This window comes from Agrobacterium sp. rho-13.3 (assembly GCF_033957765.2).
Lineage (GTDB): Bacteria > Pseudomonadota > Alphaproteobacteria > Rhizobiales > Rhizobiaceae > Agrobacterium.
Window position 1 is genome coordinate 897,881 of record NZ_CP192774.1, and the last position, 229,444, is coordinate 1,127,324.

Sequence of the window (229,444 nt, forward strand, 5' to 3'; positions counted from 1 at the left end):
CGCGTGCAGCGCCGCGTAGACGGCGTTGGGGTCGCTGTAAAAAGCCGGGTTGGTGGCGTCGAGCGAAACGAAACGTTTGTCGGGATCAATGCGAAGGAAATCGGGCATATGTGTCATGCCCGATCTCTAACGCAAACCCGCCTTTCGCGGAAGTGATTCTATTCGCCGACAGCCACACCCTCGCGCCTTGGATCGGCGCTGCCGACAAGGCCGGTGCCGGTGATTTCGATGGCGTGCAGGCCGGAATTCATCTCGCCGGGTTTCACCTCGAAACCGATTGCCTTCAACGGGTCGGCCAATTTTTCGGCATCCGTTCCGGCCTCGATATCATAGGTGCCGAAACGGTTGATGAGGTGCGGCTGGGACACTATCTTTTCCACTGGCATGCCCCAATCGATATAGGCAATGAGCGCTTGCGCGACATAACCGATGATCTGGCTGCCACCGGGGGAGCCGATGGCCAGCAGCGGCTTTCCATCCTTCATGACGATGGTGGGTGCCATGGAGGAACGCGGGCGTTTGCCCGGTTCCACGCGGTTGGCCACCGGCAGGCTACCATCATGGGTATTGAACGAGAAATCGGTCAGCTCGTTGTTCAGCAGAAAGCCGTTGGTCATCAGCCGCGAACCGAAGCCGCTTTCGATGGTGGTCGTCATCGACACGACATTGCCCTGCTTGTCGACAATCACGAAATGGCTGGTGGAGGGCATTTCCAGGGTGGGTCCGCGACCGAACAGCAGCGCGTGATCCCATTCCGGCTCACCGGCTTTGACCACATCTGCGGCCAGCGCCTTGTCGCCGTCCAGCAGCGATGCGCGGGTGGCGAGATAGTCCTTGCGCAGCAGGCCCTTGACGGGCAGCGGCATGAAATCCGGGTCGGCGAGATAACGTTCGCGATCCGCAAAGGCGAGGCGCTGTGCATCGCCAATCAACCGCCAGCTTTCGACATTGTCAGGACCAAGTGCCTTGATGTCGAAATTTTCGACGACGCCGAGGATTTGGCCGACAGCAACAGCGCCGGAAGAGGGCGGCCCCATGCCGCAAATATCCAGCGCACGATATTGCGCGCAGACCGGTTCACGTTCCTTGGTTCGATAATTTGCCAGATCGGTCAGAGACAGAACGCCGGGATTGCCGCTGGCCTCCCGTACGGTTTTGACAATCGCTTCGGCAATCGGCCCGCCGTAAAAGGCGTCTGCGCCGCCAGTGGCGATTGTTTTCAGGGTCTCGGCATAGGCAGGGTTTTTCAGAACCGTTCCAGCTTTCAGCGCCGCACCGGAAGCGTCGTAAAAATAGCCGCGTGGGCCATCATATTTCTTCAGCCGCTCGCCCTCGGAAGCGATCAGCGATGCCAGACGCGGCGAGACTTGAAATCCGTCCGTTGCCAGTGTTTCGGCGGGTTTGAGAAGGTCTGCCCACGGCGTTTTGCCATATTTTTTGTGAACGTCTTCAAGCAGCCGCACCGTTCCCGGCGTGCCGACCGATCGCCCGCCGATCACGGCATCCATGAATTTCAGCGGCTGGCCTTTGTCATCCAGAAAGAGTTTCGGCGTCGCTTCCATCGGCGCGGTTTCACGCCCGTCGAAGGTCGTCATCTTGTTGGAGGCTGCATCGTAATAGACGAGAAAGCTGCCGCCGCCGAGGCCGGAGCTTTGCGGCTCCACCAGTCCCAGAACCGTTTGCACCGCGACCACGGCGTCGACGGCATTGCCACCCTCGGCGATAACCTTGCGGCCTGCTTCTGCGGCCAACGGGTTGGCGGCTGCGACCATGAAGTCTTTCGCTTCGACCCGGCTTGCGGTTTTGGTACCGGTTGCTCGCTCCGGTGCCGTCGTGTCCGACGCCTGTTGCGCATGGGCGGAGCCAACGACCAATGCCGCGGAGACGAGAAAGCTGGTGCAAAATCTAAAAGACATTGGCAAACCCTTCACTGCTGATCCCTCGCATGATGGAACCGCAAGTGCCGGAAGGTCAACCCATTCTATCTATTTGCAATTGTAGCGATGCGGTTGAGTGCGGCAACCTGCCGGTCTGCATTGTTGTCGCAAGGGTCTTCGTCGCGGTCATCGGCAGGGATGACGATGTTGATCGAACCTTCACGCACGACGGTGCGGTTGCGGCCAGCCTTCTTGGCCCCGTAAAGCGCACGGTCCGCCATGGTCAGCATGGCGTTCAGCTCGGCATTCGCGGCGGTCGCGGAAAAAACGCCAGCGCTGACGGTTGCGGAGAGTGGTTTTCCATCGGCAAACATCACCAGACGGCCAAACTGGATGCGGATGGCTTCCGCCATGATCGTGGCTTTGGCCACATCATCCGTTTCCATCAGAAAGGCGAATTCCTCACCGCCCATACGGATGAGTGCGCCTTGACCTTCGGCAATGCGGCTGGCCTGCGTGCAGAACTGCACAAGCACATCATCGCCACACTGGTGGCCGTGTTTGTCGTTGATTTTCTTGAAGTGATCGATGTCGAAAAGCGCCAGCGCGATATATTTCGACGCCCCGTTCGACCGTTCTTTCATCGTTTTGAAATCAGCCGCCAGCCCGCGACGGTTCAATGTCCCCGTCAGGTGATCTGTCATGGCAAGCCGCTGAAGACGGCGCTCGGCATCTTCCATGAACATTTTGACGGCGATCATCATCAGGACGATGAACCCGAACGCGCCTGAGAGGGCAACGGGTGTGGTGAGCGGCAATATCTGGCCGGTCGCGATATTGTACGGGATGATCAGCGATGCGGCAATGGCACCCATGAACGCCTGAACGACGAGTGCGCCAGCGAGAACCTTGCGGGTTTTCGAGATGTGCTCTTTCGAGGTTATCAAGACGCCTGCCAGCATGACATAACCAATGCCAGCGCAGACATGATACAGAATGATCCGGGCTTCCATGGAACCGCGCACCGGCGGCACGAACATGAAGGCGACCCACAGCAGGGCGGGAATGGCAACCCAGCCATCAAGCCTGCGGTTTTCCAGTTTCAACAACCCTGCCAGCCAGAATCCGAAAGCCCCGAGTGCCAGCGTGTTTCCAACGTTGATCGACAAAAAATCGGCAATGTCACCGCGCTGTGAAACGAGGATGGCGCCGAGGCCGACGACGGCGAAGCCGGTTGCGAAGCAGAGATGATATTTTTTCGCGGGCTGATGCAGCCACAACACAGTCAGGACGGCAGACAGGGTCAATGTCTGCATGGACCAGAGAAGCATGCCTGTTTTTGCGTCTAGCACTGCATAATCCTTACCTGCGCCATGGGCCTGCTGCTTGTAGAGGAATGCGCCCGCGTGGATGCCAAGCGTCCGTCCTGCCACATATTGAACTGAATTCCTTGCAGAAACCGTTGTTGCCAAAAGGCAGCGAAATCGGTCGGCGCGCAGTATCAGCATTAAAACCCTAAAGAGTCGTTGCCAGCCGACGCAACGGAAGGTTAGGGCACGATTATTTTTCGCGCCCTTAATATTTGGTTGACCAACATCGTGTTTCGCCGTTGATGAGGTCGCCCGCCGCCACAATACAGGTGGTGTCGTTGCTCCGGGGCTTGTAAGGCGAAATGAAATGTTTACCTGGACGTCATTAAGGATATCCGCCGCGTGAGTCTTGAAGAACCGGGCAATCACACTCTATGTAGTGGGTAGACGAATAGAATTGATTCCGGGCGCGAAAGCGTCCGGTTAAGAGTTGGACAAAGGACGGACATGACAAATCCAGTTGATACCGCCATGGCTCTGGTGCCGATGGTCGTGGAACAGACCAATCGCGGCGAACGGTCCTATGATATCTACTCGCGCCTTCTCAAAGAGCGGATCATCTTCCTCACTGGTCCGGTGGAAGATCATATGGCTTCGCTCGTTTGCGCGCAGCTTCTTTTCCTGGAATCGGAAAATCCGAAGAAGGAAATCGCGCTATACATCAATTCTCCCGGTGGTGTCGTGACCGCCGGTATGGCGATCTATGACACGATGCAGTTCATTCGCCCGCCAGTTTCCACGCTGTGCGTGGGTCAGGCTGCGTCCATGGGTTCGCTGCTTCTGGCGGCTGGCGAAAAGGGTATGCGCTTCTGCACGCCAAACGCCCGCATCATGGTTCACCAGCCATCCGGAGGCTTCCAGGGTCAGGCTTCCGATATCGAACGCCATGCGCGCGATATCATCAAAATGAAGCGTCGCCTCAATGAAGTCTACGTGAAGCACACGGGCCGCACGCTGGAAGAAGTTGAAAACACGCTCGATCGTGACCATTTCATGGATGCGGATGAAGCGAAAAGCTGGGGCGTTATCGACAGAATTCTGACGTCGCGTCAGGAAGCCGAAGGCGCAACCGCAAGCTAAGGCGTTTACTTTTGACGGTTGTTTGAACCCCAGATATTAAATTCGGGGTTTAAACCGCAGAATAAAGCGCTAATAGTAGATATTAAGGCTGTGTTGAAATTTTATGACATAGCTTTGAGTCGGTCCTACAAAAACCTGATTTGGTTTGATGACGGGATAGACAGACAGAAAAATGCCGAGGCGTGATCCGCCTCGGAGTTTGAAGGGGAATTCGTTGCCGCCGTTTATCAGGTCAGATATCTGATGCGGTTAGTACCCCGGGAACGAAGCGGACATGGATGCTTATGGGAAGCGACCGTGTCGGCAGACGGTAAGTTGATCGCGATCCGCTTGGCGGACCAGCGGCGTGCTGGAAGGAAAGAGATATGAGCAAAGTCAGCGGCAGCAACGGCGGCGACTCAAAAAATACACTCTATTGTTCATTCTGCGGCAAGAGCCAGCACGAAGTCCGGAAGCTTATTGCCGGGCCGACGGTATTCATTTGTGATGAATGCGTCGAATTGTGCATGGACATCATCCGTGAAGAAAACAAGACATCGATGGTGAAGTCGCGTGAGGGTGTTCCCACCCCGCAGGACATCATCAAGGTTCTCGATGAATATGTCATCGGCCAGAAGCAGGCGAAGAAAATCCTCTCCGTGGCTGTTCACAACCATTACAAGCGTCTCGCACATGCCTCCAAGAATGGCGATGTCGAATTGGCGAAGTCGAACATCATGCTGGTCGGTCCGACCGGTTGCGGCAAGACCTATCTTGCCCAGACGCTCGCTCGCATCATCGACGTGCCGTTCACCATGGCAGATGCCACGACGCTGACCGAAGCTGGTTACGTGGGTGAGGATGTTGAAAACATCATTCTCAAGCTGCTCCAGTCTGCGGATTATAACGTGGAACGCGCCCAGCGCGGCATCGTCTATATCGACGAAGTCGACAAGATTTCACGCAAGTCGGACAACCCGTCCATCACGCGCGACGTTTCGGGTGAGGGCGTTCAGCAGGCGCTTCTCAAGATCATGGAAGGCACGGTTGCTTCCGTTCCTCCACAGGGTGGTCGCAAGCATCCGCAGCAGGAATTCCTGCAAGTGGATACGACCAACATCCTGTTCATTTGCGGCGGCGCATTTGCCGGTCTCGACAAGATCATCTCTGCCCGTGGCGAAAAGACCTCCATCGGTTTCGGCGCAACGGTAAAGGCCGAAGATGATCGTCGTGTTGGCGAGGTGCTGCGTGAGCTGGAGCCGGAAGATCTGGTCAAGTTCGGCCTCATCCCTGAATTCATCGGTCGTCTGCCGGTTCTGGCAACGCTCGAAGATCTGGATGAAGACGCGCTGATCCAGATTCTGTCGGAGCCGAAGAACGCTCTGATCAAGCAGTACCAGCGCCTGTTCGAGATGGAAGACGTCGAACTGACATTCCACGAAGACGCTCTTCGCGAAATTGCCCGCCGGGCAATCACGCGCAAGACCGGTGCGCGTGGTCTGCGTTCGATCATGGAAAAAATCCTGCTCGACACGATGTTCGAATTGCCAACGCTGGAAGGCGTTCGTGAAGTGGTGATCTCGGATGAGGTCGTGAGCGGCACCGCCCGTCCGCTTTACATCTATTCGGAACGGCAGGAAGAGAAAGCAAACGTTTCCGCCTGATTGTGCCGGGAACGCCAAGCAAGATCGAAAGGCTCGCCTCAGGCGGGCCTTTTTTTCGTATTATGCACGGGAAAGGTCGCAATATTGCGATGCTGCCTGATTTTGCGTTTGGAGCGGATTGCTCTTTCCTGATAAAGTTTTAGAAGTGATTTGCAGAGCGATGTGACGTTTATTTGAACGTCTGCTGCTGTTTCCGAATCGGCATGGCGGGCGGATGGCGGAAAGTGTGAAGCGTTTGGTTGCGTATTGCGTTTTTCGAAATTTCAGCCTGCCCGGTTCGGAAGGCTATCTGTTTTCGTGACTTGAAAATGACAGTGGCAAACTCCACTTTCAGTCACGACAAAGAATATGCCGGAAACTCCCAAAGAAAGTCCGGCAAGCGTCCCTTCATGAAGGGGCCATTGAAAGGAAATGATATGACGAACATCACGTCTGCTGCATCTGGCGGTACTTATCCCGTACTCCCTCTGCGCGACATTGTCGTTTTCCCGCATATGATCGTTCCGCTGTTCGTCGGACGGGAAAAATCCATTCGTGCACTGGAAGAAGTCATGGGCTCTGACAAGCAGATCATGCTTGTCACGCAGATTAACGCCGGTGACGACGATCCGGATCCATCGGCCATTCACAAGGTCGGTACGGTGGCCAACGTGCTGCAATTGCTCAAGCTGCCCGACGGAACCGTGAAGGTTCTGGTGGAAGGCAAAGGCCGCGCAAAGATCGAAGACTACACGGGCCGTGAAGACTTCTATGAAGCCACGGCCGTGTTGCTGGACGAGCCGAAGGAAGACCCTGTCGAGATCGAGGCTTTGTCTCGCTCGGTGGTGTCGGAATTTGAAAGCTATGTGAAGCTCAACAAGAAGATTTCGCCGGAAGTGGTTGGTGCCGCCGGCCAGATCGACGATTATTCGAAGCTTTCCGACACGGTTGCGTCTCACCTGTCCATCAAGATCACCGAAAAGCAGGAAATGCTTGAAACGGTGAGCGTCAAGCAGCGCCTTGAAAAAGCGCTTGGCTTCATGGAAGGCGAGATTTCCGTTCTTCAGGTTGAAAAGCGCATCCGCTCGCGCGTCAAGCGCCAGATGGAAAAGACCCAGCGCGAATATTACCTGAACGAGCAGATGAAGGCGATCCAGAAGGAACTCGGTGACGGCGAAGATGGCCGTGACGAGATGGCTGAACTGGAAGAACGCGTATCCAAGACCAAGCTCTCCAAGGAGGCCCGCGAAAAGGCGGAAGCCGAAATGAAGAAGCTGCGTCAGATGAGCCCGATGTCTGCGGAAGCAACCGTCGTACGCAACTATCTGGATTGGTTGCTGGCTCTGCCATGGGGCAAGAAGTCCAAGATCAAGACCGACCTTGCGGCTGCCGAGAAGATTCTCGAGCAGGATCATTTCGGTCTGGACAAGGTCAAGGAACGCATCGTCGAATATCTGGCCGTACAGGCCCGTGCGACGAAAATCCGTGGCCCTATCCTGTGCCTCGTTGGTCCTCCGGGTGTTGGCAAGACATCGCTTGCGAAGTCCATCGCCAAGGCAACCGGTCGCGAATATGTGCGGATGGCGCTGGGTGGCGTGCGTGATGAGGCGGAAATCCGCGGTCATCGTCGGACCTACATTGGCTCCATGCCCGGCAAGATCGTCCAGTCGATGAAGAAGGCCAAGAAGGCGAACCCGCTCTTCCTGCTCGACGAAATCGACAAGATGGGACAGGATTTCCGTGGCGATCCGTCCTCCGCTCTGCTGGAGGTGCTTGATCCGGAACAGAACTCCACATTCATGGACCACTATCTCGAAGTGGAATATGACCTGTCGGACGTGATGTTCGTGACCACGGCCAATACGCTGAACATTCCTGGCCCATTGATGGACCGTATGGAAGTCATCCGTATTGCCGGTTACACGGAAGACGAAAAGCGCGAAATCGCCAAGCGTCACCTGTTGCCAAAGGCAATCAAGGAACATGCGTTGCGCCCGGAAGAGTTTTCCGTCAGCGACGATGCCCTGATGGCCATCAGCCAACAGTACACGCGTGAAGCCGGTGTTCGTAGTTTTGAGCGCGAACTGATGAAGCTCGCCCGCAAGGCCGTGACGGAAATCATCAAGGGCAAGTCCACCTCTGTGGCGGTGACGGCGGCTAACATCAACGACTATCTGGGTGTTCCGCGTTATCGTCACGGTGAAGCCGAAGGCGAAGATCAGGTCGGTGTCGTTACCGGTCTGGCATGGACCGAAGTGGGCGGCGAGTTGCTGACCATCGAAGGCGTCATGATGCCGGGTAAGGGTCGTATGACCGTGACCGGCAACCTGAAGGAAGTGATGAAGGAATCCATCTCGGCGGCGGCATCGTATGTCCGGTCGCGTGCAGTGGACTTCGGCATCGAACCGCCACGTTTCGACAAGTCGGACATTCACGTTCACGTTCCAGAAGGTGCGACCCCCAAGGATGGCCCATCCGCCGGTGTTGCCATGGCAACCGCCATCGTTTCGATCATGACCGGTATTCCGGTGAACAAAACCGTTGCGATGACAGGCGAAATCACCCTGCGTGGTCGTGTCCTGCCGATTGGTGGATTGAAAGAAAAACTGCTTGCCGCACTTCGCGGCGGCATCAAGAAAGTGCTGATCCCGGAAGAGAACGCCAAGGACCTGGCGGATATTCCCGACAACGTGAAAAACGAGATGGAAATCATCCCGGTATCGCGCATGGGTGAAGTTCTGCAACACGCGCTGACCCGCGTGCCAGAGCCGATCGAATGGGATGGCAGCATCGAGACGCCGGTTATCGCCACCGTTGAGGGTGTCGATGATAATGGTCAAACAATCGCGCATTGATATGCGATTGTTGGTCGTGATGCTAAATTAGCACAAAATCGTTGAAAGGCTGGCAGAAATGCCAGCCTTTTTTGTGAAAAGAATATCAGACCCCTTGTTTTTCAGGCCATTCCGGCGCTTTTGGGTTGCGGTGCGCGAATGCATTCGTATTCTGCGCCGACCCAATTTGAGTCGTTTCAAACCATTGAAAGGGGTGGAAACATGAACAAGAATGAGCTCGTTTCTGCAGTTGCCGAAAAGTCTGGTCTCACGAAGGCTGATGCCGCTTCCGCAGTTGACGCGGTATTCGAAACTGTACAGAACGAACTGAAGAGCGGTGGCGATATCCGTCTCGCTGGCTTCGGCAGCTTCACTGTAAGCCGTCGCGAAGCCTCCAAGGGCCGTAACCCGTCTACGGGTGCAGAAGTCGATATTCCGGCTCGCAACGTACCAAAGTTCTCCGCAGGCAAGGGCCTGAAGGAAGCAGTTAACTCCTAAGTTTCCTAAGATTGCTCGCGCCTGCGGCGTGCGGGCGATTTTCAGGTACACGAGGAAAAATTTGGCACTTCGCGCTGTTTTGCGAAATGATGTCGAAGAAATGCAAAAAGCCCGATCCACGCGATCGGGCTTTTTGTTTGTCAACACGTTCTGATTGTCATGTGTTTGTTACGTGAATGCCGCAGAAGCGATTCATGCATTTTTTTGCATTGAAGGGGACACTATGACATTTCGTTTTTCAAGCGCGGCACTCACCGCAGCACTTTTTGCATCCGTTGCATTTCCCGCCGCCGCCGAGCAGGTGTTCAACCGTATCGCGTCCTTTCCCGTGGCGCTGAACCTGCCGTCTGACAAGGATCAGAAAACCGTCACATCTGCCGAAATCGTCGCGGCCAGTGAAGACGGCAAGACGCTGATCTATTCCGACAGCCCGCTGGGTGGCATCGGCTTTGTCGATATTACCGATGCCAAGGCGCCAAAAGCGCTTGGCGCGCTGTTGTTGGACGGCGAACCGACATCTGTTGCCGTGTCCGGCGCCAAGGTGCTGGCCGGCGTCAACACCTCTGAGAGCTTCGTAAAGCCCTCCGGCAAACTGGTGACTGTCGACGTTGCAACGAAGAAAATCGAAGCGAGCTGCGACCTCGGCGGCCAGCCTGATTCCGTTGCCGTGTCTCCCGACAAGAGCTTTGTTGCCATCGCCATCGAAAACGAGCGTAACGAAAAGGTCAACGACGGTGCGCTGCCACAGTTGCCAGCCGGTTTCGTCGTGACAATAGGTTTGACGAACGGCGCTGCCGATTGCTCCACGCTCAAGAAAATCGATTTGACGGGCATCGCGGAGATCGCACCGGAAGATCCGGAGCCAGAGTTCGTCTCCATCAATGCCAACGGCGAAATCGCCGTGACCCTTCAGGAAAACAATCATATCGCGATTATCGATGGCAAGAGCGGCAAGGTCACAAGCCACTTTTCCGCAGGCACGGTTGATCTGAAAGGCATCGACACCAAGACCGATGGCCAGTTGAAATTCACCGACAGCCAAGATGCACGCAAGCGCGAGCCGGATGCCGTGAAGTGGCTGGACAATGAGCGCATCGTGATCGCCAACGAAGGCGATTGGGAAGGCGGCTCACGCGGCTTCACGATTTTCGATAAGTCCGGCAAGCTTCTCTATGAAGCGGGTGCGTCTCTCGAACACGCCGTTGCGGCCATCGGCCACTATCCTGAAAAGCGCTCCAGAGCCAAGGGCATCGAGCCTGAAGGTCTGGAAGTTGCGACGTTTGGCGGTGAGAAATATTTCTTCGTACTGGCTGAGCGCGCCTCTGTGGTCGGCGTTTACAAGGACACCGGCGGCGAGCCGACGCTGACGCAGCTTCTGCCGTCCGGTATCTCGCCGGAAGGTGCCGTTGCCATTCCTTCGCGCAACCTGCTTGTCACGGCCAATGAGGCCGATCTGGTGGAAGATGGCGCGGCACGTTCGCATGTCATGATTTATGAGCGCGCCGAAGGCCAAGCGGCTTACCCGCAGCTCGTTTCCGCCACGGTCGATGGCGCGCCGATCGGTTGGGGCGCTCTTTCCGGTCTCGTTGCGGACGCGGAAAAAGAAGGCACTCTTTATGCCATCTCCGACTCCGTCTATGGCAACCAGCCATCGATCTACACCATCGACGCCACGAAGAAGCCAGCCGTCATCACCAGCGTCTTGCGCGTAAAGCGTGATGGCTTGGCTGCGCAGAAGCTTGATATGGAAGGCATTACGCTGGACGGCAAGGGCGGCTTCTGGGTTGCTTCTGAAGGCAACAGCGAAAAGCTCGTTCCGCACGCGCTGTATAACGTCAATGCCAAGGGCGAGATCAAAGCCGAAATCGCACTTCCAAAAGAATTGCTGGAAGGCGAAACGCGCTTTGGTTTTGAAGGCGTGACGATGATCGGCAAGGGCGATGATGCCACGCTGTGGATGGCTGTTCAGCGTGAATGGGGCAAGGAAGAGAAGGGCAAAGTAAAGCTGGTCTCTTACAATCCAAAGTCCAAGGAATGGGGCGCCGTGCACTATCCGCTGGACAAGGCACCGGAAGGTGCATGGGTCGGCCTGTCTGAAATCACCGCACACGGCGACAACGTCTACATCGTTGAGCGCGACAACCAGGTTGGCGACAAGGCAAAGATCAAGAAGCTTTACAGCGTTGCCATTGCCGACCTGAAACCCGGCAAGATCGGTGGAGAATTGCCTTTGGTGAAGAAGACCGAAGTGCACGACTTCATTCCCGATTTGAAGGGGCAGACCAACGGTTATGTCGTCGACAAGCTGGAAGGCTTCACGTTCGACAAATCCGGCAAGGCCTTTGCCGTAACGGACAATGATGGCGTGGATGACAGCTCTGGCGAGACATTGTTCTTCCCGGTTGAACTGAAGGTTATGAACTAAGCTGACTTTCACTCCCGTCATGCCGGGCTTGACCCGGCATCCAGTTCGCCGCGTCTGCGGCGAGAAGGAGTCTCTTGCGATCAAGGACTTGATCGCACTGGACCCCGGATCAGGTCCGGGGTGACGGAGAATGAGGGCCGCTATTGCGAGACAGTAAGCCATCCCAATCAAAAAAGCCGGGTGCAAAACACCCGGCTTTTTCTATCGCGATCTTTCACCCAAAGATCACGAATCTTTCAAGGCATATTGCTCCAGTGCGGCGCGATTGATTTCGATGCCGAGGCCGGGTCCATCCGGGATTTGCACCACGCCGTTCACATGGTCCAGCGGGCTGGTCAGCACGGCCTGACGATATGGGTTCTCGGTGCGGTCAAACTCCAGAATGGGCGGACGTGGGTTGCGTCTGGCGGGGTCTGGCGGCAGGTAAGCCATGAACTGCAACGCCGCAGCAATGGCAACGCCTGTGCCCCACACATGCGGAACCACGCGAACACCGTAAAGCGTTGCAAGATCGACAATGCGCTTGGTTTCGGAAAAACCGCCGCTACCCGCCAAATCCGGCTGGAGAATATCGACCGCACGGCTTTCCAGCGGTTCTCGCATTCCATAGCGACCATGCCAGGTCTCACCACCCGCAACCGGAATAGGCTGACCGGCACGAACGGCGCGGTAAGCATCCAGTTGCTCCGGCACGACGGGCTCTTCGAACCAATCGATGCCCAAAGGCGCAAGCGCCTTGCCGACTTCGATGGCTTCCAGCGCATCGTAACCGTGGTTGGCATCGATCATGATGCGAACATCCGGTCCAACGGCTTCGCGTGCCGCACGAATGACGGCGATGTCTTCCGCCACGTCAAAACCGATCTTGATCTTGACCGCGTGAAAACCCTGTTTCGCGTAACCCGCAACTTCCGCTGCGACATCGGACACCGCATCGACACCATCCTTGCGGAAAGAGCCGGTGGCATAGGCATGGACGCTTTCACGGAAACGGCCACCCAGCAGGCGCGACACCGACGTGCCGAACCGCTTGCCCTTGATATCCCACAGGGCGATATCGATGCCGCTGAGCGCGGTCACAGTCAGGCCGCGCTGGCCCTGATCCCGCAGCAGATTGTAAAGCTGATGCCAGATGATCTCGATATCGAGCGGGTCTTTACCGATGAGGTGAGGGGTATAAGCAGCCACAACGGCAGCATTCGGCTTTGCCGGGCCGAGGCATTCGCCCCAGCCCACGGTGCCATCATCGCATATGATCTCGACAAGGCAGTGGATGCGCCTGTCGAAGCGCATGGACGCGCTTTCGAAGGCATGGCCCAGCTTATAATCGAGGAGATGAGTGCGAACCGCCGCTATTTTCATGACTTGTAAGGTCCGATCAGGTTTTCGAGCAGGCCGATTTCTTCTTCGGTCAGGTCTGTCAATGGCGCGCGCACCGGGCCGGCATCAAAGCCGAGCAGACGAACGCCAGCCTTGACGGCGGAAACGGCATAACCCTTCTGGCGGTTGCGAATGTCCATGAAAGGATAGAAGAAGTCGACGAGAATGCGGTCGGTCGTTGCCCTGTCACCTGCGCGCAGCGCCTTGTAGAAATCCTGCGCCAGAGCAGGCACGAAGTTGAACACGGCAGACGAGTAGGTCGTCACGCCAGCGCCAAGATAGGCATCGGCGAAAAGTTCGGCTGTCGGCATACCGCCGAGATACGTCAGGCGTTCGCCAATCGTGGCCGTGATCTTGCGCACCAGGCCAATATCGCCGGAGCCATCCTTGAAGCCAACGAGGTTCGGGCAGGCGTCGCACAGTTTCTGAAGCGTTTCAGCCGTCAGAATGGAGTTGTCGCGGTTATAAACCATCACGCCGATGGAGATCGAATCACACACGGCCTTGATGTGCGCATAAAGGCCAGCCTGCGACGCATCCATCAGGTAATGCGGCAGCAGCAGAATGCCGTCCGCACCGGCTTTCTCAGCGCTCTGGGCAATCTGAATGGCAATCTTGGTGCCGTAACCGCAACCGGAAACGATGGGAACAGAACCGGCAGCGGACTTGGCCGCCTTCACGACAGTCGCGACTTCTTCCGGTGCAAGCGAGAAAAATTCGCCTGTGCCGCCCGCAGCGAAAAGCACGGTCGCGTCGAAGCCGGACAGCCAGCCAACGTGATCAAGGTACGGCTTTTCGTTGAATTCGCCTTGTTTGTCGAAAGCGGTGACGGGGAAAGAGAGAAGGCCCGCGCCCAGTGCGACCTTGAGTTCCTGTGGGTCCATAGCCATAAAATTCTTGTCTCCAATTGTTAGCTTGTGGCGATAATATTCGAGATATTACCTTTGTCAACAACTTGTATTATGAGTTGGGAGTTTTTGATGCTGATTTTTCGACGAGGAAAGATCGTTTGTTTTGAATGACAGTTGGGCGTTATTGTTGATGATCACACTTTCCGTTTTGTCATCGCCCCTTGAAAATAAGCCCGTGTCTGGCGTAGAGATAAGATAACGGGAGAGTTTATGTATGACCACACGCCTGTTTTTAGTGTGTGGTATGCAAAACGGCAATGTGGAGGAAACATGCTGAAGACGTTGTTATTGACCGGTGCTGCCGGTGGCGTAGGCAAGGCCGTTCGCCCATTGCTGACGGGATTGGCCGAGAAAGTCGTGCTGTCCGATCTGGTGGATATCACCGATCTGGCCGCGCATGAGAGCTTCGTGAAATGCGATCTTTCCAACCGAGCCGAAGTCGATGCCGCCGTGGCGGGCGTCGACGGCATTATCCATCTTGGCGGCATTTCGGTGGAGAAGCCCTTCGAGCTTATCCTCAAGGGCAATATCGAAGGCGTCTATAATCTGTACGAGGCGGCGCGTCACAACGGCCAGCCGCGTATTATCTTTGCCAGTTCCAACCACACGATCGGTTATCACACCCGCGATGAAAAGCTCGACAGCACTTCGCAGGTGCGGCCCGATTCGCTCTATGGCGTTTCAAAATGCTTCGGAGAAAATCTGGCGAGCTTTTATTTCGATAAATTCGGGCAGGAGACACTCTCCGTGCGGATTGGCTCGTTGACACCAAAACCCCAGACCACGCGCATGTTGGCGACATGGTTCAGCGTCGAAGATTTCGTGTCGCTGTGTGCGCGTGCGTTCGAAGCTCCGCGATTGGGCAACGCCGTCGTCTATGGCGCGTCCAACAATGACGAAAGCTGGTGGGATAACGGCAATGTGTCATTCCTCGGCTGGAAGCCGCAGGATAGCTCGGCGAAGTGGCGCGCCGAGGTGCTTGCTCAAGCGGGTAAGGAAGACCCGAAAGATCCAGCCATCATATATCAAGGCGGTGTTTTCACCACATATGGCCATCCAGCGGATGGTTGATGGCGGTCTGTAAGGAGTAGGGAGGGGCCGAGGAATGTTTCTACTTCGGCTTATCCTGCTTTTCTGAGTCGTATTGCACCCAGCGAAAGAAGAAGTAGATCGGCAGCGCAATCAGCGCCAGCGTGACGATTGAGTTCGCAGACATGGTTCATCCCATAAAAAGCGGCTTCATCATGAAGTCGGTGCGATGATTATGGACGACAATTTGTTTAGAAATATTGAATCTCACGGGTAATTTCATGCATATCGCCCCGCCTCTTGTGTCGAGACTGCACATTATTCTGGGTGATGCGGGGATATAGTTAATAAACTGCAAAATGTATTGGTAACATCGTAACACGTCGAAACCGGGGGAATTTTCGACGTTGGAGTGCCGCGCACCAAGCGCTCATACGATGGAGGGCGTTGAGCGCTTAAGCGCATACTGCGCAAATCGAACTTACCACATCTCAAATCCTGCGACTGAGTGCCGTAGAGAGACGTAAGCGCGCTGAATTTAAGGGATATTTTGAAGAATGGTGGGCGATGACGGACTCGAACCGCCGACATCCTCGGTGTAAACGAGGCGCTCTACCAACTGAGCTAATCGCCCGTCGCGTCTTGCAGATTGTGTCTACTGCGTCGGTGGCTGTGATCTAGTGGTATCGAAAAAAAACCGCAAGACCTTTTGTGAAGTTTTTTTGTTTTTTTCGATTTTTGTTTGGGAACGGTTTTTGTTGGGCGGGGTCAAAAGTGGTCAAAAAGCCTGGAAATGAAGAGGTTTCGGCGGCTTAGGTTGGGCTCGCCGACAAAAGTTTTCCACAACGGGAAAATTCCGGACAAAAGCGTGAGGCTGTTTTTGGACATTCTGGCGTCTGGCAAAACGGAGAGGGAGGCTGGCGATTCCGCTTTCTGTGTTCCGTTGCGAACATGGATGAGGGGAGGGATGTAAACGGCAGTTGCAACGGTCGAGGTGACGATGATGTTGGGGGCGATGGGGCGACCAAATGACGTCCTCCTATACAAGCACACGAATCCTGCCCGTTCGTCACGTCTTGTGAGAAAGAGATTCGGTGTCGGTGGGGTGTCTGGAGCGGCTGTGGATAAGTTTGATGTTTGGAGCGTAAAAAAACTGAAATGGAAAAACGCCGGGAAACCGGGGCTTCGTGCGTGTTTGTGAAATCAAAATGCACAAGCTTATTCTTTTGTCGTGAAACCTGCTTGACACCCCAACACGAACGCCTTAGTTAGCCGCTCAACGAACTGCTGAGGCAAGTTCGGAAGACGGGTTTAGGCCAGTCTTTAAGGAATGTGCGGGTGTAGCTCAGTTGGTTAGAGTGCCGGCCTGTCACGCCGGAGGTCGCGGGTTCGAGCCCCGTCACTCGCGCCATTCCTTCCTCAAGAACGACGGATCTTCATGATCCACAAATGCGCGGGTGTAGCTCAGTTGGTTAGAGTGCCGGCCTGTCACGCCGGAGGTCGCGGGTTCGAGCCCCGTCACTCGCGCCATTTATTTTCCAAATAAATGTCAATTTCCTCCCTTCATAATGAAGAAGACTGCCGCACGGCAGTGCATTGGGCGGGACTCGGTATCGTTTCAGTGATCCGATTTCTAGCCTTTTAAAGTCATGTTTCTCACGCTTTTCCGGATGAATTTTCGTGCCGCTGCGCACAAATTTGTGTGACTTTTTGGTGGCCACCGCCACAATCAAATTATCGATGTTTTATAATGATTTAGCACTGTCTGCGCGGGTATCTTCTAATGTGCCTGCGCGTTATAATGGCCAATCCGTGTCACGATTGACTTGAAATGGTGCTTAAACTCTTGCAGAGAGTGCTAGGCTGCGCTAACCACTGCGGCGTTGCAACATAATTTCGACCTCTAGGATGTTACCATCCAAAGGGATATGCTCGCCGCTCGGTCGAGCAAGGAAGAGACAATGACTGAACTCCTCAGTTCCTACATTCCGATCGCAATCTTCATCGGTATCGCGCTTGTCATCGGTCTGGCGCTGTTGATTGCGCCTTTTGCCGTTGCTTACAAGAATCCCGATCCAGAAAAGCTTTCCGCCTTTGAGTGCGGTTTCAATGCATTCGATGATGCCCGTATGAAGTTCGACATTCGATTCTATCTCGTGTCGATCCTCTTCATCATCTTCGATCTTGAAGTCGCGTTCCTGTTCCCGTGGGCTGTGTCCTTCGGTGAGATCGGTTGGTTCGGCTTCTGGTCCATGATGGTGTTCCTTCTGGTTCTGACCATCGGCTTTATTTATGAGTGGAAGAAGGGCGCGCTGGAATGGGCATAGCTCCAAACGACACGACGCTTGTTGCGCAAAAGCCAAAGGGCATCATCGATCCGTCGACGGGCAAGCCCGTTGGCAGCAACGATGCCTATTTCTCTGAAATCAACGATGAACTGGCCGACAAGGGTTTTCTGGTAACGTCCACGGACGAGCTGATCACCTGGGCCCGTACCGGTTCGTTGATGTGGATGCAGTTCGGTCTGGCCTGCTGCGCCGTTGAAGGTCTGATGCAGGCGTCTGGCCCGCGTTACGACATGGAGCGCTTCGGTGTTGCGCCGCGTGCGTCACCGCGCCAGTCGGACGTGATGATCGTTGCCGGTACATTGACCAACAAGATGGCGCCAGCGCTTCGCAAGGTCTATGACCAGATGCCGGAGCCGCGTTACGTGATCTCCATGGGTTCCTGCGCAAACGGCGGCGGTTATTACCACTATTCCTACGCTGTGGTGCGTGGCTGTGACCGCGTTGTTCCGGTAGATATCTACGTGCCGGGCTGTCCCCCCACGGCAGAGGCGCTTCTTTATGGCGTGCTGCTGTTGCAAAAGAAAATCCGGCGTACCGGTACGATCGAGCGTTAAGGGCAAAGGACAGATAAGTAATGAGCGAAGCTCTCAACGATCTTGCTGCCTATGTGAATGAGGCGCGCGGCTCTTTGTTAGAGTCGTCTGTCATCGCATATGGCGAACTGACGCTGAACACGACACCGGAAAACATCATCGCGCTGTTGACCTTCCTGCGCGACGACGTGCAGTGCGGTTTTGTCAACATCATCGATGTGTGCGGCGTGGATTGGCCGGCCCGCGAAAAGCGTTTCGATGTCGTCTACCATCTTCTGTCGCCACGCCAGAACCTTCGCGTTCGCATTAAGTTGCAGGTCGCGGAAGACGAGGCCGTGCCGTCTGCAACCCCGGTTTTCCTTGGTGCCGAATGGTTCGAGCGCGAAGCTTGGGATATGTATGGCATTCCGTTTGAAGGTCATTCGGATCTGCGCCGCATTCTGACCGATTACGGTTTTGAAGGCCATCCGCTTCGTAAGGATTTTCCAGTCACAGGTTTTGTGGAAGTGCGCTACGATGACGTGTTGAAGCGCGTTCTCTACGAGCCAGTCGAACTGAAACAGGAATTCCGTAACTTCGATTTCCTTTCCCCTTGGGAGGGTACGGATTACGTTCTTCCGGGTGATGAAAAGGCCAAGCAATGAGCGAAGCTGCCGCGAAAGAGCAGGGACAATGTCTTTGCGGCGCCGTTCGCTTCGAAGCGAGCATCGGTGCCCGTGAAGTTGGTGCTTGCCATTGCTCGATCTGCCGTCGCTGGTCTGGCGGCGTGTTTCTTGCCGTTGAATGCGAAAGCGTTTCGGTGGAAAACGAACAGAATCTCGGCGTTTATTCCTCCTCCGAATGGGGTGAGCGCTGCTTTTGCAAGGCGTGCGGCAGCACGGTGATGTGGCGCTCCAAAGACGGTGCGCATCATGCCGTGTCTGTGCAGTCGTTCAATGATCCATCCAGCTTCAGTTTCGCATCGCAAATCTTCATAGACGAAAAGCCGACCAATTATTCGTTCGCGCAGGCCACAAAGACCATGACCGGCCCCGAATTCATCGCCATGATTACGTCGGCGGAGCAACACTCATGACTGAACATAACGTTCGCAATTTTACGATCAACTTCGGGCCGGAACATCCTTCCGCGCACGGCGTGTTGCGTCTCGTTCTCGAACTCGACGGTGAAATCGTCGAGCGCGTCGATCCGCATATCGGCCTTCTGCATCGCGGCACCGAAAAGCTGATCGAGACCAAGACCTACCTTCAGGCCGTCCCGTATTTCGACCGTCTCGATTACGTTGCGCCGATGAACCAGGAACACGCTTTCGCGCTTGCCGTTGAAAAGCTGCTGGGTCTGGAAATTCCGATGCGCGGTCAGTTGATCCGCGTTCTGTATTCCGAAATCGGCCGCATCCTGTCGCACATCATGAACGTCACCACGCAGGCCATGGACGTTGGCGCCATGACGCCGCCGGTCTGGGGTTTTGAAGAGCGTGAAAAGCTGATGGTGTTTTATGAGCGTGCCTGCGGCGCGCGCATGCACTCGGCCTATTTCCGTCCGGGCGGCGTGCACCAGGATATTCCACCGGAATTGGTGGAGGATATCGGCAAGTGGTGCGACCCGTTCATCACGGTTCTCGACAACATCGAAGGACTGCTGACGCATAACCGCATCTACAAGCAGCGCAACGTCGATATCGGCATTGTGTCGCTGGAAGATGCATTTGCATGGGGCTTTACGGGCGTCATGGTGCGCGGTTCTGGCGCTGCCTGGGACTTGCGCCGCTCGCAGCCTTACGAATGTTATTCCGATCTGGAATTCGATATTCCCGTCGGCAAAAACGGCGACTGCTATGACCGTTACCTGATCCGTATGCAGGAAATGCGCGAATCGGTGAAGATCATGAAGCAGTGCATCGAGCTGCTGTCGGGCAAGCACCGCATTGGTGCCGTGTCGTCGCTGGATGGCAAGGTCGTGCCGCCGAAGCGTGGCGAGATGAAGCGTTCGATGGAAGCGCTGATCCACCACTTCAAGCTCTACACAGAGGGATATCACGTTCCCGCTGGCGAAGTTTATGCCGCGGTGGAAGCGCCGAAGGGCGAGTTTGGCGTGTATGTGGTGGCGGATGGTTCCAACAAGCCATATCGCTGCAAGATCCGCGCTCCCGGCTTTGCGCATCTGCAAGCCATGGACTTTCTCTGCAAGGGCCACCAACTGGCCGACGTGACTGCGGTTCTCGGTTCTCTGGACATCGTGTTCGGGGAGGTTGACCGCTGATGCGTTTGCCGCTGGCCATCTCGGCTTTTCTTGTTGCGACGACACCACTTTTCGCCCAAACGGCGGAAGAGGGTATTTCGTCGCAATCAAGTGGCGGCACATCAACTGTTAAGCAGCTTCTGTCATTGGGATACGAAATCAAATCTTCGCTTCCCAACGGCGGAAAATTCATTGTGTTCATGCAAAAAGACAAAACGGCCTATGCCTGCGAATTCGTCACGGTGACGAAATCGCGGTGCGAGTCGTTAAATTGATGAGGCGTGAGGAAGTATGTCCGTTCGTCGACTAGCCGAAGATCAGTTCCAGCCCACGGGTTTCGCGTTTAACGCGGACAACACCGCATGGGCGGAAAAAACGATCCAGAAATATCCTGAAGGACGTCAGCAGTCTGCGGTCATTCCGCTGCTGATGCGTGCGCAGGAGCAGGACGGCTGGGTCACCCGCGCCTGTATCGAGAAGATCGCCGACATGCTGGATATGGCTTACATCCGCGTGCTCGAAGTCGCGACCTTCTATACGCAGTTCCAGCTCAAGCCCGTCGGCACCAGAGCGCATATTCAGGTCTGTGGCACCACGCCCTGCATGTTGCGCGGTTCCGAAGCGCTGATGGATGTCTGCCGTCACAAGATCCACCACGATCCGCTGACACCCAATGAAAGCGGTACGCTGTCGTGGGAAGAGGTGGAATGTCAGGGCGCCTGCGTCAACGCGCCGATGGTCATCATCTTCAAGGATGCCTATGAAGACCTGACGCCTGAGCGTCTGGAAGAGATCATCGATACGTTCGAGGCAGGCAAGGGCGACACCGTCAAGCCAGGCCCGCAGATCGACCGTCATCTTTCGGCGCCGATTGGTCCGCTCACCACGCTGACAGAAGAGATCAAGCCGGATCGCAGCAATCTCGACAAGCCTGCTGAAACGCCGGCGACCTCGGCACCGGCTGCTGCCGCAGCACCGTCTGAAGCGGCAAAGCCGAAGACGACTGCGCCGGAAGCGGACACGAAGCTGAAGACGCCCGTGACCGATCCGAAGGCCTCAGAGACGAATGCCAAGGCTGCCGAAAAGGAAGGCTCTGGCGAGGTGAAAATCTCCAAGCCTTCTCTGGAAGACGCAAACCGCCCTGCAAAGGTCGAGAAGCCAGCAACGCCGGATGATCTGAAGCTGATTTCGGGCGTTGGCCCTAAAATCGAAGCTGTTCTCAACGAACTGGGCATTTTCACCTATGCTCAGGTTGCCGGCTGGAACGGTGCGCAACGCGAATGGGTCGATGGCTACCTGAATTTCAAGGGTCGTATCGACCGTGACGATTGGGTCCGTCAGGCCGAGGCGCTCGCCAAGGGTGGCGAAGCCGAATACATCAAGGTCTTCGGCAAGAAGCCGCGGTAAAGAGGTCAAGCATGTTAAAAGATCAGGATCGCATCTTTACCAATCTCTATGGCCTCAAGGACACGTCCCTTAAGGGTGTTCTGGCGCGCGGTCATTGGGACGGCACAAAGCAGATCATCGAAAAGGGCAGGGACTGGATCATCAATGAGATGAAGGCCTCTGGCCTTCGTGGTCGGGGTGGCGCTGGCTTCCCGACCGGCCTCAAATGGTCCTTCATGCCGAAGGAAAGCGATGGCCGTCCGCATTATCTCGTCGTCAATGCCGACGAATCCGAGCCCGGCACCTGCAAGGACCGCGAAATCCTGCGCCACGATCCGCATACGCTGATCGAAGGCTGCGTGATCGCCGGTTTCGCCATGAGCGCACACACCGCCTACATCTATGTCCGCGGCGAATATATGCGCGAACGCGAAGCGCTTCAGGCTGCTATCGATGAATGCTATGATGCCGGATTGTTGGGTAAAAACAACAAGAACGGCTGGGACTTTGATATTTACGTTCATCACGGCGCAGGCGCTTATATCTGCGGCGAAGAAACAGCATTGCTTGAAAGCCTTGAGGGCAAGAAGGGTCAGCCGCGTCTGAAGCCTCCTTTCCCGGCCAATATGGGTCTCTACGGTTGCCCAACCACGGTCAACAACGTCGAATCCATCGCTGTCGCGCCGACAATTCTGCGTCGCGGCGCGTCGTGGTTTTCGTCTATCGGTCGTCCGAACAATGTCGGCACCAAGCTGTTCATGGTTTCCGGCCATGTCGAGCGTCCTTGCACGTTCGAAGATGCGCTGGGCCTGTCCTTCAAGGAACTGATCGAACGTCACTGCGGTGGCATTCGTGGCGGCTGGGACAATCTTCTCGGCGTTATTCCGGGCGGCGCATCGTGCCCCATCGTTCGCGGTGAGGACATGAAGGACGCCATCATGGACTTCGACGGGATGCGCGAAGTGAAATCGTCCTTCGGCACCGGCGGCATGATCGTCATGGACAAGTCCACCGACGTCATCAAGGCCATTGCCCGTATCGCTGCTTTCTTCAAGCATGAGAGCTGCGGCCAGTGCACGCCGTGCCGCGAAGGCACCGGCTGGATGTGGCGTGTTCTGGAACGCATGGTGAAGGGCAACGCGCAGAAGCGCGAAATCGATATGCTGTTCGAAGTGACCAAGCAGATCGAAGGCCACACCATCTGCGCGCTGGGCGATGCTGCTGCATGGCCTGTTCAGGCGCTGATCCGCAATTTCCGTCCGGAAATCGAAAAGCGGATCGATCAATACACCTACAGGGCCATGGATGATGGCGCTGTGCTGGAAGCTGCCGAGTAAACCCGTCAGGGTGTTGCGGGCGGCGGGGATCGGGTGTAACCGATCCAATACATCGTTAAAGCATCTGGCGCATGAGTCTTTGCCAGATGCGATCAGGATTTGTTGCGGAACGCACGAGTTGCGGGACGGACAGGCAACAGGACGTAAGTAGAACCATGACAAAGCTCAAGGTTGACGGTAAAGAGATCGAAGTTCCAGATCATTTCACGCTTTTGCAGGCGTGCGAGGAGGCTGGTGCCGAAGTTCCACGCTTTTGTTTTCACGAGCGTTTGTCGGTCGCGGGTAACTGCCGCATGTGTCTCATCGAGGTGAAGGGCGGACCGCCCAAGCCCGCTGCATCCTGCGCCATGGGCGTTCGCGATATTCGCGGCGGACCAAACGGCGAGTTGCCGGAAGTTTTCACCAACACGCCGATGGTCAAAAAGGCCCGCGAAGGTGTGATGGAATTCCTGCTGATCAACCACCCGCTCGATTGTCCTATCTGTGACCAGGGTGGCGAATGCGACCTTCAGGACCAGGCTATGGCCTTCGGTATCGCGGGTTCGCGTTATGCTGAAAACAAGCGTGCAGTTGAAGACAAATACATCGGACCGCTCGTCAAGACGGTCATGAACCGCTGCATTCACTGCACGCGTTGCGTTCGTTTCACCACGGAAGTGGCCGGTATCTCCGAACTCGGCCTGATCGGTCGCGGTGAAGATGCCGAAATCACGACCTATCTGGAACAGGCGATGACCTCAGAGCTTCAGGGCAACGTCGTTGACCTGTGCCCGGTTGGCGCGCTGACATCCAAGCCTTTCGCCTTCACTGCCCGTCCTTGGGAACTCGGCAAGACCGAAACCATCGACGTGATGGATGCGCTCGGTTCTGCGATCCGCGTCGATACGCGTGGCCGCGAAGTGATGCGCGTCATGCCGCGTGTCAACGAAGCGATCAATGAAGAGTGGATTTCCGACAAGAGCCGCTTCATCTGGGACGGTCTGAAAACCCAGCGTCTCGACAAGCCTTACGTCCGCAAGGATGGCCGCTTGCAGCCTGCCACATGGGGCGAAGCTTTTGGCGCGATCAAGGCTGCCGTGGCGTCCACGTCCGGTGATAAGATCGGCGCGATTGCTGGCGATCTGTCCTCCGTCGAAGAAATGTTTGCGCTGAAGTCGCTGCTGTCCGCGCTCGGCTCCACCAATGTGGATTGCCGTCAGGATGGCGCAGCACTTGATCCATCGCTGGGTCGTGCAAGCTATCTGTTCAACACCACCATCGAAGGCATTGAACATGCCGACGCGCTGCTGATCATCGGCTCCAATCCGCGTTACGAAGCTGCCGTTCTCAACGCACGCATTCGCAAGCGTTGGCGTCGCGGCGGTTTCCCGATCGGCGTGATCGGTGAAGCTGGTGAGCTGCGTTACGATTACGAATATCTCGGCTCCGGCACGGATACACTGTCCGATCTGGCCAATGGTTCGCACAGCTTCATCGAAAAGCTGAAGTCTGCCAAGAACCCGCTGATCATTGTCGGACAGGGCGCGATTTCGCGTGAAGACGGCGCCGCGGTTCTCTCTGCCGCTGCAAAGCTCGCCGTTTCTGTTGGTGCTGTTTCACAGGAATGGAATGGCTTCTCGGTTCTCCACACGGCAGCTGCCCGCGTCGGTGGTCTGGATGTCGGTTTTGTTCCGGCTGAAAAGTCGGCCAACGCTGCGTCCATCGTTGCATCTTCCGACGTTCTGTTCCTGCTGGGCGCAGACGAAATCAATCTGTCGGCTAAAACCGCAAAGCTCACCGTTTACATCGGTTCGCACGGTGACAACGGTGCGATGAACGCCGACGTTATCCTGCCGGGTGCTGCCTATACCGAAAAGTCCGGTATCTGGGTCAACACCGAAGGCCGCGTCCAGGTCGGCAGCCGCGCCGGTTTTGCACCGGGTGATGCCCGTGAAGACTGGGCAATCCTGCGTGCGCTTTCCGATGTTCTCGGCAAGAAGCTGCCGTTCGATTCGCTGTCTGCTCTTCGCGCGCAGCTCTTCATCGCGCATCCGCATTTTGCAGAAGGTGACGAGATTGCCGCCGGCGATGTGGCGGATATCGAAGCGCTGGCTGGTAAAGCCGGAACACTTTCCAAGGCGGGCTTTGCTTCGCCGGTGAAGGATTTTTATTTGACGAACCCGATTGCGAGAGCGTCCGCCGTCATGGCCGAATGTTCCGCATTGGCCCGCAACAATTTCAAGGCTGCGGCAGAGTAAGGGTAGGGGACTATGGAATTGTTTTTCTGGAGCTATGTCTGGCCAGCGCTGATTATTGTCGGCCAGTCTCTGCTGCTTCTCGTTTTGTTGCTGGTATCGATCGCTTTCCTTCTCTTGGCGGACCGCAAGATCTGGGCTGCCGTTCAATTGCGCCGCGGCCCTAACGTCGTTGGTCCCTTCGGCCTCTTCCAGTCGTTCGCCGACCTTTTGAAGTTCATTCTGAAAGAGCCGGTTATTCCGGCCGGTGCCAACAAGGCCGTGTTCCTGCTGGCGCCACTGGTCGCGGTGACGCTGGCGCTGGCAACCTACGCCGTCATTCCCTTCGCGGATGGCTGGGTGATCGCCAACATCAATGTCGGTATTCTGTATATCTTCGCGATTTCGTCGCTTGAAGTCTACGGCATCATCATGGGCGGCTGGGCTTCGAACTCGAAATACCCGTTCCTCGGCGCGCTTCGTTCGGCAGCGCAGATGGTGTCTTACGAAGTCTCCATCGGCCTCGTCATTGTCACCGTGCTGCTCTGCGTTGGTTCGTTGAACCTGACGGATATCGTCAATGCTCAGCACACCGGTATCGGCACATCGCTCGGCCTGCCATCGTCCTTCCTGGACTGGCACTGGTTGCCGCTGTTCCCGATGTTCATCATCTTCTTCATTTCGGCGCTGGCTGAAACCAACCGTCCACCCTTCGATTTGCCGGAAGCGGAATCCGAACTTGTGGCCGGTCACATGGTGGAGTATGGCTCCACCCCGTACATGATGTTCATGCTGGGCGAATATGCTGCCATCGTTTTGATGTGCTGCCTGACGACCATCCTTTTCCTGGGCGGCTGGCTTCCCATCGTGGATGTCTGGTTCCTGAACTGGGTTCCGGGGATTATCTGGTTTATCCTCAAGGGCGGCATGGTCTTCTTCATGTTTGGTCTGGTGAAGGCATTCGTTCCGCGTTACCGCTATGACCAGTTGATGCGTCTTGGCTGGAAGGTCTTCCTGCCTCTGTCGCTCGCCATGGTCGTGATTGTTGCATTCGTACTCAAGCTGACGGCAGGCGCATGATGATGTCTTTAGTCCTCGCTTGCAGATTTGGAGGTTGAGATGGCCAGTCTTTCCCAAGCCGTCAATTCACTGTTCCTCAAGGAATTCGTCGCGGCCATCTTTTTGACGATGCGCCACTTCTTCAAACAGAAGGCGACGGTGAACTATCCGTTCGAAAAGGGTCCGGTCAGCCCGCGCTTCCGTGGGGAGCATGCTCTGCGCCGTTATCCCAACGGTGAAGAACGTTGCATCGCCTGCAAGCTGTGCGAAGCGATCTGTCCTGCTCAGGCCATCACCATCGAAGCTGGCCCACGCCGCAATGATGGAACGCGCCGCACCGTTCGTTACGACATCGACATGGTGAAGTGCATCTATTGCGGCTTCTGCCAGGAAGCCTGCCCGGTGGACGCCATCGTGGAAGGTCCAAACTTCGAATTTGCGACGGAAACCCGCGAAGAACTGTATTTCGACAAGCAGCGTCTTCTCGACAATGGCGACCGCTGGGAGCGTGAAATCGCACGCAACCTTGCTCTGGATGCGCCGTACCGTTAAGGCAGCATGGTTTCTTCGGGGCGCTGCTTCGGAGAGGGTAAACAGTAAAATGCCTGTCGGTACATGCTGGCAGGAACGCAACGGGCAGGGCGGCTTTTAAGGGTCGCGTTCGTCCGGTGAGGACAAAAAGGCACCAACATGGGTCTGCACGCAATATTCTTCTATATCTTCGCTTTCGTCGCGGTGGCGTCTGCGTTCATGGTCATCTCGTCGAAGAACCCGGTTCATTCGGTTCTCTTCCTCATTCTGACCTTCTTCAACGCGGCAGCGCTCTTCCTGCTGACGGGTGCTGAATTCCTCGCCATGATCCTGCTGGTGGTTTATGTCGGCGCTGTGGCGGTGCTTTTCCTTTTCGTCGTCATGATGCTGGATGTGGATTTTGCCGAGCTGCGCTCCGGCGTGCTGCAATATGCCCCGATGGGCGCGCTGATCGGCATCATTCTGGCAGCCGAACTCATCATCGTGGTGGGCGGCAGCGTGCTGAACCCGCAGGCCGCGAAATCCATCACCATGCCGATCCCGCCTGCTGACGTGCGCAACAACACGGCGGCTTTGGGTGATGTGCTCTATACGAATTACATCTACTTCTTCCAGCTTGCAGGTCTCATTCTGCTGGTGGCCATGATCGGCGCTATCGTGCTGACGCTGCGTCACCGCACCGATATCAAGCGGCAGGATATTTCCAAGCAGGTTGCCCGTGACCCGAAGACTGCCGTAACGACAGTCAACGTCAAGCCGGGTCAGGGCATCTGAGGCGCGAACGGATCCAAGGAATATAGAATATGGAAATTGGTCTTTCCCATTACCTCACGGTCAGCGCGATCCTCTTTACGATCGGCATTTTCGGTATCTTTCTCAACCGTAAGAACGTCATCGTCATTCTGATGTCGATTGAGTTGATCCTGCTTGCGGTCAACCTCAACATGGTGGCGTTCTCGTCCTTCCTGAACGATATCGTGGGCCAGGTCTTTGCACTGTTCATTCTGACTGTTGCTGCTGCGGAAGCGGCCATCGGTCTTGCAATACTCGTAGTCTTCTACCGAAACCGCGGATCGATTGCCGTGGAAGACGTCAATATGATGAAGGGCTGATAAGGCTATGATCTACAAGGCTATCGTCTTTCTTCCGCTGATCGGCTTCCTGATCGCTGGCCTGTTTGGCCGCTCCATCGGCGCCAAGGCTTCCGAATATATCACCACGGGTCTGATGATCGTGGTTGCGATCCTGTCATGGGTTGTCTTCATCAACGTCGCGCTGCTCAGCCATGAGCCGGGTGAAGTGATCAAGGTCACCGTGATGCGCTGGATTCAGTCCGGCGGCATCGATGTCGAGTGGGCTTTCCGCATCGACACGCTGACGGCTGTGATGTTCGTGGTGGTCAACACCGTGTCGACGCTGGTGCACCTGTATTCCATCGGTTACATGCACCACGATCCGCATCGCCCGCGTTTCTTCGCCTATCTGTCGCTGTTTACCTTTGCCATGTTGATGCTGATCACATCGGACAACCTGTTGCAGATGTTCTTCGGCTGGGAAGGTGTGGGTCTGGCGTCGTATCTGCTGATCGGCTTCTGGTACAAGAAGCCATCCGCATCGGCTGCGGCCATGAAGGCCTTCATCGTCAACCGCGTTGGTGACTTTGGCTTCATTCTGGGCATTGCCGGCATCTTCGTGCTGTTCGGCTCGATCAATTTCGAGACGATCTTTGCGGCCGCCGGCACCTATCTGCCTGCTGATGGCACTGCGTCCACCGAAGCTGTTATCAATCTGTTCGGCATGCAGCTGGACAAGGCGAATGCACTGACGGCCATCTGCCTGCTGCTGTTCATGGGTTCCATGGGTAAGTCGGCGCAGTTCCTGCTGCACACTTGGCTGCCGGACGCGATGGAAGGCCCGACACCTGTTTCGGCCCTCATTCACGCCGCAACCATGGTGACAGCCGGTGTCTTCCTCGTCGCCCGCATGTCGCCGCTGTTCGAACTGTCGCCTGACGCGTTGACGGTTGTGACGCTGGTCGGTGCCATCACCGCGTTCTTTGCCGCAACCGTTGGTCTGGTGCAGAACGACATCAAGCGCGTCATCGCCTATTCGACCTGTTCGCAGCTTGGTTACATGTTCGTGGCGCTGGGCGTCGGTGCTTATGGCGCCGCCGTATTCCACCTCTTCACGCACGCTTTCTTCAAGGCGCTGCTGTTCTTGTGCGCAGGTTCCGTCATTCACGCTGTGGATGGTGAGCAGGACATGCGGTACATGGGTGGCCTGCGCAAGCATATCCCCATCACCTTCTGGACGATGACGGTCGGTACGCTGGCGCTGACAGGCGTTGGTATTCCCGGCACGATGATCGGTTTTGCCGGTTTCTTCTCCAAGGACGTCATCATCGAATCCGCTTATGCGTCGCATAATGTGGTTGCCGGTTTTGCCTTCACGCTTCTCGTCATCGCGGCCCTGTTCACCAGCTTCTATTCCTGGCGTCTGGCGTTCATGACATTCTTCGGCAAGCCACGCGCGTCCGCAGATGTCATGCACCATGTCCATGAATCGCCCATGGTGATGTTGATCCCGCTTTTTGTTCTGACTGTCGGTGCGATTTTTGCCGGTGTCGTTTTCGAAGGGTATTTCTTCGGCCACGAATATGCAGAATTCTGGAAGGGTGCTCTGTTCACACTTCCGAGCAACGAAATTCTCGAGGAATTCCACCACGTTCCTTTGTGGGTAAAGTGGAGCCCGTTCTTCGCGATGGCACTCGGTTTCGTCACGGCCTGGTACATGTATATCAAGTCGCCTGAGACACCGAAGCGCCTGGCCGAGACCCACCGCGGCCTCTACCAGTTCCTGCTCAACAAGTGGTACTTCGACGAACTCTACGATTTCCTCTTCGTTCGTTCCGCAAAGGCGCTTGGCCGCTTCCTGTGGAAGAAGGGCGATGTGGCTGTCATCGACAACTACGGACCCAACGGCATTGCAGCGCGCGTGGTTGATGTGACCAACCGCGTGGTCCGTCTGCAATCCGGTTACCTTTATCACTATGCCTTTGCGATGCTGATTGGTATCGCGGCTCTAGTCACCTGGATGATGCTCGGGAGTGCCCTTTGATGACCGATTGGCCTATTCTTTCAACGGTCACCTTTCTGCCGCTCGTCGGCGTGGTGCTCTTGCTTTTGACAAATGAGAACGGTCCCTTTGGGCGCCGCAACATTCTCAATGTCTCGCTGCTGACGACCGTTTTTACCTTCGTTGTGTCGCTGTTCATCTGGATCGGTTTCGATAACTCGAACCCCGGTTTCCAGATGGTCGAAAAGCACGCATGGTTTGGCAATATCGCCGCCTACCATCTGGGTGTGGACGGCATTTCCATGCTGTTCGTCATCCTGACGACGTTCCTGATGCCGTTTTGCGTGCTGGCCAGCTGGGAATCCATCGAAAAGCGTCTCAAGGAATACATGATCGCCTTCCTTCTTCTGGAAGTCGTGATGGTCGGCGTGTTCGTCGCGCTGGATACGGTTCTTTTCTACGTCTTCTTCGAAGCAACGCTGATCCCGATGTTCATCATCATCGGCGTGTGGGGCGGCAAGGATCGCGTTTATGCATCCTATAAGTTCTTCCTTTACACGCTGCTCGGTTCGGTTCTGACCATGCTCGCCATCATGGCGATGTACTGGCAGGCTGGCACGACTGATATGACCGAACTGCTGAAACACGGCTTCCCTGCCGGAATGCAGACGTGGCTGTGGTTGGCCTGCTTTGCCGCCTTTGCGGTGAAGATGCCAATGTGGCCTGTCCACACATGGTTGCCGGATGCCCACGTTCAGGCACCGACAGCAGGCTCGGTCATTCTGGCTGGTGTCATGCTGAAGCTGGGCGGTTATGGTTTCATCCGCTTCTCGCTCTCCATGTTCCCGCTTGCATCGGAACATTTCGCGCCGTTCGTTTTCGCGCTGTCGGTCATCGCCATCATCTACACCTCGCTGGTCGCGATGATGCAGGACGACATCAAGAAGCTGATCGCCTATTCGTCGGTTGCCCACATGGGTTACGTGACCATGGGTATCTTCGCGGCCAATGTTCAGGGCGTGCAGGGTGCGATCTTCCAGATGCTGTCGCACGGCATCGTCTCTGGCGCGCTCTTCCTGTGCGTCGGCGTCATCTATGACCGTCTGCATACCCGCGAGATTTCTGCCTATGGCGGTCTCGTCAACAACATGCCGAAATATGCGGTCGCCTTCATGATTTTCACCATGGCCAATGTCGGCTTGCCGGGTACGTCCGGTTTCGTGGGTGAATTCCTGACGATCATCGGCGTGTTCCGTGCAAACACATGGGTCGGTCTGTTCGCAGCAACGGGCGTCATTCTTTCCGCCTCTTACGCTCTGTGGCTTTACCGCCGCGTGATCTTCGGTGCGCTGGAAAAGGAAAGCCTGAAAGCCATGCTCGACCTTTCCACGCGTGAAAAGGTCATTCTTTACCCGCTGGTGGCACTGACGATCTTCTTCGGCGTCTACCCGGCACCGGTTTTCGATGCGACGGCAGCGTCGGTGGACCTTCTGATCAATAACTATACGGCCGCATTGCAGGCAGCGCAGAATGTTGCGCTTTCTCTGAACTGACGACAGGACCTGTTGGACATGACCGCTGAAATTCTTTTTGCCAGTCTGCGCATCGCGACGCCCGAGCTGATCCTTGCGGTCGGTGCCTTGGCGCTGCTCATGATTGGGGTCTTCTCCGGCGATAAGTCGACCAACACGGTTACGGGTCTTTCCGTCGCTCTGCTGGTTGTCGCCGCTCTGTGGATCATCTTTGCTCCTGCAACCGGTTTGGCCTTTGGCGGCGTTTACGTCGCCGATGCCTTTGGCAACTTCATGAAGGTGCTGGCGCTGATCGGTTCCATCGTGGCGCTGATCCTGTCGGTCGGCCAAAGCCGTTTTGAGCCGATTGGTCGTTTCGAGTTTCCGGTGTTGCTGGTTCTGGCAACACTCGGCATTCTGCTGATGATCTCGGCCAACAACCTGATTTCGCTTTACATGGCGCTCGAGCTTCAGTCGCTGGCGCTCTACGTCATCTGCGCCATCAACCGCGAGAGCCTGCGCTCCACGGAAGCGGGCCTGAAATATTTCGTTCTCGGCGCCCTGTCTTCCGGCATGTTGCTCTATGGCATGTCGCTGGTTTACGGCTTCACCGGCAACACCGGCTTTAGCGAAATCGCCGCTGTTCTGTCGTCTGAAACCCGTTCGCTCGGCCTCGTTTTCGGTCTGGTCTTCGTTTTGGCCGGTCTGGCATTCAAGATTTCCGCCGTTCCATTCCACATGTGGACGCCGGACGTTTATGAAGGCGCACCGACCACGGTAACGGCCTTTCTGGCTGCGGCACCGAAGATCGGCGCAATGGCGATTTTCGTCCGTATCGTCATCGATGCGTTCCAGCCTGTGTTTGCAGACTGGCAGCAGATCGTCGTCTTCATCTCGATCGCTTCCATGCTGCTCGGTGCTTTCGCGGCCATCGGCCAGAAAAACATCAAACGTCTGATGGCCTATTCGTCCATCGGTCACATGGGGTATGCCCTGGTGGGTCTCGCCGCCGGTAGCCAGGCTGGCGTGTCCGGCGTGGCACTGTACATGGCCGTTTACATGGGCATGACGCTTGGCACCTTCGCCTGCATTCTGGCCATGCGACGCAAGGAAATCGGCAATGTCGAAAGCGTTGACGATCTGGCCGGTCTTGCCTCCACCAACCCGTTCATGGCGCTGGTGCTGACCATCCTGATGTTCTCGCTTGCGGGTATTCCGCCGCTGGCTGGCTTCTTCGGAAAGTACTATGTTTTCCTCGCAGCCATCGAAGCGCAGCTTTATCCGCTGGCCGTCATCGGTGTGATCGCTTCCGTCGTCGGTGCGTTCTACTACCTGCGCATCGTCAAGGTCATGTGGTTCGATGAGGCCAAAAGCGGCGGCTTTGAAAAGCCTGCTGGCGAATTGCGGATCGTTTACGCGCTCTCCGGTCTCTTCGTTCTGGGCTTTGTCGTGTTCGGTGGAACCTTGAGCAACGCGGTCAACGCCGCAGCAAAGACGTTCTTTTGAGCGAGACACACATGAAAACGGGCCGGGTGTCACTGGATGACTTCCGGCACGAGGCTTTGGCGGAAACGTCATCGACAAATGTTGAATGTTTTGCCCGTGCACGGGCAGGTGATGGCGGTAATCTCTGGGTCACCGCCACACGCCAGACCGGTGGCCGTGGCCGTCGCGGCAGGCCTTGGGTGTCTGAACCCGGCAATCTTTACGCTTCCCTTCTTCTGATCAATCCGGCCCCCATGGACAGCATCGGCTCTTTGCCGCTTGCTTTTGCGCTTGCGGTTTACCGTGCCGTTGGCGCGGTGTTGCCGCCAAACGGCGCTCCGCTGGAAATCAAATGGCCGAACGACATTCTCATCGGACGCAAAAAGACCTGCGGCATTCTGATGGAAGCCGAAGGTCTGGCGGATGGCCGCACGGCTTTGGTCATCGGCATCGGCATCAACATCGCCCATATGCCGGACAATCCCGCTTATCCCGTCACCCGCCTTGGTGAACACGGCGCATCTTGCGGGCCGGAAGAACTGTTCGCGCATCTCTTTCGCGAAGTGGCGCATGTTCTTCACCTGTGGAACCGCGGTCAGGGCGTGGCAGAGGTCATGCGCCTCTGGCGGGCGGCTGCCTGTGGTATCGGAGAGCCGATTACGGTCAATCTTCCCGATCGGTCTATTCACGGGCGTTTTGCCGGCATAGATGATAATGGTTTCCTGATGCTGGAAGAAGATGACGGGCCGTTGCGCTCCATCGCCGCCGGCGACGTATTTTTTGGTTAAACCGCACGGTGCGAAACGCCGACGTTTGACCCTCGTAATCTGGAGCATTTCTGCTGCTCGGTAAATGCAGGACGCCCTTCAGCCTAGCATCGGCTGTGTCGGGATGAACGATGAAAACCGATGCCTTTGGCTGTGCTAGCGCTTTTCCCACTGCGCTGGTTCGGCATGAATTGGACAGACAAAACAATGACAACAAAAGACGAATTCGTATTTCTGCCGCTGGGCGGCGTTGGTGAAATTGGTATGAACCTGGCGCTTTACGGCTATGGTCCGGCGTCAAAGCGCCAGTGGATCATGGTCGATTGCGGTGTCACCTTTGCCGGACTAGACCTGCCGGGTGTGGATCTGGTGCTGCCGGATATCCGCTTCATCGAAGAACAGCGCAAAAACCTCAAAGCCATCATCATCACCCACGCGCATGAGGACCATTACGGTGCGCTGAACGATTTGTGGCCCGGCCTGAACGTGCCGGTTTACGCCTCCGGTTTCACGGCAGGGATGCTGGAAGCCAAGCGCAATTATGAAGGCACCCGCGCTGAAATTCCGATCACGCCGTTCAAGGCGGGCGATCGCATCAATGTTGGACCGTTCGAGATCGAAGCCATCGGCGTCAATCACTCGATCCCGGAACCCATGTCGCTGGTCATCCGCACGCCTTTAGGCAATGCCGTCCACACCGGCGACTGGAAGATCGATCACGCGCCATCGCTTGGTCCTTTGACGGATGAGGCACGCTTCCGCGCCGTGGGCGAAGAGGGCGTGTTGGCGATGATGTGCGATAGCACCAACGCGCTGCGCGATGGTGTGTCGCCGTCTGAAGAAGAAGTGTCCGAGGGCCTTCGCCAGATCATTGAAAATGCCGAGGGCCGCGTGGCCATCACCACCTTCTCCTCCAATGTCGGGCGCATTCGCTCCATCGCGCAGGCTGCGGAACGTGCCGGTCGTGAAGTCTTGCTTCTCGGCTCATCGCTGAAGCGCGTCGTGAACGTCTCGCAGGATCTCGGCATCATGGAAGGCATCAAGCCGTTTCTGGCCGAAGATGAATATGGTTATATTCCGCGCAACAAGGTCGTCGTTATCCTCACCGGCTCTCAGGGAGAGTCGCGTGCGGCGCTGGCCAAGCTGTCGCGTGACGAGATGCGCAATGTCGCACTCGCGGCTGGCGATACGGTCGTATTTTCTTCCCGTGCCATTCCCGGCAATGAAAAAGCGATTATCGATATCAAGAACGGCCTGATCGAACAGGGCATTCATATCATCACCGACAATGAAGCGCTGGTGCATGTGTCCGGCCACCCGCGCCGCAATGAACTGCTGAAAATGTACGAATGGGTGAAGCCGCAAATTCTCGTTCCGGTGCATGGCGAAGCCGCGCATCTGGTGGCGCAGAAGGAACTGGCGGAACAGGCCGGTATCGGCCAGGTTCCGAAGGTCCGCAACGGCAACATTCTGCGCCTTGCGCCGGGTCCAGCCGAGGTCATCGATGATGCACCGCATGGCCGCGTTTTCAAGGATGGCCGTCTGGTTGGTGATTTTGAAGAAATGGGCATCGGCGACCGCCGCAAGCTGTCTTTCGCGGGCCATGTCTCCGTCAACATCGTGCTCGACAGCCGTTTCGATTTCCAGGGCGATCCCGATGTCGTTCCTTTTGGCCTGCCGGAATTCGATGACGAAGGCGAAGCGATGGAAGATACGCTCTATGACGCCGTGCTGAGTGCAGTCGAAAGCATTCCACGTGCACGCCGCAAGGATCTCGGCGTTGTGCGCGAATCGGTGCGCCGCGCTGTTCGCTCCACGGCCAATCAGGTATGGGGCAAAAAACCTATCGTGACGGTGTTTGTAACCAAGGTCTAGCTTGGTTTGGGGGGAGGCAAGCCATGTTGGGTCGTATCAATCATATAGCGATTGCCGTGCCGGATTTGGCTGCGGCGGTCGTGACCTATCGCGATGCCCTGGGCGCGGCTGTGTCCCAACCACAGGCTTTGCCGGAACACGGCGTCAGGGTGGTTTTCGTGGCGCTGCCCAACAGCAAAGTGGAGCTGCTGGAGCCGCTTGGCGAAAACTCCCCGATTTCGGCCTTTCTGGAAAAGAACCCCTCCGGCGGCATGCACCACATCTGTTATGAGGTGGACGACATCACCGCCGCACGCGACCGCTTGATGACAACCGGCGCGCGTGTGCTGGGTGATGGACAGCCGAAGACCGGCGCGCATGGCAAACCGGTTCTGTTTCTTCACCCGAAAGACTTTTTCGGTACGCTGATCGAGCTGGAGCAGATTTGACCGCCGGGCGGCTTTCGAAGTTCAAACGCTTGGAATAAAAGGTGCAACGGTGTGTAGCATAACGCGCCGAATGCGGGAGGTTTGGACTATGCCGTTGCTATCAGCTTTTGCCGTGTTTTTCATCGTCTGGTGGACGGTGCTGTTCATCGTTCTGCCGATTGGCCTGCGCACGCAATATGAAGACGGAGACGTGGCGCAGGGGACGGTTGAAAGCGCGCCTGCGCGCTTCAAAGGCGGAAAGGTTGTGCTGTTCACGACCCTCATTTCCATCGCCATTTGCGGCTTGTGGTATGCGGTGACATGGTATTTTGGCTTCACCATGGATGATCTGCCGCGCATTATTCCAGTTTACGACTGATTCCTGTCATGTAGCTGTCATCAAAAAGCGCCATAGACGGGTGTGCGGCGTCCACCTCATTATCTGACGCTTGACAGCCATAATTAAGGCGAAATCTGCTTCGCTATTTGGACTTTGCTGAATAAAAAGCAAAAAAAAACAAGGCATTTCAGCCTTGTTCTTTAGTTTCGCGTGATCTGTAACCGTTGCCGGGGCTGCGCCTAAGCGCGCCTAAGATCTCATCCTCCCAAGACTGACCGCGAAAATGGCAAGAATTTAAACTTCATGCCTCTTTTGTGAGCCGAAACTAGCTCAAACAATGGCCCTTGTCATTACATTTTTTGCATTTTTGTTACAGTCGGCAGAAAATTCCTCCTGAAGCGATATGTCGCAGCAAGGTGGCAAAATTATTCCTGCTGAAACCGTTCAGGGATGAAACCCGTCTCAAAAACTGTCGCAAAAGCGCCATGAAGGTAAACGCGGCAGCCTCTGGCGTAAACCTGTTGGGCGCTTTTGCGGTGGTGGCTTGCGGTGTGAATGAGAATCGCGGGAGGACACGAGAATTTGAAGCACCGCAACGCGCTGTGGGGCGGGTTTCCTTCTGTTGAGGAAACGGCTATGTACGGCGCAAATATCCCTTTATTCCGGCGATTCCCGTTTAAAAGCAGCGCGTCGTCACAAAATGGAATCTACAATGCGTCTCAGCCGTTACTTTTTGCCCATCCTAAAGGAAAATCCCAAGGAAGCGGAAATCGTCTCGCACCGCCTTATGCTGCGTGCGGGCATGGTCCGTCAGCAGAGCCAGGGCATCTATTCCTGGTTGCCGCTGGGCAAGCGCGTCTTGGACAAGGTCAACAAGATCGTTCGTGAAGAGCAGGACCGTTCCGGCGCCATCGAATTGTTGATGCCGACGCTGCAAACTGCCGAGCTTTGGCAGGAAAGCGGACGTTACGACGATTACGGCAAGGAAATGCTGCGCATCAAGGACCGTCAGGATCGTCAGATGCTGTATGGCCCGACGAACGAAGAGATGATCACCGACATCTTCCGGTCCTACGTGAAGTCCTACAAAACCTTGCCGCTGAACCTCTACCACATTCAGCTCAAGTTCCGTGACGAGGTTCGCCCCCGTTTCGGCACCATGCGCTCGCGTGAGTTTTTGATGAAGGACGCCTATTCTTTCGATTTGACGAAAGAAGACGCGATCCATTCTTACAACAAGATGTTCACAGCATACCTGCGCACCTTCTCGCGCCTCGGTCTGCGCGCCATTCCGATGCGTGCCGACACGGGCCCGATTGGCGGCAACCACAGCCATGAATTCATCATTCTGGCAGATACCGGCGAATCGGAAGTGTTCTGCCACAAGAGCTTCCTCGACCGTGGCATTCCGTCTGACGACACGAATTTCGATGACGTCGCCGGTTTGCAAGGCGTGTTCGATGAGTGGACGACGGATTACGCCGCCACCTCTGAAATGCATGATGAAGCCGCATTCAACGCGATTCCGGAAGGCGAACGCCTGTCTGCACGCGGCATTGAAGTGGGTCACATCTTCTATTTCGGCACGAAATATTCAGAGCCGATGGGTGCCAAGGTTCAGGGTCCGGATGGCAAGGAACACCTTGTCCACATGGGTTCTTATGGCATTGGGCCAACACGCCTTGTTCCCGCCATCATTGAAGCATCGCATGACGAGAACGGAATCATCTGGCCAGATTCGGTCGCTCCTTTCGATGTCGTGATCATCAACATGAAGGCTGGCGATGCTGCCTGCGATGCGGCGTGCGAAAGCCTTTACGCTTCGCTGTCCAACGCCGGCAAGGATGTTCTGTACGACGACACGGACGACCGTGCGGGCCAGAAATTCGCGACGGCAGACCTCATCGGCGTACCGGTGCAGATCATCGTCGGGCCGCGCAGTGTCGCGGCTGGCGAGGTCGAAGTAAAAGACCGCAAGACTGGCGCACGCGAAACCGTGACCATCGAAGCGGCGTTGAACAAGGTACTTGGCTGAAAAGCCAACGAGGAGAAGACATGGCAAAAGCCGAGGCTGATAATGGTGCAGTTTCATCCGCAAAGGATGGAGCCGCCCGGCCATTTTCGTCCTTTGAGCGCATGGTGGCGTGGCGCTACCTGCGCTCGCGCCGCAAGGAAGCATTCATTTCCGTCATTGCCGGGTTTTCCTTCGTCGGCATCATGCTGGGCGTGGCAACGCTCATCATCGTCATGGCTGTCATGAATGGTTTCCGCACGGAGCTGATTTCCCGCATTCTGGGCATCAACGGTCACATGATCGTGCAGCCCATCGATACGCCGTTCAACAATTACGATGATCTGGCCAAGAAGTTTTCCGGCGTTCCCGGCGTCACAATGGCTTTGCCATTGGTGGAAGGCCAGACGCTTGCCTCCGGTCGCGCCGGTGCTGGCAGCGGTGCTTTGGTGCGCGGTGTGCGTGGCGACGATATCGAGAAGATCAAGGAAGTCTCCGGCAATATCAAAACCGGCGATCTCGTCGGCTTTCTCGCGGGGCAGGGCGTACTGGTCGGCTCCCGTCTGGCGGCCTCGCTCGGCATAACGACGGGCGATCAGATCACGCTGATTTCGCCGGAAGGCGATGTGACGCCGATGGGTGTCAATCCACGCGTCAAATCCTATACGATTTCAGGCATCTTCGAAATCGGCATGTCGGAATATGATGCCTCGATGATCTATATGCCGCTGCCCGAAGCGCAGCTTTATTTCAACTCCGAAGGCATCGTTCAGTCCATCGAACTGTTCGTCAGCAACCCGGATAATGTCGATGGCATCAGGCCGCTGGTGGAAACCGCCGCGGATCGACAGGTCTATATCACCGACTGGCGACAGCGAAACCAAACGTTCTTCTCCGCCCTTCAGGTGGAGCGCAACGTGATGTTCATGATCCTGACGCTGATCGTGCTGGTCGCCGCCCTCAATATTATTTCCGGCCTCATCATGCTGGTGAAGGATAAGGGCAGCGATATCGCCATTCTGCGCACCATGGGGGCCAGTTCCGGCTCCATCATGCGTATTTTCTTCATGACCGGCGCTGCCATCGGCACCGTTGGAACCTTCGCGGGCGTTGGGCTGGGCATCCTTGTCTGTCTCAATGTGGAATCGATCCGGCAGTTCTTCTCATGGGTGTCCGGCACCATATTGTTTGATCCGCAGCTTTATTTCCTCAGCCAGCTTCCGGCGAAAATGGAGGTAAGCGAAACGATCACCGTCATCATCATGGCGCTGACCCTGTCTTTCCTGGCAACGATCTTTCCGGCATGGCGGGCTTCCAAGCTCGATCCTGTTCAGGCCCTGCGTTACGAATAAGGACCGCTTCACACCATGGCAAAGAAAACTGCGTTGCAGATCTCCGGCGTTGAACGGACGTATGGACAGGGTGAAAACAGCCTGTCCATTTTGAAGAATGCGAACTTCGAATTGCGAAGCGGCGAAATCGTCGCACTCGTGGCACCTTCAGGCACAGGAAAATCCACCCTCCTGCATCTGGCAGGCCTGCTGGAACACCCGGATGCGGGCGAGGTTCTGATCAACGGACGCTCCTGCGGCAATCTTTCGGATGAGCAGCGCACGGCCATCCGCCGCAGCGACATCGGTTTCGTGTATCAGTTCCACCACCTGCTGCCGGAATTCACGGCGCTGGAAAATATCATGATGCCGCAGCTTATTTCCGGCCTGTCCCACAAGGAAGCGCGAGAGCGGGCATCTGCCCTTCTGGATTATATGCGCATCGGCCATCGCGGCGACCACCGCCCGTCGGAGCTTTCCGGTGGTGAACAGCAGCGCGTGGCGATTGCCCGCGCCGTTGCCAATGCACCGCTTTTGCTGCTGGCCGATGAACCGACCGGCAACCTCGACCCGGAAACTGCGTCTTATGTTTTCGGCGCGCTGGAAGCACTGGTGCGTCAATCCGGGCTGGCCGCGCTGATCGCCACCCACAACCACGAGCTTGCCGGTCGTATGGATCGGCGCGTGACGTTGAGCGAAGGCAAGATCGTAGAGTTCTGATCCTCGTCTGACGACACCAAACCTGAAAAGCATTTTTATGAAACCCCGTGCAGCCCGCCGCTGCGCGGGGTTTTTCTTTTGGAGTCAACGGCTTGTCCCGAATCGGGTGCGGGAACCGATTTGACTCCGGGTGCGTTGACAAGATGCAGCTAAAGAAAACCTGTTGACACAGAAACAAAATGAGAACAAACTTAGAACATAACGAGTAAGGAGAGACAAATGACCGACATTATCCGCGACATTGCTGCCTTTGCTTCCATCGCTGTCTTCGTTGCCAGCTTCTCGGTAATCCTCACTTCCATGTGATGTGCCATCGTCATTTCCTTTTCGGAATGACGTGTAAACTTGACCTTAGGCAGTGGACATTGCCTTCAGGAAGTCCGAAAATCCCGCTGAATCAGAATGGCGGGATGGCGTTAAAATGGGCGATACTTTGGTGAGCGGCAACATAGCCGGCGCAGACCTGAAAACGCCCGGTTTCGTTCACCTTCGGGTGCATTCGGCTTATTCTCTGCTCGAGGGCGCGTTGCCCTTGAAAAAAATCATGGCAAAGGCCGTTGGTGACGGTCAACCCGCCATCGCCATCACCGATACCAACAATCTGTTCGTCGCGCTGGAGTTTTCCGAAAAAGCGCGTGACGAAGGGCTGCAACCTATCATCGGCTGTCAGGTCTCCATCGACTTGCAGGAAGCCACCGATGACAAGCGCGGCAACAACACTCTCGCAAAGCTGCCATCCATCGTGATGCTTGCCACAGATGCACAAGGCTATGAACGGCTCGTTGATCTCATCAGCCGTGCCTATCTGGACGGCGAGTCGACTGGTCCTTCCGTCTGCATTACCAGGGCTTGGCTGGAAGAGGCCAGCAATGCCGGTCTGATCGTTCTGACCGGCGCATCCGGTGGTCCTGTCGATATGGCTTTGAGAGAAGGCCATGCGGCGCAAGCGACCAAACGGCTTCTGCTGCTGAAAGAACTGTTCGGCGACCGGCTCTATATCGAATTGCAACGCCAAGGCAATTTCGACCGCGCCCATGAACGGCGTATGCTGACGCTGGCCTATGAACATGACATTCCGCTGGTGGCGACCAACGAAGCGTTTTTCCCGTCGCGTGCGGATTATGATGCCCACGACGCCCTGATGGCCGTGGCCCACAACGCCATCGTGTCCGATGACAGCCGCTTCCGTCTGACGCCGGATCATTATCTCAAAAGCCGCGCCGAAATGGTGGCCCTGTTTGCCGACATTCCCGAAGCGCTGGAAAACACCATCGAGATCGCGCAGCGCTGCTCTTATGTACTGAAAAAGCGTGGGCCGATCCTGCCGCGTTTTACCGGTGCCAGTGAAGACCCCGAAGAGGCAGATCGCGCCGAAGGGCAGGAGCTGCGCCGTCAGGCCGTGGAAGGTCTGGATATGCGCCTGGCAGCGCTTGGCATGGCGCCGGGATATACCGAGCAGGAATATCGCGACCGGCTGGATTTCGAACTCAGCGTTATCGAGCGCATGAAGTTTCCCGGCTACTTCCTCATCGTTGCCGACTTTATCAAATGGGCAAAACAACAGGACATTCCGGTTGGACCGGGCCGTGGTTCCGGTGCGGGTTCTCTCGTCGCTTACGCTTTGACGATTACCGACGTCGATCCGCTTCGCTTCTCCTTGCTGTTCGAACGCTTCCTCAACCCGGAACGTGTCTCGATGCCCGACTTCGACATCGATTTTTGTCAGGATCGCCGCGAAGAGGTCATTCGTTACGTTCAGCGCAAATATGGCCGCGAACAGGTGGCGCAGATCATAACCTTCGGTTCGTTACAAGCGCGTGCGGCGCTGCGCGACGTGGGCCGCGTGCTGGAAATGCCTTACGGTCAGGTCGATAGAATCTGCAAGCTGGTGCCGAACAATCCGGCCAATCCGACGCCGCTGTCCAAGGCCATCGAAGAGGAGCCACGGTTTCAGGAAGAGGCCGACAAGGAACCCGTCGTTGCCCGCCTTCTGGATATCGCCCAGAAAATCGAGGGGCTTTACCGCCACGCCTCCACCCACGCCGCCGGTATCGTCATCGGAGACCGCCCGCTGTCCAAGCTGGTGCCGATGTACCGCGATCCGCGCTCGGACATGCCCGTCACACAGTTCAACATGAAGTGGGTGGAAAGCGCCGGTCTGGTCAAGTTCGACTTTTTGGGTCTGAAAACGCTGACCGTTTTGAAGGTTGCGGTGGATTTCGTTGCCAAGCGCGGCATCTCCGTCGATCTGGCCGCCATCCCGCTGGATGACACGAAGACCTATGAAATGCTGTCGCGTGGCGAAACCATCGGCGTGTTTCAGGTGGAAAGTGCGGGTATGCGCAAGGCGCTCATCGGTATGCGCCCGGACTGCATCGAAGATATTATTGCGCTGGTGGCGCTTTACCGTCCCGGCCCGATGGAAAACATTCCAACTTATAATGCGCGCAAGCATGGAGAAGAAGAACTCGAGTCCATCCACCCGACGATTGACCATCTTCTGAAGGAAACGCAGGGCGTTATCGTTTATCAGGAACAGGTGATGCAGATCGCCCAGGTTCTATCCGGTTATTCCCTCGGCGAAGCCGATCTTCTGCGCCGCGCCATGGGTAAGAAGATCAAGGAGGAGATGGACCAGCAGCGCGAACGTTTCGTGGACGGCGCGATCCGAAACAATGTGTCGAAGGCGCAGTCCAACACGATTTTCGACCTCCTGGCCAAGTTCGCCAATTACGGCTTCAACAAATCGCACGCAGCCGCCTATGCGATCGTGTCCTACCAGACCGCCTATATGAAGGCGCATTTCCCGGTGGAATTCCTCGCGGCTTCCATGACGCTGGATATGGCCAACACGGAAAAGGTCAATGATTTCCGTCAGGATGCGGGTCGTCTGGGCATCGAAGTCGTCGCGCCGTCGGTGCAGACGTCCTATCGCCGCTTCGAGCCTGGTGAAAACCGCATCTATTATTCGCTTGCCGCGCTGAAAGGCGTGGGCGAAGGCGCGGTGGATCATATCGTCGAGGTGCGGGGTGACACGCCTTTCGCCAGCATCGAAGATTTCTGCCTGCGCATCGATCCCAAGCAGATCAACCGCCGCGTTCTGGAAAGCCTGACCAATGCCGGTGCCTTCGATTGTTTTGGCAAGGACCGCGCTGAAATTATTGGCGGGCTGGACCGCATCATCGGTTATTCGCAGCGCGCACAGGAAACCCGCGTTACCGGCCAGCACGACATGTTCGGTTCCGGCAGCGCATCTGGCCCGGAAAAGCTGGTTCTGCCCGCCTATCAGCCATGGCTGGCGTCTGAAAAGCTGCTGCGGGAATATCAGGTGCTGGGCTTTTATCTCACCGCCCACCCGCTCGATACCTACCGCGCCGTTCTCGATAAGCTGCGCGTCCAGAACATCGCGGATTTCACCGTGGCCGTGAAACAGGGCGCAACGGCTGGGCGTCTGGCTGGAACCGTCACCGGCAAGCAGGAGCGCAAAACCAAAACCGGCAACAAGATGGGCATCGTCACCTTCTCGGATGCGTCAGGCCAATATGAAGCCGTGCTGTTTTCCGAAGGGCTCGGCCAGTACCGGGATTTGCTGGAGGTCGGCAAGTCGCTGGTGATTACCGTGCAGGCCGAAGAGCGTCCGGAAGGCATCGGACTTCGCATCCAGACCGCACAGTCTCTGGAGGAAAAATCCGTCCAGATGCAAAAGGCGTTGCGCGTTTATGTGCGCGATTCCGGCCCGCTGAAAACACTGGTGCACCATCTCAACAAGGGCGATGGTTCGGTCTATTTCATTGTCATCAAGGACGAAGGCCAGCGTGAGATCGAAGTGGAACTGCCGGGCAAATACCGCATTTCACCGGAAATCGGCGCAGCCTTCCGCTCCGCCGCCGGTGTCATCGATGTTGAGCTGATCTGATTCAAAAACAACCGCTTGTTGCGGTTTCTTGACTCAGTTTCAGAACAGGCTGTTGGTCGGAAATGCATCTGCGCCACGATCAACGAAGCCTTGGCGATAGAGGCAGGCCCTCAGCGCCGCGTTGTAATAATAGGATGCGTGATAGACCGTGCCGCGTGGCGGCGTACTGGCCTCGACGGTGCACTTGTCCAGTGCCCTGTCATAGACCGATAGAATCACCGGATCACTGGTCACATCCGGCCCTGAATACAGCCGGTAATTCTGAGGTGCCTCGGCGGCTGATATGCAGGCCAGTCCGAGAATTGCCGCTGCTACATGCTTGATGGTCATTTGCAGGCTCCCCAACGTGTGATGATGAGCCATTCAACGTTTGCGATAGTCGTTTGTTCCAACACCTAACGTGGCGTTAGATCGACCTGTCTCGCGTAATGGTGATGAAGTCCGTGCCCTGACCGGTCTCCAGCCCGTGGCTCAGGTCGGAAACGGTGATGGAACTGCCGGTGGAAAGCTCGGATTCGAGCCGTGTGCGAATGTCTGCCGGTATGTCGATACGGTCCAGCACAGCACTCAATTGGTCGGAGCCTCCAGGTGCGTCTGCCACATCGATGCCCAGCCGTTTGCGTGCTGCGGTTGGCAGATGGTTTTCCAGCGTCAGCCCGTTCCACTCTGCCTTGCCGCTGTCATGATCGATGTCGATGACTTCGAAGAAATGTGTGCCCAGCGCAACTTGCGGGTCTTTGATGTGTATCGGCGCTTCGAAAAGCGGCTTGAAATTCTGCCGCACCATGATCTGTGCATTGGGGGCCGCTTCTGCACCTGCCGATGCATAGAGCGCATCGACCATATCGTCACTCACCAGCGGACCGGTCGTTTTCAGGTTCTTCCAGCGCTTGAACGCATTGATGGCGTTGACCGTCATCTGGCCCGAATATCCATCCGGCACGCCCGCATCAAAGCCGATGCTCGTCAGCAACCGCTGAACATCCATCACTTTTTCCCGTTCGCCACGCCGGGTGATGAGAATGCGCAGCGGCGGCGTCTGCGCTCTGGGAGCGGATTTGGTTGTGACCGAATTCGTCGTTTGATTGACGGCAACTTCCACCAGTTTCAGCGAGGAATCGAAGTTTGCCGGGCGAAGCTCGACGTCGGAGAGCATAAGGCCGTCCTTACCGCCGTCTTTGAACTGTAAAAGGGCAGGGTGCTCGATGCGGCGCGGCGCAATGGCGGCATCGGAGATAATCACATGCACACCACGCCCGGTCATGCCGTACAGCGCCTTCGCAAATTTCGCGGGCAAACGGATGCAGCCGTGCGAGGCGGGGTAATTCGGAACATGTCCCTCATGCAGCGCAATGCCGGACCATGTCAGCCTTTGCATGAACGGCATGGGTGCTGCCGAATAAATGTTGGATTCGTGGTATTTGCGCTTGTCCAGAATGGAGAAGATGCCGCTCGGCGTATCGTGTCCCGCCTTGCCGGTGGAAACCTTCGATGTCGCGACCAGTTCGCCATCTTCGTACAGTGAAAGCGATTGATCGTTCTTGGAAACGATCACCTGCAAGCTGCGCGCGTCAGCGGCAAAGGCCGCCTGCACCAGAACAGAGGTCGACAGGAGACAAGCCCCCACAAAAGCACGCAACATCATGTCTACCCCCAACGCGATACAAAACATGCCGTCGAAAAACGCGAGGCATGGGAGTTTATGGCCGCAGCAGAAACATCGCGACCTTGTTAAGATGCATATTAGCCTACGGGATTTAATGAAGCTTTTAAGTGCCGATCACGACCGTGTGTAAACAGCTCATTTTTTCGCTCCGAACGTGTAGCCCGTTTCCACCGTTCCCTTGCCGAATTTCTCGCGCAGCTTGTCCATGGCCGCTTCTGCGGCGGCACGCCGTTCGGCGTTTTTGTCCACGAGATCGGGCGGGTCGGCCAGCGTGGGGTCACACAGGTCTGTCACGCCAATGCCGATCAGGCGAAACTTGGTGCCGTCCGTTTCTTTGTCTAACAGCGAAATACCGGTGCGAAATATCTTGTCGGCAAGCTGCGTCGGGTCTTCCAGCCTTTTGTTGCGGGTGCGGGATTTGAAATCGGAGGTCTTCATTTTCAGCACGACAGTGTGGCCCGCAACCGCGCTTCTCTTCAACCGCCACGCCACCTTTTCAGACAGCGAACGCAGGATGGGCACCAGATCTTCGTTGCGAGAAATATCGTTGAAGAATGTGGTTTCGGACGAAACACTCTTGGCCGGATCGTTGGTGTGCACGTCGCGGTCATCAATGCCGCGCGCAAGCCGAAACAGCCGCTGACCCATGGAGCCGTAACGCCGCATCAGGTCGTTTTCTTCCATCTCCTGCAATTGTGAAATGAGGCGAATGCCATCCGCCTCCAATGTGGACGCGAAAGCCTTGCCGACACCCCAGATCGTGGTCACCGGGCGCGGCGCAAGAAAAGCCATCGCCTCTTTCTCGCCAATAACGGAAAACCCGCGTGGCTTTTGCAAATCGGACGCCACCTTCGCCAGAAACTTGCAATAGGAAAGACCGACGGAAACGGTAATGCCGATTTCCTTTTCAACCCGCCGTGCAAACGTCGCCAACACGCGGGCAGGCGGATCATGGTGAAGCCGCTCGGTGCCGGAAAGATCGAGAAACGCCTCATCGATGGAAATCGGCTGCACCAGTGGCGTCAAATCCTGCATCATGGTGCGGATTTCCCGGCCAACGCGGACGTATTTCTCCATGTCCGGTTTAATGACGACCGCCTGCGGGCAAGCCTCCAGCGCCTTGAACATTGGCATGGCAGAACGCACCCCGTGAATGCGGGCGATGTAACAGGCGGTCGAAACCACACCGCGCTTGCCTCCGCCAATGATTAGCGGCTTGTCGGCAAGCTCCGGATTGTCCCGTTTTTCAACCGAGGCGTAAAACGCATCGCAATCGATATGCGCAATCGAGAGATCGTAAAGTTCGGCGTGGTAGACGAGGCGAGGGCTGCCACACTTGCGGCAACGCCTTACACCCTCCGGCTGGCCAACCAGACAGTCTCGGCAGAAACCGGGATCGTAGTTCGAACGTAAAGCGGCCATGGCTCGGAAACAAAAAGGGAACGTCGCCGACCATAATCCTTTGCCTTCCACCGCTCAAGAGGGCATCATCACGCAGATGATAACCTATGGTATTTTTTTTTAAAGTAGTTACAATTGTAGTTCCCAAGGATTGGCATGTTTGAATGGGACGAGAAAAAGAACCGCATTAATTTGGAAAAGCACGGCATCGGCTTTGCATTGGCGGTTCGAATTTTTGAAGGACCGGTTCTGTCCTTCGTGGATGATCGAAATGATTATGCTGAAACGAGATACCGTTCCATCGGTCAAATCGAGGGTGTCGTTGTCCTGGCCGTGATCCATACGGATCGCGCAGGCAAAATGAGACTCATTTCGGCCCGTGCCGCGAACCGCCGCGAAAGAAGGCGTTATGACGAAGAAATACGAAAAAGAACTGAGTCTTGAAGAACTTGCGGCGTTGCCCGACGAGGCGATCGACTACAGCGATATTCCAGAACTTGATGAAAGCTTTTGGGCCAGTGCCAAATACATCGAGCCGGAAGGAACGCAGCAGATCACGTTGCGCGTGAAAAAGTCCGTCGTTGAAGCGTACAAGGCGACGGGCAAAGGATATCAAACCCGCATGAATTCCGTGCTGGAATCCTATGCGCAAACCGTGCTGAAGCAGAAATCTCAGCGGTCCTGAGCGCTTAAAAGTCCGCTGAGTCCATTCCCGGACCGGAGAATTGGTGCCATGCTGCGGCAACGTCTTCCGGTCTGGTGCCGGTGGCTTCGCAAAACGTCATGAGATCAGGTTCGTGGCTCATGAGAAAATCCGTCAGACCGGCGAGAAAACCGGGGTCGTTGACCGATTGACGCAACATGTTGGGTTGCAGGCCGCTGAGGGCCAGAAAGCGCGCAAGCATATCCGGCTCACCCGCCAGCCAGCCAAGTATGGCGATTGCCGTTTCATGGCTGTCTTTGGGGACGATCTTATCGTTTTTCGTGTCGTATGACATTTGCTGACTGAAGTTACCTATTTCTCAACCAAATCCCATTAGCATGGCGCCGATGGGGATAATGGAATCGGTTCTCTGGCACTCTATATGTGTATGAAATGGTTTCAAAGTGGAACGAGGACTGCCGCCATGCCCAAAAAGGTCATGATAGTTGAAGATAACGAGCTGAACATGAAGCTCTTTCGCGATCTGATAGAGGCGTCCGGCTACACCACGATCCAGACCCGCAATGGTATGGAAGCTCTCGATCTCGCCCGCAAGCATCGTCCTGATCTTATTCTTATGGATATCCAGTTGCCCGAGGTTTCAGGACTTGAAGTTACCAAGTGGCTGAAGGAAGATGACGAGCTTCATGTAATACCCGTCATTGCCGTTACAGCGTTTGCGATGAAGGGGGATGAGGAGCGGATTCGCCAGGGGGGCTGCGAAGCCTACGTGTCCAAGCCGATTTCCGTTCCTAAGTTTATTGAGACGATCAAGACATATCTTGGCGATGCTTGAGGCCACAAGGGTAGGCGAATGACTGCGAGAATTCTGGTCGTCGACGATATACCGGCAAATGTGAAGCTGCTTGAAGCGCGCCTTTCGGCGGAATATTTCGATGTTCTCACGGCGGATGGTGGCGCAAAAGCGCTGGCGATCTGCAACAATGAGCAGGTCGATATCGTCCTTCTGGATATTATGATGCCGGATATGGATGGTTTCGAGGTGTGTGAGCGCCTCAAGGCCAACCCAACGACTGCGCATATCCCGGTTGTCATGGTCACGGCGCTGGACCAGCCAGCCGACCGCGTGCGCGGCCTTAAAGCCGGTGCGGATGATTTTCTGACCAAGCCTGTCAACGACCTCCAGCTTATTTCGCGTGTGAAAAGCCTCGTGCGTCTCAAGACCATGAGTGACGAACTGCGTTTCCGCGCAGAAACCGCCAAGACGATTGGCGTGGGCGATCCCATTGGCGATAGTGGTGCCGTGGAGAAGCCTGGCCGCGTGTTGCTGGTCGATGGCCGCGCCTCCTCGCAGGAACGCATCATCAAGGCACTGAAGCCGGTGGCGGAGGTTTTCGCGCTGGCAGAGCCGGGCAATGCCTTGTTCGAGGCTGCGGAAAATGACTATGAGATGGTCATCGTCAATTCCAATTTCGATAATTTTGATCCGCTGCGTCTGTGTTCGCAGCTCCGCTCGCTGGAGCGCACACGCTTCTTGCCCTTGCTGCTGGTGACGGAGCAGGGCGATGACGCGATGGTCGTGCGCGCGCTGGACCTTGGCGTGAATGACTACATCGTCCGCCCGCTTGATCCGAATGAGCTGGTGGCCCGCACGCTGACGCAGATCAAGCGCAAGCGCTTCAACGACCGCCTGCGCGAAAACCTCAACCATACGATGGAACTGGCCGTTATTGATGGCCTGACTGGCCTTAACAATCGCCGGTATCTCGATAACCATCTGAAAATACTGTTCAACCGTGCCGCGGCCCGTGGGCGGCCGCTGTCGGTGTGCATAACGGATATCGACCGCTTCAAGCAGGTCAACGATACTCACGGCCACGATGCCGGAGACGAAGTGCTGCGTGAATTCGCAACACGGCTGCGCTCCACGGTGCGCGGTGCGGATCTCGCCTGCCGTTATGGCGGCGAGGAGTTCGTGGTGGTGATGCCGGATACCTCCGTCGATCTGGCAGCATCCGTGGCAGAGCGCCTTCGCTCCATCATCGAAGACCGGCCCTTCGTTCTGCGTTCCGGGCGCGAGCTGCACATAACGGCATCGCTGGGCATTGCCACAAACACCGTTGCGGTGGAAACGCCTGAACAATTGTTGCGGCAGGCAGACCGTGCGCTTTATGAAGCGAAGAACACGGGCCGCAACCGCGTGGTCGCCTCAGCGGCGTGATTTCCAAAATTCGATTGTTGTTTTTCATAATAGTATAGGCGAACAACAATGGTTGGGCCGTTTCGCCAGTAATAACATCACGCGCTGCGAAAATGCGCTAACCCGCATGGCCTATAAGGACCGCTCTATTTTTCACAGTTAAAAAAAGCTTTGCCGGATATCGAACGTCACGATTTTCTTGATACAAGCCGATCCGTTGGTCTCACACCCAAGTGCATCCAAAATCGTTATTTCAGAGCCCACGCATGGATCCTATGAAATTAATGGTAATTATTATGTATTAATATGCGCTATTTTACGTATTACTCTGTCTCATCACGGGATATTTAACCATATCAAACGATCAAAACGTCACTCGATTAATAATTTGTTGATTTTCTTTATGTCTTACGCGACACTTTATTCAACACGATAACTTCTGCACTGGCGCCCAACTTCAATCACGGTGTTAAAGCGGAAGAAGGTAGTTGAATACGGCACTGCTTGCCCCTTGAGGAGAGCCAGTGCGTTTCGAATACCCCATGGTGCTCAGGTCCGCCGCATCTCCTGGGTCTTGGGGTTGGTCGACCGGCGACGCTTTTGAACGGTTCCTCGTGCTGTCATTGCTGTCCCGGTCGACCGCCTTTCAATTTCGCCAACCCCACATGATTTTGTCTTGGTTGCTGCTTTGGTTCGAAATCGCAATCGGTCTGTTTGTCGATGCGCAGCGTTTTCATCATCTATGGCAGTGGGTGTGGCTTGCCCCCCTCTGTCCTGCCGGACATCTCCCCCCACAGGTGGGGAGATCGAATCGCCGCGATCTCTCGCGCATTTCTAATGTTGCGAATGGAGTGAGAAGCCTGCCGCCTTCCGATCTCCCCCCCTTGTGGGGGAGATGGCCGGCAGGCCAGAGGGGGGTAGGCCACACCCGCCGCCGTCAATTGTCGACGGTTTCTCCACAACACCGCACAAACAAAAAACGCGCCTCGAAGGGCGCGCTTTTGTGCATAGGATGCAAAGGAAATTACTTGATCTTCGTTTCCTTGAATTCAACGTGCTTGCGTACGACTGGATCGTACTTTGTCTTTGTCATCTTGTCCGTGAAAGTACGGCTGTTCTTTGTGGTGACGTAGAATGTACCTGTGTCGGCCGTCGACAGCAGCTTGATCTTGATTGTTGTAGCTTTCGCCATGGTCGTCCTGCCTTTAACAAATTAGTGAGCCGTGGGCCTGTTCGATCCCGGCTAAATCTGGCGCGAAACTACGGATCGCGCCCGAAAAGTCAAGTCTGTTTTGATCCGAAAACTGAACGGCCTATGGAAAGAACGACGTAAAGCCCGAAAAACAATGCCAAAGCCCAGGCAAAACCGTCTGTTCCCAGCACATCCATGGAAATGCCGACGGTTTGTGGGCCTGCAATGGTGCCCATCGCGTAACAAAAGATGAAGGCTGCATTGGCTGCAACCAGGTCTGAACCGGTGAGACGAGAACCGAGATGGGTCAGACCCACCGTATACATGCCCGAAACACAGCCCCCCCAGAGCAACAGCAGCGATGAGAGCAACACCCAGTTATCCACCAGCAAAGGCAGCGCAAGCGTGCCTACGACGCCCGTAAACGCCATAAGCCCCAACAGAATGCGTCTGTCTTTGATGCGGTCCGACAGCATCCCGATGGGGATCTGGAAGGCCATGTTGCCGATGGCCATGACGGTCAAAAGCAAGGCGGCCTGTGATTCGTTGAAACCTTCGCGAGTCGCATAGATCGGAAACAGCGAAAGCCCGCCCGCCTGCACCGAGCCGTAGACGAAGGCAGCGGCGGAGGCCATCGGCACCAGCCAGATGTAGCGAACGAAATGGTGGTTGGGCTTCTCGTCCAGATCGGGGCTTTCATGGCGCGCCAGATAGATCGGGATAGCAGCCAGGAGAATAATCGCGGAGCCGACGAGAAACGGCGTGATTCCCTCACTGCCCAAGGCTGAGAACAGCAATGGTCCGCCTGCAAAGCCCACGGCCATGCCGGTGGCATACATGCCCAGCACCAGACCGCGCCGTTTGGGCGGTGCTGCGGCATTGATCCAGAACTCGGACAGGATGAACAGCATGGTGGTTGCGCCGTGAAAGACGATTCGCAGCGGAAACCACATCCAGAAAGCATCGGCGAAATAAAAGCCCAGAGCGCTGATGGCGGATATGACCACAGCCGTCATCATGGTGCGCGCGACGCCGAAATCATGCGCCAGCCTGCTGGTGATGGGCGCTGCCATCATGGCGGCCACGCCAGCCATGGCGGTGTTGAGGCCGATCATGGTGGAGGAGATGCCGCGCTTTTCAAGGATGATGCTCAAAAGCGGCAGGCCAAGGCCGATGGCGATGCCGACGGCTGATATGGCGGATATGGCGGCAATGAGCGATGGCCAGTGAATGTCGTCGGCGTCGCAGTTCGGATGTGACATGAAGACCTTTTATAGAAAGCCGCGAATAAACTTGCCGCGACGCTCGAAATATTGTCGCACCGGGCTTTCGAATTGCAGTGAAGGATCACCTATCATGAACTTTGTGACATCTTCGAGAACAAGGCGTGTAATCGGCGCCATGTTCAGACTGGAATTGCCCTGAATGTCAAGCCATTGAAGGTCAAGCAGCTCTCGCGAATCGTTTAAAACAGCCGGATTGATGCCGACTTCATCGGTAAAACAACAGAAAAATCGCGTGTCGAACCGCCTGACCTTGCCGGGTGGCGTGATCGCACGGGCCACGAAACGAAGCTTGGAAAGATCAGGCCTTTCCTGCTGACGCGCATCGTTGCCGAAGCGCAATCCCGTCTCCTCGTGCAATTCGCGTATCGCCGCCAGCGCCAAGGCGCGTGCGCCTGCCGCCGTCAGGGGGCGAGCAGCCGATCGAATAAGGTTGTCCATCACGGCAGGGTGCAGGTCAGCGCCAAAGGGCAAAGCGTGGTCGCGAGGATCGCGCCGCCCGCCGGGAAAGACATAGAGGTCCGGCATGAACACATGGGCGCTGCTGCGCTTGCCCACCAGCACGCGCAGTCTGTCCATCGATCGATCGATAAGAAGGATCGAGGCCGCGTCTTTCGGACGCATATAGGGTGATTTTTCGTCAGCGGAATCGACGCTCAAACCCGCTGCCTCAGTGGGATGAACCATCGATGTGTTTCGTGTCAGGCTCCGTGCCGAAGCCGTGCATCTTCAGCGCCCATTGCAGGCCGATAACGCCGCCCTTGATGGGCTGGATGGTCAACAGCGCAACCAGAATGGTGATCGGCACCCAGATGGCAAAATGCACCCACATCGGCACCAGAAACACCGTATCCGTCATCATGAAGCCGCCCACGGCAACGTGGCCGAGGATCATGATGGAGATATAGGGCGGAAGATCATCCGAGCGCTGGTGGTGCATGTCCTCGCCGCAGGCGGCGCAGGCCTCCACAGGCTTCAGAAAGGCACCAAACAACCGCCCGCTGCCACAGGCCGGGCAGCGGCTGAGAAGACCGCGCATGATGGAACGCCCCAGCGGACGGTCTTCCGGCCTGCCGCCATACTGCACTGTCTGCGTGTCGATCGTCATGCGCGTGTCCTCTAAGCCCAATGGGTCTTTATCTGCGTCTGCGCGGTGGCCTTTGTCCCGGTGTCGGTCCGCTGCGCCGCGTCGTCTTGTGGAAAGACCGCGTGGCAGTTGGCAATTTCTTGCCATCGTTCAACACTTCGAAACGCAGGGCGCCGGCAAGCGGCACGGCCTCAGCCAGACGAACCTGAACCGTATCGCCAAGCTGATAGCCTAAGCCGGTCTTTTCACCCGTCAGAGCCTGATGCGCCTCGTCATAGATGAAATAGTCCGTACCCAATGTAGATACGGGTATAAAGCCGTCTGCGCCATACTCCGGCAGCGCGACAAAAAGTCCCGCCTTGGTGACACCGGAAACGCGACCTTCGAATTCCTCGCCAATGCGCTGGGAAAGATGGTGCGCGATCAACCGGTTGACGGTGTCGCGTTCTGCCGCCATCGCACGCCGCTCGAACGTCGAGATTTCGGCCGCGACGTCGTCCAGCGTGGCTTCTTCCTGCGGCGTGATGCCGCCTTCACCCAGACCCAACGAACCCACCAGCGCGCGATGCACGATAAGGTCGGCATAACGGCGGATCGGCGAGGTGAAATGCGCGTATTTCATCAGGTTCAGGCCGAAATGCCCGATGTTCTCGGGGCTGTAGATGGCCTGGCTCTGCGAACGCAACACCATCTCGTTGACCATGATCTGATGCGGCGTATCGACAGCACGGGCCAGAATTCCGTTGAAGGAATTGGCGCGAACCTGCCCACCCTTGACCAGAGAGATGCCGATGGTGTTGAGAAACTCCCGCAGCACTTCCTGCTTGGCAATGGTTGGCGCATCGTGAATACGATAAACCAGCTTCTGTTTTTTGGTTTCCAGCGTTTCGGCGGCAGCGACGTTGGCCTGAATCATCATTTCTTCGATGAGCTTGTGCGCGTCGAGACGATCAGGAATATGAACGCGATCTACTGTGCCATCCGGCTTTAGGATGATCTTGCGTTCCGGCATGTCCAGCTCAAGCGGCTGGCGACGGTCGCGACCGTGCTTCATCACCTCATAGGCGTGCCACAGAGGCCGCAGAATAGGCTCCAGCATCGGCCCGGTCTTGTCATCCGGGTTGCCGTCAATCGCCGCCTGCGCCTGCTGGTAGGACAGCTTGGCGGCGCTCTTCATCATGATGCGGTGGAAGGTGTGGCTGGCCTTGCGGCCTTCCTTGGAAAACACCATGCGCACGGCAATCGCCGGGCGGTCCACGCCTTCTTTCAGCGAGCAGAGATCGTTGGAAATACGCTCTGGCAGCATCGGCACCACGCGGTCGGGGAAATAGACCGAGTTGCCGCGCTTCTGCGCTTCCCGGTCCAGTGCGGAACCGGAACGAATGTAATAGGACACATCGGCAATCGCGACCGTCACGATCACGCCGTCCGGGTTGTCGGGCGAGGGGTCCAGCTCCGCATAAACCGCGTCGTCGTGGTCCTTGGCGTCAGCCGGGTCGATGGTGATCAAAGGCAGTTTGCGCCAGTCTTCACGGTGCGCCATCGTTGCTGGCTTGGCATCATCCGCCGCTGCCAGAACGTCTGACGGGAAAATATGCGGAATGCCGTGCGCGTGAATGGCGATCATCGAGATCGCCTTTTCAGACGCAACGGAGCCGACGACAGATAGAACCTTGGCGCGGGGCAGGCCGTAACGACCGCTGTTGCGGGATGTTTCCACCTCGACCAGATCGCCGTCCTTGGCGTCGCCCACGCCATCGGGATCGATGACCATTTCGTCGCCGCGCCGCTCGATCGGCATCAGGCGTCCACCGCCGCCCGGTGTTTCCTTGAACACGCCCAGCGAAGCGCCCTGACGTTTATCCAGAACCTTGATGATCCGAGCGGTATAGGCCGGGCCAACCTTTTCCTTGGACGGGAAAATCTTCGCCAGCACGCGGTCGCCGAGACCACCCACCGGGGTTTTGCCCTTGTGGCGGTCGGCGGAGGATTGGCGAATGATAACGGCAGGGGCGGTGCCCTGATCTTCCGGCCATTCGGCAGGCCGGCCGATCAAGCCGCCATCCTTGTCACGTGTTGTGATATCAAGCACGGTCACAGGCGGAAGCCCGCCCGGTCGCATCAGCGACTTGCGGCTTTTGTGGACCATACCGTCTGTTTCAAGCTCTTTCAAAAGAGCCTTCAGCTCAATGCGCGTTTCACCCTTCAGCCCGAAAGCCTTGGCAATTTCGCGCTTCGAGGCCTGATCGGGATGCTCGGCAATGAATTTCAACAGCACTTCGCGGGGCGGAACTTCCCCATGGATGATGCCTTCAGACTCGAGGACTTTTTTTCCGCGTCCGGTGCGGCCGAAGCCATCGCCCGCGGAACCGGATGTCTTACGCGGAGCTTTGCTCACGATTCTGCCTTCTTCGCTTTTGGTGCTGCCTTGGGTTTGGCAGAGGTTTTGGGCTTTGCAGCCGCCTTTGTTTTTGCGGCCGTTTTAGGCTTGGCTTTCGCCTTTGTCTCGCCGTCGGCGCTCTCGGCCTTGGCAGCCTTCTTGGGGGCCGCCGCCTTTTTGGCTTTGACGGGCTTGCCGTTGTTGCCGGTGCCGGTTTTGGCAATGCGTTCGGCAATCAGCACCAGCGCTTCGTCCAGCGTCACCGTATCAGGGGCCTGCGCCTTTGGAATGGTCGCATTGACCTTGCCCCAGTTGACGTAAGGCCCGAACCGACCGTCACGCACGGTAATCGCGCCGCCATCGGGGTGGTCGCCCAGCGATTTCAAGGCGGCAGGCGTAGATGCACGGCCACGGCCCGGTGAGGCTTTCTTTTCCGCAATCACGGTTACAGCACGGTTCAGGCCGATGGAGAACACATCCTCGATGCTTTCGAGATTTGCGTAACCGCCATCATGCATCAGGAATGGCCCGTAACGGCCAAGACCTGCGGAAATCATCTTGCCGGATTCCGGGTGCTTGCCGATATCGCGTGGCAGGCTGATCAGCGCCAGCGCCTTTTCGTGGTCGATGTCCTCAGGCTTCCAGCCCTTGGGCAGCGAAGAGCGCTTGGCTTCCTTGCCGTCGCCGCGCTGAATGTAAGGCCCGAACCGGCCAGACCGCAGCGTCAATTCTTCGCCGGTGTGTGGATCAGCGCCCAGAGCCTTCGGCTCGTTCAGCGCCGCAGCATCTGCTTCCGCACCGTTTTCAGACGAAAGCTGGCGGGTGAAATTGCAATCCGGGTAGTTCGAGCAGCCGACGAAAGCGCCATATTTGCCGAGCTTCAGAGACAGATTGCCCGTTCCACAGACCTGACAAATGCGGGGATCGGAACCGTCTTCGCGTTTCGGGAAGACCAGCGGTGCCAGAACTTCGTTCAGAGAATCCAGCACGTTGGTAACGCGCAGTTCCTTGGTGTCTTCGATCTGCGCAAAGAAGTCCTTCCAGAAATCACGAAGAACCTGCTTCCAGTCCAGTTCACCGGAGGAAATCCGGTCGAGCTTTTCTTCCAGATCCGCCGTGAAGTCATATTCCACATATTTCGTGAAGAAGCTTTCCAGGAATGCCGTCACCAGCCGTCCCTTGGAGTGCGGAATAAGCTTGCGCTTGTCGATGATGATATATTCGCGGTCAACAAGCGTCTTCAGCGTCGCAGCATAGGTGGAAGGACGGCCGATGCCGAGTTCTTCCATCTTCTTGATCAGCGATGCTTCCGAATAACGGGGTGGTGGTTCGGTAAAGTGCTGGCTGGCATTGATCTTCTGCTTGGCGACGTTTTCGCGGGCATTGATCTGCGGCAAACGGCCACCGTCTTCACTGTCGTCGCTCTGTTCGCCATCTTCCTTCTGGTCGGTGTAGGCGGCGATGAAACCATCGAACCGCACGACCGAGCCAACAGCACGAAGACCGGCCTTCTCGCCGCCATTTTCGGCCAGAATTTCAACGGTCGTCCGCTCGATTTCGGCAGACGCCATCTGGCTGGCAATGCCACGCTTCCAGATCAGATCGTAAAGACGGAACTGGTCCGCATCGAGGAATTTCTTCACCGAGTCAGGCGTGCGGCTGAAGTCCGTCGGGCGGATCGCTTCGTGCGCTTCCTGAGCGTTCTTGGCCTTGGTCGAATAGAAACGCGCCTTTTCCGGCACATAACGTTCGCCGAATTGCTCGCCAATCGCACGGCGGGCGGCGTCGATGGCCTCAGGGGCAATCTGCACACCGTCGGTACGCATATAGGTAATCAAACCGGCGGTCTCACCACCGATGTCGATGCCCTCGTAGAGCTTCTGCGCAACCTGCATGGTGCGCGATGCCCCAAAGCCCATCCGCGACGATGCCGCCTGCTGAAGCGTCGAGGTGGTGAAGGGAGGGCCGGGATTGCGCTTGACCGGTTTTGCCTCAACCGTATCGACAATATATGTGGCGCCTTCCAGCAGCGTCTTCAAACGGTTGGCGTCGTCGCCGGTTTTGATCGACTTGGCTTGCAGGCGCTTGCCGTCGGCCATCACCAGCTTGGCTTCGAAATCATCGCCACGCGGTGTTTTGAGAAGGGCTGAAATGTTCCAGTATTCTTCTGAAACGAAACGCTCGATTTCCGATTCACGGTCGCACACAAGGCGCAGCGACACGGACTGCACACGGCCAGCGGAGCGTGCGCCGGGCAGCTTGCGCCACAGAACCGGAGAAAGATTGAAGCCGACGAGGTAATCCAGGGCGCGGCGGGCGAGATACGCATCCACCAGCGGAATGTCGATGTCACGCGGCTGCGCCATCGCATCCAGAACCGCCTTTTTGGTGATGGCGTTGAACACGACACGTTTCACCGGCTTGTCGCCCAGCACCTTCTTTTTTCTCAGAAGGTCGAGCACATGCCAGGAAATGGCTTCTCCCTCGCGATCCGGGTCGGTCGCGAGAAACAATCCGTCGGAGGCCTTCACGGCGTCCGAGATGTCTTTCATCCGTTTCTGCGAAGCGGGATCGACCTCCCAGAGCATCTCGAAGTCCTGGTCTGGAAGCACAGACCCGCCTTTTGCGGGAAGATCCCGAACGTGACCAAACGATGCCAGCACCTTATAGCCTGGGCCAAGATACTTGTTGATCGTCTTGGCTTTAGCCGGGGACTCTACGACGACGACATTCATATTTTCTTCTTTCGGAACGTGTCCGTTAACATGCCTTGCCGCTTTTAGAGCCGCAACAACGCTACCTTTATTTCGACATGGACAGGTAATGCGCTTCGGTCAAGAGGCAAGGGCTGTTTTTCTGCCGTTGCAACAAGTTACAACTTTGTGGTTATCAACTTACGGATTGCAATTTTTGATAAACAAGTTATGGTTGCTGGTGTTGAGTGACACGCTTTGCCGTACATCACTGTTCGCCGGTTCAATTGGGGTAAATATTGTCGTGAATGCAGAAGACAGCAGCCAAAGCGGAGCTGACAATACGGCGGAAAATCTGGCTTACATAAGGCAGATGCTGGCCGAACTGAGAACGGTTGCAGAGCGCGAAGGCGCTGACATGCTGTGTTACCTTATAGAAATGGCCTATGTAGAGGCCGGTGACATTCAAACTGGCAGGCGCAGTCTTTCATTCAGCCATAATCAAAGAAACCCGACCCGCGGAGTGCCGGTTTAGCCGCCCAGCAATATCCAGCTCCAGCAGAACCAGATAAACCGTGGAGGCCGGCAGCCCCGTATGACGGATGATGTCATCCGTTTCCACCGGCGATGGGCCGAGTGCCGAAGCGACAATGCTGCGATCATCATCTCCGGGCGGTGATATCTCCGTTTCTTCGGACCGTTCTTTCGCAACATGCTGAATGGGCAGCATGGGTTCCATGAGGGGTTTCAGCGCATCCAGAATGTCGCTTGCCTCCGTTACCAGCATGGCGCCGTCCTTGATCAGACGGTTGGTGCCGTGGCAGCGCGCATCCAGTGGCGACCCCGGCACGGCAAACACCAACCGCCCGAACTCGCCCGCCAACCGCGCCGTGATCAAAGAGCCGGAACGATCCGCCGCCTCGACAATCAAAACACCCAGAGAGACACCAGCAATCAGCCGGTTGCGACGCGGAAAGTCCCGCGCACGCGGTTCCCAGCCAAACGGCATTTCGCTGATGCTCGCACCGTCATTGCCGTAAATCTCATCCAGCAGCCGCAGATTGTCCGGCGGATAGGGCTTGTCCAAGCCACCCGCGAGCATGGCGACGGTGCCGGTGGAAAGGCTCGCATTGTGGGCCGCCGCATCGATGCCCCGCGCAAGACCAGATGCAATGGTGTAACCCGCCTGTCCACATTGCCGCGCCAGCATGGCGGCAAACTTCGCCCCGTTGATCGATGCGTTGCGAGACCCGACGATGCCGATGGAGGGGCGAACCGCCGTGCGGCCAGAGCCCTTGAGGGCGATCAAGGGCGGCGCGCCGTCGATTTCACGCAGAGCTGGAGGATAATCCGGTTCCCCGATGCCGACGAAACGCGCGCCGAACTTTTCAGCGGTTTCGATTTCCCGTTCCACATCGGAAACAGCCGCAATGCGCGGGCTGCGCGCCGATCCACCCCGGCGGGAGAGATCGGGCAGGGCGTCCAGCGCCTTCTCGGCGCTGCCAAAATGATTGATGAGTTCGCGAAAGGTAACAGGGCCGATATTGTCGCTGCGGATCAACCGCAACCATGCAATCCGCTGCCGCTCGGTCAGCGCTATGCCGCGTTTGCTGTCACCGTCATGCGGCATGTTTCGCCCCCGTCAGGGCGAAGCTTGTGGCTTCAGCCCTTTTTCCCGATTTTGCTTTCCGTACCTGCCAGCAACCGCTTGATGTTTTCCCGGTGCATGTACCAGGAAATCACACTCAGCACCGTCACCAGCAGAGCCGTTTTCTCCGGTCCTAATAGCCACAATGCAACCGGAATGACAAGCATTGCAACCAATGCGGAAAGTGACGAGTATTTTGTGACAAAAGCTGTTACAAGCCAGATAGCGGCAAAAGCCAGCATCATCAGCGGCGCAGCCCCCAGCAATACGCCAATATACACCGCCACGCCCTTGCCGCCCTTGAAACCAAGCCACACAGGGAAGAGGTGGCCAAGAAACGCAAAGAAACCGGCAACCAACGAAGCTTCATACCCCCACAAAGCATGGGCAATCAGCACCGCCGCCGTGCCCTTCAAGGCGTCCAGCAACAACGTCGCCGCCGCCAGCTTTTTATTGCCGGTGCGCAGCACATTGGTCGCGCCAATATTGCCGGAGCCAATATTGCGCACGTCTCCAAGACCGGCTGCGCGGGTCAACAGAAGACCAAAAGGAATAGACCCCAGCAAATAGCCAATCACGGCTGCAAGGGCCAAAAGCAAAGGCGCGGTTTCCCAGTTAGTCAATGCGTTCATTCCGGTCTTCCCCCATCGTGCTTCTCAAGCCACGTTATGACAATGAATGAACCAACTTGCCAGCCACATAGGTTGCAACGGCGCGACCGCTGAAACGTGCGTCTTCAAACGGCGTGTTCTTGGATCGTGATACCAGATTTTTCTCGGACACCAGCCAGGGCTCATCGAGATCGATCAGCGTGATATCGGCTTTCGCGCCCGGTTTCAGCGTACCCGCATCCAATCCGAAGATTTGCGCGGGGCGGGTGGAGAGCGCGTCGATGAGACGCATCAATGGCACCTGATCGCTGTGGTACAGGCGAAGTGCTGCCGCAAGAATGGTTTCAAGGCCAATCGCGCCGCTGGCCGCATCGGAGAAGGGCAGGCGCTTGGTGTCCACATCCTGCGGATCATGCGATGAGACAATAATGTCGATCGTGCCTTCTTTCAGTGCCTCCACCATGGCCACGCGGTCGTCTTCGGCGCGCAGCGGTGGAGAAAGTTTGAAGAAGGTGCGGTATTCGCCGATGTCGTTTTCGTTCAGCGTCAGGTGGTTGATGGAAATGCCGCAGGTCGCTTTCACGCCCTTGGCCTTTGCCGCCTTGATCGCCTCTGCCGATTCCCGCACGGAAATCTTGGCGGCGTGGTAGTTGGCACGGGTCAATGCCGCGATGCGCAGATCACGCTCCAGCGGAATGATTTCGGCTTCCTTCGGAATGCCGGAAAGGCCGAGCCAGCTTGCCAGCAACCCCTCATTCATATCGCCCTTACCGATATATGGATCGCGGGTTTCAAGCGAAATCACAACGCCCAGCTCGCGTGCATAGGTCATGGCGCGTCGCAGAACCAGCGTGTCGTAAAGTCCCTTGCGACCATTGGTGAAGGCAACGGCACCCGCTTCTTTCAACATGCCGAATTCGGTCATTTCTTCGCCGCGCAGCCCTTTGGTCACAGCTGCTGCCGGGTAGACATTGACGAGCGCCTTGTCACGCGCCGTCTTTTTTACAAATTCCACCAGCGCAATGTCGTCGATGACAGGATCGGTATCCGGCATCACGATCATGCTTGTTACGCCGCCCGCTGCTGCGGCCCGCGATGCAGATTCGATTGTTTCGCGGTGTTCGGCACCCGGTTCGCCTACGAAAACGCGGGCGTCCACCAGACCGGGAACAGCGACCAGCCCCTTGGCATCGCGCACGTTCGTGCCTTCCGGGAAACCCTGGTTCTGCGCGTCCTTGCCTGCGGCTACAATTGTGCCGTCAGCACCGATGATGATCGTCCCGACCTCATCCAGAGTGCGGGAAGGATCGATAATGCGAACATTTTTGAGAACGGTTGCGGTGCTCATACGCGCTCTCCCTGATTTTGCGAAAGAAGAAGCGTTTCCATAACCGCCATGCGCACGGCAACCCCCATTTCCACCTGGCTTTCGATAACGCTCTGCGGTCCATCCGCCACGTCGGACGAGATTTCCACGCCACGGTTCATCGGGCCGGGGTGCATGACGAGCGCGCCTTCCTTGGCAGCCTTCAACTTCTCGGCATCCAGACCGTAATAATGGAAATATTCCCGCACCGAAGGCACGAAGGAGCCAGACATGCGCTCGCGCTGCAAACGCAGCATCATCACCACATCAGCGCCTTTCAGCCCCTCTTTCATATCGTGATACACTTCCACGCTCATGTCAGCGATGCCTGAAGGCAGAAGCGTTGGCGGGGCAACAACCCGCACCCGCGCACCCATCTGGTTCAGCAAGATAATGTTGGAGCGGGCAACGCGCGAATGCAGCACGTCGCCGCAGATCGCAACAGTGATGCCGGAAAGCCTGCCGATGGCGCGGCGGATTGTCAGTGCATCCAGCAGTGCCTGCGTCGGATGTTCATGCTGCCCATCCCCGGCATTGACGACAGAGCAGGCAACCTTTTGTGCCAGAAGTGCCGCGGCACCGGCCGAAGAGTGGCGCACCACCAGCACATCCGGGCGCATGGCATTCAGCGTCATGGCCGTGTCGATCAGCGTTTCGCCTTTTTTGACGGATGAATTGCCCACCGACATGTTCATCACATCTGCGCCAAGGCGTTTCCCGGCAAGCTCGAATGAGGATTGCGTGCGGGTGGAGGCTTCAAAGAACAGGTTGATCTGCGTCAGGCCACGCAAGGTCGTAGTCTTTTTCTCCCGCTGACGGCTGATTTGCACCGCTTCGTCAGCCTTATCGAGAAGAGTGGTAATATCCTGATGGGAAAGCCCCTTGATGCCAAGCAGGTGGCGGTGGGGAAAATAGACCATGGGAATGCCCTCCGGGTCGCAATGCGGCGCTACGCGCTTTCGTTCACGGGTCTATAAAGACAGGTGGCTTTGTCGGCAAGCATGGGATAAGCCGGGTTCGACCTAATACATGCAATAAAATGCGAATCCATATAAAGCCACGCGATGACGAATATGAACCGGACCGAAGAACAGCTTGCCGAACTCAACCAGCCTAACCTCTGGTCCGGCATAAACGCCTATCGCTCAGACCCGTTGATCGTGGATTTGACCTCCAATCTGTCGCGTCCCCTGCGGGATGAATTCGACCAGATCGGACGTTACGTTACCTCGCCGGAAGCGCAGGAACTGGCGCGCATGGCCAACAGCAGCGTGCCGAAACTGCACACCCACGGCCCGCGTGGCGAACGGCTGGATCAGGTGGAATTCCACCCCGCATGGCACGCGCTCATGCGCCGTTCCATGTCGTCAGGCCTGCACAGCAGCGCATGGGAAAACACGCCCGACACACGCGGCAACGAACACCGTGCCCGCGCCACAAAGTTTTATCTCACCTCGCAGCTTGAGTCCGGGCATCTCTGCCCGTTGACCATGACGCACGCTTCTGTGGCCGCGCTCATGGCATCGCCACGCGTGCAGCAGGAATGGACGCCGAAAATCCTGTCGCGCAAATATGATTCCTCACAAAAGCCCGCCATGCAGAAAACCGCCGTGACGATAGGCATGGGCATGACGGAAAAGCAGGGCGGCACGGATGTGCGCGCCAACCGCACGACGGCTGAACGGGTGGGCGAGGGCATCTACCGCTTGTCCGGCCACAAATGGTTCCTGTCTGCGCCCATGAGCGATGGCTTTGTTATGCTGGCCCAGATGGGCGATGGCATGGGTTGCTTCCTCGTGCCGCGTTTTCTGGAGGATGGCTCTGCCAACGGCCTGCATTTCCAGCGCCTGAAGGACAAGCTCGGCAACCGGTCCAATGCTTCTGCCGAGGTCGAGTTTACCGATGCTTTCGGTTACCTCCTGGGCGATCCCGGTGCCGGTATTCGCACCATTCTTGATATGGTGACATTGACGCGGCTGGACTGCGCTCTCTCATCCGCTGGCATGATGCGCGCTTCGCTGGCCGAAGCCGTGCATTATACCCGTGGTCGCAATGTGTTCGGCAAACCGCTGGTCAGCCAGCCGGTGATGACGCGTGTGCTGGGAGACATGGCGCTGGACGTCGCCGCCGCAACGGCACTGTCCTTCCGCCTGGCATCCGCCTTCGATAGCGCCCGCAACAATCCGGCAGAAGCCGCCTATGCCCGCGTTATGACGCCCATCGTCAAATACTGGTGCTGCAAAATCGCACCCGGCCTGATCTATGAGGCCATGGAATGCCTTGGCGGCAACGGTTACGTGGAAGAACGCCCCATCGCCCGCCATTACCGCGAAGCTCCCGTCAATGCCATCTGGGAAGGTTCCGGCAATGTCATGGCGCTGGACGTGCTGCGCGTTCTCCAGCGCGGCAAGGACTTGTTCGATCTCGTCTTCGAAGTTCTGGAACGTGATCTCGGCCCTGCCGGTAAAAAGACCACAGATGTGCTGCGCGCCGCAATTGCCCTGTGTGAACGCGACGAAGGTGCCGCCCGCCTGCTGGTCGAACAGTTCGCACTCGCCGCCGCTGCCGCCGAACTCTGCCGCATCGGTGCTGGCCGCATCGCCGACGCCTTTCTCGAAACCCGCCTGGCCGGCGGCTTCCGCCACACCTACGGCATGCTGGATAGCCGGTTTGATCCGACATACATCATTGATCTGCTGTATCCGCCGGTGGCGTGAGGTTGAGGAGTTTGAGAATGGCGGAGCCACGAGAAAGCCTCGAAGTCGCCAAGCGGCGAGCTTTACAGGAGGCTGTGCAGCTAGGCTTCCTCGATCTAAAAGAGGGGCGCTTTGTGGACGTTACTGACGATGAACTAGAAAGTTTACTGTCTGTATTGGGCAGCGCTGATCAGGCTTTGATGCATAAGGGCAAATTTCCGGATGTCGAAGGCCACTCGGAATAACCTCATTGCACCCAGACAAAGGCGGTGACGTTAATCACTCACCGGGGTGAATGCGATGGTTTTTGTCATTGCGTTCATTGATCCGCACGGCGATCCAGCCAGCGGTTACAATTGTCACTGGCAAGGCGATATAGAAGAAAAGTTCCATTCCAGTCATCTCAACCCTCCAAGGGTACGTCTTGCCAGCAAATGTAATGCAACTGCGGCGGAAAGCCAAATCACGGTTCCAATAGCTGTGCTGACAGACATTGCGGGGGAACCGGATATATGGCTTGCTATGCTTGCAGCAGGCGCAATAAGTCCAGCGACAACACATGCCGTTGAAGCTCTATCAAGAGAATTCGCAAGTAGCTTTGTGCGTTCGTTGTGTATCAGCGTCATGTGGTGGCTGCTCTGTTCCCTTATGGGTTGAAATTGATAGTGGATGAAGGTGATGATGGGAAGCATGTCCAACGTCATCCACAAAAACCTTCACCTCCAAACCATCCCCGCATTGCCGCATCGTTAACCCTTTGCTAACTCCGTTGTCCAAGTCACCACACGGAGAATCGCTCGCACCATGCTGGCCATCGATGGCACTGCTGCCCAGACTGCACCGGAAAAGCGCGTCAAGGATCGCGCTGCGACCGAGAAGGCGATTTTCAATGCGGCAAAGGCATTGTTGGCGGAAGAGGGTTTTCAGGGCTTTGGCATCAATGCCGTGGCGCGGCGTGCGGGGTGCGACAAGCAGCTGATCTACCGTTACTTCAGTGGCCTTGAGGGGCTGATCGCGGCGATTGGCGAAGACCTCGGCTCATGGGTGAAGGATCGTATTCCCGAAGATACCGGCGGCATGTTTCTGCTGACCTACGGCGATCTGATGGAGAAACTGGCGCTTTATTACATTGAAGCGCTGCGCAGTGACCCGCTGGTGTGCAAGATCATCGCGTGGGAAGTGTCTGAAAACACGCCGCAGGTCAAACAACTGGCCGATGCACGCGCCAAGGCGCTGGCCAAATGGCTGGAGAAAATGCGCGGTTCGCTTGAGGCACCGAAAGGCGTCGATACCGCAGCGGTCAATGCCGTGTTGTTTGCCGCCATCCAGCACCTTGTCATCGCTGCTGCCACCAACGGTCAGTTTGCCGGTGTTGCGCTGAAAAATGCCAGGGATTGGGATAAAATCGGTACAGCGGTGAAGCGCATCGTGCGCGGCGTTTACGGCTGATTCAATAAATATTAGTTTTATCTAATTTATTTTGGGGCCGTCTGGCCCCTTGGCGCGTTGTTACGTCATACTTATCCACAGCCGCACGGTTTTCGTTAACCATAAAGCCAAGTTTTGTTTGCCCGTGCGCGGTGGTGAGATCATGATGTTAATGAATTGTTAACCATGTGCCTGTGGGCGCGTGAATAAGGAACCGCCGTGACCCGATGGATATCCTTGATCGTCATGATGACGTTCTTCGCCATGCTGCCGTTGGACATTGACGTTCCAACGGTCAATCTGTGCCTTATGGCCTGCCTGCGCTGGGCGGTTATTGCTGCTGTTCCTGACACCCTGTTTGCGCGGGAGCAGATGGCATGAAGTGGTTTTTGATTCTCTGGGCCGGTCCCATCGTGCTGTTAAGCAGCTGGTACTCGCTGTCCTATTACGACATGAGCTTCGGCATTTTCATGCTCACACGGCAGGCGCATGATCTGGTATTTTCCGTTTACGGAAACATTCTCGGCATTCCACCGGAAACAATTCCGCCGCTGGTCGTGCGGGCGGTTGCGGTCGATAGCCTGATTGTGTTCGCGATCATCGCGTTTCGCAAGAGAAAGCAGATTGCCGCCTGGTGGCGCGCACGTCAGTCTTCCAAGGCTGCTGCTTCTCTGCCAAGCCCGGATAGCCTGTCCAGCGCGCCTTGAAGAATGAAGCTGGCGGCTGCCGAATCGATGCGTTCGGCCCGCTTGGCGCGTGATACGTCCATTTCCAGAAGTGCCCGCTCGGCAGCAACGGTGGATAACCGCTCATCCCAATAAACGAAGGGCAGGTCGGTTTTCTCGCTCATGGCGCGCACGAAGGCGCGTGTCGCCTGAACCCTCGGCCCCGCAGAACCATCCATGTTCATCGGCAGGCCGATCACAAAGGCCGCAACCTTTTCCTTCTGCGCAAAATCCAGCAGTACCTGCGCATCCGGCGTAAACTTCACGCGTTTGATAACGGTGCGCGGCGTGGCAAAACGGCGCGAAAGATCGGACATGGCAAGACCGATTGTTTTCGTGCCAAGGTCCAGCCCGGCTATGGCCTGTCCCGGTTGAAGGAAAACGGCCAGCTCTTCGATTGTCAGCGTTGCCATAGTCTTACCTCAGCGTTTGCGAACGAATTCCGTGCGCAAGACAAGTCCCTTGATGGCATCGTGCCTGCAATCGATCTCTTCGGGATTGTCCGTCAGCCGAATGGACTTTATGACCGTGCCTTGTTTCAGCGTCGTGCCAGCACCCTTGACCTTCAAATCCTTGATAAGCGACACGGAATCTCCGTCCACCAGAAGGTTGCCTGCCGCATCGCGAACTTCATTGGCGGCAGCCGTCTGTGCCGTTATTTCAGAAGCCGGGCGCCATTCACCAGTCGCTTCGTCATACACATATTCGTCATCATCAGCGGCCATGTTCGCAGTTCCAAAATAGTCTGAGGGGCGGTTGCATGACGTGTCCTATGTCACAATATACCAGCAATACAAAGGAGAACTTCCATGAAACTGACCTGGCTCGGCCACTCCGCATTCCGCATTGAAACCGGAAACGCGAAAATCCTCATCGACCCGTTCTTCACTGGAAATCCAGGTTTTGCGGACCAGAATGCCAAGGATGCCGCCAGCGGCATCACCCATATTCTCCTGACCCACGGTCATGGCGACCATGTAGGCGACACCATTCAACTCGCCAGTGAAACCGGCGCAACCGTGCTGGCCAACGCCGATCTCGCCGCATGGCTCGGCTCCAAGGGCGTGTCGAAGCTGGAAATGGGCAACACCGGCGGCACGATCTCCTTCGATGGTTTCTCCGCCACCTTCACCAACGCGCTGCACTCCTCCGCGCAGATTACCGAAGACGGCACCTCCCATTCGCTGGGCAGCGCCAACGGCCTGATGCTGCATTTCGAAGATGGCCCCACCGTCTACCACATGGGCGATACGGATATCTTCTCGGATATGGCTTTGATCAAGGAACTGCACGAGCCGGATATCGGCCTCGTTCCGATCGGCGATCGCTTCACCATGGGCGGCGCGGTCGCGGCTCTGGCCTGCCAGCGCTTTTTCAAATTCCGCAACGTCATCCCCTGCCACTACGGCACTTTCCCCATCATCGATCAGACACCGGAGAAGTTCGTAGCGGGGATGGACGGCTCGGAAACCCGCGTCGATACGCCAAACGCTGGTCAGGTGCTCTCGTTCTGATTTGAAATTTTAGGCAACGGAGCTGGACCTAATAATTACACATCTGGTCCAGTTTTGAATCTATGGAGGAGTAATGCCTATTCATAATCGGAAAGACATTCTCGGTCGAATAGTGGGCGGGGACATTTTCTACGCGACCAGTGATGATGGCCTGCCGCTGATCTGTTTGGTAGAGCTTGTCACATCGACCACCATTATGGTCAGGACCATTACCACGCAGCTCAAGTTCGAGTTCGACCGCGAAACTGGAGTTGGAGAGTGGCCAGCATCCGACATTCGCCCAAAAGCGATCTCGTGCAGGATAAAATCCGTCGCGCCGCTGCCAATTCAAATACACGACGTTTTCATCGGCTTAGATCGTAAGTCGAGGCTGGAAAACGAAATGGACCGTATCAAATTGAACGATGCGGAGAAGGATGCGTTATTTTTTTACAGAGGTCACTACGAGGCAAATCCTCTGCCAGCCTAGTCATCATTTTTTGATTTCGAACGCTATGGAACAATTGCTGGGTAATGGGCTGCTTGAATCTCGATGATCTTGGTACGCTTCAGGCGATTTAGGCCTAATCCAAACCGATCCCGGTTGCGAATGACGGACATGGACATTATAGCGTTAGGAAAATACCTACCGGAGTAGAACCATGTCCGTCGATCTTGCCACCGTGAAGCGTGTTGCGCGCCTTGCCCGTATTGCCGTCAACGAAGAAGAAGCCAACACCATGCTTGGCCAGTTGAATGGTATTCTCGGTTTCGTGGAGCAGCTTTCGGAAGTCAATGTGGATGGCGTGGAGCCGATGACGTCCGTGACCCCGGTTGCGATGAAGAAGCGCACCGATGTGGTGAATGACGGGAACAAGGCCGACGATATCGTTGCCAATGCGCCCAACACAGACCGCAATTTCTTCCTCGTTCCGAAGGTGGTCGAGTAAGCATTCTAGCTTTACTCCCGCCCGTCCGATCTTAAAAAAATTCGAAAGCCGTTGCCGATATGACCGACCTGACCAGCCTGACCATTGCCGAAGCGCGTGACAAACTGAAGGCAAAGGAATTCACCGCCGTCGAACTGACGGATGCCTATTTGAGTGCCGTTGATGCCGCCAATGAAAAGCTGAACACCTATGTCGCAGTGACGCCTGAAAAGGCCCGCGAGATGGCAAAGGCGTCCGATGCCAAGTTGTCCGCTGGCAATGGCGGTGCGCTGGAAGGCATTCCGCTCGGTGTGAAAGATCTGTTCGCCACTCGCGATATCCACACGCAGGCCTGCTCTCACGTTCTGGACGGCTTCAAGCCGAAATACGAATCGACCGTCACCCAAAACCTGTGGGATGATGGTGCGGTCATGCTCGGCAAGCTCAACATGGACGAATTCGCCATGGGCTCGTCCAACGAAAGCTCCTATTACGGCCCGGTCGTCAACCCTTGGCGTGCCAATGGTTCGGAAACGAAGCTCGTTCCCGGCGGCTCTTCCGGTGGTTCTGCCGCTGCGGTTGCCGCGCACCTGTGCGCTGGCGCAACAGCCACAGATACCGGCGGCTCCATCCGCCAGCCCGCAGCCTTCACCGGCACCGTCGGCATCAAGCCAACCTATGGCCGCGTCTCGCGCTGGGGCATTGTTGCCTATGCATCCTCGCTCGATCAGGCAGGCCCGATTGCCCGCGACGTGCGCGATGCCGCAATTCTTCTGAAATCCATGGCCAGCGTCGATGCGAAGGACACCACCTCCGTTGACCTGCCGGTGCCGGATTATGAAAAGGCCATTGGCCAGTCCCTGAAGGGTCTCAAGATCGGTATCCCCAAGGAATACCGCGTGGATGGTATGCCGGAAGAAATCGAAAAACTCTGGGCGCAGGGCGTGGCATGGCTGAAAGACGCCGGTGCCGAAGTCGTCGATATCTCGCTGCCACACACGAAATACGCGCTGCCAGCCTATTACATCGTCGCTCCAGCCGAAGCCTCGTCCAACCTTGCCCGTTACGATGGCGTTCGCTACGGCCTGCGCGTGGATGGCAAGGACATTGCTGACATGTACGAGAAGAGCCGCGCCGCCGGTTTCGGCTCGGAAGTCAAACGCCGCATCATGGTTGGCACTTACGTGCTATCCGCCGGTTATTACGACGCCTATTATCTGAAAGCCCAGAAGGTCCGCACCCTCATCAAGCGCGACTTCGAAAACGTCTTCCACGAAGGTGTGGATGCGGTGCTGGCACCGATCACACCATCGTCAGCCTTCGAAATTGGCGACAAGGAACTGGCGGCTGATCCGGTCAAGATGTACCTGCAAGACGTCTTCACCATCACCGTCAACATGGCCGGTCTGCCAGCCCTGTCCGTGCCAGCCGGTCTGGACGGCAAGGGTCTCCCCCTCGGCCTCCAGCTCATCGGCAAACCGTTTGAGGAAGAGACCTTGTTCAAGACGGCCTATGCGATTGAACAGGCAGCGGGCAAGTTCACGCCTGCCAAGTGGTGGTAAGCGGTCTCAAAATTCGAGCCATAACCGAGGCCGACCGTAAAACGGTCGGCCTCGTTGGTTTTGCGGCATGGCAATCCAGTGATGCTTTCGAAGAGAGCTACCTCGACCCTGTCGTGATTGAGCGCGTGCGTGGAGAGTTCGAATGTTTCGCTCAAGATGCTGACGTCGATATCGTCGTTGCGGACAAAGACGGCGTGGTTGTTGGCTGGGGCGCTCGCGGTGAAGAGCCAGATTATATTTCCGACCTTTGGGTTGACCCCAACTGGCAAGGAAACGGGATCGGCAGGCAATTGATCGAACACTTCATCGACCAAATGCGCCGCGCCAACCTGCACCTCGCAAAAATCTCAACCCACGCAGCCAACGGCGCAGCAATCCGTCTTTATGAACGCTGTGGGTTTAGTATCGTTTGGCGGGGTGCTCAGTGGTCGCAGAGCATGCGGGTGGAACTCCAGAAAGTTCGGCTTGAAAAGCTGCTTTGATCGTTATTGTCTGGACTCAGGCCTCTGCACGAACGTGCGGGGCCTTTTTGTGCTTTGGGATGAGGCTATCGGCGCGACGGTAGCAGCCCTCATCCTGAGGTGCCCCGCAGGGGCCTCGAAGGACGAGGGATGCGGGCGACATGCGCCAACCAACGGCTGCTTCGAGGCTCCGGCTTCGCCTGCGCGCCTCAGCATGAGGACGGTGGGTGAGGCCTGCCCATTATGACACCCCACATTCAAGACAATTAAACATTAAAATCAAAACCCTAACCAAAAACCGCACCCCCTTTATGAAATTTTCGCAACTTTCTCCACACGCGCCAAACCTGCTGCACACTATCCCCGTTCCGTCGCGGATACACCAGAAGGCGTTCTGGCGAGGCGGGGCCGGCGCTGGGGGTGGGAAGACGACGCACAGTCTCATCCTTCAGGGTTCGTGAGAATGGCCACCTCCGGCGACAAGGGAGGTGCAGGGGCAAAGTCGGACCTTTGACCATGCACCAGTCCCAGTCAGTGCGCCGGGTTTGCTTGCGCAGCATGCAACGGGGTGGGCAGACATGGTTTCGGTGTTTCACGTCCGGCTGGTTGGCCAGTGAAGCAGCGACGGTGCGGCAAGTGTTGTGCGGTTTTCCCGGCAGCATGTTCCCGCGCAGCAGGAACACCATGTCTGTCTGCCCCGGCAGATCGGCCGAGTTCACGAGCATAAACCGCTGAACGGGGCGCCGCGAGGTGTCATTTTATTCTACCCCTTACGAGGCAGCTTGCAGCGCCCCGTCCGACATACCATGGCCGAGCGCATCGGACCGAAAAGTGTGAAGCGGTTTTCGGATAATCCGATGCGAAAATAAGGCGGTGGAAATAGAAGAAGATCAAACCACGGGCAGACCCTGCCGCGTGAACGGCGAAGCTTGTTTATGGTTCGGCCGGGATATTTGAAAAGGAGATATGCGACACACCAACACGAACCCGCATCTTCGTTTAAAAAAATGCTGCACCGTGTCGGCTGGCGCGTTACTTCTTCGTCTTACAATGGAGAAGGAGATCGAGATGCACTACGCCATCCTGTGTTACGCCGATGAAGACACCGTTTTTGCCTGGTCCAAGGAAGAGGAGGCGGCTGTCATGGAGAAGCTTTATGCGGTTCAGGAACCGTTGGCGAAGGCAGGCAAGCTTGGTCCCACCGGGCGGCTGATGCCGACCACCACAGCCACCACCGTTCGCAAGGGCAAGGAAGAACCGTTGGTTCTGGATGGTCCTTTCGCTGAAACCAAGGAAGTGCTGCTCGGTTTCTATACGGTGGATGCGGAAAATCTGGATGAGGCGGTGGATTTCGCCAAGCAACTGTCCGCCGTCAATCCCGGCTCCACCTCCTATGAAATCCGGCCATTCTACGTCTTTCACCCCACAGGCGCACCCAAATGACAGACATCGCATGGATCGACCTTGCTCTCACGGCGGCGCGTCCGCAGGCGCTGGGCGCATTGCTGCGTTATTTCCGTGATCTGGATATGGCCGAAGAAGCCTTTCAGGAAGCGTGCCTTCGCGCCGTGCGGACATGGCCGGAAAAAGGCCCGCCGCGGGATGCCGCAGCATGGTTGATCTTTGTGGGCCGCAACAGCGGCGTCGATGCCCTGCGCAAACGCTCCAAATCCGTCCCTTTGCCGGATGAGGATGTGCTGTCGGACCTTTCCGATGCGGAAGCCGATATGGCCGAACGGCTGGATAGCTCCAATTACCGGGATGATATTCTGCGGTTGATGTTCGTCTGCTGCCACCCGGATCTGCCCTCCACCCAGCAGATCGCACTTGCCCTTCGCATCGTCTCCGGCCTCAGCGTCACGCAGATTGCCCGCGCCTTTCTGGTCAGCGATGCGGCGATGGAACAGCGCATTACCCGCGCCAAGGCCCGTGTGGCGAAAGCGGGCGTTCCCTTTGAAACACCCAGTGCATGGGAGCGGCAGGAGCGGTTCGGCAAGGTCTGCGCCATGCTTTATCTCGTGTTCAACGAGGGATATTCGGCGGCCATTTCCAACCCCAACAGCACCGCCCTCTGTGAAGAAGCCATCCGGCTGGCCCGCATTCTGCTGCGCATCTTCCCGTCGGAAACGGAAATCATGGGCTTGCTGGCCCTGATGCTTCTTCAACATTCCCGCCGAAACACAAGGTTCTCACCAGGCGGTGACATTATCCTGCTGGACGATCAGGACCGCGATGCATGGGACAGGCCCATCATCGATGAAGCGCTGGCGCTGCTGGATAAAGCCATGCGCCACCGCAAGCCCGGACCTTACCAGCTTCAAGCGGCCATTGCGGCACTTCATGCCCGCGCGGTCACGGCAAAGGATACCGACTGGTTCGGCATCGATCTGCTCTATCAGGCGCTGGAACACATTCAACCGTCGCCGGTGGTTACGCTGAACCGCGCCGTGGCCGTCTCCAAGGTTGACGGGCCGGAGGCAGCACTTGAGGTGCTTGAAACGCTGGATGACAAGCTGGATGCGTATTTCTATTTCCACGGCGTTCGCGGCGGATTGTTGATGCAGGCGGGCAGGGCCGTGGAAGCGCGTGAGGCCTTCAACCGCGCCATAGCGCTGGCCAACACCACGGCGGAAGCCGCCCATATCCGCCAGCAGCTGGACAAGCTTTCTCTGGAAAATACAAAATAATATCCGGCACCGTGTCGGCTTTCGGTGTCCCCACACGTCCTTGCAGCATCATCAACAGATGAACCACAACAAGCGAAAGGAAAACGACCATGACAACCCATCACGGAGCCCATGATCTGGTGCTGATGCGCGAATTCGATGCCCCGCGTGAGAAGCTTTACAGGGCATGGAGCGATCCTGAATTGTTGAAACAATGGTTCTGCCCAAAGCCGTGGGGCGTTTCCCAGGCGCAGCTCGATCTTCGCCCCGGCGGCTCCAGCCTCATCGTCATGGCCGGTCCCAACGGCGAAGTGGTTGAAAACCGCGGCGTCTATCTGGATGTCGTTCCCAATGAAAAGCTGGTGTTTACCGATGCTTACACCAGCGCCTGGGTGCCGTCGGAAAAGCCGTTCATGACCGGCATCGTTCTGTTCGAAGACCTCGGCGATGGCCGCACCAAATACACTGCCATCGCCCGCCACTGGACTGCGGAAGACAAAAAAGCCCACGAAGACATGGGCTTCCACGAAGGCTGGGGAATGGCCGCAGACCAGCTCGCCGCCCTCGTCGCAACGCTTTAACGTGAAAACAGGGGAGGATCACGCCATGTCTTACGTTGCAATCTCCACGCCTCTGCCGCGCTGGCAGACGCTGACCGGGTCCGTCATGAGCGGGCTGGTTATTGCCTTTCTGATCTTCGATGGCGCAATCAAACTCGTGCCGATTGCGCCTGTGACGGAAACCATGGTTGCGCTTGGTTATTCGGGTGATCCATCGCTTGCCCGTGGGCTTGGCATCATGACGCTGCTCATCGCGCTTCTCTACGCCATTCCGCGCACATCGGTGCTGGGCGCAATTCTGCTTACCGGATTGCTGGGCGGCGCAATCGCCACGCATCTGCGGGTTGGCAGTCCGCTGTTCACGCACATGTTCTTCGGCGTCTATCTGGGGCTGCTGGCGTGGGGCGGTCTGTATCTGCGGTCGGACCTGCTCAGAATGCTGATCCCATTCCGGCCGAGCCATTGAGGGCAATACTGGTCGAATCGCCTCGCGAATGCTTTATTCACGGCAAGCATGGAGAGGCGTTTTGATCAGTATTCACCCAGCCAGAGAAGGTGATGCAGCCATTCTGACAGCCATCGGTCTGCGGGCCTGGGAAAACGCCACGTCGGCAATCGGGGTGACGGAAGAACTGCGTGACAATGCCCGCCACGCCTTCGGCAACTTCGCGCAATCCTCATGGCAGTCCATCACCGTGGCCGCACTGGATGGCGCATTCGTGGGCTGGGCGGCGCGGGAAAATTTCGACAACCAGATCAGCGATTTCTGGATCGACCCCAGCTACCAGCGCCGCGGCATCGGCGCCGTTCTGTTACAAGACATAGAACGACAAATTATCGGACGCGGCTTTGAAACCGCCAAGCTGGAAAGCCACGCCCAGAACGATCAGGCCGTCTCCTTCTTTCGCAAACACGGCTACGGCGTCAGTTGGCTGTCACTCAAATATTCCGTCAAGCTGGACCGCGATGTGCAGTCCATCGGCCTGCAAAAGCAGCTTGTGGAGACGGTTCGTGATTCTTACGGCTTCGGGTTCTGAGCCATCGTTTCCAGACTATGGAAAAGCTTCATCGGCCAATCCGGCACAACCGCCAACGAACCAACGAGGCCGATCTGCACGATGATGATGGTGATGAGAATGCTGCGAAACGGTTCCTTCCGCGTCTTGTGGCGCAGCAGGCGTTGCGCGCAGACCGCACCGGCGCTGCCACCCAGAAACGCCAGCCACAACAGCGTGCTTTCGCGAATGCGCCATTCACCGTTCTTCGCCGCTTCCTTGTCCCACCAGTAGAGGAGAAAAACGAAAAGGTTGAAGGCGAGGTAGGTTGCGAGGGAAAGAGCTATCGTCATCATGCTTTGTATTGAGATTCAAAATTGTAAAAAAATGATATTCAACTGCGCCAAAAGTCACAGCTTGTGCCGGTAAGGCGCGACAAGCCTTGCGCCACGGTGCCAATTGCTCTACCTCACCACAGACAGATTTTCCGTATCTTAAGAGCTTGATATGACCCTTGTAGACGTGCGCACACCAGACCCGAAACGCTTCATTCCCGGCGCCACCGGCGATTGGGAAATCGTCATCGGCATGGAGGTTCACGCGCAGGTTCTCTCCAATTCCAAGCTGTTCTCCGGCGCGTCCACCACCTTCGGCAATGCACCGAACTCCAACGTGTCGCTGGTGGATGCCGCCATGCCGGGCATGTTGCCTGTGATCAACGAAGAATGCGTGGCGCAGGCCGTGCGCACCGGCCTTGGCCTGAAAGCGCAGATCAACAAGCGCTCCATCTTCGACCGCAAGAACTATTTCTATCCGGATCTGCCGCAGGGCTACCAGATTTCGCAGTTCAAGGATCCGATTGTCGGCGAAGGCAAGATCGTCATTTCGCTCGGACCAGACCGTCAGGGCAATTTCGAAGACATCGAAATCGGCATTGAACGTCTGCATCTGGAGCAGGATGCCGGCAAGTCCATGCACGACCAGCACCCGACCATGTCCTTCGTGGACTTGAATCGATCAGGCGTTGCCCTGATGGAAATCGTCTCCAAGCCAGACATGCGCTCGTCCGATGAGGCGAAAGCCTACATGACCAAGTTGCGCTCCATCGTGCGTTACCTCGGCACCTGCGATGGCAACATGGACGAAGGCTCCATGCGCGCCGACGTGAACGTGTCGGTTCGCAAACCGGGCGGCGAGTTCGGCACGCGTTGCGAAATCAAGAACGTCAACTCCATTCGTTTCATCGGTCAGGCCATCGAATACGAAGCCCGTCGCCAGATCGCCATTCTGGAAGACGGTGGCAGCATCGATCAGGAAACCCGCCTGTTCGATCCCGGCAAGGGCGAAACGCGCTCCATGCGCTCCAAGGAAGATGCGCATGATTATCGCTATTTCCCGGACCCGGACTTGCTGCCGCTGGAATTCGACGATGCCTTCATCGAAAAGATGAGCAAGGACTTGCCGGAACTGCCCGATGACAAGAAGGCCCGCTTCGTCAGCGAACTTGGCCTTTCCGTGTACGATGCGTCCATTCTCGTGTCGGAAAAGGCGATTGCCGATTATTACGAAGTCGTAGCCGAAGGCCGCGATGGCAAGATTGCCGCCAACTGGGTCATCAACGATCTTCTGGGCGCGCTGAACAAGTCCAGCAAGTCCATTGAAGACACACCAGTGTCCGCAGAGCAGCTCGGTGGGATCATTGATCTTATCAAATCGGGCACGATCTCTGGCAAACTTGCCAAGGACCTGTTCGAAATCGTCTGGAACGAAGGCGGCAACCCGGCCGAAATCGTTGAGAGCCGTGGCATGAAGCAGGTCACCGACACTGGCGCCATCGAAAAGGCCGTGGACGAGATCATCGCTGCCAATCCGGATCAGGTTGAGAAGGTCAAGGCAAAGCCGACGCTCGCCGGCTGGTTCGTCGGTCAGGTCATGAAGGCAACCGGTGGTAAAGCCAACCCGCAGGCGGTGCAGGACTTGGTCAAGGCGAAGTTGGGGATTGAAGAGTAAGGATACTCTGTTCCGTCATTCCGCACTGGACCCCGGATCAAGTCCGGGGTGACGGAGTGGGGATGAAACCGGATTGACGCAAGCAATTGCTGACTTCCGGTGTTGAAAAGTCTGCCGGGAGTGATCCCGGCTTTTCTGTTTTGAGACGGAGAGAAATGGTGTTTTTCATTCGCACAGCCAGCGAGCGTGATATCGAACAGGTGAGGGCGCTTCTCGCCCGCACGTGGCACGCTACTTACGATCCGATCTACGGTGCGGACAAGGTGAAACAGCTCATCACCGGCTGGCACTCCGCGCAGTCCATCAAAGAACGTGTCCTGAAAAAAGGCGGTGAGTTTCTGGTGGCTGATGACGGCAAGCGCATTGCCGGAATGGGTTATGCCGCCATGTCGAGCAAGATGGTCAAGACGGCGCTGCTGCACCAGCTGTATGTCGATCCGCATTTCCAGCGTCAGGGCATCGGGCGCGATATTTTCGCCGAACTTGAAACGTGTTTTCCCGATGCGGAAATTATGCGTCTTGAGGTCGAGCCTAAAAATACTGTCGCAATTGCCTTCTATGAAGGTGTTGGATTTGCCGAAGTGGACCGAGTCGAGCGCATGGCCGGTGTTGAAGGCATGTCCGGTATTGTGATGGAAAAAACGCTGACCCGATGAATGACACCGTTGAAAATCTGCTGATTCGCCTTGCCCGTGAGGATGATGTTCCAGCGCTGGCTGCAATGTTCGCCGCTGACGACATTGGTGGACACGGAGATACGACGGACCCATCGGCGCTGCCTGATTATCTGGCGGCCTTTCACGCCATTACCGCATCACCAAATGAGACGCTTTATGTGGCGGAGCTCGACGGCGAGGTGATCGGCACGTTTCAGACCGCATTGCTGACCAAACTGGTGGGCCGTGGCGCTTTGTCCATGGTCATCGAGGCGGTGCAGACGCGGGCCGATATGCGCGGCCGCGGAATCGGTGCGATTATGATCGGTCAGTGCATTGAGGATGCCAGAAGGCTTGGTGTCAAAACCGTGCAGCTGACATCGAATATGGCGCGGCTGGATGCGCATCGCTTTTATGAGCGGCTTGGATTCGAGAAGCGGCATTTCGGCTTCAGCATGAAACTGAAATAACAGCAAGATAGCTGGAAATACTGGACAACAGGCGCATGGGGCGGCATAAGCTGTTGATGTGCTGCGCACCGCAAATCGCCGCAGTGCACTCAAGCCCGAGGAACGGATAATGAAGACTCTCCTGACGCAAATCTTCACCTGGTGGAATGGCCAGACGATTGGAACGCGGTTTCACACCTGGCGTTTTGGCAAGAAGGTCGGACAGGACGAGTTGGGCAACACCTATTACGAAGGCGGCACCACGTCCTGGGGCATGCCGCGCCGTTGGGTGATCTACAACGGTTATGCGGATGCGTCTGCTATTCCGCCCGGCTGGCACGGCTGGATGCATTACCGCACGGACACGCCACCAAGCCAGGAAACCTACACGGCACGTGAGTGGCAGAAGCCACACCAGCCAAACCAGACGGGTTCTGCTCAGGCTTACCGTCCACCGGGCTCGCTGGCTGTTCCGGGCGAACGCCCACGCGTCACCGGCGACTACGACGCCTGGACACCGGGCAACTGATAACGGCGGCAGGTGGCTGAGGTTGTTGTTGGATGGTTCATTTTCGAGCCAGATCAACCCGACAAGCCACCCGTTTTCGCCACATTCCGCCTGTAGGCGTTAGCCCTTGTTGACTTGGTGCGGGGCATCTTTCTGGAGACGGTTCGATATGGGAAAATTCACGCGGGATCGTTCTTTGCGTGCGCTGGCTGTGTCGCTTGTCGCGTTTCTGCCCGCCATCGGCCTCGTCTCTCCCGTGTCCGCTGCCCGGCTTGAAAACCGCGTGGCCGTCTTCTCCGGTATCGACAAAATCACCGGCCGCATCACATCGTTCGATGTCTACCTGAACGAAACCGTGCAATTCGGCGCACTTCAGGTCACACCGAAGGTCTGCTATTCCCGCGACGATACGGAAGCCCAGAAGATCGACGCTTTCATCGAGGTCGATGAAATCACCCTCGACCGCAAAATCAAACGCATCTTCACCGGCTGGATGTTCGCCGACAGCCCCGGCCTCAACGCCGTCGAACACCCGATTTATGACGTCTGGCTGACCGGCTGCCAGCAGGAATCGGATGTTCCTGCGCCTGCTAAGACGAATTGATTTATTTTTCCCTCATTCCTGTGACAAGCACAGGAATAGGGTGTGGTTATCGCTGAAAAAATCTTTCGTGCTCGTGCCGTATTAACGCCGCTCGAAATCCAGATCGTCAGGCGCGACCGCCCGCTCCAGCATCTTCGCATATTCCGCTTTCGGAACATCAATCGCGCCGAACGTTTTCAGGTGTTCGGTGGTGAATTGGGTGTCGAGGAGGGTGAAGCCGGTTTCTCGCAGGCGTTCGACCAGATGCACGAGGCAGATTTTCGAGGCGTTGGTGCGGCGAGAGAACATGCTTTCGCCGAAGAAGGCGGAGCCAAGCGAAACACCGTAGAGGCCGCCGACGAGTTCATCGCCTTCCCATGCTTCGACGCTATGGGCGTGGCCGATGGCGTGCAGTTCGGAGTAAAGGCTGCGGATCGTTTCGTTGATCCATGTGCTGGGCCGATCGGCGGCTTCTGCCGCGCAACCGGCCATCACCGCTTCGAAAGCCGTGTCGAAACGAATGTCGAACGGCTTCTTGCGGATGGCCTTGGCCAGACTTTTCGAGATGTGAAAATCATCGAGCGGGATGATGCCGCGCACTTCCGGCTCGACCCAGAAAAGCTCCGGATCGTCAGCCGCATCGGCCATGGGGAACAGGCCGATGGAATAGGCGCGCAGCAGAATATCGACGGTGATCTCGTTATTTCTGCCGCGCCGCCCCATGCCTTACTTCGCGTCGCCGGCCAGATATTTTTCCAGCCAGTGAATGTCGTAATCGCCGTTCAGAATGTCTTCGTTTTGCAGAAGGTCCTGAAACAGCGGAAGGGTGGTCTTGATGCCGTCCACGACGAACTCGTCCAGTGCGCGGCGCAGGCGGCGAATGCATTCGTCGCGGGTGCGGCCATGCACGATCAACTTGCCGATCATGCTGTCGTAGTAAGGCGGGATTTTGTAACCCTGATAAGCGCCCGAATCCACACGCACGCCGAGACCGCCGGGTGTGTGGAAATAGGTGAGCGTACCGGGAGATGGCACGAAGGTGCGCGGATCTTCGGCATTGATGCGGCATTCGATGGCATGGCCACTGAACACGACCTGATCCTGCGTGACCGAAAGACCCTGACCGGAGGCAACGCGGATCTGCTCCTGCACCAAGTCCATGCCGGTGATGGCTTCCGTGACCGGATGCTCCACCTGAAGACGGGTGTTCATTTCGATGAAATAGAACTCGCCGTTTTCGTACAGGAACTCGATGGTGCCTGCACCGCGATATTTGAGCTTGCGCATGGCATCGGCGCAAATCTCGCCAATCTTCATGCGCTGCTCAACGGTGAGAGCAGGGGAGTTTGCTTCTTCCAGAACCTTCTGGTGACGGCGCTGCAAGGAGCAATCGCGTTCGCCCAGATGGATGGCTTTGCCTTCGCCATCGCCAAACACCTGCACTTCGATGTGGCGTGGCTTGCCGAGGTATTTTTCCATGTAGACGGCGTCGTTGCCGAAAGCGGCAAGCGCTTCGGAACGAGCTGTCGAAACGGCTTCCTCGACTTCCGACTCGTCCTTGGCGACCTTCATGCCGCGTCCACCGCCGCCGGCCGTCGCCTTGATGAGAACCGGGAAGCCGATTTTGCGGGCGATTTCCAGAGCGTTCTCAGGCTTCACTTCGCCATCCGAGCCAGGAACGACCGGAATGCCGAGTTCCAGCGCCGTCTGCTTGGCGGTGATCTTGTCGCCCATGATGCGGATATGGTCAGCGGTTGGCCCGATGAAGGTGATGCCGTGCGCATCCAGAATATCCGCGAACTTGGCGTTTTCCGAAAGGAAGCCGTAACCGGGGTGAACGGCATCCGCGCCGGTGATTTCGCAGGCCGCAACAATCTGGTGAATGTTGAGGTAGCTGTCACGCGATGGCGGCGGACCGATGCACACGCTTTCGTCGGCAAGACGCACATGCATGGCATCTGCGTCTGCCGTGGAATGCACGGCAACGGTTGCGATGCCGAGTTCCTTGGCGGCGCGCAGCACACGAAGGGCGATTTCGCCGCGATTGGCTATGAGGATCTTGGAAACCATGGATATCAGCCCTTATTCAATGACCACGAGGGCTTCACCATACTCCACCGGCTGAGAGTCGTTGACGATGATTTCGGTGACCTTCCCAGACTTGGGCGCAGGGATCTGGTTCATGGTCTTCATGGCTTCGACGATGAGGATCGTCTGGCCCTCTTTTACAGTCGCGCCGACTTCAACGAAAGGACGCGCGCCGGGAGCGGACGACAGGTAAACCGTGCCGACCATGGGCGAGGTGACCGTGTTGGCCGGGTTGCGGGCCGGTGCAGCGGGGGCTGCCGTGCCGGGTGCAACGACGGGCGCAGCAGCTGGTGCCGCAACAGGGGCAGGCGCGTATTGTGGCGCAGGTGCCGTTGCATAAACAGGTGCAGGCGCTGCACGGGAAACGCGAATGCGCAGATCGTCCTGTTCGACCTCGATCTCGGAAAGATCGGTGTCGTTGAGGATGTTCGCGAGGTCGCGGATCAGTTCCTTGTCGATACCGTTTTTCTTTTCAGCCATGACAAACCCTATATCTTCAGTGTTTCTTTTATGCCTTGATATTTTTCAAGGCGTTGAGTGCCATGATGTAGCCATATGGCCCAAAGCCGCAAACCATTCCTTTTGCAGCGGGCGCTATCATCGATTTGTGGCGGAATTCCTCGCGTGCGTGGATGTTGGATATGTGAACCTCCACCACGGGAACGGAGATGGCGCGAATGGCATCGTGCAATGCAATCGACGTGTGGCCATAAGCGCCGGGATTGATGACGACACCGGCGGCACGTTCACCTGCCTCATGCATCAGGTCCACCAGAGCACCCTCATGGTTGGACTGGAAGCACTCCACAGCAAAGCCAAGCTCTTCGCCGGCCTTCACGCAGTCGTTCTCGATGTCCTTCAGCGTCTTGCCGCCATAAATGCCCGGCTCCCGTTTTCCCAGCATGTTGAGATTGGGTCCGTTAAGGACGAAGATCGTGTTGCTCATTCGCGGTTCCGTCAAAAAATCAGCGACACCTATAGACCGCGTGAGCGCGAAGGAAAAGCCCCGAAGCGCTCAAAGCGGAAGTTGTCCTTACTCTTCTGGGGTTTATGCGTGTTTTTGTGTGGGTTTTTGAAGGTGAATGGGAGGATTTTCTCCCGGCATTAGGTCACACTCCCTCATTCCTGTCCTTGTGACAGGAATCCAGTCGGCGCGCGTCTGCGCGGCGGAAAGGAGTCTTTTCAGCCCAAAGACTTGGTCTGGCTGGACTCCTGTGACAAGCACAGGAATGAGGGAAGGTTGGATATATCGGTAGAAAACTCATATCCCATGAAGGTAGTGAGAAATATCGCCCCAATCAGGATTGGTCTGCTCAATGAGATTGAGTTTCCACTGTCTTGGCCATTTTTTGATGGTCTTTTCGCGAGTGATTGCCGTTGTGAGCAGATCATATTCTTCAAACCAAACCAGCGTTTTAACGCTATATCTTGATGTGAAGCCGGGCGTTAGTTCGTTCTGGTGTTCAAAAAGCCTGTTCGGTAAATCTTTGGTGACGCCTGTGTAGAGCGTGCCATTGCGCTTGGAGGCAAGTATATAGACGTAACCCTTCATGCGATAATTATGCACGTATTCAGGGTGATTGCAACGGATGCACCCCCCATCCCTGTCATTTGACAGGAATCCAGCCAGTCCATGTCTATGGGCGGAAAGAGTCTTTCCGTCGCGCAGACGCGCGTCGACTGGATTCCTGTGACGAGCACAGGAATGAGGGAAGGTGGAGGTGTTGGTTTACGAGCAGGTCGCCTTGCCGCAGGTGCGCATGTTGGCGATTTTTTCTTTCAGGGGCACTGCGCCAACAGCGCCGAACACGGCTTCGTTGCCGATAATGTACGACGGCGTGCCAGTTATGCCGAGGTTGGTGGCAAGCGTGTAGGCTTCTTTGACCTGCGCATCATTGGGGTTCTGCGCCATGGATTTGCGGATATCGGCTTCCTTGAGGCCCAGCGATTCTGCGACTTCGATAGCGCTGGCTTCGTTGGCGCGGCCTTGGCTGCCGAGGAGGGTGCGCTGGAATTCAGGGTATTTCTCAGGGGCGAGAAGCTTCACGGCGTTGGAAACCTTATGGGCTTCCAGTGATTCCGGGCCGAGGATAGGGAATTCCTTCAGAACAAAACGGACTTTCTTGTCGGTCTTGAGAATGTCGTCCACGTCGCTCATGGCACGTTTGCAGTAACCGCAATTGTAATCAAAGAACTCAACCAGCGTCACATCGCCATTCGGGTTGCCGAGGGACAGATCGTATTTGGAGCTGAAGATGAGCTTTTGATTTTCCGCGACGGCATCCGCTGCCTTGGCATTGCGGGTCTCGTACTGCTTGCGCTCAAGCGCTTCCTGAACCTCCAGCATGATTTCCGGGTTGGCGATCAGGTATTCCTTGATGAATTCGCCGAATTCCTTTTTCTGCGTCTCATCCAGCGCATGGGCGGGCAGGGACACGAAAAGGGTGGAAAGGGCCGTCAGGCAGGCAAAAGCAGTCGAGCGAAGGGAAAGTGCCATGTCGGTCCTCATTGATATCGCGGCGAATCTCGTTCTCATCGCATTACCTTAAATTAATTGGGATCGCATATCGCAAAATAAATCCGTTCGTTGCGATCTCGTCATTGTGAAGAGCGCAATAATACGGCAAATCTCCGACAGTCCTTCAAGAAAGAGCATGCTTTTGATAACCTTGTCCAAGCGAAGCGCGGTAGAGCCATTCCATGCCATGGATATTCTGGCGGAGGCAAACCGGCGCAAGCAGGCGGGTCGCCCCGTTATTTCCATGGCGGTCGGTCAGCCGTCCCACCCTGCGCCCAAAGCATCGCTGGACGCTGCCGAAAACGCGCTGAAGCATGGCCGCATTGGTTACACGGATGCGCTGGGCCTGCGGGAACTGCGCGAAGCGATTGCCGCAAGTTATCGCCTTCGCCACAGGACGATCATCGATCCGGCCCGCATTGCCGTGACGACGGGGTCATCTGCGGGTTTCAATCTGGCATTTCTGGCGCTGTTTGATGCGGGCGATGCGGTGGCGATTGCCCGCCCGGGATATCCCGCATACCGCAATATTTTAAAGGCGCTTGGCCTGAATGTGGTGGAAGTGCCGGTGACTGCGGAAACCGGCTTCACGCTGACGCCGGCAAGCTTGGAGCGGGCGGAAGCCAAGGCCGGGTGCAAGCTGAAAGGCGTGCTGCTGGCCAGCCCCGCCAACCCGACCGGCACCGTGACGGGCCGCGATGCGCTGAAACGGCTGGCGGCATACTGCGACAGCCGCGATATCGCTTTCATCTCGGACGAGATTTACCACGGCCTGACATTCGTTGGCGAAGAAACCAGCGCCGTCGAAATCGCCGACAACGCCATCGTCATCAATTCCTTCTCCAAATATTATTGCATGACCGGCTGGCGCGTGGGCTGGATGGTGCTGCCGGAAAAGCTGATCCGTCCGATCGAATGTCTGGCGCAAAGCATGTATATTTCCGCGCCGGAACTCTCGCAGCTTGCGGCGACGGCGGCGTTTTCGGCAGAGGAAGAGCTGGACGTCTATAAGGAAAGCTACCGCACCAACCGTGATTTTCTGATGAGCCGCCTGCCGGAATTGGGCCTGCCACTGGCGTCACCGATGGATGGTGCGTTCTACGCCTATGTGGATACCAGCCGTTATTCCAATGACAGTATGGATTTTGCCAAGCGTATGCTGGCGGAAATCGATGTTGCGGCCACGCCGGGTCTCGATTTCGATCCGCTGGAAGGCCATCGCGCTTTGCGCTTTTCCTATGCGGGTTCGGTATCGGACATTGCCGAGGCGGTAGGGCGCATCGAAGGTTGGCTGAAATAAAAGCTAAGACCGCTTGAAGCTTTTCTGCACTCTTCATCAATGATTTTGGTTCGAGTTTGCCGGTGAAACTGGATAAGCTCGCACCAAAGATCATGAGGAGACCATTATGTCGGCAGAAAAAGTAGCTGTGGTAACGGCTGGTGGCAGCGGCATGGGCGCTGCCGTGGCAAAGCGGTTTGCAGCAGATGGGTACAAGGTCGCGATCCTCTCGTCTTCCGGCAAGGGTGAAGCGCTGGCGGCGGAGCTGGGTGGTATTGGCGTTACCGGCTCCAACCAGTCCAACGACGATTTGCAGCGGCTTGCCGACGTGACACTCGAAAAATTCGGGCGGATCGATGTACTGGTCAACAGTGCTGGGCACGGGCCGCGTGCGCCTATTCTCGAGATTACCGATGAGCAGTGGCACACCGGCCTTGATGTGTATCTGCTGAACGTCATTCGTCCGACGCGCATCATTGCCCCGACCATGGTGGCGCAGAAATCCGGGGCGATCATCAATATCTCGACGGCGTGGGCTTTTGAGCCGAGCGATATGTTTCCAACATCGGCGGTGTTCCGCGCAGGCCTTGCCGCCTACACCAAAATCTTCTCGGACACATATGCCTCGGACAACGTGCGGATGAACAATGTTTTGCCCGGCTGGATCGACAGCCTGCCCGCTACTGAAGCGCGCCGCGAAATGGTGCCGATGCAGCGTTACGGCAAAAGCGAAGAGATTGCGGCGACCGTTGCGTTTCTGGCCTCCGAGGGCGCCGGTTATATTACCGGCCAGAATCTGCGCGTCGATGGCGGATTAACCCGTTCTGTGTAAACACTATTCCCCGTAAAATATTGATTTTTAATGCATGCCTTACCTTAAGGCACGCTCCCCGTCATGGCCTGTTTCCACAGGCCGTGACGGAACCGGGACTGTATCGGGGCGTTGTTCAAGCCAGAGGGTCATAGGTTCATGAGGGACTATGGCTCTGAAAGTAGACGCTGAGGTAACAGAACAGGTCACTTGAAATGGGACAGGAAAATCCATTCGCCAAACGGGTCGTGTTGATCGTGGAGGACGACCCATTGCTGAGAATGACGGCGGTAGACGTGGTCGAGGATGCGGGTCTGGATGCGATTGAAGCATCTGACGCAGATGAGGCCATGGGCATTCTCGAAAGCCGGAATGACATCAGCGTTCTGTTCACGGATATCGATATGCCGGGCAGCATGAACGGTGTGGAACTGGCCCACTGGGCGCGCAGCAGCGCAATGCCGATTGGTATCGTTCTGACATCGGGCCATCACAAGTTGGGCGATGACGCCTTGCCGGTGGAAAGCGTGTTTTTTCCCAAGCCATATGACTTCGACACAGTGGTCCATATGTTGAAAAGCATCCCGATTTTGGATGCGTCTCACTGACCATCGGGTGATATGCTTTTGCTTTTAAGTAACCATAGTTTCAGAAGTGGTTTTGGCGATTAATTATTCTGAAAATAGCCCTGTTTATAGTGCGTTCCAAAGATTGAAGCTGCTTTGGGGGCACTATGAATTTTCTGGGAATTACGGGCATGCAGTACTCCGGCGTGCCATTTCATGACACTCGCATATTGCTCGCAGAAGATTCCAATGTCTTCACCCAGATGATCGGTGCGCGTCTGAAAGAGTTGCTCGGCCTGAGCGTTGAAGTGTGCCGCAGCTTTGAAGAATTGCAGGAATGCTACGAGCGTTCTTCCGAACCCGTCACACTTGCCATTTCCAACATCAACCTTCCCGGTGCGGAAAATGGCGAGGCGCTTGAATATCTGATCGATCTTTCCATTCCGACCATCGTATTTACCAGCACGTTCCACGAAGACACACGCGAGAAGCTGATCACCAAGGAAGTGGTCGATTATATTCTCAAGGACAATGTCTTTGCCGTGGATATGCTGACGGAATCGGTCTGCCGCTTCCTCACCAACCATCGCCACCATGTGCTGATCGTGGACGACAGCCCGACAGCGCGGGCGCTGCTGTCCAGCCGCCTGAAGCGTTACAATTTCCGTGTCAGCCTTGCCGAAAGCGGTGCGAAAGCGCTGGAAATTTTGAAGAACAACCCGGATATCGGTCTGGTCGTCACCGACTACAACATGCCCGATATCGATGGTTTTGAGCTGACGCGCCGCATTCGCACCATGCGCGGCTCTCACGAATTGCGCATCATCGGCGTTTCGTCTTCCACGAACCGGCTGCTGTCTGCGCGCTTCCTCAAGGCTGGCGGCAACGACTTCATGCTGCGTCCGTTCATCGAAGAAGAGTTCTACTGCCGCGTGAACCAGAACCTGGATACGCTGGTGCAGATCAAGTCTGCGAAATTGAGCAATCAAAAAGCGGCCGCTTAAAACGGCTGAGAATGCGGGCGGCGGATGGGATACTCATCCGTCGTCATCCCGGATTTGATCCGGGATCCGGTGCGATCAAGTCCTTGATCGCAAAAGACTCTTTGCGCCACAGACGTGGCGCTGCTGGATACCGGGTCAAGCCCGGCATGACGGAAAAGAAAAAATTCCATCCGCCGTTTCTTTCAGAGCTGCGATTCCAACGGCAATATGCCCATGATGACGGCCAGTGCGCGGCGGCTGAGGCTGGCATAAGGTTCACGCGCATAATGCCTCGGCTGGCCACCGACCAAACCCGTCCAGACCAGATTTTTCCGCGCGTTGAGTGTTATCTCAAAACTCATTTCTCGGGTGGTTTCTTCCGCGAAAATCTCGTCCATGGCCTTTACCAATCCGGGCGATGAAAACAGCACGCCCATTTCGGTGTTCAAGGACATGGAGCGGGGATCGAAGTTGAGCGAGCCGATGAAGCCTATTTCTTCATCGCGCGTGAAAGCCTTGGTGTGCAGGCTGGCTTGGCCCGAACCGCGCAGGGTGAAACCCTTGTTGTTGTCATCTGCCTGTGACCGGAGTTCATGCAGCTTTACGCCGTTCATCAACAGGGGTCTGCGATAACGCGAATAGCCAGCGTGAACGGCAGCGACATCCGTTGCGGCGAGCGAGTTGGTCAGCACCGAAACGGCAATGCCATCTGCCGACAATCGGGACAGGGTTTCGACACCCTTTAGGCCGGGAATGAAATAGGGTGACGTAATGCGCAGTTCTCTGGTGGTTTCCGCCATGATGGGCAGCAGGGTTTCCATCAGGAAGTTATGGCCGCTACGCCGTCGGCCCGCCGCCTTTTCGGGCGGGTCGGCGACAACCTGCGCGCTGCCCACCCAATGCAGCTTGTCCGACATCAGGAAATTGCCGGAGTGGTGCTGGCTTTCCACCTGCGCCAGATAGGGCCGGGCGGCATCGCTGGAAGCCAGAATGTCCATCTTGCGGCGAAGCTTGGCGAGTTTGTTGGGGCGGCGTGCCAGAAGCGAACGCACCGGAACGGCCACGGCGCTGTTCCAGTAATCATCGAAAATCTCTTCCGCATCTGCCACGCACGCGCCGTGTGCGATGATGTCCATATCTCGGAAATTTGCCAGATCAGCGGCATCGAAATAGGCATCGCCGATATTGCGACCACCGACGATCAGCACCCGGCCATCGGCAATCCACGCCTTGTTGTGCATACGCCGATTGACGCTGCGGAACCGCACCAGCATTTCCAGCCCGCGCCGGAAGACGTTTTCCCGCGCCTTGGTGGGGTTGAACAGGCGCAATTCGATGTTGCGGTGGCTGTCGATGGCGTGGAAAGCCCGGTCCGAGATGGAAACGCCAAGATCGTCCAGAAGCAGGCGAACCCTTACGCCGCGATCTGCCGCGGCGATGACTTCACGCATCACCAATTGGCCGGTGAGATCGGCATTCCACATGTAATACATCAGATCAAGGCTGCGCCCTGCGGCGCGTGCGGAGCCGACCCTTGCGGCGAAGGCACCCAGATTGGATTGCACCAGAGACAGCGCGTTGGGCTGCGAATGATCGGCTTGGATATCCGCCCAGTGCCGGTCGAGCGGCGTTGCGTCATTGTCTTTGGGAAGGGCAGTGGAGGCAATCTTGATGATGATCCTGTCACGGTGGCGCGAGGCAAGCACAAGGCTGGCGACGATCACCGCAACGATCAAGATGGCGATTATGACAATGGCACTCACAGTGATGGTTTCACCCGCATCAATTCCCCGGCATTCAATATCTGAGTGCGGTCAATGGATTTCAATGTTCCGCTTATCGGCTTCTTCCTTGATAATGTCTTCCACAATGTTCCGCTTCAGCGTCGGGTTGCCGAGAAGATAATCTTCCGCAATCTCGAAAATGGATTTCGGGCTTTCCTTGCGGTTGAGCGTGTCGAGATCCTGTCCGATTTGCTGGCGAAGTTCGGTGTAGGCTTCCATGACTAGTCCTCCATTTGCAGAGAGAATGCGGTAGGATGGCACCGGGTTCCGGCGCGGTGGTGAAATGAAAAACTTTGCGACCACGCGGATTTTCTTGCGTCCTGCGGAACACCTGCGCATAACGCCAATATCAGGTGCCCGCGCTTAAGCGGGAGAATCGGGAATGCGGTGAAAATCCGCAACGTGCCCAGCGCTGTAAGGTGGATGCGGGTTGCCAAGGGCCACGGAGTGGCCATAAGCCACTGAGTGACATCGGGAAGGCGGCAGCGCGTGGATGAAGCCAAGTCAGAAGACCGGCCTGATACGATAGACCAACCGCACGGACGGCGGCAGGTTGTTTGAAAGCAGGGTGCTTTGTGCCCGGCTTTTGCATTGTTGGGGATAAACGATGCGACCTGATGAGTTTCAACACGCGCTCTCGCCAGCGGGTGAATTTTCCAGCGATGACAAAGCAGCGGTCTACCGCGCCATCGAAACACGCCGCGACGTGCGCGACCAGTTTCTGGCCGAGCCGCTGCCGGACGAACTGGTGACGAAGCTGCTGAAGGCGGCCCATTCTGCACCCTCGGTCGGCTTCATGCAGCCATGGAATTTCACGCTGATAACGGATGAGGCCACCAAGCAAAGCGCGTGGGAGGCATTTTCCCGCGCCAATGCAGAAGCCAAGCTGATGTTTGCTGAAGAGCAGCAGGCGCTTTACAGCAGCCTGAAGCTGGAGGGTATTCGCAAAGCACCGCTCTCGATCTGCGTCACCTGCGATCCAACACGCGGCGGTGATGTGGTGCTGGGGCGCACGCACAATCCGCGCATGGACGTCTATTCCACCGTCTGCGCCATCCAGAACCTCTGGCTTGCCGCAAGGGCCGAAGGCGTGGGTGTGGGTTGGGTCAGCATTTTCCACGATGCCGATATCCGCGAAATTCTCGGGATTCCGGCGCATGTCGAGATTGTTGCGTGGCTGTGTCTTGGCCGGGTGGATGTGCTGTATGGTGAGCCGGAACTGGCGGTCAAGGGGTGGCGGCAGAGACTGCCATTGGAGGAGTTGCTGTTTCGGGATCGGTGGGGTGCGCGGTGAGGGAAGTTTCTGACGTTTAACGTACCGGGGTCTTTCACATAGCCAATTACACCGCAGCGGGTGTGGCTCACCCCCCTCTGTCCTGCCGCACATCTCCCCCACAGGTGGGGAGATCGAATCGTGGCGATGTCTCGCCCATCTTAAACGCTATGGAAAGAATGCGGAGTTTGCGTCTTGCCAATCTCCCTCCTTGTGGGGGAGATGTCCGGCAGGACAGAGGGGGGGGGAAGCCCCACCCGCTGTCGTTTATTGTATTCTTGTGGGTTTTTGCCTTTGCATATGCGTCACCGCAAAACCAACGCCCCCCCCCTTTGCGCAACGCGCCTCACTGCTGCTGCGGCTGAGCGCCCTTCAAGGCCGGGTTTTGCAGGTCGATGCGGCTTGTTTCCTTGGGCATGAACTGCGGGCCGACGAGGCGCACCTTGCTGTTGTTGGGATCGTAGTCCCGCTCAGGAATGGGCTCGGCTTTTTCCTCGGGCTTGATGTCTGCCGGTTTTGGCGCGGTGTCACTCTTGGGTGACGTGATGGTCGTGATACTGGATTGGTCCTGCAAGGCGGTGGATCGCGGGGCTTTTGCCTGATCTTCCTGTTTTTTCATCTCATTATGATAGGCCGCCATGTTGCAGCCGCAGGATGGGCCGCCGCTGGCGGCGGTTCGGTTTTTATAGGCGAAAGCGGTGGGCATGGAGGTGTATGGCTCGCCGGTTCTGGCGGAGACCATGTCTGAACTCTCCTGTCCCTGAAGGGAATGGTAGAAAAGCTCTGTTTGCGTGCCGGGACACATCCGTTCGCACTGGGCGGCCTGGGCACGAAAATCCAGCGGCGTCGCGTTGGACGAAATCGGGAAAAAAGCGCCGTCGCAGGTGCGCACGCAAAGCGTTCTCAAACCGCCTTGCATGGGCGTATCGCGCGACGGTGCATAATCGCGGTTATCAGGCTCGTAGAAAGGATCTGACGGGCCACGCATGTCCGGGTTCTGCGATGGATCGTTGGACGTGAAAGAGGGTGGTTGCTCATCAAAGCAGCCTTGCGCATCCAGCGCGGCCATGATGCGCTGACGGTTATCTTCCGCGTGATCACTGCGTTGGGAGGCAAGCATTCTGTCGCGATCTTCGGCAATCATGTCCCGCTCGGATTCCGCACGCACCAGCGCATCGCCGATTTCACCGCACAATTGTGCATTGGGATTGCCATAGACGATGACGCTGCCGGACGAGCAGCCATAGCCTCGCATATCGTTTTTGATCCGGCGGATGATGATATTCTGCTGCGCCAGCGCGTTGGCGTATTGGCGGACCTCAGCGGTGTTGCCAATGCGTTGGGCTGGCTGGTCGAGCTGCGCATGAAGCGCATCGCATACAGCACTGGCTTGCGCCGCCAAGGGCGCCGCAAGCATGAGCATAACGACTGTGCCGATCAAACGGCTGCGGCGCGGGATCAATGGTCCGTTCCGTTTCCTGACCTGCCGACATGCAGGCCATATCCTGTTGAGCATCACCCGCGGGATGCGGATGATGTCTATAAGCTCAGGATACCATAGAGCTGTGCCGCAAAGCGGCAACAGCCAGTTCAAAATTGCGTTAATCCCGACTTACACCGAAGGGTGCGAGGCCTGAACCGCAGCAAGAGCCGCCATATTGACCACGCCACGCGAGGTCACGGTCGGTGCCAGAATATGGGCGGGCAGGGCCGTGCCGAGCAGGATCGGGCCGACATGCAGGCCTTCCGTCATGGTACGAACGATGCCAAGCGTGATGTTGGCCGAATCGAGGTTCGGGAACACCAGCAGGTTGGCCTCGCCGGACAGTGCGCTGTTTGGCATAGCGCGCTTGCGCAAGGTTTCCGAAAGGGCAGAGCCGCCCTGCATTTCGCCATCGATTTCCAGCTCAGGCGCTGCATTCCGCACGATTTGAAGCGCGCGGCGCATCTTGCGCGCGCTTTCAGAATCACGCGAACCGAAGTTCGAGTGGCTGACGAGAGCGATTTTTGGCGTAATGCCGAAGCGCTTTATTTCCCGCGATGCCAGAATGGCCAGTTCGGCCAAATCTTCGGAGGTCGGTTCGTAATTGACGAATGTATCCGTCAGGAAGATCGCGCCCTGCGGGGTAATCAGCAAGCTGAGACCGCCGAAGGAACGGGCGCCTTCACGCTTGCCGATGATCTGGTTGACATCCCGCAGGTGGCGGTCGAACCGGCCTTCCAGACCGCAGATCAAGGCATCGGCTTCACCGCGTTTGACCGACAGTGCGCCAATGACGGTGCTGTTTGTACGCACGATGGTGCGGGCTGCTTCCGGGTTGATGCCGGCACGGCCCACCAGCGCAAAATAGTCATCCACATATTCGCGGTAACGTGGATCATCTTCAGGGTTGACCACGGCGAAGTCTGCATTGGGGCGAATGCGAAGACCGAAACGCTTTAGGCGTGTTTCGATGATCTGCGGACGACCGATGAGAATAGGAACGCCGGTGCCTTCTTCCAAAAGAACCTGCGCTGCGCGCAGCACGCGCTCGTCTTCGCCTTCCGCGAAAATGATGCGCTTCTTTTCCGCCGTCTTTGCCACGTTGAAAATCGGCTTCATGATGAAGCCGGAGCGCCAGACGAAACGGTTCAACTGATCGAGATAGGCATCGAAATCGGTGATCGGACGAGCGGCAACACCGCTGGCGGCGGCGGCACGGGCAACGGCTGGTGCAATGCGCAGAATAAGGCGCGGATCGAACGGCGATGGGATGAGATAGTTTGCACCAAAGACCGGCGTTTCACCGCTATAGGCTTTTGCAGCCACTTCGGAGACTTCTTCACGCGCCAGTTCGGCAATGGCGTGAACCGCGGCCATCTTCATTTCTTCGTTGATGGTGGTCGCGCCGCAATCCAGTGCGCCCCGGAAAATATAGGGGAAGCACAGGACGTTGTTGACCTGGTTCGGGAAGTCCGATCGGCCGGTGCAAATCATCGCATCCGGGCGGGCAGCGCGGGCCACTTCCGGCATGATTTCCGGGTTGGGGTTGGCAAGTGCCAGAATGAGCGGCTTTTCAGCCATGCGTGCCAGAAGTTCCGGCTTCAAAACACCAGCGGCGGAAAGGCCGAGGAACACGTCGGCACCGTCGATCGTTTCGTTGAGCGCGCGTTTGTCGGTCTTTTGTGCGTAGACCTCCTTCCACTCGTCCATCAAGGTGTTGCGGCCATCGTAAACGAGGCCTTCAATATCGTGAACCCAGATGTTTTCGCGTTTCGCACCCAGCACGACCAGCAGGTTGAGGCAGGCAAGAGCAGCAGCGCCCGCACCTGATGCAACGATCTTGACGTTGCTCAGCGACTTGCCCGCAAGCTCCAGCGCGTTGGTGACGGCGGCTGCGACGATGATGGCGGTGCCATGCTGGTCATCATGGAAGACGGGAATATTCATCTTCTCGCGCAACTGGCGCTCGACCTCAAAACATTCGGGCGCCTTGATATCTTCAAGGTTGATGCCGCCGAATGTGGGTTCCAGTGCCGAGATGGTGGAGACCATGTCGTTGATTCCAGGCGCGTCGATTTCGATATCGAAAACATCGATGCCAGCGAATTTCTTGAACAGGACGGCCTTGCCTTCCATGACAGGCTTGGAGGCCAGCGGGCCGATATTGCCAAGGCCAAGCACCGCCGTGCCGTTGGAAATAACCGCCACCAGATTGGCGCGGGCCGTATATTGCGCCGCCATTTCCGGATTTTCGTGGATGGCGAGGCAAGGAGCGGCAACGCCGGGAGAATAGGCAAGCGCCAGATCGCGCTGGTTGCCGAGCGGCTTAATTGCCTGAATTTCCAGTTTTCCGGGGCGTGGGTAGCGGTGATAGAAAAGCGCCTGTTCTTCTAGATCCGCATTGGGGTTTTTGTTTTGCGTATCGCCAGTGTCCTGAGAACTCATTTTTTCACCGCTTATTTTTAGTTTCTTGGAAGCCTTTGCATACAACAATCGGCAGATGCGTACAGCCGTTTATTTCATCTGCCTGCCCCAAATTTGGTGCTTTTGTTCTTACGCAAAACAGGAGTTTCCTGCGCCAAATGTTGCTTTGTCATCTTGCTGAAACACGAGTCTGATTTTGCATGCATGAAAAGTTGCCGAGAAAGTTGCCGAGACAGGGGGATGAATTCCATGGTCGAGCAAAGTGAAGCCAGACAGTTTAAAACGCTTTTCATTTCAGATGTGCATCTTGGATCCAAAGCGGCGAAGACCGATTTCCTGCTGGATTTCCTTCGCCACCACGAAGCCGATACGATCTTTCTCGTCGGCGACATTATAGATGGCTGGCGCCTGCGCCGGAACTGGTACTGGCCGCAGGGCTGCAATGATGTGGTGCAGAAGCTTTTGCGCAAGGCGCGCAAGGGAACACGCATCGTCTATATTCCCGGAAACCATGATGAGTTTCTGCGGGAATTTCCCGGCACCCATTTCGGCGGCATCGAAGTGGCAGAGCGGATGATCCATGAAGCTGCCGATGGCAAGAAGTACCTCGTCATCCACGGTGATGAGTTTGATGTCGTCGTCAGAAACGCCCGCCTGCTGGCCTATCTGGGCGACTGGGCCTATGACGCGGCCATTGCGCTGAACGTCATCATCGCCGCCGTTCGGCGTCGTGTCGGCCTGCCTTACTGGTCGTTCTCCGCCTGGGCGAAGTTGCAGGTCAAACACGCCGTCAACTTCATCGGTGAATTCCAGCGCGTGGTGGCGGACGAAGCCCGTCGCAACAAGGTCGACGGCGTTATCTGTGGGCATATTCACCACGCGGTGATGGAGGATATCGACGGTATTCGCTACATCAATACCGGCGACTGGGTGGAAAGCTGCACGGCGATTGCCGAGAACATGGACGGTTCTTTCGAGCTGATCACCTGGATGAAATCCGATGATCAGCTGGCAGAAACCACCGTGCGCGAATTGGAGCCGGTGAACTTCTCAGGCCTGCTGGGCAAACAGGCGGCCTGAGCATTCAGCCCCAAAGCTCCGGTTTTGGCGGGTGAACGAGCGATCCTTCGTAGGTAAGGCCCGGAACCCGATCCCGCGCCAGAAGCAGCGGCCCGTCGAGGTCGGCATAAGCGGTGTCCTGCGCCAGCAATAGGGCTGGCGCCATGCCAAGCGATGTGCCGAGCATACAACCGATCATGATGGTGTAGCCGAGGCGTTCGGCCTCGCGCTTCATGAGCAGCGCCTCCGTCAAGCCGCCGGTCTTGTCCAGCTTGATGTTGATGGCGTCGTAACGATCCCGCAGTGACGCCAGATCGGCCGTCAGGTGCACGCTTTCATCCGCGCAAATGGCAACGGGCCGGTTGATTCGTGCAAGAATGGCGTCTTTGCCAGCGGGCAGAGGTTGTTCGATCAGGGCGATATTCAGCTCTGCGGCGATGGTAAGGTGATGTTCGATATTGTCATACGTCCAGCCTTCATTGGCATCGATGATGATCTGGGCACTGGGTGCAGCAGCGCGCACGGCCCGCAACCGAGCTTCATCATCATCCGTGCCGGTCTTGATCTTGAGAAGCGGACGAGCGGCGTTCTCGGCGGCTTTGGCAGCCATGGTGTCGGCATCGCCAAGGGAAATCGTGTAAGCCGTGACGATTGGTTTTAGCGCAACCGGGAGAAGCGTGGATGCGACGGTCTTGCCGGACAGCTTGGCTTCCAGATCCCACAATGCACAATCCACCGCATTGCGCGCCGCACCCGGTTTCATGATGTGTTGCAGTTCGTGCCGGTCCAGACCGTTGGAAATGACGTCCGACACCGCTTGAATATCGGCCATCACGCCTTCGATTGATTCTCCGTATCGTGTGTAAGGAACGCATTCTCCCACACCTTTGATGCCATCTTGGCTGATGGAGCACACAACGACGCGCACTTCGGTGCGGCTACCGCGTGAAATGGTGAAGCTGCCTGCAACTGGGAATACCTCTGTTGTGGCTTCAAGGTAACGGCGCATCAAAATAGCCTTCTGGTTGGGACATAAACCGCTAAATAGACGACAAATCTCCTGAATTCGCCCGCATCGCTGTGGCTTGGTGATCCGTCAAACGATATGAATCGTTAGAGAATCTTTAATAAGCTGCATTCGCTTGGAGCAAGATGCAAGAACTTGAAACACGGCAGCAGGCGCAAGCAGCAGCAATCTCGGCGGATGATAACGCAGAGAGCGGCGGTGCGCGCTATGCTCTGAGCGGCTCGTGGCGCAACGCCAATATCAGTTCTGTGCTTGCCGATGTCGTAAAGCTCGAGACATCCAAGCCCTCCGGTTCCGTCGCAATCGATCTCTCCGATGTCGATAATATCGACACGACGGGTGCCTGGCTTCTGCGGCGCATGAAATCCCGGCTGGAAAAAGCCGGCACGCAAGTGGCCTTTGAAGGCAATGAGCGTGTTGAAGGCATCATCAACGCGTTGCCGGATGAAGCGCCCCTGCCGCCGAAAGATGCGAACAAGTCGAGCCTGACCGAGCGCATATTCAACCCTATCGGCAAAAATGTCGTGCAGGCTGGCGCGGACTTCCTGGCTGGCATGTATATTCTGGGTTCCGCCGTGCGCGGTGCACAGATGAAGCTTGGGCGCGGACGCGGTGTTTCACCAGCCGCCATCGTCAACCAGATCGACCATATGGGCGTACGCGCCGTTCCGATCATCATGCTGATGTCGTTTCTGATTGGCGCGATCATCGCGCAGCAGGGCGCGTTCCAGCTGCGGTATTTCGGCGCTGAAGTTTTCGTGGTGGACCTCGTCGGCATTTTGCAATTGCGTGAAATCGGCGTGCTTTTGACGGCTATCATGATTGCAGGCCGTTCCGGCAGTGCGATTACAGCCGAAATCGGCTCCATGAAAATGCGCGAGGAAATCGACGCGCTGAAGGTCATCGGGCTTAACCCCGTTGGCGTTCTGGTGTTTCCGCGCCTCGTGGCACTGACCATTGCGCTGCCGCTTTTGACGATCCTTGCCAATTTCTCGGCCCTGTTTGGGGCCGCCGTGGTTTCATTGCTCTATTCGGGCATCACGTTCGAAGTCTTCGTTTCGCGCCTTCATGCGGCGGTGGAACTGTCCACCATCGCATCGGGCATGATCAAGGCACCATTCATGGCGCTGATCATTGGCATTGTGGCTGCGGTTGAAGGCATGAAGGTGGGTGGCAGTGCGGAATCACTTGGCCAGCACGTGACGTCCTCCGTGGTGAAGTCCATTTTCGTTGTTATCCTGGTCGATGGCGTTTTCGCCATCTTCTATGCAGCCATCGATTTTTAAGGAGAGGCTGTTGCAGGATCAGGACGTGAAAAAAGAAAAAAGCAGCAAGGATCGGGAGGTCATTCTCTCGGTTGAAGGCGTGACGGTCGCATTCGGCGACAAGGTCGTCCTCGAAAATCTCGACCTCGATGTGTATCGCGGTGAAATTCTCGGCTTCATCGGACCATCCGGTGCGGGCAAATCCGTGCTGATGCGCGCAGTTCTGCGCTTGCTGGCCCGACAGAGCGGCACGATCAAGATTCTCGGGACCGATTACGACAAGGCGACGGAAGAAGAGCGCATGGCGCTGGACACCCGCCTTGGCGTGCTGTTTCAGCAAGGTGCGCTGTTTTCCGGCCTGACGGTAAAAGAGAACATCCAGCTTCCGATGCGGGAATATCTCGACCTGCCGCAGCAGTTGATGGACGAGCTTGCTGCGCTCAAAATCGAGATGGTGGGCTTGGCGCCTGATGCGGCGGACAAGTTTCCGTCCGAGCTTTCGGGCGGCATGATCAAGCGCGCCGCACTGGCGCGTGCGCTATCTCTCGATCCTGATCTGGTTTTTCTGGATGAGCCGACATCGGGCCTCGACCCGATTGGTGCCGCAGAATTTGATATGCTGATTGCGCGTCTTCGCGATTCGCTCGGCCTGACTGTCTATATGGTGACGCACGACCTCGACAGTCTGTTTTCGGTGTGTGACCGCATCGCCGTTCTTGGCAACAAGAAGGTGCTGGTCGAAGGGACGCTTGAGGAAATGTTCGAAAGCGACGATCCTTGGGTTCAATCATATTTCCGCGGAAAGCGGGCACGCGCAGTCGTCCTTCCAGATGGCACGCAACACATTCCGGGGAGTGACGGATAGCCATGGAAACCAAGGCAAATTACACCATCGTCGGAATTTTCACGCTCATCGTGGTCGCAGCCGCGTTCGGCTTCGTTTACTGGATGGCTGAATTTGGACGCGGCGGCCCAACGGCGCAGTTGACAATCCGCATTCCCGGCTCGGCAAACGGTCTGTCTGTCGGCTCGCCCGTGCGCTTCAACGGTATTCCCGTTGGTACGGTGCGCGGCCTGTCTATCGACCGGGACGATCCGGCATTTTCGATTGCGTTTACCGAAGTGCAGGCCGATGCGCCAGTGTTTCCCTCCACCCGCGCCGTGCTTGAAATTCAGGGCCTGACGGGCGCTGCCTATATCGAACTGTCCGGTGGCCGCAACAATGAAGAACGTATTTTGCAGAAGTCGTTCGACACCGGCGTGCCGGCCGAGCTGACCGCAGATCTTTCCAGCGTGACGAACCTTCTGGCGACGGCAGACAAGATTTTGCGCCGTGCCGATGGTGCCATCGGCGAACTTCAGGGCTTCGTGCAGGATGCGCGTGGACCTTTGACGCAGACGGTGCGCAATGCCGAAACATTCTCCAACGCCTTGGCATCCAATGCCAACGGCATCGAAAACTTTCTGGAGAGCTTGAGCTCGCTTTCCACCACCGTTCAGTCCGTGTCCGTCCGCTTGGACAGCACGTTGACGGCTGTGGAGGATCTGGTGAAGTCGGTGGATTCGCAGAAGATCGATTCCATTCTCACCAATGTCGACAAGGTGACATCAGATGTGGCGGAATCGTCTGGCGGCATTCAACAGGTCATGGAAACCGTGCAGCGCATTTCGCGCAACTTCGAGCAGGCCAGCACTGAAGTGCAGACTGTCGTGAAGCGCGCCGACGACTTGCTGGCAGCGGTCGATGCGGCAAAGGTTGGCAATGCCGTGGATGACGTGTCTGCTGCAACGGCGGATGCGCGCCAGGCCATCGCCTCCTTCAAACAGATTGCCGATGGCGTTGGCACACGTGCCCCGGATATCGATCAGGCGATTGCCGATTTTACCGATATGTCCCGCAAGCTGAACGCTGCTTCCAGCCGTGTGGATGGAATTCTGGCGAAAGTTGATGGTTTGTTGGGAACCGATGACGCCAATTCGCTTTTTGCAAAGGCGCGTGAGACCCTTGCCTCCTTCAAGGCGGTTGCGGATAATCTCAACACACGCATTGGTCCGATTGCCGACAATCTGGCACGGTTTTCCAGCACGGGCCTGAAAGATTTCCAGGCGCTGATTGGCAACACCAAACAGACGGTGGACAATCTGAACAATACGATCACGAATTTCGATCGCGATCCGCAGCGCCTGATCTTTGGCGGCGAGAACGTGAAACAGTATGACGGCCGGACAAGGCGTTGACGGGGGTAGGACATTGAAGGTTTCGCTGATGCGCTGGCAGGGTTTTGCTCCGGCTTCGACCAAGGTTGTTGTCATTCTTCCGCTGCTGGCTGGCTTGCTGGCCGGTTGCGGTGGCGCTGCCAAGAACGACACATTCGATCTTTCGGTGTCATCTGCGCCGGTGACGAAGGCTCCATCGCTGCGTTCCCGGCAATTGCTGATTGCCGAGCCAACGGCGCTGAAGGCGCTGGACAGCGAAAATATCGTGGTACGGCTTTCCGGCTCCGAGGTGCAATATCTCGCAAACTCGCAATGGAGCGACCGCCTGCCGCGCATGGTTCAGTCCAAGCTGGTGGAAAGCTTCGAAGACACCGGCAGACTTGGTGGCGTAGGACGTCCGGGGCAGGGTCTGGCCATCGACTATCAGGTCGTGACCGATATCCGTGCGTTTGAGGTCGATACGGCCAACAACATCGCGAATATCGAGATTTCGGTAAAACTGCTGAACGACAAGAACGGTACGGTCAAGGCGCAGGAAGTGTTTCGTTCCAGTGCCCGTGTCAGTGGCTCTGGCAATGCGAATATCGTGAAGGCGCTGGACAGTGCATTCGCGGCAGCATCGCGTGAGATTGTCAGCTGGACGTTGAAATCGCTGTAGACGGCAAGGCTATTAGAAAAAAAACGCCGCGGATCGAAAGATGCGCGGCGTTTTTGTTTGGAGTCTTATTCGGCTGGTGATTCTGTTTTCCATTCCGGCAGAGGGAACAGGCGGTCGTAGCCCCAGTTGAAGACGAAGGCATAGACAACGTAAAACAGCGCGAAGGACACGTCCATGACAAGGGCGTGCATAAAGCTGACGTCAAGATACCAGACGATGAACGGGATGAGCGCAATCAGCAGGCCAAGTTCGAACAGCACCGCATGGGCAACACGTATCGTTGTTGATTTCTGTGTTGTACCCTTCAAACGCTGCATGGCGTGGTCGAAGCCAAGATTGTAAAGGTAGTTCCAGGCCGTTGCGACGAGGGAGCTGACAACACCCACCACGCCAATGTCTTCCATCGATAGGCCGAAGGCGAAGGCACCGATGGGGATGATGAGCAGCAGGCCGATAATTTCAAAGCTGAGGGCGTGACGAATACGATCGCTGATCGTGCGCATGGGGTACTCCCGTAAATAGCGGGGCCGTCCCGTCTGCTGTTGCCATGATGGCCGAGGTCGTCCTCGCAAGGCTGATATAAAACTTTGCCTGACGTTGTTCAAGACCCCGAAAAAAAGCCCTCCCGGAAAAAAACCGGAAGGGCCAGTTATGCTGATGATCATGTATCGAGGTTTAGCTGAAACGTCCTGCCGCGTGTGCAAGCATGGTGTAGACCTTGCCCGTATCCGATGTGAGGTAGGACTGGGTGACCGTGCGATCACGATCTGTCCGTGCCACATCGGCAAGCAGCTTTTCGAAATCGGAGATGTAGCGATCAACCGCGGTGCGGAATTCCGCCTCGCGCTCGTATTTGCGCTTGATCTCGTCAAAAGTCTGCTGACCCTTCAGCGTGTAGAGGCGGCGGGTGAAGACGTCGCGTTCGCCGCGCTGGTAACGGCCCCAGAGTTCCACTGATGCATCGTGATCGATAGCGCGGGCAATATCCACCGAAAGTGAGTTCAGGGATTCGACCATGTGGCGTGGGTTGCGGTTGTCCGTGGCGCGGGTCTGTGGTTCGGCGGCCTGCCGTGGGGCAGGTGCTGCCTGTGAGGCTGCATCCTGACCATCGCGGGATGCGCCGCGCAGCAGATCGCTGATCCAGCCGCCGCCATCTTCGCGACGTTGCGCGGGTGCGGCAAGACCTGCCTGTGGCGGAGCGGAGCGATTTTCCAACGGCGGGTTGTTGCGAATAACCGGAGCAGCAGGGGCCTGCTGTACTGGTCGCGCAACGACTGGCGAAGGTGGAACCGCAGAGATAGCTGCCTGTTCACGGACCTCGGCACGCGGCTGTTGCTGTGGCTGCGCCACAGGAGGCTTTGTTGCAGCGATGGCGCGGGCGGCTGGCTCGGAAATCTCCAGCTGCTGGGTGGAGCGACCGACGAGCTGCGAAATGTCCTGTAGAGCCTTGATCTGCTCGGACACGGCGCGGCGCATGGCGGCAGCGCTTTCCTTGGCCTCTTCCGGCAGGTCGAAGGCACCACGCTTCAGTTCGGCACGGGTCTGGTCCAGTTCCTTGCGGATATCCACACTGGAGCGGCGGATTTCATCCGTTGCACCGGCAAAGCGGGCAACCGCTTCTTCGACGGCTTCACGCAATGTCTCCCGCAGCACGGCTGCGGCGGCATTGGACTTGTCCGTTGCGTTGCCAAGAAGCTTGTCCACATCCGACAGCGAGGAGGCGACGCCGCCGCGCAGGCGGTTGACCAGCTCGTCGGAATATTTCTGCGCTTCGGCCATCGTACCTTCGATGGAGCGGGTTGCGTCCTGACCGGCAGAGAGCAGGGCACCGCGCATGTTGTTTGCAGCAGACTGGGCACGCTGTTCGGTTTCGTCCAGCGAACGACCAATCTGATCGAAGGAGGAGCTGAGATTGTCGCGAAGGTTACCAGCGACGTTTGCGGAGCGCTGTTCTGCGTTGGCCAGCGTCTGTTCGACAACACCTATCACGCCGCGCATCGAGGTTTCGATTTCTTCCGACCGCGTCAACAGACCGACCGAGAGCGTGCGCAGGGCTTCCTGGCGTTCTTCCAGTGTGCCGACAAGGCTTGTCTGGGCGGCGCTGAGAAGTTCGGAGGCCTGCGAGAGAACGGTGGAGTGCTCCTCGAACCGGCCCACGATCCCTGCGACCTGCGACAATGTCTGGCCGGAGATGTTGGAGAGTCGGTCGATCTTGCCTTCCAGCAGGCGGCTGGAACTGGAGACCATGTCCGCAGCACGAGACGCGGATTCGGAGAAGCTGGATGCAGCCGTGTTGAGCGTCTGATCGGCAGCCTTGAATTCCTGCGAGGCGCGCACGACGGCGACATTGAGACTATCGACAGCGCCGCTGACCACATCGGCCATGCCGGTGTGTGTCTGGGACAGCATGTCCGTGCTGTGGCGGGTCGCAGCGACCAGTCTTTCAGCCGCGTCGTTGCCAGCCTTGGCATAATCGCCAATCGCCTGTTCCACGAGTTGCGCCATGCCGCTGTTGCTTTCGGCCAGCAGGTTTGCGCTCTGCTGTGCGGCGGTGACGATCTTTTCGGCGGCGTTCTGACCAATCGTCGCATATTCGTTGACGATAGGCTTGGCCTTCTCTTCGATGAGGCGTGACAGTTCCGCAGAGCGGCTTGCCAGCATCGAGTTGAGTTCGCGGGTGCGGGTGTCGAGTGTCGAGCGGATGGATTCGCCGCGAGCATCAAGCGCGCTTTCAACGCCCGAAAGTGTTTCGGAAATTGCGCCGACCTGCGAACGGACGACGGCTTCTGCTTCGGCAACCTTGTTGACGATGGCATTGCCAGCTTCCGAGAAGGTTTGCGCCACGGCTGCGGCCTGACCGGAAAGGCGGCCCTGCGCATCCGAAATGCGACCGACGATTTCGTCCGAACGCTGTTCGATGGCGCGGGTGAATTCGTCATTGCGGGCTTTGACCTGATCGGCAAACTCAGAGCCGGTTTTTGCCAGGAGCTCGGCAGAGCGAAGCGCTTCGCCGTCCATGGTCTGCGTTGCGTTGACCACGGCGTCACGCAGGCTCATAGCAAGGCCGGTTGCCTTGCCTTCGATGGTGCGGTTGACGTTGTCGAGGCCAATGTTGAGCGCACGATCCATGGTGCCAAGGCGTTCGTCGATCCGGGCCGTTCCGCTGTCGAAGACGCCAGCAATACGCTGCGTGGCATCGTCGCTGTTGCGAACGAAATCAGCGGTCTTGCCGTCGAGAGTGTCGGAAATCTTGCGGCTTGCATCTTCGATGGACGTGTTGACGTTGCCAAGGTCCGTCTGGATACGGCTCTGCAAGCTGTCGATGTTGCTTTCCAGCCGTGCACCGGTTTCATCCAGCCGTGTGGACACATTGCTGACGGACTGTTCGACGCGGAGCGAAAGCGCATCGGCTGCACTGCCGATTTCACGGGCCGCATCGCCAATCTTGCTGGCAACCACGCCAGCGCTGTTGCGCAGACGCTCTTCGAGGTTTGCACCGCTGGTGTCGATGGTGCGCTGAAGTGCTTCCTGCTGCGTTTCGAGCGACATTTCCAACATGCTTGCGCTGGAAGCAATCGTGGTGCCGATGGACATCGCCTGTTCGGACAGCAGATCGTTGATCCGCTCCTGTGCAGAACCGAGGGTTTCGGTGAACGCGCCGTGATGCTGTTCCAGCGTGGTGCGAAGCCGATCGTGCGAGGAAACCAGGTTGTTTTCGAGGCGCGATACGCCGCCTTCCATCGTATCGGAGAAACGACCTGCGCCACCTTCGATGGCGGTTTCGATGCGTGTTGCAGCAGCGCCAACCGTCTGTTCGATGAGGTCGCTGTTGCGCTCCACGGTTCTGGTGATTGCATCCGCCTGCACGCCGAGCATGGTATCAAGACGCAAGTGACCGACGGAAAGCGCTTCGCCGATTGTCGAGGCTGTGGAGGCGAGGCGCTGTTCTGCACCGCTGACAGACTGTGTAAAGGCCGCGGCGCGGCTATCCAGCGTTTCAATGATGCGTTCTTCTGCACCAGACATTGCCATGTCGATGGCCATGGTGCGGCTGTCGAGTGCATCTGCGATGCGCTCTTCGACGCCCGATACGGCATTGGCCAGCGCAAGCGTGCGGCCATCCAGCGTATCGGCAATGCGGCCTTCGACGCCGGAAACGGCGCTGGTGAGAGCAAGCGTGCGGGTATCAAGCGTTTCGGCAAGGCGCTCTTCAGCACCGGAGAATGCCATATCGATGGCCATGGTGCGGCTGTCGAGCGTGTCGGCGATCCGTTCTTCAACGCCGGAAACCACGCTGTTCAGAGCGGCAGTGCGGCTATCCAGTGTTTCCGCAATGCGGTTTTCCACACCGGCGACGACCGTGTTGAGCGCCGCAGTGCGGGTATCGAGCGTGTCTGCAATGCGCTCTTCGGCACTGGAGAATGCCATATCAATCGCCATGGTGCGGCTGTCGAGTGTATCGGCGATACGCTCTTCAATACCGGAAACAGCACTGTTCAGGGCAGCTGTGCGGTTATCCAGTGTTTCGGTAATGCGTTCTTCGGCACCCGAAAAGGCCATGTCGATGGCCATGGTGCGGCTGTCCATGGCATCTGCAATGCGCTCTTCAACGCCGGAGACGACGCTGGCAAGAGCCGACGTGCGGCTATCGAGCGTTTCAGCAAGGCGGTATTCCACGCCTGACACGACCGTGTGAAGGGCCGCCGTGCGCAACTCAAGTGCGTCTGTGATGCGTTCTTCAGCACCGGAGAATGCCATATCGATCGCCATGGTGCGGCTGTCGAGCGTATCGGCTATGCGTTCTTCGACGCCGGAAACAGCGCTGGTGAGCGCGCTTGTGCGGCTATCCAGTGTTTCAGCAAGGCGTTCTTCAGCAGTGGAGAATGCCATGTCGATGGCCATGGTGCGGCTGTCGAGGGTGTCGGCAATGCGCTCTTCAACGCCGGAAACCACGCTGTTCAAGGCGGCGGTGCGGCTATCAAGCGTGTCTGCAATCCGATCTTCAACGCCGGACACAGCACTGGTGAGCGCTGCCGTGCCGGTTTCGATTGTGTGTGCGATGCGGCTTTCTACACCGGACACAACCGTGTTGAGCGCAGCCGTTCTGGAATCCAGCGTTTCGGTGATGCGTTCTTCTGCACCTGAAAATGCCATATCGATGGCCATGGTGCGGCTGTCGAGTGTGTCGGCAATACGCTCTTCGACGCTGGAAACGGCGGTGGTCAGCGCGCTTGTGCGGCTATCCAGCGTTTCCGAGAGACGTTCTTCGGCAGTTGAGAACGCCATGTCCAAAGCCATGGTACGGCTGTCCAGTGCGTCTGCAATGCGCTCTTCCACGCCGGAAACGACGTTGGCAAGGGCAGCGGTTCTGCTGTCAAGCGTGTTGGCAATGCGGTCTTCCACACCGGCAACGGCGTGATTGATCGCGGCAGTGCGCGTGTCCAGCGTATCGGCCAGGCGTTCCTCAACGCCAGAAACAGCGCCGGTGATGGCGGCTGCGCGGCTGTCGAGCGTTTCGGCAAGGCGGCGCTCCACGTCAGCGACGATGCTGTTGATGGCGGCGGCGCGTTCGTCGAGCAGCACGGCAAGGTTCTGGGCTGTGCCCGATACGGAGCCGGTGATGGCCTCGGCACGGCTTGCCAGAGCGCTGTCGAAACGGTCCTGCGTGGCAGACAGTGCGTTGAACAAGGTGCTGCTGCGCTCTGCAAGAACGGCGTCGATCTTCTCATGCGTATTGGTGAATGTGCCGGTGATTTCTGCCGTGCGTGCACCGATGGCGTCGCTGAGTTCGCGGGTGTGGTTTTCCAGCGAGCTTTCCAGCATTTCCTGACCGGTGCCAATGGCCGTCGCGAGCGCGAAAGACTGGTCGGTGAGGGCGGTGCTGAGGCGTTCGATGCCGGAATTCAACATACCGTCGATGCTGTCCGTGCCGCCGGCGACAGTTTCATTGATACGGGCAAGGCTTTCCATCAGCTTGCTGTCAAGGCTGCCGGCACGCTGATCAAACGCGCTGGCAAATTCTGCCACGCGCTCATCAAAGGCCGAGTTGACGAGGCCAACGGTGGTGTTCAGCTTTTCTTCGAACAGGCCGGAACGCAGATCGAGATCCATGATCGCGTCATCTGCGCTGCTTTGCAGATTCTGGCGGAAGGAAAGACCCTTTTCTTCCAGGGTCGTTGCGAGCTTGTCGAGAACATTATCCAGCGAGCCGCCGATGATCTGCTGACCGCGATCGATATTCTGGGTCAGTTCCAGCGTGCGCTTGGAGAGTGTGTCGTTGAGAAGGCGCGTGCGCTCTTCAAGCGCATTGTTCAGGCTTTCCGTACCGGTGCTGAGCGTGGACGCCTGTGTGGCGAACTGCTCCAGAAGCAGACGGCCGCGGCTATCCAGCGTGCTGCTGAGATCGTGCAGGCGCAGATCGAATTCATTCGAAATCGAAGCGCCGGAAGAGTTCAGTGCCTTCAACAGATTGTCGGTTTTCGCCGAAATGAGGCTGCCCATCGCTTCGGTCGAAATGCGTGATTTTTCCAGAAGGGCTGCGGAGCGCGTGTCGATCATCGAGGCGAAAGCTTCGCCACTGGTCGCCAGACGCATCGAAAGCTCTTCGCCAACGATGGAGAGTTCTTCCTTGATCTGGTCCTGCGCGCCGACAATGGACGAGCGAATGCGCTCGGCATGGTTCATGATGGCGTCGCGTTCTGCGCTCAGTTCCTGAACCAGACTGCGGACACGCAATTCATTATCGGCATAGCTCCGCTCAAGCGCGTTCACTTCGGAATGCACGAGCGTTTCAAGTTCGGTGGCACGCGCAATCGTGCGCTCGATGCCGTCATTCATGGCGGACACTTCGCGGCGCACAGCCTGCCCAACGGACATGATGCGCTCGGACGCAATGGTTTCCGGCTCTGACAGGCGCAGGGCGACTTCTGCCATGGAGCGGGCCGCGTTGCGCAAGTCACGGGCGCGGGCCATCATGATGGCGAAGGCGAAGAACAGCATGATCGGCACGATGACGCCGACGATGATGGCCATGACACCCGGCACCGCGAATAGCTCGGCGATAGAGCTGACGTTCCAGATGAGATTTCCATAGATAACGTGGGCGAGGCCGGCACCGGCAATGGCCCAGAAAACGGAAACGATGGTGGCGTTACGGAAAGCACCCGTCATAGAACCGGCGTCGAGTGACTTCAGGATCATGGCGGGGCTGCGCTTGGAGCCGTCATTTGCGGCCTCAAGGGACGGCGATCTCGGTGCCTGTTCTGCTGCGGTGCGTTGTTGCTGCTGTGGCTCAGCCGGACGTGTTTTATTGTTTTCTGGCACTCTTGTCTGTTCTGGCACACTGGCCTCCGCAGGCTTTGGAGTGGACCTTTTCCGAGGCTCCGGCTTGGTTTCGTACGCGCCGAGCTGCAAGGCATCTTCCAATGCCTGAAATGCAGTCTCGTCGATCGAGTCGCTGATCTTGTTGTTCGCCATGCGGTTACGCCTCGTTACAATACGCCCGGCTCATGCCATTCATCCGTTCGCCGCCGCTCACGGATATCCGCCATCATGCCTCGAAACACGATACCTGCCGGTATATAGTGCCCCGTATCTTACTAAATGCTGAGAGCTCGTCGCCAAGCTTTCAGGCAAAATTACATTTACGCGCCGAATTCGCAAAACCGGACTGAAGATCATGCGAACGGCAGTATCGTAGTGACACATTCGCGGCTTTTAAACAATTAATGCCGCTGGCATGCATAGGCCAAGTGGCGGTTTGTTAACAGTTTTTAAACCTCGGTAGCAGGCGGAAAGCCTTGTTTCGCATAAGTTTAACATAAATTAACCATAGCGAAAGATTTCCCCCGGTGGTGTGCCCCATTTTAAGCGCAAGGAAGGCCTATCCTGCCTAAATGCGAGACAGATGTGCCTCAAAACAAGAAACAAGACACAAACGAGGATTTTTACAAAATGGCAGCGGTGAGTATTGCATTCGAAGCTCCGGACAATTCGGGCGGCGCAGTGCCGGTCAGTAGCAAGCCTATCGACTTCGTTCATCTGGCGCGCCAGACCATGGGCGATAAAGAACTGGAGATCGAAATTCTCCAGCTTTTTACACGCAATGCGCGCACCTTGCTTCATGAGCTCTCGACAGTCAATGACATACAGATGAAGGCCGTTGCGCACCGTCTGAAAGGCTCGGCAGATGCCGTTGGCGCTTTCAACGTTTCGGCCGCCGCAGAGGCTGTTGAAAACGGCAGCCGCGACAGCGCAGCACTGGCGAAAGTTGCAACCTCCGTCATCGAGGCTGAGAACTTTATCTTGAAGCTCTGCCGTTAATCCGCATTTCACAGAGGTATTTTTCGAGGCCGGTTCCGCTCGCAACCACATTGATGGGTTGCCAAGCGGACCCGGCCTTTCTATTTGTTTAGAAACATTCTCAAACCTTCGTCCTGGATTTCCGAAATGACCAAACTGACCATCGTTGCTTTCGACGGCACGCCGCATGAACTTGACGTAAGCAACGGCTCGACCGTTATGGAAAACGCAGTTCGCAATTCCATCCCGGGCATTGACGCCGAATGCGGCGGCGCGTGCGCCTGTGCCACCTGTCATGTCTATGTGGATGATGCATGGGCCGAGCGCGTTGGCCCGCCAGAGCCGATGGAAGAGGACATGCTGGATTTTGCCTTCGATGTTCGCCCGACATCGCGGCTTTCCTGTCAGATCAAGATGTCAGATAGTTTTGATGGGCTTGTGGTGCATGTGCCGGAGCGTCAGGGCTAAAACCTTCGATAGCCCGGTGATCCAACACCGCCCACAAAAAGCCTCGCTTTCCATCGCGGGACAAGCGAGGCGAGGTGGGCACGTCACCTTCAGGTGAGGAAGGAACACCTGTGGTTCGAGACGCGCCGGGGAGAGGTCGGGCACGGAAAACTCAAACGCAACGACTGAACTTGTCATGTATTTCAGGTTCAATGCATACGCGAGTCGCGGCTGCGCGGCCATGACAAGAACTCAATGATCATTATCCGGCAAAAGGCATGGCCAATTGCAGGCGTTGGTTGAGATTTTGATTGAACAAACCCGCATAAAATACTGTGCTGACGCTGAAATGTCAGCGGCCTGATGCGTTCTGCTGAATGCGGTGTTTGAGCAGGCGTGTCATGCGGGCATCGAAGTTTTTCGATTCGACCACATCAAAACGATACTGGTCCTTGTCATGCGCCGCCATGACCTCCTGCGTTGTTTTCGTCACGAGTGCCTGACTTTCCTCGCAGGTCTTTCGCGGACGCAGGGACAGCAAGCGCTTTTCCAAGGTGCGGGCATAGGTGCGGGCAATTTCCGCATGGCGCTCTTCGTGCCGCTTGATATCGGCGGCCAGCGTATCCCAGATCAGGCCCAGCTCTGCCGTTGTGCGCCGCCGGTTGGTCCAGCGCGGCAGAAGGATTTTGGTGTGAAGCGTGACTTTGACCGAGCCAACGCCGCATCGCCCGTTCTGCTCCACATAGGTCAGTTCGCCGCCGAATTTGATTTCGGTTGCGCCGGGATGGCGAGAGCCGGTGGATTTGGTCATCGGGCCACGGTGCGAGAGCTCACGATCCAGATCTTCCGCCGTTTTGCCACCAATGGTGAAATAGGAGAAGGATTTGCTCATAACCGCTTCGGAATTCGCAAGCTGCGGCATGAAAAGCAAAATCGCGCCGGAAAGCATGGCGCAAAGCATACGGGATTGATGCTTCATTTCCCGGCCTTCCGGTTGAACTTGGCGTGTGATTGCGGCATAGAGCGCCGTGCGTCTGAAAAGACGCACAAAGGACGCTCTAACTCTTTGAATCTACGCATCGTGCTTACCTAAAATCGATTTCGATTTTCGGGCCGATGCTGTAGGCGGAGTGATGACGATATGAATGGCGGACACTCCGTTATTCCGGAAAGGCGTGTGTTACGTGATAACAGCCAGTGGCAATGTGTGGCAAGTCGCGCATGAGCGCTCCCTGAAACTTGATGGGGATGGCCTTATTATGGCTATCGTCAACGCGACGCCGGATTCCTTTTCCGATGGCGGATTGTTTTTGGCCGCAGACCAGGCCGTTTCGCACGCGCTTACCTGCTTGAAACAGGGTGCACATATCATCGATATCGGCGGCGAATCCACGCGGCCGGGCGCTGAAAGCGTGACGGACAGCCAAGAGCAGGATCGCGTACTTCCGGTTATTGAAAAGCTGGCCAGAGAAACGGATGCGCTGATTTCCATCGATACCTACCGGGCCTCGACGGCCAAGCTGGCGGTGGAGGCGGGCGCGCACATCATCAACGATGTTTTCGGCTTGCAAAAAGATGCTGGCATGGCTGGTGTCGTCGCCGAGACGGGGGCCGGTGTCTGCATCATGCACACGGGCCGGGAGCGCCAGAAACTGCCGGATGTGATTGCCGACCAGTTTGCGTTTCTCAACCACTCGCTGGAAATCGCCAATCATGCGGGCATTTCGCGCCAAGCCATGGTGCTGGACCCCGGTTTTGGTTTTGCCAAAGACACGGATGAAAATGTTGCGCTGATGTCGCGTTTCGGGGAGCTTCAGGGCTTCGGGCTGCCTATTCTGGCTGGAACATCGCGCAAACGTTTCATCGGTGCGTTGACCGGGTGCGAGACTGCGCAAGAGCGGGACGTAGGGACGGCTGCAACGACAGCAATTCTGCGACTAGCGGGCGCCGTCGTTTTTCGCGTACACAATGTGGCTATGACGCGTGATGCTCTTGCGATTACGGACGCCATTCTGAAGCTGAAAAAAGAACATCAAGGGGAGGCGCACTGATGAGCCTGTATACAATTCTGCTGAAGAACTGTTCGTTTTTTGCCCGCCATGGATTGCTGGAGCAGGAAGAGACGCTCGGCCAGCGGTTTTTCGTGGATGCGGAAATGGACGTCGAGGCCGGCGATGCGCTGGAGACGGACAATATTGAAAACACGGTCGATTACGGCGTGGCCTTCGCCGTTGTCGAAAGCATTGTGGCGGGTCAGCGCCGGTATTTGATCGAAGCCTTGGCGAATGACATCGCCACGGCGCTTCGGCAGCGTTACCCGCAAATCGTGCGGGTGAAGATTACCGTGCGCAAACCGTCTGCGCCCGTTCCTGGCATTCTTGACTATGCGCAAGTGAGTGTCGAGCAGCATGGCTGAGACTATCATGCTGGCGGCTCTTGGGCTGGGCGGCAATATTGGCGATCCGCCCGCCGCCATGGCGCAGGCATTGAATGCCTTTGCGACCCATGAACACTGCCGTCTGCTGGCCGTCTCGCGCCTTTACAGCACGCCGCCATGGGGAAAGGTCGATCAGGCTGATTTCTTCAATTGCTGCGCGACGATTGAAACATCGTTGGCCGCGGAAGCGTTGCTGGACCTTTGCCTTGAAATCGAACGTGGCATGAAGCGCGTGCGCAACGAGCGCTGGGGACCGCGCACGATCGATATCGATGTGTTGACCTATGGCGATGCTACCATCACCACCGAGCGTGTGGAAATTCCGCATCCGCGCATGACGGAGCGGGCCTTCGTGTTGATGCCGCTGGCCGATATCGCGCCGGACCTTGTCGTGAATGGCAAGCCGATTTCCGAATGGCTGAACGCGGCTGATAAAACCGGAATCAAGGCCGCAAACGAAAAACGGGAGTGGTGGACACTCCCGTTCTGAAATGACTGAGTAAGCGAAAACGCTTTATTCCTTGATGGAAGCAACGGGCATCTTGTCGATATCCCGCGCCAGCGTCAGACCGATAACCGGCACCATCTGATCCGCGACTTTGACGGAAATGGTGATGTTCATGGATGTGTTGCTGGTTACGCGAGCAACCATGGCGCCGTTCAGCTTTGCACGGTTGATGCCGAGCACGACCTTATCGCCGCTGACTTGGCCCGATGTAATATCGAGACCTTTGCCCTCGGAGCCATCGAGGAACTTGCCCTCATAGCTGCTGCCTTTTTTGGCAATGACCGCAGACATGGGCTGGCTGAACATGCCAACGCGGCAGGTGCCGTTGAGCTTTATGCCGGTTTCCTTGTCGCCCAGAGGTTCTCCGTTCAGATCGCAAGTGAACTTCGTGCCCTTGTATTTGCCGGCCACGATCTCGCCGGGGCCAGACCATACGCCAGCGACGGAGCCGAAAAACACGTCATCGCGTGAGGCAGCCTGAACGTCTGAAACTGCAAGCCCGCCACTGACGGACATAACGGCGGCAAGTCCGCCCAGTAGCGAAAAGAAGCGCGAATACATGATACTTTCCCTAGCGAATTGGCCGCTTTGTGTAGGGGCAATCTATGTCGCGAATGGTTAATGCTTGGTTTATTTGCGCGAAATTAAGCGTCGTCGTCGTAACCTTTTGATGCGTCGAAGCCCTGTGAATCAGGCTTTTTCGCCCTTTCTTCCGCCGGTTAGATCAGGCGTCAGGTCGGACACAAAATCGCTGATGCCGGGGCGTTTCAGCGCTCTGAACGGCAGTGGGCGGCAGAGATCCATGGCGGCGATACCGATTCGCGCTGTCATCAATCCGTTGATCACACCTTCGCCCAAGCGAGCCGAAAGCCGGGATGCAAGGCCGTGGCCAAGCACCTGTTGCGCCAGTCCATCACCCACGGCAATCGACCCTGTCACGGCCAGATGGGCAATCACATCGCGCAGCAATCGCAACATGCCGAGCGTGCCGGGACGCCCGCCATAAAGCTCTGCCATGGTGCGCACCAGCCGCGTGACTTCGAACAGCACATAGGCAAGGTCCACCACAGCACGCGGGCTGACGGCAGTGACCACAGACACGCGCTTGGAGGAATTCATGATCAGCGCCCGCGCCTGACGGTCCAGCGGGCTGAGAAGCTCCCGCTCCGCAAGGTCTATGAGGTGCGGGCCGTCGATCACATCGTTTTCGGTTTCCTTCAGCGCGGCGCGGCCTTTCGCCGTTTCTGCCCGGTGCGACAGCACCGCATTCAGCCGCACGATCACGGCGCGGGCGGCAGAGGGCTTTTTCTCAAGCGCTGCCTTTTCCGCATCTGCTTTCAACGATTGAACCGCATTCAGCCGCAATATGCCGACGGCTTCCCGCGCCACCAGAGCCAGCACCGCGAAGATGGCAATGCCAAGGGCTGTACTTGCCGTGTAGCCCAGCCAGTCCGACCGCGAAAACAGATCGCGGATGAGCTGATCGGCCCACAGTCCGAAAGCCAGCGACAGCAACACGCCAATCGCACCCACCGCCAGCTTGCCGAAGGAAAAACGGCGCTTTCGCGGAGCGGCCACGGGCAGGGCGGCTGTATCGACCTCTTCGGGGGCCAGAAACGGGTCTTCCTCATCCGGCGTCATGGAAATATCCGCGTCGAAACTGCGCGGCGCACGTTTCACTTCGGTGGTGCTAACCGTCGCCGGTTCGCTTTCCAACGTGAATGCTGCCGGGCGGCGGCCGGAAGTGTTGTTGTCTTCTTTCATGCGAGTTTGTCTCCAAACAGAAACTGCATCGCGCGATCCAGCCTGATATGCGGAACCGACAATTTTATGCCACCGCTGGTTTCTTCCAGCTTGGGTGGGCGAAAACGGACGACATTGACATCGGGCAGATCTGCGGTGCTGCTCTCCGCATCCAGCGCCCGGAATAACGGCTCCGGGTCTTCCGGCAAATCACCGGGGAAAATCGCGGTCGTGCGATTGCCGTCGAACATCTCGCCGTTGATTTTTTCGCCGGCTATCGGCGTGCCGACGATGACCGGCAGCGAATGGCCATCTTGCCGCACACTGGCTTCCTTGGTGGCGCGCACCGAGGCCAAAGCCATGACTTCGATACCAGCGCCGCTCATGCCGATTGTGGTGATGGCCCTGTCGACCAGACGGCGGGTAAGGTTTTCCAGCCTGTCGTGGCTTTCATGATGCAAATGATCCGCCTTGGTTGCCGCCACCAGGACCTTGTCGATGCGCCGACCAACCAGCGACGACAGCAGGCTGTTTTTGCCCGGACGGAAGCAGGCGAGAACATCGCCCAGTGCCCGTTCCAGATCCTGCACGGCCTCCGGTCCGCGATTGACGGCCTGGAGCGCATCGATCAGCACGATCTGACGGTCGAGGCGGGCGAAGTGTTCGCGGAAGAACGGCTTTACGACGATGGACTTATAAGCCTCGTAACGCCGCTCCATCATGGCGCGCAGCGAACCCTTTGGCGCTTTTTCATGGGTCAGGCCGGGAAGCGGCGAAAATGTGAGGGCAGGTGAACCTTCCAAATCCCCCGGCATCAGAAAACGACCGGGCGGCAGCGTGGACAGTGAACGCTCATCGGATTTGCAGGCGCGCAGATAGGTCGCAAAACTTTCCGCCAAACGCCGTGCCGTCATCTCATCCGCAGGCGCGTTGATATCGATGGATGAAGCGATGTCGAGCCATTCGCGGGCAAGCTCGGCGCGCACGCCACCGGAGGCGAGTGCGACGGTATCATCGCTGAATGTCTTGTAGTCCTGCGTCAGCAAAGGCAGGTCCAGCAGCCATTCGCCGGGATAGTCGACGATATCGATGGACAGGCGGCCCGCTGAAAACCAACGGCCCCAACCGCTGGCGCTCTGGTAATCAAGCGTGATGCGCAGTTCGGATATCGCCCGTGTCGAATCCGGCCAGATACGATCCCGCACCAGTGCCTGAATATGATCCTCATATTGAAAACGCGGAATCGCATCATCCGGCTGCGGTTCCAGCCGCACATTGGACACACGGCCCGAGCGAATGGCTTCAAACAGCGGCAAACGCCCGCCATTCAGCAGATTATGCACCAGTGAGGAGATGAAAACCGTCTTGCCCGCCCGCGAAAGCCCGGTCACGCCCAGCCGCAATGTGGGCTTCGTGAGCGCGCTTGCCCGGTCGGCAAGGTTGTCGATGGCAATCAGCGCGCTGTCGGTGACGGAGGTAAGGGATGGTGGCAATGCAGGTTTCCCACAAAATATTTCGCTATCCCAAAATATATAGGTCAGCCGCTTGCTCAAAAAAGAAGCGGCTTGTCGAAAGTTTTGATTCAGCGTTGGGCGGGCTTATGGCGAAAGAAAATCGACCAGATGCCATGCCACGTCTTCGCCATCCTGCGATGGCGCGGCATTCAACACCGCCAGACCGGCAGTGGGGAAACCGGAGGACAGAATGGCATCCACATTGGCGTGGCCGATAAACGCCTCCAGCACGGCTTCCATCGTCGGGTTGTGACCTACGAGCATGACGGACCGGTCTGCGCTCTGCGCGGCAAGCAGCGCGATATAGGTTTCCGGTGGCGCGTTATACATCTCATCGACATAGGTGATGTCGAAAGTGTCGTTGAATGCCCGCCTTATGGCCTCGGCGGTTTCGCGACAGCGAATAGCGGTGGAGCTTAAAATGACATCCGGACGATAGCCCTTATCGGCAGCGCGATCCGCGATGATCTCGGCTTGCGCATAACCTGCATCGTCCAGCCGCCTGTCGAAGTCTCGCTCACCCGGATGAGGCCATGCAGCATGTGCGTGGCGTAGAAGATAGACCCGGTACGGCGGTGGGGTAAACGCTGGCATTTCCAGGGTGTCCTATGCGGCTCTAAACATCTCTCGGACGCTTTACAGGATTAGACTGTTGGCCTGCAAGTGGCGGTTGGTATAAGCAAGTTCCGATAATGTGATTGAAGAAATAATTCGTGTTTTGCCAATAAAGCATAAAAAATAACCATTTAGCTGAATTTTGTGACAGATTTAAAAATGCCTGAAAACTGTTCTCCGCACTTGAATGGCCATATGTCATTGGAGTATACCCGCGCCATATGAGATGTTCTTCGAGGAGAATCGCGTGAGTGAGAAGATCGATCTTAGCAACTATGTGCTCTCGGAAAGCGATGAGTTCATGAATGCCAACCAGCGTGCCTACTTCAGATCCAAGCTGATAGGTTGGCGAAACGACATTCTAAGAGAGGCGCGCGAAACGCTCGGTCATCTCGCGGAAGAAAGTGCCAACCATCCGGACCTGGCAGACCGGGCATCATCTGAAACAGACCGGGCCATCGAGCTTCGTGCTCGCGACCGCCAGAGAAAGCTGATCTCGAAGATAGACGCAGCGCTTCAACGGATCGAAGACGGCACCTACGGTTACTGTGAAGAAACAGGCGAACCGATCGGCATCAAAAGACTGGATGCCCGCCCCATCGCCACACTGTCCATCGAAGCACAAGAACGCCACGAACGCCGCGAAAAGGTCTATCGCGACGAGTGAGTGTTCAGTTTTGCGCTTGAGTTGCGTTGTTTTTCTAGATGCATGACATTCGATTATCGAAAAGCCGTATCGGAAACGATGCGGCTTTTTGCAATAGCCATTCGTACATGGCGGTAAGCCTTGCAAGAGAGTTTCAACTTAGGCTGAAAGCAAAGCCGATGTGGCCGCAGATGGCGGTCAAATCGCGTTGGTTGGTTTAACGCTCTTCGCGGTTTTATCGCGCGCCATCTCTGAGCGCATACAACTCGAATCTCCCCAGGTGGACAGCCAGATCATCATATCTGTCAGAGCGCCGATGACCGGCAATAATAAAGCGCGGCTTAGGCCTTGGCTTTTCTGGTTGTTTTCTGCTTCCCGCAGGTGCGCCAATTCCTGTTCCTGAATTGATGCGATGAGAGCATGCAGATCAGGATCTCGGTTATCTAGGAAAGCCAGTTGATCTTGAAGATGCCGATGGACTGCGCTCTCTACAGCCTCAGTACAAATCCACACCATATTGCGCCCGCACAGCGCGGTGAGAAAGCCAAGCACATAACCGCCAAGGCTCCAAAGCGACATGACGCGACAGGGTTTGGCGCCGCGCTCAGGCATGGCCTCACGAAACAAGCGGCAATGATCGATCTCGTCATCACGCATGTCTTCAAGCGTCTTTACGATGTCAGGAAAGAGCCGACCGGCTATCAAGATCTGGGCGCCGTAAATGCGAATTGCGCCGAATTCGCCAGCGTGGTTGACCTTGAGGATGCGACGAATGGTGATTGCGGTGTCGCGGTTCGACTTGCTCAACACATCAATCATTACCCACGCAGCCTCGATTCTCATGCAATCATTAAGAGTACCCTCTTACTGTTTCGTCAAGAGATAAGCTGAACCGCACAATAGGCTTACAGGCAATCGCGCACGCATTACATTCGCCCATCTTCTGCAAGATATACCCGAAAACGAAAGAGGCTCCGTAATACGGAGCCTCCATTCATTGTCATATCTTGTCAGAGAGCAGCGGCTTAGAAAAAGCCGCGTCTTTGCCACCAGCCGCCCTTGCGGGGCTTGGATTGGTCGCCGTCTGTGCCTTCGTTCGAAGCAGAGGTGACGACCGGCTCGGAGGACGAGACGTTGTCACCACGGTTGGCCCGAGTAGGCTTGGCGGTCTCTACCGTGTCGTTTCCGAGATCGGCAGACGCCTGGCCAGCTTCTTCGACCGCAACTTCCGCGACGGTGACATCAACGACAACCGGCTCGACAGTTTCAACGGCAGCGGGAGCAGGAGCAGCTACGGGTGCTGCGGGTTCAACCGCTGCTTCTGTAACCTTTTCCTTCGCCTTGCGGGTCCGGCGTGGCTTCTTCGGCTTTTCAGCTTCTTCCACGGTCGGCGTTGCGGCTTCCGCCTCTACAGCTTCAACAACAGCAGGCACTTCGACGCCTTCGATTGCAGCGGCAGCAGCGCCGTCTTCGTTGCCGTCATCCGATTCAGCTTCACTGCCATCATTTTCAATGATGTCGCCGTTCTCATCCCGATTGCGGCGTCCGCCACGCTTGCCACGACGGCGGCGCTTGCGCTTTGCTTCTTCGGAGGCGGCGCTATCGTTTTCGTCCTGTGTGGAAACGACTGCGTCTTCGTCGGTTTCAGAATCGTCGTCCTGATCATCGGACGAACCTTCTTCTCCAGTATCGCCCTGAGCGTCAGAACCGTTCTGGGCTGCACCCTTGCCACGACGACGACGACGACGCTTGCGCTTGCGTTTGCCATCTTCACCCGTATCAGCCTGCGGCTGGCGTGGCTCGGTCTTTTCTGCCTTTACGACTTCTTCCTCGTCTTCATCCTCATCGGCTTCGATGATGATTTCTTCCTCTTCTTCCTCAAATTCAGGAAGCATCTGGATGAGGCTTTCAATCTTGACCGGGTTTTCAACGGCTTCGCCGCGATCGATCGCGAAATGCTGCGCACCAACGCTGGCATCTGCTGCGATGATGATGGCTACGCCGAAGCGGGCTTCATAATCGACAATCGTGCCGCGCTTGTGGTTGAGCAGATAGAGCGCGGTATCGGGCGTGGAACGAACCGTGATGTTATGCGTGGTGTTGCGCAGCAGATATTCTTCAACGCCGCGCAGAACATGCAGGGCGATGGAGGATTCGGAGCGAACATGGCCGGTTCCGCCGCAATGCGAGCAGACCTGCGTTGTCGATTCCAGAACCGATGCGCGAATACGCTGACGCGACATTTCCAGAAGGCCGAAATGCGAGATACGGCCGACCTGAATGCGGGCGCGGTCGTTTTTCAGGCAATCCTTGAGCTTCTTCTCGACAGAGCGGTTGTTGCGCTTTTCTTCCATGTCGATGAAGTCGATGACGACAAGACCGGCAAGGTCGCGCAAGCGAAGCTGACGGGCAACTTCTTCTGCCGCTTCCAGGTTTGTGGCAAGCGCAGTTTCTTCGATGGAGTGTTCGCGGGTCGAGCGACCGGAGTTCACGTCGATGGAAACCAGAGCTTCCGTCTGGTTGATGATGAGGTAACCGCCGGACTTCAACGTCACCTGTGGCTGCAACATGCGGTCCAACTGCGCTTCGATGCCGGAGCGCGAGAAGATCGGATGAATGTCGCGGTAAGGCTGAACGACCTTGGCGTGGCTCGGCATCAGCATTTTCATGAAGTCTTTCGCTTCACGATAGCCTTCTTCGCCGGACACGATGATCTCGCTGATGTCCTTGTTATAAAGGTCGCGGATCGAACGCTTGATCAGCGAACCTTCTTCATAAACGAGGCACGGCGCTGTGGAGTTCAGCGTCAGCGTGCGGACGTTTTCCCAAAGGCGCATCAAATATTCAAAGTCGCGCTTTACTTCGACGCGGGTGCGGTTTGCACCGGCTGTACGAAGAATAACGCCCATGCCCTGTGGCACTTCCAGATCACGCGCGATTTCTTTCAAACGCTTGCGGTCTGCCGGCTGGGTGATCTTGCGGGAAATACCGCCGCCACGCGCCGTGTTTGGCATCAAAACAGAATAACGACCTGCCAGAGACAGATAGGTCGTCAGCGCAGCACCCTTGTTGCCACGTTCTTCCTTGGCAACCTGAACCAGAAGAATCTGGCGGCGCTTGATCACTTCCTGAATGCGGTACTGCTTGCGCGGCTTGCGGGAAATGCGCTCTGGAACTTCTTCCATCGCATCTTCTGCGCCAACGGATTCAATGATTTCCTTCTCGTGATGATCGTCGTCATCATCGTCGTCGTCATCATTGCCGTTGTTACGGCCAAGGCCTTCGACCTCTTCGGAAATCGTATCGGTATCGACCATGGCAGCCATGTCGCCACCCTTGCCGCCATCTTCATCGGCGCTTTCGTCCGTGGATGCAGCTTCGGCAGAGGCTTCGTCAGCGTCCGGCTTTTTCTTGGCGCGGGAGCGGCGAGGGCGCTTCTTTGGCTTTTCTTCTTCTGCGACAACGTCTTCAGCAACAGCTTCAACGGTCTCAAAAGCAACGTCTTCGGTTTCTGTGGATTCCGAAACTGTTTCGACAATCGCTGTTTCTTCAGGCGCAGCTTCGGTCAGTGGAACGATACCAACATCCGGCTGGTCGGCCTGCGACAGATCGACGGACGATCGTGTTGGTTCATTGGGGGCATCTGCCGGTTCGAAGTCATCGCCGCGACGGTGATCTTCGGCCTCTGCGCGCAGAAGAGCCTGCCTGTCGGCCAGCGGAATCTGGTAATAATCGGGGTGGATTTCTGCAAAGGCGAGAAAGCCATGACGATTGCCGCCGTAATCTACGAAAGCGGCCTGAAGCGACGGTTCTACACGCGTAACCTTGGCAAGATAGATGTTGCCGCGGATTTGTTTTTTGTGTTCAGATTCGAAATCGAATTCCTCAATCCGATTTCCACGAACAACGACTACGCGTGTCTCCTCTTCGTGGGAGGCGTCGATAAGCATTTTGTCTGCCATGTAAGCTGTGCTCCTCGGCGCAGCCCTGTCCCATACGCGAATAAGCCCGCCACAAGGGCAGGCCTTTCATTTATTGTCGAGGGTGTGCCGGAAATGAAGTTTCCTGCCCGGCGTCTGTAAACTGGCAGCATCCGGACGACTGGCAAAGCGTTAAGCCTGCGCCCTGTATCCGGTTCATGTGAAAGCTGCTGCAACGACATCATTGGCCAAGCGGGAACGACTTTAATAAATAGACCCCGAAGGATCCGATGAAATTGCTCTCTTCGAGCGTGCGGTGGCATGCCACCGGGTATTGTTCCGGCCACGGCCGGAATTGATCCAGTTTCAGGAGAAAAATGTAACGACGGCAGATGATTGCCCGATTTTACAGCGCCAGCGTCTTTGTCGATTGGCAGCCGGCGGGCATCTATCCCGTCAACACTTTTAACCCTCATTCATGTTGTATGTTTTATCCGTCACAATAGCAATAGGGTGGCTAAATATGCCATATCATTGACGGAATTTCACAGTTAAGAATTGCTTCACCAAGGCCTGCGATTGTTGCGCGGCGGCGCAAATCACGCCATTCTCTTGTGTGTAATTGCGATGAATTGGCGCAAATGAGCCGCTTCATTAATCGAAATGACTAAAATACGGAAATAACGTTGGCGGCCATCGAAATCTTCAGAGATGCAAAAAAGGTGTCATATTCCGGCGTCTGGATCAGGCGAATCGGCCGGATTGTCGCCGTTGCATGTGCTGCGATTCTACCCTTGATTGGTGCGGTCCACGCCAATGAGGGTAAACCACCGCTCGTCGCCAGTTCCGCCCGCATCATCGGTGACGAAGCCCGAACCCGCGTGGTGATGGATTTTAACGAGGAGCCTGAATTCGAGGTTCACTACCTTGATTCTCCCGTGCGGATCGTTGTGGATTTTCCGGCAGTCGGCTTTTCCTTTCCGACACGTGATCTGGCCCCGACCGGGTTGTTCAGCGATATTCGTTTCGGCAGCATGGGTGAGGGCAGCGCCCGGCTGGTTCTGACCGCGAAAAAGCCGGTACAGGTGGCGATTGCGGAAACCAAGTTGGAAGACGGCGGCAAAGTCTTCCGTTTCGTGCTGGACACTGAAATCGCAACGAAGCAGAAATTTGCAGAGCTGATGAAGAATCAGAACTGGCAGGCGCTTGCGCCAGCGACCACAGCATCCGTCACCACCGATGTGGTTCAGAAAACCTCCCGCCAGTCAGATTTCGTGATCGCCGTTGATGCCGGTCACGGCGGCATCGATGCGGGCGCAAAGGGCGGAGTGACGGGAACGGATGAGAAGGTCATCACGCTGACCTTTGCCAAGGAGCTTGCGGACCGTCTGAACAAGATTGCCGGTATCAAGGCGTTTCTGACCAGAGATGATGATACGTTTCTGGCGCTTTCGGAGCGCGTGACGCTTGCCCGCCAGCAGAACGCAAACCTGTTTATTTCCGTTCATGCCGACACGTTGAAGCAAAAAGGTATTCGTGGAGCGACTGTGTATACCATCTCGGACCGCGCTTCCGACCGCATGGCGCAAGACCTTGCCGAGCGTGAAAACCTTTCCGATCAGATTGCCGGCGTTGCCGTGCAACATGCCCAGCCAGAGGTCGCAGACATTCTGCTGGATTTGACCCGCCGCGAAACGCAGGCGTTTTCCGTCACTTTGGCGGAAAACATCGTCAATTCCTTCGAGGGGCAGGTGGGTCTCATCAACAATCCGCACCGTTACGCAGGTTTTCAGGTGTTGCGCGCCCATGATGTGCCGTCCGTGCTGCTGGAACTTGGCTTTCTTTCCAATCCGGACGACGAAAAACTGCTGCTGGATGATCAATGGCGCCAAAAGGTTGCCGACACGCTGGCCACAGCCGTTACCCGTTACCGGGCGCAAGCTTTGGCGAATGGCGGCTAAAAGACGCGCATTGGTGCTGTGACATCTCTGCGACCTTTGCTTTTAAAACCGTTCAACTCTTGTTAACTCGTGCGGTTTGTAAGGTCGAAGCCCTATTTTACTCACATTCCACACGTTACTCGACGTTGAGATTCGATGGTGATGGTCACCAGATTTCCGCTCGGGAACGGGCCTTCGCACGATAACATATCGGAGAATGCCCCTGTCGGCGCTTGTCATCGATGAAGCGGTGTGCAAAACGGCACGCTATATGCAAGTATGTGCTCATAACTGTGAGCGCAACCAGTTACGATTCGAAGTATCGGTAGCTTAATATGATCAGACTAATTGGATATTTCTTCGGCTTGGCCAGCATGCTGTTCCTTGTGGCGGCTGGTGGTGTTGCCATTTATTTGGTGACGATCACGAAGGATCTCCCGGATTACGCTGTGCTAAACAGTTATGAGCCGCCGGTGACGACACGCATTCACGCCGGAAATGGCGCGCTTATGGCCGAATACGCCAAGCAGCGCCGCCTGTTCCTGCCCATTCAGGCCGTTCCGGATCGCGTCAAAGCGGCCTTCCTGTCGGCAGAAGACAAGAATTTCTATCAGCACCCCGGCATCGACGTAACCGGTTTTGCTCGCGCCGCGGTCGCTTATGTGACCGGTGGACCTACACAGGGCGGCTCGACTATTACGCAACAGGTTGCCAAAAACTTCCTGCTGACCAACGAGCAGACGATGGAGCGCAAGGCAAAAGAAGCGATCCTCTCTTTCCGCATCGAACAGGCCTACAGCAAGGACAAGATCCTCGAGCTGTACCTCAACGAGATTTTCTTCGGTCAGAATTCCTATGGTATCGCCAGTGCTGCGCTGACATACTTCAATAAATCCGTGACGGAGCTGACGATTGCCGAAACTGCCTATCTGGCAGCACTTCCCAAAGGCCCGGCCAACTACCACCCCATTCGGCGTGAAAAGGCGGCCGTCGAGCGCCGTAACTGGGTTGTCGACCGTATGGCTGAGAACGGTTACATCACGCAGGCTGACGCCGCCGATGCCAAGACCCAGCCGCTGGGCGTGAATATCCGCCGGGGTGGAGCGCATATTGCCGCTTCGGACTATTTCGCGGAAGAAGCGCGTCGCCAGATCGTTGAAAAATATGGCGAAAAGGCTTTGCTGGAAGGCGGGCTTTCCGTTCGCACCTCATTTGATCCTGAGATTCAGATGGAAGCGCGCAAGGCACTTCAGGACGGTTTGCTGGATTATGATGAGCGCCGTGGTTTCCACGGTCCGGTCGATCAGATCGAAGCCAGTGGAGACTGGAGCGCTGAGCTTGCCAAGCTGAAGCCGCTGCGCGACGTGCCGGAATGGAAAATGGCCGTGGTTCTCGCCGTATCGTCCGATGGTGTCGATATCGGTCTTCGCCTGGACGGCGATGGCGATAATCCCGATTTGCGCAGCCGAGGCCGTATCAAGGCCGAGAATATGAAATGGGCCTATCGCGATTCCAAGGGTCAGCGCGCGACTGCCAAATCGCCCACCGGTGTGTTGAAGACCGGTGATGTGATCTATGTAGAGCCGCTCTCCGACAAGGGAGAGGATTATCGCCTGCGCCAGCCGCCGAAAGTACAGGGCGGCATGGTGGTGATGGACCCGCACACGGGCCGAGTCCTCGCCATGGTTGGTGGTTTCTCCTACGGTCAGTCCGAGTTCAATCGCGCGACGCAGGCCATGCGCCAGCCGGGGTCGTCCTTCAAGCCGTTCATTTATGCTGCCGCTCTCGACAACGGCTATTCGCCCGCCTCGGTGGTTATGGATGCGCCTATCGAGGTTGTGTCCGGTGGTCAGGTCTGGCGGCCCCAGAACTACGGCGGTGAATCTGCCGGTCCATCCACATTGCGCCTTGGTATCGAGAAATCCCGTAACCTGATGACCGTGCGCTTGGCGCAGGACATGGGCATGAATCTGGTGGCTGAATATGCCGAGCGCTTCGGCATTTACGACAAGATGCCGCCGCTGCTTGCCATGTCTCTCGGTTCCGGTGAAACGACGGTCATGCGTATGGTGTCGGCCTATTCGGTTATTGCCAATGGCGGAAAACAGATCAACCCGACCGTGATCGACCGCATTCAGGACCGGTACGGCAAGACGATTTTCCGTCACGAGGAGCGTGGCTGTGAAGGCTGCAACGCCGCAAGTTGGCAGGATCAGGACGAGCCGACGATCGTTGATAATCGTGAGCAGGTTCTCGACCCTATGACCGCTTACCAGACAACGTCGATGCTGGAAGGTGTCGTTCAACACGGTACGGCTGCGGGCAAAATCAAGGTCAACTTGCCGGTTGCCGGCAAGACCGGAACCACGAACGATGAAAAAGACGCCTGGTTTGTGGGGTATACGCCTGATCTCGTCGCGGGCCTTTATATCGGCTTCGACAGCCCGGCCCCTCTTGGTCGCGGCGGCACCGGTGGATCGCTGGCAGCGCCGATTTTCGGCGAGTTCATTGCGCAGGCTGCAAAACATCTGGAGCCGAGCAAGTTCATCGTGCCCGAGGGTATGCAGTTTATTGCGGTCAATCGCAAAACCGGCATGGCGGCCACGGAAGGCGAGCCGGACACGATTATGGAAGCGTTCAAGCCGGGCACAGGCCCAGCCAGCAGCTTCAATGTGATCGGCATGGATGGCGCGATGTCTCAGGAAGATATTTTGCGCGTGTCTCCACAAGCCCAGCAAGCCATTACCGGCGGCGGCGGCGGCCTCTACTAAATTCAATTGGTGGAAAGGCGAGGGGCGCGGGGTTTACATCCGCGCCCCTCGCATTTATTCAGCCAACCAAACAGGAGTCTATTTGGAAACTCGGCGCCGGGTCGATCCGTCCGACGTTTTCAAATAGACTCTGAGTGCCAATTTTTTCAACGAAAGCGAAGTATCTGCGACATGCGCAATGAGATCGTGAACATAGTCGACGACATCAAGCAGGCCATAAGCCTGCTGAGGAGGCATCTTTGACTGGGATCAGGCGATAAGACGACTGGACTGGTTGAACAATAAGGCAGAGGATCCGAACCTCTGGAATGACTCCACCGAGGCGCAGAAGCTGATGCGCGAGCGCCAGCAGCTGGATGAATCCATCAACGGCGTAAAACTGCTCGAACAACAGGTCAACGACAATGTTGAACTGATCGAGATGGGTGAAGCCGAAGGCGATGCGGACATCATCAAGGAAGCCGAAGATGCGCTAAAGGCGCTGCGAAGCGAAGCCAACCGCCGTCAGGTGGAAGCGATGCTATCCGGCGAGGCCGATTCGAACGATACTTACGTGGAAGTTCACTCCGGCGCTGGCGGCACCGAAAGCCAGGACTGGGCGAACATGCTGCTTCGCATGTACACCCGTTGGGCGGAACGTCAGGGCTTCAAGGTCGAAATTCTGGAAATTCACGACGGTGAAGAAGCGGGCATCAAATCCGCGACGATTTTGGTCAAGGGCCACAATGCGTTCGGCTGGATGAAAACGGAATCGGGCGTTCACCGCCTCGTTCGTATTTCGCCTTACGACAGCAATGCGCGCCGCCACACTTCGTTCTCGTCCATCTGGGTTTATCCTGTCGTGGATGACTCGATCCAGATCGACATCAACGAAAGCGATTGCCGCATCGACACCTATCGTTCGTCGGGTGCCGGTGGACAGCACGTCAACACCACCGACTCGGCTGTCCGTATCACGCATATTCCAAGCGGCATCGCGGTTGCCTGCCAGCAGGAACGCTCCCAGCACAAGAACCGCGCCAAGGCGTGGGAAATGTTGCGTTCGCGTCTTTACGAGGCCGAGTTGATGAAGCGGGAAGCCGCAGCCAATGCGCAGGCAGCCTCAAAGTCCGACATCGGCTGGGGCCACCAGATCCGCTCCTATGTTTTGCAGCCTTACCAGCTGGTCAAGGACTTGCGCACGGGCGTGGAAAGCACAGCCCCAAGCAACGTGCTTGACGGCGATCTAAACGAGTTCATGGAAGCTGCACTCGCACACCGCATCAGCGGTGGCGCGGACGTTGAGGTTTCCGACATCGACTGATCGCGGGCATCGCGGTTAGCGACTATTGGCCTCTCGCAAACTGCCTTGCGGGAGGCTTTTTCTTTTGGAGGTTTGGCGTGAAGCAGTTGCTCTATATTGTTGACGTGCAGCCGAGTTTTAACCCGTCTGCGGCGCTGGTCAGCGATATCACCAGTCTGGCCGGAAAAATGCCGAGCGCAGCCAGCGTGGAGCGGCATGACGAAAGCGTTACGCCTTTTGAACGGCAGTTGGGTTGGAAGCCTGGCAAGTCGGACGTCTCTCTGGTTGCCGCAGATCGCATCTTCATCAAGCACGGATATGCACCGCCGAGGGAGGCGGTGGATTATCTGCTGTCTTTGAAGCTTGATCGCGTTCTCGTCTGTGGCATTCAGGCCGACACCTGCGTACTGGCCGCAGGCTTTGCCTTTTTCGACGCCGGGCTTCACCCGACGCTCGTTCCCTGGCTGACGGTCGGCTCCAGTCTGGACCGTTCCGGCGAGCTGGGAGCGCGCCTTTGGAAACACCATTTCGGCGCTGTTTTGAATAGCCCCGAAGAACTGGGCCTCTAGAGCATTCCCGCCTTTCTCTGAAACGCGAAAATGCTCTATCGATTTGTTTTAACGCATTGTCCTGACGCAAAACCGCTTCGCACTTTTGCTGGAAATGCTCTGATCAGTTCGAGGCTTTTTCGATTTTCATATCACCCAGTTCATCGATCAGAACCGTCCACGCATCGGCTTCCTTTTGCGTGGGGTTGGTTTTCAGGTGAACGGTGACGAAAAGGCCGGGAACATCCGATGCGCCCGAAGAGCTTTCAGGGCGTATATCCGTCACATAGGCTTTCATCTGGGTGAACTCATCCAGCTCCACAGTCTCGACGAGGCTCGGGCCATTCGCGGTATAGGCAATCTGCTGGAGATAGATTTTCGCCGTGCCATCGCCCTGCCGCATGGCCACCACCTTGTAATAACCGCGTGTCGGCTCAGTGGAGGGCGTGGATGTGGTTTGTGACCCTGCGGCAGCCTCTGGTGCTGCCTGCTCCCACATGCCGCTGCTCGTCACGAAGATGGTGGAGACGGGCAGGGCGTCAATGCCGGGTGCTTGCGCGTTGGCGCAAAGGGCACTGGTTGCGAAAAGAGCGGCGGCGAGGAGCGTTTTCATCATCTTTGTTGTCATCAATTCGTAAACTGTTCGGCAAGCACCCTGTCCGACCATGAACGATCCGGATCAGACAGAATTTTTGCGGTTCTATCCTTCGATTGCGCAATGCGCACCTTTTGCACCGACTTGACCTCGGTGTGGTCTGCCACGGCATTGACCGGACGCTTTTCACTCTCGTGAACGTATATATCGACCGTAACCTTATTGGGAAGCAAGGCACCACGCCAGCGGCGGGGACGAAATGCACTCACGGGCGTCAAGGCCAGAAGCGGTGATTCCAACGGCAGGATCGGCCCGTGGGCGGAGAAGTTGTAGGCGGTGGAGCCAGCGGGCGTCGCCACCATCATACCATCGCAGATGAGCTCTTCCAGCCGTGTTTTTCCGTCCACGTCCACACGCAGCTTTGCAGCCTGGTGGGATTGGCGAAAAAGGCTGACTTCGTTCATGGCGAGTGCGGAGAACTCGTTGCCATCCGCGTCGGTGGTCGTCATGCGCAGCGGGTGGAAATCATTGCCGGTGGCAATCGCGATGCGCTGTTCCAGCCCGGCAACGCGGAAATCATTCATCAGAAATCCGACCGAGCCGCGGTTCATGCCGTAGACACGCTTGCCGGAGTTCATGGTTTCATTCAGCACTTGCAGCATGAACCCATCGCCGCCGAGAACCACGATCACATCGGCTTCATCGGAAGGGATGTTTCCGTACCGCTCGATAAGTTCATCGCGCGCAGCCTGCGCGTCATCCGTGGTCGAGGCTACAAAACATAAGTGCTGAGTTGAACGCGACATGCCGTCACCCCTGTTGACGGCCTTTGGTACATGAAGACGTACAGTTAGGACAAGCTCTTTCAAGTGGTCATATCCCGCAGATGGATAAACTTGGCGGGCGTCGCGACGAAGTCCACAGCTTCTTGATCAGGCCACAGCAAACAGGGTTGCGGAGGCCATGAAGGTGGGGCAATTTGCGGTACGGATGCGTAAGCGGAAGGATCGGGCGTGGCGATAAGTTACAGTATCTACGATGTGTTCACGCGGCAGAAACTGGCGGGCAATCCGCTGGCCGTCATGTTCGACGCCGATGACCTTGACGGCGTGACGATGCAGGCCATCGCCCGTGAGTTGAACCTCTCCGAAACCGTTTTCGTCAAAACAGCCGACAATCCGGCTTATGCGGCCTCACTGCGCATTTTCACACCCGCGTCCGAACTGCCTTTTGCCGGCCACCCGACCGTGGGCACCGCGATTGCAATCGCCGAACGCAACCATGGGCAAGGCAACGCCGATATGGTGACGGTGCTGGAAGAAAAGATCGGTCCTGTGCGCTGCGCGATCCGTCTTCGGGAAGGCGAGGCGAGTTTTGCCGAATTCGATCTGCCCCGCAAATCGTCTCGCGTGCAATTGCCGCTCGACGGCGCGCCTCTTGCCGATGCCCTTGGTCTGGCGGAAGCGCAGATAGGGTTTGAGAACCATGTGCCATCCATTTGGACGGCGGGCGTGCCATTTCTGACGATACCGGTGCAGAATATTTCCTCGATGGCAGAGGTGGATTTCGATGCGGGGCTATGGCTGAAGTCGGCTCCGTTTGTCGAAGGGCGTCTTACTTCAGCCTTTCTATACTGTCGCGGCGGCGTCAATCACGCCGCAAAGTTTCACGCACGCATGTTTTCACCAGATATGGGAATTCAGGAAGACCCGGCAACAGGCGCTGCCGTTGCGGCACTCTCCGGCGCGATCCACCATTTCGATGGTCTGGCAGACGGACATTACCCGCTTTTGGTGGAGCAGGGCGTGGAGATGGGCCGTCCATCCCACATTCATTTGACGATGGATGTAAAAGAAAACGAGATTTCACGGGCGAGAATTGGTGGTCATGCCGTGCGCGTGGCGACGGGAAGTTTCGATATCTGATTGCTTTTCTTGTGCTTTAAAGCGTTTGCGACAACGCTGTAACACGCTTGTGACGATCTGTTGATGATTGTCTGCTGCCAATCGTGCGGTTTGCTTGGCGTTCGCAGGAACAAAATTGCCTTAATTCCGTTTGTTTCCACGGAAGGAGAGGTGACATGAAGTCGCAAAACAATTCCGATACAAGAAGAACCATAGAGGCCGCAAACAGCACCGCCGCCTCGACGTATAAACCGATCATAATACCTTTGAGAGGAACTTACGTTGCGATGATCTTCCGTCGCTCCTGCAAAAGTGCATTCGATCTCAAAAAGAATTAGCCCACTTTTGCATCTGCTTAGCACTAAAGCGTGATTCCAAACTCTGAGAATAAATGCATATATTGCTAATATATAAAAAGAAGGGAGAAATGACATGAAGACAGTTCTCATCATCGCAGCAATTCTTGGGGTCTCAGCGTCTGCCGCACTGGCAGATTGCCTCAGCCATCAAAATATAAACGCATCCATCCCAGTCGACCGCGAGTTCAAAACAGCAAGCATCTCGCAGCCGACTGAACCTGCACAGAAACCCGTTCTGGTTCTCAAAAAGACAGACAGGCTACCAGCGATGACTGAAACGGCAATCGCTTCGCCACAGTCAGCACTCCAACGCATGCAGTGAGTCCAATGCCATATTTTATACGAAAACATCCTGTGCGGGCCTAATCTCCAGCACAGGATTTTTTGTGTCGAGCATAGAGCGACGACCCAACGCATTCCGCCATTTAGCTGTCCAGCTTGAGCGACAATTGCCTGCCGCCATTCTTTTTCAGAATATAAACCGGTCTGGCGATCATCATCTCGGTTCGCTTCTGAAGTTCCCGCCGGCGCTCAAGTGCGCGCTCCCGAAGGCTGCGGGACTGGGCGACGAGAGACAATGCATTTTCAATGGTTTTGTCTGCTGCTGTCATTGCTGCAACTCCATTTGTTCACTTTATGTTCTAATATTTGGACATCCTTGTCAAGCGGGTTGATAAAAGTGGATCAAATGGTCGCTAAAGCACTGGTGAAAAACGCAAAAGGCCCGACGAATGCCGGGCCTTGCAAAAGGTAATTTTGTTTTTTCGCTTAAGAAAGCGAACGATCATCGGTGAAATCGGTCTCGGCAACCTGGCCGCTCGCGAGCGCTAAAATTGCCAGGACGGCATGTTCGCGGTTCCAGCCAGCGCCTTCGGCTTTTTCAATAAGACCGTTGATAGACGGCTCAAGAGCGAATTGGCATTCAGACTGATAATCCATTGTCGCGCCGACCGAAAGCGACGGAGAGTTGATCAAAGCGCGCATAAAGCACTCCATTCTATTCGCACCATCCTGAGAATGATTTCAGGACATGCGTAAATTCAAACGCTCTAAACGCCTGTCGTCATGATAGCGACAAAACGTTACGAGCTACGAATCCCCAGCCGGACGCAGACTCTTCCATATGGAGAGAAGTGTCAACCTCACGCGGTGCATTGGGTTGGGCGCAGCATGTAATGCGGTGATGGTCAATAATCCCGCCGCGGCTTGCGGCGCCAGATCAGCATCGCCATGACGAAGAGGGCAAACAGAATGAACCATGTGAGAGGAAATGCCATGAAGAGGGCGGCGTAACCACAGTCACCGTCCAGACAAGACCCCAACGCGCCACCTTCCGCCATCGCCGTGGCAGCAAAGGCCGCAACCACGCCGCTTCCCACAACACCCGCGACCAGGATCAATATATTCGTCATAACTCTCATCTGAGTTGATTATGATGGAGAATGAGACCGCTTTGGGGAGAGTGGCAGAGTTTTTCAATGTTTGGAAACCGTGTCGCAACTTTGCAACGCCACTGGCGCTAACGGGCGGCATCCTATTCGTAGAGGGCGTGAAGCCGAGTACGAAGGCGGTGCGTTGCCCCTGCGACAAAACGCATGTTTCACTCATGATGATATTATTTTATGGGAGATTGCATCCATTCAATTTCTGAAAGGAATTGGTCCATGATGAGCGACTGGGTCGATTGGTTCCCCATAGTCTTCTTGCCACTCAAGATTCTGGTGTTGGGCACGGGCATGTTCTTCGCCATCAAATGGCATCACGATCAAGCCAAGATGAAGAAATAACCAAACCGGCGGACCGTCAGCGCCCGCCGACTACACCCTTGACGCCTCAGATGAGTCGGCGTCAATGCATCCCGCAATATCTTCAGTTCGTCTGTGAGTTTACGCCACAAAACACGATAGGCCGTGTAGGCCATTTGTGATTTATTGAGGCCGCTGCGACTTGGCTGCTGACAGCGAAATCACTTCTAACCTGTTGATGTAAAGGGGAAATGGTGGGTGATGTAGGGCTCGAACCTACGACCCGCTGATTAAGAGTCAGCTGCTCTACCAACTGAGCTAATCACCCGCCGCCGCCGCCGTCTGGCGGTGTGATTGGCCGTATAAAGAGGAACATTATGCTTGTCCAGCGTGGAAATGAAATTTCTTCGGTTTTTGTGTCGGAAAAATTTCAGCCACGCTGGAAAAGCCTGTAAAACCGGGGTTTTCTTCCGGTTATTTTTTATTGCCCATCAGCGCCGGAAAGCGCGAGCGATGGCAATCAGAATACAAGCACCAACAAAGCCTGCGATAAGGTAGCCCAGCCAACCGGTGAGAACGATACCGAATATGGCAAGAATCGCGTTGGCGACGATGGCGCCGACGATTCCCAGGAGGATGTTCATGAAAACACCCATATTGCTCTTCATGAATTTTTCGGCGAGCCATCCGGCAATGCCACCGATGATGATTGCGGCAATCCAGCCAATACCAGCTGCTTCCATGATTTCCTCCTATTGGTTGCTGCGCAATCATATTTGGTGATTCTAATATTTTCTTCAAGATGACGAGTCAGCGCGTGCCATGAGTTGGACACGCTTGAAACCTTTAAGATGCCGACTACCTTGGCGCAGCGATTCGAAAGAGCAGAAGGGCGTTCACGATGACATTCTCAACACGACAGTACCGGTTTTTACGGGTCCTGCTCGCTCTCGTGGCTCTTTGGATTGCCCCCGTCCAAACAGTGATGGCGCAGACACCCGATACCGTCACCGAAGACGCTTCCCTGTCGGTGGCGCAGAGAGCTGAAGCCAGACTTGAAAAACACAAGGCTCTTCTCGCTGATATCACCCAGCAGACCGAGAACCAGCGCAACGACGACACCAAGCTGGTTGATCTCAAGGGTAAAGCGGATGATCTCGCCGGAAATGCTGCCGCCACCGTTGGTCATCTGCGCGCACGTCTGGATGAAATCAACACCCGCGTCACCTCTCTTGGCGAACCTCCCAAAGAAGGTCAGCCGCCGGAAGCCAGCGTCGTTACCGACGAGCGAACAAAACTGAATGCGGAAAAAGCCCAGATCAATGCCGTGCTCGGTGACGCGGAAAGCATTTCTACCAGTGCTGCGCGTCTTTCCAACACCATCACCGCGCTTCGGCGCGCATTGTTTACAGCCACCCTTTTCAAGCGCACGGAAATTTCGCTGCCTGTTCTTGCGGAGGCGGGTAAGGCGTTTGGCGGTGAGATTTCGGCGCTGAGCAGTTCCGTGAGCGGATGGGCGGTTTTCGTCTGGAACTACAAGCGTCTTTCCATGTTCGGCGCCGTATCGCTTTCCGTTCTGGCCGCGCTGCTCTTTATGGTGGGGGGGTACCGCCTGCTGGGACACCGAATGGAGCGAAGTGCCTTTTCGGGCGAACCGTCCTACCTGCGGCGTTTGTCCGTGGCTTTCTGGTCGACCACGATACAGTCCTTTTCCGTTTTCCTGTTCATGGCAGCCTCGGCCTTTCTTCTGGATAATTTCGGCGTCTTGAGAGCCGACATAGCCCCGATCTTTTTCGTGGCGATGTATATCGTCGCGTTCATCTACTTCGTCTCCAGACTGACCTATGCGATTTTCGCGCCGACACAGCCGGAGTGGCGTCTGCTGAATGTGTCCACACGCGGCGCGCATATCCTTTCGTCCGCCGTGTTGATCATGGCGCTGGTCAATGGCCTAGACTATCTGTTCAGCACCATCAGTGAAACGCTGAATTCCCCACTGATCCTCACTGTCGCCAAAAGCTTCGTGGCCTCCATCACCATCGGCGTCATTCTGTTTGTTTTGTCATTCGTAAAGCCGCTGGCGAGCAAGGAAGGCGATGAAGACATCAGCGACCAGCGTATGCCGCGCTGGCTTTCCGCGCTGATGCGTTTTGGTGGGCTGCTGCTGATCGGTGCCTGCCTGACCGGCTATGTCGGCCTTGCCCGTTTTCTGGCAACGCAGATCGTCGCGACGGGTGCCGTGTTGGCAACTATGTATATCGGCATTCTGTCCGGCAGGGCCATTTCCAAACAGGGCGTTTTTGCCGAGACGCTCGCAGGGCGTTATCTCGGCAGACGCTTCGGGCTTGGGCCGGTGCCGCTGGATCAGGCCGGCCTTGCCGCCGGACTTGGTATCTACGGCATAGCACTCGTCTTCGGCGTTCCGCTCGTTCTGTTTTCGTGGGGCTTCCAGCCGGGCGATATCGAAAACTGGGGTTACCGTCTGCTGACAGGTTTCAGCATCGGCAAGACATCCATCTCTCTTATCAGCATCGTAACGGGCATACTCGTTTTCGTTATCGGCTATGCCGTCACGCGCTGGTTCCAGAAATGGCTGGACAGAAACGTCATGGCGCGCGGCCAGGTGGATGCGGGAGTGCGCAATTCGGTCGGCACCGGCATCGGTTATCTCGGCGTGGTGGTGGCGGCCATCTTCGGCATTTCGTCCGCCGGGCTTGATCTGTCCAGTCTGGCACTTGTGGCGTCTGCACTGTCCGTGGGCATCGGCTTTGGCTTGCAGAACATCGTGTCGAACTTCGTTTCTGGCGTCATCCTGCTGGTGGAGCGTCCCTTCAAGGTGGGCGACTGGGTGGTGACAGGGACCGTGGAAGGCACCGTCAAACGACTGTCCGTTCGCGCAACGGAAATCGAAACATTTCGTGGCCAATCCATCATCGTGCCGAACTCGGAATTCATCAATTCCTCTGTTGGCAACTGGACGCATAGAAACCGCATCCAGCGCGCGGAAATTCCGGTGTCCGTCGCATATGAGACCGATCCGCAGCGGGTGATGGATATCTTGCTGGATCTGGTGAAGAAGCAGACACCGGTTCTTCGCAACCCCGAACCGCATGTGGAGTTTTTGCGGTTTGGTGACTTTTCGCTGGATTTCGAATTGCGCTTTCATCTGGCAGATTTGTCGCATGGTCTGACAGTCAAAAACAACTTGCGCATGGCCATTCTGAAGCGGTTCCGCGAGGAAGGCATCGAGATTGCCACGCCACAGCGCAACGTGAATATCCATGTGGACGGTCAGACGAATCCCAAGCTTTTGTCCGCGATCATGTCGGAGGAAGGTGAGAAAGCGGTGGTATCAAAGGCGGCTTCATCGATAAAAGAAGTATCGACGGATGCGGCAGCGGAAACCGAGGACAAGCCAGCCGCAAAGTCTGCTGGAGCCAAGCGAAGTTAAGGCCGTTCCGCAATTGAAAATCATCAAAAGGCTTGCCGTCGCGGCAAGCCTTTTGCATGTCGTAATCAGGCGTTTGAGCAACGGTGCGACATTGCATAGTCTGGCCCAAATCGGTTCGAAAAAGTCCGCGTCAAAGTGGGCAAATATGCCTCAAGGGGAAGTTTCATTATGAAGACACATGCGCGGGCGGTGGTCATCGGTGGCGGCGTCGTTGGTGTTTCAACGCTCTATCATCTGGCTAAAAAAGGCTGGAGCGATTCCGTTCTGATCGAGCGCAAGGAACTGACCTCGGGTTCCACATGGCACGCCGCCGGCTTGCTGCCTTTGTTCAATATGAGTTACTCCGTGGGCCAGATCCACAAATACTCCGTGAAATTCTATGAGGAACTTCAGGAAGAAACCGGCATGAATGTCGGCTTTTCCAAAGTCTCCAACATTCGTCTCGCCCGCACCAAGGATCGCTGGGACGAATATATGTATTACTCCGGCATCGCAGAAACCATCGGCGTCAACTACAAGCTTTTGACACCCGAAGAGGTCAAGGAAATTTGGCCTCTTTGCGAAACCGATGGCTTGCTTGGTGCCATCCAGCACCCGGATGACGGTTACATCCAGCCCGCAGACCTCACACAAGCGCTTGCCAAGGGCGCGCGTGACCGTGGGGCGACCATTTACCGTAACACCACCGTCACCGCGCTGGAGCAGCTTGAGAACGGTCACTGGAAGGTGACGACGGACAAGGGCGAGATCACCGCCGAACACGTCATTTCCTGCACGGGTAACTTTGCCCGCAAAACCGGCGAAATGGTCGGCATCAACATTCCCGTCATCCCGGTTGAACACCAGTATATCGTCACCGAACCGCATCCTGCCATTCTGGAGCGCCGCAAACAGGGTCTGCCGGAAATGGGCGTGCTGCGTGAATCCGACAGTGCATGGTACATGCGCGAAGAGGCAGGCGGCCTTATTCTCGGACCTTACGAAGTCGGCGCGCCGGTCTGTTATGTCGATGGTCCTTCGGATCAGAGCGAATATGAGCTGTTTCAGGAAGAGCTGGATCGCCTCATGCCGCACATCGAAGCGGCCATTGTCCGTGTGCCTGCGTTTGGTGAAGTCGGCATCAAGAAGGTCTATAACGGCGCAATCGCCTATACACCGGATGGCAACCCCATCGTCGGCCCCGCGCCGGGCCTGAAAAACTTCTGGCTGAACGAAGGCCATTCCTTCGGCATCACCGCCGCTGGTGGCGCAGGCTGGCAGCTTGCGGAATGGATCGTCGATGGCGAGCCTACACTCGACCTCATGGGCGTCGATCCACGCCGCTTCGGCCCCTATGCGACCGAAGGCTATCTCATTGCCAAGAACGAAGAAGCCTACGCCAACGTCTTCACCATGCACTACCCGGATGAAGAACGCTCTGCTGCCCGTCCTCTAAAAACAACACCTGTTTACGACCGCCTCAAGAAACTCGGCGGCGTGTTCGGCTCCGTTTACGGCTGGGAGCGTGCCAACTGGTACGTCCCGGAAGGTTATGCGCTGAAGGAAGAAGAGCTTGGCGTGGGCGCAGACGTCATCACCAACCACAACCACGCGCCAGCGCTGGACGATGGCCGCATCGTCGAGAAATGGTCATTCCGTCGCTCGAATTACTTCGAGCATGTCGGCAACGAAGTGAAAAACGTCAACCAGAATGTAGGCGTGCTGGATATGTCCGCCTTCGCCAAGATGGAGGTGTCTGGACCCGGCGCACGCACATGGCTGGATAGCATCCTTGCCAATGCGATCCCCAAGAAGCGTGGCCGCATCGCGCTGACCCATCTGTTGACCAAGGATGGTGGCGTGAAGGCCGAATTTACGGTCTATGAATGGGCGCCGGGCCGTTTCTACCTCGTCTCTGCTGGTGGCCTTGAAAATCATGACCATGACGTTCTGCGCCGTTTGGCCCCGACCGATGGCACGGTCACATTGCAGCCCATCACGCAGAAATATGGCGTGCTGGCTCTGGCAGGTCCAAAATCCCGCGATCTTCTGAAAAAGCTGACCCGCACCAGCCTCGACAACAAGGATTTCCCTTGGCTGACCGGTAAGGAAATCTCCGTTGGCGTCGCAACAGCCCATGCGCTGCGCGTCAACTTCGTTGGCGAACTGGGGTGGGAACTTCATCACCCGATCGAGATGCAGAATTACATCTTCGACCGTTTGATCGAAGCCGGTGCCGAATTCGGCATCAAGCCCTTCGGCATCCGGGCCATGGTCTCCATGTCCTTGGAAAAATCCTACCGCAACATGGGCCGCGAACTTTCGGTTGAATACAACGCTTACACCTCCGGCCTTGACCGCTTCATCAAGCCGGAAAAGCAGTTCATCGGTCGTGATGCCGTTGTTGCGGGCAAGGAAAAAGGCCTGAGCTGGATTTTCTCCACGCTTGTCGTTAGCGGCAATACGGATGTTGATGCACGCGGTTCCGAAGCGATCTATAACGCTGCGGGCGACGTCGTCGGTCGTGCAACCAGCGGCGGCTTTGGCTGGCGCATCGGCAAGTCCATAGCCCTCGCCATGCTGTCACCGGAAAATGCAGCCATTGGCACCAAGCTGAAAATCAAAATCCTCGGTGATCTCTATGATGCCGAAGTGGTTGTCGAAAGCCCGTTCGATCCAGACAATGCGGTGCTGAGAGCATAAGCAGGTTACTGACTTCGCAATCATTAAAAAAGGCTCCGGTGAAAACCGGAGCCTTTTGCGTTCTGCGATCTATGATCGTGTTGTCTTACCGGTCTCGGGTAACAGCCATTTCACCGAAAATACGCGCCATTTCTTTCTGCACATCACGATCAGAGGTCTCGCCGGAAACCGGCGGAGACACTGGTTCTGCGGTTTCTTGCGACAGTTTCGGCTCCAGACTGATATCGGGAGCCTCAGTAGCATTGCTTTTGGCGATTTCCGCTTCAAGGAAGCTTTCGAAATCGCTCGTCAATTGATCGCCAAAAACCGTCCCGTTTTCGTTTGGAGCAAGCGGCGCTGGTTTTGCCACGTTTGCTGTAACGTTGATCGGGGTTGCATTGTGGAATGTCGGCAAGACGCGCTCTCGCGCAGCATCCAGAAGGTCGACGGCGCTGTTCTGATCGATCACAGGCTCCCGTGCAACAATGGGCTCCGGTGCTACCGCGGGCGGTGTGAAGGCTGCCGGTGGAGATGGAGCGATGTTCTCAGCAGCGGGCGAGGGTGCCTGTCTCGCCACTGGCTCGGGCACCAAGGACGCAGCCGCTATGGCCGGCACGACTGCGGGAATGACCGGTGGGGCAATCGGTTCACGCGCAACTGTTTTCGGTGCGGCAGGCGCTTCAGGGGCTGGCGTTGCTGGGGCAACGGGACGCGGTGCTGCGGCTGAGGCGACTGGCGGGGCCGGTCTGGGCGCAACAGCTGCAACAGGGCGCGGAGCCGGTTCAGGCGCGACCACGGGTGGACGCTTCACTTCGGGTTGAGGCGCAGGTGTCGCTGCTGCAACGGGAACGGGCTGACGCACCTCTTCCTGGTTGACCGGCGGCAAGGTTCTGGGCCGCTCAGACGTGATGGCTCTCTCAGACGAGAGGGATTGCAGGATGTCGTCTTGCGGATCGCGCACGTCTCTGAGGATGGGGATCGCGCCAATACCGCTTTCGATAACGATGTCCGTCGGTCCACCGATCATCACGAGATGTTCGACATTGTCGCGACGAACGAGGACCAGCCTGCGTCGGGCGTCCACGGCTGTCGCGTCCAGCACCTGCAAGCGCGGTTGACGGTTTTTGCCACCGCGAATGAACGGCGACGAGCCGCCACGTCTGCGGACAATCCACAGTATGATCGCCAGAACCAGAAGTGCAACGCCGACGCCCACGACCGCCACGATAAGGCGATTGCCGTAAGTGCCGATAAAATCTTCCATCATCGAACCAGTCCCTTTGGTCTTTTGCTGGGCAAATTATTGCCGCATCCGAGTTTTTTAAACAGTTTGTAGTGAAAAGACGATTTTTTTGCGCCCGGCACAAGTTTTTATCCCACTCGCGACACGAAATTGCTGCGCGCTTCACCAATTGGCCATGATTTGACGTGGCAAAGGTACCACGCAAGCCCCGATACTGCGTCTATAGCGCCGCATTCGCTGTGTATTGGCAAAGGTTTATGGTGCGCCAGAGCTTTTTGATATTTCGGCAAATTGCTACAAGGGATAGACAAAAGCGATTCCGTCCGGGGCATTTGTCTTCGGATGCATAACGATCCGCAAAACTGCAAGGGTTAGAGCCTCAATGACCAAGGTGAGCCAAGCCAGCGACAATGACTTTCCCTTGGTGGACAGGCGAGCCCGTTCCGGCACGCTGTTGCGCATATTGCTTCTGGCACTTGTTCTTGTCGCCGCAGCGGTCGCGTTCGTCTATTTCAAGAATTCGCTGGAAAACGAGGTCGTCCTCGGCATTCTCGGCGTGCTGGCCATGCTCGGCATTTTCTTTCTGGTGTCGTCGGTCATCGGCTTCATCGAAGTCATGCCGCAATCCCAATCGGATGGCATGGCGCGACGTTTTCTGTCTTCCAACCCGGATGGCACACTGATTACCGATCCCAAAGGCCGTCTGGTCTATGCCAACGCCACCTATTGCCAGATGACGGGCGCGACCAAGGCCACCGATATCCAGAGCCTTGAAACGCTGCTGTCGCGTGATCGGGAATCGACCGAAGCATTGTATCGGCTCATCAGTGGTTTGCGCGACGGGAAGGACGGGTATGAGGAATTTCGGCTGCTGAAGCCGTTGAGTGAAGATATCTCGCAATCCGGCCCGCACTGGTATCGTCTCAAGGCACGGCTGCTCAAAGACCCGAGCAGCAATGATCTGCACGTCTTCCAGATTGCCGATATCACCACAGAGCGTGAAGATCAGGAGCGGTTTTTCCGCGAACTGCAAAACGCTATCGATTATCTCGACCATGCTCCGGCTGGCTTTTTCTCGGCGGGTAAAAAGGGTGAGATCGTTTATCTCAACGCAACGCTGTCGCAATGGCTGGGCATTGATCTGGCGCAGTTCTCACCGGGTTCGCTGACGGTGTCGGATATCGTCGCGGGCGAAGGCATGGCGCTGATCGAATCCGTGAAGCCGCAAGCCGGTGCCAACCGCACCGAAATGCTCGATCTCGACATGCGCCGCGTCAACGGCCAGAGCATGCCAGCAAGGCTGGTTCATCAGGTGACGGCCACGCGCGATGGCGCACCGGGCGAAAGCCGGACAATCGTATTGATGCGCGCCAAAGGCAAAGAAAATGCCGAATCCGCTTCGGCCATGCGCTTCACGCGGTTCTTCAACAACACTCCAATGGCGATTGCGTCTCTGGACGGCGACGGCAAAATTCTGCGCACCAATGCGCCGTTTCTCAAACTCTTCTCTGGTGTTGTCGGACGAGACGATATCGACAATGGTGTCGTTCTCGATGCCGTCCTGCACGATAATGACAAGCCGAAGCTGTTGCACGCCATAGATGCCGCGAAGGATCGGCAGGGAGATATTCCGCCGTTCGATTCCCGCCACCCGGCTGACGAAACACGGCATTTCCGCTTCTATGTTCATGCGGTCATCGATCAGGATGATGAAGCGCCGGAAGAAGTGGCAATTGTCTATGCGATCGAAGTGACCGAGCAGAAAGCGCTCGAAACGCAGATGGCGCAAACGCAGAAGATGAATGCGGTCGGTACGCTGGCAGGCGGCATCGCCCATGACTTCAACAATGTTCTAACGGCCATTCTTCTGTCCTCCGACCATCTGTTGCTTCAGGCCAGACCTGCCGACGCAAGCTTCGCCGATCTGATGGAAATCAAGCGGAATGCCAACCGTGCTGCCGTTCTCGTGCGGCAATTGCTGGCCTTTTCACGCAAACAGACCATGCGCCCGGCGGTGTTGAACCTGACGGATGTTATCGGCGATCTGCGTATGCTGGTGGATCGGTTGATTTCCGGTACCAACGTCAAGCTTGAGGTGGATTACGGACGTGATTTGTGGCCTGTCAAAACCGACCTTTCGCAGTTCGAGCAAGTGCTGATCAACCTTTGCGTCAACGCCCGCGATGCGATGCCGGAAGGCGGCAAGATCAAGATCATCACGCGCAACATGTCGGACAAGGACATTATCGCGCTTGGCCGGTCGGACATTCCTGTTGAAGATCTGGTGATGATCGAAGTGACGGATACCGGAACAGGTATTCCGCCTGAAATCATGGACAAGATTTTTGAGCCATTCTTCACGACAAAGGACGTCGGCAAGGGCACGGGCCTTGGTCTTTCGATGGTCTATGGCATCGTAAAACAATCCGGTGGCTATATCTACCCAGACTCCGAAGTGGGCAAGGGAACGGCGTTCCGCATCTTCTTGCCGCGCCATATTGTCGAAGTGGTTCCGGTTGTCGAAGGCGAGGCCTTGCCAGAGGCTGCTCATGTCGCTGTCGTAAAGGATCTCACCAAGGAAGAGCCGGTCGATCTGACCGGCAAGTCCGCTGTCGTTCTGCTGGTGGAAGATGAGGAAGCGGTGCGCCGTGGCGGCAAGCGTATGCTGGAAACCCGTGGTTACACGGTTTACGAAGCAGGCTCCGGCACCGAAGCGCTGGACGTGTTGGAGGAACTGGAAGGCAAGGTCGACATCGTCGTATCAGATGTTGTCATGCCTGAAATGGACGGTCCTTCACTGCTGCGGGAGCTTCGTAAGACCTACCCGGATATGAAGTTTATTTTCGTGTCCGGGTATGCGGAAGATGCTTTTGCAAAGAACCTCCCTGCCGATGCCAAGTTCGGTTTTCTGCCCAAGCCGTTTTCGCTGAAACAGCTGGCGGTGGCTGTGCGGGAGATGCTGGACAGTGAAAATTGACAGGTGAGGCGGGTCGCAATAGTCTTATTCCTCGCTGATCCGTGCTGATTTGCTGGTCTGGCTGGCCATAAAACCCAAAAATGGCTTTCTCTCTTTTTGCAGAGGCGCAACATTTCCCAAGACCTGCTTATCAGGCTTCAGAAAACGCACACGGTGGATGACGTGGGCGTGGTGCTGGGCGAGATACAGCGGCTCTTTGGTTTTAAATGTTATTTTGTGCTCGATATGTCGCGGCTGGCGGAAGAAGAGCCGATTTCGTTTCTCTTTCCATCCAATATTTCCGCCTCTCTTTTCCAGGAGCTGGATGAATGCCTGACGGATTTTGCCACGCAGTTCTTCATGCATTCACCCGGAACGCTGGGGCCGGTGGGCTGGGATCTCGGTGACATGGAAGCGCAGGGGCATATCGCGCCAGATGCGGCAGCCCTGTTTCGCACATCGAGCATGACGATGGGGGCCAGTTTTCCGGCCCTCGGCATTTCCGGTTCACCTCGTCTTATCGGTTTTTCAGGGAACAGACCGCCTCTGGATATTAATGAGGTTGAACGGCTCAACGTCTTGATGTTTCACGCCCATGCGCGGCTCACGAGCATCGGGCGCTCCCAAATAGAAAAAAGGGAGCCGCTCTCCGGCCTGGAGCAGCAGGTGCTTTTTCTAGCGGTCGAAGGTGAGAGTTTCGAGATGATTGCCACGCGTGTGGCGCTCTCCAGCAGAACGATAAATTATCTGGTCGATTCCATATGCAGAAAGATGGATGTGGAGACCATTGAACATGCGGTGGCGGTCAGGCTGAGACGACGGCTATATTTGTGAAGCAGATGCATCCGTCAAAAAATTTCGTCAGCGGGGAACGGATTAGTGATTGCAGTGCAGCGTAGGGGGCTTAAAATCCTCTTACGAAGACCTAAATAAGTTGAAGCGAAATTCTGGCTCGCAACACGACAATACCGATGCGAGTACGATCTGGAGAATGATGAAAGATGATCGAGAAGTCGATCTACATGCAGGGCGACAGTGAAGGGGAAGATGGCGGCGCAAACCGCGGAACGTCTGTTATTACCCGCACCAAACCAAAAACAAAAAAGCCCAATCTGTACCGTGTTCTTTTGCTGAACGACGACTATACTCCCATGGAATTCGTCATTCATATTCTGGAGCGTTTTTTCCAGAAGGACAGGGAAGGAGCCACGCGCATCATGCTTCATGTGCATCAGCACGGCGTGGGCGAATGCGGGATATTCACATATGAGGTCGCAGAGACAAAAGTAAGTCAGGTCATGGATTTCGCCCGACAGCACCAGCATCCGCTTCAGTGCGTCATGGAAAAGAAATGAGGATCGCAACGTGCCAACTTTTTCCCCAAGTCTAGAGAAGGCGCTGCATCAGGCACTGACCTTTGCAAATGAGCGTCATCACGAATATGCGACGCTAGAACACCTGCTCATGGCGTTGATTGACGATGCCGATGCCGCCGCCGTGATGGGCGCCTGCAATGTCGATCTGGACGCGCTGCGCAAGACGGTTGTTGATTACGTCGACAACGAACTCTCCAATCTGGTCACAGGCTATGACGAGGATTCAAAACCCACGTCTGGTTTCCAGCGTGTCATCCAGCGCGCCGTCATTCATGTGCAGTCCTCGGGTCGTGAAGAAGTCACCGGCGCCAACGTGCTGGTGGCAATCTTTGCGGAACGTGAAAGCCATGCTGCCTATTTTCTGCAAGAGCAGGAAATGACCCGCTATGATGCGGTCAACTACATCTCTCACGGCATCGGCAAACGTCCCGGCTCCTCCCAGACCCGCGCGCCACGCGGTGCAGAAGAGAATGAGAACGAAGCAAAACCTGCTCGTAACGGCGGCTCTGAAGAAGATACGTCCGCACCTAAAAAGCAGCAGGATGCGCTGAAAGCCTATTGCGTAAACCTGAATGACAAAGCCCGCGGCGGCAAGATCGATCCGCTGATTGGCCGTCATGAGGAGGTCAACCGCACCATTCAAATCCTGTGCCGTCGCTCCAAGAACAACCCGCTTTATGTGGGCGATCCCGGCGTTGGTAAAACAGCGATTGCCGAAGGTCTGGCCAAGCGAATCGTCGAAGGCAAAGTGCCGGAAGCGTTGAAGAACGACACGATCTTCTCGCTGGACATGGGCACGCTGCTGGCCGGTACACGGTATCGCGGTGACTTTGAGGAGCGCTTGAAGCAGGTCGTCAAGGAACTGGAAGAGTTCCCAGGCGCTGTGCTGTTCATCGATGAAATCCACACGGTCATCGGTGCGGGTGCGACGTCTGGCGGTGCCATGGACGCATCCAACCTGCTGAAGCCTGCTCTGTCATCGGGTGCGATCCGTTGCATCGGCTCGACCACGTATAAGGAATATCGTCAGTTCTTTGAAAAGGACCGGGCGCTTGTGCGTCGTTTCCAAAAGATCGACGTCAACGAGCCTTCCATCGAAGATGCTATCGAAATCATGAAGGGCTTGAAGCCTTATTACGAAAGCTACCATCACCTTCGTTATTCCAACGAGGCGATCAAGGCTGCCGTGGAGCTTTCGGCCCGTTATATCTCGGATCGCAAGCTGCCGGATAAGGCCATCGATGTTATCGATGAAACAGGCGCGGCGCAGATGCTGTTGCCCGCCTCCAAGCGTCGTAAGCTGATCACTGAAAAAGAGATCGAAGTGACGATTGCGACGATGGCGCGCATTCCAGCCAAGACGGTTTCGAAGGATGACGAGATGGTTCTCGCCAATCTGGAGAAAGAGTTGCGCTCGGTGGTGTATGGTCAGGATATCGCGATCGAAGCGTTATCCACCGCCATCAAGCTTGCCCGTGCGGGCCTGCGTGAACCGAACAAGCCGATTGGCTCTTATGTCTTTTCCGGCCCGACCGGCGTGGGCAAGACGGAAGTTGCCAAGCAGCTTGCTGCTTCGCTCGGTGTGGAAATGCTGCGTTTCGACATGTCGGAATATATGGAGCGCCACACCGTATCGCGTCTACTTGGCGCACCTCCCGGCTATGTCGGCTTCGATCAGGGCGGTCTTTTGACCGACGGCGTCGATCAGCATCCGCATTCCGTGGTGTTGCTGGACGAAATCGAAAAGGCGCACCCGGACATCTACAACATTCTGTTGCAGGTTATGGACCACGGTTCGCTGACGGATCACAACGGCAAGAAGATCGATTTCCGCAACGTCATTTTGATTATGACGACAAATGCGGGCGCATCTGAAATGGCCAAATCCGCCATCGGCTTCGGTTCGTCCAAGCGCACGGGTGAGGATGAAGAGGCGCTCAATCGCCTATTCACACCGGAATTCCGCAACCGTCTGGATGCGATCATTCCATTCTCGCCATTGCCAACTGCTGTCATTCACAAGGTGGTTCAGAAGTTCGTCATGCAGTTGGAAACACAGCTTTCCGAACGGAACGTTACCTTTGATCTGCATGAAGATGCCATCGCCTGGCTGGCCGAGAAGGGCTATGACGAAAAAATGGGTGCGCGTCCGCTTGGTCGCGTCATTCAGGAACACATCAAGAAGCCGCTTGCCAATGAGATACTCTTTGGAAAGCTGAAGAAGGGTGGTGTCGTCAGTGTTGCTCTCGGCAAAAATGATGATGGCACGGAAGGTCTGAAGCTGAATGTCCTGCCAGAAACAGCGCCGGTCAAGCCAAAGCCAGAGGCTGAGCTGAAAGCGGCAAAGTCTCCCGGCAAGGCAAAGGGTAAGGCGAAAGCCGCTAAAGCCGAACCGGAAGCCGAAGTAGCTGTTGTGGAAACGGGCAAGGGTGATGAAGACGTGAAACCGCGCCGCAAAACAAACGCCGTTCCCAAGGTTCCTAAAAAGAAGTGATGTTGGCTGAGTGCTTTAAATAACGCAGTGCCGGGTTTCGTACCCGGCACTTTATTTTGTCGATACCGGAAACGAACATGCCTGTAGAAAGCGATGCGGAACCTCTTTCCCTCTGGTTTTTCAGGGGCATGAAGGGCATTTTCTCGCTGCCGTCACTCATCCTCATGACATCTTTCGTGGGTTTCAGCGCCTTTGCTCTGGAATCCGGTGTCAGTCGCGGTGAAGCAGTTTTCATGACGCTGACCATCTGGGCGCTGCCCGCCAAGATGATCCTGATCGGTGCGATGACCAGCGGTGCCGGGCTGGCCACCTGCTTTCTGGTGGTGACACTCTCGTCCATCCGCATGATGCCGATGGTGGCGTCCATCGTGCCGGAAATGCGCACGGCCAAAACGCCAACCTGGCTTTTGTTGTTCCTGTCGCATTTCGTTGCCATTACCGCTTGGGTCTTTGCCACGCAAAATCTGAGCAAGGTGCCGCGTGACGCTCGGGTGGCGTGGTTTGCCGGTTTCGGCATGACGCTGACGCTCATCAACGCGATCATCGTTGCCATCTGTTATGGCGTCGTGGCCGCGTTTCCGCCGGTCGTTGCAGGCGTTCTGTTTTTTCTGACGCCGGTTTATTTCGTTTCATCCATCTGGGCATCTGCAAGACATACGGTCGTAAAGGTCGCATTCGTGATCGGCGTTATCGGCGGACCATTGTTCGCGGTCATAGAGCCTGATTTCGACATTCTCTACGCTGGTGTGGGCGGCGGGACGTTGGCCTATCTTATCGATCGGTTCTGGTTTCGTCGCAAAATCGAACCCGCTACCGCGGAGGGCGAGCCATGATAACCGACGCCTGGTGGGCACCCTATCTCTTCATCGCAATTGCAGGCTGGATCGCCACGGACCTATGGCGCTGGCTCGGTGTGCTGGCCGGCAATCGTTTGAAAGAGGGCTCGGAGACGTTAAATTGGGTGAGGGCGGTCGCAACCGCTTTGGTGATGGCCGTCACCGCGAAACTCATCGTTTTCCCGACGGGAACATTGGAACACTCACCATTGTGGCTGCGTATCGGTGCTGCGGGCATCGGTTTCGTCGCATTTCTTGCGAGCGGTCAGAAAGTTTTGGTTGGTGTTATTGCACCCATCGCTATTCTTGCGATCGGCTTGGTGTTTTTAATGTATTGGTGATTAATTTCGGCGATTTATTGAGTATAGAATTTCGCTTTTGATTTTTTATTGACTGGCTGAGTAGGGGTTATGTTTCTTTTGTCCGTAGAACGCCTGATATTCAGGATAATTTTCATTCTTGCGATTTTTAATATTGCTATGGTCTATAAAAAATCAATATCCATTGATGTTGCTGGATATGCCGTTTGTTGTTTCGTCGGTCTCCTGCTGATGGCGCTTGGTCAATTCTATCGGATTTCTGAACGCAGCACGCGGTTAGGAAATGTCCTGACAGCGTCTGGGCTGTATGTGCTTTTCACGATAGTCGGCTCTATTTTCAATTATGTTTTTTTGCCGATCTATTTTCATCCGATAGACGACATTCTCATGCGTGTGGATGATTTGGTTGGTTACAGTTGGCCCGCTGTCGTCACATGGGCCGCCACATATCCTTGGATCGGCAAGACATTTTACGTGGTCTACATGACGTCGCTTCCACAGTTACTCGTTATATTAATCACCCTTGGCTTTACCGGTAAGGAGAAAGAGCTCCATTCTTTTCTACTCACCGGCACCATCGGCGCTCTCTTGAGCATCGCTTTTTGGGTGCTTTTCCCGACATTCGGCGCAAAAGCGTATCATACGTTGCCGGAGTGGGTGTTGAATGCGATCCCTTTGGCGGTTGATCCAGCTTATGGACGGGAACTGGTTCGTTTGGGGCTTGAGGGTGTCGATCATCTCTCGCCTGCAAATATCCTCGGGCTGATCGGCTTTCCTTCATTCCATATTTTCATGGCGCTAATGTCCGTGTTTTTCGTTCCACGGCATAGGCTTTTTATCGTTGTGATAGGGGCTTTAAATACCCTGATGTTTCCTGCTGTTCTGGTTCAGGGAGGCCATCATCTTTCAGATGTGTTCGGTGGCATGGCTTGCTTTGCAGTCGCCTTTCCACTCTCGCGATATATAGTGAAAACAATGTCGAAAACGCCTGTCTGTAACACCGCGCAACAAAGGCCGCTCGGCGTTGCCGCCGATTAAACGACAACGCAAGTTCAGGGCTAGCCTTAAAGCGCTGCCTTTATCTTTTCCGCATGTTCCTTCAGCAAAGCGCCATCCGCCATCGCGCCACTGTGTGGTTTCATAGGCTCGCCTTCCCTGCGCGGAACGATATGGAAATGGAGATGGAACACCGTCTGGCCCGCCGCAGGTTCGTTGAATTGCGCCACGTAAACGCCATCAGCATCGAATGCTTCCTTTGCCGCCACTGCCAGTTTCTGCACCACGGCAATGGTTTTCGCAAGCACCTGCGGGTCTGCATCCAGAATGTTGCGTGAACCCGCTTTCGGCACGACCAGCAGATGGCCGGGGGCTTGTGGCATGACATCCATGAACGCCAGCGTGTACTCGTCTTCGTAAACCTTCACGGCCGGAATTTCGCCGCGCAGGATTTTCGCAAAGATGTTGTTGGTATCGTAGGTCGATGTCATGAAATGTCTCCTCGTATAATCTGCTCAACTACTCGTCGGTCTCTTGCCGCTCGCCTTTGCGAAACGGACTGTGCTCATCGAGATAGTCGCCGATTTGTTCGACTTCGTTGCGTTCACGCTCGAGATAGTCGGCAATTGCCCTGCGCAAGCCCGGATGGGTGATGAAGTGAGCTGAATGGGTCGTCACAGGTGTATAGCCGCGGGCAAGCTTATGCTCACCCTGCGCGCCCGCCTCCACACGTTTCAGACCCTTTGCCAGAGCAAAGTCGATGGCCTGATGGTAACAAACCTCAAAATGCAGAAAGGGGTGATCTTCGATACATCCCCAATGCCTGCCGTAAAGCGCATCGCCACCAATAAAATTGATGGCACCGGCAATGTAACGACCCTCGCGTTTTGCCATCACCAGCAAAATATCGTCAGCCATTCGCTGGCCGATCAGCGAGTAGAACTCACGGGTCAGATAGGGCTTGCCCCATTTGCGGCTGCCGGTGTCCATGTAAAAGGCGTAGAACTGGTCCCAGATATCTTCGGTCAGATCACTGCCCGTGAGCCAGTCGATCTCGATGCCATGTTCAAGCGCCGCCCGCCGTTCTTTCCGCAGGTCTTTGCGTTTGCGCGAGGCCAGCGCATCCAGAAAATCGCCGTGGTCGCGATATCCATTGTTGATGAAATGGAACTGCTGATCGGTGCGCATCAGAAAACCTTCTTCCGCCAGCGCGTCGGTTTCATCACCTGGCGCGAAGGTGACATGGGCGGATGACACGCCAATTTTTTCTGACACTTGCCGCAGGCCCGATGCCAGAACGCGTTTGAAAGCAGCAACATCCAAGCCGCTGGTCAGCAATCGTGGGCCAGTCGCAGGCGTGAACGGCACGGAGCATTGCAGTTTCGGATAATAATTGCCGCCTGCACGCTCAAGAGCATCCGCCCACCCCTGGTCGAAAACATATTCGCCGCGACTGTGGCTCTTCAAATAGGCGGGCATAGCGCCCGTGAGTGTGCCGTCACCTTTTTCCAGAAGCAGGTGATGACCACGCCAGCCGGTCTTTGCGGTGGCTGATCCGGACTCTTCCATGGACAGTAAAAAAGCATGGGAAATGAACGGGTTGTAATCTTCTGTTCGTGTAAGTTTAGAAGTTCCGGAAAGCGTGTTCCAGCTTTCCGGATCAATGTCTTTAAAGGACTGCTCTACGCGAATGGAATATTCGTCGCTCATGCGCTGGCCGGCTGGCTCTCTTTTGGATCGAAACCTTCGAACGTCATCTGGTCAGCATATTTATAGGTAATCGCGCGCGCATTTTCATCCCTCACCGTCCAGGTAATCACCGGAACACCGAGTTTTCTTTGCGCCTCAATAAAGCTGTTGGGTAGATGCGCCCAAGCGTAAGAGACGAAATCGAGGCCGATCTGCATGGCTTCATCATGTTTGAAGAAGTCTTCCGGTTTCGCGCCTTCCGCCGTCAGCCCCAGCGGCCATGGCGAGCCAGCGGCCTTCAAGTCCTTCAGCAGATGGTGATCGAAGCTCATCAGCGCCACATGGCCCTCATAACCTTCCAGCACTTCGAGAACGGCTTCGGCAAAACCATCATCGACGCCAGCACCGGAACGGCCTTTCAGTTCAATGACGAGAGGCACTTTACCTGCGCATAAGGTCAGAAGCTGCTTGAGCTTCGGCACGCGATCTTTCGTTTGGCCGATGGCCAGAAGAGCAAGTTCGGCGGATGTATGCTCGCGCACATCGCCCTTGATGCCCGTCAACCGTTCCATCTCGTGATCGTGAAAGACGACAGGAACGCTATCGGCCGCAAGCTGCACATCGCATTCGATGGCGAAACCAGCCGCGATGGCGCGGGAAAATGCCGTAAGCGTGTTTTCCCAAACAACCTTGTTTTGGTCATGATAACCGCGATGCGCGACCGGTGTTGCGGTCAGCCAGGAGAGTTTCAGCGTCATACGTCGATTTCCACAATAGCGTCGATCTCGACGGCGGCATTGAAGGGCAGGGAGGCCATACCGACTGCGGCGCGCGCGTGTTTGCCCGCATCGCCCAGAACATTGGCGATGAGGTTGGATGCGCCGTTGATGACGAGGTGCTGTTCGGTAAATTCCGGTACGGATGCGACGAAGCCGTTGAGTTTCAAAACGCGGCGGACTTTGGAAAGGTCTCCATTCAACGCGGCTTTTACCTGCGCCAGAATGTTGACGGCGCAAAGTTCGGCGGCGCGCTGGGCGGTAGCAACATCAACATCGCGCCCGACATGACCCGTGACCGCAATCTTGCCTGACTCCATTGGCAATTGACCCGAAATATAAAGCAGATTGCCGCTGATGGTGAACGGGACATAATTTGCAGCGGGTGCTGCGGCAACGGGCAGGGTGTAGCCCAGTTCTTTCAGGCGAGCTTCGATGGCATCCGACATTTTCGTCTCCGCTTTTGTTGTAAATCTTTCAAAAATCCGGCAGACAGAGCATGATGTCCAAAAGCCGGGCGATTGCTTGTACAATATGAGCAGTGAGTCCAACAGGAGATATTGAATGTTTGTCAGGAACCTTGCTGTTGCTCTTGCTGCTGGCACTGTTACAGTTTTGCCGGGTGTCGCAAGTGCCGTGCCTGCCAGCGTTCCCAACCTTATCTCTCACCGTGCCGTGTATGATCTGGAGCTGAAAGACGCTTCGGACCGCTCCGGCATCGAAGGCATGACGGGCAGAATGGTGTACGAGTTCACCGGGTCTGCCTGCAAAGGTTATAAGACCGACTTCCGCTTTGTCACCCAGATCAATACCGGCGATGCAGTGCGGCTGACGGACCAGCAGACCACCACATTCGAAGATGCGGCGTCAAAGAAGTTCACGTTTGAGACCAAGTCTTTCACTGACGACAAGCTGGATAAGGAAGTCACTGGCTCCGCAGCGGACGCAGATGGCACCATGACCATCGATCTGACCAAGCCGGATGCGCGCAAGATCGATTTGGCAGCGGGTGAGTTTCCGACCGAACATATGTTTCAGGTCATCGAAAATGCGAAGTTGGGTAAGCGGATTTTTGAATCGCGCGTGTTTGACGGGTCCGACGATGGCGATCAGAGCCTGATCACCTCCACGCTTGTTGGAAAACAGCAGCCGCCTATCGATGGCGATGCGGACGCGGGCAAGGCGGGAGAGTTTGCCAAGACACCGTTCTGGCCTGTTACGATTGCGTATTATAATGACAAGACAGGCACGGATGCCCTGCCGATCTACCGCATGTCGTTCAAGCTGTATGAAAACGGCATCACGCGTGATCTGACCATGGACTATGGTGATTTCGTGCTGACGGGCAAGCTTGCCAAGCTGGATATTCTCCAGCCCGAAAACTGTGAAAACAAGCCGATCCGCTGAGATTGATCTGAGGCGAATTTAGAATTTTCCGCATAAAAGCTTGCTTTTCATCGAATCTGCCTGTATGCGGCACATTATTCCACACGCGAAGCTTGGGATGTTCCGGGAGAAATCCGGTTCGTTCCGCCCGGTGGTACCGTTTAGACGGTGCTGTTCGCTTCGCGGGGGTTAAACCGGAAAAGGATAACTAGGCATGGCATTGCCCGATTTCTCTATGCGTCAGCTTCTGGAAGCTGGCGTTCACTTTGGTCACCAGACACACCGCTGGAACCCAAAGATGAAGCCGTACATCTTCGGCGACCGCAGCAACATCCACATCATCGATTTGGCTCAGACAGTTCCTTTGCTGTCGCGCGCTCTTCAGGTTGTTTCTGACACGGTTGCTCGTGGTGGCCGCGTTCTGTTCGTTGGTACGAAGCGTCAGGCGTCCGAAATCATCGCAGACAGCGCAAAGCGTTCCGCTCAGTACTACGTCAACTCGCGTTGGCTCGGCGGCATGATGACCAACTGGAAGACGATCTCCAACTCGATCCAGCGCTTGCGCAAGGTTGACGAGATTCTGAACTCCGAAGGTTCTGGCTATTCCAAGAAAGAGCGTTTGACGCTCGAGCGCGAACGCGAAAAGCTTGAAAAGGCTCTCGGCGGTATCCGCGATATGGGTGGCGTTCCTGACCTGATGTTCATCATCGACACCAACAAGGAAAAGATTGCAATCGAAGAAGCCAAGCGTCTTGGTATTCCGGTCGTTGCGATCATCGATAGCAACTGCGATCCAGACCAGATCGATTACCCGATCCCAGGTAACGACGACGCATCGCGCGCCATCTCGCTGTATTGCGATCTGATCGCTCGCGCAGCTATCGACGGTATCGCACGTCAGCAGGGCTCTTCCGGTCGCGACATCGGTGCTTCCGAAGATGCTCCGATCGAGCCTGCTCTTCAGGACGAAGCTGGCGCCTGATAGTCGGCTGTTTGGCGGCATAATCATGCCGCCTTCTTCATCAGGATACGACAAGGCCGTTCTGGACTCGTAAGTTCGACGGCCTTGTTCGTTTAAATCCCCGCATCCCTTATGGAATAGGCGTGGGTAAAGAAGTTTCGTGATGCCTGTTTCATCAGGCTGTCACAGTTCCGGGTACATTCGTTCCCAAAATCCGATTGAGGTCGGGCCGCAATCGCGCCGTGACCGACGAACCGACAAGAGGCACACAATGAGCGAAATCACAGCCGCAATGGTAAAGGAACTGCGCGAGAAGTCCGGCGCAGGCATGATGGATTGCAAAAAGGCGCTGTCTGAAACCGGCGGCGATCTGGAAGCTGCAATCGACTGGCTGCGCGCCAAGGGTATCGCCAAGGCTGACAAGAAGTCTGGCCGTACTGCCGCTGAAGGTCTCATCGCTATCGCATCTGCCGGTCACAAGGCTGTTGTCGTTGAAATCAACTCCGAAACCGACTTCGTTGCACGTAACGATGCCTTCCAGGATATCGTTCGTGGCGTAGCTTCGGTTGCTCTGACGACCAACGGCACTGTTGAAGCCATTGCTGCTGCAACCTACCCAGCAACCGGCAAGTCCGTCTCCGACACCATCAAGGACGCGATTGCCACTATCGGCGAAAACATGGCGCTGCGCCGTTCGGCTCTGCTCGAAGTTGAGCACGGCGTTGTTGCGACCTACGTTCACAACGCTGCTGGCGATGGCATCGGCAAGCTTGGCGTTCTGGTTGCGCTGAAGTCTGTTGGTGACAAGGCTGTTCTGACATCCATCGGTCGCCAGATTGCCATGCACATTGCAGCAACAAACCCGCTCGCCATCCGCTCTGAAGAAGTTGACGCTGCTGTTGCAGAACGCGAGCGCAACGTATTCATCGAACAGGCTCGCGAATCCGGCAAGCCAGAAGCCATCATCGAAAAGATGGTTGACGGTCGTATGCGCAAGTTCTTCGAAGAAGTTGCTCTTCTGTCCCAGGCTTTCGTCATCAACCCTGACATCACTGTTGGCGATGCTGTCAAGGCTGCTGAAAAAGAAGCCGGCGCTGCGATCGAAGTTGTTGGCATGGCTCGCCTGCTGCTCGGCGAAGGCGTTGAAAAAGAAGAAAGCGACTTCGCTGCTGAAGTTGCTGCGGTCGCCAAGGGCTGATCTCTTCACCCAAATACGGGAAAACGACAGGGCATCGCGTGACAACGCGGTGCCCTTCGTGTATCCGCGTTCCGGTTACATTCTACAACGCGGCGCGATTTTTTTCAGATTCGCTTGTCGCTGTAGTTTCTCTATGTTTTCGCATGTCGTCATCGCAAAACCGCTACACACTTTTGCGGGACATGCTCTAAGGAGTCATGATGTCTTCCAAGCCGCTTTATAAACGTGTTCTTCTCAAGGCGTCGGGCGAAGCCCTCATGGGCGATCAGGGGTTCGGTATCGACGTTGCCGTCGCAGACCGCATTGCCTCCGATATTGCGCAGGCGAGAGCCATGGGCGTCGAAGTGGGTGTCGTCGTCGGCGGCGGTAATATCTTCCGCGGCGTCGCTGTTGCCTCCAAGGGCGGAGATCGCGTGACCGGCGACCACATGGGCATGCTGGCAACCATCATCAACGCACTTGCGCTGGCCACCTCGCTGCGCAAGCTCGATATTGACACAGTCGTCCTGTCCGCCATCGCCATGCCGGAAATCTGTGAGAGCTTCTCGCAGCGTGCGACGCTCTCCCATCTTGCTCAGGGTCGCGTCGTGATCTTCGCGGGTGGCACAGGCAATCCGTTCTTCACCACAGATTCCGCCGCAGCACTGCGCGCAGCAGAAATGGGCGCAGAAGCGATCTTCAAGGGTACGCAGGTGGATGGTATCTATTCCGCCGACCCGAAGAAAGACCCTCACGCAACCCGCTTTGACGAACTGACGCATTCGGAAGTTCTCGCCAAGGGATTGGCAGTCATGGACATTGCTGCCGTTGCACTGGCGCGGGAAAACCACATTCCAATCATCGTTTTCTCAATCCACGAAAAAGGTGGCTTTGCGGCAATATTGACGGGCGGCGGTCGCAAGACCATCGTGCACGACAAATAAAGACCGGGCGCTGATTCCACACTGTGAAATTGGGCCATCGCGGCCAGAACTATGGAGTATACAAATGAGTGGTATTGACCTCAACGATATCAAGCGCCGCATGGACGGCGCCATCAATGCGTTCAAGAGCGATATCGCATCGCTGCGCACAGGACGCGCTTCCGCCAATATTCTTGATCCTGTAACGGTGGATGCCTATGGTTCGCGCGTGCCGCTGTCTCAGGTCGCCAATATTACGGTGCCAGAAGCGCGTATGCTGGGTGTGAACATTTGGGACAAGTCGATGGTCGGCGCGGTTGACCGTGCGATTCGTGAGTCCAATCTTGGCCTCAATCCCATCGTCGATGGCCAGAACCTGCGCATTCCCTTGCCTGAACTGAACGAAGAGCGCCGCAAGTCGCTCGTCAAGGTCGCGCATGAATATTCGGAAAAAGCCAAGGTCGCCATTCGCCATGTTCGCCGTGATGGTATGGACGGTCTGAAAAAAGCCGAAAAGGATGGTGACATCGGTCAGGATGAAAGCCGTGCGACGTCCGACAAGGTTCAAAAAATGACGGACGATACGATTACGGACATTGACCGCTTGCTTGCGGAGAAGGAAAAGGAAATCATGCAGGTGTAGTTGGCTTTTAAGCCCGCTTCTGTATTTGTTTCAATTCCGCGCTGCTTAAACTGGATCGAGATGTCGGACATTACACGTTCCTCACTACCTGAGCATGTTGCCATCATCATGGATGGCAATGGGCGTTGGGCTAAGCAGCGCGGGCTTCCGCGCATCATGGGACATCGGCGCGGTGTCGAAGCCGTGCGCGAAACCGTGAAAGCGGCAGGCGAATGCGGCCTGAAATACCTCACTCTTTTTGCGTTTTCGTCAGAAAACTGGCGCAGGCCGGAAGCTGAAGTCAGCGATCTGCTCGGGCTTCTAAAAGCGTTCATCCGCCGTGATCTGGCCGATCTGCACAAGGAAAACGTGCGGGTTCGCATCATCGGTGATCGCAAAGGTCTGAACGAGGATATCAAGACGCTTCTGACCGAGGCCGAGCAAAGAACTGCCGAAAATACGGCGCTGACGCTTGTTATCGCCTTCAACTACGGTGCGCGCGATGAGATCGCCCGGGCCGCAGCATCTCTTGCGAGAGATGTGGCTGAGGGCAAGCTCGATGCGGCGGCTATTGATTCCGATGCGATCACGGCCCGCCTGGATACCGCAGGCATGCCTGATCCCGATCTCATCATTCGCACCAGCGGTGAGGAGCGGCTGTCCAACTTTCTGTTGTGGCAGGCTGCGTATTCTGAGTTTCTTTTCATTCCCGATTATTGGCCTGATTTCGACCGCAAGATTTTCTTTGCGGCGATTGATCAATATATGATGCGCGACCGCAGGTTTGGCGGACTGTCGGATCAAGTTGCTCTGGCGGGTGCCTGATGAGCCGTGAATTGAAGCTGCGGATCATCTCCGCCATCGTGCTGGCTGCCGTTATACTCACCGCCACATGGTACGGCGGAATGATGTTCCGCCTCGTTGCCGGGCTTTTGGCACTCCTCATTTATTATGAGTGGAGCACGATCACCAAGCTTTCGGACACCAATCCGACCGGCTATGCGTGGGGATGGTTTGCCGTCGCGGTGATGAGCGGCAATACAATTTTTGGTGAACCATCACTCGATCTGCCTCTGCTTTCAGGCTTTGCTTTGACCGCTGCACTGTTTCCAGTGCTGCGCGGCAGCAACTGGTGGCTGGTTGGCGGCATCGTTTATGCGGGCCTTAGCGGCATCTCGCTGGCTGCCATTCGCGGTGAGGAGTTGACGGGCTTTGTGGCCACGTTGTTCGTCTTCGCCATTGTCTGGGCAACCGATATTCTGGCCTATTTCTTTGGGCGCGCCATCGGTGGGCCCAAGCTCGCACCGGCCATTTCTCCGGGCAAGACATGGTCTGGCGCCATCGGCGGCACGGTTTCCGGTGTCATCGCGGGTAGTGCGGTGGCCGGAATCTATCACGGGCGCATCAGCATCGTCATTATCGCGATGTCGCTGATACTGTCCGTGTTCAGCCAGATTGGTGATCTGTTTGAATCCTTCATCAAGCGCCGCTTCAAGGTGAAGGATTCCAGCAATCTCATTCCCGGTCACGGTGGTTTTATGGACCGGGTTGACGGTCTTGTTTTTGCCTGCTTTACCGTATTCCTCATCGCTGTTGTTCACGCGGCGATAACCGGTGATGTGCCAGGATCAGGCGATGGAATTGTTCCGGGCTTCTGACGGCTTTCAACCGGACATAACGCAAAAGGCTGAGTAGATATGGACATGGCGACGGCGGCGATTGGTTTTCTGACCGGTTATATGGTGCCGTTCATTCTTGTTCTATCGCTTTTGGTTTTTGTCCATGAGATGGGTCATTATCTGGTAGGGCGCTGGTGCGGCATACGATCCACAGCTTTTTCAGTCGGTTTCGGACCTGAACTGATCGGTTTCACCGACAAGCATGGCACGCGCTGGAAGATTTCTGCGATTCCGTTGGGCGGCTACGTCAAGTTCTTTGGCGATGACGACGTATCCAGCAAACCGGATAATGACGGTCTCGCTGGCTTGACGCTTGAACAGCGCGCCCAGACACTCGGCGGTGCAAAGCTGTGGAAAAGAGCGGCAACAGTCGCCGCAGGCCCAATCGCCAATTTCCTGCTGGCGATCCTGATTTTCGCAGCATTGTTCACCATTTATGGCCGCATGATTTCGGATCCGATTGTTTCGGAAGTGCGGGAAAACAGCGCAGCGCAAGCCGCCGGTGTTCTGGCTGGCGACCGGCTGGTCGCAATCGATGGCGAAAAGGTGAAAACATTTGAAGATGTCCGTCGTTATGTTGCTGTTCGCCCTGCGACGCCGATTACGGTGACTGTTGAGCGCAACGGGCAGGAGCTATCTCTGCCCATGGTGCCGACACGAACCGAGACGACGGATCAGTTCGGCAACAAGATGGAACTGGGGATTATCGGTATCGTGACCGATCAGACCCGCGGTAATTTTCGTCACGTCAGCTATTCGCCGGGCGAGGCTCTGATTGAAGGTGTGCGTGAAACCGGACACGTTGTGACTGGCACGTTCACCTATATCGGGAACCTCATCACAGGCCGTATGAATGCGGATCAACTTGGTGGCCCAGTGCGTGTCGCTCAGGCATCCGGCCAGATGGCATCACTCGGTTTTGCTGCGGTCATTCAGCTTGCGGCCTTGCTTTCTGTCTCCATTGGCCTTCTTAATTTGATGCCCGTCCCGATTCTGGATGGCGGTCATCTGGTGTTCTATGCCATTGAAGCGGTGCGCGGCAGACCTCTGGGTTCTGGCGCCCAGGAGGTTGCTTTTCGTATTGGTCTTGCCATGATTTTCAGTTTGATGGTATTTGCCACATGGAATGATATCAGCAGCTTGATCGGCTGAGTACGGCTTTAGAGCTATTTTTTTAAGAGGGCGTTTACCTTGTTTTGAAACCAAAGTGGCGATTGAGCCACGGTTGCTTGCGAAGTAAACAGAAATTAACGGTCGGGCTTGCTTGTAGAGGAAAAGCAGGTAAAACGACGCAGATGGCCGGAGTCGGGTTCCGCCCGCTGAGGGACAACGGGAAAAGGTAAGAATTGAAAATGAAGGCTGGTTCAAGATTTTTGAACGCGGTGTCGGCGGTTGCGCTGTCTGCTGGTGTTTCTTCGGTCGCAGCTCTGGGAGTGCTTGCTTCTGCCGGTGTTGCGAATGCAGCTGTGATCAAGAGGGTCGACGTGCGTGGCGCTGAACGCGCTGGTGCAGATGCTGTGCGCTCCAACATCACAATTGCTCCCGGTCGTGATTTTTCCAACGCCGACATTGATGAATCGGTCAAGCGTCTTTACGCGACAGGTTACTTCTCCAATGTCAGCATGAGCGTCTCCGGCAGCACGCTGGTCGTGACGGTGAGCGAAAATAGCCTCGTCAACCAGGTCGTGTTCAACGGCAACCGCAAGATCAAGGACGACAAACTGGTCGGCGTCGTGCAGACCCAGTCTCTCGGCCCATATGATCAGACGCTTGTGACATCCGACATCGCGCGCATCAAAGAAGCTTATGCCGCAATTGGTCGTAGTGATGTTCAGGTCACCACTCAGGTTGTTCCAGTCGGTCAAGGCCGCGTAAACCTTGCTTTCGTCATCAACGAAGGTGAGCGCACGAAGATTGCCCGTATCGATTTCGTTGGCAACAATGCCTACAGCGATGGCCGTCTTGCTGCCGTTATCAACACTAAGAAGTCCAACATGCTGTCATTCCTGACGCGTAAGGATGTCTACAATGAGGACAAGCTGCGCGCTGACGAAGAAGCGCTGCGCCAGTTCTATTACAATCGCGGTTATGCCGACTTCCGCGTCACATCTTCGGATGCGGTGCTGGATGAAGCGACCAATGAATATACCGTCACAATCAACGTCGATGAAGGTCAGCGTTACGCTTTCGGTAATGTTGCAGTAGAATCGACGGTTCCGGGTGTTGATGGTCCTGAGTTGCAGGGTCTTGTCGAAACTCATGCTGGCTCGAACTACAGCGCCAAAGAAGTTCAGAAGAGCATGGAAGCCATTTCCAAGCGTGTTTCGGCGGAAGGTTATCCTTTTGCGCGCGTAACACCGCGCGGCGACCGTGATCTGGCTGGCAACACGATTGGCGTTACCTATATCGTTGATCAGGGCGAGCGCGCTTACGTCGAACGCATTGAAATTCGCGGTAACACCCGTACCCGCGACTACGTTATTCGTCGCGAGTTTGACATCAGTGAAGGTGATGCCTTCAACCAAACTGTCGTCTCCGCTGCAAAGCGTCGTCTTGAAGCGCTGGGTTACTTCTCCAAGGTCAACATCGGCACATCGCAGGGCAGTGCCCCGGATCGCGTCGTGATCGTTGTGGATGTGGAAGATCAGGCAACTGGTTCGTTCGGTATCGGTGCTGGTTACTCGCAGAACGATGGCGCGCTTCTCGAAGCATCAATCGAAGAAAAGAACTTCTTGGGTCGTGGCCAGTACATTCGTGTTGCTGCTGGTGCCGGTCAGGATGATGCACGTAGCTACAACCTGTCATTCACAGAGCCATACTTCCTTGGCTACCGCCTTGCCGCAGGTTTCGATCTGTTCAAGAGCCAAAGCTCCAGCGAAGATTATTACGATTACGACGAGCAGGGCTTTGCACTTCGTGTAACCGCTCCGATCACGGAAAATCTGTCAACGACATTCAAGTACACGTACAAGCAGATCAATTATGATGGTAAGGGTGATTGGACTAATCCTGCCAACCTTGCATCTCCGTATCGCGACCTGATTGCTGGTGGAGACTGGACACAGTCCATTATTTCCAACACGTTGGCTTATAACTCACTGGATGATCGCAACATGCCGCGCGAAGGCTGGCAGGGTGCTTTGACCAACGAGTTTGCAGGACTTGGTGGCGATTCCGAGTATTACAAGATTTACGCGAAGGCTCGTTATTACCACACGCTGTCTGACGAGTACGACATCATTGGTTCGATCACGGGGCAGGCTGGTTACGTAGCGCCCACGGGTGACAATCTGCTGGTCTTCGACCAGTTCAAAATTGGTGGTCGCGTGATCCGTGGCTTCGAGAATGACGGTATTGGTCCACGTATCGGTGACGATTCTATCGGTGGAACCACCTACTTTGCCGCATCTGCGGAAGTAACTGCGCCAATGCCGGGCGTTCCGGAAGACTTTGGTTTGCGCCTTGCCGGCTTCGTTGACGCTGGTACGCTTTATGGCAACAAGGTCCGCACGGCAGCTGGTGAAAGCGTGCAGGACGATAGCTCGATCCGCGCTTCTGCTGGTATCGGGGTCATGTGGGCCTCGCCATTCGGTGCTCTGCGCGTCGACTATGCTGTGCCTTTCATGAAGGAAGACTACGACCAAGAGCAGAATTTCCGGTTTGGCATGTCCAACACTTTCTGATATCGGCAGTCCAGAACTGCAAGTTTGAACGTTCTGGAGTATCCGCTTGATGGAATATAACGCTTTTTTTCCGCCCCACGAAGGCATGCGATTGAAAGATATCGCGGACCGTCTTGGGGCGGAACTGTCTGATGAGACTGCTGGTGATCGCTTGGTGCGGTCGATTTCTCCGGTTTACCGGGCGAAACAGGACCAGCTTTGCTACATCCTGTCGCGTAAAAACCGTGAAGAATTGCTGACCTGCGAAGCTGCTGCGATCATTTGTGATGCCGCGCTTAAAAGTCTGGTTCCAGATCATATCCCGGCGTTGATTTCCAAAAATCCGCATACGGTCTTTGCCCAAGCTGGTGCCTTGCTGCACGCGTCTGCGATGAAGCCGTCTTCTATTGTTGTTGAAGCCACCGAAATTTCGCCTGCTGCGCATATCGACCCTTCAGCGAAACTGGAATCCGGTGTTGTGGTTGAACCATTCGTCGTCATTGGCGCAAACGTACATATCGGTGCGGGAACGCGGATTGGTGCTGGTGCGATCATCGGAGCTGACGTCCAGATTGGACGTGATTGCACCATCGCGGGCGGAGCCAGCATTATCGCGGCTCTGTTGGGGAACGGTGTCATTATCCACAACGGCGTACGCATCGGGCAGGACGGGTTTGGTTATGCGCCGGGTCCGCGTGGCATGATCAAGATCGTGCAAATCGGGCGCGTCATCATTCAGGACAATGTCGAGGTTGGAGCCAATACGACAATCGACCGTGGAACGATGGATGACACGGTGATTGGCGAAGGCACGAAGATCGATAATCAGGTTCAGATTGGCCATAACGTTCGTATCGGTCGCCATTGCGGAATCGTCAGCAAGGTGGGTATCGCAGGCAGCACGCGTATTGGTGATGGCGTGATGATTGGCGGCGCCAGCGGTATCAATGGCCATATTACCATTGGAGACGGCGCGCAGATCGCGGCGATGAGTGGCGTTGTTGCCGACGTGCCAGCGGGTGCGAAGTACGGCGGCGTACCGGCGCGCCCATTGAAACATTTCCTGCGCGACATGGCAGAATTGCTTGCGCGTGCTGAGGAGCGAGAAAAGAAGACAGGAGAGAAGAATGTCTGAAGAGACAAAAACGACGCTTGGCGCGGCTGACATCCTTGAGGTGATGAAGCTGCTGCCGCATCGTTATCCATTTTTGCTGATCGACAAGATCATCGATATCGACGCTGATAATTCGGCCACTGGCATCAAGAACGTGACTGTAAATGAACCACATTTCACCGGTCATTTCCCGGATCGTCCAATTATGCCGGGCGTTTTGATTGTCGAGGCCATGGCCCAGACGGCTGGCGCAATTTGCGCCCGTAAGCAGGGCGATGGTGGCCATCTGGTTTATTTCATGACCATCGATAATGCCCGTTTCCGCAAGCCTGTCGTTCCGGGCGATCGTCTGGAAATCTACGTCGTCAAACAGCGCCAGCGCGGTAACGTGTGGAAATTCCATTGCGATGCCAAGGTTGATGGCGTTCTGGTTGCAGAGGCTGATATCGGCGCGATGATGATTCCCGAGGGCGCGCGATGAGCACCATTGCGGCTTCGGCAAAAATTCATCCGATGTCCGTCATCGAGGATGGCGCGGTTATCGGTGAGAACGTGCTGGTCGGCCCTTTTTGCCACGTCGGGCCGAAAGTCACTTTGCATGACAATGTCGAACTGATCAGCCATGTCGTGGTTCTCGGCTGTACCACGGTCGGCAAGGGAACAAAAATCTGGCCGTCCGCCGTCATCGGGGGCGATTCCCAGAGCGCACATCACAGCGCGGTCGACACCACGCTGGTCATCGGCGAAAATTGCAGCATCCGCGAAGGCGTGACCATGAACACCGGCACGGTGGAGCATGGCGGCACCACTATCGTCGGCAACAACAATCTGTTCCTGGCTTACGCGCATGTGGCGCATGATTGCCGTTTGGGCAGCAACATCATCCTGTCCAACAACGTCATGCTTGCAGGCCATGTTACGGTGGAAGATCGCGCCATTCTGGGCGGCGGCTCTGCTGTGCACCAGTTTACCCGCGTTGGGCGTCAAGCTTTCGTCGGTGGTTTGTCTGCCGTCAGCTATGACGTCATTCCCTATGGCATGTTGAATGGCAATCCGGGCGTTTTGAGCGGGTTGAACATTGTCGGCATGACCCGCGCTGGCGTCGAGCGTGCCGAAATTCACAAGGTTCGCCGCGCCTACAAGCAGATATTTGAGACTGAAGGGAATGTGCGCGCCAATGCGGCGGCCATTCGAGAGGACTATCTGGACTGCCCGCAGGCGCTGGAAATCGTTGATTTTATCGCCGCCGCCAATGACAGGGCAATTTCATCGCCCAACCGCGGCAAATAATCCGTGGCGCAGGGCGAGGGGCGCTTAGCAATCATCGCTGGTAGTGGTTTTCTTCCCTATTACGTGGCTCAGGCCGCGCAACAGGCCGGGGAAACACCCTTCATTATTCAGTTGCGAAATGAAGCCGATCTCGACTGGCAGGGATTTGAAAGCGCCAGCATCAGTGTTGGTGACGTCTCGAGCCTTGGAAAAATTCTCTCTTCGCACCACATCGGCCGCGTGGTGCTGTCCGGTGGCGTGTCTCGCCGCCCGGAATGGCGGGAAATTCGACCCAACCTCAAAATGATCGCCAAAGTGCCATCCATCATCCGCACGCTTTTGTCGGGCGGTGACGATACGGTGCTTCAAATGGTCATCCGCCTTATCGAAGCGCAAGGCGCAAAGGTTATCGGCGCCCACGAAATCGCGCCAGGGCTGCTTGCCACCACCGGTGCGCTCGGCAAACACGCGCCGAATGATGATGACCGAAGGGATATCGCCAAGGCGGCGAAAGCGGCGCTGGCTTTGGGCGCTCTCGATGTGGGGCAGGGCGCTGTTTCCGTAGGTGGCCGTATTGTCGCGCTGGAGGGCGTTGAGGGAACAGACGGCATGTTGGCCCGCGTTGCCTCGTTGCGCGCTGAAGGCCGAATCTCGGCCCGTAGAAAGGGCGTTCTGGTCAAGCTCTGCAAGCCGCAGCAGGATATTCGGGCAGATTTGCCCACCATTGGTCCATCGACTGTGCATAATGCCGCCAAGGCTGGCCTCGCTGGTATTGCGGTAGAGGCGGGCAGAGCGTTTGTGCTGGATCGTGAAGCCATGCTGCACGCTGCTGATGAGGCCGGTCTGTTCATTTGTGGTATCGATACGGCGCTCGAAGGAGACTTGATGTGACAGAGGGTGTTCTCAAGCTGGCCGTGATTGCCGGTGAAGTCTCCGGCGACCTGTTGGGTGCCGATCTGGTGCGAGCGTTGAAGACACAATATGCGGGCCATGTTGAGTTGATCGGCGTTGGCGGTGACGCCCTGACGGCGGAAGGTCTAACATCCTTTTTCGATTATTCCGAGCTGTCGATCATGGGCTTCACGCAGGTTCTGAAGAAACTGCCGCAACTGATTTCCAGAATAAAAGAAACGGCAAACGCCATTATTGCAGCAAAACCGGATGTCTTGCTGATCATCGATAGCCCGGATTTTACCCATCGCGTGGCCAAGCGCGTGCGCAAGGCTTTGCCGGATCTGCCCGTCGTCAATTACGTCTGCCCCAGCGTGTGGGCCTGGAAAGAATACCGCGCCACTGCAATGTTGTCCTATGTGGATCACGTTCTGGCACTTTTGCCGTTTGAGCCAGAGGTCATGCAGCGCCTCGGCGGCCCGCCCACCACGTTTGTCGGCCATCGTCTGGGCGTCGATCCGGATTTGCTGAACGTGCGTGCGAAGCGCGCTGAGCGTGAATTGCCAAAGCCCGGTGATAAAAGAACGATTCTGTTGTTGCCGGGTTCGCGGTCTACGGAAACCACGCGGTTGATGGAGCCGTTCCGGGATGCAGCCACCGCATTTGTGGAGCGCAACGGCCCTACGCGTTTCGTCCTTCCCACTGTCGCGAGACAGGAAAAGCGCATTCGCGAGCTAGCGGCGTCATGGCCGGACCATATCCGGCCAGAAATCGGCATCGATACAGCGTTCAAATGGAGCGCCTTTGCTGAAGCGGATTCGGCGATTGCTGCTTCTGGAACGGTTATTCTGGAATTGGCACTTGCCAATGTCCCCGTTGTTTCAGTGTATAAAACCGACTGGATTTTCACGATGCTGAGCAGGCGCGTGAAGACGTGGACGGGTGCGCTGCCCAACCTGATTGCCGATTACGTGGTTGTGCCGGAATATTTCAACGAGGTGGTTCGTGCAGGTTCCATGTTGCGTTGGGCCGAGCGTCTTTCATCTGATACGCACCAGCGGCGCGCCATGCTGGAAGGTTTTGCGCTGGTGCAGCAGCGTTTGCGCACTGAACGTCCGCCGGGCGAAAAGGGCGCAGAGATCCTGCTTTCCGTTTACAAAAACAAGAGCGGCGCGCGCGTCTGAAGTTCCGAACGACGTTTTGCCCCACAACGGGGCAGAGATTAAAAAATAATCAATTTATGTGCTGTGTGGATCGCGTTCGTATTTGTTCAGGCGCAGATCGTTGAGTTTTCAAATTTGGCACGCCTCTTGCTTTTTACTCTTGTATGCAAGCAAGACATACATCAAACACCGATCAAACCGCTATAGAATCCGCCATCGTTTCCGGCATTCTCTGCGCGCGAATACGCCCCGGTACGCGGTTGGGTGAAAGCCAGCTCGCCGAACTGTACGGCGTTTCCCGCACCAAAATCCGCGAGGTCATGATGCGCCTTGTCACGCGGGGTGTCGTGATTGTCAGCCCACGCAAGGGCTGGTTTGTCGTCGAGCCATCGGCGGAAGAAGCGGTAAAGGTCTACCAGGCGCGCCGCGTTATTGAATGTGGCCTTCTGCGCAACATGACGGCGCTTCCCGCACATGGCCGCCAAATCCTTCTGGATCATCTCAATGAGGAAAAAGAGGCGATGGCTGCGGCAGATCGCCAGCGATTGACCTGCCTCATGGGCGATTTTCATATTCGCATTGCTGAAATTGCCGGAAACGACATCATCATCGCGCTGCTGCGTGATCTGACAGCCCGGACCATTCTGATTTCGATGCTGTATCAATCCGATTTCCATGCGGCTCAGTCGCATGATGGGCATTGCCGCATCTTTGAAGCGATGGATGCCGGTAACTTTATGAAGGCGGCAGAACTCGCCCTCACACATCTCGATGAGGTGGAAACCGGCCTTGATCTCACTCGCCGCCGCGATCCCCTTTCGGACCTTCGCAGTTCACTTTCACTTCCACCCCTTTATGCAACTTTATAGGAGAGTTTTAGATGTTGAACAGACGCGCATTATTCGCAGCCATCGCTATTGTCGCCACCAGCAGTTTTGCCGCACCGTCTTTTGCGGATGCATTGAGCGACATCTCTACGCGGGGCACCATTCGTATCGCCGTCCCGCAGGATTTTCCGCCATTCGGTAGCGTTGGAACGGACATGGCACCGCAGGGCTACGATATCGACGTGGCCAATCTGATTGCTACGAAACTGGGTGTGAAGGTTGAACTCGTGCCGGTGACCAGCGCCAACCGCGTCCCTTATCTTCAGACGAACAAGGTCGATCTGGTTATTTCCAGCCTTGGTAAAAACCCAGATCGCGAAAAGGTCATCGACTTTTCCGTTGCCTATGCGCCATTCTTCAACGGTGTCTTTGCGCCAAACGCCGTGAAAATCGAAAAAGCCGAAGACCTCGCAGGAAAGACGATTGGCGTTACACGCGGCGCTGTGGAAGATCTGGAGCTGACGAAAATCGCGCCATCCGACGCGACGATCAAGCGTTATGAAGACAATAACGGCACCATCTCCGCATTCCTCTCCGGCCAGGTCGAAACCGTTGCGACAGGCAACGTGGTCGCCGCCGCCATTCTGGAGCGAAACCCACCAAAACGGCCTGAGCTGAAGTTCCTCATCAAAAACTCGCCTTGCTACATCGGTCTGAACAAGGACCAGCCCGCATTGCTGGAAAAGGTAAACGCCGTCATTACCGCAGCAAAGGCCGATGGCAGCCTGAATGCAATCGCGACGAAGTGGTTGAAGACCGACCTTCCAAAAGAACTGTAAGACCGATCCAGAGCTAGCGCCCCGTTATTGCGCGGGGCGCGATTTCTGAAGTGAGATCGAAAGGAACCATCGGTGAATTATACATTCGAGTTTGGGTGGCTTCTCGAATATTACCCGGCAATCGTCAAAGGCGTGTTGATTACGCTTCAGTTGATTGCAATTGGCGGTGTGCTTGGCATCACCTTGGGTATTTTCTGCGCGTGGGTCCGCGCATTGGGGCCAAAATGGCTGAGGCCAGTGGTCGCCACGTATGTGGAGATGATCCGCAATACGCCGTTTCTGATCCAGCTATTTTTCATCTTTTTCGGTCTGCCTTCGCTTGGAGTGCAACTGAATGAATTAACCGCTGCAAATATCGCCATGGTCATCAATCTGGGCGCTTACAGCTGCGAAATCATTCGGGCCGGCATTCAGGCAACGCCGAAGGGGCAGTTCGAGGCGGGCGCAAGCCTTGCGATGACGCGGTTTGAAACATTTCGACATGTCGTGTTGGTGCCATCGCTTCAACGCATCTGGCCTGCGCTGTCATCGCAGGTGGTCATCGTCATGCTCGGCTCGTCGGTTGTGTCACAAATTGCCGCCGAAGACCTGACCTTTGCCGCCAATTTCATTCAGTCCCGCACGTTCCGCGCCTTTGAAGCCTACATGGTGTCAACCGTGATTTATCTCGTGCTCGCCATCATGCTGCGGCAGATCCTGGTGGTCATCGGCGGGTTCATTTTCCCAAAAAGGAGCGCCCGATGATCGAGTTTTCTACATGGGATATTCTGCGAAACCTTTTGCTCGCGGCGCGCTGGACGGTGCTGCTTTCGCTGGTGTCGTTCATCGGCGGTGCGGCTGTTGCACTCGTGCTGCTCTTCATGCGGATTTCCAAGAGGAAATCGCTGCGTATAACCGCTAAATATTACATAGAACTGTTTCAGGGCACGCCGCTTTTGATGCAGCTTTTTATCGCATTTTTCGGGCTTGGCCTTCTGGGCATCGATGTTCCCGCCTGGCTGGCAGCCGGACTAACGTTGATCCTTTGGGCAGCTTCGTTCCTTGCGGAAATCTGGCGCGGTTGCGTGGATGCCGTTTCAAAAGGACAATGGGAGGCATCCGCCAGCCTTGCCATGGGTCGGTTCCAGCAAATGCGCTACGTCATCATGCCACAGGCCATGCGCGTTGCCGTGCCGCCCACCGTTGGTTTTGCCGTGCAGGTCATCAAGGGAACGGCCGTGACGTCGATCATCGGCTTTGTGGAGCTTTCCAAAGCGGGCACTGTCGTCACCAACGCCACCTTCCAGCCTTTCACCGTCTACGGCCTTGTGGCCCTCATTTATTTCGCGCTGTGCTGGCCTTTGTCGAAGAGCAGCCAGATTCTCGAAAGGAAGCTTAATGTCGCTCATCGAAATCACTGAAGTCCGCAAAAGCTACGGCACGAATGAGGTTCTGAAAGGCATCAATCTGGATGTCGAACCGGGTGAAGTCATCGCAATTATCGGCAAGAGCGGTTCGGGAAAATCAACGCTGCTGCGGTGTATCAACGGGCTGGAAACGATCTCATCCGGTGCGATATCGGTTGCTGGCGCGCAGTTTATCGAGGATGATCTTCACCTGAAAGCGCTGCGCCTGAAAGTTGGGATGATCTTTCAGCAATTCAATCTGTTCCCGCATCTCACCGTGGGCGGCAATGTCATACTGTCGCAAACCGTGGTCAAGAAGACGCCAAAGCAGGACGCAGAAGTGCTGGCGCGCAAGATGCTGGAACGTGTGGGGCTGGCTCACAAATTCGATGCCTATCCCGACGAGTTATCCGGCGGGCAGCAGCAGCGTGTGGCCATTGCAAGGGCGTTGGCCATGCAGCCAACCGCTTTGCTGTGCGATGAAATCACATCTGCATTGGACCCGGAACTCGTGTCCGAAGTTCTGGCCGTGGTGCGGGAACTGGCGTCCGAAGGAATGACGCTGATTATGGTCACGCACGAAATGAGATTTGCCCGTGACGTATGCTCGCGCGTGGTTTTTATGCACGAAGGGAAAGTGCATGAAATCGGTCCACCGGATGAGGTTTTCTCCGCGCCAAAAACCCCGGAACTTAAACAGTTTCTGGGAATGACCGCTCACTGATGACAGTCAAATAAAAAGGCCGAGGGATGAACAATCCCTCGGCCTTTTGTCGTTCACGAGATCAAGCTTAGCGCTTGGAAACCGGCACGTAGTCGCGCTTCGGTGCACCAGTGTAAAGCTGGCGCGGACGACCGATGCGCTGCTGTGGGTCTTCGATCATTTCGTTCCACTGTGCGATCCAGCCGACGGTGCGGGCGAGAGCGAAGAGAACGGTGAACATGGTTGTTGGGAAGCCGAGCGCCTTCAGCGTGATGCCAGAGTAGAAATCGACGTTCGGGTACAGCTTCTTTTCAACGAAATAAGGATCGGAAAGAGCGATCTTTTCCAGTTCCAGAGCAACCTGCATGATTGGATCGTCGGAGTTGCCGGTGGCTTCCAGCACTTCGTACATCGTCTTCTGCATGATCTTGGCGCGTGGATCGTAGTTCTTGTAAACGCGGTGACCAAAGCCCATCAGACGGAACGGATCGTTCTTGTCCTTGGCGCGGGCGATGTATTCTGGAATGCGATCAACAGAGCCGATTTCGTTCAGCATGTTGAGAGCTGCTTCGTTTGCACCGCCATGGGCAGGGCCCCAGAGGCAGGCAATACCAGCGGCAATACATGCGAACGGGTTTGCACCCGAAGAGCCTGCAAGACGAACGGTCGACGTGGATGCGTTCTGCTCATGGTCAGCGTGCAGGATGAAGATGCGGTCCATGGCGCGGGCCAGAACCGGGTTCACCTTGTAATCTTCGCATGGCACGGCAAAGCACATGTTCAGGAAGTTGGCGGCGTAATCAAGATCGTTCTTTGGATAAACGAAGGGCTGACCGATGTGGTACTTGTACGCCATCGCCGCAATTGTCGGCATCTTTGCGATCATACGCAGCGATGCGACCATGCGCTGGTGCGGATCGGTGATGTCTGTGGAGTCGTGATAGAACGCAGATAGCGCGCCGACCGTGCCGCACATGACAGCCATTGGGTGGGCGTCACGACGATAGCCGGTAAAGAAGCGGCTCATCTGCTCATGCACCATGGTGTGGCGCGTTACGCGGGTGTCGAAGTCCTTCTTCTGTGCCGTCGTTGGCAGTTCGCCGTACAGCAGCAGATAGCAGGTCTCAAGGAAGTCGCCCTGTTCGGCCAGCTGCTCGATAGGATAACCGCGGTGCAGAAGAATGCCTTCGTCGCCATCGATGTATGTGATTTTGGATTCGCAAGAGGCCGTGGACGTAAAGCCCGGATCGTATGTGAAGGAGCCGGTATGCTTATACAGCGTGCCGATATCGACGACCTTCGGTCCGATCGTGCCTTCTTTTACAGGAAGATCGACTGTTTTATCGCCGAGAGTCACTGTAGCGCTAGTTTCCGTCATACCAAACCTCCGAAATATCCAGGCGATGCGGGGTGGCGCATCGGCCATTTAAGCGTCAGCGATTTAGCTATATGATCCGCGCGATAAAGCCAAGCTATCCAAAAGGCAAATTGTGCATTGCGACACGGCAATATCCCGATTTGACGCATTTCTACGGCCCCGTGTTTCATTCTAGGTCAATGCTTCCTTAATCGCGCAGATGGTTGCAATCTTCCTTTCATGGTTGCAAGTTACGCTGCTGTGGCAGGGGCGCCGGTATTTGAACGTTCAGGGAAAAAAAGAATATTTCCGCTTGATCGAAACGAGTGCCGCTGCGCAGGCGGAACTCGACGACCTGCTGTTGCCTATCCACACGTCACGCGGCGCACTTGCCGTCAATGATGTGGACGCTGATCCATCACCGCAAACCCGTATTACGCGGCTGAAACGATGGTTTGAAAGTTGCGTTGCGGAAGAAGATTCTTACCGGCAGGGTTTTCTTTTTATTCCCGTCTTCATCGCGGCTGGTGTGGCCCTGTGGTTTTACCTGGGTGAAACGCCTTCCCAATTGGCACTGCTTTGCGTTGCTTTATGCGTCGCCACCGCAGCCATAGCTCTTCATGATCGTCCCGGCTCTCCATCCGCTGTTTTGAAAGCATCGGCTCTTCTTTTGGTTGGAATGCTGCTTGCGGATTGGGAAACGAGACGTGCGGGCACCGTCATTCTCGATACGTCCGTCACGACAACGATTATTGGCAAAGTCGAGCGCCGGGAACTCGATGCGCGAGGATACTGGCGATATATCGTGGCGTTGACGTCCACATCAGACCCCAAAATCTCAAGGGCGCCGCAGCAGATTTCCGTTTTGTCCAGAAGCCGGCACGAGCCGATTGCCATTGGCGAGACCATCACCGGCAAAGCCAGGCTTTCGCCCCCTTCCGGTCCTGCATTGCCAAGACTGAATGATTTTGCCTTTGGATCATTTTTCAACGGAACGGGTGCGACCGGATTTTTTTACAGCGCACCGAAACCACTGCCTTCAAGCTCGGAAACCGTGGATGCAAAAACACTGTTACAGACAGTCGATGCTTTGCTGTACCGGCTGCGCAGCGGCATAGCGGAACGCATTCGGGGTTTGATCGGCGGGGATGCGGGTGCCTTTGCCGCCTCTATTGTCACCGATGAGAGACGTGCGATTTCTGGTGAGACGATGGAGGCGTTGCGCGTTTCCGGACTGGCCCACATCGTCGCCATTTCCGGGTTGAACATGGCGCTGGCCTCTGGGATTTTTTTCGTCGGAATGCGCACGATTTTTAGTCTGTTTCCCGGCTTTTCCCAACGCTGGCCCGTCAAGAAAATATCGGCTTTCGCCGCGCTGCTCATGACGCTGGCATACTACCTCATTTCCGGTTTCGCGGTGTCTGCTGAACGGGCATGGCTGATGATGTCGATCATGCTCATCGCCGTTCTGGTCGACAGGCCATCGATCAGCCTGCGCAATGTCGCGCTATCGGCAATCGTCATCGTCATTTTGTCTCCGCATGAGGTGATGGGACCGAGTTTTCAGATGTCATTTGCGGCAACGCTTGCGCTTGTTTCAGGATATGCATTCTGGAGCAGATGGCGGAGTGAGCGCGACAGACTTGTCATCGCAACGCCCCCTTGGTGGTTGTCGGTTGCTTTCAAGTTTGGCACCATTATTGGCGGTGTCGTCATCACGTCCCTGATCGGTGGCATTTCGACCGCGATCTACTCTATAGAGCATTTTCATCGCATCACCGCCTTTGGGCTGGCCGCCAACCTTGCCGCCATGCCAGTCATGTCACTGATCGTCATGCCTTTTGCTTTGGTCGGAATGTTGCTGATGCCGTTTGGGCTGGACGCTCCGTTCATCAAAGTCATGGGTTACGGCATGGCCGTTGTCATCGATATTGCCAAAACCGTTTCGAGTTGGGGTGGCGACACCACAATCGGTCGCCAGAATGGCTGGTTTCTCGCCGTTTCGACCACAGGATTTCTGCTGGTAGCGCTGTTGCGAACACGACTTGCCTTCATAGGCTTGCCGTTTATTGCTGCCGGATTCGTAATGTTGCTCACGGAGCAATGGCGCAGCAAACCGGACCTGCTGATCTATGAAGACACGTCGCTTGTCGCGCTGTTATCGACAGATGCCGTTGCATCGACAAAGCCGCGTGCCTCCGGTTTCATATACGATCAATGGGCGAGGGCACTGCCTTTGCCGGATCGTCACAGGCCACCTGAAATGCTCAAGGTAAAAAAGTCACCCGCCGGTGACGATACCGACAGTGAGGCGGACAACGATGGGACACGGTCATTTGGCATGAGTGAAGCCGAGAGAGCGAAACACAAAAAAGAAATGCTGGCCGCTCTATCCAAACCGGATGTTTTCACCTGTCGCAAAGACATGTGGTGCATTGCACGGTCCGCAAAAGGAGCAACCGTCGCCGTCATTACCGATACGGCTCTGACTGGAGTGGCTTGCGACATCGCCGATATTGTGGTGATGGCGCGCAGAACACCGTTTGACACATGCAGGTCAGGGGCGATCCTCATTAGCCGGGATACATTGCGGCGAACAGGTTCCATGGAAATCTGGCTTGGTGAGAAAGGCCAACCCGTTCTTCAAGCGACCGCGGCGATGTATGGCTCAGATCGCCCCTGGACCATGCACCGTAGCTATAATTGGCGCCGTGAGAGTTTCGATACGGCAATACCAGTTCACATCGAAAAGCTTCTATCTCTCACACCGCGATGATGTTGTGGTGCCAACGAAGACAAACTGGCTCCTGGCACTATTTCCCGCGCAGATCCTCTGTCCACTCTCCGGCAGCTTTTGCCTCGGCCTCATGCTCCGGGTCACGCCATGTCTCCTGCAAGGCTGCGTCTTGCCATTCCTGCATTGCGGTTAAGGACAGGATATTGGTTTTGTAATGCTCTGAGGCGGCAGACAGTGGCGTTCCGTAGGTCTGAAAGCGAAAAACCACCGGGCAGAAAAACGCGTCCACGGCTGTGAACTGCTCACCGGCCAAAAACGGTCCGCCGAACAATTCCAGACCTTGCTGCCAAAGCGCGTCGACACGCGAAATGTCTTTCTGCAAGCTTTGACTCATTGCGGCTGGACGGATGCGAAGACCAACACTCATGGGGTGATCGTTACGCAATGCCTGAAAGCCGGAATGCATTTCGGCAGCAGCAGAACGAGACCATGCACGCGCTTTCGCATTGTCCGACCAGACGCCCTTATGCCGCTCTGCCAGATACTCGATGATCGACAGCGAATCCCATACCGTCAAATCACTCTGGACAAGGCAAGGAACTCTTGCCGTTGGTGAAAATGTCGAGAAGTCATGGTTCGAACTGCCAAACGGCATCAGCTTTTCGTTGAACGGAATATCGAGCGTCCGCAGTAATACCCAAGGCCGTAATGACCAGGAGGAGTAGTTTTTGTTGGCGATATAAAGGTCGTACACGTCAATTCCCTCGGTTGCACCACTGTACTAGCGCAGGAAAACTCAATGACACATGCATTCCGCCTAATGGCTCGCTTGAAATTATTTGATGTTTGAAGGTTTCACGCTTTCAAAACAAAACGTCAGAAAAACACGCCACTTTTTTCACGTGCCGCACTCACAAACCAAAAGCATTGCGGTAAATTCGTGAGCCAGCTAACGAATATCTTTCACCCAATCAAATGCGAATGAAAATCTTCGCTAAAACTGCTGGAAAAGCAGCAAAAACGTCAAATCACTTAGTGATAGCGACGGATAAGACCCACCAGCTTACCTTGAATCTTCACCCGGTCAGGTCCAAAAATCCGGGTTTCATATGCAGGGTTTGCCGCTTCAAGCGCGATCGATGCACCTTTGCGGCGGAAGCGCTTGAGGGTTGCTTCTTCGTCATCGACGAGGGCTACGACAATATCACCCGGATTGGCTGTGCTTCCGTCGCGAATAATGACCGTATCGCCGTCGAAAATACCGGCTTCGATCATCGAATCGCCTTTAACTTCAAGCGCATAATGCTCACCCGAACCCAGCATATCCATCGGAACGACGACATCGTGGGTGTTGTTCTGGATGGCGGAAATCGGTACGCCCGCCGCGATACGGCCCATAACAGGGACGCTGACGGCGTTCAAAACACTATCATTCGAGGGCTTCGGAGGCGCAGGCTCGACTGCCTTCGGTTTACCAAGGCTGCCTTCAATCACGCTTGGGGAAAACCCGCGCTGTGGCTTGATGCTCGGTGAATAAGCCTCGGGCAATTTGATGACTTCCAGCGCGCGAGCGCGATTCGGTAGCCGGCGAATAAACCCGCGCTCTTCAAGGGCTGTAATCAGCCGATGAATGCCGGACTTCGACGCAAGATCGAGTGCATCCTTCATTTCATCAAAAGAAGGCGGTACACCGGACTCCTTCATTCGCTCGTGAATGAAAAGAAGCAATTCCTGCTGTTTGCGCGTGAGCATGAAGAAGCACCCTTGGGATTCGAGGCGAAGATTCGCGAAACAAATACAGAACGAACACTATATGTTCCATATGTGTTCTGCAATCCCTTAAAATTCGGTGAAGTATGGATCGGCGCCCCGTTGACGAGTAACTTGCTGGCACCATGGCTTGCTGCTAAGTGCGTTGCCAGTCTGAGATAAGGGGCCGATTATTGGCTTGCGCCTGTAATAATACCCGTTTGCTTCCGAGGAAAGACGATGAGTGTGACGAATAATCTGAAAGTGGTTGCGGGCGAGGGTGCCGGTGCTGTGTCTTTCTCCAATGCCGAGCGCTTCACATTGATAGCCGGGCCATGCCAGATGGAAAGCCGTGATCATGCTTTCATGATTGCCGAAACACTGGCGGAACTGTGCGGCAAGCTGGGTATCGGGCTGGTCTATAAGTCCTCTTTCGATAAAGCGAATCGCACCTCTCTTTCCGGTCAGCGCGGCATTGGCATCGATAAGGCGCTCGACGTTTTTGCTGAATTGAAGACGCAGTTCGGCTTTCCGGTTTTGACGGATATTCACACGGAAGAGCAATGCGCCGCCGTTGCGCCGGTTGTCGATGTTCTGCAAATCCCTGCGTTCCTCAGTCGCCAGACGGACCTTCTGGTTGCGGCAGCGAAGACAGGACGTGTCATCAATGTCAAAAAAGGCCAGTTTCTAGCGCCTTGGGATATGAAGAACGTGCTGGCCAAGCTGAACGATAGCGGCAACCCGAATGTGCTGCTGTGCGAACGCGGCGCATCGTTCGGCTACAATACACTCGTTTCGGATATGCGTTCCTTGCCGATCATGGCATCGCTCGGCGCGCCTGTTGTTTTCGATGCGACTCACTCCGTGCAGCAGCCCGGCGGGCAGGGCGGCTCCAGCGGTGGACAGCGGGAATTCGTGGAAACGCTTTCGCGTGCCGCTATCGCTGTGGGTGTGGCCGGTCTGTTCGTGGAGACTCACGAAGACCCGGACAATGCGCCGTCCGATGGCCCGAACATGGTGCATTTGAAGGATATGCCGAAGCTGCTGGAAAAGCTGCTGGCCTTTGACAACATCGCCAAGGCGGTGTGACGGGTTTTGGCCCCAATTGATTTTTATGAAAAACCGGCGCCTGAAGCGGGCGCCGTCATTGTAATTTCTTCTGCATGGTCTACAGCGACCGGAGAAGTTTAATCGAGCAGCCCTTTCTGGCGCCCTGTTTTATCGCGCAACCCATTCGAAAAGTGCTTCACAGTTTTCGGTATGCGCTTTAAGACAGGCAACTGAAAAATTCTGTTCCATTCCCAAGGGAGAGACCATGACAGCCATTACCGACATCATCGCACGCGAAATTCTCGATAGCCGTGGCAATCCAACTGTCGAGGTGGATGTCCATCTTGAAGACGGTTCCTTCGGCCGTGCAGCGGTTCCATCTGGCGCATCGACGGGCGCGCATGAAGCCGTTGAATTGCGCGATGGTGGCAAGCGTTACCTGGGTAAAGGCGTTGAAAAGGCCGTTGAAGCCGTCAACACGGAAATCTTCGAAGCGCTTGATGGTCTTGATGCTGAAAGCCAGATCTACATCGACCAGACGCTGATCGCGCTGGACGGCACACCCAACAAGTCGCGCCTCGGCGCGAACGCCATTCTCGGCGTATCGCTTGCTGTTGCCAAGGCTGCTGCCGATGCGACTGGCCTGCCGCTTCACCGTTATCTCGGTGGTCCAAACGCGCATCTGCTGCCAGTACCGATGATGAACATCATCAACGGTGGCGCACATGCCGATAACCCGATCGATTTTCAGGAATTCATGATTCTGCCAGTTGGCGCGGAAAGCATCCGTGACGCTGTGCGCATCGGCGCTGAAATCTTCCACGTTCTGAAAAAGGAACTGTCTTCGCAGGGCCACAACACCAACGTTGGTGACGAAGGTGGTTTTGCACCAGGCCTGAAAAGCGCGCCTGAAGCTCTCGATTTCATCGTGAAGTCGATTGAAAAGGCCGGTTACAAGCCGGGCGACGACGTTTTCCTTGGTCTGGATTGCGCTTCGACGGAATTCTTCAAGAACGGCAAATACGCGCTGGAAGGTGAAGGCCGCACGCTGGAGCCTGAAGCCATGGCGGATTACCTCGCTGAACTGGCCGGCAAATACCCGATCATCTCCATCGAAGACGGTATGGCCGAAGACGATTGGGAAGGCTGGAAGTACCTGACCGACAAGATTGGCTCCAAGGTTCAACTGGTTGGCGACGATCTTTTCGTGACCAACTCTGCCCGCCTCCGTGACGGTATCAAGATGGGCGTTGCAAACTCCATTCTCGTCAAGGTCAACCAGATCGGCTCGCTGACGGAAACGCTTGATGCTGTCGAAACGGCGCACAAGGCCGGTTACACGGCTGTTCTGTCTCACCGTTCTGGCGAAACCGAAGATTCGACGATTGCCGATCTCGCTGTTGCCACCAACTGCGGACAGATCAAGACAGGCTCGCTGTCGCGCTCTGACCGCCTTGCAAAGTACAACCAGTTGATCCGCATTGAAGAAATGCTCGGTCCACAGGCAGCTTATGCAGGTCGCTCTATCCTTCGCGGATAATTCGACTCACCAATTTTAAGAAAAGGCTCGCAATTTGCGGGCCTTTTTTTGTGCATTGCGGTGGTTGGGGATTTAAGGTCAACGGATGGTTAAACAAATGCAGCTATGGTGGATGCAGTAGCGCGTTTGAAGGCTGTTTCAGAGTATGTGGACCAAGCATCACAAGAAAAGACGTTTTGGCCGTCTTGTCGTTCCGGCAATCACGGTCGCCTTCCTTTCCTATTTCGGGTATCATTCCATTCATGGCGACTTCGGGCTTCAGGCCACGGAGCGGCTGGAGCGTCAGCGTATCGCCAGAACGGCAGAGCTTGCGAAACTCACCAAAACCCGCGTTGCACTGGAACGTCAGGTTGAATTGATGAGCGATGGGTCGCTTGAGCGCGATATGATCGATGAAATCTCGCGCTATCAGCTGAATATGTCGCGTTCAGACGAAATCGTCATCATGAACACATATTTTTGATTAACCTAATTCCGGTTAATCAACTTTTTTAATTTATTCACAGCTACTTAGCGAGAATATGAGCCATGCGTTTATGGCATTGCTGCTTCGCGTTTTCTTGAATAAGGTGCGCTCCAATCCAACCATTCTAATGGCAACTCAGGGAGGGATGAATGGCGCCGCGAAAAACCGCGACCGTATCCGGCCGAAAGACTACGGCAAAGACAGCCGCCAAGGAATTTACTGGCAAGAATACGCCGGACTTTGGCAAGGATGAAGAGCTGCACGCTTATCGTGAGATGCTGTTGATCCGTCGCTTCGAAGAAAAAGCCGGCCAGTTGTACGGCATGGGCTTCATCGGGGGCTTCTGTCACCTCTACATTGGACAGGAAGCTGTCGTTGTCGGCATGAACATGTCGCAGAAGGAAGGCGATCAGGTCATTACCGCTTACCGTGACCACGGCCATATGCTGGCTGCCGGCATGAGTGCGCGTGGCGTGATGGCCGAGCTGACCGGACGTCAGGGTGGTTTGTCCAAGGGTAAGGGCGGCTCCATGCACATGTTCTCGAAAGAGAAGCATTTCTATGGCGGCCACGGCATCGTCGGTGCCCAGGTTTCGCTCGGAACCGGTCTTGCCTTCGCAAACAAGTATCGCGGCAATGACAATGTGTCGGTCGCTTACTTCGGTGATGGCGCTGCCAACCAGGGTCAGGTTTACGAGAGCTTCAACATGGCTGCTCTCTGGAAACTGCCGATCATCTACATCGTTGAAAACAACCATTACGCAATGGGAACGTCGACAGCCCGTGCAACGGCGCAGTCCAACTACTCGCTGCGTGGTTCCGGCTTCGGCATTCCCGGCATTCAGGTGGACGGCATGGATGTTCGCGCCGTCAAGGCTGCTGCGGATGAAGCGCTTGAGCACTGCCGTTCCGGCAAGGGCCCAATCATTCTGGAAATGCTGACATATCGTTATCGCGGTCACTCCATGTCCGACCCGGCGAAATATCGCTCCAAGGACGAAGTGCAGAAGATGCGCGCGGAACACGACCCGATCGAGCAGGTTAAAGTGCGGTTGATTGAAAAAGGTTGGGCAACTGAGGAAGAGCTGAAGCTCATCGACAAGGATGTTCGTGACATCGTTGCCGATAGCGCAGAATTCGCCCAGACCGATCCAGAGCCGGATGTATCCGAGCTCTACACCGACATTCTGCTCTGATCCGGGAAGGGAGACATCATGCCTATAGAAATTCTTATGCCCGCCCTTTCCCCAACCATGGAGGAAGGCACGCTTTCCAAGTGGTTGAAGAAGGAAGGCGACACTGTCGCTTCTGGCGATGCCATCGCTGAAATCGAAACCGACAAGGCAACCATGGAAGTGGAAGCTGTTGACGAAGGCGTTATCGGAAAGCTGCTGATCGAAGCTGGCACCGAAGGCGTCAAGGTCAACACGGCAATTGCTATTCTGCTTCAGGATGGCGAAAGCGCTGACGCCGTTTCTTCGTCCTCGAAGAAAGAAGAGCCGAAGACGCAGGCCGCAAACTCTGATTCTGACGCTGCTGGCGGCAAGACCCGCGAAGCAAGCGAAGAGCCTTCTGCTGCCAAGGAAGCCGCAAAAGTTCCTGCCGCGCCGAAGATCGAAGTTGCTGCCGACCCGGATATTCCTGAAGGCACTGAATTCGTCACGCAGACCGTGCGCGAAGCGCTTCGTGATGCGATGGCTGAAGAAATGCGCGCTGACGAAAAAGTTTTCGTCATGGGCGAAGAAGTGGCCGAATATCAGGGCGCTTACAAGATCACTCAAGGGTTGTTGCAGGAATTCGGCGCTAAGCGCGTGATCGATACGCCGATTACCGAACACGGCTTTGCCGGTATCGGTGTTGGTGCAGCGATGACGGGTCTTCGCCCGATTGTTGAATTCATGACGTTCAACTTCGCCATGCAGGCCATCGACCAGATCGTCAACTCTGCCGCCAAGACGCTTTATATGTCTGGTGGACAGATGGGCGCGCCAATGGTGTTCCGTGGTCCTTCGGGCGCGGCTGCCCGCGTGGCTGCACAGCACTCGCAGTGCTATGCCGCTTGGTACAGCCACATTCCGGGCCTCAAGGTCATCATGCCTTACACGGCTGCTGATGCGAAGGGTCTGCTGAAGGCGGCGATCCGCGATCCAAACCCGATCATCTTCCTTGAAAACGAAATTCTGTACGGCCAGAGCTTCGAAGTGCCTAAGCTGGATGATTTCGTGCTGCCAATCGGCAAGGCGCGCATTCACCGCAAGGGCAAGGATGCGACCATCGTATCCTTTGGTATCGGCATGACCTACGCCATCAAGGCTGTTGCGGAACTCGAAAAGCTCGGCATCGACGTTGAACTGATCGACCTGCGCACCATCCGTCCGATGGATCTCCCGACAGTGATCGAATCGGTCAAGAAAACCGGTCGTCTGGTGACGGTGGAAGAAGGCTTCCCACAGTCATCGGTCGGTGACTTCATTTCCAACAGCGTTCAGCGCGCCGCATTCGATTATCTCGATGCGCCGATCCTGACGATTGCTGGCAAGGACGTTCCGATGCCTTACGCAGCGAACCTCGAAAAGCTGGCTCTGCCCAATGTCGATGAAGTCATTCAGGCCGTCAAAACCGTCTGCTACAAGTAAAGGAGGGGATTGTGAGTAAAATTAAACAAATCCTCCCGGCAACTGAAAATTGGTATCGTGTTCTAGGGTCTAAAGATGCGCCTCAGTTCGAGCGTGTGATCTTCTGGGCTGTTATCAATGACGGTGAAGGTGATGTGATCGCCGGTGTTCCGCGTGAGAATATCGGCGTTATCGGTGCCGTTAGCGAATGGCTTAGCGATGTAGCGGGATATATTGAAATCTCGCCGTCGCAGCTGGATCGGCTGGCGGAACATCCTGAAGAGTTGGAACAATATAATCTCGTTTGGGGGGAGGGCTAGTTATGCCTATCAACATCACAATGCCTGCCCTGTCTCCCACGATGGAAGAAGGCAACCTTACCAAGTGGTTGGTCAAGGAAGGCGATAAAGTTGGTCCCGGCGATGTTATCGCTGAGATCGAAACCGACAAGGCGACCATGGAAGTGGAAGCCGTGGATGAGGGTGTGGTTGCAAAGCTTCTCGTTCCAGCCGGCAGCGAAGGCGTTAAAGTCAACGCCGTGATCGCGATCCTGGCTGGTGAAGGCGAAGATGTAGCTGAAGCTGCAAAGGGCGGCGATGCCGCACCTGCAAAGGCTGAGGCTCCGAAACAGGAAGCCAAGACCGAAGCACCAAAGGCAGAAGCAGCAGCACCGGCCAAGGCTGAAAAGCCCGTTGCCGATCAAGGCCCTGCACCGTCCACGCCACCGCCTGTCGCAAAGTCCGGCGAACGCATCTTCGCGTCGCCTCTGGCACGGCGTCTGGCAAAGGATGCCGGTCTTGATCTCGTCGCGGTTTCCGGTTCCGGCCCCCATGGCCGCATCGTCAAGACCGACGTGGAAAAGGCCGTCGCTTCCGGTGGTGCGAAGGCGGCTCCGGCTGCTGCTGCATCCGCTGGCGCTCCGGCTCCTGCACCTGCCAAGGGTCCGTCGGACGAAAACGTTCTCAAGCTGTTTGCGGAAGGCTCTTACGAACTTCTGCCGCATGACGGCATGCGCAAGACGATTGCCTCGCGCCTGACGGAGTCGACGCAGACCGTACCTTCCTACACGGTCTCGATGGAATGCGAACTCGATGCGATGCTGAAGCTGCGCGCCGAGATCAATGCCTCGGCACCGGTGAAGAAGACGGAGAAGGGCGAGGTTCCGGCCTTCAAGCTTTCCGTCAACGACTTCATCATCAAGGCGATGGCGCTTGCGCTGCGTGACGTTCCGATGGCGAATGCCTCATGGACTTCGACGGCCCGTGTTCTGCACAAGCACGCCGATGTCGGCGTCGCTGTGTCGATCCCGGATGGTCTGATCACGCCTATCGTGAGAAATGCCGAGACGAAGACCCTTTCGGCCATTTCCAACGAGGTCAAGGATCTCGCCAAGCGTGCCCGCGATAAGAAGCTGAAGCCGGAAGAATATCAGGGCGGCACAACGTCTGTGTCTAACCTCGGCATGTTCGGCGTCTCTTCGTTCACGTCGATCGTTAATCTGCCGCAGGCATCCATCGTTTCGATCGGTGCTGGCGTGGAGAAGCCGGTCGTACGCGGCGGCAAGATCGAAGTAGGTACGGTGATGACCGCGACTTTCGCCTTCGACCACCGCGTCATCGACGGTGCGCTCGGTGCGGAACTCGCTTCTGCCTTCAAGCGCTACATCGAAAACCCGATGGGCATGCTGGTCTAAGAAACCACCCGGGCCGGAAACCGGATCACGGTTTTCGGCTCGCTCCATTCAGGAGTTGGACGTGACAAAAACCGTTCTTTGCTATGGCGATAGTTTGACATGGGGTTATGACGCCGAAAATCTCGGTCGTCATGCCTTTGAAGATCGCTGGCCCAGCGTGCTGCAAAGGGCGTTGGGAACGGACGTGAATGTCATTGCCGAAGGCCTGAACGGCCGGACGACCGCGTATGATGATCATCTTTCGGACTGTGACCGCAACGGCGCGCGCATCTTGCCCACGCTTTTGCACAGCCATGGTCCGCTTGATCTCGTCATCATCATGCTCGGCACCAATGATCTCAAGCGAGGCATCGGTGCCGGTTCTGCGGTTGGTGCAGTGAAAGGCGTGGAGCGCCTTATACAGCTGGTGCGCCACCACATCTGGTCCTTTGAGCAAGAGCAGCCGGAAATACTGATCGTTTCCGCGCCGCACATTTGCGAAACGGGCAACGAATTTTTTGCTGCCATGTATGCAGGTGCAATCGAGCAGTCGCAGATGATGGGTTCACTCTATCGCGATCTGGCGGATGAGAAGGGCTGCGGCTTTTTCGATGCCGCATCTGTCGCGGTAACGACACCTCTTGATGGTGTGCATCTGGATGCTGAAAACACACGTGCGATTGGTCGCGGGCTGGAGCCTGTGGTGCGCATGATGCTTGGAATTTAGCGCATCGGCCCGAAAATCGGGATCGATTTTCGGAAAGCATGATGCGTCATTTAAAAGAGACAATCGATTGAAGCGGCGACCAAGGTGTTGCCCTCAAGAAGACAAAGGCAGGAAACAACAATGGCTCAGTCTTATGACGTCATCATCATCGGTTCGGGTCCGGGCGGTTACGTCACGGCCATTCGCGCCGCACAACTGGGCCTGAAGACGGCTATCGTCGAGCGCGAGCATCTGGGCGGCATCTGCCTGAACTGGGGCTGCATTCCGACCAAGGCGCTGCTGCGCTCCGCTGAAGTTCTGGACAACGCCAATCATGCCAAGAGCTACGGCTTGAAGCTAGAAGGCACCATCACAGCAGACGTCAAGGAAGTGGTCGCCCGTTCGCGTGGCGTTTCCGCGCGCCTGAACGGCGGCGTTGCCTACCTGATGAAAAAGAACAAGATCGACGTCATCTGGGGCGAGGCAAAGCTGACCAAGCCGAACGAGATCGTCGTTGGCAAATCCTCCAAGCCTGTTGTCGAGCCACAGAACCCGGTTCCAAAGGGCGTGCTGGGTGAGGGCACTTACACGGCAAAACACATCATTGTCGCCACAGGTGCGCGTCCACGCGCACTGCCCGGCATCGAGCCGGATGGCAAGCTGATCTGGACTTACTTCGAAGCCATGAAGCCTGATTTCATGCCGAAATCCATCGTCGTGATGGGCTCCGGTGCCATTGGCATCGAGTTTGCCTCCTTCTACCGCTCCATGGGCGTGGATGTGACGGTTGTTGAGTTGATGGCCAATGTCATGCCGGTGGAAGACGTTGAAATTTCCACACTCGCCCGCAAGCAGTTGGAAAAGCGCGGCCTCAAGATCATCACGGAAGCCAAGGTGTCCAAGGTCGATAAGGGCGCGAATTCGATTACGGCGCATGTCGAAACCAAGGACGGCAAGGTTCAGCAGATCATTGCGGATCGCCTGATTTCGGCTGTCGGCGTGCAGGGCAATATCGAAAATCTAGGTCTGGAAGCGCTTGGCGTGAAGACGGATCGCGGTTGCGTGGTGATTGACGGTTACGGCAAGACCAATGTTCCCGGTCTTTATGCCATTGGCGATGTCGCGGGTCCGCCAATGCTGGCTCACAAGGCAGAGCATGAAGGCGTGATCTGCATCGAAAAGATTGCCGGTTTGCCGAATGTTCACCCAATGGACAAGCTGAAAATCCCCGGCTGCACCTATTGCAACCCGCAGGTCGCCTCGGTTGGCCTAACGGAAGCCAAGGCGAAGGAACTGGGCCGCGACATCCGCGTTGGCCGTTATTCCTTCTCGGCCAACGGCAAGGCGATTGCGCTGGGTGAAGATCAGGGCATGGTCAAGACCATTTTCGACAAGAAGACCGGCGAACTGATCGGCGCGCACATGGTTGGTGCGGAAGTCACCGAACTCATTCAGGGCTTTGTCGTCGCCATGAACCTCGAAACCACCGAGGAAGAACTGATGCACACGATCTTCCCGCATCCGACCCTTTCGGAAATGATGAAGGAAAGTGTTCTCGACGCCTATGGACGCGTGCTGAACGCATAAATATCCGGCAATACCCGGCATTGCCTTGGCGGGCCGGGTACACCATATGTCGCTAAACTGTGGTTGACGGGAGTATGGAATGGAAAGTGTAGGCTGGATTGCGGCAATCTTCATCGGCGGATTGGCTGGTTGGCTTGCTGGTAAACTCATGGACATGCGTTTCGGCATTTTCATGAATATCATTCTTGGTATCGTTGGTTCCGTTGTGGCCGTGGCCGTGTTGCGGACTTTCGATGTGTTCGTGCAGGACAGCCGCTTGGGCTATTTCGTCACATCTTTCTTGGGCGCCAGCATTCTGTTATTTCTTGCCAAGCTCGTCAGGCGTTAAACCCGTTTAAAACACGGTAGAAGCAGGTCTCTTATGGTCACTATTCTCGACAGGACATCGCTGGAAGAAAAGCGCGTTCGCCACCCGGAAAAGGCAAAACGGCCTGATACCGAAGTCATGCGCAAGCCGGACTGGATTCGCGTTAAAGCGCCGACGTCCAAGGGTTACCATGAGACGCGCGAACTGGTGCGGTCACACAAGCTGGTGACCGTCTGCGAGGAGGCTGGCTGTCCGAATATTGGCGAGTGCTGGGAAAAGAAGCACGCCACCTTCATGATCATGGGTGAGATTTGCACCCGCGCCTGCGCCTTCTGTAATGTCTCCACCGGCAAGCCGAATGCGCTCGATATGCTTGAGCCCGAGAACGTTGCAAAGGCCGTCAAACAGATGGGCCTCAGCCACGTCGTCATCACCTCTGTGGACCGCGACGATCTGGCAGACGGTGGTGCCGAGCATTTCGAGAAGGTGATCTGGGCGATCCGCGCTTCTGCACCCAATACGACCATCGAAATCCTGACGCCAGACTTCCTGAAAAAGCCGGGCGCGCTGGAGCGTGTCGTGGCTGCCAAGCCAGACGTGTTCAACCACAACATGGAAACCGTTCCGGGCAACTATCTGACGGTTCGTCCGGGTGCGCGCTACTTCCACTCCGTGCGGCTGTTGCAGCGCGTGAAGGAACTGGACCCCACCATGTTCACCAAATCCGGCATCATGGTTGGCCTGGGTGAAGAGCGCAATGAAGTGCTGCAATTGATGGACGACTTGCGCACCGCGGATGTCGACTTCCTGACCATCGGCCAGTATCTCCAGCCAACGCGCAAGCACCACAAGGTCGAAGCGTTTGTGACACCGGAAGAGTTCAAGTCTTACGAGACGATCGCATACACCAAGGGCTTCCTGATGGTGTCATCCAGCCCGCTGACCCGTTCTTCTCACCATGCGGGTGATGACTTTGAACGTCTGCGTGCTAATCGCGAGAAGAAGCTGCTGGCGGCTGCGGAATAAGCTGCTGTCAGCAAGTGACACCGGATATTTCAGCGCATCAGTCACTCTCGACGTCATCCTCGGGCTTGTCCCGAGGATCTACCGACGTGGCAAAAAATGAGGCGTAGCAGATGCTCGGGACAAGCTCGAGCATGACGAATGAGGGTGCTATGAGCCTGTTCAAAAAAACTCACGCCCACACCTCACAAGTAATATTTACCCATGCACCTTGGTGGGCCTATGCGCCTGCATACACAGCAACACGCTCACCACGACTGAAACAATAGCCGCGTTTTCGATCAGCGTCGGTCCACGCTGCTCCCACAGAAAACCGTAGAGCAAAGCAAACAGTGTTTCGAACAGGATCATCTGCCCCACCATCGTCAGCGGCAGCAGGCGGCTCATGCGGTTCCACAGGGCATTACCGAGGATAGAGGCTGAGAAGCCGAGCCCGGCAGCGACCGCCAGGAATTGCGTCCAGTCTTCATTGGTGTGGACGGTCTCGCCAAAGGCAAAGGCGGGAATGGCCAGCGCCAGCGCCAAGCCCCCTGTCACAACGCCTGTCATCAGGTTCCACTCATCGGCAGTGACGTCATGCAAGCGGGTGAGCCAGCGGGCGTTTCCAACGGCGAAGGCTGTCCATGAAGCGAGTGCGCCAAGGGCACAGGCAAGACCCACGATCTTTGCCATATCCAGTCCGCCGTCACCTTCCGTCAGCGATTGCCATGAAATGCCGAGGATGCCGATTGCGCCGAAGAGCAGCGACGGCCAGAGGCGTTTGAGGGAAACAGCACCGTGATCGCGACTGCCAATGATCGTGACTGCCACAGGCAAAAAGCCTATTATAATCGAGGTGAAGGCGACGCCACTCAGCTGCACCGCCGTCGAGATCAAAACATAATAGATGATGTTGCCGACAAGGCTCAGCCAGCCCAGCGCAATCCATTCCGCCTTGCCGAAACGCGAGGCCACGCGCCGGATTTTCGGGCCGATCAGGATGAGGGCGATGAGGCCGTAGGTAAGATATCGCGCCGTGGAAAGCTGCAATGGCGTGAAGCCGGCGGGGATGAGCTTTGGAGCGAGAAATATTCCGCCCCAAAGCGCGCCCGCCAACATGCCGTAAAATACACCTGTTCCAGTCTTGTTCATGTCATGCCCATTCGTTGCCACGGGCTGTTTGCCATGGCCGAGGCGGGCTGTCTTGACATAAACTACTGTTGTTGGGCGTTATTTGCGCGTCTGTATGCAGCCGGTGTGGTGCCCATCGTTTTCTTCATGGCGCGGGTGAGGGCGGTTTGATCGGAAAAGCCGGCCCTATCGGCAATTTCCGCGACGGCCAGCGAAGAGTGCGCCAAAAGCGCACATATCTTTTTCATTCGAATATCGGACAACCAAATATGCGGCGTTTCATCGAATTCTTCACGGAAAATAACGTGAAGTCGACTGACGCTGATATCTGCATGATCCGCCATGCGCTCAAGGCTCCAAGGCATAAAGGGATCGATTTCCATCAACGCCTTGAGGGCTGAAAGTCGGGACATGACATCCGGGTTTTCGTTCGCAAGACTTTCCATGAGCATCCTTGCCCAAAGCGCGTCCGTGCCAACCTCGTCATTACCCTTGTGCCTGACGTGGCGCATGTAGTTCACGAGCCGCAATGTTCTTTGGGAAAGATCGATAAAAGGTCTGGAGGAGAAGTTGTCGAGAAGCTGCGCAGAGACGCTCTTTTCATCCACATCGACAATCAGCGAGCGGTTTAACCCATCGCTCTTTTGTGTGTGGAGTGCGTCCCGATGGATCAAAACGCCCTTCGAGGGCGATAGCTTTTCCTGCAAACCACAGACGTCGATTTCAAGCTGACCGGCAACGGGCAGAACCAGCTGCACGAAGCCGTGTCGTTCCTTGGGACGCTCTTCGCCATACGATCGGAGGTCGACAGACACGGATTTCATGCGTGTTTCCTCCTGATCCCGTAAAACGAAATGTGGCCGCGACGCGACCACTCAATGCCTTCATATTCGCATGTTGAACAACAAACGGCCAGCCTAAACCTCAGACTTCGGCTTCCTGTTTTATCGTTGATTCGCCGCGCTTGCGCTTACGCAGAACCGGCTTATTCTCGCGCGCCTCACATTTTGCGACATCAATAAGATACGCCAGCATGGGCATACTGTTCATGGAAGCCAGCTGTTTGGCGGATTCGAGAAGATTGATGATGTTGGAAAAGTCGTCCATTGCTGTACTCGGCAGGTTTCTGTGGTCAGATATCTATTGGAAACGTGCCAGATATGAAAGCGCGAGAAAATGAGTATCCGGCGCAGTTGCATCTCATGGCTGCAATCTTTGTAGCACATAAATAGTGATCAGGCTAATATGGTTGCAATAGCCAATTTCTGCAAGCAGCTATGCAAGGGTGACGAGGATGGGTTTCGTTGACGACATTGAAAGCGCCGCCTCTCTTCTCTCAAAAGCATCTCGGGTAACAGTCGTCGGCAATTCAGGGGCCGGAAAAACGACTTTTTCAAGAGCGCTGGCTGACAATAGAAAACTGGAATATTTTTCGATTGATCGAGATGTGCGCTGGTTAACCTCCTGGACTCAACGGGAAACAGGCGCGCAACGCCGCATCATCGAAAATATTGTCAGCCGTGACCGGTGGGTGCTGGAAGGTGCCAATCCCTCCACCTTTGATCTGCGGCTGCCCCGCACCGACGTTGTCGTGTGGATGCGTTTGCCGCGCCTGACATGCCTCACCGGCGTTGTCCGGCGGGTGGTGAAATATTACGGAACGGTTCGGCCCGATATGGCGGACGGTTGCCCTGAACCGATACCGGACAGAGAGTTTCTCAGTTACATATGGAACTTCGAGAAGCGCCATGCGCCGATATTTCTGCGCAATTTCGAGCTTTACGGGCCGCACGTGCCGATATTTCAGGTGAAATCCAGAGCGCATGCGCGTCACCTTCTTGATCTTATTCGCGCCGCGCATTAACTCCGGCTCATGCCGCACTTTGAAACCCGCAGACACGTCAAACACTCTTCAGAACGGATGTATAATCTCGTTGCCGATGTGGAGAGATATCCGGAATTTTTGCCGCTCTGCGAAGGTTTGACCATTCGTTCTAAAAAAGAGCGAGACGGCAAGACATTAATGATTGCGGATATGACGGTCGGCTACAAAGCCTTTCGCGAAACATTCACGACGCAGGTGTTGTTGAAACCAGAAGAACACGCAATCGACGTGAAATATCTGGACGGCCCGTTCAAATATCTCGACAATCGCTGGCGTTTTGAGCCAACGGAAGATGGTGGCTGCTCGGTCTATTTCTTCATCGATTACGAATTCAAAAGCCGCATTCTGGGCGCCGTCATGGGTTCCATGTTCGACCGTGCCTTCCGCATGTTCGCTGAGGCGTTCGAGGCGCGGGCCAACAAGATTTATATGGACTGAGACAGTTCGATCAGCATGTCCAGCGCGGTTTTGACAGTCGCCAGCCGCACTGCATCGCGCCCGATATCGCCGTAACGCATGTCCCGGTGAATAAAGCGACCGTTCCGGCATTTCGCCGCTAGATGCACGAGGCCAACCGGTTTCATCGCTGAACCTCCACCCGGACCGGCAATGCCGGTGACCGCAACGGAAAAATGGGCGCGTGATCTGAACAGCGCACCATGCGCCATTTGCAGCGCCGTTTCTTTGGAAACTGCGCCAAATCCATTCAACGTGGCGGACGTTACCCCCAGCATGTCCATCTTGGCGTCATTCGTGTAGGTCACGAAACCACGATCCACGACGGCGGAAGAACCGGAAATCTCTGTCAGAGCGCCCGCGATCAGCCCACCAGTGCAGCTTTCTGCCGTGGAAAGCATATGTCCCCGGTCGGTGAACTCCAGCACGATTTTGCGCGCCAGAGATTCGATATCCTGCGGAAATATGCTCATGCGAACCTCTATCGATAGACCACTGTTGCCGTTGCGATGGCCGCGATGCCCTCGCGGCGGCCGACGAAGCCGATGGTTTCATTGGTCGTCGCCTTTACCGAGCAGCGGTCAAGCGAGATGCCGAGAATGTCGGCGAGGTTCTCTCGCATGGCCTGCCGGTGCGGACCAATGCGTGGCGCTTCGGCAATCAGCGACACGTCAGCATTCATGATCGTTCCGCCATTGCCGCGGACCACTTCAGCGGCGTGTTCCAGAAAGATGCGCGAAGCGGCACCCTTCCATTGTGGATCGGACGGCGGGAAGTGATCGCCGATATCGCCCGCGCCACAGGTCGCCAAAAGAGCATCCGTCAAGGCGTGCAGGGCAACATCGGCGTCCGAATGACCCTTCAGTTTCTGATCATGCGGAATAAGCACGCCGCATAAAATCACGCCATCGCCTGCTTCAAGCTGGTGCACATCGTAACCATTGCCGGTGCGGACATCCGGTAAGCCAGCGGAAAGCTTTTCATCAGCCATGGTGATATCTCGTTTCAAAGTCAGTTTTACATTATCGGCAGATCCTTCCACCAGCATCACGGGTATGCCAGCCCACTCGGCTATTGCCGCGTCATCGGTGCAGTCTGGCTGCTCTGTCGCGGCGGTTCTGTGGGCTGCGAGAATAGTGGCGTAGTCGAAGGATTGTGGTGTCTGTGCCGCATAGAGATCGCTGCGCGATACCGTCTCGCTGACAAATCCTGCATGGCCGCGCTTTAATGTGTCGGCAACGGGCAGGGCAGGCAGAACGGCTTTTGCGCCGCCGGAAAGCGCGGCTTTCACGCGCTTGAGAACGTCAGTAGCGATGAACGGGCGAACTGCATCATGGATCATCACATGCGTGATGCCTTGATTTTCCAAGGCCTCCAGTCCCGCGAGAACAGATTGCTGGCGCGTTGCCCCACCCATCACGGTGCCAATCCGGTCGGCGGCATTCAAACGTTTGGTGATAGGTTCAAAAAGGGCGCGGTCATCGGCATGAATAACCACAATGATCGACGCGCTATCCGGCCATCGCAGAAATGTTTCCAGCGTATGCTCAATAACGGGTTTGCCACCGATAGGGCGGTATTGTTTCGGGCCTTCCTCCGGTGAACCGGCGCGTTCTCCGCGCCCTGCTGCAACGATGACGATCCCGATTTTCATAGTGAATTCCTGCATTGAACCTATGCGTTTATGCATCCCTACAAAGGTTTACAGACCTGATCTATCGCTTTAAAAAACGAATTGCCAGCAGGAATAAGCCAGACTGCAATCTGTGGTGGGTCGCTCATTTCCGCCGTATTCGGGCCATTGCCTGCCGCAAAGACACTAATCGAAAAAACACGCAATTATTTCAGCGAAAGTGCTTGGCAAGCGCACAAACGCTGTCTAAAAATGATGCAATATTTTAATCTGCATGAAAGATCACCAATTTGTCCCTCCCGGTCTTGTCGGACCCGTTCAAAATAGGCTCGGTCGCCATTCGTAATCGGGCGGTGCTGGCACCCATGTCTGGTGTAACGGACCTGCCGTTTCGTCGGCTTGCCTGGCGTTTTGGCGCGGGTCTTGTGGTGACCGAAATGGTTGCCAGCCGGGAGCTTGTGGCCAATAAGGGCGAATCATGGGCGCGGCTGAAGAACGCAGGCATGGTTCCGCATATGGTGCAGCTGGCCGGTCGTGAAGCATATTGGATGGCAGAAGCTGCGAAGATTTCGGCAGACAATGGCGCAGGCGTCATCGACATCAATATGGGCTGCCCTGCCAAAAAGGTGACGGGCGGTTATTCCGGCTCTGCTCTGATGCGCGACCCTGACCATGCGCTCAGCCTCATCGAAGCAACGGTGAAGGCCGTGACTGTGCCGGTAACGCTAAAAATGCGACTTGGTTGGGATGAAAACTCCATCAACGCACCAGAAATTGCGGCCCGTGCCGAAGCCGCCGGTGTGCAGCTCATCACCATCCATGGCCGCACGCGTATGCAGTTCTATGAAGGCCGTGCGAACTGGGATGCGATCAAGGCCGTTCGCGATGTCATTTCGGTGCCATTGATCGCCAATGGCGATGTGGAAAGTGCCACTGACGCGACCGAAATTTTGCGCCGTTCTGGCGCTGATGCCGTCATGGTCGGGCGCGGGGCGCAGGGGCAACCATGGTTGCCTGCTGTTTTGGCTGGTCACGCACCGCCGAAAGACGATCAGATCGCCGATCTCGCGGTAGAACATTACGAATTGATGCTGGAATTTTACGGCATTGAAGCAGGGCTTCGTCACGCGCGCAAACATCTCGGATGGTATCTGGATCGGTTTGCGCCTGACATGAAGACGGATGACAAGGTTGACATCATGACATCGAAAAACACGGGCCAAGTGACGGCATTGCTGCGCTCTGCCTTGCAACAGGGTGCAGAAACATCTGCTGCGAGGAAGGCCGCATGAGCGCCGGAAATGCATCACCGGGCGTCAGCAACGCTCTCGCCATGGCTGTTCTCAATGCCGTGCAAAACCCCGTTATTCTTGTGGACGCAGAAGGTTTCATCGCCTTTGCAAACTGGGAAGCGGAAGCATTTTTCGGTGCCAGCGCCACGCATCTGGCCCGCTACCGCATTTCAACTTTCATTCCCTTCGGAAGCCCGCTGCTGGCACTGATCGATCAGGTGCGGGAGCGTCGGGCACCGGTCAACGAATATCGCGTCGATCTTTCCTCGCCTCGTCTGGGGCAGGACAAGTTGGTGGACCTTTACGTGGCTCCGGTCGTCAGTGAACCCGGTTCCGTCGTCGTTGTCTTTCAGGAACGGTCGATGGCCGATAAGATCGACCGTCAACTGACGCACCGTGCGGCGGCGCGTTCTGTCACCGGCCTTGCCTCCATGCTGGCCCATGAAATCAAAAACCCGCTATCGGGCATTCGTGGCGCCGCGCAATTGCTGGAAACGGTGGTTCCCGATGAGGACCGGGCGCTGACGCGGCTGATCTGCGATGAGACCGACCGCATCGTTTCGCTGGTGGACCGCATGGAGATTTTCTCCGATGAGCGGCCTGTGGATCGTATGCCCATCAACATCCACTCGGTTCTGGACCATGTGAAAGCCGTGGCGAAAGCCGGTTTTGCCCGCAACATCAAGATTACCGAGAATTACGATCCATCTCTGCCTGCGGTTTATGCCAATCGCGATCAGCTGGTGCAGGTCTTCCTCAATCTGGTGAAGAATGCGGCGGAAGCCGTCGGCAATCAGCAGGACGGCGAAATCATTCTGACGACGGCCTATCGTCCCGGCATTCGCCTGTCTGTGGCGGGTACGCGAGAGCGCATTTCACTGCCTTTGGAATTCTGCGTGCATGATAATGGCCCCGGCGTTCCAGCTGATCTCGTGCCGCATCTTTTCGATCCGTTCATTACAACGAAGACCAATGGTTCCGGCCTTGGCCTTGCGCTCGTCGCAAAACTTATCGGTGCCCATGGCGGCATCGTGGAATGTGACAGCCAGAATCATCGCACCACTTTCCGCGTATTAATGCCCGTCTCGCCCGAAGTGGCGGCTGACGATAGCATCTTGCCGAACCCGACAGGACACAAATCATGACAGCAACGATTCTCGTGGCCGATGACGATGCAGCCATCCGCACCGTTCTCAATCAGGCTCTCAGCCGTGCCGGGTATGACGTGCGTATCACCTCCAATGCGGCAACGCTCTGGCGCTGGGTTTCGGCGGGCGAGGGCGATCTGGTTGTGACCGACGTGGTGATGCCGGATGAGAACGCATTCGATCTTCTGCCACGCATCAAAAAGGCAAGGCCTGATCTGCCCGTTCTGGTGATGAGCGCACAGAACACCTTTATGACGGCCATCAAGGCATCAGAAAAAGGTGCTTACGATTATCTGCCCAAGCCCTTCGACCTCACAGAACTCATCGCTATCATCGGTCGCGCCTTGTCTGAGCCAAAGCGCAAGCCAGCCAAGCTGGACGACGATATGCAGGACGGTATGCCGCTGGTCGGTCGCTCTGCCGCCATGCAGGAAATCTACCGCGTGCTGGCGCGTTTGATGCAGACGGACCTGACGCTGATGATTACCGGCGAGTCCGGTACGGGTAAGGAACTGGTGGCGCGCGCGCTGCATGACTACGGCAAGCGCCGCAATGGCCCCTTCGTGGCGATCAACATGGCGGCCATTCCGCGTGATCTGATCGAGTCCGAACTTTTCGGCCATGAAAAAGGTGCCTTCACCGGCGCACAGAACCGTTCCACGGGCCGGTTTGAACAGGCCGAGGGGGGCACGCTGTTTTTGGATGAAATCGGCGATATGCCGATGGATGCGCAGACCCGTCTTCTCCGAGTTCTTCAGCAGGGCGAATACACCACAGTCGGCGGGCGCACGCCCATCCGCACCGATGTTCGCATCGTGGCAGCGACCAACAAGGATTTGAAGACCTCCATCAATCAGGGCCTGTTCCGCGAAGACCTTTATTATCGCCTCAACGTGGTGCCTTTGCGCCTGCCGCCGCTGCGTGATCGTGCAGAAGACATTCCAGACCTCGTTCGCCATTTCATCCAGACGGGGGAAAAGGAAGGGCTTGAGGGCAAGCGTTTCGAAACCGAAGCGCTGGAATTGATGAAGGCCTATGCGTGGCCGGGCAACGTGCGTGAGCTGGAAAACCTCATCCGCCGTTTGATGGCGCTCTATCCACAGGAAGTTATCACACGCGAAATCATCGATCAGGAGCTTCAATCCGATGTTCCAGATAGCCCGATTGACCGGACTGCGGTGCGCAACGGATCGATGACGATCTCGCAGGCCGTAGAAGAAAACATGCGGGATTATTTCTCCAGTTTTGGTGAAAACCTGCCGCCACCCGGCCTTTATGACCGTGTTTTGACGGAGATGGAGTATCCACTCATTCTCGCTGCGCTGACTGCCACACGTGGCAACCAGATCAAGGCAGCCGACCTTCTCGGCCTCAACCGAAACACTCTGCGCAAGAAGATTCGCGAGCTTGGTGTGTCGGTCTATCGAAGCTCCAGAACCGCCTGATACGGTTGACAATACGCGGTGGTCGTTGCATTTTCGCCACAATGTGTTGCTTGAAAATCACGGGGAAGCTACGGATTCGCTTTTTGCGAGTGTGGCTTCTTCTTTTCAAGATTGTGTTGCTGCATGGAGTGGCAGGGAAGATGATCGATGCGCAAGTCTGTCGCCGATAGGATTTCTGAGCGAGCGTCAGCGGATGTCGTGATCGCTGATCGGCGCATGTCCTTTGCCTTGCCGGGGCTTGTGCTTGCGGGCATCGCACTTGTCTGCGCCATGCTCACCTTGTTTGTGCTGCTGGGCCTTACCCCCATTGCGCCGACCTCAAACGTCGTCATCGCATCCGTCGTCATCAACTCTGTGTTTATTCTCGGGCTGATGTATCTGATCGGCCGCGAAATCAGTCGGCTTATCAAGGCGCGACGCAGGGGCCGGGCGGCGGCACGATTGCATGTGCGCATCGTTGCGCTGTTTTCCATTGTGGCGATCACACCCGCAGTGCTGGTGGCAATCTTCGCCAGTATCACGCTGAATGTCGGGCTTGATCGCTGGTTTGCCATTCGCACGCAGGCAATCGTGGATTCATCCAGCAATATTGCCCAAGCGTACATGCTGGAAAATGCTGGTTATTTGCAGGGTCAGACGCTGTCGATGGCGACAGACCTAGATCGCAACCGTGCTCTCTTTTATCTGGATCGTACCGGCTTTGTTGAGTTGATGACGAGGCAGGCAAAGGGGCGTGGTTTTTTAGGCGCATTTCTTGTGCAGGAAGATGGCGATGCCGTTGTTCAGGCCGATATACCGACCGAAAAGCCGCTTCCCGCCATTCCACAAGACGCGCTTGAGAAAGCCGCCGCCGGTCAACCGACGCTCATTCCGCCTGGGATCACCAACCTTGTTGGCGCGATTATAAAGCTGGAAGGCATCAACGGCACGTTCCTTTATACGGTGCGCGCTGTGGACCCGAAGGTCATGTCGGCCATGCGGCTGATGGAAGAAAACCGGGCTGAATATAAAGCCATGGAAGCGGGCCGAGCGCCGCTGCAAATAGCCTTTGCCATTCTCTATCTCGGCTTTGCGCTGATCGTGCTTCTCGCTGCGATCTGGACGGCCATCGCCGTTGCTGACCGGATCGTCCGACCCATCCGGCTGCTGATCAGCGCTGCTGACAGCGTGGCCATGGGCAACATGCATGTGCTCGTTCCTGTGCGTGCCGTCGATGGCGACGTGGGGCGTTTGTCCCGTACCTTCAACAAGATGATCTCCGAAATCCGCAGCCAGCAGGGCGAAATCATCGAGGCCAAGGATGATATCGACAATCGCCGCCGCTTCATCGAAGCCGTGCTTTCGGGTGTAACTGCCGCCGTGATCGGCGTTGATGAACACCGCAACATCACCATTGCCAATCCATCCGCTGAAGAGTTTCTAGCCGTGTCTGCCGCAGACCTTCTTGGTGCGCCGTTGGTGGACGTGGCACCGGAAATCGAACATGTCGTGACCGAAGCCGCCGCATCGGCGCGCATGGATTTCCGCAATCAGATCAACATCATCCGGCGCGGCAAGGAAAGAACGCTCAACGTCCAGGTCACGCGCGAAGACGCCCGCGATGGTCACGAATCCTATGTCATCACGTTGGACGACATTACCGATCTCGTGATTGCTCAGCGCTCCACCGCCTGGTCGGAAGTTGCGCGGCGCATCGCACATGAGATCAAAAACCCGCTGACACCGATCCAGCTTTCCGCAGAACGCATCAAACGCCGCTTCGGCAAGCAGATCCACGACGAAGCCGACCGTGCCGTGTTCGATCAGTGTACGGACACCATCGTGCGCCAGGTGGGCGATATCGGCCGCATGGTGGATGAGTTTTCCGCCTTTGCGCGTATGCCGAAGCCGACCAAAGAGATGTCGGATTTGCGCACCATCCTCAAGGACGCCACATTCCTCAGGGAAATGGGCGCAGCGCATGTGACGTTTGTAACCGAGTTTGGTGACGATGCGCTTCAGGGCATGTTCGATGCCCGCATGTTGGGCCAAGCCTTCGGTAACCTTATCAAGAATGCCACTGAGGCCATCGAAGCTGTTGAAACGAGCGAGCATCCACGCGAAGGAAAAATCCTCGTCAGGGCGTCCTTCGATGTGGAAAACAACCGCTTCATTGCGGATGTGATCGATAATGGCCGGGGGCTTCCGGTCGAAAACCGTCACCGCATTTTAGAACCCTACATGACGATGCGCGAGAAAGGCACGGGCCTTGGTCTCGCAATCGTCAAGAAGATTATTGAAGAACACGGCGGTCATCTTGAGTTGCACGATGCGCCTGCCGATTTCGATCACGGCCACGGCGCCATGATCAGAGTTCTGTTGCCGCATGTCGAAGCGGCTGGCAGCGAAAATGACAAGGAAGTTGCATATGGCGTCTGATATTCTGGTCGTGGACGATGAGGCGGACATCCGCGAAATCGTGGCAGGTATTTTGTCCGATGAGGGCCATGAAACACGCATGGCTTTTGACAGTGACAGCGCGCTGGCTGCAATCTCCGAGCGCGTGCCGCGGCTGATATTCCTCGATATCTGGATGCAGGGCAGCAAACTGGATGGCTTGGCCCTTCTGGACGAAATCAAGAGCCGCCACCCTGATCTTCCCGTGGTGATGATTTCCGGTCATGGCAACATTGAAACGGCGGTCAATGCCATCAAGCGTGGTGCCTTCGATTTCATCGAAAAGCCCTTTAAGGCCGACCGCCTGATTCTGATTGCCGAGCGCGCCCTTGAGAACTCGAAGCTGAAACGTGAGGTACTCGAGCTAAAAAAGCGGACCGGCGACGCGGTTGAATTGATCGGCGCGTCGCTAGCCGTTTCACAGTTGCGCCAGACGATTGATCGCGTGTCGCCCACCAACAGCCGCATCATGATCCTCGGCCCATCCGGCTCCGGCAAGGAGTTGGTGGCGCGGATGATCCATAAGAAGTCTTCGCGTGCAACCGGTCCTTTCGTGGCCCTGAATGCCGCGACTATCACGCCTGACCGCATGGAAATTGCGCTTTTCGGCACGGAAGGCCTGCCCGGACAACCGCGCAAGGTCGGCGCGCTGGAAGAAGCGCATCGCGGCGTTCTTTATCTGGATGAAGTCGGCGAAATGCCCCGCGAAACGCAGAACAAGATTTTGCGCGTTCTGGTGGACCAACAGTTTGAGCGTGTCGGTGGTGGAAAACGCGTGAAGGTCGATGTTCGCATTATCTCCTCCACGGCCCACAACCTCGAAGGATTGATCGCTGACGGTCTGTTTCGTGAAGACCTGTATCATCGTCTGGCCGTCGTTCCGGTCAAGGTGCCGGCGCTCGCGGAGCGTCGTGAAGATATTCCATTCCTCGTGGATATGTTCATGCGCCAGATTTCCGAGCAGGCCGGTATTCGGCCTCGCAAGATTGGTGATGACGCGATGGCCGTGCTTCAGACACACGGCTGGCCTGGCAACATCCGTCAGCTTCGCAACAACATCGAACGCCTGATGATCCTTGCGCGCCCTGAGGGTGGCGATACGCCGATTACGGCGGATATGCTGCCTGCGGACATTGGCGATATGTTGCCAAAAATCTCTGCGCAGGGTGATCAGCACATCATGACGTTGCCACTGCGTGAGGCGCGCGAAATGTTCGAGCGTGATTATCTGATGGCGCAGATCAATCGTTTCGGCGGCAATATTTCCAGAACGGCGGAATTTGTAGGGATGGAGCGCTCGGCTCTACACCGTAAACTGAAATCCCTTGGCGTATAATTTCTTACACTTGCCGTTCAGAGAGAGCGTATGAAAGTCATCATTTGCGGCGCAGGCCAAGTGGGTTACGGCATTGCGGAGCAATTGTCGCGTGAAGATAACGAGGTCTCCGTTATCGATACCTCGGCGGCGCTGATCACGGCTATCACCGAAACGCTGGATGTTCGCGGCTATGTAGGGCATGGCGCGCATCCCGATATGCTGGCCAAGGCAGGCGCCGATCAGGCGGATATGATCATTGCCGTGACGCTCTATGACGAGATCAATATCGTCGCGTGCGAAGTGGCGCACGCGCTGTTCAGCGTCCCGACAAAAATTGCCCGTATCCGCGACCAGAGTTATCTTCGGCCCGAATATGGCGATCTGTTCAGCCGTGAGAACATGTCCATCGACGTGACGATTTCGCCTGAGATCGAAGTCGGCAAGATGGTGCTGCGGCGCATCGCTTTTCCGGGCGCAACCGATGTGGTGCGTTTTGCCGATGACAATGTCTTTATGCTCGCCATAGAGTGCATGGAGAATTGCCCGGTCGTCAACACGCCTTTGCAGCAACTGAGCAATCTGTTTCCCGATCTGGTGGCAACGGTTGTCGGTGTCTATCGCGGCGGCCATTTGAAGGCGGTGGATTCGTCCGAACAATTGCGCACCGGCGATTTGGCTTACGTGATCTGTCAGCACCAGCACGCCCGCAGAACGCTGGGACTTTTCGGCCACGAAGAGAAAGAAGCAAGCCGCATCGTCATCGCGGGCGGCGGTAATATCGGGCAATATGTTGCGCGCTCCATCGAGGAAATTCAGCCGCAGACACGGGTGAAAATCATTGAACTTGACCGCGAGCGTGCGATCGCAGCGTCGGAACAGCTTAACTCCACCATCGTGTTGAACGGTTCGGTACTCGACCAGAAAATTCTGCATCAGGCAGACATTCAGGACGCCGACCTGATTGTGACGCTGACCAACAACGACCAGACGAACATCCTCGGCGCCGTGATGGCAAAGCAGCTTGGCTGCAAGTCGAACCTGGCCTTGCTGAATGGGCCGTCTTTCCACGATGTCGCAAAATCTCTTGGTCTTGATGCCTTCATCAACCCACGCGCCGTGACGATTTCGCGCGTGTTGCAGCACGTCAGAAAAGGCCGCATTCGCTCGGTCTATGCGGTGCAGCGGGGCAATGGTGAAATCATCGAAGCGGAAGCGCTGGAAACATCGCCGCTCGTCGGGCAGGCGCTGCGGGATATCGACCTGCCGAATGGTATTCGCATCGGCGTCATATATCGCGACAAATGTGTTTTGCGACCGGATGGAAACACCAAAATCAAAGCGAAGGATCGCGTCATATTGTTTGCATCGGCAGATGCTGTGCGTGACGTGGAACAGCTATTCCGTGTATCCATTCAATACTTCTAAAATACCGTTCGCGAACGGAGAAAAAGCCTGTCCGATCGAATCCGGGTGAGTTTTTCGAGATTGCGGAACAGATCGTGATTTGATACCAGAGGTGCTGATCGGCTGGCAGGGGACGACGCTCAACCGATCCTATTATTGATATGTTTATTTCCCGGTGTCCCATCCGGGCAAAAAAGAAAGAATCGGCGCTATGGCGGAACGTTCTCAAAACCTGCAAGATCTTTTCCTGAACACTGTTCGTAAGCAAAAGATTTCGTTGACTATTTTTCTTATCAACGGTGTCAAGCTGACAGGCGTTGTTACATCTTTCGACAATTTCTGTGTTCTGCTGCGTCGTGATGGGCACTCCCAGCTCGTCTACAAGCACGCAATTTCGACAATCATGCCCGGCCAGCCGATGCAGATGTTTGAGTCGGAAGAGGGTGCTGCGTAAGCAGCGCGGCTTAATTAAAGCGTATATTCCAACGATGATGCGGCCAACAACGGAACCTAAAACCGGGACCGTTGTTTTCCGCTAGATGCGTATCCGTCTTTTCCTGACGGCGCCTGGACAAGCAAGAAGGTACGAGCACATTTCAACCCGCGATACATCGAATGAATCCATTATTCCCGAGCTCGAAAAGCACCGGGACGATATGCGTGCGGTGGTTATCATACCGGTTTTGAAACAGGCGCGAAGCTCGCGGGAGGCAACGGCGACGGCGCCTTTGCGCAGCATGGAAGCAAAGCTCGAAGAGGCAAAAGGTCTTGCTCTCGCCATCGACCTGCACGTTTCTGAAGGCTTGATCGTTCCTGTCAACCAGCCCCGCCCCGCTACGTTGTTCGGCAGTGGCAAGGTGGAGGAAATTGGGCAATTGCTGGATGAGACCAACTCCGGTCTGGTCATCGTCGACCACCCTTTGACGCCCGTTCAGCAGCGTAATCTTGAAAAAGAATGGAATGCCAAGGTCATCGACCGTACAGGTCTGATCCTGGAAATCTTCGGTCGCCGCGCCTCGACAAAAGAGGGCACGCTTCAGGTTGATCTCGCCCATTTGAATTATCAAAAGGGCCGTCTGGTCAGAAGCTGGACCCACCTTGAGCGCCAGCGCGGTGGCGCGGGTTTTATGGGTGGTCCCGGTGAAACCCAGATCGAGGCCGACCGTCGTTTGCTGCAAGATCGCATTGTGAAGCTGGAGCGCGAGTTGGAGCAAGTGGTGCGCACGCGCCAGCTTCACCGTGCCAAGCGCCGCAAGGTACCGCACCCGATTGTTGCGCTTGTTGGATATACCAACGCCGGAAAATCGACGCTGTTTAACCGGATTACCGGGGCTGGCGTGCTGGCCGAAGACATGTTGTTCGCAACGCTTGACCCCACTCTGCGCCGCATGAAACTGCCGCATGGTCGCACGGTTATTCTGTCCGACACGGTTGGTTTCATCTCTGATCTTCCAACGCATTTGGTGGCTGCATTCCGCGCAACACTGGAAGAAGTGCTGGAAGCCGACCTCATTCTGCACGTTCGGGATATGGCCGATCCTGACAACAGCGCGCAGTCCGCAGATGTGCTGCGCATTCTCAGCGATCTCGGCATCGATGAAAAAGTTGCTGACGAGAAGATCATCGAAGTCTGGAACAAGGTCGATCGCCTTGATCTCGAGGCACATGATGCCATCGTGCAAAAGGCAGAGGGCAGGGCAAATGTCCGCGCTGTGTCTGCCGTCACCGGCGAGGGCGTCGATAATCTCATGGACGAGATATCGAATCGGCTTTCAGGCGTGTTGACGGAAACCACTGTCGTACTGAACCCGGAGCAATTGCCGTTTCTATCTTGGGTTTACAATAACGCCATCGTTGTTTCTCGCGAGGACAATGAGGACGGTTCCGTTACCCTCGATTTACGGCTGTCCGAAGCGCAGACGCTGGAGCTTGATCAACGATTGGGCAAAGCACAGAAAATCGAGACTGAAGACTGGGAGCGATAGCCCGTTTTGCGTTTTGTCAAAAACGAAGAATCGTTATCTAAAACTAAAGCTTTTGGCGCATATCTGTTATGCGCAATACGCAACCAATTGTCCCTCAGTTGTTAGGGTTTCGTAACACGCTTTATGCGATATTGTCGCTCCGTTCAGACGAGCCGATAATAATGTTACAACCCTTGGATCTACCGACAGTTCTGCTTCTTCATAAGCTTTCTTTCTTCGTTGCAGCACTGTGCTTTCTGTATGTCCGCTCGCAATCGCGTGAAAGCGTCGGCTTGGGTTTTCTTGCGATCGGTTTTTTTCTCGTTTCAATGGCCTCCACCTTGGTCAGCTTGGGCAAGATATTTACAGATTTCACCAATCTCTTTTCACTGGCAGGTAACTTCGCAGGTCTGGTCGGCTATTCGATTTTCTGGATCGGAATGTGCAGAATCAGCAGCCAGAAACGTCGGCGTAGAGAGTGGTTTATTCTGCTGTTGCCGGTCTTGGTGTGCGCATCGCTTGTCGTGACGGGTTTGTACGTCGTTACGGAAGCGCGAACGGCCGCATCACAAACCGCATCGGCGATTTTGCTGTTCGCCGCAGCCTACACCGTTTTCTCGGATCGGATCGTTGAGCGGCTGCCTGTGCGCAAGACTCTTGCGGCGACGATTGCGTTTGCTGCGTTTCTCAGCGCGCTTGTTGTCATCGGCACGCTTCTTCCCAAAATAGCGTTTATCGCGCCGAGAAATGCGTTCTTCGTATCGATCGTGTGCCATTTTGCCATCGCCGTTTTCGTTCTCGCTCTGGTGAAAGAGCGGGCTGAGGAAGGCTTAAAGAGGCTGGCCGATCTCGATATTTTGACCGGCGTTCCAAACCGCCGCTCGTTTTCCGTCCGCCTGCCCACCGTTTTGCGGCAGGGAGATGCAATTGTGATGATCGACATCGATCACTTCAAGCGCATCAATGATGGCTTCGGTCATCTGGCCGGCGATGAGGTGCTTGTGAGAGTTGCGCGGGAGCTATCGATCCGCATCCGTCCGAATGACAGCTTTGCCCGTTTCGGCGGCGAGGAGTTCATTCTGTTTCTTCCGGCAACCGGCGAGGGCGAAGCGTCGATATTGGCCGAAAGCATTCGCCAGTTCGTCAGTTCAATAAAACACACGATTGATGAGCAGAAAGTCGTTGCGACGTTGAGCATGGGACTTGCCGTGTGCGAAGAGAAAAACACCACCCCGCACGCTCTCATGAAAATGGCTGATATGGCACTTTACGCTTCGAAAGCAGCCGGACGTGATCGCCTGACTGTCTATCGGCCCGATGATTTTGCCGACGCTCCCGGCATTTCCAGCAACATGCGTCACGCCGGCTAATCAACATCACTTGCGATCAGTCGACGATTTGACGCTCGATGGCCTTGGCTGCCTGCCACAAATCTTCCATCCGCTCCAGCGTGGCAGATTCGAGCGTTTCGCCGTTCTCTGTCAGTGACGTCTCGATGTGATTGAAACGGCGGCGGAACTTCGTGTTGGTGCCTCTTAACGCGTTTTCGGGGTCGGTTTTGACATGGCGACCGATGTTAACCAGCGCGAAAATCAAATCGCCCAGTTCATCCGCAACCTTCTCAGGCTTGCCGCTCGCAAGTGCCTCGCGCAGTTCCTTTATCTCTTCCTCGATCTTGTCGAGAATGGGCTCCGGCGCAGACCAATCGAAACCGACGCGTGCGGCTTGCTCCTGAAGCTTCAACGCCTCGGTCAACGCCGGTTGGGTGCGCTGGATTGAGCCAAGAAATCCCGCCTTGAAATCCCCGGTTATGCCGCGCTTCAACCGGCGTTCTGCACGTTCCCGCTTTTCAGCCGCCTTGATGACATCCCACTGGATTTTTACGGACTCGGGAGTGTCTGCCGCAGAAACGGCAAACACATGCGGATGGCGGCGGATCATTTTGGACGTTACGGCATGCACCACATCACCGAAGGAAAATTCGCCCATTTCCTCGGCAATTCGCGCATGAAAAACGACTTGCAACAACAGGTCGCCAAGCTCGTCGCAGAGATCGTCCATGTCATTGCGCTCAATAGCGTCGGCGACCTCGTAGGCTTCTTCCACCGTATAAGGCTTGATGGTCTCAAACGTCTGGACGATGTCCCAGGGACATCCCGTTTCCGGCTGGCGCAATGCCTCCATGATTTCGATGAGACGGGAAATGTCCTTGGAGGCTTCCATGTGATCGTGCTTTCTGAGGCGCAGTTCAGTTGAGCGGAATGTTGTTGTCGCCCTTGGACGACTGGTAGTTGACCGAGAGATCGTTGTAGACCGCCTTGATGCGAGCCGTCTGCTCTTTCAATTGCATTTTGAGCGGATCGTCCTCGTTTTCCACCAGATCCGAGATGAAATAGGAATTCCAGAATGCGTTGCTGCGATGGTAACCGCCCGGCTCCAATCCGAAAACTTCTTTCAGAATTTTCAGATCGTGCGGAATGGCAAATGCATCGCGAGAATCTTCGTGGCTGAAGAAGGAATAGAAATTGTCAAAGCCCGCCCATGTTATTGCGGACATGCACATGGTGCAGGGTTCGTGCGTGGACAGAAAAATCAGGTCTTTGGTGTCCGGCTTCTCACCCAACTCGTAAAACCGCTTCAATGTGTGAACTTCGCCGTGCCACAGCGGGTTGTCCAACTCATTGTTGGTTTCGGCGATCACCAGCGAGAGATCGGACTTTCGCAGAATGGCTGCGCCGAAAACCTTGTTTCCAAGTGATACGCCGCGCACCGTCAAGGGCAGAATATCGCTCTCAATGACGTTGAGCAGACGAGAGGCTATTGTACGTTCAGTCAAGGTAATTTCCTGTCGGTTTGCGGCTTCTTGGTTGATGGCGTTTAGAACAAAAAACGCCCGAAAAGACTAGAATTTTTGTAGAAAATAGGTGGAATTACAACAGCGTGACTATTTCTTCGCATCGGTTGCTTTTCCTCCAAATCAGAGCTTGCTGAGAAATAAAAATCTACTGCAATATAGCAAGCGAATTTCTGTACCTTCAATCCTGGCGCTTGATCGGACATATTATGGCCATGCTGCAAGACCCTTCAGATAAAGCCGATCATCGGCTTACGACTTTTCCTGCTTTTTTCAAGGTGGAGGGGCGGTCTGTCGCGGTTTTTGGTAATGGCGATGAAGCCTTTGCAAAGGTTCGTCTGCTTCTCAATACCAGTGCTGAGATTTGCGCTTTTTCCGATGCCCCGCAAGATGATTATGCGGCGCTGCTCGCGCAGGGTAAGGTAACCCATCATCGGATTCCGTTCTCACCGGAACTTGTGGACGGCATGGTTCTTGTCTTCGCTGCGACTGGGGATGAGGCGCTGGACCGCGAAATCGTTGATGTGGCCCGTGCGAAATCTATCCCGGCAAACGCGGTGGACCAGCCTGGATATTGCGATTTCTATACGCCGGGTCTGGTGTCTCGTGCGCCCCTTGCAGTGGCAATCTGTACTGAAGGGGCGGGGCCTGTGCTTGGCCAGCTTATCCGGGCGCGCATAGACCAGATGCTTGCACCGTCGCTTGGTCGTCTGGCGCGTCTTGCGGTGGAATATCGTGACGCAGCGGAGCAGAATGTGCCGAAGGGCGCACTTCGGCGTAATTTCTGGCGCCGGTTCTTCTCAGGCAGCGTGGCCGACGCCGTGGCACTGAATGATATCGACGCCGCCCACAACGCAGCTGCGCAGCTTTTGCAATCGCCAGAACGGCATGATGGTTATGTCTGGCTGGTCGGTGCTGGTCCCGGCGCGGAAGACCTGCTGACTTTGCGTGCGCAGCGCGTTCTGATGCAAGCGGATGTCATCGTGTATGATGCACTGGTGCCGCAGGAAATTGTCGATATGGGCCGCCGTGACGCGGAGCGTCTTTCCGTGGGTAAACGCAAGGGCTGTCATTCCAAGTCACAAAGCGACATCAATAAATTGCTTGTGTCGCTGGGAGAGCAGGGCAAGCGCGTCGTGCGCCTTAAATCCGGCGATCCGCTGATTTATGGTCGTGCGGCGGAAGAAATGGCCGCGTTGCGTGAAGCGGGCATCGGTTATGAAATCGTACCGGGCATCACCTCTGCTTTCGCTGCTGCTGCCGACTTTGAATTGCCACTGACGCTGCGCGGTGTTGCATCGTCGCTGATCTTCACCACCGGCCACGATCTTGCCGGTGATGTGTTGCCGGATTGGGCGCGTCTCGCCGTATCGGGCGCGACAATCGCCGTTTACATGGGCCGCTCTGTTGCTGCCTCGGTTGCTACACGGCTTATGAACGCGGGCTTGAATGCTGACACGACCGTCGCTGTTATCGAGAATGCCAGCCGGTCTTATCGTCGCCTCATGCACGGCACATTGAGAGATTTGCCGGCGCTTGAACATCGCGATGAACTTGCTGGTCCGGTCATGGTCATCATTGGTGATGCAGTTGCCGGTGCGAATTTTGAAAGATCCGAAGCGCTTGCCTTAACGGGTACGCATCAGGGTCTGAAACAGGAGTATGCAAATGGTTGACAAGGTTCTGACAGCCAACCGTCTGGGCGATGGCATTGCCGTCTGGCTCGATGCCAATGGCGAGTGGAGCGAAAATCTTCAATCAGCCCTCGTTGCACGCCATGCGGAGGCGGTGGCCTCGCTGGAGGAAATCGGTAAGCGTGATTTCTCTGCCAACAAGGTGGTTGATGTTGCCATCGTTGAGGTCACGGAAGACAACGGCTTTTTGTGGCCAACCCGCCTGCGTGAGCGTATCCGCGCCGCAGGCCCAACCATACATTATGCCAACGGCTTCAAGCCAGCTGACGCAGCCTTCATCGCAGTCTGAGGAATACCATGTACCGCTACGACGAATTCGACCACGCTTTTGTTCACGGCCGCGTGGAGCAGTTCCGCGATCAGGTGGAACGACGCCTTTCCGGCGAGCTGGCCGAAGATGCCTTTAAGCCATTGCGTTTGATGAATGGCGTCTATCTGCAATTGCACGCGTACATGCTGCGCGTCGCTATTCCTTACGGCACGCTGAATTCAAAGCAGATGCGGATGCTGGCGCATATTGCGCGTAAATACGACCGCGGCTACGGCCACTTTACTACGCGCCAGAACATTCAGTACAACTGGCCTCGTCTGTCCGATACGCCGGATATTCTGGCTGAACTTGCCAGCGTGGAAATGCACGCCCTGCAAACATCGGGCAATTGCATTCGCAACGTTACGGCTGACCACTTTGCCGGTGCTGCGGCTGACGAAGTTGCAGATCCGCGCCCCTACGCGGAAATCCTGCGCCAGTGGTCTTCCGTTCACCCGGAGTTCTCGTTCCTGCCACGCAAGTTCAAGATTGCGGTCACGGGTGCTGCGCAGGATCGCGCAGCAATTCAGGTCCACGACATTGGTTTGCATCTGAAGAAGAATGAAAAGGGCGAAATCGGCTTTGCGGTTTACGTCGGCGGCGGGCAGGGCAGAACGCCGATGATCGCCAAGAAGATCAACGATTTCCTGCCGGAAGAGGATTTGCTGTCCTACACGACAGCCATCATGCGCGTGTATAATCTGCATGGCCGTCGCGACAACAAGTACAAGGCGCGCATCAAGATTCTCGTTCATGAAACGGGTGCGGAAGAACTGACGCGTCAGGTGGAAGCGGAATTCGCCAACCTGAAAAACGGTGAATTAAAACTGCCGGATGCCGACATCGCCGCAATCACGTCCTATTTCGCATCGCCAGATTTGAAGCAGCGCCCGGAGGGCTGGGAAAGCCTTGCGCGCTGGAAGAAGGCCGACGCGGATTTCGCCCGCTGGGTGGACCAGAACGTGCAGCCGCACCAGAATCCTGATTACGGCATGGTGACGATTTCACTGAAGCCTATCGGCGGTATACCAGGCGATGCATCCGACGAGCAGATGGATCTCGTTGCCGATATCGCTGAAGACTACGCGCTGGATGAAATCCGTATCAGCCATGAGCAGAATATCATTCTGCCACATGTGGCGCTGGCTGATCTCGAGCCGGTTTATCGGGCTTTGCTCGGTGCTGGTCTTGCAACGGCAAACGCTGGTCTGATTACCGATATTATTGCCTGTCCCGGGCTGGATTATTGTGCGCTGGCCAATGCGCGCTCTATTCCACTGTCTCAGGAAATCTCCACCCGTTTTGGCTCTGCGGAACGTCAGGCAGAAATCGGTGAGCTGAAAATCAAGATTTCCGGCTGCATCAATGCCTGCGGACACCACCATGTCGGTCATATCGGCCTGCTGGGCGTGGAAAAGAAGGGTGCGGAGCTTTACCAGATCACGCTTGGCGGATCGGGTGATGAGAACTCGTCCATCGGTGAAATCATCGGTCGCGGTTTTGAGCCGGAAAAAGTGACGGACGCGGTGGAAACCATCGTCGATACCTATCTCGGTTTGCGTCTTTCAAAAGAAGAGACATTCCTCGAAGCGTATCGTCGTGTCGGGCAGCAGCCTTTCAAAGAAGCGCTCTATCCAGCCGCTGCTGCCGCCGCATAAGGAACCGAACGATGACGAAAATCTGGAACGAGAGCGGTTTTGTTGAAAACGATCCGTGGGTGATTGAGACGGAAGAGGTCAAGGCTGAGGATGATCAGCAAACGATCCTGCCTTTCGACGCCTTCATCGCTCGCGCCCAAGAAAGCAACGATGTGGGCCTTGGCGTTCTGATCACGCCGGCGGATGATGTGGAAAAGCTTCATCCTTTTATTGATCGCCTCGCGCTCGCCGCCATCAGCTTTCCGGCCTATAATGACGGGCGTGGTTTCAGCCATGCGTCGCTTTTGCGGTCACGACTGAATTTTCAGGGTGAGGTGAGGGCCGTGGGTGATGTGCTGATCGATCAGGTGCCGCTGATGCTGCGCACTGGTTTTACCAGCTTTGCCGTGACCAATGAAACGGCTATCCGTCGTCTTTCGGAAAATCGCCTGCCGGGAATCGACGTCTATTACCAGCCAACGGCCAAGGCCGCACCGGGTGGAGAAGCCTATAGCTGGCGCCGCCGGGTGGCGAGCTAAGGCCTCGACTGAGTTATCGCGCTGAAATATGAGTTTTTGATACATATTTCTACGCGCATGGCTCCAATGACATTCCGACACCTTCAAAAGTGGTGTCGGATGGTGTAATGCACCACCTGAAAATGTCGCACATCATTTGAACGTGAACGGATAGAGAATGAACGCTCCAGCCAAAACAGAAGAATTTGCGGTAAAAATCCCGGACGGCGTCTACGCCGAGACGGTGCTTTCTGTTGAGCATTATACCGACCATCTGTTCCGCTTTCGCATGACACGGCCTGCTGGCTTCCGTTTCCGCTCTGGCGAATTCGCCATGATCGGCCTCATGGTTGGTGAAAAGCCGGTTTACCGCGCCTATTCCATCGCCAGCCCGGCTTGGGATGAGGAACTTGAGTTCTTCTCGATCAAGGTTCCAGATGGCCCGCTGACCTCTCATCTTCAGGCCATCAAGCCCGGCGACACGGTGTTGATGCGCAAGAAGCCCACAGGCACTCTGGTTTTGGATGCGCTAACCCCCGGCAAGCGTCTTTACATGTTCTCCACCGGCACCGGCATTGCGCCTTTCGCAAGCCTCATCCGTGATCCGGAAACCTATGAGAAGTTCGAGGAAGTCATTCTTACGCACACGTGCCGCGATGTTGCGGAGCTGAAATACGGCTTCGATCTGGTTGAGGAAATCAAGAACCACGAGTTCCTCAGCGAACTCGTCGGCGACAAGCTGAAGCATTACGCCACCGTGACCCGTGAAGACTACCCGTTCCAAGGCCGCATCACGGACCTGATCGAAAACGGCAAAATGTTCGCTGACCTCGGCGTTCCAGCCTTTGATCCGGCAGTGGATCGCGGCATGATCTGCGGCTCCTCCGCCATGCTGAAGGACACAAAGGTTCTGCTTGAGAAAGCAGCGCTGAACGAGGGCTCAAACAACAAGCCCGCCGAGTTCGTCATCGAACGTGCATTTGTCGGATAATAAAACGACACAATGAAATGACGGAGGCCTCTGGCCTCCTTTTTGATTCAGGCTTCATTCAACGCCAGAACGTCTCGGAACATTCGGTTGTCATTGTGATGTGGAACCTTGTCCTATCGAAAAACAGGACGCTTCAAACCATCATCAAAAATGAAAAAAGCGCCGCGGTTTCCCGCAGCGCTTCGTTTGTTTGGTCGCTTGGTGCCCAAACTCAGGCGGCGGCCTTATGGTAAGAGTAGTTCTGGTTTTCTCTCTGACCCAATTTAAATTGGCCCACCAGTGCCATCATGCGCGATGCTTCCGATGCCAAGGTGGCGCTGGCAGCATTTGTCTCTTCAACCATGGCGGCGTTTTGCTGTGTAACCTGGTCCATCTGGTTCACGGCGACGTTCACTTCTGACATGCCGGTGGACTGCTCGCGTGAGGACGTCGCGATGGAGTCAACGTGATGGTTGATTTCCTCGATCATGCTTTCGATGGACTTGAGCGCGATGCCCGTTTGGGAAACCAGTTTCACGCCGCTTTCCACTTCAGTTGCGGAATTGCGGATGAGACCTTTGATTTCCTTGGCGGCCTGGGCGGATCGCTGCGCCAATTCACGAACTTCCTGTGCCACAACAGCAAAGCCTTTACCTGCTTCGCCTGCGCGGGCAGCTTCCACACCCGCGTTCAATGCAAGGAGATTGGTTTGGAATGCAATCTCATCAATAACGCCGATGATGTTGGAAATCTGGGCAGAGGATTGTTCGATCCGCTGCATGGCTTCAACAGCATTTGCGACGACCTGACCCGACTGCTTGGCATTTTCGTTTGCATCTGCCGTCAGTTTTCTGGCCTCGTTCGTGCGCTGAGCGGAGTTCACGACATTCGCCGTAATCTGCTCCAGCGCAGCCGCTGTTTCTTCCAGGGATGCAGCCTGTTGTTCCGTGCGCTTGGAAAGATCGTCAGAGCCTTGGCTGATCTCGACACTGCCGCTTTCGATGCACAGGGAGGCCTGCTTGATTTGAAGCATCGTGCTGTTCAACTGGCTCGCTGCACTATTCAGGTTGTGACGAAGGGATTCGAAGTCGGCAGAGAAGGGTTCCTGGATTTGGAAAGCCAGATCTCCAGCTGCCAGTCTTTGCAGGCCGGTTGCCAAGCCAGCCGTCGCGGCGTCCAGCCTCAGTTGAGCTGCGGCCTCTGCTTCTGCCGTCAGCCGTACGCGTTCTTCTTCGGCCTGCGTTCTGGCCTTTGCTGCATCTGCCTCGAGCTGGCGATTTGCAATGGCAGCCTTCTGAAACACCGCAACGGCACGGATCATCTTGCCGATTTCGTCGGTTCTGTTTTCTCCGAACAGTTTCACAGCCAAATCACCAGACGCTATGCGGTGCATGACGTTTTCGAGGGCCGACAACGGCCGCGAAACACCACCAATAATCACAGCAACGGAGAATGCGACCACGGCAATGGCCAAAATGCCGAGGCAGGACATCCAGAAGAATATGGAGGCTTTTTCTTTGATTGTTTCCGCATATTCGGAGTTTGCCACGTCAATCTGGAGATTGATGAGATCGTTGATAGGCGTGGAAAGAGGATCGATCGTGGAATAAAGCTTTTTGTTCACGAATGAATCAAGCGCCTGCTGGTCATGTTTGACGATGATCTGCGAAAGATCATCCAACGCCGGAGTCGACTGGGAACGTTGCCGATCGAATTTTGCCGCAAGGTCTTTTTCGGTCGCAGTCATGAATGTCGACTCATAAGCGTTCCACTCTTTTTCAATCGTAGAGCGTGCGTTGGAAATGCTGGTGGTGCCATCCTCCCACGTCAATTGCCCGCTTCTGATCTTGTGGGCCGTATCGACAATATTGACGGCATACATATCGGCGACAATTTTGAGCTGGGCCATTGGACCGATACGGTCAACGACCAGAGAGTGAGTGCGTTGAGAAACCGCTGATATATTCATGAATGCGGTTATAGCTATTGCAAAAATGGTTGCTGACAGCATTGTTATGCTGGAAATGAGCTTAAAGCGAATGGACATTTTGATGCATTCCACAGGGCTACAAATTGAACGATTATTTATTTCTGTGAATGATCAATTATGCGAGCATGTTTTATTATTGGTTAATAACATCTGGTGGTAATTTAGTGTAAATCTAATTTAGAATATTTTGAGAAACTCAAATTATAATATTGATTGATTTTAATCGGTGGAAAAATGTAATAATTTATACTGTATTTGATTTTAATTTGAATTCTACATTTATGTAAAGCCTAAGCTGAATTAAAGATTATTTTTTGTCGTGTAACTGAACTTAATTTCATAAATATATCTGAGGCATTATTTAGAATTATTACGCCACTGCGTCTCGATATTCGCTCATGGGCAAGCAGGCAGATGAAATTGCGGAGCTGAAATACGGTTTCGACCTGGTTGAGAAAGCAGCGCCGAACCTGCGGAGTTCGTCACTGACCGCGCATTTGTCGGATGACAAAATCTGATCGAATAAGATGAAGGAGGCCATATCGGCCTCCTTTTGTTTCAGGCTTCTTCGATCTCCTCTTTCGGAACGATATCGTTTCTAAAGACGAGGAATGTGATGATTGCAATTGCCGCAATGGCGCCACCAACGAGATGGGACAGCGCATAGCCGCCTATCGTGGTCAGCCAACCGGCCACGCCATTGCTGAGCGACGCGCCGATGCCCTGAATGGTCATCACACCCGCTAGACCAACGTTGAAGCGGCCCGTCCCTTTCAAAATTCGCTCCACCGCAACCGGCGTGGCGATACCGAGCAATCCGGCACCGACACCATCCAAAAGCTGAACGGGATAGACGACCCAGAAGCTGTCAAATGATGCCGCTAACAAGCCGCGGATCGGCAACGCGATAAGAGCAATCAGAAATACTGCTGATAGCCCGAAACGACGAATAAGCCAGGGCGCGATGGCCGCGACGAATATCATCGCAAATTGCGCAATGCCGGTGATGATGGCCGTGGTGCGAAACGGCGTGTTGAGTTCAATGGCGAAATCCTGCGCTATGAGGCGACCCATCGGCGCGTTTCCGAAATGAAAGATCAGCAGGATGATGGACAGGAATATCAGGCCTCGTTCTTTCAGAAGAACCTTGAAACCGGATGGTCCCGGCTCCCCTTCATCGGTCGCCAACCCACGCGCCACCTTGTGGTCAATCCGTTTCGGATCAATCGCGGCGACGGCCGCAAGCGCACCAATCGCCGTCACAATCATAAGCCCGATGATGCCCGAAATGCCGAATGCGGACACGGCAACGTAAGTCGCAAACAGCGAAACGAAATTGCCGCCGTGGTTCCAGAATTCATTGCGTGAAATCTGGTGAGAGAAAAGCTTTTCACCAACGAGACCGAGCGTCAGACCTGCAAGTGCCGGTCCCACAACGGCGCCGACAACGGCAGTCATGATCTGCCCTGTCCAGACGACAACCTCATTGGCAAACAGCAATGTGATCAGCGCACCGATAGTGACCAGGACGACAGGCACGGCGATCAGTGTTCGTTTCCAGGTCGTGCCATCAACCAGCGCGCCGCACAGGGGCGTTGCCGCAAGGCCGATAAGACCACCCACAGTCGCGATAATACCAAGCTGCATGGATGACCAGCCATTGGTGGCAAGAAATGCATCCAGAAACGGACCCAACCCGTCACGCGCGTCAGCGAGGAAAAAGTTCAAGACGGCCAGTGCAAAAAGGGAGCGGTCCGAGATGCCGGTTTGCGGCGACCTGCCAAGAGAGTGACCGCTTGCATTCATAGGCGTTGTTATCGTTGTCATCCACTGCTCTCCAGGGCGCGATGCGAAGCTGGCGAGAAACGATCTGACTGCGCTTTGGTTGCTTTTGGGACACAACAATCAGCACGAAGGAACAATAGGCGGAGCGGGGCGTTCGGACTGTACATTAAAAGGACCGAGCGCATGACGCACAAACGAACCGCAATCATCGCAGTAGTAACAGCCCTCATGGCATCGCAAACCCACGCGAACGAGAGTCAGTTCCTCTCCACCCTCGGCGGAAGTTGGAAGGGGTCAGGCACGGTCGTGACCCGCATCGGTGCCAAACCGATAAACGTTAACTGTACATTTCAGTCCACGGCGTCTGGTCCGTCGCTGAGCATGAATGGAACTTGCCGGGGATTTGTCGTGGTGAGGCGCGCCATTTCTGCTGACCTCACAGCCAATGGCAATCGCTACGGCGGGAACTATGTCGGCCCATCCGGCCGTCCATCTGCACTGAGTGGTAGTCGCAACGGTAACTCCATCAATCTGACTGTGCGCTGGAACCGCGAGATTAATGGCGATCGAGTTGCGGCAATGACGATCAGCAAGGTTGGAAACAACGGGCTTCGTTTGCAAACGACGGACCGGGATGGGGCAGGCGGCAGGAATGTTGTGACAAGCGACATCCAGCTAACCCGCTAAGGTCTACATCTTTACCACTATAAAAAAGGCCCGGATCGCTCCGGGCCTTCATGTTTAAAAGATCAAACCTTTACTCCGCTGCTTCCTGATACTCGCTCATGGGTGGGCAGGTGCAGATCAGATTCCGGTCGCCATAGACGTTGTCGATGCGGTTGACCGGCGACCAGTATTTGTCAATGCGGAAAGCACCGGGCGGGAAGCAGCCTTTTTCGCGGGAATAAGGGCGGTCCCATTCACCAACGAGGTCTTCCACCGTGTGCGGTGCGTTCTTCAACGGGTTGTTGAGCTTGTCCGCACGGCCTTCCTCGATGTCGCGGGCTTCCTCGCGGATGGCCAGAAGAGCATCGCAGAAACGGTCGATTTCCGCCTTGGTTTCGGATTCCGTCGGCTCGACCATCAATGTACCGGCAACCGGCCAGCTCATGGTTGGTGCGTGGAAACCGCAGTCGATCAGGCGCTTTGCCACATCGTCCACCGTCACGCCGCAGCTTTCGTTCAGCGGGCGGGTGTCGATAATGCACTCATGCGCTACACGTCCAGCTTCGGACTTGTAGAGCACGTCGTAAGCGCCCTTCAGTCGCGCTGCGATGTAGTTGGCGTTGAGGATCGCAACCTTGGTCGCCTGCGTCAGCCCTTCACCGCCCATCATCAAGCAGTAGCTCCAGGAGATCGGCAGGATGGATGGCGAACCGAACGGAGCCGCAGACACGGCACCCGGACGTCCATCACTGCCCGGATGACCCGGCAGGTAAGGTGCAAGATGCGCCTTGACGCCAATCGGACCCATGCCGGGACCACCGCCGCCATGCGGAATGCAGAAGGTCTTGTGCAGGTTGAGGTGCGAGACGTCCGAACCGATATCACCGGGGCGGGAAAGACCGACCATGGCGTTCATGTTCGCACCGTCCAGATAGACCTGCCCGCCATGCTCATGCGTGATATCGCAAATCTCGCGAACCGTCTCTTCAAACACGCCGTGGGTGGACGGGTAAGTGATCATGCAGCACGCGAGGTTATCCGCATACTGCTCTGCTTTTGCACGGAAATCGTCGATATCGATATCGCCGTTTTCTCTCACCTTCACCGGAACCACCCGCATGCCAACCATCTGCGCCGAGGCAGGGTTGGTGCCGTGCGCGGAGGTCGGGATGAGGCAAACGTCGCGGTGTTCATCGCCACGCGCCAGATGGTAATTGCGGATGGTCAGCAAGCCTGCATATTCGCCCTGCGCACCGGAATTCGGCTGCATGGAAAAGGCGTCATAGCCGGTAACCTGGCAAAGCTTGTTCGATAGATCGTCGATCATCTCCTTGTAACCAAGAGCCTGATCGGCTGGCACGAAGGGGTGAATATCCGAGAACTCAGGCCATGTGATCGGCAGCATTTCGGCTGTCGCATTCAGCTTCATGGTGCAGGAACCGAGCGGGATCATGGAGCGGTCGAGCGCCAGATCACGGTCCGAAAGACGACGGATGTAACGGGTCATCTCGCTTTCGGCGCGGTTCATGTGGAAGATCGGATGCGTCATGTACTGGCTGGTCCGCAGCAAGTCTTTCGGCAGACGGTAATCCGGCTCGAAATCCGAGATGGAGAAATTGCCGCCGAATGCGCGCCAGACAGATTCCAGCGTTGCAGGACGAGCGCGCTCATCTAGGCTCATGCCGATCTTGGTGGTGCCGACCTTGCGAAGATTGACGCCTTCCGCGACAGCGGCACGCAAGATAAGCGCCTGCATGTGGCCCACGTCGACAGTGATCGTGTCGAAGAAGGTTTCGGGCTCGATGGTGTAGCCGAGCTTTTCCAGCCCCTTGGCCATTAGAACGGCCTTCTGGTGGGTCTGCTGGGCAATGGCCTTGATACCCTGTGGGCCGTGGAACACGCCGTACATGGATGCCATAACGGCCAACAGAACCTGCGCGGTGCAGATGTTGGACGTGGCCTTCTCACGGCGGATATGCTGTTCGCGGGTCTGGAGGGACAGGCGATAAGCGCGGTTGCCGCGTGCATCGACCGATACACCGACAAGACGGCCGGGCATGGAGCGCTTATGCGCGTCCTTGACAGCCATAAAAGCCGCATGTGGACCGCCGTAACCAACCGGCACGCCGAAACGCTGGGATGAGCCGATGGCGATATCCGCGCCCATTTCACCGGGAGATTTCAACAGCGTCAGCGCCAGAAGATCGGTCGCGACAGCGGCGATGGCGCCGGTTTGGTGCAGGCGGGCAATCAGGCCCGAGAAATCGCTGAGATGACCATGTGTGCCGGGATATTGGAAGATTGCGCCAAAGACGTCGACCGGATCGAGATCGGTAAACGGATTGCCGACGATGACCTTCCAGCCAAGCGGCTCGGCGCGGGTTTCGATCAGTGCAATCGTCTGTGGATGGCAGTTGGCATCCACGAAAAACGCGGTTGCTTTTGACTTCGCCACGCGCTGGCACATGGCCATGGCTTCGGCAGCCGCCGTTGCCTCATCCAGAAGCGATGCGTTGGCAACATCGAGGCCGGTCAGGTCAGAAATCATCGTCTGGAAGTTCAACAGCGCTTCAAGACGGCCTTGGGAAATCTCAGGCTGGTAAGGCGTATAGGCCGTGTACCAAGCCGGATTTTCCAGAATGTTGCGCTGAATGACTGGCGGCGTGATGGTGCCATAGTAACCCTGACCGATCAGCGAGGTCAGAACCTTGTTCTTGTTGGCGGTCTCGCGCAGGCGGTCCAGCGCTTCGCGTTCCGTCAGCGCATCGCCCCAAGCCAGCGGCTCTTTCTGGCGGATGGAGGACGGCACGGTGGCGTCGATCAATGCGTCGAGGGTTTTGTAACCGATGACTTTCAGCATGTCCGTCATTTCAGACGGCGAGGGGCCGATATGCCGACGATTGGCAAAATCGTAGGGCTGATAGTCGGTGAAATGAAATTCCGTGGGCGTCGTCATTACGCGATCAGCTCCTTGTAAGCCGCTTCATCCAACAGCGCATCGGCGTCCGATGTGTTGGACAGCTTGAGCTTGAAGAACCAGCCGGCACCCTGGGGATCGGAGTTGACCAGGGAAGGGTCATCAACGATGGCCTGATTGATTTCCACCACTTCGCCGTCCAGTGGACAATAAACGTCGGATGCTGCCTTAACGCTCTCAACAGTCGCGGCATCGCCGTTCTTGGAGAAGGATGCACCGACGTCCGGCAATTCTACAAACACCAGATCACCGAGCTGCTCAGCAGCGTGGCTGGTAATGCCAACCGTGGCAACATCGCCTTCAATCTTCAGCCACTCGTGTTCTTCAGTAAACTTCAGCATGGGTTTCTCCGGAAAATTAGCGTTTGTAGGTGGGAGTGATAAAGGGCAGGGCAGCAACGGCAACGGGCAGATACTTGCCGCGCACCTCAGCAAAAATCGCCGTGCCGGGTGTTGCGTAGTCTTTCGGCACATAACCCATGGCGATCGGGCCTTCGACATTCGGGCCGAAACCACCAGAGGTCACTTCGCCGATTTCGGTCTTGCCTTCGGCATCCGCAAAAAGCTTCGCATGGCCGCGCACGGGTGCCTTGCCTTCCGGCTTCAGGCCGACGCGGCGACGCGTGGTTCCGTTTGCCAGCTCGCCCAGAATGCGCTCGGCACCCGGGAAGCCGCCTTCGCGGTCTCCACCCAAACGGCGGGCCTTCTGTATTGCCCACTCAAGCGAGGCCTCGATAGGCGATGTCGTGGTGTCGATGTCGTTGCCGTAAAGGCAGAGGCCCGCTTCAAGACGCAGGCTGTCGCGCGCGCCAAGACCAATCGGTTCACAATCCGGGTGCTCCAGAAGTGCCTTTGCAACGAATTCTGCCTTGTCCGCAGGCACGGAGATTTCAAAACCGTCTTCACCGGAGTAACCGGAGCGGGACACGATACACGGCACGTCGTGCAGCGGAATTTCGCGCACGTCCATGAATTTCATGCCGGAAACGCCAGCCCAGAGTTCAGCCAGAACAGCTTCGGCGCGTGGGCCTTGCAGGGCGATCAGCGCGCGGTCATCCAGTAACGTGATATCGCAGGTATCGGACAGGTGTGCCTTCATGTGCGCCACGTCAGCATCCTTGCAGGACGCATTGACGACGACGAAAAGGTGATCGCCCAGATTGGTAATCATCAGATCGTCAAGAATAGTGCCATTGTCGTCGGTGAAGAAACCGTAACGCTGGCGACCGGGCTTCAAGGCCAGAATATCGACGGGCACCAGCTTTTCCAGCGCAAGTGCCGCATCTTCGACCTTGCCGGATTTCGCCTTCACAATGACCTGTCCCATGTGGGAAACGTCAAACAGGCCAGCAGAAGAACGCGTGTGCAAGTGCTCTTTCAGCACGCCCGCAGGGTACTGCACCGGCATGTCGTATCCAGCAAACGGCACCATACGGGCACCAAGAGAGACGTGAAGAAAATGAAGCGGTGTGACTTGTAGCGCGGCTGAATCTGCCAAGGACGCCTCCAGGGTTACGCGATTTCGCGCGTGCTCATGTCTTGACACTCTGCGAGTGCCGGGTTCAAGAGCCCCCTCTGTCCTTGTCGCCTGAGATTGTTATCCCTTCGGCGAGCCATCCTTTGCAGGGGGCTTCTCTCCAGAGTTCCGTCCTATCCGCTGGTCCTTTTGCCTGAGAGTTTCCGGGGCGGTTGCTCCTTCGGCACCGCACTGAAGCGGCTTCTCCCAGCGGGATGGAAGCTCATTATCTTCTTAGCCTGTTTCTTGGCAAGGACCAAATGACGCAGCTGAACAGTTTTTTGTTCATCCTGCGTCATCCTACGTTTGCGCAATAGCGGCGCATGATCGCAAACTCAGCCATCTTTTTTCTCAGGCAGCTTCGCATGTTTGGTCGATGCGAGGTCTTCAAGTTCCTTTTCAGTCATGGACTTAGCCATAGTTTTTGAAGCACCTTGTAAACGGGATTTTGGCATATCGCCGCGTTTAGCAGCAAGTGCTGCGCCGGCGGCTTTCTGTTGAGCTTTGGATTTCGCTGGCATTGGAACATCCACTTCATTCGTTTTCGCTTGCGGGAAAACGTGTCTTCGGGCGCAAGGGTTCCGCACCATCGAAAATGCACTTTGATTTACAGCAAAAAGCGGGATATCGCTTCGTGTCATGAAGGTTTTCATGAATAGGCGGCAAACACTTTCTGCACGATTGTTGCGCATCTTTTGCGCCACGTTGATGCTGTCGCTTGGCTTCGCCCACCGGCCGGTTGCCGCTATTGCGGCACCCTCGGCGGCGTTTGATGAAGCCTATCGCCTTCCCGATGGCACTTTTGCAGAAATTTGCGAGACCCATGCAAATCCGCAAATCGTGCATGGAAAGGGCAAGTCGGATCACTCCGGCACTTCGACGCTGTTCTGCGAAGCCTGCCTTCTGGCCTCCTCAATTCTCATTCCCACGCCCGATGTTAATTCGTGGCTGAGAGCGGATTTCGTCTGGCTTGATAACCGCCCGACATTGGTTTTGGGCTTAAGCCATGCGGACAATGGCCAGCAGCCCAAGGCGCGCGCACCGCCCATTCCTGTTTGATCTTAATCTCGCAAATATTGACTGCCGCGTGAGCGGCTTGAAAAAGACTGTCGATGCCGATGTGCCGCAGTCGAGAGGATCAAAAGATGAATATCTACAAAGTTGCAGCCTGCGCCGCTCTGCTCGCTTCTGTTTCGACCGTTCCGGCATTCGCCCATGCCACCTTCGTCAACAAGACGGCGGAGCAGGACAGCTCCATCGTTGCAGCGCTTCAGGTGCCGCATGGCTGTGAAGGTGGGCTTGCGACGACTGAAGTGCAGATCAAGCTGCCGGAGGGCTTCATTTCCGCCAAGCCACAGCCAAAAGCGGGTTGGGAACTGGAAATCATCAAGGGTGATTATCAGAAGACCTACAAAAACCACGGCAAGGACGTGAAAAGCGGTCCGGTGGAAATTCGCTGGAAGGGTGGCAATCTGGCGGATGATTTTTACGACACCTTCAATGTGCAGGGCACAATCTCGGGCGTAGAGGCAGGCGTAAATCTTCCTTTCAAAGTCATCCAGCTTTGTGCAGACAAGGGCACGGTCAACTGGAATGAGATTGCCGAAAAGGGACAAGACCCGCATTCGCTGGAAAACCCGGCTCCTACCATTCAGATCGTCGCAAAGCAGGCGCAGGGCGAGGGGCATGGCCATGATCACGCGATGGCGGGTCACGCTGCTGACGTTGTGAAGGTCGGAAATCTCGAAGTCTCCGGCGCTGTGACGAAAGCCATGTTGCCCGGCCAGCCCGTCGGTGGCGGTTTTGTCACGATCAAGAATGACGGCTCAGCTGATGATCGGTTGGTTTCCGTGGAATCCCCGCTGGCTGGCCGGTCGGAAATTCACGAAATGGGCATGGTCAATGACGTGATGAAAATGCGCAAGCTGAATGACGGTATCGCCATTCCTGCGGGCAAGACCGTTGAATTGACGCCGGGCGGCTTGCACTTCATGTTCTTCAACGTCAGCAAGCCTTTTGCCGAGGGAGACAAAGTGCCAGTGACCCTGACCTTCGAAAAGGCCGGTAAGGTAGACGTTGTTCTGGATGTTGGATCGGCACAGGGCGGCAAAGATAAACATCAGCATAACTGATTAAAAAAAGCTGCCGGGGAGATATCTCAACCCGGCAGCTTTCGAATGCGATAAAAACACCTAGACCTCTGCCTGGCCCTTGTTTTCCTCATAGGCCTCTATGGCTTCTTCCAGCGTGGCTTGCGGGTTTTTATGCTGCCCCGCCGTCAGAAAATGAAGCGACAGCGCGGGTTGTTTCACAACGGTCGCCATTGCCCGTATTTGGGCGTCTTCGCTTTGCCCGGTCTTGTGAGCGAGTTCGCGCGCGGCCTGTTCGATCTCTGTTTTTCGGGAGGCGCGCTGTGTAGACTTGATGCTGTCTGCCACATAACCAGCGGTGGTCGCCGAAACCGTTAATACTTGCACCATGCGATCACCCTCCTAATCCCGAATTGATCCAAATTATCACTGGTGAATTTATTCGCGATTAAATCCAGTAGTTGTATTTATGTAAAATTTTAACGAGTGAAAAACGACTTTTTTAAAGCACACAACAGCTTCGGGAATTTCGTTTGTCGTCGCTTTGTCGTAGAGAGTAACCGGTGCCTGTTTTACATCAACCGGAGAATCCCATGCTCAACATCGCGCTCGTTGCCATAGGCGGCGCAATCGGTTCGGTTGCGCGTTATCTGGTGGGCATATGGGGCGTGCGGCTTGCTGGTCCCAACTTCCCTTGGGGCACATTTACGGTCAATGTGGTGGGTGCGTTTCTGATTGGCCTTCTGGTGGAGATCATTGCCCGGCGGTTTGATGCCTCTGCGGAAATGCGTGTCTTCGTCGTGACCGGCATTCTTGGCGGCTTCACCACATGGTCGTCGTTCACGCTGGACGCGGTGGTGCTGTTTGAGCGCGGAGATATCGGCCTTTCGTTGCTTTATCTTATGGGCAGCCTGGTCGTTTCTTTCGCTGCGATCTTCGCCGGGCTGGCCTTAGGCCGCGCTTTGTTCTAAAGGCAACGGAAAATACCGCACACTGACGATGCGGACCTTCAGAAAAGAAAGACTGGAATTATCATGGCAGGTATCGAGCACATCAAGGTCGAAGCCGAAGAAGCCGGAATGCGCCTCGATCGCTGGTTCAAAATTCACTATCCCGGCCTCGGCTTTGGACCACTTCAGAAACTGATGCGCTCGGGCCAGGTTCGTGTTGATGGTGGACGGGTGAAAACCGATGCGCGCGTGGAAGCGGGGCAGACCGTTCGCGTGCCGCCGCTGGATGTCGATGCGAAGGTCAAAGGCGGGCCGATCAGCTCCAGCGACCTCAAGAACTCCGATGACGTCGATCTTTTGAAGCGCATGTTGCTGCATGAAGATGAAAAGGTCTTCGTGTTCAACAAGCCCGCAGGCATTGCCGTGCAGGGCGGCTCCGGCATCAACCGTCATATCGATGGTCTGCTGGAAGCGTGGACAAGCTCCAAGGGTGAAAAGCCGCGCCTCGTTCACCGTATCGACCGTGATACTTCAGGCGTTCTCGTCGTTGCCCGCACACGCGGCGCTGCCCAGAAGTTGACGGCTGCGTTCCGCGAACGCGATACCAAGAAGACCTATTGGTCGCTGGTGAAGGGCGTACCGCGCAAGCATCAGGACAAGATTTCCACGTGGCTGGTCAAAGAGCAGACGCCGGATGGCGACCGTATGCGCATCGCCAAGCACGGTGAGGAGGGCGCGGATCACGCCGTTTCCTATTACCGTGTCATCGATACGGCGGCGCAAAATCTGGCATGGCTGGAAATGGAGCCTTACACGGGCCGCACGCACCAGCTTCGCGTTCACGCCCTGCATATGGGGCATCCGATTATCGGCGATCCGAAATATTACATCGAAGACACGAACTGGGATTTCCCCGGCGGTATTCAGAAGCGCTTGCACCTGCACGCCCGCAAGATCGATATTCCGCATCCATCCGGTGGCCGCCTGCGCGTGACCGCACCTTTGCCGCCGCACATGGTGCAGACATGGAACCTGCTCGGTCTTGATGTGACTGACGGTGACAGGGACGACGAATGAAACTGGTTCTTTTTGATTGCGATGGCACGCTGGTGGATAGCGCTGGCCTCATTCATGAAGTTATGGCGCGCACCTTCGTCCATTTTGGTTATCCGCGCCCGGACATCGCGTTAACCAAATCGATCATTGGCCTGACACTGGATATCGCCATCGCCCACATGCAGGGAAAACCGCACGTGGACGATGAAGCACTTGCGATGACCGCGCATTACAAATCCATTTTTACGGAAACGCGTGCGGAGGCTGGATTTCAGGAGCCATTGTTCGACGGTATTCGGGCGATGGTCGACCAGCTCGCCACCCGCGAAGAACTGTTGATGGGCGCGGTCACGGGAAAATCCCGTCGCGGTCTTAATCTGATTATGGACACACACGGTTTCCGCCCGCATTTCATCGTGTCGCGCACGGCAGACGATTGCCCCTCCAAGCCGCATCCCGCCATGGTGACGGAATGCTGCCACGAAACGGGCATGGTTCCCGCCGACACTATTGTTATTGGTGATGCCATTTACGATATGCAGATGGCCAAGGCGGCAGGCGCAAAAGCCGTCGGCGTTGCTTGGGGCTATGCTTCCGTGGATGATCTTTGGAAGGCGGGTGCAGATGCCATCGTCAACCATCCAAGTGAAATTCCCGGTCACATTCCGGGCTGATGAGGACGTATCATGCGTGACCTTTTGAACGACCTTTCCGAAGGTCTGAGCCATCCCGATCCTATCCGTCGTTCGCAAATCCAGATGCAGAAGCCGCTTCCAAAGCGTTTCTTCAAGGATGTGACGGTCGGTGAGACGGAAGAGGGTGCCTTCAGCATTCTTCTGGATGGCAAGACCATGCGAACGCCCGCCAAAAGCCCATTGACCGTGCCGACCCGCGCCTTAGCGGATTTGCTGCGGGATGAATGGGATGCGCAGACCGAGGTGGTCAATCCTGCCATCATGCCGGTCTCCCGCCACGTCAACACGGCCATCGACGGCATTGCACAAGATCGCCAGGCGGTTTTTGAGGATATTCTGCGCTTCTCATCCAGCGATCTTCTTTGCTACCGGGCAGGGGAGCCGCAGGCACTGGTGGGGCGTCAGACCGACCAGTGGGATCCGATTATCGATTGGGCCAGCAATTCACTCGGCGCTCGTTTCATTCTGGTTGAAGGTGTCATGCACCAAGAACAGCCACGTGAAGCGATTGCCGCGTTCGCCGTAACCTTGCGCAAATACGACACAGCCATTGAACTCGCCGCGCTGCACACCATGACGACGCTGACCGGTTCTGCCATTCTGGCGCTTGCCTTGGCTGAAGGTGAACGCAGTCTGGAAGACGTCTGGACACTGGCGCATCTGGATGAGGACTGGACAGCAGAGCAGTGGGGTGAAGACGAAGACGCGCAGATAAGACGCGCCGCCCGGCTTGTGGAAATGCGCGCCGCAGGTGACGTGCTTGCCGCCGCAAGGGCAAAACTGGCCTGATGCTTTAACGGTTTTCTAACCGTAATTGATGAATATGGACGCATGACCTGACGTTAGGGAAAGCGTCCATTATGCACCACTCGCTGAAGCGCCTCGGCATGATTTTGCTGGCGTCTCTTGCGCTCATGTCTTTCAGGCTGGAGCCTGAAGCGAGCGGCGGAGAAAGGCTGCTTTACGATGTTCGTGGGGCTTTTGTGGCTGCAAGGCCCGATATTTCCGCCGACATCATGCAATCGATCCACTACCGTGTGTCGAACGCCATCAAGTCCACGATGCGCGATGAAACGCGGCCCCGTGTTGTGCTGACCATTCGCCTCGTCTCCGTCACCAAGGGGTCTTTCATGTTCGGTGAGCGCGCATCGGCCCGCGTTATCGTGCGCGCTGCCGCCGTGCAAACGGGAGAGGTGATTGCCGAAGCCAAATTCACCGCCACCATTATCGGCATCGACAAGTCCTCCATAGAACAGGAACTGGCCTATGGCGTAGCGGAGCGTGTGATCAGTGAGTTCAGCCTAAACCGCCCCTCCGCTGTCACAACCGCCTTGTTTCCGGGCCGGTTTTAATTCACCGTCATCTCCTTTGGATAGAGTGTGATTTCATGTCCGCAGGAGCAAATGATGAAATTTATTGGCGCCGTTGGTTTGGCGATATCTGTTTTTATGCCTTTTAGCGTGTCTGCCGATGAAAACCGCATAGACCGCATTCGGCCCGATGCCCCTGCACTGGCAACCTATGGAGCTTACCCAGTCGGCGTGCGAACGCTCACCGCCACCAACCCCGGACAAATTGATGTCGTGAAGATTGAGGCTGGCAAGGATTTGCCGCGCTATGATCGCCCCCTTGTTCTGGAGGTCTGGTATCCGGCGAAAGATGCCAATGACGGCGGAAACTACAGCGTTTTCCTGCGCGACGGAAAGACCGAGGTTTCCATTGCCGGGCGCGCCAAAAGAGACGTCGAGTCCCACAAAGAAAATGGCGAGAAATTCCCGCTCATCATCATCTCGCATGGCTATCCCGGAAACCGTTATCTCCTAAGTCCACTTGCGGAAAATCTGGCAAGCAAGGGATATGTCGTTGCATCCATCGATCACACCGATAGCACCTATAATGACCGGGCAGCATTCGGCAGCACATTGGTCAACCGCCCACTCGACCAGCATTTCGCCTTGCAGGAAATCACGAAGTTAACGGCGGAGAAAGACAACTTCCTATCGGATATTGTCGATGTCTCGCGCACCGGATTGATCGGTTATTCCATGGGCGGTTACGGCGCGGTTGTGACCGCCGGCGCGGGCGTATCCGAAAAGGCAGTCTCTGCTGACTGGAGTGCGGCAGCAAGGACACTTGCCATTCATCAGGCTGGCACGAAGGAACATGCTGACCTTTTCGATCCCCGTTTGAAAGCCATCATTTCCATTGCACCATGGGGCATGCAGCGGGGAATGTGGGATGAAAAAGGTCTTTCAGAAATAAAGGTGCCAATCTTTTTCATGGCAGGCAGTGCGGATGATGTGTCCGATTACGCCAAAGGAATTCGCCCGCTGTTTGAAGGCAAGATGCCGGTTGACAGGTATCTGTTGACTTTCGCAGATGCCAACCACAATGCCGCAGCGCCTATGCCTGCGCCGGTGGAAAGCTGGAAAAGAAGCGAAGAACTCGGCTTTGCGCCGTTCGAGCATTATGCCGATCCCGTGTGGGACACGGTTCGGATGAACAACATCGCCCAGCACTTCGCCACGGCGTGGTTTGATCTCAAGCTGAAAAACGATCAGGACAAAGCCCGCTATCTCAGCCTTGTCGAAGATTCCGACCAAGCCGTCTGGGCGGCCAATAAGGATGGCAGCATCAAGCCGGAACACACCTATTGGGAAGGCTTCGCCAATCGCACAGCCAAAGGCTTGCGGTTGGAACACCGCAAGCCGGATTGATAAAGCGGATTAGCCAAGTCGCTCCGCGTGCCACTTCAAATGATCGTCCATAAAGGTCGAGATGAAGAAGTAAGAATGGTCGTAGCGCTCATGCATACGCAGCGTGAGCCCGATATCCGTTCCCTTGATCGCTTCTTCGAAAAGCCACGGACGCAGACCTTTTTCGAGGAAATTGTCTGCTTTGCCTTGATCGATCAGGAATTCAGGGAAGCGTGCGCCGTCTTCAACCAGCGAACACGCATCGTACTGACGCCAAGCGGCTTTGTCCGTACCCAGATATTTTTCAAGGGCTGGCTCAGACCAGTCAGCGGAGGAGGGCGCGACGATAGGTGCGAATGCGGAGCAGCTCTTGAAACGATCCGGGTTTTTCAGCGCAATCGTCATCGCGCCGTGGCCGCCCATGGAGTGCCCGAAAATACCCTGACGGCTCATATCCACGCGGAACTGTTCCGCCACCAGGGCAGGGAGTTCCTCTGTGATGTAGCTGTACATCTGAAAATGCTCAGACCAAGGTTCCTCGGTGGCGTTCAGATAAAAGCCAGCACCCTTGCCCATCTGCCAGTTGGTGAGCTCATCCGGCACGTCATTGCCGCGTGGGCTGGTATCCGGGCAGACGACAATCAGCCCAAGCTCCGACGCCATGCGGCGATATTCGCCTTTGTCCATCACGTTGGCATGGGTGCAGGTCAGACCGGACAGATACCAGACGACCGGGCAGGGCTCATGGATCGCCTTCGGTGGTACGTAAACTGCAAAGGTCATCTCGCAATTGTTGACGTCTGAATCATGGGCGAAAACGCCCTGCATGCCGCCAAAGGCGGTGTTCTGGGAGATGATTTTCATGGGGTATTCCTCGTATTATGCAGTGGGGATCAGCCCGCCAGCGATACGGCTGCATTCACAGCCGCTGCGACAAGCACGGTGTTGAAAAAGAACGATACGACGGAGTGCAAAAGCACCGCCTTGCGCATGGATGTCGTTGTCACGGCGACGTCAGATGTCTGGGCTGTCATGCCGATGACCACGGAAAAATAGAGAAATTCATAAATTCCGGGTTCTGATGTATTTGGAAAATCCATTCCGCCGCGCCGTTGTTTTTTGCCGCTGACAGTGGCCGGACGCCAGAACAAATGCGCGTAATGCATCGCAGCCATGGTGTGGATCGTCAGCCAGCCCAAGATGACGGATGAGAAGGCCAGCATAAGCGACCACTTGGTTTCAGCTGTCGTGTGGTTCAGCGCCAGAAACAGCGAGACGACAGAAACGCCAACTGCGAGCAGCGTCACGGCGATAATAGCCATGGCGGGAAGATCGTCGCTATCGGCGTGCGCTTTCAAATGCGGGGCCGTCAGGCGGGAAAGGCGAAAGCCGATAATCAGCAAATAAGTGAGAAAGAACACGATTGCCGCGCCTTCGATTGCCAAGGCCGGTGCAACGAGAAGCGCCCCGACAAGGACCAGAACGCCAAACACGGCTGCAATCAGGAACGGGCGATGCCTGCTGTAAAGACTGACCGGCTGCGTGGTTGGTTTCATGGCGACACTCTCCGCACAGATCTATTTTTTGACACGACGGCAAAACCGGTCAAGTGTTTCCAGAAATTGAGAACGATCCCGCGGCGAAAACGCGGCATTGTAACCCTTGCTTTCGCCTGTCTCACGCAAATGGGCACCGAGATCACGCATAGCAGTCGCCATGCCGATATTGCTTTTATCAAAGACACGGCCGGTCGGTCCGGTAACAAGCGCACCTTTGCCAACACAACGGCCCGCCAGCGGAACATCGGCGGTGATAACGATATCGTCCTCGTCCGCATGTTCCGCAATCCAGTCATCTGCGGCGTCGAAGGAACTTGAGACGATGACGTTTTTGACCATGGGATCACGCGATGGCCGCAAACCGGAATTGGCAACGAATGTCACCTCCAGCCCGTGCCGTTCGGCCACTTTCAAAATCTCCGGCTTCACCGGACAGGCATCGGCATCAA

The 229,444-nt window shown here is 56.1% G+C and carries 218 protein-coding genes, 4 tRNA genes and 2 riboswitches (2 of these 224 cut by a window edge); of the genes, 146 read left to right on the plus strand and 76 right to left on the minus strand.

The genetic code is table 11. From position 1 onward, the window contains the following. The 3 genes from RMR16_RS04510 to RMR16_RS04520 form a co-directional block, all read right to left on the minus strand. Positions 1 to 117: the 5' portion of a cytochrome P450 gene (locus tag RMR16_RS04510; RefSeq protein WP_320201968.1), read on the minus strand. Its footprint begins 1,131 nt before the window's first position; 117 of the gene's 1,248 nt are visible here — the first part of the coding sequence; its start codon is at positions 115 to 117; its stop codon lies off the left edge, out of view. A gap of 41 nt (positions 118 to 158) precedes the next feature. Then, on the minus strand, positions 159 to 1,916 hold the full coding sequence (gene ggt / locus RMR16_RS04515; RefSeq protein ID WP_320201967.1) for a gamma-glutamyltransferase: 1,758 nt from the start codon (positions 1,914 to 1,916) through the stop codon (positions 159 to 161). A 65-nt stretch (positions 1,917 to 1,981) separates the two neighbouring features. Then, the gene (locus RMR16_RS04520; protein ID WP_320201966.1) at positions 1,982 to 3,310 is read right to left on the minus strand and encodes a GGDEF domain-containing protein; all 1,329 of its coding nucleotides are present in this window, start codon (positions 3,308 to 3,310) and stop codon (positions 1,982 to 1,984) included. Positions 3,311 to 3,694: 384 nt separating this feature from the next. Between RMR16_RS04520 and clpP the strand changes: the two genes are divergently transcribed. The 5 genes from clpP to RMR16_RS04545 all read left to right on the plus strand — a co-directional run bounded on the left by clpP (position 3,695) and on the right by RMR16_RS04545 (position 11,706). Then, on the plus strand, positions 3,695 to 4,327 hold the full coding sequence (clpP, locus tag RMR16_RS04525; RefSeq protein WP_320201965.1) for an ATP-dependent Clp endopeptidase proteolytic subunit ClpP: 633 nt from the start codon (positions 3,695 to 3,697) through the stop codon (positions 4,325 to 4,327). A gap of 365 nt (positions 4,328 to 4,692) precedes the next feature. Next, positions 4,693 to 5,970: an ATP-dependent Clp protease ATP-binding subunit ClpX gene (gene clpX / locus RMR16_RS04530; RefSeq protein WP_320201964.1), complete on the plus strand. Its 1,278-nt coding sequence runs from the start codon at positions 4,693 to 4,695 to the stop codon at positions 5,968 to 5,970. A 416-nt stretch (positions 5,971 to 6,386) separates the two neighbouring features. After that, a complete protein-coding gene (gene lon, locus RMR16_RS04535) occupies positions 6,387 to 8,804 on the plus strand; it encodes an endopeptidase La (protein ID WP_320201963.1) in 2,418 nt (805 codons plus the stop codon). Between the two features lie 201 nt (positions 8,805 to 9,005). After that, positions 9,006 to 9,281 carry a DNA-binding protein HupB gene (hupB, locus tag RMR16_RS04540; RefSeq protein WP_320201962.1) on the plus strand — a complete coding sequence of 92 codons (276 nt, stop codon included), beginning with the start codon at positions 9,006 to 9,008 and terminating at the stop codon, positions 9,279 to 9,281. Between the two features lie 223 nt (positions 9,282 to 9,504). Beyond that, entirely contained in the window at positions 9,505 to 11,706 is a 2,202-nt protein-coding gene (locus RMR16_RS04545) for an esterase-like activity of phytase family protein (protein WP_320201961.1), read from the plus strand. A gap of 225 nt (positions 11,707 to 11,931) precedes the next feature. Here RMR16_RS04545 and RMR16_RS04550 read toward each other — a convergent pair whose 3' ends face one another. After that, positions 11,932 to 13,068: a mandelate racemase/muconate lactonizing enzyme family protein gene (locus tag RMR16_RS04550; protein WP_320201960.1), complete on the minus strand. Its 1,137-nt coding sequence runs from the start codon at positions 13,066 to 13,068 to the stop codon at positions 11,932 to 11,934. After that, positions 13,065 to 13,970 carry a 5-dehydro-4-deoxyglucarate dehydratase gene (gene kdgD / locus RMR16_RS04555; protein WP_320202011.1) on the minus strand — a complete coding sequence of 302 codons (906 nt, stop codon included), beginning with the start codon at positions 13,968 to 13,970 and terminating at the stop codon, positions 13,065 to 13,067. The genes RMR16_RS04550 and kdgD overlap by 4 nt, the downstream gene beginning before the upstream one ends. A gap of 297 nt (positions 13,971 to 14,267) precedes the next feature. Between kdgD and RMR16_RS04560 the strand changes: the two genes are divergently transcribed. Beyond that, positions 14,268 to 15,068, plus strand: a complete 801-nt coding sequence (locus RMR16_RS04560; RefSeq protein ID WP_320201959.1) for an NAD-dependent epimerase/dehydratase family protein — start codon at positions 14,268 to 14,270, stop codon at positions 15,066 to 15,068. Positions 15,069 to 15,584: 516 nt separating this feature from the next. Here RMR16_RS04560 and RMR16_RS04565 read toward each other — a convergent pair. Continuing rightward, a tRNA-Val gene (locus RMR16_RS04565) sits at positions 15,585 to 15,660 on the minus strand. A gap of 700 nt (positions 15,661 to 16,360) precedes the next feature. Between RMR16_RS04565 and RMR16_RS04570 the strand changes: the two genes are divergently transcribed. The 26 genes from RMR16_RS04570 (at position 16,361) to dnaE (ending at position 44,112) form a co-directional block, all read left to right on the plus strand. Beyond that, positions 16,361 to 16,437: transfer RNA gene (locus RMR16_RS04570), tRNA-Asp, on the plus strand. Between the two features lie 42 nt (positions 16,438 to 16,479). Next, a tRNA-Asp gene (locus tag RMR16_RS04575) sits at positions 16,480 to 16,556 on the plus strand. Positions 16,557 to 16,987: 431 nt separating this feature from the next. Beyond that, on the plus strand, positions 16,988 to 17,353 hold the full coding sequence (locus tag RMR16_RS04580) for an NADH-quinone oxidoreductase subunit A (protein ID WP_320201955.1): 366 nt from the start codon (positions 16,988 to 16,990) through the stop codon (positions 17,351 to 17,353). After that, positions 17,344 to 17,928, plus strand: a complete 585-nt coding sequence (locus RMR16_RS04585) for a NuoB/complex I 20 kDa subunit family protein (protein WP_320201954.1) — start codon at positions 17,344 to 17,346, stop codon at positions 17,926 to 17,928. Before RMR16_RS04580 ends, RMR16_RS04585 begins: the two co-directional genes overlap by 10 nt. 20 nt (positions 17,929 to 17,948) lie before the next feature. Next, the gene (locus tag RMR16_RS04590) at positions 17,949 to 18,551 is read left to right on the plus strand and encodes an NADH-quinone oxidoreductase subunit C (RefSeq protein ID WP_320201953.1); all 603 of its coding nucleotides are present in this window, start codon (positions 17,949 to 17,951) and stop codon (positions 18,549 to 18,551) included. After that, the gene (locus RMR16_RS04595; protein ID WP_320201952.1) at positions 18,548 to 18,982 is read left to right on the plus strand and encodes a GFA family protein; all 435 of its coding nucleotides are present in this window, start codon (positions 18,548 to 18,550) and stop codon (positions 18,980 to 18,982) included. The genes RMR16_RS04590 and RMR16_RS04595 overlap by 4 nt, the downstream gene beginning before the upstream one ends. Next, on the plus strand, positions 18,979 to 20,169 hold the full coding sequence (locus tag RMR16_RS04600) for an NADH-quinone oxidoreductase subunit D (RefSeq protein WP_320201951.1): 1,191 nt from the start codon (positions 18,979 to 18,981) through the stop codon (positions 20,167 to 20,169). The genes RMR16_RS04595 and RMR16_RS04600 overlap by 4 nt, the downstream gene beginning before the upstream one ends. Continuing rightward, positions 20,169 to 20,423, plus strand: a complete 255-nt coding sequence (locus tag RMR16_RS04605) for a hypothetical protein (RefSeq protein ID WP_320201950.1) — start codon at positions 20,169 to 20,171, stop codon at positions 20,421 to 20,423. The genes RMR16_RS04600 and RMR16_RS04605 overlap by 1 nt, the downstream gene beginning before the upstream one ends. A 16-nt stretch (positions 20,424 to 20,439) precedes the next feature. Then, positions 20,440 to 21,555 carry an NADH-quinone oxidoreductase subunit E gene (locus tag RMR16_RS04610; protein WP_320201949.1) on the plus strand — a complete coding sequence of 372 codons (1,116 nt, stop codon included), beginning with the start codon at positions 20,440 to 20,442 and terminating at the stop codon, positions 21,553 to 21,555. A gap of 11 nt (positions 21,556 to 21,566) precedes the next feature. Continuing rightward, the gene (gene nuoF, locus RMR16_RS04615) at positions 21,567 to 22,871 is read left to right on the plus strand and encodes an NADH-quinone oxidoreductase subunit NuoF (protein WP_320201948.1); all 1,305 of its coding nucleotides are present in this window, start codon (positions 21,567 to 21,569) and stop codon (positions 22,869 to 22,871) included. A gap of 155 nt (positions 22,872 to 23,026) precedes the next feature. Then, positions 23,027 to 25,108, plus strand: a complete 2,082-nt coding sequence (nuoG, locus tag RMR16_RS04620; RefSeq protein WP_320201947.1) for an NADH-quinone oxidoreductase subunit NuoG — start codon at positions 23,027 to 23,029, stop codon at positions 25,106 to 25,108. Positions 25,109 to 25,120: 12 nt separating this feature from the next. Beyond that, a complete protein-coding gene (nuoH, locus tag RMR16_RS04625; protein WP_320201946.1) occupies positions 25,121 to 26,164 on the plus strand; it encodes an NADH-quinone oxidoreductase subunit NuoH in 1,044 nt (347 codons plus the stop codon). A gap of 39 nt (positions 26,165 to 26,203) precedes the next feature. Continuing rightward, on the plus strand, positions 26,204 to 26,695 hold the full coding sequence (nuoI, locus tag RMR16_RS04630) for an NADH-quinone oxidoreductase subunit NuoI (RefSeq protein ID WP_320201945.1): 492 nt from the start codon (positions 26,204 to 26,206) through the stop codon (positions 26,693 to 26,695). A gap of 138 nt (positions 26,696 to 26,833) precedes the next feature. Next, positions 26,834 to 27,448 (plus strand): NADH-quinone oxidoreductase subunit J, encoded by a 615-nt coding sequence (locus RMR16_RS04635; RefSeq protein WP_320201944.1) that lies wholly within the window; start codon positions 26,834 to 26,836, stop codon positions 27,446 to 27,448. Between the two features lie 29 nt (positions 27,449 to 27,477). Beyond that, positions 27,478 to 27,786 (plus strand): NADH-quinone oxidoreductase subunit NuoK, encoded by a 309-nt coding sequence (gene nuoK, locus RMR16_RS04640; RefSeq protein WP_243256179.1) that lies wholly within the window; start codon positions 27,478 to 27,480, stop codon positions 27,784 to 27,786. Between the two features lie 7 nt (positions 27,787 to 27,793). Continuing rightward, the gene (nuoL, locus tag RMR16_RS04645; protein WP_320201943.1) at positions 27,794 to 29,791 is read left to right on the plus strand and encodes an NADH-quinone oxidoreductase subunit L; all 1,998 of its coding nucleotides are present in this window, start codon (positions 27,794 to 27,796) and stop codon (positions 29,789 to 29,791) included. Continuing rightward, positions 29,791 to 31,302, plus strand: a complete 1,512-nt coding sequence (locus tag RMR16_RS04650; protein WP_320201942.1) for an NADH-quinone oxidoreductase subunit M — start codon at positions 29,791 to 29,793, stop codon at positions 31,300 to 31,302. The genes nuoL and RMR16_RS04650 overlap by 1 nt, the downstream gene beginning before the upstream one ends. Positions 31,303 to 31,320: 18 nt before the next feature. After that, positions 31,321 to 32,766, plus strand: coding sequence for an NADH-quinone oxidoreductase subunit NuoN (gene nuoN / locus RMR16_RS04655; protein ID WP_320201941.1), 1,446 nt, complete (start codon positions 31,321 to 31,323; stop codon positions 32,764 to 32,766). 11 nt (positions 32,767 to 32,777) lie between these two features. Beyond that, positions 32,778 to 33,533: a biotin--[acetyl-CoA-carboxylase] ligase gene (locus tag RMR16_RS04660; RefSeq protein WP_320201940.1), complete on the plus strand. Its 756-nt coding sequence runs from the start codon at positions 32,778 to 32,780 to the stop codon at positions 33,531 to 33,533. Positions 33,534 to 33,719: 186 nt separating this feature from the next. Continuing rightward, a complete protein-coding gene (locus RMR16_RS04665) occupies positions 33,720 to 35,387 on the plus strand; it encodes a ribonuclease J (RefSeq protein WP_320201939.1) in 1,668 nt (555 codons plus the stop codon). Between the two features lie 23 nt (positions 35,388 to 35,410). Then, entirely contained in the window at positions 35,411 to 35,815 is a 405-nt protein-coding gene (gene mce / locus RMR16_RS04670; RefSeq protein WP_320201938.1) for a methylmalonyl-CoA epimerase, read from the plus strand. 88 nt (positions 35,816 to 35,903) lie between these two features. Beyond that, positions 35,904 to 36,173 (plus strand): DUF1467 family protein, encoded by a 270-nt coding sequence (locus RMR16_RS04675; RefSeq protein ID WP_320201937.1) that lies wholly within the window; start codon positions 35,904 to 35,906, stop codon positions 36,171 to 36,173. A 673-nt stretch (positions 36,174 to 36,846) separates the two neighbouring features. After that, positions 36,847 to 38,169 (plus strand): proline--tRNA ligase, encoded by a 1,323-nt coding sequence (gene proS / locus RMR16_RS04680; protein WP_320201936.1) that lies wholly within the window; start codon positions 36,847 to 36,849, stop codon positions 38,167 to 38,169. Positions 38,170 to 38,189: 20 nt separating this feature from the next. After that, positions 38,190 to 39,497, plus strand: coding sequence for a lipoprotein-releasing ABC transporter permease subunit (locus RMR16_RS04685; protein ID WP_320201935.1), 1,308 nt, complete (start codon positions 38,190 to 38,192; stop codon positions 39,495 to 39,497). Positions 39,498 to 39,512: 15 nt separating this feature from the next. Further along, positions 39,513 to 40,196 (plus strand): ABC transporter ATP-binding protein, encoded by a 684-nt coding sequence (locus RMR16_RS04690; protein WP_320201934.1) that lies wholly within the window; start codon positions 39,513 to 39,515, stop codon positions 40,194 to 40,196. 421 nt (positions 40,197 to 40,617) lie between these two features. After that, a complete protein-coding gene (gene dnaE, locus RMR16_RS04695) occupies positions 40,618 to 44,112 on the plus strand; it encodes a DNA polymerase III subunit alpha (protein ID WP_320201933.1) in 3,495 nt (1,164 codons plus the stop codon). 39 nt (positions 44,113 to 44,151) lie between these two features. On the opposite strand, the gene RMR16_RS04700 is transcribed toward dnaE, so the two are convergent. The 3 genes from RMR16_RS04700 to RMR16_RS04710 all read right to left on the minus strand — a co-directional run bounded on the left by RMR16_RS04700 (position 44,152) and on the right by RMR16_RS04710 (position 47,200). Next, complete coding sequence (locus tag RMR16_RS04700; protein ID WP_320201932.1) at positions 44,152 to 44,442, minus strand: hypothetical protein; 291 nt, start codon at positions 44,440 to 44,442, stop codon at positions 44,152 to 44,154. A 76-nt stretch (positions 44,443 to 44,518) separates the two neighbouring features. Next, positions 44,519 to 45,757, minus strand: coding sequence for a L,D-transpeptidase family protein (locus RMR16_RS04705; protein ID WP_320201931.1), 1,239 nt, complete (start codon positions 45,755 to 45,757; stop codon positions 44,519 to 44,521). Between the two features lie 156 nt (positions 45,758 to 45,913). Then, positions 45,914 to 47,200: a DNA polymerase IV gene (locus tag RMR16_RS04710; RefSeq protein ID WP_320201930.1), complete on the minus strand. Its 1,287-nt coding sequence runs from the start codon at positions 47,198 to 47,200 to the stop codon at positions 45,914 to 45,916. A gap of 135 nt (positions 47,201 to 47,335) precedes the next feature. Between RMR16_RS04710 and RMR16_RS04715 the strand changes: the two genes are divergently transcribed. After that, on the plus strand, positions 47,336 to 47,623 hold the full coding sequence (locus tag RMR16_RS04715) for a BrnT family toxin (protein WP_320201929.1): 288 nt from the start codon (positions 47,336 to 47,338) through the stop codon (positions 47,621 to 47,623). Continuing rightward, positions 47,589 to 47,864, plus strand: coding sequence for a BrnA antitoxin family protein (locus RMR16_RS04720; RefSeq protein WP_320201928.1), 276 nt, complete (start codon positions 47,589 to 47,591; stop codon positions 47,862 to 47,864). The genes RMR16_RS04715 and RMR16_RS04720 overlap by 35 nt, the downstream gene beginning before the upstream one ends. 4 nt (positions 47,865 to 47,868) lie before the next feature. On the opposite strand, the gene RMR16_RS04725 is transcribed toward RMR16_RS04720, so the two are convergent. Then, positions 47,869 to 48,177, minus strand: a complete 309-nt coding sequence (locus RMR16_RS04725; protein WP_320201927.1) for a DUF3572 domain-containing protein — start codon at positions 48,175 to 48,177, stop codon at positions 47,869 to 47,871. A 129-nt stretch (positions 48,178 to 48,306) separates the two neighbouring features. Here RMR16_RS04725 and RMR16_RS04730 point away from each other — a divergent pair, with 129 nt between their 5' ends. After that, complete coding sequence (locus RMR16_RS04730) at positions 48,307 to 48,678, plus strand: response regulator (RefSeq protein WP_320201926.1); 372 nt, start codon at positions 48,307 to 48,309, stop codon at positions 48,676 to 48,678. 18 nt (positions 48,679 to 48,696) lie between these two features. Then, the gene (locus RMR16_RS04735) at positions 48,697 to 50,064 is read left to right on the plus strand and encodes a PleD family two-component system response regulator (protein WP_320201925.1); all 1,368 of its coding nucleotides are present in this window, start codon (positions 48,697 to 48,699) and stop codon (positions 50,062 to 50,064) included. Positions 50,065 to 51,067: 1,003 nt separating this feature from the next. Here RMR16_RS04735 and rpmG read toward each other — a convergent pair. The 6 genes from rpmG to topA form a co-directional block, all read right to left on the minus strand. Continuing rightward, entirely contained in the window at positions 51,068 to 51,235 is a 168-nt protein-coding gene (rpmG, locus tag RMR16_RS04740; RefSeq protein ID WP_003496403.1) for a 50S ribosomal protein L33, read from the minus strand. A gap of 89 nt (positions 51,236 to 51,324) precedes the next feature. After that, a complete protein-coding gene (locus tag RMR16_RS04745; RefSeq protein WP_320201924.1) occupies positions 51,325 to 52,497 on the minus strand; it encodes an MFS transporter in 1,173 nt (390 codons plus the stop codon). Positions 52,498 to 52,506: 9 nt separating this feature from the next. Beyond that, positions 52,507 to 53,142: an NUDIX hydrolase gene (locus tag RMR16_RS04750; RefSeq protein ID WP_320201957.1), complete on the minus strand. Its 636-nt coding sequence runs from the start codon at positions 53,140 to 53,142 to the stop codon at positions 52,507 to 52,509. Positions 53,143 to 53,188: 46 nt separating this feature from the next. Then, positions 53,189 to 53,626: a DUF983 domain-containing protein gene (locus tag RMR16_RS04755; RefSeq protein ID WP_320201923.1), complete on the minus strand. Its 438-nt coding sequence runs from the start codon at positions 53,624 to 53,626 to the stop codon at positions 53,189 to 53,191. A gap of 28 nt (positions 53,627 to 53,654) precedes the next feature. Further along, complete coding sequence (gene rnr / locus RMR16_RS04760) at positions 53,655 to 56,003, minus strand: ribonuclease R (protein WP_320201922.1); 2,349 nt, start codon at positions 56,001 to 56,003, stop codon at positions 53,655 to 53,657. Then, a complete protein-coding gene (gene topA, locus RMR16_RS04765; protein ID WP_320201921.1) occupies positions 56,000 to 58,720 on the minus strand; it encodes a type I DNA topoisomerase in 2,721 nt (906 codons plus the stop codon). The genes rnr and topA overlap by 4 nt, the downstream gene beginning before the upstream one ends. Positions 58,721 to 58,808: 88 nt before the next feature. On the opposite strand from topA, the gene RMR16_RS04770 reads away from it, so the two are divergent. Next, positions 58,809 to 59,213, plus strand: coding sequence for a hypothetical protein (locus tag RMR16_RS04770; RefSeq protein ID WP_413786051.1), 405 nt, complete (start codon positions 58,809 to 58,811; stop codon positions 59,211 to 59,213). Here RMR16_RS04770 and dprA read toward each other — a convergent pair. From dprA to RMR16_RS04790, 4 genes are read right to left on the minus strand one after another with little or no spacing between them, the layout of a single operon-like run. Continuing rightward, positions 59,166 to 60,308, minus strand: a complete 1,143-nt coding sequence (gene dprA / locus RMR16_RS04775; RefSeq protein ID WP_320201920.1) for a DNA-processing protein DprA — start codon at positions 60,306 to 60,308, stop codon at positions 59,166 to 59,168. The two genes, RMR16_RS04770 and dprA, sit on opposite strands and share 48 nt — an antisense overlap. A gap of 32 nt (positions 60,309 to 60,340) precedes the next feature. After that, positions 60,341 to 60,958, minus strand: a complete 618-nt coding sequence (plsY, locus tag RMR16_RS04780) for a glycerol-3-phosphate 1-O-acyltransferase PlsY (RefSeq protein WP_320201919.1) — start codon at positions 60,956 to 60,958, stop codon at positions 60,341 to 60,343. Positions 60,959 to 60,992: 34 nt separating this feature from the next. After that, positions 60,993 to 62,285: a dihydroorotase gene (locus RMR16_RS04785; protein ID WP_320201918.1), complete on the minus strand. Its 1,293-nt coding sequence runs from the start codon at positions 62,283 to 62,285 to the stop codon at positions 60,993 to 60,995. Further along, positions 62,282 to 63,223: an aspartate carbamoyltransferase catalytic subunit gene (locus RMR16_RS04790; RefSeq protein ID WP_320201917.1), complete on the minus strand. Its 942-nt coding sequence runs from the start codon at positions 63,221 to 63,223 to the stop codon at positions 62,282 to 62,284. Before RMR16_RS04790 ends, RMR16_RS04785 begins: the two co-directional genes overlap by 4 nt. A gap of 144 nt (positions 63,224 to 63,367) precedes the next feature. On the opposite strand from RMR16_RS04790, the gene RMR16_RS04795 reads away from it, so the two are divergent. Continuing rightward, a complete protein-coding gene (locus tag RMR16_RS04795; protein ID WP_320201916.1) occupies positions 63,368 to 65,020 on the plus strand; it encodes an acyl-CoA dehydrogenase family protein in 1,653 nt (550 codons plus the stop codon). A 17-nt stretch (positions 65,021 to 65,037) separates the two neighbouring features. After that, complete coding sequence (locus tag RMR16_RS04800; RefSeq protein ID WP_320201915.1) at positions 65,038 to 65,244, plus strand: hypothetical protein; 207 nt, start codon at positions 65,038 to 65,040, stop codon at positions 65,242 to 65,244. A gap of 34 nt (positions 65,245 to 65,278) precedes the next feature. Here RMR16_RS04800 and RMR16_RS04805 read toward each other — a convergent pair whose 3' ends face one another. Then, entirely contained in the window at positions 65,279 to 65,401 is a 123-nt protein-coding gene (locus RMR16_RS04805; RefSeq protein ID WP_320201914.1) for a hypothetical protein, read from the minus strand. Positions 65,402 to 65,803: 402 nt separating this feature from the next. On the opposite strand from RMR16_RS04805, the gene RMR16_RS04810 reads away from it, so the two are divergent. From RMR16_RS04810 to RMR16_RS04820, 3 genes are all read left to right on the plus strand, one after another. After that, positions 65,804 to 66,448: a TetR/AcrR family transcriptional regulator gene (locus tag RMR16_RS04810; RefSeq protein WP_320201913.1), complete on the plus strand. Its 645-nt coding sequence runs from the start codon at positions 65,804 to 65,806 to the stop codon at positions 66,446 to 66,448. 198 nt (positions 66,449 to 66,646) lie between these two features. Next, the gene (locus tag RMR16_RS04815; RefSeq protein ID WP_320201958.1) at positions 66,647 to 66,808 is read left to right on the plus strand and encodes a hypothetical protein; all 162 of its coding nucleotides are present in this window, start codon (positions 66,647 to 66,649) and stop codon (positions 66,806 to 66,808) included. Then, entirely contained in the window at positions 66,805 to 67,134 is a 330-nt protein-coding gene (locus RMR16_RS04820; protein ID WP_320201912.1) for a DUF6105 family protein, read from the plus strand. The genes RMR16_RS04815 and RMR16_RS04820 overlap by 4 nt, the downstream gene beginning before the upstream one ends. Here RMR16_RS04820 and ruvX read toward each other — a convergent pair. After that, the gene (ruvX, locus tag RMR16_RS04825) at positions 67,074 to 67,565 is read right to left on the minus strand and encodes a Holliday junction resolvase RuvX (RefSeq protein WP_320201911.1); all 492 of its coding nucleotides are present in this window, start codon (positions 67,563 to 67,565) and stop codon (positions 67,074 to 67,076) included. The genes RMR16_RS04820 and ruvX overlap by 61 nt on opposite strands. 9 nt (positions 67,566 to 67,574) lie before the next feature. After that, entirely contained in the window at positions 67,575 to 67,877 is a 303-nt protein-coding gene (locus RMR16_RS04830) for an alkylphosphonate utilization protein (protein ID WP_320201910.1), read from the minus strand. An 84-nt stretch (positions 67,878 to 67,961) separates the two neighbouring features. Between RMR16_RS04830 and RMR16_RS04835 the strand changes: the two genes are divergently transcribed. From RMR16_RS04835 to RMR16_RS04880, 10 genes are all read left to right on the plus strand, one after another. Further along, complete coding sequence (locus tag RMR16_RS04835) at positions 67,962 to 68,666, plus strand: metal-dependent hydrolase (protein ID WP_320201909.1); 705 nt, start codon at positions 67,962 to 67,964, stop codon at positions 68,664 to 68,666. 73 nt (positions 68,667 to 68,739) lie between these two features. Continuing rightward, on the plus strand, positions 68,740 to 69,135 hold the full coding sequence (locus RMR16_RS04840; RefSeq protein ID WP_320201908.1) for a hypothetical protein: 396 nt from the start codon (positions 68,740 to 68,742) through the stop codon (positions 69,133 to 69,135). A gap of 172 nt (positions 69,136 to 69,307) precedes the next feature. Then, positions 69,308 to 69,595 (plus strand): Asp-tRNA(Asn)/Glu-tRNA(Gln) amidotransferase subunit GatC, encoded by a 288-nt coding sequence (gene gatC / locus RMR16_RS04845; protein WP_320201907.1) that lies wholly within the window; start codon positions 69,308 to 69,310, stop codon positions 69,593 to 69,595. 59 nt (positions 69,596 to 69,654) lie between these two features. Next, entirely contained in the window at positions 69,655 to 71,136 is a 1,482-nt protein-coding gene (gene gatA / locus RMR16_RS04850) for an Asp-tRNA(Asn)/Glu-tRNA(Gln) amidotransferase subunit GatA (RefSeq protein ID WP_320201906.1), read from the plus strand. Then, positions 71,127 to 71,618, plus strand: a complete 492-nt coding sequence (locus tag RMR16_RS04855; protein WP_320201905.1) for a GNAT family N-acetyltransferase — start codon at positions 71,127 to 71,129, stop codon at positions 71,616 to 71,618. The genes gatA and RMR16_RS04855 overlap by 10 nt, the downstream gene beginning before the upstream one ends. Before the next feature lie 1,047 nt (positions 71,619 to 72,665). Continuing rightward, on the plus strand, positions 72,666 to 73,040 hold the full coding sequence (locus RMR16_RS04860; RefSeq protein ID WP_320200103.1) for a YciI family protein: 375 nt from the start codon (positions 72,666 to 72,668) through the stop codon (positions 73,038 to 73,040). Then, on the plus strand, positions 73,037 to 74,284 hold the full coding sequence (locus RMR16_RS04865) for an RNA polymerase sigma factor (protein ID WP_320200102.1): 1,248 nt from the start codon (positions 73,037 to 73,039) through the stop codon (positions 74,282 to 74,284). Before RMR16_RS04860 ends, RMR16_RS04865 begins: the two co-directional genes overlap by 4 nt. An 89-nt stretch (positions 74,285 to 74,373) precedes the next feature. Continuing rightward, positions 74,374 to 74,844 (plus strand): SRPBCC family protein, encoded by a 471-nt coding sequence (locus RMR16_RS04870; RefSeq protein ID WP_320200101.1) that lies wholly within the window; start codon positions 74,374 to 74,376, stop codon positions 74,842 to 74,844. Between the two features lie 25 nt (positions 74,845 to 74,869). Then, entirely contained in the window at positions 74,870 to 75,289 is a 420-nt protein-coding gene (locus tag RMR16_RS04875) for a DoxX family protein (protein ID WP_320200100.1), read from the plus strand. 61 nt (positions 75,290 to 75,350) lie between these two features. Beyond that, complete coding sequence (locus RMR16_RS04880) at positions 75,351 to 75,860, plus strand: GNAT family N-acetyltransferase (RefSeq protein WP_320200099.1); 510 nt, start codon at positions 75,351 to 75,353, stop codon at positions 75,858 to 75,860. Here RMR16_RS04880 and RMR16_RS04885 read toward each other — a convergent pair. Continuing rightward, positions 75,842 to 76,174 carry a DUF1294 domain-containing protein gene (locus RMR16_RS04885; RefSeq protein WP_320200098.1) on the minus strand — a complete coding sequence of 111 codons (333 nt, stop codon included), beginning with the start codon at positions 76,172 to 76,174 and terminating at the stop codon, positions 75,842 to 75,844. The genes RMR16_RS04880 and RMR16_RS04885 overlap by 19 nt on opposite strands. A gap of 151 nt (positions 76,175 to 76,325) precedes the next feature. On the opposite strand from RMR16_RS04885, the gene gatB reads away from it, so the two are divergent. The 5 genes from gatB (at position 76,326) to RMR16_RS04910 (ending at position 80,045) form a co-directional block, all read left to right on the plus strand. Further along, positions 76,326 to 77,828, plus strand: a complete 1,503-nt coding sequence (gene gatB / locus RMR16_RS04890; RefSeq protein WP_320200097.1) for an Asp-tRNA(Asn)/Glu-tRNA(Gln) amidotransferase subunit GatB — start codon at positions 76,326 to 76,328, stop codon at positions 77,826 to 77,828. Positions 77,829 to 77,986: 158 nt separating this feature from the next. Further along, entirely contained in the window at positions 77,987 to 78,484 is a 498-nt protein-coding gene (locus tag RMR16_RS04895; protein WP_320200123.1) for a GNAT family N-acetyltransferase, read from the plus strand. Beyond that, positions 78,481 to 78,954, plus strand: coding sequence for a GNAT family N-acetyltransferase (locus tag RMR16_RS04900; RefSeq protein ID WP_320200096.1), 474 nt, complete (start codon positions 78,481 to 78,483; stop codon positions 78,952 to 78,954). The genes RMR16_RS04895 and RMR16_RS04900 overlap by 4 nt, the downstream gene beginning before the upstream one ends. Before the next feature lie 109 nt (positions 78,955 to 79,063). Further along, positions 79,064 to 79,462, plus strand: coding sequence for an NADH:ubiquinone oxidoreductase subunit NDUFA12 (locus RMR16_RS04905; protein WP_320200095.1), 399 nt, complete (start codon positions 79,064 to 79,066; stop codon positions 79,460 to 79,462). Between the two features lie 148 nt (positions 79,463 to 79,610). Further along, the gene (locus RMR16_RS04910) at positions 79,611 to 80,045 is read left to right on the plus strand and encodes a DUF2155 domain-containing protein (protein WP_320200094.1); all 435 of its coding nucleotides are present in this window, start codon (positions 79,611 to 79,613) and stop codon (positions 80,043 to 80,045) included. Between the two features lie 81 nt (positions 80,046 to 80,126). Here RMR16_RS04910 and aat read toward each other — a convergent pair whose 3' ends face one another. The 6 genes from aat to RMR16_RS04940 all read right to left on the minus strand — a co-directional run bounded on the left by aat (position 80,127) and on the right by RMR16_RS04940 (position 84,609). Further along, complete coding sequence (gene aat, locus RMR16_RS04915; protein ID WP_320200093.1) at positions 80,127 to 80,747, minus strand: leucyl/phenylalanyl-tRNA--protein transferase; 621 nt, start codon at positions 80,745 to 80,747, stop codon at positions 80,127 to 80,129. Between the two features lie 3 nt (positions 80,748 to 80,750). Continuing rightward, positions 80,751 to 82,094, minus strand: coding sequence for an acetyl-CoA carboxylase biotin carboxylase subunit (gene accC / locus RMR16_RS04920; RefSeq protein ID WP_320200092.1), 1,344 nt, complete (start codon positions 82,092 to 82,094; stop codon positions 80,751 to 80,753). 12 nt (positions 82,095 to 82,106) lie between these two features. After that, the gene (gene accB / locus RMR16_RS04925; protein ID WP_320200091.1) at positions 82,107 to 82,592 is read right to left on the minus strand and encodes an acetyl-CoA carboxylase biotin carboxyl carrier protein; all 486 of its coding nucleotides are present in this window, start codon (positions 82,590 to 82,592) and stop codon (positions 82,107 to 82,109) included. Positions 82,593 to 82,620: 28 nt separating this feature from the next. Then, the gene (gene aroQ, locus RMR16_RS04930; RefSeq protein WP_320200090.1) at positions 82,621 to 83,058 is read right to left on the minus strand and encodes a type II 3-dehydroquinate dehydratase; all 438 of its coding nucleotides are present in this window, start codon (positions 83,056 to 83,058) and stop codon (positions 82,621 to 82,623) included. A 315-nt stretch (positions 83,059 to 83,373) separates the two neighbouring features. Continuing rightward, positions 83,374 to 83,664, minus strand: coding sequence for a GIY-YIG nuclease family protein (locus RMR16_RS04935; RefSeq protein ID WP_320200089.1), 291 nt, complete (start codon positions 83,662 to 83,664; stop codon positions 83,374 to 83,376). 177 nt (positions 83,665 to 83,841) lie between these two features. Then, a complete protein-coding gene (locus RMR16_RS04940; RefSeq protein WP_320200088.1) occupies positions 83,842 to 84,609 on the minus strand; it encodes a DsbA family protein in 768 nt (255 codons plus the stop codon). 163 nt (positions 84,610 to 84,772) lie between these two features. Between RMR16_RS04940 and RMR16_RS04945 the strand changes: the two genes are divergently transcribed. The 4 genes from RMR16_RS04945 (at position 84,773) to RMR16_RS04960 (ending at position 88,290) form a co-directional block, all read left to right on the plus strand. Continuing rightward, the gene (locus tag RMR16_RS04945) at positions 84,773 to 85,930 is read left to right on the plus strand and encodes a pyridoxal phosphate-dependent aminotransferase (protein ID WP_320200122.1); all 1,158 of its coding nucleotides are present in this window, start codon (positions 84,773 to 84,775) and stop codon (positions 85,928 to 85,930) included. Positions 85,931 to 86,036: 106 nt separating this feature from the next. Beyond that, positions 86,037 to 86,741 (plus strand): SDR family oxidoreductase, encoded by a 705-nt coding sequence (locus tag RMR16_RS04950; protein ID WP_320200087.1) that lies wholly within the window; start codon positions 86,037 to 86,039, stop codon positions 86,739 to 86,741. Positions 86,742 to 86,935: 194 nt separating this feature from the next. Further along, on the plus strand, positions 86,936 to 87,328 hold the full coding sequence (locus RMR16_RS04955) for a response regulator (RefSeq protein WP_320200086.1): 393 nt from the start codon (positions 86,936 to 86,938) through the stop codon (positions 87,326 to 87,328). A gap of 125 nt (positions 87,329 to 87,453) precedes the next feature. After that, on the plus strand, positions 87,454 to 88,290 hold the full coding sequence (locus RMR16_RS04960) for a response regulator (RefSeq protein WP_320200085.1): 837 nt from the start codon (positions 87,454 to 87,456) through the stop codon (positions 88,288 to 88,290). Between the two features lie 182 nt (positions 88,291 to 88,472). Here the strand turns inward: RMR16_RS04960 and RMR16_RS04965 are convergent, their stop codons facing one another. Next, entirely contained in the window at positions 88,473 to 90,032 is a 1,560-nt protein-coding gene (locus tag RMR16_RS04965) for a phospholipase D family protein (RefSeq protein WP_320200084.1), read from the minus strand. A gap of 51 nt (positions 90,033 to 90,083) precedes the next feature. After that, positions 90,084 to 90,356, minus strand: a complete 273-nt coding sequence (locus tag RMR16_RS04970; RefSeq protein WP_432354351.1) for a hypothetical protein — start codon at positions 90,354 to 90,356, stop codon at positions 90,084 to 90,086. Positions 90,357 to 90,387: 31 nt separating this feature from the next. Next, positions 90,388 to 90,588: riboswitch (cobalamin riboswitch) on the plus strand. Between the two features lie 72 nt (positions 90,589 to 90,660). Here RMR16_RS04970 and bluB point away from each other — a divergent pair. Next, positions 90,661 to 91,347 (plus strand): 5,6-dimethylbenzimidazole synthase, encoded by a 687-nt coding sequence (bluB, locus tag RMR16_RS04975; RefSeq protein WP_320200082.1) that lies wholly within the window; start codon positions 90,661 to 90,663, stop codon positions 91,345 to 91,347. Between the two features lie 325 nt (positions 91,348 to 91,672). Here bluB and RMR16_RS04980 read toward each other — a convergent pair whose 3' ends face one another. Together RMR16_RS04980 and RMR16_RS04985 are read right to left on the minus strand one after the other, a co-directional pair. Then, positions 91,673 to 92,788: a DUF2865 domain-containing protein gene (locus RMR16_RS04980; protein ID WP_320200081.1), complete on the minus strand. Its 1,116-nt coding sequence runs from the start codon at positions 92,786 to 92,788 to the stop codon at positions 91,673 to 91,675. Between the two features lie 150 nt (positions 92,789 to 92,938). Then, positions 92,939 to 95,254: an NADP-dependent malic enzyme gene (locus tag RMR16_RS04985; protein ID WP_320200080.1), complete on the minus strand. Its 2,316-nt coding sequence runs from the start codon at positions 95,252 to 95,254 to the stop codon at positions 92,939 to 92,941. Between the two features lie 228 nt (positions 95,255 to 95,482). Between RMR16_RS04985 and RMR16_RS04990 the strand changes: the two genes are divergently transcribed. After that, positions 95,483 to 96,313 carry a UDP-2,3-diacylglucosamine diphosphatase gene (locus RMR16_RS04990; protein WP_413786002.1) on the plus strand — a complete coding sequence of 277 codons (831 nt, stop codon included), beginning with the start codon at positions 95,483 to 95,485 and terminating at the stop codon, positions 96,311 to 96,313. 4 nt (positions 96,314 to 96,317) lie between these two features. Here RMR16_RS04990 and dgcA read toward each other — a convergent pair whose 3' ends face one another. After that, positions 96,318 to 97,301: an N-acetyl-D-Glu racemase DgcA gene (dgcA, locus tag RMR16_RS04995; protein ID WP_320200078.1), complete on the minus strand. Its 984-nt coding sequence runs from the start codon at positions 97,299 to 97,301 to the stop codon at positions 96,318 to 96,320. Between the two features lie 143 nt (positions 97,302 to 97,444). On the opposite strand from dgcA, the gene RMR16_RS05000 reads away from it, so the two are divergent. The 4 genes from RMR16_RS05000 to RMR16_RS05015 are packed head-to-tail and all read left to right on the plus strand — an operon-like array spanning position 97,445 to position 101,459. Beyond that, positions 97,445 to 98,605, plus strand: coding sequence for an ABC transporter permease (locus RMR16_RS05000; protein WP_320200077.1), 1,161 nt, complete (start codon positions 97,445 to 97,447; stop codon positions 98,603 to 98,605). Beyond that, a complete protein-coding gene (locus tag RMR16_RS05005; protein ID WP_320200076.1) occupies positions 98,586 to 99,449 on the plus strand; it encodes an ABC transporter ATP-binding protein in 864 nt (287 codons plus the stop codon). The genes RMR16_RS05000 and RMR16_RS05005 overlap by 20 nt, the downstream gene beginning before the upstream one ends. 2 nt (positions 99,450 to 99,451) lie before the next feature. After that, entirely contained in the window at positions 99,452 to 100,822 is a 1,371-nt protein-coding gene (locus RMR16_RS05010) for an MlaD family protein (protein ID WP_320200075.1), read from the plus strand. A gap of 28 nt (positions 100,823 to 100,850) precedes the next feature. Beyond that, on the plus strand, positions 100,851 to 101,459 hold the full coding sequence (locus RMR16_RS05015; protein ID WP_320200121.1) for an ABC-type transport auxiliary lipoprotein family protein: 609 nt from the start codon (positions 100,851 to 100,853) through the stop codon (positions 101,457 to 101,459). A 65-nt stretch (positions 101,460 to 101,524) separates the two neighbouring features. Here RMR16_RS05015 and RMR16_RS05020 read toward each other — a convergent pair whose 3' ends face one another. Together RMR16_RS05020 and RMR16_RS05025 are read right to left on the minus strand one after the other, a co-directional pair. Continuing rightward, entirely contained in the window at positions 101,525 to 101,962 is a 438-nt protein-coding gene (locus RMR16_RS05020; RefSeq protein WP_320200074.1) for a PACE efflux transporter, read from the minus strand. Between the two features lie 172 nt (positions 101,963 to 102,134). Beyond that, on the minus strand, positions 102,135 to 108,935 hold the full coding sequence (locus RMR16_RS05025) for a hypothetical protein (protein ID WP_320200073.1): 6,801 nt from the start codon (positions 108,933 to 108,935) through the stop codon (positions 102,135 to 102,137). Positions 108,936 to 109,412: 477 nt separating this feature from the next. Here RMR16_RS05025 and RMR16_RS05030 point away from each other — a divergent pair, with 477 nt between their 5' ends. Both RMR16_RS05030 and RMR16_RS05035 read left to right on the plus strand, forming a co-directional pair. Beyond that, on the plus strand, positions 109,413 to 109,781 hold the full coding sequence (locus RMR16_RS05030) for an Hpt domain-containing protein (protein ID WP_320200072.1): 369 nt from the start codon (positions 109,413 to 109,415) through the stop codon (positions 109,779 to 109,781). A 126-nt stretch (positions 109,782 to 109,907) separates the two neighbouring features. Then, a complete protein-coding gene (locus RMR16_RS05035; RefSeq protein ID WP_320200071.1) occupies positions 109,908 to 110,228 on the plus strand; it encodes a 2Fe-2S iron-sulfur cluster-binding protein in 321 nt (106 codons plus the stop codon). 331 nt (positions 110,229 to 110,559) lie between these two features. Here the strand turns inward: RMR16_RS05035 and RMR16_RS05040 are convergent, their stop codons facing one another. Beyond that, positions 110,560 to 111,186: a DUF922 domain-containing Zn-dependent protease gene (locus RMR16_RS05040; protein ID WP_320200070.1), complete on the minus strand. Its 627-nt coding sequence runs from the start codon at positions 111,184 to 111,186 to the stop codon at positions 110,560 to 110,562. A gap of 280 nt (positions 111,187 to 111,466) precedes the next feature. Here RMR16_RS05040 and folP point away from each other — a divergent pair, with 280 nt between their 5' ends. From folP to folK, 3 genes are read left to right on the plus strand one after another with little or no spacing between them, the layout of a single operon-like run. After that, entirely contained in the window at positions 111,467 to 112,258 is a 792-nt protein-coding gene (gene folP / locus RMR16_RS05045) for a dihydropteroate synthase (protein ID WP_320200120.1), read from the plus strand. Next, the gene (gene folB, locus RMR16_RS05050) at positions 112,258 to 112,623 is read left to right on the plus strand and encodes a dihydroneopterin aldolase (RefSeq protein ID WP_320200069.1); all 366 of its coding nucleotides are present in this window, start codon (positions 112,258 to 112,260) and stop codon (positions 112,621 to 112,623) included. The genes folP and folB overlap by 1 nt, the downstream gene beginning before the upstream one ends. Further along, positions 112,616 to 113,134 (plus strand): 2-amino-4-hydroxy-6-hydroxymethyldihydropteridine diphosphokinase, encoded by a 519-nt coding sequence (gene folK / locus RMR16_RS05055; protein ID WP_320200068.1) that lies wholly within the window; start codon positions 112,616 to 112,618, stop codon positions 113,132 to 113,134. Before folB ends, folK begins: the two co-directional genes overlap by 8 nt. Before the next feature lie 24 nt (positions 113,135 to 113,158). On the opposite strand, the gene RMR16_RS05060 is transcribed toward folK, so the two are convergent. The 4 genes from RMR16_RS05060 to RMR16_RS05075 form a co-directional block, all read right to left on the minus strand. After that, positions 113,159 to 113,713, minus strand: coding sequence for a hypothetical protein (locus RMR16_RS05060; protein WP_320200067.1), 555 nt, complete (start codon positions 113,711 to 113,713; stop codon positions 113,159 to 113,161). A gap of 129 nt (positions 113,714 to 113,842) precedes the next feature. Beyond that, positions 113,843 to 114,916, minus strand: coding sequence for a YcjF family protein (locus tag RMR16_RS05065; protein WP_320200066.1), 1,074 nt, complete (start codon positions 114,914 to 114,916; stop codon positions 113,843 to 113,845). Beyond that, positions 114,913 to 116,388: a YcjX family protein gene (locus RMR16_RS05070; protein ID WP_320200065.1), complete on the minus strand. Its 1,476-nt coding sequence runs from the start codon at positions 116,386 to 116,388 to the stop codon at positions 114,913 to 114,915. Before RMR16_RS05070 ends, RMR16_RS05065 begins: the two co-directional genes overlap by 4 nt. 105 nt (positions 116,389 to 116,493) lie before the next feature. Next, a complete protein-coding gene (locus RMR16_RS05075; RefSeq protein WP_320200064.1) occupies positions 116,494 to 117,003 on the minus strand; it encodes a SixA phosphatase family protein in 510 nt (169 codons plus the stop codon). Between the two features lie 268 nt (positions 117,004 to 117,271). On the opposite strand from RMR16_RS05075, the gene dksA reads away from it, so the two are divergent. Further along, positions 117,272 to 117,691, plus strand: a complete 420-nt coding sequence (gene dksA, locus RMR16_RS05080) for an RNA polymerase-binding protein DksA (protein WP_320200063.1) — start codon at positions 117,272 to 117,274, stop codon at positions 117,689 to 117,691. 177 nt (positions 117,692 to 117,868) lie between these two features. On the opposite strand, the gene RMR16_RS05085 is transcribed toward dksA, so the two are convergent. Continuing rightward, positions 117,869 to 118,489 carry a demethoxyubiquinone hydroxylase family protein gene (locus RMR16_RS05085; protein ID WP_320200062.1) on the minus strand — a complete coding sequence of 207 codons (621 nt, stop codon included), beginning with the start codon at positions 118,487 to 118,489 and terminating at the stop codon, positions 117,869 to 117,871. A gap of 206 nt (positions 118,490 to 118,695) precedes the next feature. Further along, positions 118,696 to 121,632 (minus strand): Rne/Rng family ribonuclease, encoded by a 2,937-nt coding sequence (locus RMR16_RS05090; protein ID WP_320200061.1) that lies wholly within the window; start codon positions 121,630 to 121,632, stop codon positions 118,696 to 118,698. A gap of 719 nt (positions 121,633 to 122,351) precedes the next feature. On the opposite strand from RMR16_RS05090, the gene RMR16_RS05095 reads away from it, so the two are divergent. From RMR16_RS05095 to RMR16_RS05110, 4 genes are all read left to right on the plus strand, one after another. Beyond that, entirely contained in the window at positions 122,352 to 123,551 is a 1,200-nt protein-coding gene (locus RMR16_RS05095; RefSeq protein ID WP_413786004.1) for an N-acetylmuramoyl-L-alanine amidase, read from the plus strand. Between the two features lie 314 nt (positions 123,552 to 123,865). After that, positions 123,866 to 126,301, plus strand: a complete 2,436-nt coding sequence (locus RMR16_RS05100; RefSeq protein WP_320200060.1) for a penicillin-binding protein 1A — start codon at positions 123,866 to 123,868, stop codon at positions 126,299 to 126,301. Positions 126,302 to 126,472: 171 nt separating this feature from the next. Beyond that, positions 126,473 to 127,604, plus strand: a protein-coding gene (gene prfB, locus RMR16_RS05105) for a peptide chain release factor 2 (protein WP_320200059.1) whose coding sequence is annotated in 2 segments (ribosomal slippage) — positions 126,473 to 126,541 and positions 126,543 to 127,604 — 1,131 coding nt in all. Because the reading frame shifts where the segments join, the coding sequence is not laid out codon by codon here. Positions 127,605 to 127,681: 77 nt separating this feature from the next. Further along, entirely contained in the window at positions 127,682 to 128,152 is a 471-nt protein-coding gene (locus RMR16_RS05110; RefSeq protein ID WP_320200058.1) for a cysteine hydrolase family protein, read from the plus strand. 103 nt (positions 128,153 to 128,255) lie between these two features. Here RMR16_RS05110 and RMR16_RS05115 read toward each other — a convergent pair whose 3' ends face one another. Both RMR16_RS05115 and RMR16_RS05120 read right to left on the minus strand, forming a co-directional pair. Further along, positions 128,256 to 128,747 carry a hypothetical protein gene (locus RMR16_RS05115; protein ID WP_320200057.1) on the minus strand — a complete coding sequence of 164 codons (492 nt, stop codon included), beginning with the start codon at positions 128,745 to 128,747 and terminating at the stop codon, positions 128,256 to 128,258. 11 nt (positions 128,748 to 128,758) lie between these two features. After that, on the minus strand, positions 128,759 to 129,532 hold the full coding sequence (locus RMR16_RS05120; protein ID WP_320200056.1) for an NAD kinase: 774 nt from the start codon (positions 129,530 to 129,532) through the stop codon (positions 128,759 to 128,761). Positions 129,533 to 129,739: 207 nt separating this feature from the next. Between RMR16_RS05120 and RMR16_RS05125 the strand changes: the two genes are divergently transcribed. Beyond that, entirely contained in the window at positions 129,740 to 130,651 is a 912-nt protein-coding gene (locus RMR16_RS05125) for a PhzF family phenazine biosynthesis protein (protein ID WP_320200055.1), read from the plus strand. 411 nt (positions 130,652 to 131,062) lie between these two features. Continuing rightward, the gene (locus RMR16_RS05130; RefSeq protein ID WP_320200054.1) at positions 131,063 to 131,311 is read left to right on the plus strand and encodes a hypothetical protein; all 249 of its coding nucleotides are present in this window, start codon (positions 131,063 to 131,065) and stop codon (positions 131,309 to 131,311) included. Positions 131,312 to 131,414: 103 nt separating this feature from the next. On the opposite strand, the gene RMR16_RS05135 is transcribed toward RMR16_RS05130, so the two are convergent. From RMR16_RS05135 to RMR16_RS05145, 3 genes are all read right to left on the minus strand, one after another. After that, positions 131,415 to 131,600: a hypothetical protein gene (locus RMR16_RS05135; RefSeq protein WP_320200053.1), complete on the minus strand. Its 186-nt coding sequence runs from the start codon at positions 131,598 to 131,600 to the stop codon at positions 131,415 to 131,417. 157 nt (positions 131,601 to 131,757) lie between these two features. Beyond that, a complete protein-coding gene (locus RMR16_RS05140; protein ID WP_320200052.1) occupies positions 131,758 to 131,973 on the minus strand; it encodes a hypothetical protein in 216 nt (71 codons plus the stop codon). A gap of 203 nt (positions 131,974 to 132,176) precedes the next feature. Further along, positions 132,177 to 132,401 (minus strand): Loki-CTERM sorting domain-containing protein, encoded by a 225-nt coding sequence (locus RMR16_RS05145; protein WP_320200051.1) that lies wholly within the window; start codon positions 132,399 to 132,401, stop codon positions 132,177 to 132,179. Between the two features lie 252 nt (positions 132,402 to 132,653). Here RMR16_RS05145 and RMR16_RS05150 point away from each other — a divergent pair, with 252 nt between their 5' ends. Further along, on the plus strand, positions 132,654 to 132,776 hold the full coding sequence (locus tag RMR16_RS05150; RefSeq protein ID WP_320200050.1) for a hypothetical protein: 123 nt from the start codon (positions 132,654 to 132,656) through the stop codon (positions 132,774 to 132,776). Positions 132,777 to 132,986: 210 nt separating this feature from the next. On the opposite strand, the gene RMR16_RS05155 is transcribed toward RMR16_RS05150, so the two are convergent. Both RMR16_RS05155 and RMR16_RS05160 read right to left on the minus strand, forming a co-directional pair. After that, positions 132,987 to 133,062, minus strand: a tRNA-Lys gene (locus RMR16_RS05155). Positions 133,063 to 133,225: 163 nt separating this feature from the next. Continuing rightward, positions 133,226 to 133,477 carry a GlsB/YeaQ/YmgE family stress response membrane protein gene (locus RMR16_RS05160; protein ID WP_320200049.1) on the minus strand — a complete coding sequence of 84 codons (252 nt, stop codon included), beginning with the start codon at positions 133,475 to 133,477 and terminating at the stop codon, positions 133,226 to 133,228. A 242-nt stretch (positions 133,478 to 133,719) separates the two neighbouring features. Between RMR16_RS05160 and RMR16_RS05165 the strand changes: the two genes are divergently transcribed. Then, entirely contained in the window at positions 133,720 to 136,185 is a 2,466-nt protein-coding gene (locus RMR16_RS05165) for a mechanosensitive ion channel family protein (RefSeq protein ID WP_320200118.1), read from the plus strand. A 168-nt stretch (positions 136,186 to 136,353) separates the two neighbouring features. Then, on the plus strand, positions 136,354 to 138,867 hold the full coding sequence (locus RMR16_RS05170; RefSeq protein WP_320200048.1) for a GcvT family protein: 2,514 nt from the start codon (positions 136,354 to 136,356) through the stop codon (positions 138,865 to 138,867). 85 nt (positions 138,868 to 138,952) lie between these two features. Here RMR16_RS05170 and RMR16_RS05175 read toward each other — a convergent pair whose 3' ends face one another. Continuing rightward, a complete protein-coding gene (locus tag RMR16_RS05175) occupies positions 138,953 to 140,113 on the minus strand; it encodes a flagellar biosynthetic protein FliO (protein WP_320200047.1) in 1,161 nt (386 codons plus the stop codon). Between the two features lie 358 nt (positions 140,114 to 140,471). On the opposite strand from RMR16_RS05175, the gene cckA reads away from it, so the two are divergent. From cckA to RMR16_RS05210, 7 genes are all read left to right on the plus strand, one after another. Beyond that, complete coding sequence (gene cckA, locus RMR16_RS05180) at positions 140,472 to 143,066, plus strand: cell cycle histidine kinase CckA (protein ID WP_320200046.1); 2,595 nt, start codon at positions 140,472 to 140,474, stop codon at positions 143,064 to 143,066. Between the two features lie 153 nt (positions 143,067 to 143,219). After that, positions 143,220 to 143,879: a helix-turn-helix transcriptional regulator gene (locus RMR16_RS05185; RefSeq protein ID WP_320200045.1), complete on the plus strand. Its 660-nt coding sequence runs from the start codon at positions 143,220 to 143,222 to the stop codon at positions 143,877 to 143,879. A 167-nt stretch (positions 143,880 to 144,046) separates the two neighbouring features. Then, complete coding sequence (clpS, locus tag RMR16_RS05190) at positions 144,047 to 144,400, plus strand: ATP-dependent Clp protease adapter ClpS (protein ID WP_320200044.1); 354 nt, start codon at positions 144,047 to 144,049, stop codon at positions 144,398 to 144,400. Between the two features lie 10 nt (positions 144,401 to 144,410). Beyond that, positions 144,411 to 146,915, plus strand: coding sequence for an ATP-dependent Clp protease ATP-binding subunit ClpA (gene clpA, locus RMR16_RS05195; RefSeq protein WP_320200043.1), 2,505 nt, complete (start codon positions 144,411 to 144,413; stop codon positions 146,913 to 146,915). Positions 146,916 to 146,992: 77 nt separating this feature from the next. Further along, entirely contained in the window at positions 146,993 to 147,748 is a 756-nt protein-coding gene (locus tag RMR16_RS05200) for an AzlC family ABC transporter permease (protein ID WP_320200042.1), read from the plus strand. Then, positions 147,745 to 148,092 (plus strand): AzlD domain-containing protein, encoded by a 348-nt coding sequence (locus RMR16_RS05205; protein WP_320200041.1) that lies wholly within the window; start codon positions 147,745 to 147,747, stop codon positions 148,090 to 148,092. The genes RMR16_RS05200 and RMR16_RS05205 overlap by 4 nt, the downstream gene beginning before the upstream one ends. Positions 148,093 to 148,161: 69 nt before the next feature. Next, on the plus strand, positions 148,162 to 149,109 hold the full coding sequence (locus tag RMR16_RS05210) for a phosphatase PAP2 family protein (protein WP_320200040.1): 948 nt from the start codon (positions 148,162 to 148,164) through the stop codon (positions 149,107 to 149,109). Positions 149,110 to 149,135: 26 nt separating this feature from the next. Here RMR16_RS05210 and RMR16_RS05215 read toward each other — a convergent pair whose 3' ends face one another. Genes RMR16_RS05215 through RMR16_RS05230 form a run of 4 tightly spaced genes read right to left on the minus strand, consistent with a single transcriptional unit; the run spans position 149,136 to position 151,981 of the window. Next, positions 149,136 to 149,558, minus strand: a complete 423-nt coding sequence (locus tag RMR16_RS05215) for an HIT family protein (protein WP_320200039.1) — start codon at positions 149,556 to 149,558, stop codon at positions 149,136 to 149,138. Between the two features lie 28 nt (positions 149,559 to 149,586). Then, positions 149,587 to 150,777: a GNAT family N-acetyltransferase gene (locus RMR16_RS05220; RefSeq protein WP_320200038.1), complete on the minus strand. Its 1,191-nt coding sequence runs from the start codon at positions 150,775 to 150,777 to the stop codon at positions 149,587 to 149,589. Next, the gene (locus RMR16_RS05225) at positions 150,774 to 151,514 is read right to left on the minus strand and encodes a glycerophosphodiester phosphodiesterase (RefSeq protein ID WP_320200037.1); all 741 of its coding nucleotides are present in this window, start codon (positions 151,512 to 151,514) and stop codon (positions 150,774 to 150,776) included. The genes RMR16_RS05220 and RMR16_RS05225 overlap by 4 nt, the downstream gene beginning before the upstream one ends. Then, positions 151,511 to 151,981, minus strand: coding sequence for a RidA family protein (locus tag RMR16_RS05230; RefSeq protein WP_320200036.1), 471 nt, complete (start codon positions 151,979 to 151,981; stop codon positions 151,511 to 151,513). The genes RMR16_RS05225 and RMR16_RS05230 overlap by 4 nt, the downstream gene beginning before the upstream one ends. A gap of 115 nt (positions 151,982 to 152,096) precedes the next feature. Between RMR16_RS05230 and RMR16_RS05235 the strand changes: the two genes are divergently transcribed. From RMR16_RS05235 to RMR16_RS05325, 19 genes are all read left to right on the plus strand, one after another. Further along, entirely contained in the window at positions 152,097 to 152,939 is an 843-nt protein-coding gene (locus RMR16_RS05235) for a cell envelope integrity EipB family protein (RefSeq protein ID WP_320200035.1), read from the plus strand. A 193-nt stretch (positions 152,940 to 153,132) separates the two neighbouring features. Then, on the plus strand, positions 153,133 to 153,900 hold the full coding sequence (gene rpsB / locus RMR16_RS05240) for a 30S ribosomal protein S2 (protein WP_320200034.1): 768 nt from the start codon (positions 153,133 to 153,135) through the stop codon (positions 153,898 to 153,900). A 250-nt stretch (positions 153,901 to 154,150) separates the two neighbouring features. Then, positions 154,151 to 155,077: a translation elongation factor Ts gene (gene tsf, locus RMR16_RS05245; RefSeq protein WP_320200033.1), complete on the plus strand. Its 927-nt coding sequence runs from the start codon at positions 154,151 to 154,153 to the stop codon at positions 155,075 to 155,077. 200 nt (positions 155,078 to 155,277) lie between these two features. Beyond that, positions 155,278 to 156,000, plus strand: coding sequence for a UMP kinase (gene pyrH / locus RMR16_RS05250; protein WP_320200032.1), 723 nt, complete (start codon positions 155,278 to 155,280; stop codon positions 155,998 to 156,000). 64 nt (positions 156,001 to 156,064) lie between these two features. Further along, entirely contained in the window at positions 156,065 to 156,622 is a 558-nt protein-coding gene (gene frr, locus RMR16_RS05255; RefSeq protein WP_320200031.1) for a ribosome recycling factor, read from the plus strand. 60 nt (positions 156,623 to 156,682) lie between these two features. After that, the gene (locus RMR16_RS05260; protein ID WP_320200030.1) at positions 156,683 to 157,426 is read left to right on the plus strand and encodes an isoprenyl transferase; all 744 of its coding nucleotides are present in this window, start codon (positions 156,683 to 156,685) and stop codon (positions 157,424 to 157,426) included. Continuing rightward, positions 157,426 to 158,259, plus strand: coding sequence for a phosphatidate cytidylyltransferase (locus RMR16_RS05265; RefSeq protein WP_320200029.1), 834 nt, complete (start codon positions 157,426 to 157,428; stop codon positions 158,257 to 158,259). The genes RMR16_RS05260 and RMR16_RS05265 overlap by 1 nt, the downstream gene beginning before the upstream one ends. A gap of 39 nt (positions 158,260 to 158,298) precedes the next feature. After that, entirely contained in the window at positions 158,299 to 159,432 is a 1,134-nt protein-coding gene (rseP, locus tag RMR16_RS05270; RefSeq protein WP_320200028.1) for an RIP metalloprotease RseP, read from the plus strand. A gap of 200 nt (positions 159,433 to 159,632) precedes the next feature. Next, positions 159,633 to 161,963, plus strand: a complete 2,331-nt coding sequence (gene bamA / locus RMR16_RS05275) for an outer membrane protein assembly factor BamA (RefSeq protein ID WP_320200027.1) — start codon at positions 159,633 to 159,635, stop codon at positions 161,961 to 161,963. Positions 161,964 to 162,012: 49 nt separating this feature from the next. Then, positions 162,013 to 163,077: a UDP-3-O-(3-hydroxymyristoyl)glucosamine N-acyltransferase gene (gene lpxD, locus RMR16_RS05280; RefSeq protein ID WP_320200026.1), complete on the plus strand. Its 1,065-nt coding sequence runs from the start codon at positions 162,013 to 162,015 to the stop codon at positions 163,075 to 163,077. Continuing rightward, a complete protein-coding gene (gene fabZ, locus RMR16_RS05285) occupies positions 163,070 to 163,537 on the plus strand; it encodes a 3-hydroxyacyl-ACP dehydratase FabZ (RefSeq protein WP_320200025.1) in 468 nt (155 codons plus the stop codon). The genes lpxD and fabZ overlap by 8 nt, the downstream gene beginning before the upstream one ends. Further along, on the plus strand, positions 163,534 to 164,346 hold the full coding sequence (gene lpxA / locus RMR16_RS05290) for an acyl-ACP--UDP-N-acetylglucosamine O-acyltransferase (RefSeq protein WP_320200024.1): 813 nt from the start codon (positions 163,534 to 163,536) through the stop codon (positions 164,344 to 164,346). Before fabZ ends, lpxA begins: the two co-directional genes overlap by 4 nt. Before the next feature lie 3 nt (positions 164,347 to 164,349). Further along, positions 164,350 to 165,216 (plus strand): LpxI family protein, encoded by an 867-nt coding sequence (locus tag RMR16_RS05295; protein WP_320200023.1) that lies wholly within the window; start codon positions 164,350 to 164,352, stop codon positions 165,214 to 165,216. After that, positions 165,213 to 166,400 carry a lipid-A-disaccharide synthase gene (lpxB, locus tag RMR16_RS05300; protein ID WP_320200022.1) on the plus strand — a complete coding sequence of 396 codons (1,188 nt, stop codon included), beginning with the start codon at positions 165,213 to 165,215 and terminating at the stop codon, positions 166,398 to 166,400. The genes RMR16_RS05295 and lpxB overlap by 4 nt, the downstream gene beginning before the upstream one ends. Positions 166,401 to 166,543: 143 nt before the next feature. Next, positions 166,544 to 167,248 (plus strand): GntR family transcriptional regulator, encoded by a 705-nt coding sequence (locus RMR16_RS05305; RefSeq protein WP_320200021.1) that lies wholly within the window; start codon positions 166,544 to 166,546, stop codon positions 167,246 to 167,248. A gap of 11 nt (positions 167,249 to 167,259) precedes the next feature. After that, on the plus strand, positions 167,260 to 168,045 hold the full coding sequence (locus RMR16_RS05310) for a transporter substrate-binding domain-containing protein (protein WP_320200020.1): 786 nt from the start codon (positions 167,260 to 167,262) through the stop codon (positions 168,043 to 168,045). 72 nt (positions 168,046 to 168,117) lie between these two features. Beyond that, positions 168,118 to 168,789, plus strand: a complete 672-nt coding sequence (locus RMR16_RS05315; protein WP_320200019.1) for an amino acid ABC transporter permease — start codon at positions 168,118 to 168,120, stop codon at positions 168,787 to 168,789. Then, positions 168,786 to 169,445 (plus strand): amino acid ABC transporter permease, encoded by a 660-nt coding sequence (locus tag RMR16_RS05320; protein ID WP_320200018.1) that lies wholly within the window; start codon positions 168,786 to 168,788, stop codon positions 169,443 to 169,445. The genes RMR16_RS05315 and RMR16_RS05320 overlap by 4 nt, the downstream gene beginning before the upstream one ends. Next, entirely contained in the window at positions 169,423 to 170,154 is a 732-nt protein-coding gene (locus tag RMR16_RS05325) for an amino acid ABC transporter ATP-binding protein (RefSeq protein WP_320200017.1), read from the plus strand. Before RMR16_RS05320 ends, RMR16_RS05325 begins: the two co-directional genes overlap by 23 nt. Before the next feature lie 67 nt (positions 170,155 to 170,221). Here the strand turns inward: RMR16_RS05325 and gltA are convergent, their stop codons facing one another. Next, complete coding sequence (gltA, locus tag RMR16_RS05330; protein WP_320200016.1) at positions 170,222 to 171,511, minus strand: citrate synthase; 1,290 nt, start codon at positions 171,509 to 171,511, stop codon at positions 170,222 to 170,224. Positions 171,512 to 171,803: 292 nt separating this feature from the next. Here gltA and RMR16_RS05335 point away from each other — a divergent pair, with 292 nt between their 5' ends. Then, entirely contained in the window at positions 171,804 to 174,266 is a 2,463-nt protein-coding gene (locus RMR16_RS05335; RefSeq protein WP_320200015.1) for a ComEC/Rec2 family competence protein, read from the plus strand. 37 nt (positions 174,267 to 174,303) lie between these two features. On the opposite strand, the gene RMR16_RS05340 is transcribed toward RMR16_RS05335, so the two are convergent. Then, complete coding sequence (locus RMR16_RS05340; RefSeq protein ID WP_320200014.1) at positions 174,304 to 174,981, minus strand: glutathione S-transferase family protein; 678 nt, start codon at positions 174,979 to 174,981, stop codon at positions 174,304 to 174,306. Between the two features lie 278 nt (positions 174,982 to 175,259). Then, entirely contained in the window at positions 175,260 to 175,979 is a 720-nt protein-coding gene (gene lexA, locus RMR16_RS05345; RefSeq protein WP_320200013.1) for a transcriptional repressor LexA, read from the minus strand. Positions 175,980 to 176,216: 237 nt separating this feature from the next. Between lexA and kdsA the strand changes: the two genes are divergently transcribed. The 11 genes from kdsA to lipA all read left to right on the plus strand — a co-directional run bounded on the left by kdsA (position 176,217) and on the right by lipA (position 186,945). Beyond that, on the plus strand, positions 176,217 to 177,065 hold the full coding sequence (gene kdsA / locus RMR16_RS05350; protein WP_320200012.1) for a 3-deoxy-8-phosphooctulonate synthase: 849 nt from the start codon (positions 176,217 to 176,219) through the stop codon (positions 177,063 to 177,065). Positions 177,066 to 177,291: 226 nt separating this feature from the next. Then, positions 177,292 to 178,566, plus strand: a complete 1,275-nt coding sequence (eno, locus tag RMR16_RS05355) for a phosphopyruvate hydratase (RefSeq protein ID WP_320200011.1) — start codon at positions 177,292 to 177,294, stop codon at positions 178,564 to 178,566. A gap of 145 nt (positions 178,567 to 178,711) precedes the next feature. Further along, positions 178,712 to 179,029 (plus strand): FtsB family cell division protein, encoded by a 318-nt coding sequence (locus RMR16_RS05360; RefSeq protein WP_320200010.1) that lies wholly within the window; start codon positions 178,712 to 178,714, stop codon positions 179,027 to 179,029. Between the two features lie 152 nt (positions 179,030 to 179,181). Next, entirely contained in the window at positions 179,182 to 180,228 is a 1,047-nt protein-coding gene (pdhA, locus tag RMR16_RS05365) for a pyruvate dehydrogenase (acetyl-transferring) E1 component subunit alpha (protein WP_320200009.1), read from the plus strand. An 18-nt stretch (positions 180,229 to 180,246) separates the two neighbouring features. Beyond that, complete coding sequence (locus RMR16_RS05370; RefSeq protein ID WP_320200008.1) at positions 180,247 to 181,668, plus strand: pyruvate dehydrogenase complex E1 component subunit beta; 1,422 nt, start codon at positions 180,247 to 180,249, stop codon at positions 181,666 to 181,668. An 11-nt stretch (positions 181,669 to 181,679) separates the two neighbouring features. Beyond that, positions 181,680 to 181,967: a hypothetical protein gene (locus RMR16_RS05375; protein ID WP_320200007.1), complete on the plus strand. Its 288-nt coding sequence runs from the start codon at positions 181,680 to 181,682 to the stop codon at positions 181,965 to 181,967. Positions 181,968 to 181,969: 2 nt separating this feature from the next. Further along, the gene (locus RMR16_RS05380; RefSeq protein ID WP_320200006.1) at positions 181,970 to 183,340 is read left to right on the plus strand and encodes a pyruvate dehydrogenase complex dihydrolipoamide acetyltransferase; all 1,371 of its coding nucleotides are present in this window, start codon (positions 181,970 to 181,972) and stop codon (positions 183,338 to 183,340) included. Positions 183,341 to 183,401: 61 nt separating this feature from the next. Then, a complete protein-coding gene (locus RMR16_RS05385; protein ID WP_320200005.1) occupies positions 183,402 to 184,046 on the plus strand; it encodes an SGNH/GDSL hydrolase family protein in 645 nt (214 codons plus the stop codon). 120 nt (positions 184,047 to 184,166) lie between these two features. Further along, complete coding sequence (lpdA, locus tag RMR16_RS05390) at positions 184,167 to 185,612, plus strand: dihydrolipoyl dehydrogenase (RefSeq protein WP_320200004.1); 1,446 nt, start codon at positions 184,167 to 184,169, stop codon at positions 185,610 to 185,612. Between the two features lie 79 nt (positions 185,613 to 185,691). After that, positions 185,692 to 185,940 carry a GlsB/YeaQ/YmgE family stress response membrane protein gene (locus RMR16_RS05395; RefSeq protein ID WP_320200003.1) on the plus strand — a complete coding sequence of 83 codons (249 nt, stop codon included), beginning with the start codon at positions 185,692 to 185,694 and terminating at the stop codon, positions 185,938 to 185,940. Between the two features lie 33 nt (positions 185,941 to 185,973). Next, entirely contained in the window at positions 185,974 to 186,945 is a 972-nt protein-coding gene (lipA, locus tag RMR16_RS05400; RefSeq protein WP_320200002.1) for a lipoyl synthase, read from the plus strand. Positions 186,946 to 187,140: 195 nt separating this feature from the next. Here lipA and RMR16_RS05405 read toward each other — a convergent pair whose 3' ends face one another. From RMR16_RS05405 to RMR16_RS05415, 3 genes are all read right to left on the minus strand, one after another. Beyond that, a complete protein-coding gene (locus RMR16_RS05405) occupies positions 187,141 to 188,073 on the minus strand; it encodes a DMT family transporter (RefSeq protein ID WP_320200001.1) in 933 nt (310 codons plus the stop codon). Between the two features lie 62 nt (positions 188,074 to 188,135). Further along, a complete protein-coding gene (locus RMR16_RS05410; RefSeq protein ID WP_320200000.1) occupies positions 188,136 to 188,876 on the minus strand; it encodes an AraC family transcriptional regulator in 741 nt (246 codons plus the stop codon). A 100-nt stretch (positions 188,877 to 188,976) separates the two neighbouring features. After that, positions 188,977 to 189,159: a hypothetical protein gene (locus tag RMR16_RS05415; protein ID WP_111838309.1), complete on the minus strand. Its 183-nt coding sequence runs from the start codon at positions 189,157 to 189,159 to the stop codon at positions 188,977 to 188,979. A gap of 187 nt (positions 189,160 to 189,346) precedes the next feature. Between RMR16_RS05415 and RMR16_RS05420 the strand changes: the two genes are divergently transcribed. Together RMR16_RS05420 and RMR16_RS05425 are read left to right on the plus strand one after the other, a co-directional pair. Continuing rightward, positions 189,347 to 189,916 (plus strand): AAA family ATPase, encoded by a 570-nt coding sequence (locus RMR16_RS05420; protein WP_320199999.1) that lies wholly within the window; start codon positions 189,347 to 189,349, stop codon positions 189,914 to 189,916. Positions 189,917 to 189,925: 9 nt separating this feature from the next. Continuing rightward, positions 189,926 to 190,375 carry a type II toxin-antitoxin system RatA family toxin gene (locus tag RMR16_RS05425; RefSeq protein WP_320199998.1) on the plus strand — a complete coding sequence of 150 codons (450 nt, stop codon included), beginning with the start codon at positions 189,926 to 189,928 and terminating at the stop codon, positions 190,373 to 190,375. On the opposite strand, the gene RMR16_RS05430 is transcribed toward RMR16_RS05425, so the two are convergent. Continuing rightward, complete coding sequence (locus RMR16_RS05430) at positions 190,363 to 190,866, minus strand: CinA family protein (RefSeq protein ID WP_320199997.1); 504 nt, start codon at positions 190,864 to 190,866, stop codon at positions 190,363 to 190,365. The genes RMR16_RS05425 and RMR16_RS05430 overlap by 13 nt on opposite strands. 8 nt (positions 190,867 to 190,874) lie before the next feature. After that, positions 190,875 to 192,047, minus strand: a complete 1,173-nt coding sequence (locus RMR16_RS05435) for a bifunctional 2-C-methyl-D-erythritol 4-phosphate cytidylyltransferase/2-C-methyl-D-erythritol 2,4-cyclodiphosphate synthase (protein WP_320199996.1) — start codon at positions 192,045 to 192,047, stop codon at positions 190,875 to 190,877. A 344-nt stretch (positions 192,048 to 192,391) separates the two neighbouring features. On the opposite strand from RMR16_RS05435, the gene dusB reads away from it, so the two are divergent. From dusB to RMR16_RS05480, 9 genes are all read left to right on the plus strand, one after another. Then, entirely contained in the window at positions 192,392 to 193,318 is a 927-nt protein-coding gene (gene dusB, locus RMR16_RS05440) for a tRNA dihydrouridine synthase DusB (RefSeq protein WP_320200117.1), read from the plus strand. After that, positions 193,315 to 194,463, plus strand: a complete 1,149-nt coding sequence (locus tag RMR16_RS05445; RefSeq protein WP_320199995.1) for a two-component system sensor histidine kinase NtrB — start codon at positions 193,315 to 193,317, stop codon at positions 194,461 to 194,463. The genes dusB and RMR16_RS05445 overlap by 4 nt, the downstream gene beginning before the upstream one ends. Further along, positions 194,460 to 195,911 carry a nitrogen regulation protein NR(I) gene (gene ntrC / locus RMR16_RS05450; RefSeq protein WP_320199994.1) on the plus strand — a complete coding sequence of 484 codons (1,452 nt, stop codon included), beginning with the start codon at positions 194,460 to 194,462 and terminating at the stop codon, positions 195,909 to 195,911. Before RMR16_RS05445 ends, ntrC begins: the two co-directional genes overlap by 4 nt. A 147-nt stretch (positions 195,912 to 196,058) precedes the next feature. After that, positions 196,059 to 198,329, plus strand: coding sequence for a sensor histidine kinase NtrY-like (locus RMR16_RS05455; RefSeq protein ID WP_320199993.1), 2,271 nt, complete (start codon positions 196,059 to 196,061; stop codon positions 198,327 to 198,329). Next, positions 198,319 to 199,683, plus strand: coding sequence for a sigma-54-dependent transcriptional regulator (locus RMR16_RS05460; protein WP_320199992.1), 1,365 nt, complete (start codon positions 198,319 to 198,321; stop codon positions 199,681 to 199,683). Before RMR16_RS05455 ends, RMR16_RS05460 begins: the two co-directional genes overlap by 11 nt. 30 nt (positions 199,684 to 199,713) lie before the next feature. Next, positions 199,714 to 201,090 carry a Trk system potassium transporter TrkA gene (trkA, locus tag RMR16_RS05465; RefSeq protein WP_432354403.1) on the plus strand — a complete coding sequence of 459 codons (1,377 nt, stop codon included), beginning with the start codon at positions 199,714 to 199,716 and terminating at the stop codon, positions 201,088 to 201,090. Between the two features lie 190 nt (positions 201,091 to 201,280). Continuing rightward, on the plus strand, positions 201,281 to 201,523 hold the full coding sequence (hfq, locus tag RMR16_RS05470) for an RNA chaperone Hfq (RefSeq protein WP_003496145.1): 243 nt from the start codon (positions 201,281 to 201,283) through the stop codon (positions 201,521 to 201,523). Between the two features lie 85 nt (positions 201,524 to 201,608). After that, entirely contained in the window at positions 201,609 to 203,054 is a 1,446-nt protein-coding gene (gene hflX / locus RMR16_RS05475) for a GTPase HflX (RefSeq protein ID WP_320199991.1), read from the plus strand. Between the two features lie 68 nt (positions 203,055 to 203,122). Then, complete coding sequence (locus tag RMR16_RS05480; RefSeq protein WP_432354406.1) at positions 203,123 to 204,403, plus strand: GGDEF domain-containing protein; 1,281 nt, start codon at positions 203,123 to 203,125, stop codon at positions 204,401 to 204,403. Between the two features lie 16 nt (positions 204,404 to 204,419). On the opposite strand, the gene mazG is transcribed toward RMR16_RS05480, so the two are convergent. Together mazG and RMR16_RS05490 are read right to left on the minus strand one after the other, a co-directional pair. Further along, positions 204,420 to 205,256 (minus strand): nucleoside triphosphate pyrophosphohydrolase, encoded by an 837-nt coding sequence (mazG, locus tag RMR16_RS05485; protein WP_320199989.1) that lies wholly within the window; start codon positions 205,254 to 205,256, stop codon positions 204,420 to 204,422. 25 nt (positions 205,257 to 205,281) lie between these two features. Further along, the gene (locus tag RMR16_RS05490) at positions 205,282 to 205,869 is read right to left on the minus strand and encodes a nucleoside deaminase (protein ID WP_320199988.1); all 588 of its coding nucleotides are present in this window, start codon (positions 205,867 to 205,869) and stop codon (positions 205,282 to 205,284) included. A 233-nt stretch (positions 205,870 to 206,102) separates the two neighbouring features. On the opposite strand from RMR16_RS05490, the gene cysG reads away from it, so the two are divergent. From cysG to RMR16_RS05515, 5 genes are all read left to right on the plus strand, one after another. Then, a complete protein-coding gene (gene cysG / locus RMR16_RS05495; protein WP_320200116.1) occupies positions 206,103 to 207,563 on the plus strand; it encodes a siroheme synthase CysG in 1,461 nt (486 codons plus the stop codon). Further along, complete coding sequence (locus RMR16_RS05500) at positions 207,556 to 207,870, plus strand: DUF2849 domain-containing protein (protein WP_320199987.1); 315 nt, start codon at positions 207,556 to 207,558, stop codon at positions 207,868 to 207,870. Before cysG ends, RMR16_RS05500 begins: the two co-directional genes overlap by 8 nt. Positions 207,871 to 207,878: 8 nt before the next feature. After that, complete coding sequence (locus RMR16_RS05505; RefSeq protein WP_320199986.1) at positions 207,879 to 209,549, plus strand: nitrite/sulfite reductase; 1,671 nt, start codon at positions 207,879 to 207,881, stop codon at positions 209,547 to 209,549. 11 nt (positions 209,550 to 209,560) lie between these two features. Beyond that, a complete protein-coding gene (locus tag RMR16_RS05510; RefSeq protein WP_320199985.1) occupies positions 209,561 to 210,067 on the plus strand; it encodes a DUF934 domain-containing protein in 507 nt (168 codons plus the stop codon). 157 nt (positions 210,068 to 210,224) lie between these two features. Beyond that, entirely contained in the window at positions 210,225 to 211,037 is an 813-nt protein-coding gene (locus RMR16_RS05515) for a ferredoxin--NADP reductase (RefSeq protein ID WP_320199984.1), read from the plus strand. Positions 211,038 to 211,248: 211 nt separating this feature from the next. On the opposite strand, the gene RMR16_RS05520 is transcribed toward RMR16_RS05515, so the two are convergent. Beyond that, positions 211,249 to 213,063: a methyl-accepting chemotaxis protein gene (locus tag RMR16_RS05520; protein WP_432354413.1), complete on the minus strand. Its 1,815-nt coding sequence runs from the start codon at positions 213,061 to 213,063 to the stop codon at positions 211,249 to 211,251. Here RMR16_RS05520 and RMR16_RS05525 point away from each other — a divergent pair. After that, entirely contained in the window at positions 212,984 to 213,166 is a 183-nt protein-coding gene (locus tag RMR16_RS05525) for a hypothetical protein (protein WP_320200124.1), read from the plus strand. The two genes, RMR16_RS05520 and RMR16_RS05525, sit on opposite strands and share 80 nt — an antisense overlap. Positions 213,167 to 213,564: 398 nt before the next feature. Here RMR16_RS05525 and RMR16_RS05530 read toward each other — a convergent pair whose 3' ends face one another. After that, positions 213,565 to 214,833 carry an MFS transporter gene (locus tag RMR16_RS05530; protein ID WP_320199983.1) on the minus strand — a complete coding sequence of 423 codons (1,269 nt, stop codon included), beginning with the start codon at positions 214,831 to 214,833 and terminating at the stop codon, positions 213,565 to 213,567. Positions 214,834 to 214,974: 141 nt separating this feature from the next. On the opposite strand from RMR16_RS05530, the gene RMR16_RS05535 reads away from it, so the two are divergent. Next, complete coding sequence (locus RMR16_RS05535; RefSeq protein WP_320199982.1) at positions 214,975 to 215,478, plus strand: hypothetical protein; 504 nt, start codon at positions 214,975 to 214,977, stop codon at positions 215,476 to 215,478. Positions 215,479 to 215,548: 70 nt separating this feature from the next. Here the strand turns inward: RMR16_RS05535 and gcvP are convergent, their stop codons facing one another. From gcvP to RMR16_RS05555, 4 genes are all read right to left on the minus strand, one after another. Beyond that, positions 215,549 to 218,413 (minus strand): aminomethyl-transferring glycine dehydrogenase, encoded by a 2,865-nt coding sequence (gene gcvP / locus RMR16_RS05540; RefSeq protein ID WP_320199981.1) that lies wholly within the window; start codon positions 218,411 to 218,413, stop codon positions 215,549 to 215,551. After that, on the minus strand, positions 218,413 to 218,775 hold the full coding sequence (gcvH, locus tag RMR16_RS05545) for a glycine cleavage system protein GcvH (RefSeq protein ID WP_320199980.1): 363 nt from the start codon (positions 218,773 to 218,775) through the stop codon (positions 218,413 to 218,415). The genes gcvP and gcvH overlap by 1 nt, the downstream gene beginning before the upstream one ends. 16 nt (positions 218,776 to 218,791) lie before the next feature. Further along, positions 218,792 to 219,931, minus strand: coding sequence for a glycine cleavage system aminomethyltransferase GcvT (gene gcvT, locus RMR16_RS05550; protein WP_320199979.1), 1,140 nt, complete (start codon positions 219,929 to 219,931; stop codon positions 218,792 to 218,794). Positions 219,932 to 220,081: 150 nt separating this feature from the next. Next, positions 220,082 to 220,169: riboswitch (glycine riboswitch) on the minus strand. A gap of 115 nt (positions 220,170 to 220,284) precedes the next feature. Further along, positions 220,285 to 220,470, minus strand: coding sequence for a DUF3008 family protein (locus RMR16_RS05555; protein ID WP_320200114.1), 186 nt, complete (start codon positions 220,468 to 220,470; stop codon positions 220,285 to 220,287). A gap of 130 nt (positions 220,471 to 220,600) precedes the next feature. Here RMR16_RS05555 and RMR16_RS05560 point away from each other — a divergent pair, with 130 nt between their 5' ends. Then, positions 220,601 to 221,008, plus strand: coding sequence for a hypothetical protein (locus RMR16_RS05560; RefSeq protein WP_320199978.1), 408 nt, complete (start codon positions 220,601 to 220,603; stop codon positions 221,006 to 221,008). An 86-nt stretch (positions 221,009 to 221,094) separates the two neighbouring features. Continuing rightward, complete coding sequence (locus RMR16_RS05565; protein WP_320199977.1) at positions 221,095 to 222,081, plus strand: copper chaperone PCu(A)C; 987 nt, start codon at positions 221,095 to 221,097, stop codon at positions 222,079 to 222,081. A gap of 60 nt (positions 222,082 to 222,141) precedes the next feature. On the opposite strand, the gene RMR16_RS05570 is transcribed toward RMR16_RS05565, so the two are convergent. After that, positions 222,142 to 222,429: a hypothetical protein gene (locus RMR16_RS05570; RefSeq protein ID WP_320199976.1), complete on the minus strand. Its 288-nt coding sequence runs from the start codon at positions 222,427 to 222,429 to the stop codon at positions 222,142 to 222,144. Positions 222,430 to 222,632: 203 nt separating this feature from the next. On the opposite strand from RMR16_RS05570, the gene crcB reads away from it, so the two are divergent. From crcB to RMR16_RS05600, 6 genes are all read left to right on the plus strand, one after another. Next, on the plus strand, positions 222,633 to 223,010 hold the full coding sequence (crcB, locus tag RMR16_RS05575; RefSeq protein WP_320199975.1) for a fluoride efflux transporter CrcB: 378 nt from the start codon (positions 222,633 to 222,635) through the stop codon (positions 223,008 to 223,010). A 63-nt stretch (positions 223,011 to 223,073) separates the two neighbouring features. After that, positions 223,074 to 224,066 carry an RluA family pseudouridine synthase gene (locus RMR16_RS05580; RefSeq protein ID WP_320199974.1) on the plus strand — a complete coding sequence of 331 codons (993 nt, stop codon included), beginning with the start codon at positions 223,074 to 223,076 and terminating at the stop codon, positions 224,064 to 224,066. Further along, positions 224,063 to 224,719: an HAD-IA family hydrolase gene (locus RMR16_RS05585; RefSeq protein ID WP_320199973.1), complete on the plus strand. Its 657-nt coding sequence runs from the start codon at positions 224,063 to 224,065 to the stop codon at positions 224,717 to 224,719. The genes RMR16_RS05580 and RMR16_RS05585 overlap by 4 nt, the downstream gene beginning before the upstream one ends. A 12-nt stretch (positions 224,720 to 224,731) precedes the next feature. Further along, entirely contained in the window at positions 224,732 to 225,529 is a 798-nt protein-coding gene (locus tag RMR16_RS05590) for an ATP12 family chaperone protein (RefSeq protein WP_320199972.1), read from the plus strand. Positions 225,530 to 225,600: 71 nt separating this feature from the next. Beyond that, a complete protein-coding gene (locus tag RMR16_RS05595) occupies positions 225,601 to 226,092 on the plus strand; it encodes a hypothetical protein (RefSeq protein ID WP_320199971.1) in 492 nt (163 codons plus the stop codon). Between the two features lie 54 nt (positions 226,093 to 226,146). Further along, positions 226,147 to 227,457 (plus strand): alpha/beta hydrolase family protein, encoded by a 1,311-nt coding sequence (locus RMR16_RS05600; RefSeq protein ID WP_320199970.1) that lies wholly within the window; start codon positions 226,147 to 226,149, stop codon positions 227,455 to 227,457. 9 nt (positions 227,458 to 227,466) lie between these two features. Here RMR16_RS05600 and fghA read toward each other — a convergent pair whose 3' ends face one another. The 3 genes in view from fghA to RMR16_RS05615 are tightly spaced (at most 29 nt apart) and all read right to left on the minus strand, a layout consistent with a single transcriptional unit that may run on beyond the window. Next, on the minus strand, positions 227,467 to 228,300 hold the full coding sequence (gene fghA / locus RMR16_RS05605; protein WP_320199969.1) for an S-formylglutathione hydrolase: 834 nt from the start codon (positions 228,298 to 228,300) through the stop codon (positions 227,467 to 227,469). A 29-nt stretch (positions 228,301 to 228,329) separates the two neighbouring features. Next, on the minus strand, positions 228,330 to 228,992 hold the full coding sequence (locus tag RMR16_RS05610) for a DUF1345 domain-containing protein (RefSeq protein ID WP_320199968.1): 663 nt from the start codon (positions 228,990 to 228,992) through the stop codon (positions 228,330 to 228,332). A 21-nt stretch (positions 228,993 to 229,013) separates the two neighbouring features. After that, on the minus strand, positions 229,014 to 229,444 hold the 3' portion of the coding sequence (locus tag RMR16_RS05615; RefSeq protein ID WP_320199967.1) for a YaiI/YqxD family protein. It continues 16 nt past the right edge of the window; the window shows 431 of its 447 coding nt (coding positions 17-447); the start codon falls outside the window, past its right edge; it ends in the stop codon at positions 229,014 to 229,016.

Excerpts from the sequence above, each read along its gene's own strand:
- ggt (WP_320201967.1), bottom strand. The coding sequence starts at position 1,916 with ATGTCTTTTAGATTTTGCACCAGCTTTCTCGTCTCCGCGGCATTGGTC.
- clpP (WP_320201965.1), top strand. The coding sequence starts at position 3,695 with ATGACAAATCCAGTTGATACCGCCATGGCTCTGGTGCCGATGGTCGTG.
- clpX (WP_320201964.1), top strand. The coding sequence starts at position 4,693 with ATGAGCAAAGTCAGCGGCAGCAACGGCGGCGACTCAAAAAATACACTC.
- lon (WP_320201963.1), top strand. The coding sequence starts at position 6,387 with ATGACGAACATCACGTCTGCTGCATCTGGCGGTACTTATCCCGTACTC.
- hupB (WP_320201962.1), top strand. The coding sequence starts at position 9,006 with ATGAACAAGAATGAGCTCGTTTCTGCAGTTGCCGAAAAGTCTGGTCTC.
- RMR16_RS04545 (WP_320201961.1), top strand. The coding sequence starts at position 9,505 with ATGACATTTCGTTTTTCAAGCGCGGCACTCACCGCAGCACTTTTTGCA.
- RMR16_RS04550 (WP_320201960.1), bottom strand. The coding sequence starts at position 13,068 with ATGAAAATAGCGGCGGTTCGCACTCATCTCCTCGATTATAAGCTGGGC.
- kdgD (WP_320202011.1), bottom strand. The coding sequence starts at position 13,970 with ATGGACCCACAGGAACTCAAGGTCGCACTGGGCGCGGGCCTTCTCTCT.
- RMR16_RS04560 (WP_320201959.1), top strand. The coding sequence starts at position 14,268 with ATGCTGAAGACGTTGTTATTGACCGGTGCTGCCGGTGGCGTAGGCAAG.
- RMR16_RS04580 (WP_320201955.1), top strand. The coding sequence starts at position 16,988 with ATGACTGAACTCCTCAGTTCCTACATTCCGATCGCAATCTTCATCGGT.
- RMR16_RS04585 (WP_320201954.1), top strand. The coding sequence starts at position 17,344 with ATGGGCATAGCTCCAAACGACACGACGCTTGTTGCGCAAAAGCCAAAG.
- RMR16_RS04590 (WP_320201953.1), top strand. The coding sequence starts at position 17,949 with ATGAGCGAAGCTCTCAACGATCTTGCTGCCTATGTGAATGAGGCGCGC.
- RMR16_RS04595 (WP_320201952.1), top strand. The coding sequence starts at position 18,548 with ATGAGCGAAGCTGCCGCGAAAGAGCAGGGACAATGTCTTTGCGGCGCC.
- RMR16_RS04600 (WP_320201951.1), top strand. The coding sequence starts at position 18,979 with ATGACTGAACATAACGTTCGCAATTTTACGATCAACTTCGGGCCGGAA.
- RMR16_RS04605 (WP_320201950.1), top strand. The coding sequence starts at position 20,169 with ATGCGTTTGCCGCTGGCCATCTCGGCTTTTCTTGTTGCGACGACACCA.
- RMR16_RS04610 (WP_320201949.1), top strand. The coding sequence starts at position 20,440 with ATGTCCGTTCGTCGACTAGCCGAAGATCAGTTCCAGCCCACGGGTTTC.
- nuoF (WP_320201948.1), top strand. The coding sequence starts at position 21,567 with ATGTTAAAAGATCAGGATCGCATCTTTACCAATCTCTATGGCCTCAAG.
- nuoG (WP_320201947.1), top strand. The coding sequence starts at position 23,027 with ATGACAAAGCTCAAGGTTGACGGTAAAGAGATCGAAGTTCCAGATCAT.
- nuoH (WP_320201946.1), top strand. The coding sequence starts at position 25,121 with ATGGAATTGTTTTTCTGGAGCTATGTCTGGCCAGCGCTGATTATTGTC.
- nuoI (WP_320201945.1), top strand. The coding sequence starts at position 26,204 with ATGGCCAGTCTTTCCCAAGCCGTCAATTCACTGTTCCTCAAGGAATTC.
- RMR16_RS04635 (WP_320201944.1), top strand. The coding sequence starts at position 26,834 with ATGGGTCTGCACGCAATATTCTTCTATATCTTCGCTTTCGTCGCGGTG.
- nuoK (WP_243256179.1), top strand. The coding sequence starts at position 27,478 with ATGGAAATTGGTCTTTCCCATTACCTCACGGTCAGCGCGATCCTCTTT.
- nuoL (WP_320201943.1), top strand. The coding sequence starts at position 27,794 with ATGATCTACAAGGCTATCGTCTTTCTTCCGCTGATCGGCTTCCTGATC.
- RMR16_RS04650 (WP_320201942.1), top strand. The coding sequence starts at position 29,791 with ATGACCGATTGGCCTATTCTTTCAACGGTCACCTTTCTGCCGCTCGTC.
- nuoN (WP_320201941.1), top strand. The coding sequence starts at position 31,321 with ATGACCGCTGAAATTCTTTTTGCCAGTCTGCGCATCGCGACGCCCGAG.
- RMR16_RS04660 (WP_320201940.1), top strand. The coding sequence starts at position 32,778 with ATGAAAACGGGCCGGGTGTCACTGGATGACTTCCGGCACGAGGCTTTG.
- RMR16_RS04665 (WP_320201939.1), top strand. The coding sequence starts at position 33,720 with ATGACAACAAAAGACGAATTCGTATTTCTGCCGCTGGGCGGCGTTGGT.
- mce (WP_320201938.1), top strand. The coding sequence starts at position 35,411 with ATGTTGGGTCGTATCAATCATATAGCGATTGCCGTGCCGGATTTGGCT.
- RMR16_RS04675 (WP_320201937.1), top strand. The coding sequence starts at position 35,904 with ATGCCGTTGCTATCAGCTTTTGCCGTGTTTTTCATCGTCTGGTGGACG.
- proS (WP_320201936.1), top strand. The coding sequence starts at position 36,847 with ATGCGTCTCAGCCGTTACTTTTTGCCCATCCTAAAGGAAAATCCCAAG.
- RMR16_RS04685 (WP_320201935.1), top strand. The coding sequence starts at position 38,190 with ATGGCAAAAGCCGAGGCTGATAATGGTGCAGTTTCATCCGCAAAGGAT.
- RMR16_RS04690 (WP_320201934.1), top strand. The coding sequence starts at position 39,513 with ATGGCAAAGAAAACTGCGTTGCAGATCTCCGGCGTTGAACGGACGTAT.
- dnaE (WP_320201933.1), top strand. The coding sequence starts at position 40,618 with ATGGGCGATACTTTGGTGAGCGGCAACATAGCCGGCGCAGACCTGAAA.
- RMR16_RS04700 (WP_320201932.1), bottom strand. The coding sequence starts at position 44,442 with ATGACCATCAAGCATGTAGCAGCGGCAATTCTCGGACTGGCCTGCATA.
- RMR16_RS04705 (WP_320201931.1), bottom strand. The coding sequence starts at position 45,757 with ATGATGTTGCGTGCTTTTGTGGGGGCTTGTCTCCTGTCGACCTCTGTT.
- RMR16_RS04710 (WP_320201930.1), bottom strand. The coding sequence starts at position 47,200 with ATGGCCGCTTTACGTTCGAACTACGATCCCGGTTTCTGCCGAGACTGT.
- RMR16_RS04715 (WP_320201929.1), top strand. The coding sequence starts at position 47,336 with ATGTTTGAATGGGACGAGAAAAAGAACCGCATTAATTTGGAAAAGCAC.
- RMR16_RS04720 (WP_320201928.1), top strand. The coding sequence starts at position 47,589 with ATGACGAAGAAATACGAAAAAGAACTGAGTCTTGAAGAACTTGCGGCG.
- RMR16_RS04725 (WP_320201927.1), bottom strand. The coding sequence starts at position 48,177 with ATGTCATACGACACGAAAAACGATAAGATCGTCCCCAAAGACAGCCAT.
- RMR16_RS04730 (WP_320201926.1), top strand. The coding sequence starts at position 48,307 with ATGCCCAAAAAGGTCATGATAGTTGAAGATAACGAGCTGAACATGAAG.
- RMR16_RS04735 (WP_320201925.1), top strand. The coding sequence starts at position 48,697 with ATGACTGCGAGAATTCTGGTCGTCGACGATATACCGGCAAATGTGAAG.
- rpmG (WP_003496403.1), bottom strand. The coding sequence starts at position 51,235 with ATGGCGAAAGCTACAACAATCAAGATCAAGCTGCTGTCGACGGCCGAC.
- RMR16_RS04745 (WP_320201924.1), bottom strand. The coding sequence starts at position 52,497 with ATGTCACATCCGAACTGCGACGCCGACGACATTCACTGGCCATCGCTC.
- RMR16_RS04750 (WP_320201957.1), bottom strand. The coding sequence starts at position 53,142 with ATGCGTCCGAAAGACGCGGCCTCGATCCTTCTTATCGATCGATCGATG.
- RMR16_RS04755 (WP_320201923.1), bottom strand. The coding sequence starts at position 53,626 with ATGACGATCGACACGCAGACAGTGCAGTATGGCGGCAGGCCGGAAGAC.
- topA (WP_320201921.1), bottom strand. The coding sequence starts at position 58,720 with ATGAATGTCGTCGTCGTAGAGTCCCCGGCTAAAGCCAAGACGATCAAC.
- RMR16_RS04770 (WP_413786051.1), top strand. The coding sequence starts at position 58,809 with ATGCGCTTCGGTCAAGAGGCAAGGGCTGTTTTTCTGCCGTTGCAACAA.
- dprA (WP_320201920.1), bottom strand. The coding sequence starts at position 60,308 with ATGCCGCATGACGGTGACAGCAAACGCGGCATAGCGCTGACCGAGCGG.
- plsY (WP_320201919.1), bottom strand. The coding sequence starts at position 60,958 with ATGAACGCATTGACTAACTGGGAAACCGCGCCTTTGCTTTTGGCCCTT.
- RMR16_RS04785 (WP_320201918.1), bottom strand. The coding sequence starts at position 62,285 with ATGAGCACCGCAACCGTTCTCAAAAATGTTCGCATTATCGATCCTTCC.
- RMR16_RS04790 (WP_320201917.1), bottom strand. The coding sequence starts at position 63,223 with ATGGTCTATTTTCCCCACCGCCACCTGCTTGGCATCAAGGGGCTTTCC.
- RMR16_RS04795 (WP_320201916.1), top strand. The coding sequence starts at position 63,368 with ATGACGAATATGAACCGGACCGAAGAACAGCTTGCCGAACTCAACCAG.
- RMR16_RS04800 (WP_320201915.1), top strand. The coding sequence starts at position 65,038 with ATGGCGGAGCCACGAGAAAGCCTCGAAGTCGCCAAGCGGCGAGCTTTA.
- RMR16_RS04805 (WP_320201914.1), bottom strand. The coding sequence starts at position 65,401 with ATGACTGGAATGGAACTTTTCTTCTATATCGCCTTGCCAGTGACAATT.
- RMR16_RS04810 (WP_320201913.1), top strand. The coding sequence starts at position 65,804 with ATGCTGGCCATCGATGGCACTGCTGCCCAGACTGCACCGGAAAAGCGC.
- RMR16_RS04820 (WP_320201912.1), top strand. The coding sequence starts at position 66,805 with ATGAAGTGGTTTTTGATTCTCTGGGCCGGTCCCATCGTGCTGTTAAGC.
- ruvX (WP_320201911.1), bottom strand. The coding sequence starts at position 67,565 with ATGGCAACGCTGACAATCGAAGAGCTGGCCGTTTTCCTTCAACCGGGA.
- RMR16_RS04830 (WP_320201910.1), bottom strand. The coding sequence starts at position 67,877 with ATGGCCGCTGATGATGACGAATATGTGTATGACGAAGCGACTGGTGAA.
- RMR16_RS04835 (WP_320201909.1), top strand. The coding sequence starts at position 67,962 with ATGAAACTGACCTGGCTCGGCCACTCCGCATTCCGCATTGAAACCGGA.
- RMR16_RS04840 (WP_320201908.1), top strand. The coding sequence starts at position 68,740 with ATGCCTATTCATAATCGGAAAGACATTCTCGGTCGAATAGTGGGCGGG.
- gatC (WP_320201907.1), top strand. The coding sequence starts at position 69,308 with ATGTCCGTCGATCTTGCCACCGTGAAGCGTGTTGCGCGCCTTGCCCGT.
- gatA (WP_320201906.1), top strand. The coding sequence starts at position 69,655 with ATGACCGACCTGACCAGCCTGACCATTGCCGAAGCGCGTGACAAACTG.
- RMR16_RS04860 (WP_320200103.1), top strand. The coding sequence starts at position 72,666 with ATGCACTACGCCATCCTGTGTTACGCCGATGAAGACACCGTTTTTGCC.
- RMR16_RS04865 (WP_320200102.1), top strand. The coding sequence starts at position 73,037 with ATGACAGACATCGCATGGATCGACCTTGCTCTCACGGCGGCGCGTCCG.
- RMR16_RS04870 (WP_320200101.1), top strand. The coding sequence starts at position 74,374 with ATGACAACCCATCACGGAGCCCATGATCTGGTGCTGATGCGCGAATTC.
- RMR16_RS04875 (WP_320200100.1), top strand. The coding sequence starts at position 74,870 with ATGTCTTACGTTGCAATCTCCACGCCTCTGCCGCGCTGGCAGACGCTG.
- RMR16_RS04885 (WP_320200098.1), bottom strand. The coding sequence starts at position 76,174 with ATGATGACGATAGCTCTTTCCCTCGCAACCTACCTCGCCTTCAACCTT.
- gatB (WP_320200097.1), top strand. The coding sequence starts at position 76,326 with ATGACCCTTGTAGACGTGCGCACACCAGACCCGAAACGCTTCATTCCC.
- RMR16_RS04900 (WP_320200096.1), top strand. The coding sequence starts at position 78,481 with ATGAATGACACCGTTGAAAATCTGCTGATTCGCCTTGCCCGTGAGGAT.
- RMR16_RS04905 (WP_320200095.1), top strand. The coding sequence starts at position 79,064 with ATGAAGACTCTCCTGACGCAAATCTTCACCTGGTGGAATGGCCAGACG.
- RMR16_RS04910 (WP_320200094.1), top strand. The coding sequence starts at position 79,611 with ATGGGAAAATTCACGCGGGATCGTTCTTTGCGTGCGCTGGCTGTGTCG.
- aat (WP_320200093.1), bottom strand. The coding sequence starts at position 80,747 with ATGGGGCGGCGCGGCAGAAATAACGAGATCACCGTCGATATTCTGCTG.
- accC (WP_320200092.1), bottom strand. The coding sequence starts at position 82,094 with ATGGTTTCCAAGATCCTCATAGCCAATCGCGGCGAAATCGCCCTTCGT.
- accB (WP_320200091.1), bottom strand. The coding sequence starts at position 82,592 with ATGGCTGAAAAGAAAAACGGTATCGACAAGGAACTGATCCGCGACCTC.
- aroQ (WP_320200090.1), bottom strand. The coding sequence starts at position 83,058 with ATGAGCAACACGATCTTCGTCCTTAACGGACCCAATCTCAACATGCTG.
- RMR16_RS04935 (WP_320200089.1), bottom strand. The coding sequence starts at position 83,664 with ATGAAGGGTTACGTCTATATACTTGCCTCCAAGCGCAATGGCACGCTC.
- RMR16_RS04940 (WP_320200088.1), bottom strand. The coding sequence starts at position 84,609 with ATGGCACTTTCCCTTCGCTCGACTGCTTTTGCCTGCCTGACGGCCCTT.
- RMR16_RS04950 (WP_320200087.1), top strand. The coding sequence starts at position 86,037 with ATGTCGGCAGAAAAAGTAGCTGTGGTAACGGCTGGTGGCAGCGGCATG.
- RMR16_RS04955 (WP_320200086.1), top strand. The coding sequence starts at position 86,936 with ATGGGACAGGAAAATCCATTCGCCAAACGGGTCGTGTTGATCGTGGAG.
- RMR16_RS04960 (WP_320200085.1), top strand. The coding sequence starts at position 87,454 with ATGAATTTTCTGGGAATTACGGGCATGCAGTACTCCGGCGTGCCATTT.
- bluB (WP_320200082.1), top strand. The coding sequence starts at position 90,661 with ATGCGACCTGATGAGTTTCAACACGCGCTCTCGCCAGCGGGTGAATTT.
- RMR16_RS04985 (WP_320200080.1), bottom strand. The coding sequence starts at position 95,254 with ATGAGTTCTCAGGACACTGGCGATACGCAAAACAAAAACCCCAATGCG.
- RMR16_RS04990 (WP_413786002.1), top strand. The coding sequence starts at position 95,483 with ATGGTCGAGCAAAGTGAAGCCAGACAGTTTAAAACGCTTTTCATTTCA.
- dgcA (WP_320200078.1), bottom strand. The coding sequence starts at position 97,301 with ATGCGCCGTTACCTTGAAGCCACAACAGAGGTATTCCCAGTTGCAGGC.
- RMR16_RS05000 (WP_320200077.1), top strand. The coding sequence starts at position 97,445 with ATGCAAGAACTTGAAACACGGCAGCAGGCGCAAGCAGCAGCAATCTCG.
- RMR16_RS05005 (WP_320200076.1), top strand. The coding sequence starts at position 98,586 with ATGCAGCCATCGATTTTTAAGGAGAGGCTGTTGCAGGATCAGGACGTG.
- RMR16_RS05010 (WP_320200075.1), top strand. The coding sequence starts at position 99,452 with ATGGAAACCAAGGCAAATTACACCATCGTCGGAATTTTCACGCTCATC.
- RMR16_RS05015 (WP_320200121.1), top strand. The coding sequence starts at position 100,851 with ATGCGCTGGCAGGGTTTTGCTCCGGCTTCGACCAAGGTTGTTGTCATT.
- RMR16_RS05020 (WP_320200074.1), bottom strand. The coding sequence starts at position 101,962 with ATGCGCACGATCAGCGATCGTATTCGTCACGCCCTCAGCTTTGAAATT.
- RMR16_RS05025 (WP_320200073.1), bottom strand. The coding sequence starts at position 108,935 with ATGGCGAACAACAAGATCAGCGACTCGATCGACGAGACTGCATTTCAG.
- RMR16_RS05030 (WP_320200072.1), top strand. The coding sequence starts at position 109,413 with ATGGCAGCGGTGAGTATTGCATTCGAAGCTCCGGACAATTCGGGCGGC.
- RMR16_RS05035 (WP_320200071.1), top strand. The coding sequence starts at position 109,908 with ATGACCAAACTGACCATCGTTGCTTTCGACGGCACGCCGCATGAACTT.
- RMR16_RS05040 (WP_320200070.1), bottom strand. The coding sequence starts at position 111,186 with ATGAAGCATCAATCCCGTATGCTTTGCGCCATGCTTTCCGGCGCGATT.
- folP (WP_320200120.1), top strand. The coding sequence starts at position 111,467 with ATGGCTATCGTCAACGCGACGCCGGATTCCTTTTCCGATGGCGGATTG.
- folB (WP_320200069.1), top strand. The coding sequence starts at position 112,258 with ATGAGCCTGTATACAATTCTGCTGAAGAACTGTTCGTTTTTTGCCCGC.
- folK (WP_320200068.1), top strand. The coding sequence starts at position 112,616 with ATGGCTGAGACTATCATGCTGGCGGCTCTTGGGCTGGGCGGCAATATT.
- RMR16_RS05060 (WP_320200067.1), bottom strand. The coding sequence starts at position 113,713 with ATGTATTCGCGCTTCTTTTCGCTACTGGGCGGACTTGCCGCCGTTATG.
- RMR16_RS05065 (WP_320200066.1), bottom strand. The coding sequence starts at position 114,916 with ATGAAAGAAGACAACAACACTTCCGGCCGCCGCCCGGCAGCATTCACG.
- RMR16_RS05075 (WP_320200064.1), bottom strand. The coding sequence starts at position 117,003 with ATGCCAGCGTTTACCCCACCGCCGTACCGGGTCTATCTTCTACGCCAC.
- RMR16_RS05085 (WP_320200062.1), bottom strand. The coding sequence starts at position 118,489 with ATGATTGATGTGTTGAGCAAGTCGAACCGCGACACCGCAATCACCATT.
- RMR16_RS05090 (WP_320200061.1), bottom strand. The coding sequence starts at position 121,632 with ATGGCAGACAAAATGCTTATCGACGCCTCCCACGAAGAGGAGACACGC.
- RMR16_RS05100 (WP_320200060.1), top strand. The coding sequence starts at position 123,866 with ATGATCAGACTAATTGGATATTTCTTCGGCTTGGCCAGCATGCTGTTC.
- RMR16_RS05115 (WP_320200057.1), bottom strand. The coding sequence starts at position 128,747 with ATGATGAAAACGCTCCTCGCCGCCGCTCTTTTCGCAACCAGTGCCCTT.
- RMR16_RS05120 (WP_320200056.1), bottom strand. The coding sequence starts at position 129,532 with ATGTCGCGTTCAACTCAGCACTTATGTTTTGTAGCCTCGACCACGGAT.
- RMR16_RS05130 (WP_320200054.1), top strand. The coding sequence starts at position 131,063 with ATGAAGACAGTTCTCATCATCGCAGCAATTCTTGGGGTCTCAGCGTCT.
- RMR16_RS05135 (WP_320200053.1), bottom strand. The coding sequence starts at position 131,600 with ATGACAGCAGCAGACAAAACCATTGAAAATGCATTGTCTCTCGTCGCC.
- RMR16_RS05140 (WP_320200052.1), bottom strand. The coding sequence starts at position 131,973 with ATGCGCGCTTTGATCAACTCTCCGTCGCTTTCGGTCGGCGCGACAATG.
- RMR16_RS05145 (WP_320200051.1), bottom strand. The coding sequence starts at position 132,401 with ATGACGAATATATTGATCCTGGTCGCGGGTGTTGTGGGAAGCGGCGTG.
- RMR16_RS05150 (WP_320200050.1), top strand. The coding sequence starts at position 132,654 with ATGATGAGCGACTGGGTCGATTGGTTCCCCATAGTCTTCTTGCCACTC.
- RMR16_RS05160 (WP_320200049.1), bottom strand. The coding sequence starts at position 133,477 with ATGGAAGCAGCTGGTATTGGCTGGATTGCCGCAATCATCATCGGTGGC.
- RMR16_RS05165 (WP_320200118.1), top strand. The coding sequence starts at position 133,720 with ATGGCGCAGACACCCGATACCGTCACCGAAGACGCTTCCCTGTCGGTG.
- RMR16_RS05170 (WP_320200048.1), top strand. The coding sequence starts at position 136,354 with ATGAAGACACATGCGCGGGCGGTGGTCATCGGTGGCGGCGTCGTTGGT.
- RMR16_RS05175 (WP_320200047.1), bottom strand. The coding sequence starts at position 140,113 with ATGATGGAAGATTTTATCGGCACTTACGGCAATCGCCTTATCGTGGCG.
- cckA (WP_320200046.1), top strand. The coding sequence starts at position 140,472 with ATGACCAAGGTGAGCCAAGCCAGCGACAATGACTTTCCCTTGGTGGAC.
- clpS (WP_320200044.1), top strand. The coding sequence starts at position 144,047 with ATGATCGAGAAGTCGATCTACATGCAGGGCGACAGTGAAGGGGAAGAT.
- RMR16_RS05200 (WP_320200042.1), top strand. The coding sequence starts at position 146,993 with ATGCCTGTAGAAAGCGATGCGGAACCTCTTTCCCTCTGGTTTTTCAGG.
- RMR16_RS05205 (WP_320200041.1), top strand. The coding sequence starts at position 147,745 with ATGATAACCGACGCCTGGTGGGCACCCTATCTCTTCATCGCAATTGCA.
- RMR16_RS05210 (WP_320200040.1), top strand. The coding sequence starts at position 148,162 with ATGTTTCTTTTGTCCGTAGAACGCCTGATATTCAGGATAATTTTCATT.
- RMR16_RS05215 (WP_320200039.1), bottom strand. The coding sequence starts at position 149,558 with ATGACATCGACCTACGATACCAACAACATCTTTGCGAAAATCCTGCGC.
- RMR16_RS05220 (WP_320200038.1), bottom strand. The coding sequence starts at position 150,777 with ATGAGCGACGAATATTCCATTCGCGTAGAGCAGTCCTTTAAAGACATT.
- RMR16_RS05225 (WP_320200037.1), bottom strand. The coding sequence starts at position 151,514 with ATGACGCTGAAACTCTCCTGGCTGACCGCAACACCGGTCGCGCATCGC.
- RMR16_RS05230 (WP_320200036.1), bottom strand. The coding sequence starts at position 151,981 with ATGTCGGATGCCATCGAAGCTCGCCTGAAAGAACTGGGCTACACCCTG.
- RMR16_RS05235 (WP_320200035.1), top strand. The coding sequence starts at position 152,097 with ATGTTTGTCAGGAACCTTGCTGTTGCTCTTGCTGCTGGCACTGTTACA.
- rpsB (WP_320200034.1), top strand. The coding sequence starts at position 153,133 with ATGGCATTGCCCGATTTCTCTATGCGTCAGCTTCTGGAAGCTGGCGTT.
- tsf (WP_320200033.1), top strand. The coding sequence starts at position 154,151 with ATGAGCGAAATCACAGCCGCAATGGTAAAGGAACTGCGCGAGAAGTCC.
- pyrH (WP_320200032.1), top strand. The coding sequence starts at position 155,278 with ATGTCTTCCAAGCCGCTTTATAAACGTGTTCTTCTCAAGGCGTCGGGC.
- frr (WP_320200031.1), top strand. The coding sequence starts at position 156,065 with ATGAGTGGTATTGACCTCAACGATATCAAGCGCCGCATGGACGGCGCC.
- RMR16_RS05260 (WP_320200030.1), top strand. The coding sequence starts at position 156,683 with ATGTCGGACATTACACGTTCCTCACTACCTGAGCATGTTGCCATCATC.
- RMR16_RS05265 (WP_320200029.1), top strand. The coding sequence starts at position 157,426 with ATGAGCCGTGAATTGAAGCTGCGGATCATCTCCGCCATCGTGCTGGCT.
- rseP (WP_320200028.1), top strand. The coding sequence starts at position 158,299 with ATGGACATGGCGACGGCGGCGATTGGTTTTCTGACCGGTTATATGGTG.
- bamA (WP_320200027.1), top strand. The coding sequence starts at position 159,633 with ATGAAGGCTGGTTCAAGATTTTTGAACGCGGTGTCGGCGGTTGCGCTG.
- lpxD (WP_320200026.1), top strand. The coding sequence starts at position 162,013 with ATGGAATATAACGCTTTTTTTCCGCCCCACGAAGGCATGCGATTGAAA.
- fabZ (WP_320200025.1), top strand. The coding sequence starts at position 163,070 with ATGTCTGAAGAGACAAAAACGACGCTTGGCGCGGCTGACATCCTTGAG.
- lpxA (WP_320200024.1), top strand. The coding sequence starts at position 163,534 with ATGAGCACCATTGCGGCTTCGGCAAAAATTCATCCGATGTCCGTCATC.
- RMR16_RS05305 (WP_320200021.1), top strand. The coding sequence starts at position 166,544 with ATGCAAGCAAGACATACATCAAACACCGATCAAACCGCTATAGAATCC.
- RMR16_RS05310 (WP_320200020.1), top strand. The coding sequence starts at position 167,260 with ATGTTGAACAGACGCGCATTATTCGCAGCCATCGCTATTGTCGCCACC.
- RMR16_RS05320 (WP_320200018.1), top strand. The coding sequence starts at position 168,786 with ATGATCGAGTTTTCTACATGGGATATTCTGCGAAACCTTTTGCTCGCG.
- RMR16_RS05325 (WP_320200017.1), top strand. The coding sequence starts at position 169,423 with ATGTCGCTCATCGAAATCACTGAAGTCCGCAAAAGCTACGGCACGAAT.
- gltA (WP_320200016.1), bottom strand. The coding sequence starts at position 171,511 with ATGACGGAAACTAGCGCTACAGTGACTCTCGGCGATAAAACAGTCGAT.
- lexA (WP_320200013.1), bottom strand. The coding sequence starts at position 175,979 with ATGCTCACGCGCAAACAGCAGGAATTGCTTCTTTTCATTCACGAGCGA.
- kdsA (WP_320200012.1), top strand. The coding sequence starts at position 176,217 with ATGAGTGTGACGAATAATCTGAAAGTGGTTGCGGGCGAGGGTGCCGGT.
- eno (WP_320200011.1), top strand. The coding sequence starts at position 177,292 with ATGACAGCCATTACCGACATCATCGCACGCGAAATTCTCGATAGCCGT.
- RMR16_RS05360 (WP_320200010.1), top strand. The coding sequence starts at position 178,712 with ATGTGGACCAAGCATCACAAGAAAAGACGTTTTGGCCGTCTTGTCGTT.
- pdhA (WP_320200009.1), top strand. The coding sequence starts at position 179,182 with ATGGCGCCGCGAAAAACCGCGACCGTATCCGGCCGAAAGACTACGGCA.
- RMR16_RS05370 (WP_320200008.1), top strand. The coding sequence starts at position 180,247 with ATGCCTATAGAAATTCTTATGCCCGCCCTTTCCCCAACCATGGAGGAA.
- RMR16_RS05380 (WP_320200006.1), top strand. The coding sequence starts at position 181,970 with ATGCCTATCAACATCACAATGCCTGCCCTGTCTCCCACGATGGAAGAA.
- lpdA (WP_320200004.1), top strand. The coding sequence starts at position 184,167 with ATGGCTCAGTCTTATGACGTCATCATCATCGGTTCGGGTCCGGGCGGT.
- RMR16_RS05395 (WP_320200003.1), top strand. The coding sequence starts at position 185,692 with ATGGAAAGTGTAGGCTGGATTGCGGCAATCTTCATCGGCGGATTGGCT.
- lipA (WP_320200002.1), top strand. The coding sequence starts at position 185,974 with ATGGTCACTATTCTCGACAGGACATCGCTGGAAGAAAAGCGCGTTCGC.
- RMR16_RS05405 (WP_320200001.1), bottom strand. The coding sequence starts at position 188,073 with ATGAACAAGACTGGAACAGGTGTATTTTACGGCATGTTGGCGGGCGCG.
- RMR16_RS05410 (WP_320200000.1), bottom strand. The coding sequence starts at position 188,876 with ATGAAATCCGTGTCTGTCGACCTCCGATCGTATGGCGAAGAGCGTCCC.
- RMR16_RS05415 (WP_111838309.1), bottom strand. The coding sequence starts at position 189,159 with ATGGACGACTTTTCCAACATCATCAATCTTCTCGAATCCGCCAAACAG.
- RMR16_RS05420 (WP_320199999.1), top strand. The coding sequence starts at position 189,347 with ATGGGTTTCGTTGACGACATTGAAAGCGCCGCCTCTCTTCTCTCAAAA.
- RMR16_RS05425 (WP_320199998.1), top strand. The coding sequence starts at position 189,926 with ATGCCGCACTTTGAAACCCGCAGACACGTCAAACACTCTTCAGAACGG.
- RMR16_RS05430 (WP_320199997.1), bottom strand. The coding sequence starts at position 190,866 with ATGAGCATATTTCCGCAGGATATCGAATCTCTGGCGCGCAAAATCGTG.
- RMR16_RS05435 (WP_320199996.1), bottom strand. The coding sequence starts at position 192,047 with ATGAAAATCGGGATCGTCATCGTTGCAGCAGGGCGCGGAGAACGCGCC.
- dusB (WP_320200117.1), top strand. The coding sequence starts at position 192,392 with ATGTCTGGTGTAACGGACCTGCCGTTTCGTCGGCTTGCCTGGCGTTTT.
- RMR16_RS05445 (WP_320199995.1), top strand. The coding sequence starts at position 193,315 with ATGAGCGCCGGAAATGCATCACCGGGCGTCAGCAACGCTCTCGCCATG.
- ntrC (WP_320199994.1), top strand. The coding sequence starts at position 194,460 with ATGACAGCAACGATTCTCGTGGCCGATGACGATGCAGCCATCCGCACC.
- RMR16_RS05455 (WP_320199993.1), top strand. The coding sequence starts at position 196,059 with ATGCGCAAGTCTGTCGCCGATAGGATTTCTGAGCGAGCGTCAGCGGAT.
- RMR16_RS05460 (WP_320199992.1), top strand. The coding sequence starts at position 198,319 with ATGGCGTCTGATATTCTGGTCGTGGACGATGAGGCGGACATCCGCGAA.
- trkA (WP_432354403.1), top strand. The coding sequence starts at position 199,714 with ATGAAAGTCATCATTTGCGGCGCAGGCCAAGTGGGTTACGGCATTGCG.
- hfq (WP_003496145.1), top strand. The coding sequence starts at position 201,281 with ATGGCGGAACGTTCTCAAAACCTGCAAGATCTTTTCCTGAACACTGTT.
- hflX (WP_320199991.1), top strand. The coding sequence starts at position 201,609 with ATGCGTATCCGTCTTTTCCTGACGGCGCCTGGACAAGCAAGAAGGTAC.
- RMR16_RS05480 (WP_432354406.1), top strand. The coding sequence starts at position 203,123 with ATGCGCAATACGCAACCAATTGTCCCTCAGTTGTTAGGGTTTCGTAAC.
- mazG (WP_320199989.1), bottom strand. The coding sequence starts at position 205,256 with ATGGAAGCCTCCAAGGACATTTCCCGTCTCATCGAAATCATGGAGGCA.
- cysG (WP_320200116.1), top strand. The coding sequence starts at position 206,103 with ATGCTGCAAGACCCTTCAGATAAAGCCGATCATCGGCTTACGACTTTT.
- RMR16_RS05500 (WP_320199987.1), top strand. The coding sequence starts at position 207,556 with ATGGTTGACAAGGTTCTGACAGCCAACCGTCTGGGCGATGGCATTGCC.
- RMR16_RS05505 (WP_320199986.1), top strand. The coding sequence starts at position 207,879 with ATGTACCGCTACGACGAATTCGACCACGCTTTTGTTCACGGCCGCGTG.
- RMR16_RS05510 (WP_320199985.1), top strand. The coding sequence starts at position 209,561 with ATGACGAAAATCTGGAACGAGAGCGGTTTTGTTGAAAACGATCCGTGG.
- RMR16_RS05515 (WP_320199984.1), top strand. The coding sequence starts at position 210,225 with ATGAACGCTCCAGCCAAAACAGAAGAATTTGCGGTAAAAATCCCGGAC.
- RMR16_RS05525 (WP_320200124.1), top strand. The coding sequence starts at position 212,984 with ATGAATGCGGTTATAGCTATTGCAAAAATGGTTGCTGACAGCATTGTT.
- RMR16_RS05520 (WP_432354413.1), bottom strand. The coding sequence starts at position 213,063 with ATGTCCATTCGCTTTAAGCTCATTTCCAGCATAACAATGCTGTCAGCA.
- RMR16_RS05530 (WP_320199983.1), bottom strand. The coding sequence starts at position 214,833 with ATGACAACGATAACAACGCCTATGAATGCAAGCGGTCACTCTCTTGGC.
- RMR16_RS05535 (WP_320199982.1), top strand. The coding sequence starts at position 214,975 with ATGACGCACAAACGAACCGCAATCATCGCAGTAGTAACAGCCCTCATG.
- gcvP (WP_320199981.1), bottom strand. The coding sequence starts at position 218,413 with ATGACGACGCCCACGGAATTTCATTTCACCGACTATCAGCCCTACGAT.
- gcvH (WP_320199980.1), bottom strand. The coding sequence starts at position 218,775 with ATGCTGAAGTTTACTGAAGAACACGAGTGGCTGAAGATTGAAGGCGAT.
- RMR16_RS05555 (WP_320200114.1), bottom strand. The coding sequence starts at position 220,470 with ATGCCAGCGAAATCCAAAGCTCAACAGAAAGCCGCCGGCGCAGCACTT.
- RMR16_RS05560 (WP_320199978.1), top strand. The coding sequence starts at position 220,601 with ATGAATAGGCGGCAAACACTTTCTGCACGATTGTTGCGCATCTTTTGC.
- RMR16_RS05565 (WP_320199977.1), top strand. The coding sequence starts at position 221,095 with ATGAATATCTACAAAGTTGCAGCCTGCGCCGCTCTGCTCGCTTCTGTT.
- RMR16_RS05570 (WP_320199976.1), bottom strand. The coding sequence starts at position 222,429 with ATGGTGCAAGTATTAACGGTTTCGGCGACCACCGCTGGTTATGTGGCA.
- crcB (WP_320199975.1), top strand. The coding sequence starts at position 222,633 with ATGCTCAACATCGCGCTCGTTGCCATAGGCGGCGCAATCGGTTCGGTT.
- RMR16_RS05580 (WP_320199974.1), top strand. The coding sequence starts at position 223,074 with ATGGCAGGTATCGAGCACATCAAGGTCGAAGCCGAAGAAGCCGGAATG.
- RMR16_RS05585 (WP_320199973.1), top strand. The coding sequence starts at position 224,063 with ATGAAACTGGTTCTTTTTGATTGCGATGGCACGCTGGTGGATAGCGCT.
- RMR16_RS05590 (WP_320199972.1), top strand. The coding sequence starts at position 224,732 with ATGCGTGACCTTTTGAACGACCTTTCCGAAGGTCTGAGCCATCCCGAT.
- RMR16_RS05595 (WP_320199971.1), top strand. The coding sequence starts at position 225,601 with ATGCACCACTCGCTGAAGCGCCTCGGCATGATTTTGCTGGCGTCTCTT.
- RMR16_RS05600 (WP_320199970.1), top strand. The coding sequence starts at position 226,147 with ATGAAATTTATTGGCGCCGTTGGTTTGGCGATATCTGTTTTTATGCCT.
- fghA (WP_320199969.1), bottom strand. The coding sequence starts at position 228,300 with ATGAAAATCATCTCCCAGAACACCGCCTTTGGCGGCATGCAGGGCGTT.
- RMR16_RS05610 (WP_320199968.1), bottom strand. The coding sequence starts at position 228,992 with ATGAAACCAACCACGCAGCCGGTCAGTCTTTACAGCAGGCATCGCCCG.